This is a genomic window from Agromyces sp. GXQ0307 (genome assembly GCF_044769845.1).
Lineage (GTDB): Bacteria > Actinomycetota > Actinomycetes > Actinomycetales > Microbacteriaceae > Agromyces.
In genome coordinates, this window is sequence record NZ_JBIZVY010000001.1 from 112,751 (window position 1) to 341,174 (window position 228,424).

The 228,424-nt window shown below is 72.1% G+C and carries 209 protein-coding genes and 1 tRNA gene (2 of these 210 cut by a window edge); 63 read left to right on the forward strand and 147 right to left on the reverse strand.

Annotated features, from left to right (window positions below):
- Both ACIQH8_RS00555 and ACIQH8_RS00560 read left to right on the forward strand, forming a co-directional pair.
- Window positions 1-84 carry the 3' end of a DUF488 domain-containing protein gene (locus ACIQH8_RS00555; protein WP_400993482.1) on the forward strand. Its footprint begins 285 nt before the window's first position, so 84 of the gene's 369 nt are visible here — the last part of the coding sequence; the start codon falls outside the window, past its left edge; the stop codon is at window positions 82-84.
- Window positions 85-209: 125 nt separating this feature from the next.
- Window positions 210-1,592 (forward strand): DUF222 domain-containing protein, encoded by a 1,383-nt coding sequence (locus tag ACIQH8_RS00560; protein WP_400993484.1) that lies wholly within the window; start codon window positions 210-212, stop codon window positions 1,590-1,592.
- Window positions 1,593-1,631: 39 nt separating this feature from the next.
- On the opposite strand, the gene ACIQH8_RS00565 is transcribed toward ACIQH8_RS00560, so the two are convergent.
- A complete protein-coding gene (locus ACIQH8_RS00565; protein WP_400993487.1) occupies window positions 1,632-2,888 on the reverse strand; it encodes a hypothetical protein in 1,257 nt (418 codons plus the stop codon).
- Between the two features lie 119 nt (window positions 2,889-3,007).
- Between ACIQH8_RS00565 and ACIQH8_RS00570 the strand changes: the two genes are divergently transcribed.
- Window positions 3,008-3,475: a hypothetical protein gene (locus ACIQH8_RS00570; protein WP_400993489.1), complete on the forward strand. Its 468-nt coding sequence runs from the start codon at window positions 3,008-3,010 to the stop codon at window positions 3,473-3,475.
- 20 nt (window positions 3,476-3,495) lie between these two features.
- Here the strand turns inward: ACIQH8_RS00570 and ACIQH8_RS00575 are convergent, their stop codons facing one another.
- The gene (locus ACIQH8_RS00575; protein WP_400993491.1) at window positions 3,496-4,341 is read right to left on the reverse strand and encodes a CPBP family intramembrane glutamic endopeptidase; all 846 of its coding nucleotides are present in this window, start codon (window positions 4,339-4,341) and stop codon (window positions 3,496-3,498) included.
- Window positions 4,342-4,419: 78 nt separating this feature from the next.
- Here ACIQH8_RS00575 and ACIQH8_RS00580 point away from each other — a divergent pair, with 78 nt between their 5' ends.
- A complete protein-coding gene (locus tag ACIQH8_RS00580; RefSeq protein ID WP_400993494.1) occupies window positions 4,420-5,580 on the forward strand; it encodes a M4 family metallopeptidase in 1,161 nt (386 codons plus the stop codon).
- Window positions 5,581-5,590: 10 nt separating this feature from the next.
- Window positions 5,591-6,001 carry a protealysin inhibitor emfourin gene (locus tag ACIQH8_RS00585; protein ID WP_400993497.1) on the forward strand — a complete coding sequence of 137 codons (411 nt, stop codon included), beginning with the start codon at window positions 5,591-5,593 and terminating at the stop codon, window positions 5,999-6,001.
- Here the strand turns inward: ACIQH8_RS00585 and ACIQH8_RS00590 are convergent.
- The 12 genes from ACIQH8_RS00590 to ACIQH8_RS00645 form a co-directional block, all read right to left on the reverse strand.
- On the reverse strand, window positions 5,970-6,683 hold the full coding sequence (locus tag ACIQH8_RS00590) for a lysoplasmalogenase (protein WP_400993500.1): 714 nt from the start codon (window positions 6,681-6,683) through the stop codon (window positions 5,970-5,972). The two genes, ACIQH8_RS00585 and ACIQH8_RS00590, sit on opposite strands and share 32 nt — an antisense overlap.
- Before the next feature lie 15 nt (window positions 6,684-6,698).
- Window positions 6,699-7,565: an anti-sigma factor domain-containing protein gene (locus tag ACIQH8_RS00595; RefSeq protein WP_400993502.1), complete on the reverse strand. Its 867-nt coding sequence runs from the start codon at window positions 7,563-7,565 to the stop codon at window positions 6,699-6,701.
- Entirely contained in the window at window positions 7,546-8,115 is a 570-nt protein-coding gene (locus ACIQH8_RS00600) for an RNA polymerase sigma factor (protein WP_400993505.1), read from the reverse strand. Before ACIQH8_RS00600 ends, ACIQH8_RS00595 begins: the two co-directional genes overlap by 20 nt.
- A gap of 165 nt (window positions 8,116-8,280) precedes the next feature.
- Window positions 8,281-8,979 carry a class F sortase gene (locus tag ACIQH8_RS00605; protein ID WP_400993507.1) on the reverse strand — a complete coding sequence of 233 codons (699 nt, stop codon included), beginning with the start codon at window positions 8,977-8,979 and terminating at the stop codon, window positions 8,281-8,283.
- Between the two features lie 5 nt (window positions 8,980-8,984).
- On the reverse strand, window positions 8,985-9,818 hold the full coding sequence (locus ACIQH8_RS00610; protein WP_400995650.1) for a DUF4397 domain-containing protein: 834 nt from the start codon (window positions 9,816-9,818) through the stop codon (window positions 8,985-8,987).
- 174 nt (window positions 9,819-9,992) lie between these two features.
- Complete coding sequence (locus tag ACIQH8_RS00615) at window positions 9,993-10,364, reverse strand: FKBP-type peptidyl-prolyl cis-trans isomerase (protein WP_400993510.1); 372 nt, start codon at window positions 10,362-10,364, stop codon at window positions 9,993-9,995.
- Window positions 10,365-10,537: 173 nt separating this feature from the next.
- Window positions 10,538-10,957 (reverse strand): DUF779 domain-containing protein, encoded by a 420-nt coding sequence (locus ACIQH8_RS00620; protein WP_400993512.1) that lies wholly within the window; start codon window positions 10,955-10,957, stop codon window positions 10,538-10,540.
- Window positions 10,958-10,970: 13 nt separating this feature from the next.
- On the reverse strand, window positions 10,971-12,494 hold the full coding sequence (locus ACIQH8_RS00625) for an aldehyde dehydrogenase family protein (protein WP_400993514.1): 1,524 nt from the start codon (window positions 12,492-12,494) through the stop codon (window positions 10,971-10,973).
- A gap of 107 nt (window positions 12,495-12,601) precedes the next feature.
- Window positions 12,602-13,885 carry a GAF domain-containing protein gene (locus ACIQH8_RS00630; protein WP_400995653.1) on the reverse strand — a complete coding sequence of 428 codons (1,284 nt, stop codon included), beginning with the start codon at window positions 13,883-13,885 and terminating at the stop codon, window positions 12,602-12,604.
- A gap of 97 nt (window positions 13,886-13,982) precedes the next feature.
- Window positions 13,983-15,020 carry a PQQ-binding-like beta-propeller repeat protein gene (locus ACIQH8_RS00635; protein ID WP_400993516.1) on the reverse strand — a complete coding sequence of 346 codons (1,038 nt, stop codon included), beginning with the start codon at window positions 15,018-15,020 and terminating at the stop codon, window positions 13,983-13,985.
- 95 nt (window positions 15,021-15,115) lie between these two features.
- Complete coding sequence (locus tag ACIQH8_RS00640) at window positions 15,116-16,309, reverse strand: PrsW family intramembrane metalloprotease (protein WP_400993518.1); 1,194 nt, start codon at window positions 16,307-16,309, stop codon at window positions 15,116-15,118.
- 9 nt (window positions 16,310-16,318) lie between these two features.
- Window positions 16,319-17,770 carry an FAD-binding oxidoreductase gene (locus ACIQH8_RS00645; protein WP_400993520.1) on the reverse strand — a complete coding sequence of 484 codons (1,452 nt, stop codon included), beginning with the start codon at window positions 17,768-17,770 and terminating at the stop codon, window positions 16,319-16,321.
- A 185-nt stretch (window positions 17,771-17,955) separates the two neighbouring features.
- On the opposite strand from ACIQH8_RS00645, the gene ACIQH8_RS00650 reads away from it, so the two are divergent.
- Window positions 17,956-19,452, forward strand: a complete 1,497-nt coding sequence (locus ACIQH8_RS00650; protein WP_400995656.1) for a DNA-3-methyladenine glycosylase 2 family protein — start codon at window positions 17,956-17,958, stop codon at window positions 19,450-19,452.
- Window positions 19,453-19,523: 71 nt separating this feature from the next.
- Entirely contained in the window at window positions 19,524-20,399 is an 876-nt protein-coding gene (locus ACIQH8_RS00655; protein ID WP_400993523.1) for a fumarylacetoacetate hydrolase family protein, read from the forward strand.
- Between the two features lie 15 nt (window positions 20,400-20,414).
- Here ACIQH8_RS00655 and ACIQH8_RS00660 read toward each other — a convergent pair whose 3' ends face one another.
- From ACIQH8_RS00660 to ACIQH8_RS00700, 9 genes are all read right to left on the reverse strand, one after another.
- Window positions 20,415-21,926: an aspartate ammonia-lyase gene (locus ACIQH8_RS00660; RefSeq protein ID WP_400995658.1), complete on the reverse strand. Its 1,512-nt coding sequence runs from the start codon at window positions 21,924-21,926 to the stop codon at window positions 20,415-20,417.
- A gap of 344 nt (window positions 21,927-22,270) precedes the next feature.
- The gene (locus ACIQH8_RS00665; RefSeq protein ID WP_400993526.1) at window positions 22,271-22,561 is read right to left on the reverse strand and encodes a hypothetical protein; all 291 of its coding nucleotides are present in this window, start codon (window positions 22,559-22,561) and stop codon (window positions 22,271-22,273) included.
- 141 nt (window positions 22,562-22,702) lie between these two features.
- Window positions 22,703-24,199, reverse strand: a complete 1,497-nt coding sequence (locus tag ACIQH8_RS00670; protein ID WP_400993529.1) for an NCS2 family permease — start codon at window positions 24,197-24,199, stop codon at window positions 22,703-22,705.
- Window positions 24,200-24,302: 103 nt separating this feature from the next.
- Window positions 24,303-24,638 carry a peptidase gene (locus ACIQH8_RS00675; protein ID WP_400993531.1) on the reverse strand — a complete coding sequence of 112 codons (336 nt, stop codon included), beginning with the start codon at window positions 24,636-24,638 and terminating at the stop codon, window positions 24,303-24,305.
- Window positions 24,635-25,813, reverse strand: a complete 1,179-nt coding sequence (locus tag ACIQH8_RS00680; protein WP_400993534.1) for an anion permease — start codon at window positions 25,811-25,813, stop codon at window positions 24,635-24,637. Before ACIQH8_RS00680 ends, ACIQH8_RS00675 begins: the two co-directional genes overlap by 4 nt.
- 91 nt (window positions 25,814-25,904) lie before the next feature.
- Complete coding sequence (locus ACIQH8_RS00685; RefSeq protein WP_400993536.1) at window positions 25,905-26,402, reverse strand: 8-oxo-dGTP diphosphatase; 498 nt, start codon at window positions 26,400-26,402, stop codon at window positions 25,905-25,907.
- A gap of 4 nt (window positions 26,403-26,406) precedes the next feature.
- A complete protein-coding gene (locus ACIQH8_RS00690; protein ID WP_400993539.1) occupies window positions 26,407-27,438 on the reverse strand; it encodes a 6-phosphofructokinase in 1,032 nt (343 codons plus the stop codon).
- 155 nt (window positions 27,439-27,593) lie between these two features.
- Complete coding sequence (locus ACIQH8_RS00695; protein WP_400993541.1) at window positions 27,594-29,717, reverse strand: DEAD/DEAH box helicase; 2,124 nt, start codon at window positions 29,715-29,717, stop codon at window positions 27,594-27,596.
- Between the two features lie 223 nt (window positions 29,718-29,940).
- Window positions 29,941-30,672, reverse strand: a complete 732-nt coding sequence (locus tag ACIQH8_RS00700; protein ID WP_400993543.1) for a ZIP family metal transporter — start codon at window positions 30,670-30,672, stop codon at window positions 29,941-29,943.
- Between the two features lie 108 nt (window positions 30,673-30,780).
- On the opposite strand from ACIQH8_RS00700, the gene ACIQH8_RS00705 reads away from it, so the two are divergent.
- A complete protein-coding gene (locus ACIQH8_RS00705) occupies window positions 30,781-30,993 on the forward strand; it encodes a hypothetical protein (RefSeq protein ID WP_400993546.1) in 213 nt (70 codons plus the stop codon).
- A 9-nt stretch (window positions 30,994-31,002) separates the two neighbouring features.
- Here the strand turns inward: ACIQH8_RS00705 and ACIQH8_RS00710 are convergent, their stop codons facing one another.
- The gene (locus tag ACIQH8_RS00710) at window positions 31,003-32,973 is read right to left on the reverse strand and encodes a DUF2207 family protein (protein WP_400993548.1); all 1,971 of its coding nucleotides are present in this window, start codon (window positions 32,971-32,973) and stop codon (window positions 31,003-31,005) included.
- 81 nt (window positions 32,974-33,054) lie between these two features.
- Between ACIQH8_RS00710 and ACIQH8_RS00715 the strand changes: the two genes are divergently transcribed.
- Both ACIQH8_RS00715 and ACIQH8_RS00720 read left to right on the forward strand, forming a co-directional pair.
- On the forward strand, window positions 33,055-33,333 hold the full coding sequence (locus ACIQH8_RS00715; RefSeq protein WP_400993551.1) for a metal-sensitive transcriptional regulator: 279 nt from the start codon (window positions 33,055-33,057) through the stop codon (window positions 33,331-33,333).
- Window positions 33,334-33,340: 7 nt separating this feature from the next.
- Window positions 33,341-33,898, forward strand: a complete 558-nt coding sequence (locus ACIQH8_RS00720; RefSeq protein WP_400993553.1) for an O-acetyl-ADP-ribose deacetylase — start codon at window positions 33,341-33,343, stop codon at window positions 33,896-33,898.
- 24 nt (window positions 33,899-33,922) lie between these two features.
- On the opposite strand, the gene ACIQH8_RS00725 is transcribed toward ACIQH8_RS00720, so the two are convergent.
- From ACIQH8_RS00725 to ACIQH8_RS00765, 9 genes are all read right to left on the reverse strand, one after another.
- A complete protein-coding gene (locus ACIQH8_RS00725; RefSeq protein WP_400993555.1) occupies window positions 33,923-34,867 on the reverse strand; it encodes a glycerophosphodiester phosphodiesterase in 945 nt (314 codons plus the stop codon).
- A 67-nt stretch (window positions 34,868-34,934) separates the two neighbouring features.
- On the reverse strand, window positions 34,935-36,449 hold the full coding sequence (locus ACIQH8_RS00730; RefSeq protein WP_400993558.1) for an SDR family oxidoreductase: 1,515 nt from the start codon (window positions 36,447-36,449) through the stop codon (window positions 34,935-34,937).
- A 32-nt stretch (window positions 36,450-36,481) separates the two neighbouring features.
- On the reverse strand, window positions 36,482-36,721 hold the full coding sequence (locus ACIQH8_RS00735; RefSeq protein ID WP_400993561.1) for a hypothetical protein: 240 nt from the start codon (window positions 36,719-36,721) through the stop codon (window positions 36,482-36,484).
- A gap of 10 nt (window positions 36,722-36,731) precedes the next feature.
- Window positions 36,732-37,592 carry an aldehyde dehydrogenase family protein gene (locus tag ACIQH8_RS00740; RefSeq protein ID WP_400993564.1) on the reverse strand — a complete coding sequence of 287 codons (861 nt, stop codon included), beginning with the start codon at window positions 37,590-37,592 and terminating at the stop codon, window positions 36,732-36,734.
- Window positions 37,589-39,148, reverse strand: coding sequence for an aldehyde dehydrogenase family protein (locus tag ACIQH8_RS00745; RefSeq protein ID WP_400993567.1), 1,560 nt, complete (start codon window positions 39,146-39,148; stop codon window positions 37,589-37,591). The genes ACIQH8_RS00740 and ACIQH8_RS00745 overlap by 4 nt, the downstream gene beginning before the upstream one ends.
- A 79-nt stretch (window positions 39,149-39,227) precedes the next feature.
- Window positions 39,228-40,235 carry a deoxyribose-phosphate aldolase gene (gene deoC, locus ACIQH8_RS00750; RefSeq protein WP_155051793.1) on the reverse strand — a complete coding sequence of 336 codons (1,008 nt, stop codon included), beginning with the start codon at window positions 40,233-40,235 and terminating at the stop codon, window positions 39,228-39,230.
- A gap of 33 nt (window positions 40,236-40,268) precedes the next feature.
- Window positions 40,269-41,213 (reverse strand): sugar-binding transcriptional regulator, encoded by a 945-nt coding sequence (locus tag ACIQH8_RS00755; protein ID WP_400993570.1) that lies wholly within the window; start codon window positions 41,211-41,213, stop codon window positions 40,269-40,271.
- Window positions 41,214-41,398: 185 nt separating this feature from the next.
- Entirely contained in the window at window positions 41,399-42,613 is a 1,215-nt protein-coding gene (locus tag ACIQH8_RS00760; protein ID WP_400993573.1) for a CynX/NimT family MFS transporter, read from the reverse strand.
- A gap of 58 nt (window positions 42,614-42,671) precedes the next feature.
- Entirely contained in the window at window positions 42,672-43,310 is a 639-nt protein-coding gene (locus ACIQH8_RS00765) for a TetR/AcrR family transcriptional regulator (protein ID WP_400993576.1), read from the reverse strand.
- Between the two features lie 80 nt (window positions 43,311-43,390).
- Between ACIQH8_RS00765 and ACIQH8_RS00770 the strand changes: the two genes are divergently transcribed.
- Both ACIQH8_RS00770 and ACIQH8_RS00775 read left to right on the forward strand, forming a co-directional pair.
- Window positions 43,391-44,845 (forward strand): DHA2 family efflux MFS transporter permease subunit, encoded by a 1,455-nt coding sequence (locus tag ACIQH8_RS00770; RefSeq protein WP_400993579.1) that lies wholly within the window; start codon window positions 43,391-43,393, stop codon window positions 44,843-44,845.
- A 108-nt stretch (window positions 44,846-44,953) separates the two neighbouring features.
- The gene (locus ACIQH8_RS00775) at window positions 44,954-45,640 is read left to right on the forward strand and encodes a hypothetical protein (protein ID WP_400993581.1); all 687 of its coding nucleotides are present in this window, start codon (window positions 44,954-44,956) and stop codon (window positions 45,638-45,640) included.
- A gap of 33 nt (window positions 45,641-45,673) precedes the next feature.
- Here ACIQH8_RS00775 and ACIQH8_RS00780 read toward each other — a convergent pair whose 3' ends face one another.
- From ACIQH8_RS00780 to truB, 4 genes are read right to left on the reverse strand one after another with little or no spacing between them, the layout of a single operon-like run.
- Window positions 45,674-46,603, reverse strand: coding sequence for a bifunctional riboflavin kinase/FAD synthetase (locus ACIQH8_RS00780; protein ID WP_400993584.1), 930 nt, complete (start codon window positions 46,601-46,603; stop codon window positions 45,674-45,676).
- Complete coding sequence (locus tag ACIQH8_RS00785; protein WP_400993587.1) at window positions 46,600-47,088, reverse strand: hypothetical protein; 489 nt, start codon at window positions 47,086-47,088, stop codon at window positions 46,600-46,602. The genes ACIQH8_RS00780 and ACIQH8_RS00785 overlap by 4 nt, the downstream gene beginning before the upstream one ends.
- A 26-nt stretch (window positions 47,089-47,114) precedes the next feature.
- On the reverse strand, window positions 47,115-47,483 hold the full coding sequence (locus tag ACIQH8_RS00790; protein WP_400993589.1) for a hypothetical protein: 369 nt from the start codon (window positions 47,481-47,483) through the stop codon (window positions 47,115-47,117).
- Window positions 47,480-48,385 (reverse strand): tRNA pseudouridine(55) synthase TruB, encoded by a 906-nt coding sequence (truB, locus tag ACIQH8_RS00795; RefSeq protein WP_400993592.1) that lies wholly within the window; start codon window positions 48,383-48,385, stop codon window positions 47,480-47,482. The genes ACIQH8_RS00790 and truB overlap by 4 nt, the downstream gene beginning before the upstream one ends.
- Before the next feature lie 58 nt (window positions 48,386-48,443).
- Here truB and ACIQH8_RS00800 point away from each other — a divergent pair, with 58 nt between their 5' ends.
- Complete coding sequence (locus ACIQH8_RS00800; RefSeq protein WP_400993594.1) at window positions 48,444-49,451, forward strand: ketopantoate reductase family protein; 1,008 nt, start codon at window positions 48,444-48,446, stop codon at window positions 49,449-49,451.
- Between the two features lie 72 nt (window positions 49,452-49,523).
- Window positions 49,524-50,576, forward strand: coding sequence for a hypothetical protein (locus ACIQH8_RS00805; RefSeq protein WP_400993597.1), 1,053 nt, complete (start codon window positions 49,524-49,526; stop codon window positions 50,574-50,576).
- A 13-nt stretch (window positions 50,577-50,589) separates the two neighbouring features.
- Here the strand turns inward: ACIQH8_RS00805 and ACIQH8_RS00810 are convergent, their stop codons facing one another.
- Window positions 50,590-51,258 (reverse strand): hypothetical protein, encoded by a 669-nt coding sequence (locus ACIQH8_RS00810; RefSeq protein WP_400993599.1) that lies wholly within the window; start codon window positions 51,256-51,258, stop codon window positions 50,590-50,592.
- Between the two features lie 91 nt (window positions 51,259-51,349).
- Here ACIQH8_RS00810 and ACIQH8_RS00815 point away from each other — a divergent pair, with 91 nt between their 5' ends.
- On the forward strand, window positions 51,350-52,258 hold the full coding sequence (locus ACIQH8_RS00815) for an A/G-specific adenine glycosylase (protein WP_400993601.1): 909 nt from the start codon (window positions 51,350-51,352) through the stop codon (window positions 52,256-52,258).
- Between the two features lie 6 nt (window positions 52,259-52,264).
- Here ACIQH8_RS00815 and ACIQH8_RS00820 read toward each other — a convergent pair whose 3' ends face one another.
- From ACIQH8_RS00820 to ACIQH8_RS00830, 3 genes are all read right to left on the reverse strand, one after another.
- Entirely contained in the window at window positions 52,265-53,668 is a 1,404-nt protein-coding gene (locus tag ACIQH8_RS00820) for an adenylate/guanylate cyclase domain-containing protein (RefSeq protein ID WP_400993603.1), read from the reverse strand.
- Window positions 53,665-55,482 (reverse strand): FAD-dependent oxidoreductase, encoded by a 1,818-nt coding sequence (locus ACIQH8_RS00825; RefSeq protein ID WP_400993605.1) that lies wholly within the window; start codon window positions 55,480-55,482, stop codon window positions 53,665-53,667. The genes ACIQH8_RS00820 and ACIQH8_RS00825 overlap by 4 nt, the downstream gene beginning before the upstream one ends.
- A gap of 205 nt (window positions 55,483-55,687) precedes the next feature.
- The gene (locus tag ACIQH8_RS00830; RefSeq protein WP_400993607.1) at window positions 55,688-57,058 is read right to left on the reverse strand and encodes an MFS transporter; all 1,371 of its coding nucleotides are present in this window, start codon (window positions 57,056-57,058) and stop codon (window positions 55,688-55,690) included.
- A gap of 124 nt (window positions 57,059-57,182) precedes the next feature.
- Here ACIQH8_RS00830 and ACIQH8_RS00835 point away from each other — a divergent pair, with 124 nt between their 5' ends.
- Window positions 57,183-58,109 carry a LysR family transcriptional regulator gene (locus ACIQH8_RS00835; RefSeq protein WP_400993609.1) on the forward strand — a complete coding sequence of 309 codons (927 nt, stop codon included), beginning with the start codon at window positions 57,183-57,185 and terminating at the stop codon, window positions 58,107-58,109.
- 24 nt (window positions 58,110-58,133) lie between these two features.
- Here the strand turns inward: ACIQH8_RS00835 and rbfA are convergent, their stop codons facing one another.
- The 4 genes from rbfA to nusA all read right to left on the reverse strand — a co-directional run bounded on the left by rbfA (window position 58,134) and on the right by nusA (window position 62,905).
- On the reverse strand, window positions 58,134-58,595 hold the full coding sequence (gene rbfA / locus ACIQH8_RS00840; protein ID WP_400993612.1) for a 30S ribosome-binding factor RbfA: 462 nt from the start codon (window positions 58,593-58,595) through the stop codon (window positions 58,134-58,136).
- A 130-nt stretch (window positions 58,596-58,725) separates the two neighbouring features.
- On the reverse strand, window positions 58,726-61,518 hold the full coding sequence (gene infB, locus ACIQH8_RS00845) for a translation initiation factor IF-2 (protein ID WP_400993614.1): 2,793 nt from the start codon (window positions 61,516-61,518) through the stop codon (window positions 58,726-58,728).
- A gap of 88 nt (window positions 61,519-61,606) precedes the next feature.
- Entirely contained in the window at window positions 61,607-61,852 is a 246-nt protein-coding gene (locus ACIQH8_RS00850) for a YlxR family protein (RefSeq protein WP_400993617.1), read from the reverse strand.
- A 54-nt stretch (window positions 61,853-61,906) separates the two neighbouring features.
- The gene (nusA, locus tag ACIQH8_RS00855) at window positions 61,907-62,905 is read right to left on the reverse strand and encodes a transcription termination factor NusA (protein WP_400993620.1); all 999 of its coding nucleotides are present in this window, start codon (window positions 62,903-62,905) and stop codon (window positions 61,907-61,909) included.
- Window positions 62,906-63,079: 174 nt separating this feature from the next.
- Here nusA and ACIQH8_RS00860 point away from each other — a divergent pair, with 174 nt between their 5' ends.
- Window positions 63,080-64,585: an alanine/glycine:cation symporter family protein gene (locus ACIQH8_RS00860; protein ID WP_400993623.1), complete on the forward strand. Its 1,506-nt coding sequence runs from the start codon at window positions 63,080-63,082 to the stop codon at window positions 64,583-64,585.
- A gap of 30 nt (window positions 64,586-64,615) precedes the next feature.
- On the opposite strand, the gene ACIQH8_RS00865 is transcribed toward ACIQH8_RS00860, so the two are convergent.
- Entirely contained in the window at window positions 64,616-65,170 is a 555-nt protein-coding gene (locus ACIQH8_RS00865) for a helix-turn-helix domain-containing protein (RefSeq protein WP_400993625.1), read from the reverse strand.
- A 133-nt stretch (window positions 65,171-65,303) separates the two neighbouring features.
- On the opposite strand from ACIQH8_RS00865, the gene ACIQH8_RS00870 reads away from it, so the two are divergent.
- Window positions 65,304-66,917, forward strand: a complete 1,614-nt coding sequence (locus ACIQH8_RS00870; protein WP_400993627.1) for a flavin monoamine oxidase family protein — start codon at window positions 65,304-65,306, stop codon at window positions 66,915-66,917.
- A 108-nt stretch (window positions 66,918-67,025) separates the two neighbouring features.
- On the opposite strand, the gene ACIQH8_RS00875 is transcribed toward ACIQH8_RS00870, so the two are convergent.
- On the reverse strand, window positions 67,026-68,441 hold the full coding sequence (locus ACIQH8_RS00875; RefSeq protein ID WP_400995661.1) for a response regulator transcription factor: 1,416 nt from the start codon (window positions 68,439-68,441) through the stop codon (window positions 67,026-67,028).
- Between ACIQH8_RS00875 and ACIQH8_RS00880 the strand changes: the two genes are divergently transcribed.
- Window positions 68,326-68,763 carry a hypothetical protein gene (locus ACIQH8_RS00880; protein WP_400993629.1) on the forward strand — a complete coding sequence of 146 codons (438 nt, stop codon included), beginning with the start codon at window positions 68,326-68,328 and terminating at the stop codon, window positions 68,761-68,763. The two genes, ACIQH8_RS00875 and ACIQH8_RS00880, sit on opposite strands and share 116 nt — an antisense overlap.
- A 56-nt stretch (window positions 68,764-68,819) precedes the next feature.
- On the opposite strand, the gene ACIQH8_RS00885 is transcribed toward ACIQH8_RS00880, so the two are convergent.
- Window positions 68,820-70,856 (reverse strand): PhoX family protein, encoded by a 2,037-nt coding sequence (locus ACIQH8_RS00885; protein ID WP_400993631.1) that lies wholly within the window; start codon window positions 70,854-70,856, stop codon window positions 68,820-68,822.
- A gap of 240 nt (window positions 70,857-71,096) precedes the next feature.
- Between ACIQH8_RS00885 and ACIQH8_RS00890 the strand changes: the two genes are divergently transcribed.
- Window positions 71,097-71,903 (forward strand): DUF1206 domain-containing protein, encoded by an 807-nt coding sequence (locus ACIQH8_RS00890; RefSeq protein WP_400993633.1) that lies wholly within the window; start codon window positions 71,097-71,099, stop codon window positions 71,901-71,903.
- A 74-nt stretch (window positions 71,904-71,977) separates the two neighbouring features.
- Here the strand turns inward: ACIQH8_RS00890 and ACIQH8_RS00895 are convergent, their stop codons facing one another.
- The 17 genes from ACIQH8_RS00895 to ACIQH8_RS00975 form a co-directional block, all read right to left on the reverse strand.
- Window positions 71,978-73,744, reverse strand: a complete 1,767-nt coding sequence (locus tag ACIQH8_RS00895; RefSeq protein WP_400993635.1) for a proline--tRNA ligase — start codon at window positions 73,742-73,744, stop codon at window positions 71,978-71,980.
- 86 nt (window positions 73,745-73,830) lie between these two features.
- Entirely contained in the window at window positions 73,831-75,336 is a 1,506-nt protein-coding gene (locus ACIQH8_RS00900) for a hypothetical protein (RefSeq protein ID WP_400993637.1), read from the reverse strand.
- Between the two features lie 228 nt (window positions 75,337-75,564).
- On the reverse strand, window positions 75,565-75,744 hold the full coding sequence (locus tag ACIQH8_RS00905; protein WP_400993640.1) for a hypothetical protein: 180 nt from the start codon (window positions 75,742-75,744) through the stop codon (window positions 75,565-75,567).
- A 109-nt stretch (window positions 75,745-75,853) separates the two neighbouring features.
- Entirely contained in the window at window positions 75,854-76,984 is a 1,131-nt protein-coding gene (ispG, locus tag ACIQH8_RS00910) for a flavodoxin-dependent (E)-4-hydroxy-3-methylbut-2-enyl-diphosphate synthase (RefSeq protein WP_400995663.1), read from the reverse strand.
- 92 nt (window positions 76,985-77,076) lie between these two features.
- A complete protein-coding gene (locus tag ACIQH8_RS00915; protein ID WP_400993643.1) occupies window positions 77,077-78,129 on the reverse strand; it encodes a YihY/virulence factor BrkB family protein in 1,053 nt (350 codons plus the stop codon).
- An 85-nt stretch (window positions 78,130-78,214) separates the two neighbouring features.
- The gene (locus tag ACIQH8_RS00920) at window positions 78,215-79,294 is read right to left on the reverse strand and encodes an alpha/beta fold hydrolase (RefSeq protein ID WP_400993645.1); all 1,080 of its coding nucleotides are present in this window, start codon (window positions 79,292-79,294) and stop codon (window positions 78,215-78,217) included.
- The gene (locus ACIQH8_RS00925) at window positions 79,291-79,941 is read right to left on the reverse strand and encodes a CoA transferase subunit B (RefSeq protein WP_400993648.1); all 651 of its coding nucleotides are present in this window, start codon (window positions 79,939-79,941) and stop codon (window positions 79,291-79,293) included. Before ACIQH8_RS00925 ends, ACIQH8_RS00920 begins: the two co-directional genes overlap by 4 nt.
- 2 nt (window positions 79,942-79,943) lie before the next feature.
- The gene (locus ACIQH8_RS00930) at window positions 79,944-80,735 is read right to left on the reverse strand and encodes a CoA transferase subunit A (protein WP_400993651.1); all 792 of its coding nucleotides are present in this window, start codon (window positions 80,733-80,735) and stop codon (window positions 79,944-79,946) included.
- 33 nt (window positions 80,736-80,768) lie between these two features.
- Window positions 80,769-81,695 carry an alpha/beta hydrolase gene (locus tag ACIQH8_RS00935; protein ID WP_400993654.1) on the reverse strand — a complete coding sequence of 309 codons (927 nt, stop codon included), beginning with the start codon at window positions 81,693-81,695 and terminating at the stop codon, window positions 80,769-80,771.
- Window positions 81,692-82,438, reverse strand: coding sequence for a 3-hydroxybutyrate dehydrogenase (locus tag ACIQH8_RS00940; RefSeq protein ID WP_400993657.1), 747 nt, complete (start codon window positions 82,436-82,438; stop codon window positions 81,692-81,694). The genes ACIQH8_RS00935 and ACIQH8_RS00940 overlap by 4 nt, the downstream gene beginning before the upstream one ends.
- Window positions 82,435-83,097, reverse strand: coding sequence for a TetR/AcrR family transcriptional regulator (locus ACIQH8_RS00945; RefSeq protein ID WP_400993660.1), 663 nt, complete (start codon window positions 83,095-83,097; stop codon window positions 82,435-82,437). The genes ACIQH8_RS00940 and ACIQH8_RS00945 overlap by 4 nt, the downstream gene beginning before the upstream one ends.
- Window positions 83,094-84,641: an AMP-binding protein gene (locus tag ACIQH8_RS00950; protein WP_400993663.1), complete on the reverse strand. Its 1,548-nt coding sequence runs from the start codon at window positions 84,639-84,641 to the stop codon at window positions 83,094-83,096. Before ACIQH8_RS00950 ends, ACIQH8_RS00945 begins: the two co-directional genes overlap by 4 nt.
- On the reverse strand, window positions 84,634-85,725 hold the full coding sequence (locus ACIQH8_RS00955) for a branched-chain amino acid ABC transporter permease (protein ID WP_400993665.1): 1,092 nt from the start codon (window positions 85,723-85,725) through the stop codon (window positions 84,634-84,636). The genes ACIQH8_RS00950 and ACIQH8_RS00955 overlap by 8 nt, the downstream gene beginning before the upstream one ends.
- A complete protein-coding gene (locus tag ACIQH8_RS00960; protein ID WP_400993667.1) occupies window positions 85,722-86,597 on the reverse strand; it encodes a branched-chain amino acid ABC transporter permease in 876 nt (291 codons plus the stop codon). The genes ACIQH8_RS00955 and ACIQH8_RS00960 overlap by 4 nt, the downstream gene beginning before the upstream one ends.
- On the reverse strand, window positions 86,597-87,325 hold the full coding sequence (locus tag ACIQH8_RS00965; RefSeq protein ID WP_400993670.1) for an ABC transporter ATP-binding protein: 729 nt from the start codon (window positions 87,323-87,325) through the stop codon (window positions 86,597-86,599). Before ACIQH8_RS00965 ends, ACIQH8_RS00960 begins: the two co-directional genes overlap by 1 nt.
- Entirely contained in the window at window positions 87,322-88,077 is a 756-nt protein-coding gene (locus ACIQH8_RS00970) for an ABC transporter ATP-binding protein (protein ID WP_400993672.1), read from the reverse strand. Before ACIQH8_RS00970 ends, ACIQH8_RS00965 begins: the two co-directional genes overlap by 4 nt.
- Window positions 88,078-88,126: 49 nt before the next feature.
- Window positions 88,127-89,323 (reverse strand): substrate-binding domain-containing protein, encoded by a 1,197-nt coding sequence (locus ACIQH8_RS00975; RefSeq protein ID WP_400993674.1) that lies wholly within the window; start codon window positions 89,321-89,323, stop codon window positions 88,127-88,129.
- Window positions 89,324-89,474: 151 nt separating this feature from the next.
- On the opposite strand from ACIQH8_RS00975, the gene ACIQH8_RS00980 reads away from it, so the two are divergent.
- Entirely contained in the window at window positions 89,475-90,659 is a 1,185-nt protein-coding gene (locus ACIQH8_RS00980) for an acetyl-CoA C-acetyltransferase (protein WP_400993676.1), read from the forward strand.
- Window positions 90,660-90,749: 90 nt separating this feature from the next.
- Window positions 90,750-92,030: a low temperature requirement protein A gene (locus ACIQH8_RS00985; RefSeq protein ID WP_400993678.1), complete on the forward strand. Its 1,281-nt coding sequence runs from the start codon at window positions 90,750-90,752 to the stop codon at window positions 92,028-92,030.
- A gap of 67 nt (window positions 92,031-92,097) precedes the next feature.
- On the opposite strand, the gene ACIQH8_RS00990 is transcribed toward ACIQH8_RS00985, so the two are convergent.
- The 6 genes from ACIQH8_RS00990 to ACIQH8_RS01015 form a co-directional block, all read right to left on the reverse strand.
- Window positions 92,098-92,388 (reverse strand): SHOCT domain-containing protein, encoded by a 291-nt coding sequence (locus ACIQH8_RS00990; protein WP_400993681.1) that lies wholly within the window; start codon window positions 92,386-92,388, stop codon window positions 92,098-92,100.
- Window positions 92,389-92,522: 134 nt separating this feature from the next.
- Window positions 92,523-93,185: a response regulator gene (locus ACIQH8_RS00995; protein WP_400993683.1), complete on the reverse strand. Its 663-nt coding sequence runs from the start codon at window positions 93,183-93,185 to the stop codon at window positions 92,523-92,525.
- A complete protein-coding gene (locus tag ACIQH8_RS01000; RefSeq protein WP_400993685.1) occupies window positions 93,182-94,360 on the reverse strand; it encodes a sensor histidine kinase in 1,179 nt (392 codons plus the stop codon). The genes ACIQH8_RS00995 and ACIQH8_RS01000 overlap by 4 nt, the downstream gene beginning before the upstream one ends.
- Before the next feature lie 83 nt (window positions 94,361-94,443).
- Complete coding sequence (locus tag ACIQH8_RS01005) at window positions 94,444-95,769, reverse strand: M50 family metallopeptidase (protein ID WP_400993687.1); 1,326 nt, start codon at window positions 95,767-95,769, stop codon at window positions 94,444-94,446.
- Between the two features lie 75 nt (window positions 95,770-95,844).
- Entirely contained in the window at window positions 95,845-96,930 is a 1,086-nt protein-coding gene (dxr, locus tag ACIQH8_RS01010) for a 1-deoxy-D-xylulose-5-phosphate reductoisomerase (RefSeq protein WP_400993689.1), read from the reverse strand.
- 24 nt (window positions 96,931-96,954) lie between these two features.
- Window positions 96,955-97,593, reverse strand: coding sequence for a hypothetical protein (locus ACIQH8_RS01015; protein ID WP_400993692.1), 639 nt, complete (start codon window positions 97,591-97,593; stop codon window positions 96,955-96,957).
- An 85-nt stretch (window positions 97,594-97,678) separates the two neighbouring features.
- On the opposite strand from ACIQH8_RS01015, the gene ACIQH8_RS01020 reads away from it, so the two are divergent.
- Window positions 97,679-98,440, forward strand: coding sequence for a lysophospholipid acyltransferase family protein (locus ACIQH8_RS01020; RefSeq protein WP_400993694.1), 762 nt, complete (start codon window positions 97,679-97,681; stop codon window positions 98,438-98,440).
- Window positions 98,441-98,528: 88 nt separating this feature from the next.
- The gene (locus tag ACIQH8_RS01025; RefSeq protein WP_400993697.1) at window positions 98,529-99,443 is read left to right on the forward strand and encodes a hypothetical protein; all 915 of its coding nucleotides are present in this window, start codon (window positions 98,529-98,531) and stop codon (window positions 99,441-99,443) included.
- Between the two features lie 67 nt (window positions 99,444-99,510).
- On the opposite strand, the gene ACIQH8_RS01030 is transcribed toward ACIQH8_RS01025, so the two are convergent.
- The gene (locus ACIQH8_RS01030; protein ID WP_400993699.1) at window positions 99,511-99,990 is read right to left on the reverse strand and encodes an OsmC family protein; all 480 of its coding nucleotides are present in this window, start codon (window positions 99,988-99,990) and stop codon (window positions 99,511-99,513) included.
- 103 nt (window positions 99,991-100,093) lie between these two features.
- Here ACIQH8_RS01030 and gabT point away from each other — a divergent pair, with 103 nt between their 5' ends.
- Both gabT and ACIQH8_RS01040 read left to right on the forward strand, forming a co-directional pair.
- Window positions 100,094-101,479, forward strand: coding sequence for a 4-aminobutyrate--2-oxoglutarate transaminase (gene gabT / locus ACIQH8_RS01035; protein WP_400993702.1), 1,386 nt, complete (start codon window positions 100,094-100,096; stop codon window positions 101,477-101,479).
- Window positions 101,480-101,482: 3 nt separating this feature from the next.
- On the forward strand, window positions 101,483-102,472 hold the full coding sequence (locus ACIQH8_RS01040; protein ID WP_400993704.1) for an asparaginase: 990 nt from the start codon (window positions 101,483-101,485) through the stop codon (window positions 102,470-102,472).
- A 102-nt stretch (window positions 102,473-102,574) separates the two neighbouring features.
- On the opposite strand, the gene ACIQH8_RS01045 is transcribed toward ACIQH8_RS01040, so the two are convergent.
- The 14 genes from ACIQH8_RS01045 to ACIQH8_RS01110 all read right to left on the reverse strand — a co-directional run bounded on the left by ACIQH8_RS01045 (window position 102,575) and on the right by ACIQH8_RS01110 (window position 126,096).
- Window positions 102,575-103,378, reverse strand: coding sequence for an ABC transporter permease subunit (locus tag ACIQH8_RS01045; RefSeq protein ID WP_353815603.1), 804 nt, complete (start codon window positions 103,376-103,378; stop codon window positions 102,575-102,577).
- 95 nt (window positions 103,379-103,473) lie between these two features.
- Complete coding sequence (locus ACIQH8_RS01050) at window positions 103,474-104,385, reverse strand: ABC transporter permease (protein ID WP_400993706.1); 912 nt, start codon at window positions 104,383-104,385, stop codon at window positions 103,474-103,476.
- A gap of 3 nt (window positions 104,386-104,388) precedes the next feature.
- The gene (locus ACIQH8_RS01055; RefSeq protein WP_400995666.1) at window positions 104,389-105,588 is read right to left on the reverse strand and encodes an ABC transporter ATP-binding protein; all 1,200 of its coding nucleotides are present in this window, start codon (window positions 105,586-105,588) and stop codon (window positions 104,389-104,391) included.
- A complete protein-coding gene (locus tag ACIQH8_RS01060; RefSeq protein WP_400993709.1) occupies window positions 105,588-106,805 on the reverse strand; it encodes a PotD/PotF family extracellular solute-binding protein in 1,218 nt (405 codons plus the stop codon). The genes ACIQH8_RS01055 and ACIQH8_RS01060 overlap by 1 nt, the downstream gene beginning before the upstream one ends.
- 89 nt (window positions 106,806-106,894) lie before the next feature.
- Window positions 106,895-109,897 (reverse strand): FtsK/SpoIIIE domain-containing protein, encoded by a 3,003-nt coding sequence (locus tag ACIQH8_RS01065; RefSeq protein ID WP_400993712.1) that lies wholly within the window; start codon window positions 109,895-109,897, stop codon window positions 106,895-106,897.
- A gap of 111 nt (window positions 109,898-110,008) precedes the next feature.
- Window positions 110,009-110,614, reverse strand: coding sequence for an FHA domain-containing protein (locus ACIQH8_RS01070; RefSeq protein WP_400993714.1), 606 nt, complete (start codon window positions 110,612-110,614; stop codon window positions 110,009-110,011).
- Entirely contained in the window at window positions 110,611-112,947 is a 2,337-nt protein-coding gene (locus ACIQH8_RS01075) for a transglutaminase domain-containing protein (RefSeq protein WP_400993717.1), read from the reverse strand. The genes ACIQH8_RS01070 and ACIQH8_RS01075 overlap by 4 nt, the downstream gene beginning before the upstream one ends.
- Window positions 112,944-114,326 (reverse strand): DUF58 domain-containing protein, encoded by a 1,383-nt coding sequence (locus ACIQH8_RS01080; RefSeq protein WP_400993720.1) that lies wholly within the window; start codon window positions 114,324-114,326, stop codon window positions 112,944-112,946. The genes ACIQH8_RS01075 and ACIQH8_RS01080 overlap by 4 nt, the downstream gene beginning before the upstream one ends.
- Window positions 114,323-115,294, reverse strand: a complete 972-nt coding sequence (locus tag ACIQH8_RS01085) for an AAA family ATPase (RefSeq protein ID WP_400993723.1) — start codon at window positions 115,292-115,294, stop codon at window positions 114,323-114,325. The genes ACIQH8_RS01080 and ACIQH8_RS01085 overlap by 4 nt, the downstream gene beginning before the upstream one ends.
- Window positions 115,295-115,313: 19 nt before the next feature.
- Window positions 115,314-121,178 (reverse strand): Ig-like domain-containing protein, encoded by a 5,865-nt coding sequence (locus ACIQH8_RS01090; RefSeq protein ID WP_400993725.1) that lies wholly within the window; start codon window positions 121,176-121,178, stop codon window positions 115,314-115,316.
- Window positions 121,175-122,590 carry a serine/threonine-protein kinase gene (locus ACIQH8_RS01095; protein ID WP_400993728.1) on the reverse strand — a complete coding sequence of 472 codons (1,416 nt, stop codon included), beginning with the start codon at window positions 122,588-122,590 and terminating at the stop codon, window positions 121,175-121,177. The genes ACIQH8_RS01090 and ACIQH8_RS01095 overlap by 4 nt, the downstream gene beginning before the upstream one ends.
- Window positions 122,591-122,679: 89 nt before the next feature.
- Window positions 122,680-123,486: a PP2C family protein-serine/threonine phosphatase gene (locus tag ACIQH8_RS01100; protein ID WP_400993730.1), complete on the reverse strand. Its 807-nt coding sequence runs from the start codon at window positions 123,484-123,486 to the stop codon at window positions 122,680-122,682.
- Between the two features lie 25 nt (window positions 123,487-123,511).
- The gene (locus ACIQH8_RS01105) at window positions 123,512-124,630 is read right to left on the reverse strand and encodes an FHA domain-containing protein (protein WP_400993732.1); all 1,119 of its coding nucleotides are present in this window, start codon (window positions 124,628-124,630) and stop codon (window positions 123,512-123,514) included.
- Window positions 124,631-124,659: 29 nt separating this feature from the next.
- Entirely contained in the window at window positions 124,660-126,096 is a 1,437-nt protein-coding gene (locus ACIQH8_RS01110; RefSeq protein ID WP_400995668.1) for an aminobutyraldehyde dehydrogenase, read from the reverse strand.
- 193 nt (window positions 126,097-126,289) lie between these two features.
- On the opposite strand from ACIQH8_RS01110, the gene ACIQH8_RS01115 reads away from it, so the two are divergent.
- Window positions 126,290-126,772: an Lrp/AsnC family transcriptional regulator gene (locus tag ACIQH8_RS01115; RefSeq protein ID WP_400993734.1), complete on the forward strand. Its 483-nt coding sequence runs from the start codon at window positions 126,290-126,292 to the stop codon at window positions 126,770-126,772.
- 28 nt (window positions 126,773-126,800) lie between these two features.
- On the forward strand, window positions 126,801-128,273 hold the full coding sequence (locus ACIQH8_RS01120) for an aspartate aminotransferase family protein (protein ID WP_400993736.1): 1,473 nt from the start codon (window positions 126,801-126,803) through the stop codon (window positions 128,271-128,273).
- Between the two features lie 78 nt (window positions 128,274-128,351).
- Here the strand turns inward: ACIQH8_RS01120 and ACIQH8_RS01125 are convergent, their stop codons facing one another.
- On the reverse strand, window positions 128,352-129,584 hold the full coding sequence (locus tag ACIQH8_RS01125; protein WP_400993738.1) for a DUF4192 family protein: 1,233 nt from the start codon (window positions 129,582-129,584) through the stop codon (window positions 128,352-128,354).
- Window positions 129,585-129,784: 200 nt separating this feature from the next.
- Between ACIQH8_RS01125 and ACIQH8_RS01130 the strand changes: the two genes are divergently transcribed.
- Window positions 129,785-130,276 carry a methylated-DNA--[protein]-cysteine S-methyltransferase gene (locus ACIQH8_RS01130; RefSeq protein ID WP_400993741.1) on the forward strand — a complete coding sequence of 164 codons (492 nt, stop codon included), beginning with the start codon at window positions 129,785-129,787 and terminating at the stop codon, window positions 130,274-130,276.
- Entirely contained in the window at window positions 130,276-130,914 is a 639-nt protein-coding gene (locus ACIQH8_RS01135; RefSeq protein ID WP_400993743.1) for a DNA-3-methyladenine glycosylase I, read from the forward strand. The genes ACIQH8_RS01130 and ACIQH8_RS01135 overlap by 1 nt, the downstream gene beginning before the upstream one ends.
- A 48-nt stretch (window positions 130,915-130,962) precedes the next feature.
- Here the strand turns inward: ACIQH8_RS01135 and ACIQH8_RS01140 are convergent, their stop codons facing one another.
- The 15 genes from ACIQH8_RS01140 to ACIQH8_RS01210 form a co-directional block, all read right to left on the reverse strand.
- A complete protein-coding gene (locus tag ACIQH8_RS01140) occupies window positions 130,963-131,721 on the reverse strand; it encodes a YaaA family protein (protein WP_400993746.1) in 759 nt (252 codons plus the stop codon).
- Window positions 131,721-132,293: an AAA family ATPase gene (locus ACIQH8_RS01145; RefSeq protein WP_400993749.1), complete on the reverse strand. Its 573-nt coding sequence runs from the start codon at window positions 132,291-132,293 to the stop codon at window positions 131,721-131,723. Before ACIQH8_RS01145 ends, ACIQH8_RS01140 begins: the two co-directional genes overlap by 1 nt.
- A gap of 10 nt (window positions 132,294-132,303) precedes the next feature.
- On the reverse strand, window positions 132,304-132,564 hold the full coding sequence (locus tag ACIQH8_RS01150; RefSeq protein ID WP_067947101.1) for a F0F1 ATP synthase subunit epsilon: 261 nt from the start codon (window positions 132,562-132,564) through the stop codon (window positions 132,304-132,306).
- A 2-nt stretch (window positions 132,565-132,566) separates the two neighbouring features.
- Window positions 132,567-134,024, reverse strand: a complete 1,458-nt coding sequence (gene atpD / locus ACIQH8_RS01155) for a F0F1 ATP synthase subunit beta (protein WP_400993751.1) — start codon at window positions 134,022-134,024, stop codon at window positions 132,567-132,569.
- Window positions 134,025-134,051: 27 nt separating this feature from the next.
- The gene (locus tag ACIQH8_RS01160; RefSeq protein ID WP_400993753.1) at window positions 134,052-134,960 is read right to left on the reverse strand and encodes a F0F1 ATP synthase subunit gamma; all 909 of its coding nucleotides are present in this window, start codon (window positions 134,958-134,960) and stop codon (window positions 134,052-134,054) included.
- Window positions 134,961-135,051: 91 nt separating this feature from the next.
- On the reverse strand, window positions 135,052-136,689 hold the full coding sequence (atpA, locus tag ACIQH8_RS01165; protein WP_400993755.1) for a F0F1 ATP synthase subunit alpha: 1,638 nt from the start codon (window positions 136,687-136,689) through the stop codon (window positions 135,052-135,054).
- 97 nt (window positions 136,690-136,786) lie between these two features.
- Window positions 136,787-137,578, reverse strand: coding sequence for a F0F1 ATP synthase subunit delta (locus ACIQH8_RS01170; RefSeq protein ID WP_400993757.1), 792 nt, complete (start codon window positions 137,576-137,578; stop codon window positions 136,787-136,789).
- A 3-nt stretch (window positions 137,579-137,581) separates the two neighbouring features.
- Window positions 137,582-138,145, reverse strand: a complete 564-nt coding sequence (locus ACIQH8_RS01175) for a F0F1 ATP synthase subunit B (RefSeq protein WP_353815489.1) — start codon at window positions 138,143-138,145, stop codon at window positions 137,582-137,584.
- Window positions 138,146-138,173: 28 nt separating this feature from the next.
- Entirely contained in the window at window positions 138,174-138,407 is a 234-nt protein-coding gene (atpE, locus tag ACIQH8_RS01180) for an ATP synthase F0 subunit C (protein ID WP_022888426.1), read from the reverse strand.
- 45 nt (window positions 138,408-138,452) lie between these two features.
- Entirely contained in the window at window positions 138,453-139,250 is a 798-nt protein-coding gene (gene atpB, locus ACIQH8_RS01185) for a F0F1 ATP synthase subunit A (protein ID WP_400993760.1), read from the reverse strand.
- Window positions 139,251-139,504: 254 nt separating this feature from the next.
- Window positions 139,505-139,984 carry a hypothetical protein gene (locus ACIQH8_RS01190; protein WP_400993762.1) on the reverse strand — a complete coding sequence of 160 codons (480 nt, stop codon included), beginning with the start codon at window positions 139,982-139,984 and terminating at the stop codon, window positions 139,505-139,507.
- Window positions 139,981-141,273, reverse strand: a complete 1,293-nt coding sequence (locus ACIQH8_RS01195; RefSeq protein WP_400993764.1) for an MraY family glycosyltransferase — start codon at window positions 141,271-141,273, stop codon at window positions 139,981-139,983. The genes ACIQH8_RS01190 and ACIQH8_RS01195 overlap by 4 nt, the downstream gene beginning before the upstream one ends.
- Window positions 141,270-142,127, reverse strand: coding sequence for an L-threonylcarbamoyladenylate synthase (locus ACIQH8_RS01200; protein WP_400993767.1), 858 nt, complete (start codon window positions 142,125-142,127; stop codon window positions 141,270-141,272). Before ACIQH8_RS01200 ends, ACIQH8_RS01195 begins: the two co-directional genes overlap by 4 nt.
- A 103-nt stretch (window positions 142,128-142,230) precedes the next feature.
- Entirely contained in the window at window positions 142,231-143,058 is an 828-nt protein-coding gene (locus ACIQH8_RS01205; protein WP_400993769.1) for an ABC transporter permease, read from the reverse strand.
- Window positions 143,055-143,978, reverse strand: a complete 924-nt coding sequence (locus tag ACIQH8_RS01210) for an ATP-binding cassette domain-containing protein (RefSeq protein ID WP_400993772.1) — start codon at window positions 143,976-143,978, stop codon at window positions 143,055-143,057. Before ACIQH8_RS01210 ends, ACIQH8_RS01205 begins: the two co-directional genes overlap by 4 nt.
- A gap of 108 nt (window positions 143,979-144,086) precedes the next feature.
- Between ACIQH8_RS01210 and ACIQH8_RS01215 the strand changes: the two genes are divergently transcribed.
- Entirely contained in the window at window positions 144,087-145,016 is a 930-nt protein-coding gene (locus ACIQH8_RS01215; RefSeq protein ID WP_400993774.1) for a TetR/AcrR family transcriptional regulator, read from the forward strand.
- Window positions 145,017-145,035: 19 nt separating this feature from the next.
- On the opposite strand, the gene prmC is transcribed toward ACIQH8_RS01215, so the two are convergent.
- The gene (gene prmC, locus ACIQH8_RS01220; RefSeq protein WP_400993777.1) at window positions 145,036-145,920 is read right to left on the reverse strand and encodes a peptide chain release factor N(5)-glutamine methyltransferase; all 885 of its coding nucleotides are present in this window, start codon (window positions 145,918-145,920) and stop codon (window positions 145,036-145,038) included.
- A gap of 89 nt (window positions 145,921-146,009) precedes the next feature.
- Here prmC and cysK point away from each other — a divergent pair, with 89 nt between their 5' ends.
- Window positions 146,010-146,945: a cysteine synthase A gene (gene cysK / locus ACIQH8_RS01225; RefSeq protein WP_400993779.1), complete on the forward strand. Its 936-nt coding sequence runs from the start codon at window positions 146,010-146,012 to the stop codon at window positions 146,943-146,945.
- A 30-nt stretch (window positions 146,946-146,975) separates the two neighbouring features.
- Window positions 146,976-147,569, forward strand: coding sequence for a serine O-acetyltransferase EpsC (epsC, locus tag ACIQH8_RS01230; protein WP_400993781.1), 594 nt, complete (start codon window positions 146,976-146,978; stop codon window positions 147,567-147,569).
- Between the two features lie 42 nt (window positions 147,570-147,611).
- Here the strand turns inward: epsC and ACIQH8_RS01235 are convergent, their stop codons facing one another.
- From ACIQH8_RS01235 to ACIQH8_RS01275, 9 genes are all read right to left on the reverse strand, one after another.
- A complete protein-coding gene (locus ACIQH8_RS01235; RefSeq protein WP_400993783.1) occupies window positions 147,612-148,106 on the reverse strand; it encodes a GNAT family N-acetyltransferase in 495 nt (164 codons plus the stop codon).
- The gene (prfA, locus tag ACIQH8_RS01240) at window positions 148,103-149,179 is read right to left on the reverse strand and encodes a peptide chain release factor 1 (protein WP_400993785.1); all 1,077 of its coding nucleotides are present in this window, start codon (window positions 149,177-149,179) and stop codon (window positions 148,103-148,105) included. Before prfA ends, ACIQH8_RS01235 begins: the two co-directional genes overlap by 4 nt.
- A 3-nt stretch (window positions 149,180-149,182) precedes the next feature.
- Window positions 149,183-151,297 (reverse strand): transcription termination factor Rho, encoded by a 2,115-nt coding sequence (gene rho / locus ACIQH8_RS01245; RefSeq protein WP_400993787.1) that lies wholly within the window; start codon window positions 151,295-151,297, stop codon window positions 149,183-149,185.
- A gap of 261 nt (window positions 151,298-151,558) precedes the next feature.
- Window positions 151,559-152,527, reverse strand: a complete 969-nt coding sequence (gene thrB / locus ACIQH8_RS01250) for a homoserine kinase (RefSeq protein WP_400993789.1) — start codon at window positions 152,525-152,527, stop codon at window positions 151,559-151,561.
- The gene (gene thrC / locus ACIQH8_RS01255) at window positions 152,524-153,621 is read right to left on the reverse strand and encodes a threonine synthase (protein ID WP_400993791.1); all 1,098 of its coding nucleotides are present in this window, start codon (window positions 153,619-153,621) and stop codon (window positions 152,524-152,526) included. The genes thrB and thrC overlap by 4 nt, the downstream gene beginning before the upstream one ends.
- Complete coding sequence (locus ACIQH8_RS01260; RefSeq protein ID WP_400993793.1) at window positions 153,618-154,928, reverse strand: homoserine dehydrogenase; 1,311 nt, start codon at window positions 154,926-154,928, stop codon at window positions 153,618-153,620. Before ACIQH8_RS01260 ends, thrC begins: the two co-directional genes overlap by 4 nt.
- Window positions 154,925-156,340 carry a diaminopimelate decarboxylase gene (lysA, locus tag ACIQH8_RS01265; RefSeq protein WP_400993796.1) on the reverse strand — a complete coding sequence of 472 codons (1,416 nt, stop codon included), beginning with the start codon at window positions 156,338-156,340 and terminating at the stop codon, window positions 154,925-154,927. Before lysA ends, ACIQH8_RS01260 begins: the two co-directional genes overlap by 4 nt.
- Window positions 156,341-156,537: 197 nt before the next feature.
- Entirely contained in the window at window positions 156,538-157,341 is an 804-nt protein-coding gene (locus tag ACIQH8_RS01270; protein ID WP_400993799.1) for a DUF2993 domain-containing protein, read from the reverse strand.
- Window positions 157,342-157,351: 10 nt separating this feature from the next.
- Window positions 157,352-159,025, reverse strand: coding sequence for an arginine--tRNA ligase (locus ACIQH8_RS01275; RefSeq protein WP_400993801.1), 1,674 nt, complete (start codon window positions 159,023-159,025; stop codon window positions 157,352-157,354).
- Between the two features lie 40 nt (window positions 159,026-159,065).
- Here ACIQH8_RS01275 and ACIQH8_RS01280 point away from each other — a divergent pair, with 40 nt between their 5' ends.
- From ACIQH8_RS01280 to ACIQH8_RS01315, 8 genes are all read left to right on the forward strand, one after another.
- Window positions 159,066-159,698: an iron ABC transporter ATP-binding protein gene (locus ACIQH8_RS01280; protein WP_400993804.1), complete on the forward strand. Its 633-nt coding sequence runs from the start codon at window positions 159,066-159,068 to the stop codon at window positions 159,696-159,698.
- Between the two features lie 65 nt (window positions 159,699-159,763).
- A tRNA-Arg gene (locus tag ACIQH8_RS01285) sits at window positions 159,764-159,836 on the forward strand.
- 192 nt (window positions 159,837-160,028) lie between these two features.
- A complete protein-coding gene (locus ACIQH8_RS01290; RefSeq protein ID WP_400993806.1) occupies window positions 160,029-162,044 on the forward strand; it encodes a TPM domain-containing protein in 2,016 nt (671 codons plus the stop codon).
- 55 nt (window positions 162,045-162,099) lie between these two features.
- Window positions 162,100-162,837: a PspA/IM30 family protein gene (locus ACIQH8_RS01295; RefSeq protein ID WP_400993808.1), complete on the forward strand. Its 738-nt coding sequence runs from the start codon at window positions 162,100-162,102 to the stop codon at window positions 162,835-162,837.
- 123 nt (window positions 162,838-162,960) lie between these two features.
- Entirely contained in the window at window positions 162,961-163,560 is a 600-nt protein-coding gene (locus ACIQH8_RS01300) for a DnaJ family molecular chaperone (RefSeq protein ID WP_400993810.1), read from the forward strand.
- A gap of 80 nt (window positions 163,561-163,640) precedes the next feature.
- Window positions 163,641-164,483: an arginase family protein gene (locus tag ACIQH8_RS01305; protein WP_400993811.1), complete on the forward strand. Its 843-nt coding sequence runs from the start codon at window positions 163,641-163,643 to the stop codon at window positions 164,481-164,483.
- 95 nt (window positions 164,484-164,578) lie between these two features.
- Window positions 164,579-166,075 carry a dihydrolipoyl dehydrogenase family protein gene (locus ACIQH8_RS01310; RefSeq protein ID WP_400993814.1) on the forward strand — a complete coding sequence of 499 codons (1,497 nt, stop codon included), beginning with the start codon at window positions 164,579-164,581 and terminating at the stop codon, window positions 166,073-166,075.
- Window positions 166,072-166,470 (forward strand): Fe-S oxidoreductase, encoded by a 399-nt coding sequence (locus ACIQH8_RS01315; RefSeq protein ID WP_400993817.1) that lies wholly within the window; start codon window positions 166,072-166,074, stop codon window positions 166,468-166,470. The genes ACIQH8_RS01310 and ACIQH8_RS01315 overlap by 4 nt, the downstream gene beginning before the upstream one ends.
- 71 nt (window positions 166,471-166,541) lie before the next feature.
- On the opposite strand, the gene ACIQH8_RS01320 is transcribed toward ACIQH8_RS01315, so the two are convergent.
- The 12 genes from ACIQH8_RS01320 to ACIQH8_RS01375 all read right to left on the reverse strand — a co-directional run bounded on the left by ACIQH8_RS01320 (window position 166,542) and on the right by ACIQH8_RS01375 (window position 177,340).
- Complete coding sequence (locus ACIQH8_RS01320; RefSeq protein WP_400993819.1) at window positions 166,542-167,573, reverse strand: iron-siderophore ABC transporter substrate-binding protein; 1,032 nt, start codon at window positions 167,571-167,573, stop codon at window positions 166,542-166,544.
- A gap of 72 nt (window positions 167,574-167,645) precedes the next feature.
- A complete protein-coding gene (locus ACIQH8_RS01325; RefSeq protein ID WP_400993822.1) occupies window positions 167,646-168,482 on the reverse strand; it encodes an ABC transporter ATP-binding protein in 837 nt (278 codons plus the stop codon).
- The gene (locus tag ACIQH8_RS01330; RefSeq protein WP_400993825.1) at window positions 168,479-169,585 is read right to left on the reverse strand and encodes a FecCD family ABC transporter permease; all 1,107 of its coding nucleotides are present in this window, start codon (window positions 169,583-169,585) and stop codon (window positions 168,479-168,481) included. The genes ACIQH8_RS01325 and ACIQH8_RS01330 overlap by 4 nt, the downstream gene beginning before the upstream one ends.
- The gene (locus tag ACIQH8_RS01335; protein ID WP_400993827.1) at window positions 169,585-170,667 is read right to left on the reverse strand and encodes a FecCD family ABC transporter permease; all 1,083 of its coding nucleotides are present in this window, start codon (window positions 170,665-170,667) and stop codon (window positions 169,585-169,587) included. The genes ACIQH8_RS01330 and ACIQH8_RS01335 overlap by 1 nt, the downstream gene beginning before the upstream one ends.
- Window positions 170,664-171,659, reverse strand: a complete 996-nt coding sequence (locus ACIQH8_RS01340; RefSeq protein WP_400993829.1) for a siderophore-interacting protein — start codon at window positions 171,657-171,659, stop codon at window positions 170,664-170,666. The genes ACIQH8_RS01335 and ACIQH8_RS01340 overlap by 4 nt, the downstream gene beginning before the upstream one ends.
- An 81-nt stretch (window positions 171,660-171,740) precedes the next feature.
- Complete coding sequence (locus ACIQH8_RS01345) at window positions 171,741-173,177, reverse strand: amidase (protein WP_400993832.1); 1,437 nt, start codon at window positions 173,175-173,177, stop codon at window positions 171,741-171,743.
- 45 nt (window positions 173,178-173,222) lie between these two features.
- Window positions 173,223-173,801, reverse strand: a complete 579-nt coding sequence (locus ACIQH8_RS01350; protein WP_400993834.1) for a GNAT family N-acetyltransferase — start codon at window positions 173,799-173,801, stop codon at window positions 173,223-173,225.
- 49 nt (window positions 173,802-173,850) lie between these two features.
- A complete protein-coding gene (locus tag ACIQH8_RS01355) occupies window positions 173,851-174,543 on the reverse strand; it encodes a uracil-DNA glycosylase (protein WP_400993836.1) in 693 nt (230 codons plus the stop codon).
- On the reverse strand, window positions 174,543-175,265 hold the full coding sequence (locus ACIQH8_RS01360) for a peptidase S51 (RefSeq protein WP_400993838.1): 723 nt from the start codon (window positions 175,263-175,265) through the stop codon (window positions 174,543-174,545). The genes ACIQH8_RS01355 and ACIQH8_RS01360 overlap by 1 nt, the downstream gene beginning before the upstream one ends.
- Entirely contained in the window at window positions 175,262-175,786 is a 525-nt protein-coding gene (locus ACIQH8_RS01365) for a phosphoribosyltransferase (protein ID WP_400993839.1), read from the reverse strand. Before ACIQH8_RS01365 ends, ACIQH8_RS01360 begins: the two co-directional genes overlap by 4 nt.
- A gap of 10 nt (window positions 175,787-175,796) precedes the next feature.
- A complete protein-coding gene (locus ACIQH8_RS01370) occupies window positions 175,797-176,555 on the reverse strand; it encodes a potassium channel family protein (protein ID WP_400993842.1) in 759 nt (252 codons plus the stop codon).
- Entirely contained in the window at window positions 176,552-177,340 is a 789-nt protein-coding gene (locus ACIQH8_RS01375; RefSeq protein WP_400993844.1) for an SDR family oxidoreductase, read from the reverse strand. Before ACIQH8_RS01375 ends, ACIQH8_RS01370 begins: the two co-directional genes overlap by 4 nt.
- 64 nt (window positions 177,341-177,404) lie before the next feature.
- Between ACIQH8_RS01375 and ACIQH8_RS01380 the strand changes: the two genes are divergently transcribed.
- The 6 genes from ACIQH8_RS01380 (at window position 177,405) to ACIQH8_RS01405 (ending at window position 184,598) form a co-directional block, all read left to right on the forward strand.
- Entirely contained in the window at window positions 177,405-178,595 is a 1,191-nt protein-coding gene (locus ACIQH8_RS01380) for an acyltransferase family protein (protein ID WP_400993846.1), read from the forward strand.
- A gap of 99 nt (window positions 178,596-178,694) precedes the next feature.
- A complete protein-coding gene (locus tag ACIQH8_RS01385) occupies window positions 178,695-180,020 on the forward strand; it encodes a bifunctional o-acetylhomoserine/o-acetylserine sulfhydrylase (RefSeq protein ID WP_400993849.1) in 1,326 nt (441 codons plus the stop codon).
- 124 nt (window positions 180,021-180,144) lie between these two features.
- Window positions 180,145-181,353: a homoserine O-acetyltransferase gene (locus tag ACIQH8_RS01390; protein ID WP_400993851.1), complete on the forward strand. Its 1,209-nt coding sequence runs from the start codon at window positions 180,145-180,147 to the stop codon at window positions 181,351-181,353.
- Between the two features lie 125 nt (window positions 181,354-181,478).
- Window positions 181,479-182,636, forward strand: a complete 1,158-nt coding sequence (locus tag ACIQH8_RS01395) for a sensor histidine kinase (protein ID WP_400993853.1) — start codon at window positions 181,479-181,481, stop codon at window positions 182,634-182,636.
- A complete protein-coding gene (locus ACIQH8_RS01400; protein ID WP_400993856.1) occupies window positions 182,633-183,943 on the forward strand; it encodes a hypothetical protein in 1,311 nt (436 codons plus the stop codon). Before ACIQH8_RS01395 ends, ACIQH8_RS01400 begins: the two co-directional genes overlap by 4 nt.
- Window position 183,944: 1 nt before the next feature.
- Window positions 183,945-184,598, forward strand: coding sequence for a response regulator (locus tag ACIQH8_RS01405; protein WP_400993858.1), 654 nt, complete (start codon window positions 183,945-183,947; stop codon window positions 184,596-184,598).
- A gap of 10 nt (window positions 184,599-184,608) precedes the next feature.
- On the opposite strand, the gene ACIQH8_RS01410 is transcribed toward ACIQH8_RS01405, so the two are convergent.
- From ACIQH8_RS01410 to ACIQH8_RS01425, 4 genes are all read right to left on the reverse strand, one after another.
- Window positions 184,609-185,883: an MFS transporter gene (locus ACIQH8_RS01410; protein ID WP_400993860.1), complete on the reverse strand. Its 1,275-nt coding sequence runs from the start codon at window positions 185,881-185,883 to the stop codon at window positions 184,609-184,611.
- A 131-nt stretch (window positions 185,884-186,014) separates the two neighbouring features.
- Window positions 186,015-186,323, reverse strand: a complete 309-nt coding sequence (locus tag ACIQH8_RS01415) for an MTH1187 family thiamine-binding protein (protein WP_400993863.1) — start codon at window positions 186,321-186,323, stop codon at window positions 186,015-186,017.
- A gap of 41 nt (window positions 186,324-186,364) precedes the next feature.
- Window positions 186,365-187,636, reverse strand: a complete 1,272-nt coding sequence (locus tag ACIQH8_RS01420) for a glycosyltransferase 87 family protein (RefSeq protein WP_400993866.1) — start codon at window positions 187,634-187,636, stop codon at window positions 186,365-186,367.
- Window positions 187,637-187,673: 37 nt separating this feature from the next.
- On the reverse strand, window positions 187,674-188,525 hold the full coding sequence (locus ACIQH8_RS01425) for an NAD(P)H-hydrate dehydratase (RefSeq protein ID WP_400993868.1): 852 nt from the start codon (window positions 188,523-188,525) through the stop codon (window positions 187,674-187,676).
- Window positions 188,526-188,549: 24 nt separating this feature from the next.
- On the opposite strand from ACIQH8_RS01425, the gene ACIQH8_RS01430 reads away from it, so the two are divergent.
- Together ACIQH8_RS01430 and ACIQH8_RS01435 are read left to right on the forward strand one after the other, a co-directional pair.
- Window positions 188,550-189,194, forward strand: a complete 645-nt coding sequence (locus tag ACIQH8_RS01430; protein WP_400993871.1) for an HAD family hydrolase — start codon at window positions 188,550-188,552, stop codon at window positions 189,192-189,194.
- A complete protein-coding gene (locus tag ACIQH8_RS01435) occupies window positions 189,191-190,327 on the forward strand; it encodes an NADH:flavin oxidoreductase/NADH oxidase (protein ID WP_400993873.1) in 1,137 nt (378 codons plus the stop codon). Before ACIQH8_RS01430 ends, ACIQH8_RS01435 begins: the two co-directional genes overlap by 4 nt.
- A gap of 27 nt (window positions 190,328-190,354) precedes the next feature.
- Here ACIQH8_RS01435 and ACIQH8_RS01440 read toward each other — a convergent pair whose 3' ends face one another.
- From ACIQH8_RS01440 to ACIQH8_RS01455, 4 genes are all read right to left on the reverse strand, one after another.
- Entirely contained in the window at window positions 190,355-190,777 is a 423-nt protein-coding gene (locus tag ACIQH8_RS01440) for a VOC family protein (protein WP_400993875.1), read from the reverse strand.
- Window positions 190,778-190,835: 58 nt separating this feature from the next.
- Window positions 190,836-191,873 (reverse strand): hemolysin family protein, encoded by a 1,038-nt coding sequence (locus ACIQH8_RS01445; RefSeq protein WP_400993878.1) that lies wholly within the window; start codon window positions 191,871-191,873, stop codon window positions 190,836-190,838.
- Window positions 191,870-193,231, reverse strand: coding sequence for a hemolysin family protein (locus ACIQH8_RS01450; RefSeq protein ID WP_400993881.1), 1,362 nt, complete (start codon window positions 193,229-193,231; stop codon window positions 191,870-191,872). The genes ACIQH8_RS01445 and ACIQH8_RS01450 overlap by 4 nt, the downstream gene beginning before the upstream one ends.
- Before the next feature lie 137 nt (window positions 193,232-193,368).
- The gene (locus ACIQH8_RS01455; RefSeq protein WP_400993883.1) at window positions 193,369-194,808 is read right to left on the reverse strand and encodes a GuaB1 family IMP dehydrogenase-related protein; all 1,440 of its coding nucleotides are present in this window, start codon (window positions 194,806-194,808) and stop codon (window positions 193,369-193,371) included.
- A 208-nt stretch (window positions 194,809-195,016) separates the two neighbouring features.
- Between ACIQH8_RS01455 and ACIQH8_RS01460 the strand changes: the two genes are divergently transcribed.
- Window positions 195,017-198,784, forward strand: coding sequence for a multifunctional oxoglutarate decarboxylase/oxoglutarate dehydrogenase thiamine pyrophosphate-binding subunit/dihydrolipoyllysine-residue succinyltransferase subunit (locus ACIQH8_RS01460; RefSeq protein WP_400993885.1), 3,768 nt, complete (start codon window positions 195,017-195,019; stop codon window positions 198,782-198,784).
- A gap of 91 nt (window positions 198,785-198,875) precedes the next feature.
- Here ACIQH8_RS01460 and ACIQH8_RS01465 read toward each other — a convergent pair whose 3' ends face one another.
- From ACIQH8_RS01465 to ACIQH8_RS01475, 3 genes are all read right to left on the reverse strand, one after another.
- Complete coding sequence (locus ACIQH8_RS01465) at window positions 198,876-201,221, reverse strand: MMPL family transporter (RefSeq protein ID WP_400993888.1); 2,346 nt, start codon at window positions 201,219-201,221, stop codon at window positions 198,876-198,878.
- A gap of 112 nt (window positions 201,222-201,333) precedes the next feature.
- A complete protein-coding gene (locus ACIQH8_RS01470; protein WP_400993891.1) occupies window positions 201,334-201,591 on the reverse strand; it encodes a zf-HC2 domain-containing protein in 258 nt (85 codons plus the stop codon).
- On the reverse strand, window positions 201,588-202,247 hold the full coding sequence (locus ACIQH8_RS01475) for a sigma-70 family RNA polymerase sigma factor (RefSeq protein ID WP_400993894.1): 660 nt from the start codon (window positions 202,245-202,247) through the stop codon (window positions 201,588-201,590). The genes ACIQH8_RS01470 and ACIQH8_RS01475 overlap by 4 nt, the downstream gene beginning before the upstream one ends.
- Before the next feature lie 106 nt (window positions 202,248-202,353).
- Between ACIQH8_RS01475 and aroA the strand changes: the two genes are divergently transcribed.
- The 3 genes from aroA to bcp all read left to right on the forward strand — a co-directional run bounded on the left by aroA (window position 202,354) and on the right by bcp (window position 205,303).
- Window positions 202,354-203,724 carry a 3-phosphoshikimate 1-carboxyvinyltransferase gene (gene aroA / locus ACIQH8_RS01480; protein WP_400993897.1) on the forward strand — a complete coding sequence of 457 codons (1,371 nt, stop codon included), beginning with the start codon at window positions 202,354-202,356 and terminating at the stop codon, window positions 203,722-203,724.
- Window positions 203,721-204,761, forward strand: a complete 1,041-nt coding sequence (gene rsgA / locus ACIQH8_RS01485; RefSeq protein ID WP_400993899.1) for a ribosome small subunit-dependent GTPase A — start codon at window positions 203,721-203,723, stop codon at window positions 204,759-204,761. The genes aroA and rsgA overlap by 4 nt, the downstream gene beginning before the upstream one ends.
- 65 nt (window positions 204,762-204,826) lie before the next feature.
- The gene (bcp, locus tag ACIQH8_RS01490; protein WP_400993902.1) at window positions 204,827-205,303 is read left to right on the forward strand and encodes a thioredoxin-dependent thiol peroxidase; all 477 of its coding nucleotides are present in this window, start codon (window positions 204,827-204,829) and stop codon (window positions 205,301-205,303) included.
- 87 nt (window positions 205,304-205,390) lie between these two features.
- On the opposite strand, the gene ACIQH8_RS01495 is transcribed toward bcp, so the two are convergent.
- A complete protein-coding gene (locus tag ACIQH8_RS01495; protein WP_400993905.1) occupies window positions 205,391-205,804 on the reverse strand; it encodes a hypothetical protein in 414 nt (137 codons plus the stop codon).
- Window positions 205,805-206,000: 196 nt separating this feature from the next.
- Here ACIQH8_RS01495 and ACIQH8_RS01500 point away from each other — a divergent pair, with 196 nt between their 5' ends.
- Window positions 206,001-206,249: a WhiB family transcriptional regulator gene (locus tag ACIQH8_RS01500; RefSeq protein ID WP_055859573.1), complete on the forward strand. Its 249-nt coding sequence runs from the start codon at window positions 206,001-206,003 to the stop codon at window positions 206,247-206,249.
- 142 nt (window positions 206,250-206,391) lie between these two features.
- Here ACIQH8_RS01500 and ACIQH8_RS01505 read toward each other — a convergent pair whose 3' ends face one another.
- From ACIQH8_RS01505 to ACIQH8_RS01515, 3 genes are read right to left on the reverse strand one after another with little or no spacing between them, the layout of a single operon-like run.
- Window positions 206,392-207,885: a sensor histidine kinase gene (locus tag ACIQH8_RS01505; protein ID WP_400993908.1), complete on the reverse strand. Its 1,494-nt coding sequence runs from the start codon at window positions 207,883-207,885 to the stop codon at window positions 206,392-206,394.
- A gap of 30 nt (window positions 207,886-207,915) precedes the next feature.
- Window positions 207,916-209,181: a CpaE family protein gene (locus ACIQH8_RS01510; RefSeq protein WP_400993910.1), complete on the reverse strand. Its 1,266-nt coding sequence runs from the start codon at window positions 209,179-209,181 to the stop codon at window positions 207,916-207,918.
- On the reverse strand, window positions 209,181-209,777 hold the full coding sequence (locus ACIQH8_RS01515) for an SAF domain-containing protein (protein WP_400993912.1): 597 nt from the start codon (window positions 209,775-209,777) through the stop codon (window positions 209,181-209,183). Before ACIQH8_RS01515 ends, ACIQH8_RS01510 begins: the two co-directional genes overlap by 1 nt.
- Before the next feature lie 167 nt (window positions 209,778-209,944).
- Here ACIQH8_RS01515 and ACIQH8_RS01520 point away from each other — a divergent pair, with 167 nt between their 5' ends.
- The gene (locus ACIQH8_RS01520; RefSeq protein WP_400993914.1) at window positions 209,945-210,238 is read left to right on the forward strand and encodes a helix-turn-helix domain-containing protein; all 294 of its coding nucleotides are present in this window, start codon (window positions 209,945-209,947) and stop codon (window positions 210,236-210,238) included.
- Between the two features lie 19 nt (window positions 210,239-210,257).
- Here ACIQH8_RS01520 and ACIQH8_RS01525 read toward each other — a convergent pair whose 3' ends face one another.
- A complete protein-coding gene (locus tag ACIQH8_RS01525) occupies window positions 210,258-210,845 on the reverse strand; it encodes a hypothetical protein (RefSeq protein ID WP_400993917.1) in 588 nt (195 codons plus the stop codon).
- 177 nt (window positions 210,846-211,022) lie between these two features.
- On the opposite strand from ACIQH8_RS01525, the gene ACIQH8_RS01530 reads away from it, so the two are divergent.
- Both ACIQH8_RS01530 and ACIQH8_RS01535 read left to right on the forward strand, forming a co-directional pair.
- Window positions 211,023-211,472 (forward strand): Rv3235 family protein, encoded by a 450-nt coding sequence (locus tag ACIQH8_RS01530; RefSeq protein WP_400993920.1) that lies wholly within the window; start codon window positions 211,023-211,025, stop codon window positions 211,470-211,472.
- A gap of 61 nt (window positions 211,473-211,533) precedes the next feature.
- The gene (locus tag ACIQH8_RS01535) at window positions 211,534-212,793 is read left to right on the forward strand and encodes an adenylate/guanylate cyclase domain-containing protein (RefSeq protein WP_400993922.1); all 1,260 of its coding nucleotides are present in this window, start codon (window positions 211,534-211,536) and stop codon (window positions 212,791-212,793) included.
- An 87-nt stretch (window positions 212,794-212,880) separates the two neighbouring features.
- Here the strand turns inward: ACIQH8_RS01535 and secA are convergent, their stop codons facing one another.
- From secA to mtrA, 6 genes are all read right to left on the reverse strand, one after another.
- Entirely contained in the window at window positions 212,881-215,682 is a 2,802-nt protein-coding gene (gene secA, locus ACIQH8_RS01540; protein WP_400993925.1) for a preprotein translocase subunit SecA, read from the reverse strand.
- A 204-nt stretch (window positions 215,683-215,886) separates the two neighbouring features.
- Entirely contained in the window at window positions 215,887-216,597 is a 711-nt protein-coding gene (gene hpf / locus ACIQH8_RS01545) for a ribosome hibernation-promoting factor, HPF/YfiA family (RefSeq protein WP_400993927.1), read from the reverse strand.
- 105 nt (window positions 216,598-216,702) lie between these two features.
- Window positions 216,703-217,389 carry a ComF family protein gene (locus ACIQH8_RS01550; RefSeq protein WP_400993929.1) on the reverse strand — a complete coding sequence of 229 codons (687 nt, stop codon included), beginning with the start codon at window positions 217,387-217,389 and terminating at the stop codon, window positions 216,703-216,705.
- 101 nt (window positions 217,390-217,490) lie between these two features.
- Window positions 217,491-219,191 carry an LpqB family beta-propeller domain-containing protein gene (locus ACIQH8_RS01555; protein WP_400993931.1) on the reverse strand — a complete coding sequence of 567 codons (1,701 nt, stop codon included), beginning with the start codon at window positions 219,189-219,191 and terminating at the stop codon, window positions 217,491-217,493.
- Complete coding sequence (gene mtrB, locus ACIQH8_RS01560; RefSeq protein ID WP_400993933.1) at window positions 219,184-220,857, reverse strand: MtrAB system histidine kinase MtrB; 1,674 nt, start codon at window positions 220,855-220,857, stop codon at window positions 219,184-219,186. Before mtrB ends, ACIQH8_RS01555 begins: the two co-directional genes overlap by 8 nt.
- 12 nt (window positions 220,858-220,869) lie before the next feature.
- On the reverse strand, window positions 220,870-221,550 hold the full coding sequence (gene mtrA, locus ACIQH8_RS01565; RefSeq protein WP_400993935.1) for an MtrAB system response regulator MtrA: 681 nt from the start codon (window positions 221,548-221,550) through the stop codon (window positions 220,870-220,872).
- A 320-nt stretch (window positions 221,551-221,870) separates the two neighbouring features.
- On the opposite strand from mtrA, the gene ACIQH8_RS01570 reads away from it, so the two are divergent.
- Genes ACIQH8_RS01570 through ACIQH8_RS01590 form a run of 5 tightly spaced genes read left to right on the forward strand, consistent with a single transcriptional unit; the run spans window position 221,871 to window position 227,110 of the window.
- Window positions 221,871-222,869: a hypothetical protein gene (locus ACIQH8_RS01570; protein WP_400993938.1), complete on the forward strand. Its 999-nt coding sequence runs from the start codon at window positions 221,871-221,873 to the stop codon at window positions 222,867-222,869.
- Window positions 222,860-223,528 carry a DUF4129 domain-containing protein gene (locus ACIQH8_RS01575; protein WP_400993940.1) on the forward strand — a complete coding sequence of 223 codons (669 nt, stop codon included), beginning with the start codon at window positions 222,860-222,862 and terminating at the stop codon, window positions 223,526-223,528. The genes ACIQH8_RS01570 and ACIQH8_RS01575 overlap by 10 nt, the downstream gene beginning before the upstream one ends.
- Window positions 223,525-224,805, forward strand: a complete 1,281-nt coding sequence (locus ACIQH8_RS01580; RefSeq protein WP_400993942.1) for a DUF4350 domain-containing protein — start codon at window positions 223,525-223,527, stop codon at window positions 224,803-224,805. The genes ACIQH8_RS01575 and ACIQH8_RS01580 overlap by 4 nt, the downstream gene beginning before the upstream one ends.
- On the forward strand, window positions 224,802-225,773 hold the full coding sequence (locus tag ACIQH8_RS01585; RefSeq protein ID WP_400993945.1) for an AAA family ATPase: 972 nt from the start codon (window positions 224,802-224,804) through the stop codon (window positions 225,771-225,773). The genes ACIQH8_RS01580 and ACIQH8_RS01585 overlap by 4 nt, the downstream gene beginning before the upstream one ends.
- Before the next feature lie 2 nt (window positions 225,774-225,775).
- The gene (locus tag ACIQH8_RS01590; RefSeq protein WP_400993947.1) at window positions 225,776-227,110 is read left to right on the forward strand and encodes a DUF58 domain-containing protein; all 1,335 of its coding nucleotides are present in this window, start codon (window positions 225,776-225,778) and stop codon (window positions 227,108-227,110) included.
- Between the two features lie 108 nt (window positions 227,111-227,218).
- Here the strand turns inward: ACIQH8_RS01590 and ACIQH8_RS01595 are convergent, their stop codons facing one another.
- Window positions 227,219-228,214, reverse strand: coding sequence for a stage II sporulation protein M (locus tag ACIQH8_RS01595; protein ID WP_400993949.1), 996 nt, complete (start codon window positions 228,212-228,214; stop codon window positions 227,219-227,221).
- Between the two features lie 17 nt (window positions 228,215-228,231).
- Here ACIQH8_RS01595 and ACIQH8_RS01600 point away from each other — a divergent pair, with 17 nt between their 5' ends.
- Window positions 228,232-228,424, forward strand: partial view of an RDD family protein gene (locus tag ACIQH8_RS01600; protein ID WP_400993951.1) — the 5' portion only. It continues 650 nt past the right edge of the window; only the first 193 of its 843 coding nucleotides appear in the window; it begins with the start codon at window positions 228,232-228,234; the stop codon falls past the right edge of the window.

Consider the following 228,424-nt stretch of genomic DNA (forward strand, 5'->3'; position numbering starts at 1 on the left):
TACGGCGCGCGGGATGCCGTGCGCAATCACGCGGCGGTGCTGCGCGACTGGCTCGGCGAGCACGGCGCTGCGGTCGAGCGCTGAGGGCGGATGGCTCGCTGAGGGCGGATGGCTCGGGCCCGAGCGTCCCCGAACGCCGTGCAGGAATATCCATCTGACCTGCGATTCCGATGGCATTCGATGTCGGTGGGTCCTGATTGGATCGACCCATGCCGGCCACCCTCGACCTCCCCGCCGCCGCGGCGCTCGAGTTCGAACTGGCGTCCATCGCCGAGTTCGAGCGCATGATGCGGCGCCTGCACGCCGACCGGTTCCGGTCGGTGCAGCGGGCCCGTGAGCTCGCGGTGGAAGCATCCGGCGTCGGACCGTCGAGCCAGGCTCGCGATCGCGACCTGGCGATCCGCTCGTTCGTGGCCGAGCTCGCGACGACGCTCGGGCAGCACGAGGCATCCGCTGCCCGGCTCGTCGCCGACGCCGAGCGTCTGACCGGGCCTCGAAGCGCGACGCTCGACGCCCTCGAGGCGGGCGAGGTCGCGCCGACGCAGGTTCGTTCGGTCCTCGAGCTCACCCGTGGCCTGCCCGCCGAAGCTGCGAACTCGGTCGAGAGCGTCGCGCTCGAGGCGGCGGCCGCTGCCGTCAGCGAGGGGGTCGTGTCGACGAATGCCGACGTCCGGCGTCGCATGCGGCGGGCGCGCGAGCGGTTGCATCCCGAACCGCTCGTCGATCGCCGTGCTCGTGCAGCAGCCGAACGGCGGGTCACCGTCGAGCCGGACGACGACGGCATGGCCTGGCTCGGCCTGTTCATCGAGGCCGAACGGGCCATCGCCATCGAGCATCGACTCGAGGTCCTCGCTGCCCGCGCAGCGTCCGGCGACGTTCGCACGAGCGCGCAGCGCGCGGCCGACCTGGCGTCAGACCTGCTGCTCTCCGGCGCGCTGGCCGACGACGAGCGCTTCCGCGACACGGCCGCCGGACCGACCGGTGCCGTCCGGCCCCGCCTCAACGTGACCGTGCCGGTGCTGACCCTGCTCGGCCTCGACGACGAGCCTGCCGACCTCGAGGGCTACTGGCCGATCGACGCCGAGACCGCCCGCATCATCGCGGCCCACGCGCCGTCGTTGCGGCGCATCCTCGTCCACCCCGAGACCGGCGCCACCCTGAGCTACGGCCGCGAGGTGTACCGCGCGCCCGCCGACCTCGACGGGTTCGTGCGGGTGCGCGACGGGCAGTGCCGCTTCCCGGGCTGCTCGCGCCGGGCCGAGGGCGCCGATCTCGACCACACCACCGCCTGGGAGCACGGCGGCCGCACCGACGCAGCCAATCTCGCGGCACTCTGCCGTCACCACCACCGACTGAAGCACGAGGGCGGATGGCGCGTGGTGCAGGAGGCACGCGGCGTCCTGCGGTGGACCTCGCCCGCGGGCCATATGCTCCGGACGCAGCCCGAGCGCAGGTTCGAGCCCGTCGACGCCGGTGAGGGAACGGGGCCGCCTGACGCGACGCCGGAGCGCGGGGGGCCGCGCGGAACAGTACCGATCGGCGAATGGTCGCGGACGTCACACGAAGGCGTGCTCGAGCCGGCACCGTTCTGAGACACCGCCGCTGCCGAGGTGCGGATCAGAACGGCTGCCTCATCGAGGCGGACCATACTCGGCGATCCTCCGCTGCGACTCCACGAGTTCGGCGATGTGGTATCGCTGCCACTTCGGCTCGCTCACGAAGAGCCCGTGCGAGAACCATCCGTCGCCCTTCGCCCAGTGCAGGGCGAGCTCGAAGTGCGGCAGCTGCTGCGGATCGAATCGCTGGCGGCTGCCGTTCCGCAGGCCGTCCGCGAGCACCACCAGGTCCATCCGCGTCCGCATGACCATGACCCGGCGGATGTTGCGGGCGATCCGTTCCCACTCGTCGTCGGGCCGACGCAGTGCCGGCGTGTGCATGAGCACGAGCATCCGGATCCGCTCTCCCCCGGCCGCCGCCGACAGGGCGACGTTCCCCCCGTGGCTGTGCGCGTAGATCTCGTCGAACTCGGCGTAGCCGTTGAGCTCGCGCCAGAGGCTCAGGTCTCGGGCGCCGTCGTCCCGATCCCGCTGCGAGAACCCGCCGGTCCAGATGTAGTAGCCGCGATCGTCGTAGAGGTTCGCGGACACCTCGCGCCGGATGTGCGTGTGGAGGTCCGCGCCCGGGCGGTACCACGGATCCTCGCCGACCATCCCCCACGTACCGTGCACCGCGACGCTCACCGTCGACGGGCCGCCGGACTCGGCCGACCCGCCGCCCACCGGCGGCTCGAGGGCGGTCGACGGTCGGTTGAGCATCACCCGCGCGATCGCGCCGGCGATCGCGTCGGGAGAGTCCGCCAGTCGATCGAGGAGCACCTGCGCGGACTCGAGACGGCCCTCGGCGAGCCGGTCGAGGCCCGCCGCCCCGGAGACGGCCTCGAGGTCGTCGGCGCTGCGGGCGCTGAGCGCGAGCAGCGCCGTCAGCACCCGTGGGTCGTGCGACCGGTCCACGGCACTCCAGAGCGCGGCCGCGCCGCTCAGGCGCTCGGATTCCGGGAGGTCGAGGTGACCGGGGAACTCGGGCCAGTGCTCAGCGAGCAGGTCGTGAACGAGATGTTCGAGCATCGCATCGTCCGCGAACTCGGCGAGCGCGGGATCGGCCCGGTGCACCTGCGGAACCTGGAGCTCCGCGGCGTCCGCCTGCAGGTCGGCCGCCTGCTGATCGTCGCCGAAGGCGAACAGCGACATGCCGAGCAGTTGGCCGCTTCGCGAGGCCACGGCAGAGGGCGATTCGGACTCGAACGCCGCCACGCCTCGGATCGGCTCGAGCGGCGCATCGGACCGCGTCATGAACTCGGACATCGCGACCCCCGGTCCGCTCGTCGTCATCGGCTGCCTCGACCCTATTCGCCGCGGATGGCGGTGGGAAGGACGACCGGATCGGGCCCGGTGACGGCGACGACCGCCCGTGCGACCCTTGGATCGAGTGATCCGAAGGGTCGCGAACCATGGCCGAGGCACCACGAGACACCGCCCCGCGCGCGGGCTACCCGCCGCGCCGGGTCACGGCGGCCGTGCTCGCCATCGGCGCGATCGCGCTCGGGGCGATCGCCGTCGTCGCGATCGGTGAGACCGTCTCACGGGCGACCATGTCGACCTCGCCGGTCGAGGCGATCGTCGTCGGCGAGCGCACGGAGGACCGACTCGTCGCCGATCGGCGCGGCAGCCGGACCTCGCCGTTCCGGTACATCAGCGTCGAACTGCCCGACGGGACCACCGCCGACCTGCGGAGCGACGACCTCGCGGTCGGGGCGGATGCCGAGGTCTACCGAAGCGATTCGGGGGCCGTGTTCGAGACGCCGCCCGAGGCCCCCGGCCCGATCGAGTGGGCGGTCTGCGTCTCGGCCGCCGCCGGCGCGCTGGCGCTCGGAACGGCCTCGGTGCGCACCATGTCGCCGGCGCGGCGGCAGGCCTGAACCGAGGATGGCGCGTCCGTCTACCCCGCGGGCACCAGCGGGAAGATCGCGGGCCACCCGTTGTGCGCGTACACGATCACGCAGAACACGACGGCGTCGAAGAGCAGGTGCACGATGAGCACGTAGGTCAGCGACTTCGTGAGCTTGAACGTGTAGCCCTGGATCAGCGCGAACGGGACCGTCAGCAGCGGACCCCACGACTGGTAGCCGAGCTCCCACAGGAACGACACGAACACGATCGCCTGAAGCAGGTTCGCCTGCCACGTCGGGAAGTGCCGGCGCAGCAGCGCGAACACCGTGCAGATGAAGAACAGCTCGTCCCACGTGCCGACGGCGTTCACGCCGACGAAGAGTCTCGCGATCTCGTTCGGCTCGGTGACCGTCGGCCAGTTCTGGTACACGCCCGAGGTGATGAAGTAGAAGGGCAGGATGAGCCATCCGGCGAACGTGACGAAGATGAGGTAGAGCCACTGCGTGCGGGTCCAACGTCGCCCGGTTCGCCACGGGAAGCGGATGACGCGCTCGCGGTACAGGAACCGCGAGATGAGGAACGGCACGGCGACCGCGGCCCCCAGCACCACGGCGAAGCGCACCATCGCCTCGTTCGAGAGCTCGGCCTCGAGTGAGATCGTCGAGATGATCGCCTGGCCGATCGCGATGAGCGCGAGGTCGGGAAGCAACCGCTCGGTGCGGCCCGACCGGTCGACGAGCCAGGCGACGACCAGGCCGACGACGAGCATCGCGTACCCGGGCGGGCGCAACTGGAACCCGAACAGCAGCACCGCGGCCGAGCAGACGAGCACGGCCGGGACGAGCGCGATCGGGTGGGTGCGCACCTCGGAGGGGGCGGCGACGGCGGCGGTCACCCCTCCAGCTTCGCACGTGCGTCTTCGTCGATCGGCGGGGCGCTCCGACCTGTCGGCGGTGCATGCCAGCATCGACGCATGACCCGGATGCCGCCGCCACCCGCTCCGCGCGAACCCGACGCCCGCGCGGGCATCGTCCCGCCGTACCTCCTGCTGCGGATCGCGGCCGCGGAGGAGCACTACGACGTCGCGGCCGACGCCGCACGCCGGTCGCTGCTGCGCGACGAGCCGATGCGCGAGCTTCGCATCGAGGGCGCGCACCCCGGGCTGCTGCCGCACGAGCACACCCGGTCGACGACGCTCGAGGGCGAGGGCGAGGGCGAGCACGAGGGCGCGCCCGGCGCCGTGGGCGATGCCGCCACCCGGGCGCCCGCCCCAGACCGCCGCATCTCCGACGCCGACGGCGCCGAGTCGCTTCCCGGCCGCGTCGTCCGCACCGAGGGCCGCCCGCCGACCGGCGATGACGCGGTCGACGACGCCTACGACGGCCTCGGCGAGGTCTGGGCCCTGTTCGAGCGGGTCTACGGGCGCGACGCGATCGACGGCGCCGGTGGGCCGCTCGAGGCGACCGTGCACTTCGGCGACCGCTACGACAACGCCTTCTGGGACGGCGAGCGCATGGTGTTCGGCGACGGCGACGGCGAGGTGTTCCGCGGGTTCACCCAGTCGCGGTCGGTCATCGGCCACGAGCTGGCGCACGGCGTCACCGAGCTGACCGCGCGCCTGCGCTATCGCGACCAGTCGGGCGCGCTGAACGAGCACGTCTCCGACGTGTTCGGCGCGCTCACCGAGCAGTACGCGATGGGACAGGATGCCGACGCGGCGACCTGGCTCATCGGCGAGGGCGTCTTCACCGAGCTCGTGCAGGGCCGCGCACTGCGCTCGATGCTCGAACCCGGAACCGCCTACGACGACGACGTGCTCGGCCGCGACCCGCAGCCCGCGCACCTGCGCGACTACATCGAGACGGATGCCGACAACGGTGGCGTGCACCTGAACTCCGGCATCCCGAACCGCGCCTTCGCACTCGCGGCCGTCGAACTCGGCGGGTTCGCGTGGGAGCACGTCGGCCGCATCTGGTACGACACCCTCACCGGCGGAACGTTGAAGCCGAACGACGGGTTCACCGCGTTCGCGGCGGCGACGCTCGCCGCGGCACGCGAACGCTACGGTGCGGGCTCGCGCGAGGCGGCGGCCGTCGCGAACGGGTGGAAGGCCGTCGGGCTCGGAGCGGAGTAGCATCCGGAGCATGGAGGTCGAGGTCGTCCGAAGCGGAGGGCTCGCCGGGCTGCGGCTCACGTGGACCGTCGAGGTCGAGGACCAGCCCGACCCCGAGGAGTGGGTGCTCCTCGTCGAGCGCCTCCCATGGAGCGAGACGCCGCCCGGCCCGCCGGAACCCGACCGGTACACCTATCGGATCCGGTGCGAGCCGCACGAGGCGACGCTCGCCGAGCGCCAGGTGACGGGGCCGTGGCGCGACCTCGTCGACCGGGTCCGTGATGCGGCCGAGCCCGAACGGGGGCGGCCGGATGCCGCGGGGCGGGCTGCGCCCGAGTCCGCGGCCGGGGCCACGCGGGAGACCGCGTCCGAGGAGGCAGCCGAGGAGGCAGCCGAGGAGGCAGCCGAGGTTACCGAACCCGAGCGCTCCCCCGACGCGTGAGCACGCCGAACGCGATCAATCCCTGCGCGGCCAGGTAGGTCGACATCACGACGAGGTCGTGCGCCGCGAACTCGTAGCCGGGCAGGAAGCGGCCGAGCGCGAGCACCGAGTCGGAGACCACGAAGAGCGCACCGCCGAGCGCGACGAGTCCGCCGAGTCCGCCCGCCAGCCCGGCCATCGTGCCGAGCACCGCGACGGGGATGAGCAGGTCGCCGAGGCCGGGTGCGAGCAGGGTCAGGAAGGCCGCGAACCACGCGACGTACGCGAGCGTCCACCACGGCAGGCGGCGACCGGCGGCAGGCAGACGCAGGAAGAGCACGACGTACGCCACGTGCGCGGCGAGGAAGGACAGCAGGCCCGCCACGAACCATCCGTCGCCCGGAGCGGTCAGCAGCGCGTCGCCGCCCCACGAGAGCACGATGGCCGCGACGAGCAGGCCGGCGGTCGAACGCGAGCGGGGTCGCGCGAGGACCACCGCGACGACGAGCGCGGGCATCAGGAGCAGCTTCGTGACGGTTGCGGGGGCGGCGCCGAGGCCGCCCACCAACACCACGAGGTGCACCAGGCTCAGCACGGCGTACGGCGCGAACGCGAAGACGAGTCGTCGATGGTCGGCGCGGGCGATCGGCTCGGGCGCGAGCGCGGCCTGATCGCGCACGCGCGGCGGGGCGGATCGGGTCATGTCGTCTGCTTCACGTCAGGCCGCGCTCAGCTCTCCACGGACAATCGAGTCGCCGGAGTGCGCCGGGTCGCCGTCGACCGGCTCCGCCGAGACATCCACGAGGGGGTACTCGGCGAGGTCGATGCCCGCGGGTACCGCGAGCCGCGCCGAATCGCCGTCCATGAGGCCGAGGCTCACGAGCCCCGATGCGTCGGCGCGGATGAGCCACACCTCGCGGACCTCGCCCGCGGGCACCTCGGTCGCGAGGTCGACGACGATGGTCCGATCGCCCGCCACGTCCTCCTCGACGACGGCGGTGCCGACCGCGTCGTCCCACCCCGGGAACGCGTCGAGTTCCGCGGTCGCGAGGACGGTGCTCGCGTCGGGCGCGACCCCGTCACGGCCGACCCCGGTGATCGCGACGCCGATGCCGACGCCCGCGACGAGCCCGATGACGGCCGCCGCCGCGGCGATCCCCCACCAGAGCCGCCGGCGCGACGGCCCGTTCGCGGTCGGCGACGGGGTGCGCGGACGACGCGGCACGACGTGACGCCGAGCGGACGCCGCAACCCCCGGACCGTCGGACGACGCCTCCCGCATGTCGGGATCGGGCGTGCCGGATGCCGGCGCGCGCGCCGCAGTGGCCGCACCGCGCTCCGCGAGCGGATCCGTCGCGAGCTCCGGAGCCAGTCCGAGCTCGTCGTGGATGCGCGACCACACCGCCGACGGCGGTGCCTCGAGCTCGTCGTCGGGCGCATCGCGTCCGAGGTCGACCGTCCGCGCGAGCGCGGCGTACTCGGCGGCGCAGACCTCGCACGCCGACAGGTGGTCGCGGACGACCGGCTCGGGCTGGCCTCCATCGAGGGCCAGCACGGCGAGCTCCTCAGGCTCGATGTGGTCCATCCTCCACCTCCCATCGTGATCTCAGTCGGCTCAGACTTCGGCGTACGTGGCTCTTCACCGTGCCGATCGGCAGGTCGAGTGCTTCGGCGATCTGCGAATGGCTGAGCTGGTCGTAGAACGCCAGTTGCATCACCCGCCGCGGCACCGGCTCCAGCCGACCGAGCTCCTCGGCGACCATGGCGCGCTCGGCGAGGTCGTCGTCGACTGCGGTCGAGGCCACGGACGCCTCGGCGACGAGGCTCTCCTGCAGCCGACGCGACCGCGACCTCGCCTCGTGCGCGTCGGCGATCCGGTGCTTCGTGATGCCGACGATCCAGGCGCTCAGCGTGGAACGCGTCGCGTCGAAGGTCGACCTCCCCCGCCACGCCGCGAGGTACACCTGCTGCGTGACGTCTTCGGCGTCGGTGCGGTCGCCGAGCGAGCGGTAGGCGAGCCGGAACACGAGCGGGGACCAGCGTGCGTACGCCTCCCGGAGCGCGCGCTCATCGCCGGCGGAGAACTCCTCCGCGAGCGCGCGGTCGTCGAGGGTGTCGAAGGCGATCGGGCTCACCGTGCGGGGCTCATCCTCTCGTCGGACCCGACCCGGATGACTCCGGGCGGATCGGGCCTGGCGGGGCCGCGCGTCGACCATGACGAGCGGCGGTGCCGCGGTCGTCGACTGCGGCGTGGCCATCAGCATATCGAGTCCCCCTCCCGGTTCCGGTCGTCCGCGTCGTCACTTCGGAACGGCGGTGACCACGAGGTTGCTGAGGTAGCGCCTGGCCTCGTAGTCGAACTCCCCGCCGCAGGTGACGAGGGTGAGTCGCGGCGAACCCGATCGGTCGAACGCGGCATCCCAGTCGACGTCGGACTTCTCGGTGACCTGCGACGACTCGACGGCGTAGGCGTGGCGCGTGCCCGCGGCATCCGTGACGAACACCGGCGTCCCCGGTGCCGCATCCTTCAGTCGCGCGAACGGCAGGACCCGGTACTCCAGCGAGTCGACGTGGGCCGCGATCACGGTCGATCCGGTCTCCGACCCCGGCGCCGGCCCCCACCGGTACCACGCGGCGATCGCCGGGTCGTCGAAGAGGCCCATGCGCCCGTCGGCGTCGAGGCCGACGGGTTCGACCCGCATGTCGATGCCGAGATCGGGCACCTCGACGCGAACCGGCGCGGGCGCCTGCACCGCACGGTTCGCCTCGAGCGACGCCGAGCGGCGCGGCACGTCGGGGATCGCGGAGGCCTGGGCCGCCGCCGCGGGGCGTGCCCCCGGCAGCGCTGAGGGGGTCGGCGCGGCCGCCGACGCGGACGGCTCGACGCGCGCCGGCGCGCCCTCCCCCGGTGCGACCGCGCATCCGGCGAGGAGGGCGAGCACGGCGGCGGCCGCGACCGGGGACCCGAACACCCCGGCCGCGACCGCCTTCCCCCGCATGGCGATCAGCGCTCGGCCTTCACCGTCACGACCTTGCGGGCCGCAACGACTGCGAGTGCGATCGCCGAGAGGACCGCGATTCCCCCCGCGGCCCACAGGCCGAACACCCGCTCGGGCGAGTTCGTCGCGACGAGACCCGCGGCACCGGCCGGAACGCCGTCGGGGCTCGAGTGCATCCCGGTCACGGTCTGCACGGCGAGTTCGAGCGTGTCGTCCTCGAGGCTGCCCCAGGCGTACACGATCGTCAGCGTGCCCTCGGCGACGTCGACGGGTGCCGGCCCGAGCACCGGGTCGGTCGTGCCGGCGGCGGCGACCGAAGCCTCGACGGTTCCGGCGGGCAGGTCCAGCGACTGCTCGTTCGGGTTCTCGAGGCCCGTGATCACGGCCTCACCACCGGCGAGCACATCGACCGCGGGTGCCGCCGCGACGTGTCGAACGGTCAGCCGGCCCTCACCGGCCGCGATCTCCGACACGTCGTTCGTGAAGAGATTGGCGGTCGGGTTGCCCTCGGCGTCGAGGTTCGCGACGGCCGTGTAGTTCCCGCCGGCCTCGAGCGGCAGGTCGACCGGTCCGATCACGGGCTCGGATGCGTCGGCGGCATCCGCCGCGGTGATCGCGACGCTGTAGGTGCCCGCAGCCAGTTCCAGCGGGCCGGCGAGGTCGCCCGGCTCGAAGTCGTCGAGCGTCAGTTCGTCGTTCACGTAGACGTCCACCGTGAGGCCGGGGACTCCGTGCAGCACGGAGAGCATGGCCGCGTCCTCGGCGGCGTTGGCGGGCGCGAGTCCGCCGAGCGCGACGAGCGCTCCGGCGCCGATGCCGGCGGCGATGATCTTCTTCATGGTGTCCTCCTGGTCGTTCCCGCGGTTCGCGGGGCGGATCTTGCCTGACACCATCTCCTTCCGATCCAACCTCCCGATCGGATGCACATGCATGGAGAATTCCTCGCGCCGGACGTGACGACGGCCGGCGCCCCTCGCGGGTGCGCCGGCCGTCACGCCGTACGTGGGCTCGGTTCAGCTGACGCCGAGCAGGTCGATCACGAAGATCAGGGTCTTGCCGGAGAGCGGGTGACCGCCGCCGGCGGGGCCGTACGCCTGCTGCGGCGGGACGGTGAGCTTGCGGCGCCCGCCGACCTTCATGCCGGGGATGCCCTCCTGCCAGCCGGCGATGAGCGCCTGCAGCGGGAAGTTGATCGACTGGCCGCGGCTCCACGACGAGTCGAACTCCTCGCCCGAGTCGTACTCGACGCCGAGGTAGTGCACGTCGACCGTCGAGCCGGCCGCCGCCTCGGGGCCGTCGCCGACGACGATGTCCTCGATGACGAGTTCGACGGGCGCCGGACCCTCGGGAGCCTCGACCTCGGGCTTGCTGTTCGTATCAGTCATGGGTCCATCAAAACGGATGCCGCGTGCGCGTTCAATCCGGGACACCCGTCCACACGGGTCTTGTGCTGACGGCGAACACGTTGCAGTCTGTAGCCCTAAAGAGCTCGTCGCCCCGGAGTGCTGTCGGCTGAGGCCACACCGCGGGGCGACGAGTTTCTTCGTGTGGGGCGGTGTCACTCCCCCATGAGCCGGGACCGGATCAGGAACCGCACCCCCTCGGGCGCCTCGAGCGAGAACCCGCTCCCCCGGCCGGGCACCACGTCGACCGTGAGGTGCGTGTGCCGCCAGTAGCCGAACTGCTCGGCCGACATCCAGAACGGCACGACCCGGCCCGAGCCGAGGTCGAGCTCGCCGAGGAGCACGTCGGCCGCGCTCGTGACGAAGTCGCCCGCCGGGTAGCACATGGGAGCGCTGCCGTCGCAGCATCCGCCCGACTGGTGGAACATCAGGGGCCCGTGCTTCGCCCACAGCGTCGCGAGCAGGACGCTCGCCGCGGGCGTGAGCTCCACCCGCGGCGAGACGTCCCCCGGCACCGTGACCGACGCGACCACGCGTGCGGCGAGCGCCGCGACATCCGTCGCCTCGTTCGTCATGGCCGGCCGCCGATCAGAAGAACCCGAGCGGGTTCTCGCTGTAGCTGACCAGGAGGTTCTTGGTCTGCTGGTAGTGCGCCAGCGCCTCCTTGTTGTTCTCGCGGCCGATGCCCGAGGACTTGTAGCCGCCGAACGCCGCACCCGCGGGGTACGCGTGGTAGTTGTTCACCCACACGCGGCCGGCCTGGATGTCGCGGCCCGCCCGGTACGCCTCGTTGCCGTTGCGGCTCCAGACGCCCGCGCCCAGTCCGTACAGCGTGTCGTTGGCGATGCGGATGGCGTCGTCGTAGTCGCGGAAGCTCGTGACCGCGACGACCGGGCCGAAGATCTCCTCCTGGAAGAGCCGCATGCGGTTCTCGCCCTCGAAGATCGTCGGCGCGACGTAGTAGCCCTCGCTGAGGTCGCCGCCGAGGTCGACGCGCTCACCGCCGAGCAGCAGCTTCGCGCCCTCCTGCTTGCCGATGTCGATGTAGCTCAGGATCTTCTCGAGCTGGTCGTTCGAGGCCTGCGCGCCGACCTGGGTCTCGGTGTCGAGCGGGTTGCCCTGCCGGGCGAGCTTCGTGCGCTCGATCGCGTCGTCGAGGAAGGTGTCGTAGATCGACTTCTGGATGAGCGAGCGGCTCGGGCAGGTGCAGACCTCGCCCTGGTTGAACGCGAACAGGCTGAAGCCCTCGAGCGCCTTGTCGTAGAACGAGTCGCGGCGGTCGGCGACCGACTCGAACACGATGTTCGGGCTCTTGCCGCCGAGCTCGACGGTCGAGGGGATGATGTTCGCCGACGCGTACTGGAGGATGAGCCGGCCGGTCGTCGTCTCGCCCGTGAACGCGATCTTGCGGATGCGGTTCGACGACGCGAGGGGCTTGCCGGCCTCGACGCCGAAGCCGTTGACCACGTTCAGGACGCCCGCAGGCAGCAGGTCGGCGATGAGCTCGACGAGGACGAGGATGGACACGGGCGTCTGCTCGGCGGGCTTCAGCACGACCGCGTTGCCCGCGGCGAGGGCGGGAGCGAGCTTCCAGACGGCCATGAGCAGCGGGAAGTTCCACGGGATGATCTGGCCGACGACGCCGAGCGGCTCGTCGAAGTGGTACGCGACGGTGTCCTCGTCGAGCTGCGTGAAGCTGCCCTCCTGCGCGCGGATCAGGCTCGCGAAGTAGCGGAAGTGGTCGCTCGCGAGCGGCAGGTCGGCGTTGAGCGGTTCGCGGATCGACTTGCCGTTGTCCCAGGTCTCGGCGACCGCGAGGAGCTCGAGGTTCGCGTCGATCCGGTCGGCGATGGCGTTCAGGATGGCGGCGCGGTGCGCGGCGCTCGTGCGCCCCCACGCGGGCGCGGCCCGGTGCGCCGCATCGAGTGCGGCCTCGATGTCGGCGGCGGTGCCGCGCGCGACCTCCGCGAACGGCCTGCCGTTGACGGGCGAGATGTCGTCGAAGTAGGCGCCCTCGATGGGCTTCACCCACTCGCCGCCGATGAAGTGCTCGTAGCGCGGCTTGAACTGGATCAGTGCGCCGGCGGTGCCGGGCGCGGCGTACACGGTCATCGTGTCTCCTCGTGACGTCGTCGTCATGCCCTCGGAGTGGGGCGATCGTCACGGTACGGAGGCGGGCGTTGCGCCTCGGTTGCCCGAGGGTTGCAGTCGCGTTGCAGTCAGCGCAGCGCTGCGTCGATGCGCTCGAGGTGCGCGACGACCGTCGCGCGACGCGGCGAGCGCGGCGGGAGCACCTCGAGGAGGGCCCGCCAGAGCTCGACGTCGTAGCGGTGCTCGTCGCGCTCGGCGTACGCGGCGAGCAGGTCGGGCGAGGCGTCGGCGAGCATCGACTCCCGGAGGCGGCCGGCGAGCTCGTCGCGGAGTTCGACGATGCCCGGCGCGATCGAAGCCGGCAGAAGCGGTCCCGGGTACTGCTCGAGCGCCTTGCGGAGCGACCCCTGGCCGGCGAGCTTCGCCACGCGCGCGGCGTCGACGTCGAGCGCCCGCGCGAGGCGGTACGGCCGCGACTCGAGCGGCGGCTCACCCGCGGCCTCGAGCACGCGCCGGAGCCGCGTGACCTCGGCGCGGAGCGTCACGGGTGAGGCGTCGCCCTCGTACACGAGCGCCGCGAGCCGCTCGGCTCCGAGGCCGTGCGGGTGCCAGGCGAGCAGGGTCAGGATCTCCGCGTGCCTGGGGCTCAACTCGTGCGCGCCGAGACGGGGCCGCTGCACGCCGAGCACGGTGAGCGGCGTGCGCGGCGCGGGTACCGATCGCATGCGCGAGCGTCGGATGGTGGCGTGCACGCTCGACTCGAGGTTCGCGATGCGCAGCTCGGCCTCGACGGCGGCGACGGTCGCCGACACGAGCGATAGCGTGTGCGGGGCGACGGCGAGGTCGGTGCCCGTGATGTCGATCACCCCGAGCAGGGCTCCCGTCACGGGGTCGTGGACCGGTGCCGCGGTGCAGCTCCACGGATGGACGATGCGGTTGTAGTGCTCGGCGCCGCGGATCTGCACCGCCCGATCGAGCTGCAGGGCGGTTCCCGGCGCGCTCGTTCCGATGCTCGCCTCGGACCAGTCGGCGCCCGCGACGAAGAGCATGTCCTCCGCCCGACGTCGAAGGTGCGGGTCGCCCTCGACGAAGAGCAGCCGGCCCTGCGCGTCGCCGACGGCGACGACCAGCCCGGCGTCCTCCGCGCCGTCGACGAGCAGGCGGCGGATGACGGGCATCACCGGGGCCAGCGCGTGCGAGGCCCGGTAGGCGCGGAACTCGCCATCGTCGAGTTCGATACGCGGCAGCGCCCGGTCGGGGTCGATGGCCCCGCGGATGGCGCGTTCCCACGATTCGCGCACGACGGGCCGGAGGCTGAGCGGCACGACGCCGGTCGCCAGGGCGTCCTCCTGGGCGCGCAGCAGCCGATCGCGCAGGGCGCCGGGGTCGCCCTGCGGCACCTCGTTCGGCATGGGCACGCCGTCTCCGATCGCCGTCGATCACCTCGCGGATGCGGCAAGCATAGACCGCCCGGGTCGGAGCCGACGCCACTCGGCGATCGCGAGGCGATCACCCGACGGCGAGCAGCACTCCGGCCGAGGTCCCGGCGTACACACCGGATTTCACCGAGGCGATGCCGAGGATCGCGTCGCCCGGGACGATCGGGAGCGTGGACCGCACCGATCCGTCCGCCAGCGACAGACTCGCGAGCGCGCCGGTCGACGTCGACGCGAACGCCACGTCCTTCGCGGCCGCCGCACCCGTGACGTCGAGGGGCGACCCGAGGGCGCCGGCGAGATCCGTCCTCCAGTGCACCAGGCCGGTCGACGCAGCCGTCGCGGCGACCCATCCGGCCGAGGTTCCCGCGAGCACGGTGTCCTTGGTCACGGTCGCGGCGGAGACGGAGAGATCGACACCGGTCACCCCGCTCAGGTCCGTCACCCAGCGCACGGATCCGACCGCCGGGTCGAGCACCGCGATGCGGCCGATCGAGGTGCCCACCGCCAGGACGTCCTTCCCCGACGCGACCGCCGTGGCCCCGAGGAGCATGCCGAGGTACCCGGACAGGTCGGTCGTCCACCGCACCTCGCCGGTCGCCGCGTCGAGCGAGACGACCCGCCCGTCCGACGTCGCTGCGGCAACGGCGCCCCCGCCGACGGAGACCGCCGACACCGCGAGCGGCGCTCCGAGCACACCCGCCACGTCGGTCACCCAACGCACCTCGCCGGTGGACGCGTCCATGGCGACGACGCCTCCGTTCGAGGCGCCCGCGACCGTCGCGCCGTCCCCGGTCGCCACCGAGGAGACCTCGACGCTCGCAGCGAGGACCGCGTCGACGAACGTCACCCAGCGGATCGACCCGTCGGAGGGCTCGGACGCCACGACGTCACCGCTCGTCGTCCCCGCGAACACCGCGCGCTTGTCGGCGGCGACGGACGTGACCGCGAGGCCGGTGCCGAGGGCGGCCGCGAGGTCGGAGGACCAGACGACCGTCGGTGCTCGCGGCGGCTTCTGGGCGAGTACCGGCCCGGCACCGATTCCGGTGCCGAGACCGATGAGCAGCAGGGCCGACGATATGGTGGCCGGCAGGGCGCGAGCGGACGTCATGATGCAACTCCTCGCATCGAGGCGTTCGGGTCCGATGCCCGCACCGTACTCCTCCTCGATCCCGGCGGTCAACGCCGGCGATCGTCGGTCGCCACTCAGGCCGAGATCGCGGCGCGAGCGCGCGTGACGGACTCGAGGAGCGCCCGTTCGTCCGCGTGCCGGCGCACGTCGGCGCGGCCGGTCGCGATGATATTCCGGGTGAACGCCAGCCGGGTGGCATCCGCGATGAACCGCTGGACCTCGGCGGTGCGCGAGGGCTGCTGCGCACGAGCCCAGGCGAGCGCGGCCCGTCGGCCGGGCCACGTCGAGAGGCCGTCGACCTCGTCTTGGCTGAACCAGCCCGCGGCCGCGTACTCCGAGAGCCGCCTGCGCGTCACGCGCTGCTCCTCGCGCCGGAGCAGGACGGTCACGACGACGGCGGCGATGAAGATCGGCACCTGCACGGTGAAGTAGAGGGCGAAGGCGTCGGCGAAGGCGAGCGAACCGTTCCAGAACGCGTGCAGCAGGATGGCGGCGACGAGGCCCACCAGGAACCACGCGATGACGCCCGCCCCACGGCCGCGCCGGGCGGCGAAGCCGATCGCGACGCCCGTGCACGCCGTGAACAGCACGTGCGCGAACGGGGAGAAGAGTCCGCGGATGATGAACGTCGTGCCGAGCTCGCCCGCGCCGCCCTCGATGAGCGCGACGCCGAAGTACAGGATGTTCTCGGTGAACGCGAAGCCGGCCGCGACCGTCGCGCCGTAGACGAGGCCGTCGACGGGTCCGTCGAAGTGCGACCGGGCGAGCAGGAAGATGAGGAGCACGCCGGCGCCCTTCGCGAGCTCCTCCACGATCGGCGCCTGCACGACGGCCTGCAGTGCCTCGTCGGTCGTCGCGCCGTCGGGCGAGGTGAACGCGGCGAAGAGCTGCACGCCGAGGTCGACGACGAGCGCGATCGCGACCGACACCGCCGCGCCCCAGAGGAACGCGAGCCAGAGTGCCCAGCGCGGCTCGGGCTCCCAGCGGTCGATCCAGCGGACCGCGAACAGGACGATCGCGAGCGGCACGAGCGCGACGAGCGTTCCGACTGCGACGACGGAGGCGCCCAGCGAGATGGCGAGGTAGCCGGCCACGAGGAGCGCGACCAGGCCCGCGACGGCGATGAGCACGATGATCGCGGCCCCGGCGCCCAGGCCCGTGCGCGGGCGCCCGGCAGGGCGGGCCGCGAAGGCGGGATCACCCGAGGGCGATCCGGCTGCATTCAGGTGGCCGTGCGGATCGACGGGTGGCGGAGGCGTCAGGCTCACGCCGGAAGCCTAGCGAGCCGCGCCGTCACCGGGCGGGAACATCACGCCCGGGTTCAGGATGCCGGCCGGGTCGAACACCGCCTTGATCCGACGCTGGAGGTCGACGGACGCATCGCCGAGCTCCTCGGCGAGCCAGCGCCGCTTCAGCACGCCGACCCCGTGCTCGCCGGTCAGCGTGCCGCCGAGGCGCACCGCAGCGCGGAACAGCTCATCGGCGGCGGTCCAGATGCACTCGGGCACCTCGTCGCCCTCGAACACGAAGTTCGGATGCAGGTTGCCGTCGCCCGCGTGCGCGAGCGTCGGGATCTCGACGCCGTGGCGGGCGCCGATCCGGGCGATCTCGCGGAACATCTCCGGCAGCTTCGAACGCGGCACCGCGACGTCCTCGATGAGCACGTTGCCGCGCGAGGCGAGTGCCGGGTGCATCGCGCGGCGGATGTCGAGGAGGCGCTCGCCCGTCGCGGCATCCGTGGACCGCTCGACCCGCCCGCCGGATTCGGCGAACACCCGGGCGATCACCTCCGCCTCGGCCGCGGCATCCCCCGCGTCGCACTGGGCGAGGAGGAACGTCTCGCCGGGCGCGAAGTCGGCGAGCGGCGTGCCCGCGAGCGCGTCGGCGCCGAGGTGCTCGGCGACGCGCGCGAGCCCGACGGGGTCGATGAGTTCGAGCACGGCGGGGCGGACGCGCGCGGCGGCGACGCCCCCGACCGCGACGCCCGCCGACTCCACGTCCGGGAAGGCGGCGGCGACCGTCTCCGTCGCCCCGGGCACGACCGGACGCAGGCGCACGACGGCCTCGACGATCACGCCGAGCGTGCCCTCGGAGCCCGTGAGCAGTGCCGTCAGGTCATAGCCCGTCACGCCCTTGACGGTCCGGTGCCCGGTGCGCAGCAGCGACCCGTCGGCGAGGACCACAGCCAGGCCCAGGACGCTCTCGCGCGTCACGCCGTACTTCGCGCAGAGCAGCCCACCGGCGTTCGTGGCGATGTTGCCGCCGATCGACGAGATGGCCCGGCTCGCCGGGTCGGGCGCGTACCAGAGCCCGCGCTCGCGGGCCGCGCGATCGAGGTCGCCGTTCAGCACGCCCGGCTCGACGACCGCGAGCTCGTCGACGTCGTCGATCTCGAGGATCCGGTCCATGCGCGAGAGGTCGAGCACGATCGAGCCGCGGCTCGCGATCCCGCCGCCGGCGAGCCCGGTTCCGGCGCCGCGGGGCACGATGGGAGTTCCGGTGGCGGTCGCGATGCGCATGAGCTCCTGCACGTCTGCGACGGATGCCGCGTGCACGACTGCGAGCGGCGGCGCGTCGCTGCGCCATCCGGAGCGGTCTTCGCGCACGGCCTCGAGGGCGGGGCCGTCGAAGGCGGCGCGCTCGCCGAAGGCGTCGTCGAGGCGGTCGCGCAGCTCGGCGGTCGACGGGTCGTGCAGATCGGCGGAGAGCGATGGCGCATCGGCTGGCATGGGGTCCAGCGTAGCGACGCAGCCATGTCCGATTTCCGCTATGCAGGATCGCGGGCGGATGCGACGCTGGATGGGTGACCACGACCGCCCCCGCCCCACCCGGCACCGCAGCCGGGAGCACCGCGAACCGCAGCCCGCACGCCGATCCGCTCGCCGACCCCGTCTTCGCGGAGAAGTACCGCGCCATGCTCGCGCGCGACGCGCGCTTCGACGGCCAGTTCATCACGGGCGTGCACTCGACGGGCATCTACTGCCGGCCGAGCTGCCCCGCGGCACCGCCGAAGCCGACGAACGTCACGTTCTACCGGACCGCGGCGGCCGCGCACGAGGCCGGCCTCCGGGCGTGCAAGCGCTGCCTGCCCGACGCCGTGCCCGGCTCACCCGAATGGGACCTCGACGACGACCTCGCCGCCCGGGCCATGCGCCTCATCGCCGACGGCGTCGTCGAGCGCGACGGCGTGCCCGGCCTCGCGGCCCGCCTCGGCTACACGCCCCGCCACCTCACCCGCGTGCTCACCGCCGAACTCGGCGCCGGCCCGCTCGCACTCGCCCGCGCGCATCGCGCGCAGACCGCGCGCGCCCTGCTCACCTCGACCGCGATGCGCGTGTCGGACGTCGCGTTCGCGGCGGGCTTCGGCAGCATCCGCCAGTTCAACGACACCGTGCGCGCGGTCTACGAGCGCAGCCCGCTCGAGCTCCGTGCGACCGCGCGCGCGCGACGTGGCGGCCGGGTCGCCGCGGCGGCGACCACGGCGTCGAGTACGGCGACGGATGACCCGGGGTCGCCCGCCCCCGGCGACGCCGGTGTCGTGCGTCTCCGGCTTCCCGCGCGCGCGCCCTTCGACGCCGCGGGCGTGTTCGCGTGGCTCGCGACCCGCGCGCTCGCCGGCGTGGAGAGCGCCGGCACCGACCACTACGCGCGCACGCTCGCACTGCCGACCGGCCCGGCGCTGGTCCGGCTCGCCGCCGTCCACGGCGCCCCGGCGCTCGACGTCGAGGCGCACCTGTCGAGCCTCGCCGACCTCGCGCCGCTCGTCGCCCGCGTGCGGCGCCTGTTCGACCTGGACGCCGATGCCGAGGCGATCGACGCGGCGCTCGCCGCCGACCCCGTCCTCGCGCCCGCGGTCGCCGCCGTTCCCGGCATCCGAATGCCCGGCTGCCTCGACCCGCACGAGCTCGTCGTGCGCGCGCTCGTCGGCCAGCAGGTCTCCGTCGCCGCCGCCCGCACGGCGCTGACACGGCTCGCCGCCGAGCTCGGCGAACGCGTCGAGATCGACGGGAGCGTGCGCACGCTGTTCCCCACTGCCTCGGCGATCGCCGAGCGCGGCGGCGACGTGCTGCGCGGCCCCGCCGCGCGCATCCGCACCATCGTCGACGTCTGCGGCCGCCTCGCCGCCGGCGAGCTCGTCGTGGCTCCGGAGCGCGAGCGCGCCGAGCTGCGAGCCGACCTGCTCGCGGTGCCCGGCATCGGCCCCTGGACGGCCGGGTACCTCGCCATGCGCGTGACGCGCGAGCCCGACGAGTTGCTCGTCTCCGACCTCGCCCTCCGCAACGGGGCGGCGCGCCTCGGCCTGCCGTCCGATGCGAAGGCGCTCGCCGCTCGCGGCGCGGAGTGGGCACCCTGGCGGAGCTACGCCTCGATGCACCTCTGGCGGGTCGCGGCATCCGCCTTGTCGACGTGACGGAGCATCACGCCCGGTTCGTTGTACGTTCCGCACAGCGGCAAGGCGAGGGCGGCCGATAGCCTAGACGGGTGAAGTTCGCGCACCTCCGAGTCGAAGGCCAGACGACCCCCCGACTCGCGGTGGTCCACGACGATCAGGCGACCTTCCTCGACGAGGTGATGGCCGACGCCCCGCGCGACCTGCAGGAGCTCATCGAGCGAGGCCCCGACGCCCTCGCCGATGTGCGCGCGGTCGTCGCCGCGGCCCTCGCATCGGGCGCCCCGACGACCCCGGTCGCCGACCTCCGGCACGACTCCGCCGTGCTGAGGCCGGCGCAGGTGCTCGCGATCGGGGCGAACTACGCCGCCCACGCGTCCGAACTGAAGTTGCGCTCCGAATCGGCGATGACGATCTTCTCGCTCTGGCCGAACTCGCTCGCCGCGCACGGCGGAACGACCACGTGGGCGGGCGACGTGGCCACCCAGGTCGACTACGAGGCCGAGCTCGGCGTGATCATCGGCACGCCCGCGCGCGACGTCTCGCCGCAGGACGCGCTCGACCACGTGTGGGGATACACGGTCGTGAACGACATCACGGCCCGCGACATCCAGTTCAGCGAGGCGCAGTGGTCGCGCTGCAAGTCGTTCGACGGCTTCACGCCGACCGGCCCCGTCGTGGTCACCGCCGACGAGATCGCCGATCCCCAGGACCTGTGGTTGACGACGAACCTCGACGGACACATCCTGCAGGACGCCTCGACCAACGAGATGGTCCGGAGCGTCGCCGAGATCATCTCCTACCTCTCGAAGACCGCGACCCTCCCGGCCGGCACCCTCATCTCGACGGGCAGCCCCGGCGGTGCCGGGTATTCACGCAACCCGCAGGTGTTCCTGCACGACGGCTCGACCGTGACCGTCAGCATCGAGGGGATCGGCTCGCTCACCACGCACTGCCGCGTGATCTGAGGCGCCTCGCCGGGCTCAGTCGCTCGGCTCCCCCTTCAGCTCCACGACGTTGATGGCCTGGGTGATGGGATGGACCCCCGAGAGGCGCGACGGCATGAGCTGCCGGGTCACGTCCTCACGGGTCATGAGGCCGGCCTCGACGACCAGGTCGGCGACGGGTCGTCCGGTCGCGAGCGCGACCTTCGCGAGCTTCGCCGCCTCGGCGTAGCCGATGAACGGGATGAGCGCCGTGATCACGCCGACGCTCGATGCGACCTGCGCCTCGAGGTGCTCGGTGTTCGGCGTGATGCCGTCGACGCAGTTCACGCGCAGGGTCCAGCACGCCTGCCGCATCCACGTGATCGACTGCAGGAGCGAGTGCGCGATGACCGGCTCGAACGCGTTGAGCTGCAGCTGGCCGTTCTCGGCGGCCATCATGACCGTGACGTCGGCCCCCGCGACCGCGTAGGCGACCTGGCTGACCGCCTCGGGGATGACCGGGTTGACCTTGCCCGGCATGATGCTCGAGCCCGCCTGCTTGGGCGGGAGGTGGATCTCGCCGAGACCGGCCTGCGGACCCGACGAGAGCAGCCGGAGGTCGTTGCAGATCTTCGAGAGCTTGATCGCGCTGCGCTTCAGCGCGCTCGAGAAGGTCATGAAGACGCCCGTGTCGCTCGTCGCCTCGACGAGGTCGGGCGCGGTCTCCAGACGCTGACCCGTGATCTCGCTGAGGTGCCGCACCACCGCGGCCGCGTACCCGGGGTCGGCCGTGATGCCCGTGCCGACCGCGGTGCCGCCGAGGTTCACCTCGGAGAGCAGCTTGATCGTCTCGCGGAGCCGCGCGATGTCCTCGCCGAGGGTCGTCGCGAAGCCGTGGAACTCCTGGCCGAGCGTCATCGGGACCGCGTCCTGGAGCTGCGTGCGGCCGACCTTGAGCACCTCGTGGAACTCGCGGCCCTTGCGTCCGAACGAGATCCGGAGCAGGTCGAGCTCGGTGAGCATCGTCGTGAGCGACGCGGTCATCGCCAGCTTCAGCGCGGTCGGGTAGGTGTCGTTCGTCGACTGGCTGCGGTTGACGTCGTCGATCGGGTGGATGAGGTCGTAGCGCGCCCTCGGGTAGCCCGCGATCTCGAGCGCGATGTTCGCGATGACCTCGTTCGCGTTCATGTTCGTCGAGGTGCCCGCACCGCCCTGGATGACGCCGACCACGAACTGGTCGTGGAACTCGCCGTCGATGATCCGCTGGCAGGCCTCGTCGATCCACGCCTGCTTGCGCGGATCGAGGGCGCCGAGCTCCTTGTTCGCCCGGCACGCCGCCTGCTTCACCTGCGCGAGCGCGACGACGAGCTCGGGATAGACGGAGATCGGTCGCTTCGAGATCGGGAAGTTCTGGAGCGCACGCATGGTGTGCACGCCCCAATAGGCATCTGCGGGGACCTCGACCGAGCCGAGCGAGTCGGTCTCGGTCCGTGTCTCCGACGTGTTCGTGGGGATCACCTCGTCCTCCGATCGGACGCTTTCGACGGTGTTGGGATGCGGTCGGGTCATCGACACTTCGGCTCCATCGCCTCGAGGACACGCGCGGGATCGCCGCGCTCGGTACGTCCCGAGCCTACTCGGCGGCCCACGGCGATTCCCGCAGCAGCGTGTACGATCCGTGCGCGTCCGCTGTACACGGCGTCCGATTCGTGCGTCGCATGCACCGACCCGCCCGAGCGGGCGGTCAACCCGGGCCGGCGACGTCGTCGAGATCCCCGGTCCGCGCTTCGCGTCCATCCGCTCCCCCGCGTGTCCTCCCACGCGTCAGGGACACCCCGCGGCCGCCCGACGGCAGGTCCCGACGCGAACGAGGCCCACGACCGTCGGGTCGTGGGCCTCGTCGTCGCGGGCGATCAGACGAACGCGAGCGGCGCGAACGGCAGCAGCAGCAGGCCGAAGGCGAGGAACGCGAGGGTCGCGATGACGACGCCGGCGAGCATCACCGCGTTCAGCGCGATGCCCCAGATCGCCATGGTGCGGGCCGACGGCTCGCGGCGCAGCGCGAGGATGCCGAGCACGAGGCCGGCGACCGGCACCACGAACGTGAAGCCGGCGACGAGCGAGACGATGCCGAGCACGAGGCTCGAGACGGCGAACCCGCGCGTCTCGACGTCGGTCGCCGGTGCGGGGGTGACGGTGGTCATCAGTTGGATCTCCTGTTCATCGGGATGATCCGAGGCTACGGATGACGCGAGCCCGTCGACATGGGGCGAACCCCCGGATCGACGGGGCGGGTACCGCCCCCGGTCGACCGACGCCGGACCGGGGCGCCCACGCGATCATGCTCAGCCGGCGAGCAGCGCCTCGACCGGCCCGCGTGCGAAGTAGATCACGAACCCCGCGGCGACGACCCAGAGCAGTGGGCTGATCTCCTTCGCCTTCCCGGAGAGCGAGCGGACGATCACCCAGCTGATGAATCCCGCGCCGATGCCGTTCGCGATCGAGTAGGTGAGCGGCATGACCGTGACGGTCAGGAACACCGGGAGCAGCACGCTGAAGTCGCCGAAGTCGATCTCGCGGATCTGCGACATCATGAGCGCACCCACGATGACGAGCGCGGCCGCGGCGACCTCGGACGGCACGACGGAGGTCAGCGGCGTGAGGAACATCGCGAGGAGGAACAGCGCGCCGGTCACCAGGTTCGCCAGGCCCGTGCGCGCACCCTCGCCGATACCCGAGCCGGACTCGATGAAGACCGTGTTCGACGAGCTCGACGTGAAGCCGCCCGCGACGGCGCCGACGCCCTCGACGACGAGCGCGGAACGCAGGCGCGGGAACTCGCCCTTCGCGTCCGCGACGCCGGCCTCCTTCGACAGGCCCGTCATCGTGCCGAGGGCGTCGAAGAAGTTCGTGAACACGAGCGTGAAGACGAGCATGAGCGCGGCGAGCACGCCGATCCGTTCGAAGCTGCCGAAGCTGACCTGGCCGACGAGGGACAGGTCGGGCAGACCCACCCACTGCGCGGGCAGCTCGGGCACCGAGAGGCCCCATCCCTGCGGGTTGACGGATCCGTCGGCGCCGAACTTCGGGCCGAGGTCGAGGACGGCCTCGAGGACGATGGCGAGCACGGTGCCCGAGAGCAGGCCGATGAGGATGCCGCCCTTGACCCTGCGGGCGACGAGCACACCGGTCAGGAGCAGCGTGACCACGAACACGACGGTCGGGATCGTGCCCACCGATCCGTCCACGCCGAGGCCGACGGGTGGGGAGGACGCACCGGTCGCCGTCACGAGTCCGGCGTCGACGAAGCCGATGAACGCGATGAACAGGCCGATCCCGACGGTGATCGCGAGCTTCAGCGGCATGGGGACGGCCTCGAAGATGAGCCGCCGGAGGCCCGTGGCCGCGAGCAGCACGATGATGAGGCCGTTGACGAGCACGAGGCCCATCGCCTCGGCCCAGGTGACCTGGCCGACGACCGACACCGCGAGGAAGGAGTTGATGCCGAGGCCGGCGGCGAACGCGAACGGCAGACGCGCGACGACGCCGAAAAGGATCGTCATGACGCCGGCGGTGAGCGCGGTCACGGCGGCGACCTGGGCGAAACCGAGGTTCTCGCCCGCGACATCCGTGCCGCTCGAGAGGATGATCGGGTTCAGGATGACGATGTACGCCATCGTCACGAACGTCACGACGCCGCCGCGGATCTCGGCGGGGATCGTCGAGCCGCGTCGCGTGATCTCGAAGAAGCGGTCGAGGGGGTTCCTCGGGGCGGGCGGGCCGGAGGTCGCGGAGGCGGCTCCGGGCTCGGTCGTCGTCTCGGTGTCGGGTCGGAGGGTCATGTCGTCCAGTGTCTGGTCGGGGTGCGCGTTCGGCGCACATCGGTCTGGTTCCGCTTCTGCGAGCGGCGCGGGACGACGGTGGCCCGACGATGGAGAGGGCGGCTCAGCCGCCGTGGAGTGCGGGCACGATGAGGTAGATGCCGTAGAGGACGGCGAGGCCGCTCAGCGCGAAGCACGCCCAGGCGCCGACCACCGCCATCCGCTTCTGACCGTCGGTCAGCGGGCTCTTGCGCGCCGCCTTCGCGGCCCGCTTGGCGGCCTTCGCCGCCTCCTCCGGCGTGATCACGGTGATGGCGTCGGTGAACTCCGCCGGGGCCACCACGGGCGTACGACCGCCGATGGTGAGCAGGCGGATGCCGAGGGCGTACGCGCTCACGACGACGCTCGCGCCGACGAGCGAGGCGACGAGCACGATCACGAACGAGATCCAGTCGATCACGAGGTCACCTTCCGCTTCGGCTCGGGGCTGCGCTTGATCTTCACGGCGCGGCCGGAGTCGGCCACCTCGCTGAGCACGTTCCGGTGCGACACCTCGTCGCGGCGCGACCACAGGAAGATCCCGCCGATGATGACGGCGGCCGCGACCGCGTCGATCAGGACGCCGACGACGCCCATGGTGGCGACGAGCGCGGCGAGCGCGCCGACGCCGCCCGCGGCCGGCAGGGTGAGGATCCAGCCGATGCCGATCCGCCCCGCGGTGCGCCATCGCACCTTCGAACCGCGACGGCCGAGGCCGGAGCCGATGACCGAACCGGAGGCGACCTGCGTGGTCGACAGCGCGAAGCCGAGGTGGCTGGACGCGAGGATGGTCGCCGCCGTCGCGGTCTCGGACGCGAACCCCTGCGCCGGCTTGACGTCGGTGAGGCCCGTGCCGAGCGTCTTGATGATGCGCCATCCGCCCATGTACGTGCCGAGCGCGATCGCGACGGCACAGGTCACGACGACCCAGAACTCCGGCCCCGATCCGACCGGCTGCGCGCCGACGGAGATGAGCGTGAGCGTGATGACGCCCATCGTCTTCTGCGCATCATTCGTGCCGTGCGCGAGCGCGACCAGTGAGCTGGAGAAGATCTGCGCATGCCGGAACCCGTCGCGGCCGTCGGGCTTGCCGTCGTAGCGCCGAGTGATCGCGTACGCGAGCTTGGTCGCCGCGAACGCCACGAGGCCGGCGGTCAGCGGTGCGAGCAGCGCGGGCAGGATGATCTTCGACAGGACGACGCCGCCGTCGATGGCCTGGATGCCGAAGCCGACGAGTGCCGCGCCGATGAGCCCGCCGAACAGGGCGTGGCTCGAGGACGACGGCAGGCCGAGCAGCCACGTCACCATGTTCCAGGTGATGGCGCCGATGAGGCCGGCGAAGATGAGCTCGGGCGTGATGAACACGCCGTTCTCACCCTCGCGGATGAGCCCGCCCGAGATGGTCTTCGCCACCTCGGTCGAGAGGAAGGCGCCGACCAGGTTGAGGACGGCCGCGAGCGCCACGGCGACCTTCGGGCGCAGCGCACCCGTCGCGATCGGCGTCGCCATCGCGTTGGCCGTGTCGTGGAAGCCGTTCGTGAAGTCGAAGAAGAGCGCCAGCGCGATGACCAGCACGACGATGAGGGTGAGATCCACCGGCGTCTTTCTGTCGTCGGCGGACCGGGGTTCGCCGGATGTTCACGGGAGGTGGGTTGCGGAATTCGGCGAGCGCCGAGCCCCGTCGATCCTACGCGACGTGATCGAGCTCATCCACCACGGTCGCGAGGTCCTCGCCGAACACGTAGGTCCGGCCGACCGTCCCGCCCGCGAGCACGTCGGGCAGCCACCGGCGCGCGTCGTCCCACATCTCGGCGAACGGAACGTCGTCGAGGCCGAACCACTCGGGGTCGAGTTCGTCGGAGGGCACCGGATCGCCGGCGAAGCGCCGGACCACGAACACGTTCGAGGCCTGGCTCCACGCCTCGCGGTGCGGGAAGAGGTAGGTCAGGCGCCCCCGCGCCTCCAGGTCGCCGGCCGCGACGACGAGCCCCGACTCCTCCTCGACCTCGCGCACCGCGGCGTCGACGGCCGACTCCCCCGGCTCGAGCTTGCCGCCGAGCCCCACGTAGTTGCCCGCTCCGAGGCCGTGCTTCTTCCGGCCGAGCAGCACCTCTGTGCGTCCGCCGACCTCGCGGAGGACGTAGCAGACGCAGACCTCCGGCAGCGGCATCCGCTCAGCCGACATCCGCTCAGCCGAAGAGGATCCGCGCCTCGTCGTAGCGCGACTGCGGCACGACGTTCAGGCCGCCCGTCGCATCCGCGATCGAGACCCGCGCGATGTCGGTGCCGCGAAGGGTCACCATGCTGCCCCAGGCACGGTCGACCGCGGCGTCGACCGCGGCCATGCCGAGTCGCGTGGCGAGGACGCGGTCGTACGCCGACGGCGCGCCGCCGCGCTGGATGTGGCCGAGCACGGTGTGCCGCGACTCGATGCCGGTGCGCTCCTCGATCATGGGCGCGAGCTTCTCGGCGATACCGCCGAGTCGCGGCCGGTTGAACGCGTCGAGGCCGAGGTGCGAGTGCGCCTCATCCATGGTGTCGAGCTTGAAGCCCTCGGCGACCACGATGAGGGGCGCACGGCCGCGGTCGCGCACCGACTCGACGTACTCGCAGATCTCGTCGATACCCATCGGCTGCTCGGGGATCAGGATCGCGTGCGCGCCTCCGGCCATGCCGGAGTGCAGGGCGATCCAGCCGACGTGGCGGCCCATGACCTCGAGCACGATCGCGCGGTTGTGCGACTCGGCGGTCGTGCGCAGGCGGTCGATGGCCTCCGTCGCGATCTCGACGGCCGTGTCGAACCCGAACGAGTAGTCGGTCGCGGCGAGGTCGTTGTCGATCGTCTTCGGGACGCCGATGACGGGGATGCCGCCCTCGTCCCACAGTCGGCGGGCCGCCGTGAGCGTGCCCTCGCCGCCGATGGCGATGATCGCATCGATGCCCTCGTCGTCGAGCATGCGGCGGATGTTCTCGGGGCCGCCCTGCTCGCCCTCGAAGGGATTCGTGCGGCTCGAGCCCAGGATCGTGCCGCCCTGCTTCGAGAGGCCGCGGACGTCGTGGCGGGTGATCGGCATGATGTCGCGCTCGACCACGCCGCGCCAGCCCCAGCGGAACCCGACGAACTCCGCCTCGTGCGAGATGACGCCCTTGAGCACGGAACCGCGGATGACCGCGTTCAGCCCGGGGCAGTCGCCGCCGCTCGTCAGAATGCCGATCTTCATGCCTGATGACTCCTCATGAGGTGGATCGTTCGCGGGGGTGCCGCATCATCGAGGCGCGAACGTCACGGAGTCTAGCGGGGCGCGCGGCATCCGGTCGCGTCGTGCCGAGCCGCCGTCGGCGCGCGCGACGGCGAGCGGATGCCGCGGCCCCGGCGTCACAGGGCGCCGTCGAGCGCCTGCCGGAGCAGGTGCTGCAGGGCGTCGAGCTGCACCGAGTCGGCCGAGCCGGGCTCGACGTCGCTGCCGTCGAGCGCGCGCAGCGCGAGGCCCTGCTTCTGGTCGATGAGCTCCGCGATGCGCGCGTCGACCGTGTGCGCGGCGATGATCCGCCACGCCGTGACGGGCTCGTCCTGGCCGATGCGGTGCACGCGGTCGATCGCCTGCGTCTGCTCCGCCGCGGTCCAGCTGAGCTCGGCCAGCACGACGTTCGACGCCGACTGCAGGTTCACCCCGACGCCGGCCGCGGTGAGCGAGCAGACCGCGATCGAGACATCCGCCTCGGTGTTGAACGCGTCGATCGCCTGCTGGCGCGCGACCGCGGTCTGGTCGCCGCGGATCGACACCGTGCGCAGCTCCCGCGCCGCGAAGGCGGCCTCGGCCTGGTCCATGACGTCGATGTGCTTGGCGAAGAAGACGACCTTGCCGGCCGAGCGGGCGAGCTGCGCGGCGTAGTCCGCCGCGAGGCCGGCCTTCGCCTGGCCGATGCGTCGCACCATCGTGAAGACGTTCTCGCCCGACTTCGACGACTTCGACTCCTCGAGCTCGGAGAGCGCCACCGCGCGGATGTACTGGTCGCGCTCGAGCTCGTCGAGGTCGCCCACGCGGAGCTTGCGCGACTCGACGAGGGCCCGGAATCGGCTCGCGAGCCGGTTCCCGAGTTCGCGTTCGGCGGCGCGGATCGAGCGGCCGAGCTCGTCGTCGAGTTCGACGTGGAGGTCCGCGATGCGCTTGTCGGGCAGGTCGGCGGCGACGTCGACCTTGCGGCGGCGCACGATCCCGAGGTCGATCACCGTGCGGCGCGCCTCGGCGTAGAACCCCGGCTCGGCGGGCGTGAGGCCCGTCTCCTCGAGCTTGCCGAGGAGTTCGGGCGAGGGCTTGTCGCCGACGATCCAGCCGAGGAACTGCCAGATCGCGCGGAAGTCGTCGACGTCGTTGATGAGCGGCGTGCCCGTGAGCGCCAGCAGCAGCGGGTCGCCGCCGGGCGTGTTCGAGCGGATGCGCTCGGCGAGCGCGAGCACGTTGCGCGAACGCTGCGACTGCAGGTTCTTGATGAAGTGCGCCTCGTCCACGACCATGCCCCGGAAGCCCATGGTCGACAACCACGACATGTGCCGGTCGAGGATGTCGTAGTTCACGACGACCACGTCGGCGAACGCGTCGACCGTGTCGCCGTCGCCGTGGATCACGGTTGCGCGGCGGTGCGGCGTCCACTGCTCGACCTCGCGCGCCCAGTTCATCTTCACGACGTTCGGCACGACGGCGAGCAGCGGGTAGGCGTCGGCGACGGATGCCGCGAGCACCGACTGGGCGGTCTTGCCGAGGCCCGGCTCGTCGGCCAGCAGGAACGTGCGGTGCCCCTCGCGCGCCGACTCGATGAAGCGCGCCTGATGCGGCATCAGCTCGAGGCCCCGCGGCGCGAGACGGTCGACCTTCGGCGCCTCGGGCAGCTCCATGGATGCCGCCTGGCCGCCGGAGCCCGATTCGAACGACTTGAACAGCGGTCCGAGGAGCTCCCAGTTCGCGAGCCTCCTGGCGGGCACGACGTGGTGGTCGGCGCGGCTGAAGTCGGGTGCGAGGAACGGGTTCGCGAGCTGCCGGGACTTCACCGACGGCGGGATGACCTGGTTGACCGCGATCTCGGGCGCCGGTGCCGGCTCGCGGACGATGATCAGTTCGTCCTCGCTGAGCTCGGCGCCGGACTCGAGGAGCCAGTCGCGGCGGAACCGCTGCGCGACCGTCGAGATCGACGCATCTGGCTCGAGCAGCGTGATGAGGCTCGTATCGCGCGCCGCGGTCTTCGCCAGGATCTGCGCGATGCCGTCGAGGCGCTTCAGCAGCTCGGCGCGCGCGCCGTCGCCGATCTCCGTGTCGCCCTTGACGCGAGCCCGCTCCTCGCGCATGAGCAGCGCGATGACCTGGAACTTGGTGCGGTTCGTGGGGCCCAGCTTGTTCTTCTGGGCCTTCTGCTCGACCTCGCGCACCTTGCGCGCGAGGATCGGGATGATGGGCGCGTCGTCGTCACGCGAGCGCGTGCGCTGCCGCTGCCTCGTCTGGGCCAATGGTCCTCCCCTGTCTGGGCCCGATGGGATCCGGCGATCGGGACCACGGGCGAGTGGTCGGCACCGGCCGACGGGATCGGATGTCGAGGCCGTCGTGGTGCGCCGGATCCGGAGAGGCCGAGCATGGCGGAGCGAGTTCCCCCAGCCGTCGGTCGATGGATGGATCCGTCGAGCGCCTCGGCCATTCTACGCGCGGTGGCGCGATCGACGCGAATGCCGCGCCTCAGGCGACCTGGTGCAGCGCGAAGCTGAGCAGGAAGCCGAGGGTCGCGAGCAGTCCCGTGAGGCGCTGCTCGGTCCGGAACGCCTCCGGGATCATGGTGTCGGAGATCATCGCGAGCATCGCACCCGCCGCGAACGAGGTGATCCCGGCGAGGACGGCTCCGCTCACGTCCGCAAGGAGCAGGAACCCGCCGAGCGAGGCCAGGGTGCAGGCGAGTGCGATGCCCGACCACAGCACCATCGTCTGCCGCGCCGTACGACCCGAGGCCTTGAGCGCTGCCGTCGAGCTGAGCCCTTCCGGGACGTTCGAGATCACGATCGCCGCGAGCACCGGGACGCTCACTCCCGAACCGCCCAGCATGCTGAGGCCCAGCACCGCCGATTCCGGGATGCCGTCGAGCAGCGCGCCCACGGCGATGCCCGTGCCCGTGCCGGGATCCTCCCCGCTCCCGCGACGATTGCGCTGGTCGAACCGATCGAGCTGGTGGTTGGCGACGACGTAGAGGATGGCGCCGAGCCCGAAGCCCACGACGGTCGGCCAGAACCCGCCCTCCTCCTGCGCCTCGAGCACGAGGTCGAACGCGAGCGCCGAGATGAGCACGCCGGATCCGAAGGCCAGCGTCGCCGCCACGACGGCGCGGGGTACCTCGACGACCCACGCGACGATCGCTCCCACGAGCAGGGCGCCACCCGCGGCGAGGCCGGCGAGGGCCGCCCAGATCCACTCCGACATGGCGGGAGCCTACGCCCGGGCGCCACGGAGCCGGAGTGCCGCACCGGGCGTCGGCCCCGCGGGACCTCGGTACTGTCGCCGCGCGTGATCCGCGGTTACGCTCGTGCCATGGACGAGTCGACGGGGGTCGGCGGAGGCATCGCCGACGATCACGAGTTCCAGGTCGCACAGGACGGCGAGCTCCCGCCCGAGCCCATGCCCGACGAGGACGAGGACGAGCGCCCCGTCGGCCCGGATGCGGACGACGACGTCGTCGGCATCGACGCCGAACGCCGCGTGGTGCTGCCCGACGAGCGCGCCCCGGCCGCCGACGAGGAGTGACCGCGCGGGTCAGACGCCGCCGCCGCCCCCGCCGCCGCCTCCGCCGCCGGAGGAGCCGCCGCCGCCCGAGCCGCCCGACGACGAGCTCGACGACGAGCCCGACCAGCTCGTGCTCGAGACGCTGCTGAAGGAACTCACGCTCGCGGCGAAGTACCCCGCGTGGAAGCCGCTCCGGCCGGAGTACCAGTCGGGCTCGCGCCCCTGCTCGGCGTAGAGCGATGCGAGCACCTGGCTCCACTCCCGTTCCATCCCGAAGAGCACCGAGTACGGCAGGAGCCGCTCGTTGAGCCGGAGCACGGCCTCGGGGTCGGGCGTCCCGTCGGCGCGAATCGGCCGGCTCCCGACCGGTGCGGGCAGACCGCTCGGGATCGCGCCGGGTGCGGGCGGCGGGATGTCGAGCGCCGGCATCGGCGCGCGCTCAGCACCGGTCGGCGACTGGAGGACGCGAAGGCGGTCGGCCTCGGCGAGCCGGATGTACTCGCGCAGTCCCTCGAGGTGGTCGCGCAGGGCGCGCCCGCGCTCGGTGAGCGGCCGGACGACGCCGACGAGGCCGAACGTGACGAACACCGCTGCGCCGGCGACGAGGATCGTGAGCCAGGGCCATCCGCCGCCCATCCGCTCGTCGAGGGCGATGAACCCGAACACGGCGGCGAGGACGGCCGCGCCGATCGCGAGCAGCGACAGCAGGCTCCGCACGCCACGATCCGGCTTGCGCCGCAGGCCCTCGCGCTCGACCCGGGAGCGCACGGACGTCCGCAGCCGGGCGAGCTTCGTGCCGAGCGCGGCATCCCGCGACTTCAGGTCGCGCCGCGAGCCGATCGGCGCCATCGGTCCGAACACGGCCCGGAGGACGGCCGACGCGTCGCGGTCCGCGCCCTCGATGGGAGCGGCGAGCTGGACGGAGTACTTGCGGGAACCGGTCTCGATGACCCGCACCCGGCGATCGACCGCCTCGGCGAGCAGCGTGGCCGTGATGCCCTTGGATGCCGCCTTGACGAGGTCGGCCGCCTCCATGAGCGTCAGCCGCTCGGGCGGCTCGTACTCCGCGATGATCACCCCGCGGCCCGGATGGTCGCGCCATCGTGTCGCACGCATCACCCCGGCGGTGACCGCCACCGCGACGGCCGCGAGTGCACCGAGGAGGGAGGTCATGGCCGCGGGCGAGGACGTGAACCGCTCGTCGCGCGGCTCGAAGGTGCCGGCCGTGAACCCGAGCGCCACGGTGAGGTTCTGGTACGGACCGAGGGCGTCGGCCCGCGCGACGACGATCGGCTCGCCGTCGGGCTGCACCTCGAGGCTCGCGCACGGCGTGCTGGAGCCCTCGTAGCCGCTGTAGCAGGCGACGTCGCCGGTGAACGCCTCGACGAGGTCGGGCTCGAGGCGCACCTCGGCCCTGACGACGCCGAACGGCTGGCGCCACCCGGTGCCGTTGACGTCCCAGTAGAACTCCTGCAGGTCGAGGTCGTCGGGATCGAACGTGACGTTCCGCTGGTCGTACGTGATCACGTACGTCTGCTCGCCGTGCACGAAGTCGTCGGCGGCGATCGTGACGAGCTCGAACTCGCCGTCCTCGCTGCGCTCGGTCTCGAAGGATCGCGGCACGCCGTCCTGGTCGACGACGGAGCGAATGCGGATGTCGGTCGGATGCCCGTTGTAGGTCCGCGGGATGGCGCGACGGATGCCACGGTTCTGGTCGTACTCGGGGAACACCGCGACGAGGGTCTCGGTCGTGCGGAGCGTGGAGCGGCCGTCGTCGTCGCGGCCGAGCTCGTAGACCGCGTCGAAGCTCGCGAACGTGAAGTCGTCGACGTCGGCCGCGACCGCGGCCATCGGCCGGCCGACGGGCCGCGTGTCAGATGCGACGACGATCGGCGACGGCGCTGCGGCCGCCGACACGGCGGGGCCGATCCCGAGCGCGAGCGCCGCCAGTGCGCTCGCCGCGACGAGGAGCTGGCGCCTGACCGGACGCGGGGTCGTCATGCGATCACGCTAGCGAACACGGCGCTCCGCGTCATCCGTTCGACCGACCCTCCGGCCCGCGTGCGGGCGTATCCTGACGGGGTGATCGAGGACATCAAGAAGCGGGCGCTGCACCGGACGAAGATCATCGAGGGCCAGCTCCGCGGCATCGAGAAGATGATCGAGAACGACGACTACTGCATCGACATCATCACGCTGTCGCTCGCGGTCCAGAAGTCCCTCGGGTCGCTCAACAAGCTCCTCGTCGAGAACCACCTCCGCACCCATGTGTCGCACATGTACGAGGAGGGCGGCGACCAGCGCGAGGCGGCGGTCGCCGAGCTCGTGCGCATCTTCGAACTCTCCAACAACCGGGGCTGACCCCCGGATGCCGCGGATCGAGCTCGTCGCGGGCGACCTCACGCGGGAGCGCGTCGATGCGATCGTGAATGCCGCGAACTCGTCGTTGCTCGGTGGCGGGGGCGTCGACGGAGCGATCCACCGCGCGGGCGGGCCCGAGATCCTCGCCGCCTGCCGCCGGCTGCGGGAGACGACGCTCCCGGACGGACTGCCGACGGGCGACGCCGTGGCGACGACCGGCGGCCGGCTCGCTGCGCGCTGGGTGGTGCACACCGTCGGACCGGTGTGGCCCGGCGAGGGCCCGGAGGCGATGCGGCGTCGGGAACTCCTCGAGCGCGCCTATCGCAACTCGCTCGGGCTCGCGGCCGAGCTCGGGGCCGCGTCGGTCGCCCTGCCCGCGGTGTCGGCGGGCGTGTACGGCTGGCCCGCCGACGACGCGGCCGAGGTCGCCGTCGGCACCGCCGCCGCAGCCGCCGCCGACGCCGCGCCCGGGCTCGTCAGGTTCGTGCTCTTCTCGGAGCGCATGCACGCCGCGTTCGCGGCGGCCGCGACGCGACTCGGCGCCGACGTGATCGTCGTGCGCTGACCGCGCCACCGGGCCAGCGGCGTCTCAGGTCCCTGGTGAGGTCGAGGCGATCCACGCGTCGAGGTCGCTCGGCTGGTCGGTGATGATCCCGTCGACCCCGAGCGCGCTCACCTCCTCCCAGCGGTCCTGGCTGTTGAGGGTGTAGCAGAGCACGGCGAGGCCGGCCAGATGCGCGGCGTCGATCGCCTCGGGCGCCGCGGTGACGGATGCCGCGGTGGTGCCGAAGCCGATGAGCCCGAGCTGCTCCGCGAGCGGCACCGGGTCGGCCGGAAGTTCGCGGATCAGCATGATGCGCGGCGTGGTCGGCGACACGCGCTGGATGGACTGGAGCGTCTCGATGCTGAAACTCTGCAACACGACCCGAGCCCGCAGTCCGTGGCGTTCGACGAGGTCGAGCACGCTCCGCACCTCGCCCGGGGTCCAGTCGGCCTTGAGTTCGACGAGCGCGCGGGCGTCCTCGCGCTCGGCCAGCGCCACGAGGAAGGCCTCGAGGGTGGGGATGCGCTCGCCCGCCCACTCCGTGGAGTACCAGGCGCCGGCATCGATCCGCTCGAGCCGATCGAGGTCGAGATCCTCGACCCGCGCATCGCGCCCGGCGATCCGCTCGAGGTCGGTGTCGTGGAAGAGCACGGGCACGCCGTCGCGCGTGAGCCGCACATCGGTCTCGACGTAGGCGAGCCCGTCCATCGCGAGTTCGAGCGCCGGCATCGTGTTCTCGGGAGCCTGGGAGCGGTCGCCGCGGTGACCGATGATGGCCGCTGCGTCACCGGGCTGGCGGAGCGCGCCGAAGACGTCGATCGCGTACACGTCCGTCGGCGTGGAGACGCCCCAGAGCGTGGCGGCGATCGCCACCATGCCCGCGACGGCGAGCGGGACCCGGATGAGCGGGCGCGGCGGGCGGAAGGTGCGGGCGCGGGGTCGAGCGGGGGTCGCGGTCGCTGGGACGACCGCGTCTCGGGTGGGACGCACGGAGGGGGCCTTTCCACGACCCGCGCCTCCTTGCGCGGGACCGTGCAGGTCACCCTAGCAAAGGCCGTTACCGTTTCGTTACTGTTTCCCGTTCGGTCGTCGCGGCATCCACCGGACGCGACGCCGACGCGGCGGCCTCCGCCTCCGCGGTGATCCGGTTGGCCATGCCGGCGAACACGATTCCGTGGAACGGGAACACCGCCCACCAGTACAGCCGCCCGGCGAGCCCCTTCGGGAAGTAGACCGCACGCTGCCGGTAGCGCGAGCCCGCGCCATCCGGTTCGGCCGACATCTCGAGCCAGGCCCGCCCTGGAACGCGCATCTCCGCGCGCAACCGGAGGAAGCGCGGCCGCTCGATGCGCTCGACGCGCCAGAAGTCGACCGCGTCGCCCGGGTGCAGCGTGTCCGGGTCCCGGCGCCCGCGCCGCAGCCCGACGCCCCCGAAGAGCTTGTCGATCCAGCCCCTCACCGCCCAGGCGAGTGGGAACGAGTACCAGCCGTTCTCGCCGCCGACACCCTCGATCACCGCGAACAGCGCCTCGACCGGGGCGGTCGAACGACGCTCCCGATGATCGGTGTAGACCGTGTGGCCCGACCAGTCGGGATCGCTCGGCAACGGGTCGCTCGGAGCCCCCGCGACCTCGGCGTTGCGCCAGCTCGTCTCGACCTCGCCCTCGCGCTCGCGCTCGAGCGCGAGTCGCACCGCCCTGCGGTACGGCGTGAGCCCCTCGGCAGGCGGCGGGATCACGTCGTCGATGTCGTGCTCGCGCATGACGCAGTCGAACTGGAGGGACTCGATGATCGGCACCGCGAGGCGTCGCGGGATCGGCGTGACGAGGTTCACCCACTGCCCGGCCAACCACGGGGTCAGGACGGGCAGCGCGGCGATCGGACGCTGACGGAGACCGGCCTCGACGGCGTACCCGTTCATGAGCTGGCCGTAGCGGAACACGTCGGGCCCGCCGATGTCGAACGCGCGGTTCACCTCGGGCGGCACGTCGGCCGCGCGGATCAGGTAGTGCAGCACGTCGCGCACGGCGATCGGCTGGATGAAGTTGCGCACCCAGCGCGGCGCGGGCATGTACGGCAGCACCTCGGTCAGGTGGCGGATCATCTCGAAGGAGGTCGACCCCGACCCGATCACGACCCCGGCCTGCAGCACGATCGTCGGCACCCCGGAGTCGAGCAGGATCTCCCCCACCCGCACACGCGACCGGAGGTGCCGCGACAGACGCCCGCCTTCGGGGTGCAGCCCGCCGAGGTAGACGATCCGCCGCACGCCGCCCTCCCGTGCCTGCTCGGCGACGTTCCGGGCGATCGCGAGCTCGACGTCCTCGAAGTCGCCGCGCCCGCCCATCGAGTGCACGAGGTAGTAGACGACGTCGATGTCGCGCATGGCGCGGTCGACCGCCTCGGCGTCCGTCAGATCGCCGGCCACCACTTCGACGTCGGTCGCCCAGGGCACGTCGCGCAGTCGTTCGGGACGCCGGACGATGACGCGGACCTCATGCCCCTCCGCGACGAGACGCGGCACGAGGCGCCCGCCGATGTAGCCGGTCGCCCCGGTCACCAGGACCCGCACGTGCGGCCTCCCCTCGTCGGCGTCGCACGGCCTCAGCCGTGCTCGTTCCCCCGACGATAGTCACCGCTCGCGCGAGCGAGGAGGTGCTGCGCCTGTGAATCGTCCGCACGTTGGAGCGCCGCGACGAGCTTCGCCGCGGAGCGCCCGCCCACGGTCATCACCGGGCGGCCGCCGCGCAGGACGATCACCGCACCGTGCCCGGTCACCCGGTAGTCGAACGGATCGACCACCAGGCGCCCGCGCTCGTCGGAAGCCCCGTTGCGTCCGGACATGCGCGACCGCCTACCGGAGGCTCTTCGTGTGCCAGACCGTCTTCGTCTCGGTGAACGCGGCGATCCGGTCGAGCGCCGGAGCCGCGGCATCCGGACCCTGCTCGGGTCGCAGCACGCGCTTCAGCGTGTCGGCCGCCGCGATCTCGAGGTCGACCCAGTCGAGGTCTCCGGCGCCGACGAGGTCGAGCGCGTTGACGTCGGCGTGGCTCGCGAGCCACGGTGCGATCTCGGCGGGCGATCCCGTCAGCACGTTGACGACGCCCTTCGGGACGTCGCTCGTCGCGAGCACCTCGGCGAGGCTGATCGCCGAGAGCGGGAACCGCTCGCTCGCGACCACGACGACGGCGTTGCCCGCCACGAGCGCGGGCGCGATCGCGGAGACGAACCCGACGAGTGACGAGTCCTGCGGCGCGACGATCGCGACGACGCCCGTCGGCTCGGGCACCGAGATGTTGAAGTACGGGCCGGCGACGGCGTTGGCGTTGCCCGCGACCTGGGCGAACTTGTCGGCCCAGCCGGCGTACCAGACCCAGCGGTCGATGGCCTCGTCGACCTGGGCGCCGGCCTGCGCACGAGTGAGGCCCTCGGCCTCTTCGATCTCGGCGACGAACTGCGCGCGACGACCCTCGAGGAGCTCGGCGATGCGGTAGAGCACCTGGCCGCGGTTGTACGCGGTGGCGCCCGCCCACCCGGCGACCGCGCCGCGCGCGGCGACCACGGCGTCGCGGGCGTCCTTGCGCGAGGCCTTCGCGGCATTGGCGAGGAACCCGCCGTCGGCCGCGCGAACCTCGTAGGTGCGACCGGACTCGCTGCGCGGGAACGCGCCGCCGATGAACAGCTTGTACGTCTTGGGCACGGCGAGGCGGCTCACTTCGCGGCTCCCTTCTTCGCGGGCTTGGCAGGTCGACGGGTGCGGCGTGGCTTCTCGTCGGCGGATGCCGCGGATGCGGCCTCCACGGCGCGGGGCGTGGTGCGCGCGCTCGACGTGACCGACGCGGGCGCGAGGTACGCGCCGAGCCCGTGCCGGCCGCCCTCGCGGCCGTAGCCGGACTCCTTGTAGCCGCCGAACGGGCTCGACGGGTCGAAGCGGTTGAACGTGTTCGCCCACACGACGCCGGCACGCAGCTGGTCGGCGACGGCGAGGATGCGGCTGCCCTTGTCGGTCCAGATTCCCGCCGAGAGGCCGTACGGCGTGTTGTTCGCCTTGGCGATCGCCTCCTGCGGCGTCCGGAACGTCAGCACCGAGAGCACGGGGCCGAAGATCTCCTCGCGCGCGATGCGGTTGGAGGTCTGCACGTTCGTGAAGATCGTCGGCGCGTACCAGAAGCCGTTCTCGGGGATCTCGCACGGCGCGCTCCACCGGTCGGCGCCCTCGGCCACGCCCGCGTCGGAGAGCTCGCGGATGCGGTCGAGCTGCTCGCGGGAGTTGATCGCGCCGATGTCGGTGTTCTTGTCGAGCGGGTCGCCGAGGCGGAGCGTCGACAGGCGCGTCTTCAGGCGCTCGACGACCTCGTCGTGGATGGACTCCTGCACGAGCAGGCGGCTCCCGGCGCAGCACACGTGGCCCTGGTTGAAGAAGATGCCGTTGACGATGCCCTCGATCGCCTGGTCGATCGGCGCGTCGTCGAACACGATGTTCGCGGCCTTGCCACCGAGCTCGAGCGTGACCTTCTTGTGGGTGCCGGCGACCTGCTTCGCGATCGCGCGGCCGACCGCGGTCGAGCCCGTGAACGCGACCTTGTCGACGTCGTCGTGGCCGACGAGCGCAGCGCCCGTGTCGCCCGCGCCCGTGATGATGTTCACGACGCCCGGCGGCAGGTCGGCCTGCTGCACGATCTCGGCGAAGATGAGCGCCGTCAGCGGCGTGGTCTCGGCGGGCTTCAGCACGACGGTGTTGCCCGCGGCGAGCGCCGGGGCGATCTTCCACGCGAGCATCAGCAGCGGGAAGTTCCACGGGATCACCTGTGCGGCGACGCCGAGCGCCCTCGGGTTCGCGCCGAGGCCCGCGTGGTCGAGCTTGTCGGCCCAGCCGGCGTAGTAGAAGAACCAGGCCGCGACGAGGGGCACGTCGACGTCGCGCGACTCCTTGATCGGCTTGCCGTTGTCGAGCGACTCGGCGACGGCGAGTTCGCGGGCGCGCTCCTGGATCAGCCGCGCGATGCGGAAGAGGTACTTGCCGCGGTCGCGGCCCGACATGCGCGACCAGACGCGGTCGTGGGCACGTCGGGCGGCGGCGACGGCGGCGTCGACGTCGGCGGCGTTCGCGTTCGCGATCGTCGCGATCTTCTCCTCGCTCGCGGGCGAGATCGACTGGAACGGGGTGCCCCTGCCGTCGACGAACTCGCCGTCGATGAAGAGGCCGTAGCTGTCGCGGAGCGAGAGGATCGCCCGCGACTCGGGGGCGGGTGCGTATTCGAGGAAGCTCATGTTGTGGAACCTTCCGGTTCGATGGTCGATGCGGATGCGAGTGGTTCGGTGATCGAGTAGGCCGGAGGCCGTATCGAGATCAGTCGATCGTCACGTAGTCGGCGCCGGAGTAGTGGCCGGACGCCATCTTCTGCCGCTGCAGCAGTACGTCGTTCAGCAGGCTGGACGCGCCGAACCGGAACAGGTGCGGCTGGAGCCACTCCTCGCCGACGGTCTCGGCGACCGTGACGAGGTACTTGATCGCGTCCTTCGAGGCGCGGATGCCGCCCGCCGGCTTCACGCCGATGCGCTGGCCGGTCATCAGGTGCCAGTCGCGCACGACCTCGAGCATGAGGAGCGTGACGGGGAGGGTCGCGGCGGGCTGCACCTTGCCGGTCGAGGTCTTGATGAAGTCGCCGCCGGCGAGGATGGAGAGCCACGAGGCGCGCCGGACGTTGTCGTACGTGACGAGCTCGCCGGTCTCGAGGATCACCTTGAGGCTCGCGCTCGTGCCGTCGGGGCGCCGGCAGGCCTCCTTCACCGCGGCGATCTGGTCGAAGACCAGGCCGTAGCGACCGGCGAGGAAGGCGCCGCGATCGATGACCATGTCGATCTCGTCGGCGCCGTTCGCGACCGCCTCGGCCGTGTCGGCGAGCTTGATCTCGAGCGACGAACGACCGGAGGGGAACGCGGTCGCGACCGCCGCGACCGAGATGAGCCCGTCGTCGGGGTCGCCGTGCACGGATCCCAGCGCATCGACGGCGTAGGGCACCATGTCGCCGTAGACGCAGACGGCCGCGACGCGCGGCGTCGTGGCATCCGCCGGGTCGGGGTTCATCGCCTTCGCGACGAGGGAGCGCACCTTGCCGGGGGTGTCGGCACCCTCGAGCGTCGTGAGGTCGACGAGCGAGATGATGCGATCGAGGGCCCACTTCTTGGAGGACGTCTTGATGGAACGCGTGCCGAGGCCCGCGGCGCGCTGCTCGAGGCCGACGGCGTCGACGCCCGCGATGCCGTGGAGGTACCTGCGGAGCGTGGCGTCGTCGGGCTCGCCGCCGAGCACGGCGAGCGCGCGTTCGCGCGCAGTGACGAGGGAGGTGCCGGACATGGTGGGTGACCTGTCTTTCATGGTTCGGCCGGATCAGCCGTCGAGGAGGTGGAGTGCGGTGGCCTCGTCGGTGACGAGGACGGAGCAGAGGCCGGAGCGCACGACCGCGTCGGCGACGGCGTGCTTGCTGCGCCCCGCGATCACGGCGATGCGGAGGCGTCCGTCGCGGAGTTGGTCGAGGGTGAGGCCGACGGTCCGCGCGTCGAGCGCGGGATCGACGATGTTGCCCTCGGAGTCGATGTAGCGGCCGACGACGTCGCCGACGGCGCCCTTCTGGACGAGCAGGTCGACGTCGGCCTCGGTCAGGTAGCCGCTCTCGATGTGCACCGAGGTGTGGTCGGCGGGACCGGCACTGAAGAGGTACGCGTCGGCGGACCTGGCCAGGTCGATCACCCCGGCGACGACGCGGTCGGACTCGATCGCCTCCTTCGTCGCGAGGTGCTCGAGGATCGCGGGGCTCGGCAGCAGCGTGGCGCTGCCGCCGCCCTTCTGGGCGATGGCGACCGCAGTCGCGGCCGCCGTTCCCGCGCGGCGGTTGAGGCTCACGCCGCCGTTGATCTGGACGACGTTGACCCCGGTCGCCCAGCCGTTGCGGAGGTGCTGGGAGATCTCGAACAGCGTCCGGCCCCAGCTGACCCCGAGCGTGCGCGGCACAGGCCGAAGCGCGGTGAGGTAGTCGGCCGCCGCCTGCGCGGTGCGCGCCTGCAGCTCGTCGGGCGAGGCGACGCCGGCCGACGAGACCACGATCGCGTCCTCCAGCCCGCGCTCCTCGCGGAGGCGCCGCTCGATCGGCAGGCGCCGGGCGCGCGGGTGCAGGATCTCGATGCGGATGAAGCCGCGCTGCTTGGCCTGCGCGAGCAGGCGACCCACCTTCCAGCGCGTGAGTCGCAGCGCCTGGCCGATCTCGTCCTGCGTCTTGTTCTCTTCGTAGTAGAGCTCCGCCGCGCGGATCGAGAGGAGTTCGTCGGTCTCGTCCATTCGTCTCCTTCCGCCTCATCCAGCGTAGGCAGGCGACGGCGCATCGGCAACACTCGCGTGCAAGTCTGCTCATATGAGCAGAGCGGGCCGGATGGCGCGCGCCGGATGCGGCGGCGGACGACGAGCCCGGCCCGTCGACGACCGGCTCAGCCCCGCGGCCCGGCCCCGCGACTCAGCCCCGCGCCTCAGCCCCGCCGTTCATCCTCGAGGAATCCGGCGCGCGCGACGACCATGCCCGCGACGAGCGCCGGGACGGACGTCGCGAGGAGCAGGAGCATGGGCGCGGTCCAGGCCCCGGTCGCCTCGTGGAGGAGCCCGACGGCGACCGGGCCGAGCGCCACGACGACGTAGCCGACCGACTGCACGAACCCGCTGAGGGCGACGGATCCGGCGTGCGTGCGGGTCCTGAGGTTGACGAGCACGAGCGAGAGCGGGAAGAGCAGCGGCCCGATGCCCGCGAGGGCGACCCAGAGCCAGGTGACGTTCCCGGGGGCGAGGAGCAGCCCCGCCCACCCCGCCGCGATCGTGCCCGCCGCGATCGCCACCATCGCCCGCACCCGCCCGGGACGTGTCGCGAGTGCCGGCACGACGAGCGAGACGGGCAGGCCCATCGCGGCGTAGACCGCGAGCAGGACCCCGGCCGCGGCCGGGCTCGTCCCCGCGACGTCCGCCAGCATCGCGGGAAGCCAAGCGAAGACGGCATAGGCGTTGAAGCCGGCGATCGAGAAGACCGTCGCGAGCGCCCACGCCAACGGGGAGCGGAACGCACGGCGGAGCAGCCCGGGCTCGGCCTCCTCCGGCAGCTCCGGCGGCGCGGTGCGGCGCGGGTGGACGAGCAGTGCGACCCACGGAACGAGGGCGACGAGGGCGACGGCGGCCCAGATCTCGAACGAGGTGCGCCAGCCCGCCGCCTCGGACACCGGGACCGCGACGAGCGGCGGCACGAACGTGCTCACCGACAGCGCGGTGACGTAGAGCGCGGTCACGAGCCCGATGCGATCCGGGAAGTACCGCTTGACGAGCGGCGGCAGCAGGACGTTCCCGACGCCGACGGCGGCGAACGTCAGCGCGCTCGCGGCGAAGAGCCACCACGCCGACCCCGCGAGTCCGCGCGCGGCGCTGCCCGCGACGAGCGCGACGAGCGCGCCGACGAGGACCGGCTCGAGGCCGGCTCGCCTCGTGAGGACGGGCGTCGCGATGCCGAACACCGCGTAGCAGAGCGGGGGAAGCATGCCGAGGATCCCGACCAGCGCCGTCGGGATCGGGATGTCGCGCTCGACGAGGTCGAGGATCGGCGAGAGCGAGGCGACCGCGGTCCGCAGGTTGAACGCGACGAGGAGGATGCCGAGGAGCGCCAGGGTGCGACCGCGCCAGAGCGGCCTGGTCGTCTCGGGCCTCACGAGCCGGGTCCGGGAGCGCCCACCGTCGACCGGCCTGCCGGTCGGGCCGGTCGGTTCATCAGGCGGACGCGCGCTCGAGCACCTCGGCGACGTGCGCGCCGAAGGTGCAGTCCATGAGTTCGGCGGCGTCGCGATCACGCTTGGCCGCGAGGCCGATCCCCGAGGCGAGCAGCGTGTTGATGAGCATCCCGTCGGCGAGGAACCGGTGGATCTGCTCGGGCGTGAAGCCCGCCTCGTCGCGGAGCATGCGGAACACCTGCAGGAACCCGTCGCGAGCGGCGGGACCGATGACCGGATCCGAGCCCATCATGAAGCCGTGCAGCAGCGTGAGCAGCGTGCCGCGGTCCTCGACGAGTTCGAGGTAGGCCGCCCCGAGTCGCGCCTCGCGATCCGCGGCCTCGTCGCGCGCATCGTCGACCCGCGCACCTTCGCCCGGCGCCGCGCCCGCCGCATCCTCGGCGAGCGCCGCGCGGAACGACGCCAGCAGGCGCGCGAGCGTCCGGTCCAGCGTCTCGAGGAAGAGCTGCTCCTTGGTGCCGAACAGCCGCACCACGTACGGCTGGCTGATGCCCGCCGCGCGCGCGACGCGATCGGTCGTCGCCCCGGCGTACCCGAGCTCGCCGAACACGGTCGTTGCGGCGGCGAGGATCAGCTCGCGCCGTTCCTCGGCGGGGATGCGCTCGGGTCGTGACGTCATGCTTGACATGTTATCAGTCGATAACTACATTGATCGCTTGTAATCATGCGATTACTTCAATGATTGGAACGAGTACGAACATGTCATCCCTCCGCCGGGCCCCCGTCTGGCTCATCCTCGTCGCGACGTCCCTGCCGATGTTCATGGCGTCGCTCGACAACCTCGTCATCACCAATGCGCTCCCCGTCATGGCCGTCGACCTCGGCGCAGGGATCGAGGAGTTGCAGTGGTTCCTCAACGCCTTCACCCTGGCGTTCGCGACGTTCATCCTCCCCGCGGCCGCACTCGGCGACCGCATCGGCCGACGCACCGTCTTCCTCGCCGGGATCGCGGTCTTCACCGCGGCGAGCGTGCTGACCGCGCTCAGCACCGAACCGTGGATGGTCATCGGTGCGCGCGCCGTCCAGGGGCTCGGCGCAGCGGCGATCATGCCGCTCTCGCTGACGCTCGTGGCGGGCGCCGTGCCGACGCGCCTGCGACCCCTCGCGATCGGCATCTGGGGCGGCGTCTCCGGGCTGGGCGTGGCACTCGGCCCGCTCGTCGGCGGCGCGGTGATCGAAGGCTGGAACTGGCAGTCGATCTTCTGGATCAACGTGCCGATCGGCGTCGTCGCGTTCGTGCTCGCGCGCCTCGTGCTCGACGACGCGCGCGGCGAGCGGCGTCCGGTCGACCTCCTCGGCGTCGCCCTCTCGGGCCTCGGCGTGCTCGGCCTCGTCTTCGGCATCGTCCGCGGCAACGAGGCGGGCTGGACGAGCGGCGAGGTGCTCCTCCCCCTGATCGCCGGTGCGGTGCTGCTCGTCGCCTTCCTCCTCTGGGAGGGCCGCGCCGGTTCGCCCGTGCTGCCGCTGTCGCTCTTCCGCGACCGAAGCTTCAGCGTCGCCAATGCGGTCGGCTTCACCTTCAGCTTCGGCGTGTTCGGCGCGATCTTCCTGCTCGTGCAGTTCCTCCAGGTCGTCCAGGGGCGCAGCGCCCTCGAGGCCGGACTCATGACGATGCCGTGGACCCTGGCGCCGATGTTCGTCGCGCCGGTCGCGGGCCTGCTCGCACCGCGCGTCGGCACCAGAACCCTCATGGTCGCGGGCCTGGCCGCGCAGGCGGCGGCGATGTTCTGGATCGCCGCGACCCTCAGCGCGGACGTCGCCTACCCGACGCTGGTGCCGGCGTTCGCCCTCGCGGGCATCGGAATGGGTCTGGTGTTCGCCCCCATGGCGACGGCCGTGCTCGCGCACATGCCCGAGCGCGACCACGCGAAGGCGTCCGGCACCAACTCGACGCTCCGCGAGATCGGCGGCGCACTGGGCGTCGCCGTCCTCACCGCGGTGTTCACCGGCGCGGGCGGCGAACTCACCCCTTCGGCGTACGTCGACGCGGCGATTCCCGCGGTCGCGACCGGAGCCTCGGTGCTCGCCGCCGCGGGCCTGCTCGCGCTGCTGCTCCCGGCGGGCCGGGCGACGCAGCCGACCGAGACGGTCCCCGACGTCGCGGAGGGACCCAGCCCCGCGCCGGTCGCCGCGGCGATTCCCGTCGCGGGCTGACACGCGGCGTCAGCACCCCGCGGGTCCCGCGACCGCGTCCACCCGATCGCCGGTGGGCCGGTCCGGGACCCGCATCGCGACCCGACGTGTCGCGTCTAGGCTGGTCGCGTGGCCGACCTCTCGCGCTATCTGCCGCTCAGCCGCCGCCCCGACGTGGACGAGTCCGGGGTGACCGCCGATCGGCGCGCCGAGACCTCCGAGGTGCTGCGATCCCTCGCCGCGCTGCTTCGCACCGCCGACGGGAGTCTCTGGACGACCCAGACCGAGCGGAACGGATGGCGCGTGGCCGACGTCGCGGCCGACCTCGTCCGGGGCTTCGACCGGACGCGCACCAGGCGGGCGCTCGATGCGGCCGAGCGGCTCGTGCGCGGTGGTGAGGCGCGACGACTCGATGAGCTGCGCCCCCTCGACGGAGCCGCGGCCGCGGCCGACGCGCTCGATGCCCGCGCCGCCCACCTCCTCTCGCGCGACCGCCCGACGGGCGTCGTCGAACTCGACGACGCGGTGGTCGCGACCCTCCTCGTCGGCGGTGCGGCGGGAACGGTCGTGCCCCTCTCGCCGCGGGCGTCCGGCGCCGTCGCGCTCCGCCGCGCCGCGGCGGCCCCGACCGAGATCCGGGCCGTGATCGCCGGCCACACCCTGCGGGCGACGGATGCCGGGTGGGAGTTCGGGCACGGCAGCACGCTCGTCGACACGGCGCACGGGCTCCTGCGATTCCTCACCGGCATCGGCACGGTCGCCCCGCACCGCCCGGGCGACGGCGAGCCGACGTCGACGCAGGCCGGTCACGACTGACCGCGCGCTCCCATCGCCCGGCGCGCGCCCGGATCAGCCGACGAGCGCGCGCGCCCGGTCGACGTCGCGGCCCATCTGCACGATGAGCGCGTCGATGCCGTCGAACTTCTCCATGCCGCGGATGCGGTGCGCGAACTCGACGCCGACCACGTGGTCGTAGAGGTCGAGGTCGCGGTCGAGCACGTACGCCTCGACCTGCTTCTTCGGCACGCCCTCGAAGGTCGGGTTGTCGCCGACCGAGATCGCCGCCGGGTACCGCACGCCGCCGTCGACAAGCCAGCCGGCGTAGACGCCGTCGCCCGGGATGAACCCCTCGGAGTCGAGCGCGAGGTTCGCCGTCGGGTACCCAAGCCCACGACCGCGCTTGAAGCCGTGCACGACGATGCCGCTGACCGTGGGCACGTGGCCGAGCAGTTCGGCGGCGTGCTCGACCTCGCCGGCGTCGAGGAGCTCGCGGATCCAGGTGGACGACACGCGGCGGCCGCCCTCGGGCACGACGTCCTCGACGACGACGACCTCGAACCCGTGCCGCTCGCCCTGACGGCGGAGCATCGTCACGTCGCCCTCGTTGCCGGCGCCGTACCGGAAGTCGTGCCCGACGAGCAGCACCTCGGCGTCGAGCGCGTCGACCAGGAACCGACGCACGAACGCATCGGCCGAGTTCGCCGCGAGGGCGCCGTCGTAGTGGAGCAGCACGGTCGCGTCGAGTCCGGTCGTCGCGAGCAACTCCAGCTTCTGGCGGGTGCTCACGAGCTGAGGCGGGCATCGATCAGGGGCGTGGAAGGCCGCCGGATGACGATCGAACGTGATCGCGACCGCCTCGAGGCGCCGCGACTCGGCGATCTCGCGAAGCTTCGCGATGACCGCCCGGTGCCCCTGATGGACGCCGTCGAACTTGCCGATCGTCACGGCGGACGGACCGTAGTGCGCGGGGACCGCCTCGATCCCCGCGAACGTCCTCACGCGCGGCCCTTCGCGTCGGCCGCGGCCGGGGCGGCGGTGCCGTCGCCCTGCGCCGCGGCATCCTGCACCGGATGGCGCGCGAGCCACCACATGCCGAGCGGCGGCAGCACGAGCGGGATGAACAGGTACCCGCGACCGAACCACGACCACACGGTGTCGTGCGGGAAGAGGTCGGGGCGAAGGATGCTGAGCAGGCCCACCACGACGACGCCGGTGAACTCGAAGACGATGGTCGCCCACGCGATGCGGTACCAGGTGCGGCCCGGCATGACGAGCGCGACCGTCGCGAGGAGGTAGACCACGGCGGCCAGCGCGGAGAGCGCGTAGGCCACCGGCGCCTCGTCGAACCGCTCGACGATCTGCACGAGCGAACGCCCCGTCGCCGCGAGCGCGAGCACGCCGTAGACGGCGACGAGAACCCGGCCGATGCCGCTGAGTCGCCCGCGGCGGCGCGCACCCGCGGGTGCGGTGGATGTCTCGTTCATGTCGTTCGATTCTCCCAGACCAAGCCTCACGCCTGCTGCACGGTCCAGATCTGGAGCATGCGGTAGAGCATGACCGCGACGGCGAGCGCCGCCACGCCGCAGACGACGGTCGCCCACCGGCCGCGGTCGATGAGCGCCCAGAGCGCCGCCGCGGGCGGCAGCAGCACGGCGCTGACGAGGTAGACCCAGAACTCGAGCAGGCTCCCCGTCGGCGGGTTGCCGACGGCCGGCGCGACGAGCGCGACGACGACCTGGCCGAGCAGCAGCACCTCGACGAGCGCGAGCGAGCCGAGCACGAGGTCGTTCGGTACGCGGCCGGCGAGCCCGAGCATGATGCAGAGGAGCCCCGCGACGACGGCGACCCCGACCTGCGCATATGCGAACCACTCGATCATGCGACCTCCTCGGCGGGGAACCCCGTGATCACCTTGAGCTGCGGGCCGCGGCGCTCGACGATCGCGACGAGCACGTCACCCGGACCGACGGCGGCGACGGGGGTGCCGGCGGCGAGCTCGCGCACCACGGCGGGCGCGTCGACGCGCTTGCCGTGGCGGAGGTCGCGGACCGCGTCGGCGTCGATCTCGACCACCGGCAGCACCCGTCGCGCCGCCTCCGCGGGCGAGAGGCGCGCCCCGGCGACGTCGAGGCCCTCCAGGGCGCCGGCCTCGGCGACGTCGAACCGCCCGATGCGAGTGCGCCGGAGCGCGGTGAGGTGGCCGCCGACGCCGAGCCCGGCGCCGAGGTCGCGCGCGAGGGCGCGCACGTAGGTGCCGGAGGAGCACTCGACGCGCACGTCGAGGTCGAGCCATCCGTCGCCCTCGCGCACGTCGAGGAGGTCGAAGGCCGAGACGGTCACGGTGCGCGCCGCGAGTTCGACCTGCTCGCCGTCGCGCACTCGCTGGTACGCGCGCCTGCCGTCGACCTTGACGGCGCTGACGGCGCTCGGGACCTGGTCGATCGTGCCCGTGAGCTCGGCCATGCCGGACTCGACCGCGGTGCGCGTGACGGCGGCGACGGCCTCGGGGGACGCCGCGGGCAGCGCCTCGCCCTCGGCATCGTCGGTGGTCGTGGCCCAGCCGAGGCGAACGGTCGCCAGGTACTCCTTGTCGAGTCCGACCAGGTGGTGGAGGAGCCTCGTCGAGCTCTCGATGCCGAGGAGGAGCAGGCCGGTCGCCATCGGGTCGAGCGTGCCGGCATGGCCGACCTTGCGGGTGCCGGCGAGGCGCCGCACGCGGGCGACGACGTCGTGGCTGGTCATCCCCTGCGGCTTGTCGACGAGGAGGATGCCGCTGTTCACGCCGTACAGGCTAACAGCGGGTACCGTCGGTCCCGGCCGCTCGCCCTACGCTGGTCCGGTGAGGATCGGGATCATCGGCGCGGGTGCGCTCGGCGGCACGTTCGCGGCCCTGCTCGCGCGCGCAGGGCACGAGGTGGAGGTGACGGCCCGCGGAGCGGGCCTCGCGGCGATCCGCGAGGGCGGGATCCGCCTCTCCGGCGGGTACGGCGACGCGCACGTGCATCCCGCCGCCGCCGAGCGCCTGACCGCGCGCCCCGACCTCGTGCTCGTGTGCACCAAGGCGCAGGATGCCGCGGCCGCGATCACCGCGAACGGCGCGGCGATCGACGGCGTGCCCGTCGTGGTCGTGCAGAACGGCCTCGACGGCGTCACGACCGCCGAGCGGCTGCTCCCCCGCTCGGAGTGCCTGGGGATGCTCTCGATCATCGCCGCCAACTACACCGAGCCCGGTTCGGTGCGGGTGACGACGACCGCGGCGAGCTACCTCGGCCGCGGCGACGGGGAACCCGACGACGAGGTGCGGCGCATCGCCGCCGTGCTCTCCGGGGCCGTCCCGATCGTGGCGGTGTCGAACTTCCGCGGCGCGCAGTGGACGAAGCTCGTCGTCAACATGCTGAACGCGGTCCCCGCGATCGTGGGCCGGAGCGTCCAGGACGTCGTGGACGACCGGGCGCTCCGACGCGTCGTCGCGGCCTCGATGCGCGAGTGCGTGCGCGTGGGCGTCGCCCGCGGCATCCGCTTCGGATCGCTGCAGGGCCTCGGCGACCGGCGCCTGCGCGCCTTCGCACGCCTGCCCCTCGGCCTCGCTCAGGTGCTGCCCTGGTCCATGCGAGTGCGCATGGGCTCGGTGCCGAACCTCGGGTCGACGCAGCAGAGCCTGCGGCGCGGGCAGCCGACCGAGGTCGACTTCCTGAACGGCGCGGTCGTCCGCGAGGCGCGTGCGGCCGGGATCGACGCGCCCGTGAACGGCGCGCTCACCGCGCTCGTGCACGAGGTCGAGGCATCCGGGGCCCCGCTGCCGCCCGAGCGGGTGGTCGCGGTCCTCGCCGACCTCGGCGCGGACTGACCCGCTCACCGGCCTCGCGGGGCTAGGGTGCCCCTGCACCCGACCGGAACGACCCGACCGAAGCGAGCCGACGTGGAACCCGACGACACCGCCACCGAACCAGACCGCTCGACCGCCGCCCCGACCGAGCCGGAGACGGCGCGCTCGCGCCCGCTCGCCTGGTGGCTGTGCCTGCCGATCGGCGCCGCCGCGGCCGCGATCGGCCTCCTGCCCTGGCTCGTCGCGGGCATGCGGCTGCCGCTGCAGAACCTGTGGGCGACGGATGCCCTGCCGGACGAGTACCCGCTGGTGCTGCTGCCGTTCAGCCAGTACTTCCTCACGCGCACCGCCGCGCTGCTCATCATCGGCGCCGCGATCGCGGGCATCGCCGCCCGTGCGACGCGATCCCGGCAGCGCCGCTTCGGCGTCGCCTGGATGCTCGTCGGACTCCTCGCGGTGCAGGTCACGGCGATCGTGCAGACGACCATGGTCGTCCGCGAGGGACTCCAGGAGCGGGTCGAGTCCGACCTGTACCTCGCCGCGCTCGTCGCGATCGCGGTGCTCGCGAACCTCATCGGCGTGCTCGTGATGCTCCTCGTCGCCGCCGCACCGCGCGCCGGCGCGATCATCGGGTTCGCCATCGCCGCGGTGCTCGCCCCGTCCTGGCTCGGCGGACTCCTGCTGCCCGACCCCGTCACCGCCGGGCCGGGCGCCGACACGGTCCTCCTCGTGCTGCGCTGGCTTCCCGCCGTGCTCGTCGGCGCCGCGATCGCGTGGGGCGGGATCGGTTCGGTCGGCCGCGTCATCGCCGCGATCGTCGCGCTCGTCGTGCTCTGGATCGGTCCGGCGCTCATCACCGCGGTCTCGAACGCCGCCGGCAGTCGCGTGCTCGCGCGCCACCCGGACGAGATGCTCGACCAGGCCGTCGGCGTCTTCCGGGCGGCCTCGACCATGCCCGAGCTCGTGGTGCCGCCGCTCGTCGTCGCGATCCTCGTCGCCGCCGTCGGGCTGGTCGGTCGGCTGCTCGTCCGACGGACCCGGGCGTCGACCTCGGACCCGGAACCGCCCGCCTCCCCCGGCGACGAGCCGCCGTCCGTGCCGAAGGGTGCCACCGCATCCGCGCCGCCGCCGTCGGAGGCGGACTGACCGACGCCGCCCGTCAGTCGCCGTCGGGCCGCGTTCCCGCCGCATCGGCCCACGCCTCGTCGGCCGGCCCGTCGTCGTCACCCGCACCCCCCGCTGCGCCGCGCGTCGGATGCGCGGGGTCCGCGAGGTCGACGACGATCGAGGCGACGTCGCGTGGGTCGCTCGAGGCGTAGGCGAGGCGGTCCGCGGCATCCGTCGGCTCGCCGTCGACCGCGATGGCCACGTCCCACTCGTCGCGCAGGCGCGTGCGCAACAGGAACCGGCCGTCGAGCACGAGGATCGCGTCGGCGGGGCCCGTGCGCCACTTCGGCTCGACCCACGCGTCGCGCGCGAGGTCGAAGCCGCGAGTGACGAACGCCGTCGACCCGGCCATCCGGAACGGCTCGACGAGCGTGCGCTGGAGCAGCGACTCGTCGATGCCGTAGCGCCAGTAGCGCTCGGGCGTGTCGGCTCCGTACTCGGCCTGCGCCTCGCGCGACCGGTGGAAGTCCTCGACGCCCGCCCGGAACACCGCGAGGTCGCGTTCGCGAAGCACGTCGGCGAGGTCGTCGCCGAGGTCCGTCTTGCCGCTCCGCAGCGGCCCGTCGATCGCGACGATCACCCGACCCCGCCCCGTGCGGGAGAGGAGCTCGTCGGCGATGCCGCGGAGGAACGCCACCCGGGGCGTGGTGACCAGGCGCATGGTCCGAGCGTACGTCGCCCGGCTCGGCCGCGTCGACCGGCGCGGCCGAGCCGGCGGCCGACCGGGCGTCGACCGGCCGTACGCTGGACGGATGCCGACCCCCGAGCCGAGCGCGGCTCCCGACTCCGCCGGGGCGATCGCCGACGCCGTGAACGACTGGTTCGCCGGCGCGGCGCGGCCGCTCCCCTGGCGGGCGGCGGAGGTCTCGCCCTGGGCCGTGCTCGTGAGCGAGTTCATGCTGCAGCAGACGCCGGTGGCGCGGGTGCGGCCGCGCTGGGAGGAGTGGATGCGGCGCTGGCCGACGCCGGCGGACCTCGCCGCCGCGCCGCCGTCGGAGGCCGTGCGCATGTGGGATCGGCTCGGCTATCCGCGGCGGGCGCTGTGGCTGCACCGCGCCGCCTCCGAGATCGTGGAGCGGCACGGCGGTGAGGTGCCGCGCGACCTCGACGCGCTCCTCGCCCTCCAGGGCATCGGACCGTACACCGCGCGCGCGATCGCGTCGTTCGCGTTCGGGGAGCGGCACCCGGTCGTCGACACGAACACGCGGCGCGTCATCGCGCGCGCGGTCGACGGCGTCGGCGAGGCGGGCCCGCCGGCGACCCGGCGCGACCTCGAGGCTATGTCGGCGCTCCTGCCCGTCGACCGCGCCGCCGCGCGCGCCTTCAATGCCGGGGCCATGGAGCTCGGTGCCGTCGTCTGCACGGCGCGCACGCCGCGCTGCGACGACTGCCCGATCGCCCCGCACTGCGCCTGGCGTGCCGCGGGCTACCCGGTCTACGACGGCCCGCGGCGGGCCCGTCAGGCTCGCTTCGAGGGAAGCGACCGCGAGGCACGCGGGCTGGTGATGCGCGAGCTGCGAGCGGCGCACTGCCCGGTCCCCGTCGAGGAGCTCGACCGCGTCGTCGCCGATCCGGCGCGCCTCGCCCGGGCCGTCGACGGGCTCATCGCCGACGGCCTCGCCGCGCACGTCGAGGGCGGCCTCGCCCTGCCGGAGGCGTGAGCCGGGCTACCCCTCGTCCAGCCCGATCAGCTCGAACGCCTCGACCGGCGCGCGACGGCCCTTCACCTGGAGGGCGCCGAGCGGGCGCATCACCGCCGATCCGCCGAGCCGGCGTGCGGTGCCCGCGCCGATCGCGACGCCCCCGACCGGCGCCGAGCCCTCGAGCCGCGAGGCCACGTTCACCACGTCGCCGATCACCGTGTAGGTGCGCCCGCCGCCGGTGCCGAGGATCCCGACGTTCGCCACCCCCGAGTTCACGCCGACCCGGAACCGGGGCCAGCTCGGGTGCGCGGCCTGCACCGCGGCAGCCGCGCGCTGCAGTGCCAGCGCCGCGCCGGCCGCCCGCTGCGCATGCGCCGGACCCGGGGCGGCGTCCTCGAACACGACCATGACGGCGTCGCCGATCAAGCGGTCGACACGCCCGCCGTACCGTTCGACGAGGGGTGGGATCACGTCGGTGAAGTACGCGTTCAGCGTCGCGGTGACCTCGGCCGGATCGTGCGCCTCCGAGAAGCTCGTGAAACCCTCGAGGTCGGCGAACAGCACGGACACCTCCCGCTCACCGGCGGCCGTGTCCTGCGTGTAGAGCCCTGCCCAGCGTTCCTCCCGCCACGAGCGCTGGGCGGCGACGACGATGACCACGAACGCGGCCAGCATGAGCACGTGCCACTCCCACCACGACAGGTGCCAGTTCCGGCCGAACACGACCGCGATCTCGGCCTCGGCGAGCAGCGTGAACGCGGCGGCGAACGCGAGCGGCAGCGGCGAGGCGGCGTGCCGCGGCATCCGCAGGTACCGGACGACCGCGAGCGCGTAGCAGGCGAGCCCGACGACGGCGAGCAGCGTGAAGGGGATCGTCATCCGCTCGGGCGGTGCCGCGGCCGCGAGCGGGCCGATCTCGAGGAGGGACACGGCTCCCCAGGTCAGCATCGCGGCGACGAGACCGGCCACGAGCCACGGCGCGAGTCGGAGCACGCGTGCGCCGTGCGCGCCGTCGAGGTCGGCGCTCGACCAGGCCGCGAACACCGCGGCGATCGTCAGGCCGACCGGCGTGGCGAGCGCGAACCCGGTGTTGCTGCCCGAGAGCAGCACCCCCGGCGTCGCGAGCGCGTGCAGCGCGAGGAACCCGGCAGCGGCGAGGAACGAGAGCGAGACGAGGACGAGTCGGGCGTCGTGCCGCAGGCGCGCCGCCGCGCCGACCGCCCACGCGAGTGCCGCGTTGATGGCCCCGGCCGCGAGCACGAGCCAGAAATGGGTCGGCTGGTGCTCCCACTCGACATCGAGGGCGGGGCGGACGATGAGGAGCGCCAGACCGGCGAGCGGGATGGCGAGGAGCACGATCGCCCACGCGACCCGGCCTGCGGTCGGCGGCGGTGCCGTCGGTCCCGTGCCGGGCGCGAGCGCGCTCACGGCCCGGATGCCCCCGAACCCTGCGCGGCCGGCGGCGCCGCATCGCCCGCCGGCGGCGCCGGCGGCGCCGGCGGGACCGGCAACGGCGCGGCGACACCGAGCGTCGCCGCGGCGGCCGGTTCCACCGTTCCGGTCTCGACCTCGGCGAGTCGCCGGTGCACCGACGACACCACGACCGATCCCTCGCCGACCGCCGACGCGACGCGCTTGACCGACCCCCGACGTGCGTCTCCCACGGCGAACACGCCCGGCACGCTCGTCTCGTGCGGGAACGGCTCGCGTTCGAGCGGCCAGTTCGCGCGCTCGCCCTCGGCGACGACCTCCGGCCCCGTGAGCACGTACCCCCAGCGATCGCGCAGGATCTCCGGCGGCAGCCATTCGGTGCGCGGCGCCGCGCCGATCAGCACGAACAGGCCGCCGCATTCGACGTCGCGTTCCTCGCCCGTGTCGCGATCCCGCACCCGGATGCGCTCGAGCACGCCGTCGCCGCCTCCGCCGACGACCTCGGCGCGCGTTCGCACGGCCACGCCCTGCGCGACCAGCTGGTCGATGAGGTACTGCGACATGCTGGCGGCCAGCCCGGTCCCGCGGACCAGCACCGTGACGGATGCCGCGTACCGGGCCAGGTGCAGCGCCGCCTGCCCGGCGGAGTTGCCGCCCCCGATGATCGTGACGTGCCGCCCGGCCATGCCCTGCGCCTCGATCGCCGACGCCCCGTAGTAGACCCCGGCGCCCTCGAAGGGCGTCAACTCGTCGACATCGAGTCGGCGGTACGACACCCCGGTCGCGAGGACGATCGACGAGCAGCGGATGCAGTCCTCGGGCGCGACGCGCACGCGGAACCCGTCGGCGTCGCGCTCGATGCCGACGGCCTCGCGCGCGTGCGCGAAGCGCGCGCCGAACACCCACGCCTGCTGGTAGGCCCGCTGCGCGAGCTCCGACCCGGAGATGCCCCGCGAGAAGCCGAGGTAGTTGCGGATCAGCGAACTCGAGCCGGCCTGCCCGCCGATCGACTCGCGCTCGACGACGAGGACGTCCAGGCCCTCGGATGCCGCGTAGACCGCCGCAGCCAGCCCGCCGGGCCCCGCGCCGACGACCACCACGTCGGCCTCGCCGTCGAGCGTGGTCGTGAGCCCGTACGCGGCGGCGAGCTCGGCGTTGTCGGGGTCGAGCAGCACGCGGCCGTCGATGAGCAGCACGATCGGGACGTCCGGCAGCTCCTCCTCGACGCCGACCGCGAACAGCCGCTCGCGTGCGGCGTCCGACCCGGGCTCGAGCCACTCGTGCGGAATGCCGCCCCGGGCGAGGAGGCTCCGGAGCTCGTGCGTGCGCGGCATCCCCGCGCGCCCGATCACCGCGACCTCCCTGGGTCGCAGCCCGATCGAGCGTTCCCATTCGAGCAGGAACTCCGTGATGGTGCGGTGGAAGTACTCGTCCGGCGAGTGCCACGGGCGGATGACGTAGTACTCCAGCTCGGCGGCGGCCATGAGCGAGAGGATCTCCTCGCGCACGGCCGCGTCTCCCCATTGCCCCCACTCGATGAGGCGTCCGCGGCGGACGTCGGGGAATCGGCGTCGGGCATGCGAGAACACGGTCCGCCCGTCGAGGTCGCCCGCGCGGTCGGCGAGGATCAGCGCGAGCTGGCCGCCCTCGTCGGCGAGTGCGTCGATGCGATCGGCGGCCTCCCGCTCGTCGTGCGCGGGCACGACGGCGTAGTCGACGCGGTAGCGGCGCTCGAGCTCGGTGACCACCGAGGTGCGCGCGCCGGGGTCGCGTGCGACCACCAGGATGACCGGTCGTGCGACGCTCGACATGCCCTCTCCTCCCACCGGCACGCCGCGACCACCCGCATTCGGGGCCGTCGACCGGGCACCGCCGACGCCCGCAGTGTACCGCCCGCCCCCTCGCGCACGACAGAGCCGTCGGGCCCGTCGCGGGCCGAGCCGGGCGAGCGGATGTCCCGGGGCGCGGGCCCCGGGACATCCGTCTCGCTGCTCGACCGCGACGCGGCCGCGCAGATCAGCCGACCGTGGCGGTCGCCTCGGTGCGCACGCGGTCGGCGGCGTCGACCTCCCGGAGGTCGAGCCCCCGCGTCTCGCGGGCTGCCGCCACGGCAACGAGCGTGATCGCGCACGCGACCGCGACGTAGATCGCGATCGGCACGCTCGAGCCGTACTGACCGAGCAGGGCGGTGGCGATGATCGGTGCGAGCGAGCCGGCGAAGATCGACGTGACCTGGTAGCCGAGCGAGACGCCCGAATAGCGCATGCGCGTCGGGAACATCTCCGCCATGATCGCCGGCTGCGCGGCGTACATGAGTGCGTGGAACACGAGGCCGAGGGCGATGGCGGCCCAGATGACGATCGGGTTGCCCGTGTTCATGAGCGGGAAGGCGAAGAACGCCCACGTCGCGCCGAGGATCGCGCCCGCGGCGTAGACCGGCTTCCGGCCGAAGCGGTCGGAGAGGTTGCCCGCGATCGGGATCGCGACGAAGTGCACGGCGTGCGCGGCCACGAGGATGAGCAGCGTGTTCGCCGTGCCCTCCTGGACGACCTGCGTGAGGTAGACGATGGAGAACGTCACGACCACGTAGTAGAGGATGTTCTCCGCGACGCGGAGGCCCATCGCGGTGACGACGCCCCGCGGGTAGCGCTTGATGACCTCGAGGACGCCGTAGCTGGTCGCCTTGGCGGCGTCGCGCTCCGCCTGCATCTCGAGGAAGATCGGCGCGTCCGTGACCTTGGTGCGGATGTACCAGCCGATGAGCACGATGACCGCGGAGAGCCAGAACGCGACGCGCCAGCCCCCGCCGAGGAAAGCCTCGTCGGAGAGGGTCGAGCTCAGCACGAAGAGCACGAGCGTGGCGAGCAGGTTGCCGACCGGGACGGCGGCCTGCGGCCAGCTCGCCCAGAATCCGCGACGCTCGGACGGGCTGTGCTCCGCGACGAGGAGGACCGCGCCGCCCCACTCGCCGCCGAGCGCGAAGCCCTGCAGGAAGCGCAGCAGCACCAGCAGCGCCGGCGCGGCGAGGCCGATCTGCGCGTAGGTCGGCAGGCAGCCGATCAGGAAGGTCGCCACGCCGATCAGGATGATGCTGAACTGCAGCAGCTTCTTGCGACCGTACTTGTCGCCGAGGTGACCGAACACGATCCCGCCGAGCGGCCGGGCGATGAACCCGACCGCGTAGGTGAGGAACGCGGCGATGATGCCGGCGTACGGGTCGTCGGACGGCGGGAAGAAGGTCGTGCCGAAGACGAGCGTGGCGGCCGAGGCGTAGAGGAAGAACTCGTACCACTCGACGACGGTGCCGGCCATCGACGCGGTGACGACGCGGCGGAGGCCCGACGTCGCGGGGTTCGCTGCGGCGTCCCGTGCGGGTGCCTGGGTCATTCGATGCTCCTTTGCATGGAACGTGGAGGGGGTCGGACGCTGTCGCGTCACCGGACGAGTCTCGCGTGCATCCCTGTGCAGTCCAATGACGAACCTCGCACCCATGATGTGCGAAACTGCACAGATGCCGACCGCACCGCCGCGCCGGACCCCGAGCGCCGACGACCTCATCGTCCTGCTCGCCGTCGCCCGCGAGGGCCGCTACACCGGCGCCGGCACGAGGCTCGGCCTGAACCACACCACGATCGCCCGCCGGATCGACGCGCTCGAGCAGGCGCTCGGCGGGCGCGTGCTCGTCCGCGGTGCTGCGGGGTGGGTGCTGACTCCGCTCGGCGAGCACGCACTCGCGGCCGCCGAGGACGTCGAACAGGCCATGCGGCGCCTCTCCCCCGACGAGCCGACCCTCGCGGGCGTCGTCCGCCTGTCGGCCACCGACGGCTTCAGCGGGTTCATCGCCGCACCGGCGATGGCGACGCTGCGCTCGCGTCATCCGGATGTCTCGCTCGAGATCGTCGCCGCGACCCGTCGTGCCGCGCAGCAGCGCGTCGGCGTCGACCTCGAGGTCGTGGTCGGCCGCCCGCACGTGCACCGCGCCGAGGCGATCCACCTCGGCGACTACGTGCTCGGCCTGTACGCGAGCCGGAGCCTGCTCGCGCGGCGCGGGGTCCCGGCATCGGTCGACGACCTGGCGGGCGAGCCGCTCGTGTACTTCATCGAGTCCATGCTGCAGGTCGACGCGCTCGACGCGGCCCGACGGTCGACACGCGGCATGGTCGACGCCGTGTCGAGCACGAACGTGTACGTGCACGTCGACGCGACGCGCGCCGGCGCGGGGTTCGGCCTGCTGCCGGCGTTCCTCGCCGACCCGCACGACGACCTCGTGCGGATGTTCCCCGACGAGGTCGAGGAGCGCCTGCCGTACTGGCTGGTCTGCCGCCCCGAGGCACTGCGACAGCCGACCGCGGTCGCGTTCATCGCGGCGCTCCGTGCCCGCATGGCCGAGGCGCGCGACGCCCTGCTCGGGCAGGCACGATCACCGGGGGTCGGATAGCACCCGCGGCGCGTCTCGCCCGCGTCAGCGGGCCGCGGACTCCTCGTCGAACTCGTCCTCGTCGAGATCGCGCGGCTTGACGTACGGGTCGGCGTCGCCCGCGTACTGGGCGGATGCGGCGACCGCCGACGTCTCCGCGTCGCGCTCGCGCGCCTCGCGGAGCAGCTCCTCGATGTGCTGCGCGTTCTCGGGGATCGCGTCGGCAATGAACTCGAGCGTCGGCGTCAGCCGGGCCGTGATGTTCCGCCCGACCTCGCTCCGCAGCATCCCCGTCGCGGCCTTCAGCGCGAGCGCCGAGTCTCGGCGCTCCTCATCGGTGCCGTAGACGGTGTAGAAGATGCTCGCGTGCTGCAGGTCGCCGGTGACGCGCACGTCGGTGATGGTGACGAATCCGAGTCGCGGATCGCGCAGCCCCTTGTCGAGGCGACGCGCGACGATCTCCTTGATGCGATCGGCCAGCTTCCTGGCCCGCTGCGGATCGGCCATGATGGCCTGCCTTTCCGTTCCGCCCCGGATGCCGCGACTGCGGCCTCGGCCGGGGCCGGTTCCTTCGGTTCTGGTGGAGGGGTCGGGGCCCCGCTCATCGCGTCGACGAACGGGGCCCCGCACCGAGGGCCTAGACCCGCGGCTTCTCGCGCATCTCGATGGTCTCGATCTCGTCGCCGACCTGGATGTCGTTGTACTTGCCGAGGCCGATGCCCGCCTCGAAGTCCGTGCGGACCTCGGTGACGTCGTCCTTGAACCGGCGGAGCGACTCGATGGCCAGATTGTCGCCGACCACGACGCCGTCGCGGATGACACGGGCCTTGGCGTTGCGCGTGATCGTTCCCGACCGCACGATGACACCGGCGATGTTGCCGAACTTCGAGGAGCGGAACACCTCGCGGATCTCGGCGACACCCGACTGCACCTCTTCGAACTCGGGCTTCAGCATGCCCTTCAGCGAGCTCTCGATGTCGTCGATCGCGTTGTAGATGACGTTGTAGAAGCGCACGTCGACGCCCTCACGGGCGGCGCGTTCCCGCGCCTTCACGTCGGGGCGGACGTTGAACCCGATCACGATCGCGTTGTCGATCGTGGCGAGGTCGATGTCGCTCTCGGTGACGGCACCCACACCGCGGTGGAGGATGCGCAGCTGGACCGAGTCGTCGACCTCGATCTTCATCAGGGACTCCTCGAGCGCCTCCACGGCACCCGACACGTCGCCCTTGATGATGAGGTTGAGCGCCTCGACCTTGCCCTCCTCGAGGGCACGCGTGAAGTCCTCGAGCGAGATCCGCTTGCGGGCCTTGGCCAGCTGGGCGTTGCGCTCGGCGGCCTCGCGCTTCTCGGCGATCTGCCGGGCCGTGCGGTCCTCCTCGGTGACGAGGAAGGTGTCGCCGGCACGCGGGACGCTCGAGAGGCCCTGCACCTGGACCGGACGCGACGGCGTCGCGGCGGCCACGGGCTCGCCGTTCTCGTCGCTCATCGCACGGACGCGGCCGTAGGCCGTGCCCGCGACGATCGCGTCGCCGACCTTCAGCGTGCCCGACTGGATGAGCACGGTCGCCACGGCGCCGCGCCCCTTGTCGAGCTTGGCCTCGATGGCCACGCCGCGCGCGTCCTTGTCGGGGTTCGCACGCAGGTCGAGCCCGGCGTCGGCGGTGAGGAGGACCGCGTCGAGCAGTTCCTGGATGCCGATGTTCTCGCGAGCGGAGACGTCGACGAACATGACGTCGCCGCCGTACTCCTCGGCCACGAGCCCGAACTCGGTGAGCTGCTGGCGCACCCGGCCCGGGTTCGCGTCGGGCTTGTCGATCTTGTTCACCGCGACCACGATCGGCACGTTCGCCGACTGGGCGTGGTTCAGCGCCTCGACCGTCTGCGGCATGATGCCGTCGTCGGCCGCGACCACGAGGATCGCGATGTCGGTCACCTGTGCACCGCGGGCGCGCATGGCGGTGAACGCCTCGTGACCCGGGGTGTCGATGAAGGTGATGGCGCGGTCGATGCCCTCGTGCTCGGTGTGCACCTGGTACGCACCGATGTGCTGGGTGATGCCGCCGGCCTCGCCCGCGACGACGTTCGCGTTGCGGATGGCGTCGAGCAGTCGCGTCTTACCGTGGTCGACGTGACCCATGACGGTCACGACCGGCGGACGCGCCTGCAGGTCCTCGTCGGACTCCTCGGCCTCTTCGGCGTCGAGGTCGATGTCGAAGCCCTCGAGGAGCTCCTTGTCCTCGTCCTCCGGGGAGACGACCTGGATCTTGTAGCCGAGCTCAGCGCCGAGCACCTCGAAGGTGGCCTCGTCGAGCGACTCGGTCGCCGTCGCCATCTCACCGAGGTGGAACAGCACGGTCACGAGCGAACCGGGATTGGCGTCGATCTTGTCGGCGAAGTCGGAGATCGAGGCGCCGCGGCGCAGGCGGATGACGGTGTTGCCGTCGCCGCGCGGGACGCTCACGCCGCCGAGCGACGGGGCCTCCCGCATCTCGAATTCCTGCCGCTTCGTCCGCTTGGACTTGCGCGCCTTGCTCTTTCCGCCACCACGACCGAACGCGCCGGCGGTACCACCGCCGGGGCCGCGACCGCGGCCGCCGCCACCACCGGGACGCGGGCCGCCGAAGCCGCCGCCGGGCGCGCCGCCCGGACGGAAGCCGCCGCCGGCGCCGCCGCCGGGACGCGGGCCGCCGCCACCGCCGCCGGGGCGCTGGAAGCCGCCGGGACGACCGCCGCCGCCACCGCCCGGACGCGGGGCGCCGGGGCGCGGCGAACCGGGACGCGGGGGCTGGGGCCGCGGGATGTTGCCGGGGGTCGGGCGCTGGCCCATACCCTGCGAGCTCGAGAACGGGTTGTTGCCCGGACGCGGCTGGCTCGGACGCTGGCCCATGCCCTGCGAGCTCGAGTAGGGGTTGTTGCCGGGGCGCGGCGCGCCCGGGCGGGGACCGCCGGGGCGCGGGGCGCTCTGGCCGGGCTTCGGCGCACCGGGGCGCGCGACATCGGCGGGCTTGGGCGCGCCGGGCTTCGGCGCGGAGCTCGCCCGAGGAGCCGACGGCGCGTCGGCCTCGGCCGACGCGGCGGGTGCGGCCTGCTCGGACGCGGCCTTCTCGGCGGCCGCGGCAGCCGCCTTCTTCTCGGCCTCGGCCTGGCGCTCGGCGACGCTCATCGGGGCGTCGCCCTGCGGCGCGGCCGCGGGCTTCGGGGCCGGCTTGGGGCCGGGCTTGGCCGCGGCGGGCTTGGGTGCCGCCGCCGGCTTGGCATTCGCCGCGGCGCCCTCGAGGGCGGCCCGGAGGCGACGTGCGACGGGGGGTTCGATCGAGGACGACGGGCCCTTGACGTATTCGCCCATCTCCTTCAGCTTCTCGAGCGCGACCTTGCTGTCGACGCCGAGCTCGCTGGCGATCTCGTGTACGCGTGGTTTGGCAGCCACTTCTCTCCTGTTCCGGGTCCGACCCCGGGACAGGGGCGGACCATCAATGGCGGACGGGTCTCATTTCGAGCCGCTCATGAGTTGTCCATTAGCCGTTCAGCCTGTTCTCTACATCGGATGTGTCCAGCTCGCCGCTCACGCGGAGCGCGCGCCCGAAGGCGCGTCGTCGCTGGGCGAGTCGGAAGCACTCGAGCGTCGGATGCAGCCACGCGCCACGCCCGGGGAGCACCGCCGAGGTATCGGCGAGGACTCTGGTGTGCTGGGCGACGACCCTCAGAAGCGAGGACCGCGGGGCGCGCGAACGGCATCCGATGCACGTTCTGACGGGTTCCATCCTACACCTCCCGGCTGGGCGTCTTCCGACCGTCGCCCGCGCGGACGGTGCGACTCACGCCTGGTCGAGGATCGAATCCGGCTGGATGTCGATCTTCGCGCCCGTGAGCTTGGCCGCGAGGCGGGCGTTCTGGCCCTCCTTGCCGATGGCGAGCGACAGCTGGTAGTCGGGCACCAGGGCGCGCACGGCTCGCGTGTTCTCGTCGATCACGTAGGCGCTCGTCACCTTGGCCGGAGACAGCGCCGACGCGACGAACGTCGAGAGGTCCTCGTTCCAGTCGACGATGTCGATCTTCTCGCTGCCGAGCTCCGCGGTCACGGCGCGCACGCGCTGGCCGAGCTCGCCGATGCACGCGCCCTTGGCGTTCACGCCGGGCTGGTTCGCCCTCACCGCGATCTTCGTGCGATGACCGGCCTCGCGCGCGAGGGAGACGATCTCGACGACGCCGGAGGCGATCTCGGGCACCTCGAGCGCGAAGAGCTTGCGGACGAGCGCAGGGTGCGTGCGCGAGACCGTGATCGACGGCCCCTTCGCGCCCTTGGCGACGCTCGTCACGTAGACGCGGATGCGCTGCCCGTGCGGGTACTCCTCACCGGGCACCTGCTCCTCCGGCGGCAGGATCGCCTCGACGGTGCCGAGGTCGATGTGCACCATCCGCGGGTTCGGGCCCTGCTGGATGATGCCCGCCACGATGTCGCCCTCGCGACCGCGGAACTCGCCGAGCACGGCGTCGTCGGCGATGTCGCGCAGGCGCTGGTTGATGACCTGCTTCGCGGCGAACGCCGCGATGCGGCCGAAGTCGCTCGGGGAGTCCTCGGCCTCGCCGATGACGTTCCCCTCCTCGTCGTGCTCGGGCACGTAGATCGACACGTGCCCGGTCTTGCGGTCGAGGTGCGCACGGGCGCCCTTCGGGTTCGCATGCCCGTGCTGGGCGGGGTTGGTGTGCTTGAGGTAGGCCATCAGGATCGCCTGCTCGATGATCTGCACCAGTTCGTCGAACGGGATCTCCTTCTCGCGCTCCATCATGCGGAGCACGCTGAGGTCGATGTCCATTCCGGCCTCCTCTATTCAGCTCTCAGTCCGCCTCCCCCTCTCGGGCGGAACACTCAAGCGTAGCGGATGACCCGGGCCCCGTTCCCACTCGCGGTCCGACTTCCACGCACTTCCGACCACGCCGACTCGCGCGTGTTCCCGAGGTTCCCTCGCCACGGCTGCCATGCTTGCGGGATGGACGCGCTCAACGACCTCGTGCTCGCCGCGGGCGACACGCTCTGGACCTGGATCGTGCTGCCCGTCGTGGTGCTGCTCGGCCTCTACTTCACGGTGCGCTCCGGCGTCGTGCAGTTTCGCCTCATCCCCGAGATGTTCCGGACCCTCACCGACAAGACGCCGCGCGACGAGTCGGGTGAGCCGCAGTCCGTCTCGGCCTTCCAGGCGTTCACGATCTCGGCTGCCTCGCGCGTCGGGGTGGGCAACATCGCGGGGGTCGGCACGGCGATCGCCATCGGTGGTCCGGGCGCCATCTTCTGGATGTGGCTCATGGCCTTCATCGGCGGCGCCTCGGCATTCGTCGAGTCGAGTCTCGGCCAGCTCTTCAAGGTGCACGACAAGGACGGCTTCCGCGGCGGCCCCGCGTACTACATCGAGCGCGGGCTGAAGGCGCGCTGGGCCGGCATCCTCTTCGCGGTGATCCTCATCGTCTGCTTCCCGTTCGCGTTCTCGTCGCTGCAGGCGAACACGATCAGCGCGTCCCTCACCGGCGCGGTCGCGCCGGACGGCGGTGGCGAGTGGATCGCGTGGACGGCGGGCGCCGTCCTCGCGCTGCTCACCGGGCTCGTGGTCTTCGGCGGCGTGCGCCGCATCGCCCACGTCACGCAGGCGGTCGTGCCGCTCATGGCGCTGCTCTACCTGCTCGTCGGGCTCATCATCGTGGCACTCAACATCACGCGGCTGCCCGAGGTGTTCGCCTCGATCTTCACCGAGGCGTTCGGGTTCAACGAGGTCGTCGGCGCGACGGTCGGCACCATCATCCTCACGGGCGTCAAGCGGGGCATGTTCTCGAACGAGGCCGGCCTCGGCTCGGCACCGAACGCGGGCGCGAGCGCGGCGGTGACGCACCCGGTCAAGCAGGGCCTCGTGCAGACGCTCGGGGTCTACTTCGACACCTTCCTCGTCTGCACGATCACGGCGTTCATCATCCTCGTGTCGAACCCTGACCTGGCGAGCGCCGAGCGCGGCATCGGCCTCACGCAGGACGCGATGGTCGCGAACCTCGGACCGTGGGCGAGCATCCTCCTCACGATCATCGTGTTCCTGCTCGCGTTCAGCTCGATCCTCGGCAATTACTACTACGGCGAGTCGAACATCGAGTTCATCTCACCCAGGCCGTGGCTCCTCACGACCTACCGGTCGCTCGTCGTCGTCGCGATCTTCGTCGGCTCGGTCGCGGCGTCCGACCTCGTCTGGAACACCGCCGACGGGGTGATGGGCCTCATGGCCCTCGTGAACCTCATCGCGATCGCCCTGCTCTCCGGGGTGGCGTTCCGGTTGCTCCGCGACTACACCCACCAGCGCAGGCAGGGTCGCGATCCCGTCTTCACGCGCGACCTGCTGCCGGATGTCTCGGGCATCGAGTGCTGGGTCGACGAGCGCTCGGTCACGGGCCCGATCGACGTCGGGGTCGCGAAGCACCAGGCGCAGAAGCACCGCGACCACCTGCACCACGAGGAGTAGGACGGGCTCACCGCCCGCGCGGGGGGGCCATCACTCGGGCGTCGGCGGAGCGTTCACCCAGACGAGTTCGGCGACATCGGCCGCGGTGTTCGCGACGCGGTGCGGCGTGCTGCTCGGGAACACGACGGTGTCGCCCGTCCCGAGGTCGTAGGCCTCGCCCTCGAGCTCGACGCGGACGGTTCCCCGGATGACGAGGATGACCTCCTCGGAATCGCCATGACGGTACTGCCGTGCACCGGTCGACCCGCCCGGCTCGATCGTGACGGCGTACATCTCGACGTGGCCGTGCGGGGGTTCGGTGAGGAACCACTTCACCATGCCGTCGCTCGCCGAGAACCTGCGGCGTCGGTCGGCACGCACCACCCGCCCGGCGGGAACCGGTCCGGGTGCCACGAGGTCTCCGAGAGAGACGCCGAGCGCATCCGCCAGGCGCCGGAGCGTAGCGACGCTCGCGTTGGTCCGACCGGTCTCGAGCTGGCTCAGGAAGCCCGACGTGACGCCCGCCTGCGCACCGAGTGCGCGCTGCGACATCCGCCTGGCCCTCCGGTACCGGCGCACCTGCTCGCCGACGCCCTCATCGCCCACGACGATCCCCTCTCGCTCGGCGCCGGGTGTTGACGCCGGGCGTGGATTGCTGCTCAATATCACTAAGCAACATGTTAAGCAGCACTCCTCCCCACTCCGACCGGATTGCGAGGCTCTCATCATGACAGGACGAATGGGCACCACTCCCACGTCGGCACGCATCGGACGCATCCTCCGCGCGCACGCCGAATCCGAGCGCACCGGCGTGCCGGTCGATGACGTGCTCGGCCGTTCGAGCGAGGACCCGCCGGGCTCGGGCGGCATCTCCCGCCGCGCACTGCTCCGCACCGGCGCCGCACTCGGCGCCGGCGCCGCCCTCGCGATGGCCGGGCCCGCCCACGCGGCGAGCGCAGCGAAGCCCACCGCACCCCGCGTCGCCATCGTCGGCGCAGGCCTCGCCGGGCTCCGCGCCGCGCACTGGCTCTGGCGCGTGAAGGGCATCGCGTCGACCGTGTACGAGGCGAACACCCGCGCCGGCGGCCGCTGCTGGTCGCTGCGCGACCACTTCTCGAACGGCTTCGTCGTCGAGCACGGCGGGGCGCTCATCAACACCGACCACAACGCCACCCGCAACCTCGCCTCCAACCTCGGCCTGAGCCTCGACGTGGTGGCGGGTGGCAGCTACCAGGGCTGGGAGGACAAGTACTGGATCGACGGGGTCGACTACCCGTACGACGATGCGAACGAGGACTGGGGCGCGGTGTACCAGGCGTTCAAGGCCGACCTCGCAGCGGCGCCGTACTGCCAGACGTACGACTCGCAGACCGCGGCGGGCGTGGCGCTCGACCGCATGACCGTCGACGAGTGGCTGCAGCAGAAGGTCCCGGGCGGGATTGCGAGCCCCTTCGCGAAGCTCATGCAGTCGAACGTCATGGCCGAGTACGGCCTCGAGCCGCACGAGCAGTCCGCGCTGAACCTCGTCTACCTGCTCGGCTGGAACTCGCAGAACAGCCTCTCGCCCGTCAACGGCGCAGACGAGAAGTACACCGTGCGCGGTGGCAACGACCTGCTGATCTCGCGGATGATCGAGCAGCTCCCGGCCGGCACGGTGCAGTACGGTCGCGAGCTCGTCGCGGTCGCGCAGCTCGCCGACGGCACCGTGCGACTGAGCTTCCGCGCAGGCAACTCGAGCGTCTACGTCGTGGCCGACCGCGCGATCCTCGCGCTGCCGTTCACGACGCTGAAGGACTGCGACCTCTCCGCATCGGGCTTCTCGCCGCTGAAGCGCCGCGCCATCGCCGAGGTGGGCCTCGGGGCGAACTCGAAGATCCACGTCGAGCTCGCACGCCGGCCATGGGTCGAGCAGGGATACGGCGGCGCGACCTACACGAACAAGACGGGCTTCCAGTGCGGCTGGGACGACACGGCCGACCAGCCGCTGCCCGCGGGCGTGTTCAACTTCTTCCCTGCCGGCGACCAGGTGAAGGCGTGGAAGGGCGAACCGTTCGGAGTGGCCCCGTCCTCCCAGGTGAATGCGTACCTCGCCCAGCTCGAGCCGATCTTCCCCGGGGTCACCGCCGCGTACACGGGTCGGTCCTACCGCGACTTCTGGTGGGCCAACCCGTGGTCGAAGGGCGCGTACACCTGCCAACGTCCGGGGCAGTACACGGAGCTGTTCGGCGTGGCCGCAGTGCCCGAGGGCAACGTGCACTTCGCCGGCGAGCACACGAGCGTCTACTACTACGGGTTCCTGAACGGGGCGGTCGAGTCCGGCGAGCGGGCGGCGAAGGCGGTCGCGCTCTCGTGACCCCGCGACGGTCGGATGCCGCGCCGCACGTCACCACGACACGATGACGGCGCGGCATCCGCACAACCGAATCGGCGCGGCAGTCGGTGCCCGAACCGCCGGCGCCGCTCAGCGCCGATCGCGGAGGTAGGCGATGCTCGCCGCGACGCGGCGATGCGTGTCCGGACCGGGCTGGAGGTCGAGCTTCTGGAAGATCGCGTTGACGTGCTTCTCGACGGCCGAGAGCGAGACGTGGAGTTCGCGGCCGATGGCGGGGTTGCTGCGGCCGGCGGCGAGGAGGGCGAGCACCTCCACCTCGCGTTCGGTGAGGCGTGCGAGACGCGGATCACGGTCGTCGGCGCCGGCATCCCCGGTGGTCGCGGCGCGCGTGCCGGGGTCGGCGCCACGGCCGCCGCGGACTCCCCGGGCAGGGTGCGCGACGCGGCCTCGAGTCGGGCGGCGATCGCCTGCAGTTCCCGCCGGAGCATCCGGGCCTCCGCATCGGCATCCGCGTCGGCGTCGACGCGCGCGCCGGCCATGAGCCCGACGGGCACGAGCGGTGAGGCGGCGAGGAACAGCGCCGCCGTGAGCCCCTCGGCCGTGGTCTGCAGGGCCGCCCCCGCGGCGACGATGACGGCCATGGCCGCGAGCGCCGCGAGCGGCCACGTGAGGCGGCGGCGGAGCGCCCGGCCGCCGCGGATGAGACGCACGACGCCGACCGCCACGGCGGCCGCGGGAAGCACGAACACGATCCCGCTCGCCGAGGCGATCCAGTCGGGCAGGAGCGGAGCGACCGGTCCGAGCATGGTGGTGCCGTCGAGGACGGCGGGCGTCGGGCCGGCGAACGCGGCGAGCACGGGTATCAGCACCCCCAGGCCGAGGACGCCGAGCGACCACGCCGGCGCGGGCCCGGCCGGGTAGCCGGCGGCGAGCGGGACGAGCACGCCGAAGCCCGCGACGAAGGCGACCTGACCGGTGACGTGCCACACGCTTCCGGGTCCCACGTCGGCCAGAGCGAGCGCCGACGCGGCGAGCGCGACGAGGTGCAGCACGCCGATCCCGGCGACGGCGGTGCAGGTGAACCCGCTCCCCCGCCAGATCGGGCCGAGGAGTCCGGCAAGGGTGAACATCACCGGAACGACGAGCGCGGGGCCGGTCTCGGCGAGCGGAAGCGGCGCCGCGACCGCGACGACGATCACCGCGACCATGGCGATGCCGGCCGGCACCACCGCACGGACCGCCGTCGACATCCGGGACATGCCCGCAGTATGCCACCGATCGGACCCGGCGCGATCCTGCGGCCGACCGCAGGGTGTCGTGCGGCCCGCCGCAGTGCGCCGCCGCGCGGTTCCGGATTGGCTCGGGCTCACCGGGGCTCGCCCGGTGCACCGCCCCCCGGCGCGATTCGCGCCCAGTGAAAGGAACCAGCATGTCCCGTACCCCGGTCCGACCCCTGAACGGCGACACCGCACCCGAGGCCGACGCGGCGCCCGCTCCCGATCGGCACGAACGCCCCGGCATCCGCGTCCGCATCGGACAGGGCATCCTCATCGCCCTGTTCGCGCTCAGTGGCGTGTTCGCGCTCTCGACGATGTTCGCCGATGACCCGTTCCCGGCCTCGGCGACCGTGCTCATCGCCTCCTTCGGCGCGCTCGCCGCGGCGCTGGGCATCGCGACGGTGATCGGCGGCCTCCGATCGCGCGTCGTCCGCGCCGGACTGTGGTCGCTCCCGCTCTTCTTCGCGTGGCACGTCGCGGCGCTCGGCACGTGGCTGCCCGACGCCGCGTTCGCGGTCGTCGCGGTCGTCGGGGTCGCGCTCGTCAGCGGTCCGGCGGTCGCGCGCACTTCGCGGGCGCCGCGCGCATGACGAAGGCGGTGACGGATGCCGCGTGGCATCCGTCACCGCCCGGGTGTCGGGTCGGCTCAGCCCTGCCAGACCTGCACGACGGAAGGTCGCGGCGCGGCGACCGTGTCGCCGGAGTGCTGCTGCACGTAGTCGGGGAAGTACGACGTCTGCGCGCCGACCGCGCCGTTCTCTCCCGGGTGCTGCACCGCGACGAACACCAGGCCCTCCCGGTCGTGGATGACCGGGCCGCACGTCTCGGCCTCGCGCGGCACGGCGAGGAACTGCTGCACGTTGCCGCGCTGGTCGCCCTCGAGCGGCACGCGGAACAGGCCGTCGTTGTAGCCGATCGTGCTCGGCTGGCCGTCGGTCGAGATCCAGAGGTTGCCCTCCGAGTCGAACGCGACGTTGTCGGGGCAGGAGATCGGCGAGACGAGCTCCGTCGGGAATCCGGCGAAGTAGGTGTAGGCGGTCACGGCGGGGTCGCCGCAGAGGAGCAGGATGCTCCAGCCGAAGGTCTCGCCGGCCTGACCCGAGGTCTCGGTGAGCTCGACGACGTGGCCGTAGCGGTTGCCTGTGATGGGGTTGACCTCATCGAGGGTGGCCACTGTGCGGCGGCTGTTGTTGGTCAGCGCGAGGTACACCTTGCCGGTGCGCGGGTTCGGCTCGACGTCCTCCGGCCGGTCCATCTTCGTGGCGCCCACGAGGTCGGCCGCGAGGCGGGTGTAGACGAGCACCTGCTCGGTGCTCATGCCCGGCACGACGCTCTCGCCCCCACGCGTGAGCGCGATCCACTCGCCGGTGCCGTCGAAGGCGCCATCGGACGGCATCACGCCGGTTCCGGTGATCTCGGCTGCCGGCGAGTTGCCGGAGAAGCGCGCGACGAACAGGTCGCCCTCGCTGAGGAGGGTCATGTTCTTCTCGCGCGCACCCGTCGAGGTCGCGGCGGTGTAGCGCCCCTTCGAGACGAACTTGTAGAGGTAGTCGTTGCGTTCGTCGTCGCCCATGTAGGCCACGACACGTCCGTCCTCCGCGATCGTGACGTTCGCGCCCTCGTGCTTGAAGCGCCCCATGGCCGTGTGCTTCTTCGGCGTCGACGTCGGGTCGCTCGGGTCGATCTCGACGATCCAGCCGAACCGGTTCGGCTCGTTGACGTACCGCGGGTCGTGCGCGTCGAAGCGCTCGTCGTACTGCTCCCACCCGGTTTCGGTCGAGGTCGTCGAGCCGGCGCTGTACCTGCGCTGCTCGGCGGTGTCGGCGGCCCATGCGAAGTAGCCGTTGAAGTTCTCCTCGCCGGAGAGCACCGTGCCCCAGGGCGTCGTGCCGCCGGCGTAGTTGCCGAGGGTGCCCTTCACCCATCGACCCTCGGGGTCGGCGACCGTCTTCACCAGTTCGGATCCGGCCGCGGGACCGGTGAGCTCGAACGTGGACTCGACGGTGACCCGGCGGCTGCGCCGGCCGTCGACGACGTACTCCCACGGATCGCCGACGCGGCGGCGCTTCAGCTCGACGACCGCCATGCCCATCGCGGCCTTGTAGATCTCGCCGCGGCGGCGGCGCTCCGCGGGATCGGCGGTCGGAGCGAACATGAGATCGGGGTTCACGTACTCGTGGTTGGTGACGAGCACGCCCGTCTTGCCGCTCGGGTCGGCGATGATGTCGAGGTAGTCGTTGTTGTAGCCGAACTGCCCGGCCTGCGCCTCGGCGGTCTGGCGCTCGAAGTCGAATGCCGGAACCGAGGAGAACAGCGGGTCGCCCCAGCGGATGATCGGCTGCCAGCGGTAGCCGGGCGGGACGGTGAACGCGTCGACGGTCCGTTCCACCGGCGCGATCGGAGTGAACGCGAGGCCGGCCGTGCCGGGCTTCGCCGCGAATGCGGGGGCGGTGCCGCCGCCCGGTGCACCGCCGACCACGAGGCCGACCGCTCCCGCGACGCCGAGCCCGAGCACGGAGCGGCGCGAGATCGCCTGCGACGCGATGTCGCGGAAGTGCGCATTGGTGGACGTGTTGCACTCGGGACCCAGGCACGCGTCGGCGCACTTCAACCGGCAGGTCACCGGCGACCGCTTGCCGATCGCGTGCGAGACCGGCGTGAGGCGGAGTTCGGGAATCGTCATGGAAGCTCCTCGTTCAGTGCGCGGACGCCCCGCGCGTCGGGTCTGAGGGACGCGCCGAGCCTGCCCGGTCGGGGTGACCGGCGATCGACCCGACGGCATCCGCCGGGTGAACGGCGGGCGGACGCCGCGGGAATCGGCACGGATGGCCGGTCGCGCGGGCGGATACCACTGCCGATCCGTCGGGCGCAACCACGCACGCCGACCTGCCGCTCGGGCCTCCCACGTCGCTACGCTGTGCGGATGATGACCGATACCGGCAAGGCCGCGGCCAGCGCGGCGCAGAACTCCCGTGCCTTCGAGATCGCCGCGCGCGTCGGCTTCGTCGTGCTCGGCATCGTGCACATCGTCATCGGCGGCATCGCGATCTCGGTCGCGCAGGGCGCCGGCGGCGAGGCCGACCAGAGCGGCGCGATGCAGCAGGTGGCGAGCCTCCCCTTCGGCGTGCTGCTGCTCTGGGTCATCGCGCTCGGCCTCTTCGCCCTCGCGATCTGGCAGGTCACCGAGGCGTTCCTCGAGCGCGATCCGGACGACAAGAAGAAGTGGGGCCACCGCGTAAAGTACGTCGGAACGGCGATCGCGTACATCTCGATCGGCATCACGTCGCTCGTCTACGCGCTCGGCGGCCGCTCCGACTCCGACCAGTCGTCGCAGACGCTCAGCGCGCAGCTCCTCGCAGCCCCCGGCGGGGTGTTCCTCCTGGTCCTGGTCGGGCTCGTCATCCTCGGCGTGGGCATCGCGTTCGTCTACCGGGGCGCGACGCAGCGCTTCGCCAAGCACCTGTCGCTGCCGGGCGAGCCGGTGCGCCGGGGCATCCTCACGCTCGGCACCGTCGGCTACGTGGCCAAGGGCATCGCGGTCGGCGTCGTCGGCGTGCTCTGGATCGTCGCGTCGCTGACGAACGACCCGGAGAAGGCGGGCGGGCTGGATGCCGCGCTGAAGGGCCTCGCCGAGCTGCCCTTCGGGACCGTCCTGCTCTGGCTCGTCGGGGCCGGGCTGATCGTCTACGGCGCCTACTGCTTCGCACGCGCGAAGTACGCGCGCATGTGAGAACGCGCGGGAACGTGAAGAGGGCCGGTACGGAGCATCCCGTACCGGCCCTCTTCACGTCTCGGCGGGGCGGCTCAGCGCTCCAGCGCCTCGCGGACGCCGTCGATCGGCACGCTCGTGCGTTCGCCCGTCGCACGGTCCCAGAGCTCGACGACGCCGTCGGCGACACCACGGCCTGCGATCACGATCTTCGGCACGCCGATGAGCTCGGCGTCGGCGAACTTCACGCCCGGCGAGAGCTTGGGCCGGTCGTCGAAGAGCACCTCGAACCGCGCCGCCTCGAGGTCGGCGACGACGCGCTCGGCGGCGTCGAACGCAGCCTGGTCCTTGCCGGTCGCGAGCACGTGCACGTCGAACGGCGCGACGGCCTCGGGCCAGACGAGCCCCTTCTCGTCGTTGTGCAGTTCGGCGATGATCGCGAGGATGCGCGTCACGCCGATGCCGTACGAGCCCATGGTCACGGTCGCGAGCTTGCCGTTCTCGTCGAGCACCTTCAGCCCGAGCGCCTCGGCGTACTTGCGGCCGAGCTGGAACACGTGGCCGATCTCCATGCCGCGCGCCAGCTCGACCGGCCCCGAGCCATCGGGTGCCGGGTCGCCCTCGCGGACGTTCGCGGCCTCGACGGTGCCGTCGGCGACGAAGTCGCGGCCCGCGACCAGGCCGAACACGTGCTTCTCGTCGAGGTTCGCGCCCGTGATCCACTCGGTGCCGTCGACGACGCGCGGGTCGACGAGGAACCGGATCCCGGTCGACGACTCGGCGCCGAGCACGGCACCGTCGGGCGACCACGGACCGATGTAGCCCTTCACGAGACCGGGGTGCCTCGCGAAGTCCTCTTCCGTGGCGGCCTCGACCTCGGCGGGCGCGAACGCCACCTCGACGCGCTTCGCGTCGACCTCGCGGTCGCCGGGGATGCCGACGACGACGAGCTCGCGGGTGTGATCGGGGTGCGTGAGCGCCAGGACCACGTTCTTCAGCGTGTCGGCGGCAGTCCAGTCCCGACCGTCGGGGCGCGGGTACTCGAGGTTGGCGAGGTCGACGAGCGTCGCGATCGTCGGCGTGTTCGGCGAGTCGAGGATTTCGGCCGGCGGGAGCGCGTCGAACGGGATCGGCTCGGGCGCGGTGGTCGTGAAGGCCTCGACGTTGGCCGCGTACCCGCCCGCCGAGCGCACGAACGTGTCCTCGCCGACGGGTGTCGGGTGCAGGAACTCCTCGCTCTTCGAGCCGCCCATGGCGCCGGCATCCGCCTTGACGATGACGTAGTCGAGCCCGAGTCGGGTGAAGATGCGCTCGTACGCGTCTCGCTGGGCCTGGTAGCTCGCGTCGAGCCCGGCGTCGCTCACGTCGAACGAGTACGCGTCCTTCATCGTGAACTCACGACCGCGCAGCAGGCCCGCCCGGGGCCGCGCCTCGTCGCGGTACTTGTCCTGGATCTGGTAGATCGTGAGCGGCAGCTCCTTGTACGAGGAGTAGAGGTCCTTCACGAGCAGCGTGAAGACCTCCTCGTGCGTGGGCGCGAGCAGGTAGTCGGCGTCCTTGCGGTCCTTGAGCCGGAACAGCGCGTCGCCGTACTCGGTCCAGCGGCCGGTCTGCTCGTACGGCTCGCGCGGCAGCAGCGCCGGGAAGTGCACCTCGTGCGCCCCTGCGGCCTCCATCTCTTCGCGGACGACGCGCTCGATCTTCGCCTTCACGCGGAGGCCGAGCGGCAGCCACGCGAACACGCCCGGCGCCTGGCGGCGGATGTAGCCGGCGCGCACGAGCAGCTTGTGGCTCGCGACCTCGGCGTCGGCGGGGTCTTCGCGGAGCGTGCGGAGGAAGAAGTTCGTCAGGCGTGTGGGCACCCGAAGATTCTACTGACGAGCGGATGCCGCCTGAGCGCGCGCGGAACCGACGGGACGCCCGGGGCGCCCCGCCGGTCCGACGGACCTCAGTCCGCGCGACGCGCCGTGAGGCGCGAGACGAGGATCGCCCCCGCACCCGCGAGCAGCGCCCACACCGCGATCCAAAGGACGGGCGCCGTGTCGGTGCCCGTCGACGCGAGCGTCGTGCCCACGCCCGACCCGCCTGCGGAATCCGAGACGACGGTCACCGGCGTCCCACCGTCGCCGGCGGGCGTCGAGCCGGGCTCGGGCTCGGGCTCGACGGGTCCCCCGGGCGAGCCGAAGATCGGCGCACCGCCCACCTTCCCGAACGCGAAGATGAACGTGTTCGGCGTTCCACCCTTCGGGTCCGAGGAGGTCTGGCCGAACGAGTACGCCTCCGCGCCCACCGCGGCGAGCGCGGCGATCGCCTCGGCCTCGGTCGCGGCCGCACCGTAGAAGATGACGAAGCTCAGCGAACCGCCCACCCCGAGCGGACCGAACACGAAGTCGAACAGCGCCCCGTGGTCATCGGGCCCGGAGTCGACCGCGTCGCCCTCGAACAGGATGGACGAGGGCCCCTCGAGCGGGTTCGGGCTGGCGAACCCGTCATCGCTCGTGTAGAACAGCGCGCTCGCGCTGCCGCCGTCGATCGTGACGAACTCGTCGAACGCGGTGGGTTCGATGTCCCAGTCCATGACACGGCGGTACTGCACGGTGGCGATCGGTTCGCCCGAGAGGTTCTCGATGGTGACGTTCACCTGGTACAGGTTCGGCGTCGCCGGCGACGGCACGTACTCGTGCGTCACCCGGAACACCGGCGCATCCGTGTCGTCCACGACGACCACGACCGACTTCGCGGTCGAGCCCGTGTACTCGAATGACTCGAGCACGAGGTTCGTGCCGCCGCCGCCCTCGCTGGCGAGGTTCGCGCCGCCCCACACACCGGAATCCGGGTCGGCGACGCCCCATCCCTCGCAGAGGCAACCCGGCGAGGTCGAGTCGTTGCCGGTCGGCACGTAGGCGAGTCCGGCGTCTCCCGGGCCCGCGGCCGAACCGGTCGCATCCTCCGTGTTCAGCTCGCCCGTGGGGTTCACGGCGAGCAGGATCGTGCCGTTGGTGATGCAGACCGCCGGATAGCACGGATCGCCGGGCGCCGGCACCGCCGCGGCTTCGAGGCTCATGGCCTCCATGGACGCCGACTCGGCGCTGAAGAGGGTCACGAGCGGTTCGTCGACCTCCTCGGCGAGGGTCTCCTCGACGGTTGCCTCGTCGTCGGCCATCACGACCTCCACCGGGGGCGCGGGTTCGGCGGGCGCCGGTTCCGCAGGCGCAGCTTCGGCGGGCGCCGGTTCCGCGGGCGCAGCCTCGGCGGGCGCGGGCGCCGACTCGGCCGGTGCCGGTTCCGCCGGCGGTGCGGCGTCCGGGGTCACCGGATCCGGCTCGGCCGGAACCGTGCCGTCGGTCTCCGTGGCCGGAGCCTCGCTCGTCGTCTCGACCGCGGGTTCGGACGCCGCTTCGTCCGCATACGCGGTGAGCGGCGCGAACGACAACGCGAGCGTCGTCGCGATCACGGCGCACCCGAGTCCCAGTCGGGATCTCGGGCGCTCACTCTCGATGGGCATCATCATTCTCCGTTCGCAGGGCCGTCCTCGACGGCGCTCGATCAGTCCACGCACCCGGAGTGTTGCGCGTCCCCCGGCGCGCAGGCGTCACGCTACTCCCGGACGACGTCGCCGGACCCAGTGCTTCCCCTGAACTGGGGTCATGACGACGGGCGGGACGAGACGCTGCCGAACCGTTCAGACGTTCCCGTCGAGGTCCTCTTCGTCCTCCATCGCGAACTCGTTCAGCGCGGCCTCCGCAGCATCGGCCCCGTCGGCACCGGCGTTCGATCCGGCGTCCTCGGTCCCCTCGTGCAGCGTTCCCGTGCCGTCCGGATACCCTGCCTCGTCCGGGTACTCGTATCCGTCGCCGCTCATGGCCTCCCCCTCCCGGGGCGCCGACGTTCGACGCCCGTCGCGGCCAGACTACGTGCGGCGGACGGTCACGGACAGGGCTTGCGAGACGGGTGCCGCGCCATCCGCTCGGTCAGGGCGTGACGACCGTCGGCGAGCCGACCGGGGCGTCGGCGCCCATCTCACCCGCGATGCGGTTGGCCTCGGCGATGAGGGTCTCGACGATCTCGGCCTCGGGGACGGTCTTGATGACCTCGCCCTTGACGAAGATCTGGCCCTTGCCGTTACCGGATGCCACGCCGAGGTCGGCCTCGCGCGCCTCGCCGGGACCGTTCACGACGCAGCCCATGACGGCGACGCGGAGCGGCACGCTCATGCCCTCGAGCCCGTCGGTGACGTCGTTCGCCAGCTTGTAGACGTCGACCTGCGCGCGCCCGCACGACGGGCAGGAGACGATCTCGAGCTTGCGCTCGCGGAGGTTCAGCGACTGCAGGATCTGCAGGCCGACCTTCACCTCCTCCACCGGGGGCGCGGAGAGCGAGACGCGGATCGTATCGCCGATCCCCTCGGAGAGCAGGATGCCGAACGCGGTCGCCGACTTGATCGTGCCCTGGAAGGCTGGCCCGGCCTCGGTGACGCCGAGGTGCAGCGGCCAGTCGCCACGCTCGGCGAGCATGCGGTAGGCCTTCACCATGACGATCGGGTCGTTGTGCTTGACCGAGATCTTGAAGTCGTGGAAGTCGTGCTCCTCGAACAGGCTCGCCTCCCACACCGCCGACTCCACGAGCGCCTCGGGCGTGGCCTTGCCGTACTTCTCCAACAGGCGCGGATCGAGCGAGCCCGCGTTCACGCCGATGCGGATGGAGACGTCCGCCGCCTTCGCGCGACGCGCGATCTCGGCGACCTGGTCGTCGAACTTGCGGATATTGCCTGGGTTCACGCGCACTGCGGCGCAGCCGGCGTCGATCGCGGCGTAGACGTAGTTCGGCTGGAAGTGGATGTCGGCGATGACCGGGATCTGGCTCTTCTTCGCGATGATCGGCAGCGCCTCGGCGTCGTCGCGGCTCGGCACGGCGACGCGCACGATGTCGCAGCCCGAGGCGGTGAGCTCGGCGATCTGCTGCAGGGTCGCGTTGATGTTCGGCGTGGGCGTGGTCGTCATCGACTGCACGCTCACCGGGGCGTCGCCGCCGACGAGCACCTTGCCCACCTTGATCTGCCGGGACTTGCGCCGGGGCGCGAGGACTTCGGGGACCTTGGGCATTCCGAGATTCACTGCAGGCACGCCTCCGAGTCTACGACCGGGCCGCTGGGCGGGGCCTCCATCGAACGGATGGCTCGGCGTCCATCGCCCCCTCAGCCGGATCCGTCCTCGTCGCCGGAGCCCGCGTCGGCGTCTGCGCGCCGACGGATCGCCCGACCGAGCCGCCGATCCCGCCACTCGCGTTCCTCGGCACTCCGCAGCCGGCTGGTGCCGCGACGGGGCAGGTTCATCCGCTGCTCGGCGGGGATGCCCGCCTGGAGCTGCCTGACGCGCTCCAGTTCGGCGTTGAACTCGGCACCGAGCAGCAGCGCCGAGTTCGAGATCCACAGCCAGAGCAGGAAGACGATGACGCCGGCGAGCGACCCGTAGGTCCGGTCGTAGTTCGAGAAGTTCGCGACGTACAGGGCGAACCCCGCGGATGCGATGAGGAGCAGGGCGATCGCGAGCAGCGCGCCGAGGCTGATCCAGCGGAATCGCGGCTGTCGCACGTTCGGCGTCGCCTGGTAGAGCAGCGCGACCACGAGCACGACGACGAGCGCCAGCAACGGCCACTTCGCGATATCCCAGACGGTGCGGATCGATTCGCCGAGTCCGAGCAGCGAGCCGAGGGCATCGGTGACGGGCCCGGAGACGACGAGGATCACCGCCACGACGGTGACGAGGAGGATCGCCACGACCGTGATGAGGAGCTGGTACGGGCGCAGCTTCCAGAAGGGCCGGCCCTCGTCGACCTCGTAGATGCGGTTCATCGCACGCGTGAAGGCCGCGACGTAGCCCGAGGCCGACCAGAGCGCCAGTGCGAGCCCGGTGATGAAACCGAGGCCTGCCGCCCGGGAGCCGGCGAAGGTCCGGAGCGGCTCGGCGACGACGTCGAGCGCCGGACCCGGTGAGACCTGCTGGGCGAGGTCGAGCAGCTCGCGGATGGCGCGGCCGTCCTGCCCGACCAGCGCGAGCAGTGACGTGACCGCGAGCAGCCCGGGGAACACCGCGAGGGTGCCCCAGAAGGTGAGCGCCGACGCCGTGTCCACGCATTCGTCGTCGATGAACTCGTGGATGGTGCGCCTCGCGACGTACCTCCACGCGCGCGGCGTGATCTCGGTCAACGTGGCGGGCTTGCGCGGGTCGCGCGGGTCCACCGGTTCCATGGCACCCCCTCGGCTGGCGGTCCGTTCCATCCTCGCCGTGGGCGGCGGCGGCGCGCGAGGGGTGGCGCGCCGCCTCGAACCGTGTTCAGGCGGCGGCCGCGTCCTCCCCGGTCACGTGGGCGATGAGCTCGGCGACGAAGCGCTCGGGCTCCTCGAGGAGCGGCGAGTGGCCGGATGCCGCGAACACCGCCTCGCGGTACGACCCGCCGCGCTCGGCGTAGCGATCGAGCACGGCGCGCGTCTGGGCGATCATCGGCTGCGGCGGCGCGACCTCGGCACCCGGCCATCCCGGGATCACGCCGAGCGCGCCGAGGTTGTTGAGGTCGAACAGCGACGTGTCGGAGACGATGACGTCGTTCGCACCCCGGATCCAGAGGATCGGCGGCTTCCGCTCGAGGTCGACGATGCCGCTCGCGTCGAAGTGCGTCGGCGCCATCGTGTTGAGCACGCCCCGGTCGCCCGGCGCGAAGCCCGGCCAGTTCTCGGAGGTGCGCGAGTCGCCCGGGTAGTTCCCCTCGCCGATCGCGGTCGTGAGCATCGACTCGACCCAGAGGTCGTCGTGCTCCGAGGTGAAGCCGGGCGTCACGTACGTGCCGAGGTACACCGAGCGCGGCGACGACGGCGCGTCGGCCGTCCGGTCGCCGTCCCGCAGCCGGGCGATGAAGTCGGGGTTCGCTCCCCCGCCGCCCGAGCCCGCAGCATCCGGGGTCAGCAGCGCGCCCGCGGCATCCGTCGCCCCGAACCCGTAGGGCGAGACGGGGTTCACGAGCGTGACGGATGCCACCGGCAGGCGGTGCTCGAGGAGGGCCTGCATGACGACGCCGCCGCCCATGCTCCAGCCCACGAGGTGCACGTCGTCGAGGCCGAGCCCCGCGATCACGGACGCGAGGTCCTCGGCGAAGTCGCCGAGGCCGCGCGTCGCGTCGACGGGCAGGGTCTCACTGCCGCCGAACCCGCGAAGGTCGACCGCGAGCGCGCGGACGTCGCCCGGCAGGGCGAGCATCGTCGGCTGCCAGAACAGCGAGGAGGACACGTTGCCGTGCACGAACAGCACCGTGCGCGGCGTGTCGGCCGTGGCATCCGCCGGGCGCTCGAGGACCTGCGCGGTGTACCGCGGCGTGGTCACCGTGGTGGAGGTGATGCCGGGAAGGATCGCCCCGGTCATGCGAGGACCTCCACCGAGCTCGTGTCGAGGGCCGGCTCGGTCGCCGCGACGACCTCGTCGACCGTGACGCCGGGCGCGACCTCGACGAGCTTCAGCCCGTCGGGCGTGACGTCGATGACGGCGAGGTCGGTGATGATGCGGTCGACGACGCCCTTGCCGGTGAGCGGCAGCGAGCACGTGTCGACGATCTTCGGCGAGCCGTCCTTCGCGACGTGCTCCATGAGCACGATGCGCTTGCGGGCGCCGTGCACGAGGTCCATCGCGCCGCCGGGGCCCTTGACCATCTTCCCGGGGATCATCCAGTTGGCGAGGTCCCCGTCCCTCGACACCTGCATGGCGCCGAGGATCGCCGCGTCGACCTTGCCGCCGCGGATCATGCCGAAGCTCGTGGCCGAGTCGAAGTACGCCGCGCCCGGGAGCACCGTGACGGTCTCCTTGCCGGCGTTGATGAGGTCGGGGTCGACCTGGTCCTCGGTCGGGTACGGGCCGACGCCGAGGATGCCGTTCTCCGACTGCAGCACGACCGTGACGCCGTCGGGCACGTAGTTGGGCACGAGCGTGGGCAGGCCGATACCGAGGTTGACGTACGAGCCGTCGGCGAGTTCCTTCGCCGCACGCGCGGCCATCTCGAGGCGGGTGAGCGCCATGGTCAGTTCCCCTCTGCCGTCTCGGTGGCCTGGCGCACGGTGCGCCGTTCGATGCGCTTCTCGACATCGCGACCGACCTCGACGATGCGGTCGACGAAGATGCCGGGCAGGTGCACGGCGTCGGGGTCGATCTCGCCGGGCTCGACGAGCTCCTCGACCTCGGCGATGCAGATCCGGCCCGCCATCGCCGCGAGCGGCGAGAAGTTCCGGGCCGACTTGTCGAACACGAGGTTGCCGTGCCGGTCGCCCTTCAGCGCGTGCACGAGCGCGAAGTCGGTCGTGATCGCCTCCTCGAGCACGAACTCGTGCTCCTCGCCGCGCACCGTGAACGACTGCACCGGCTTCGGCTTCGACGCGACCGCGATCGACCCGTCGGCGGCGTACTTCTGCGGCAGACCGCCCTCGGCGACCTGCGTGCCGACGCCCGTCTGCGTGAAGAACCCGGCGATGCCCGCGCCGCCCGCGCGGAGCTTCTCGGCGAGCGTGCCCTGCGGGGTCAGCTCGAGCTCGAGCTCACCCGAGAGGTACTGCCGCTCGAACTCCTTGTTCTCGCCGACGTACGACGAGGTCATCTTTCGGATCAGTCCCGCGCCGAGCAGCACCCCGAGCCCCCAGTCGTCCACGCCGCAGTTGTTCGAGACGACCGACAGGTCGCCCACCCTGCGCTCCAGCAGGGCGTCGATCAGCACCATGGGGATGCCGCAGAGCCCGAACCCGCCGACGGCGAGCGACGCGCCGTCCGGGATGTCGGCGACCGCCTCCGCGGCCGATCCGACGGTCTTGTCCAGTGTCATCGTGTGACCTCCTTGTCAGTGACGGCGTTCGCGTCAGCGATGCCCGACGGATGCCGCGGCGTCGGCCTCGGCGAGCCGCGGTGCCAGCACCGCGGCGACCTGCGCGGCCCCCGCATCCGTCATGACGATCGTGTAGTGGTTGAGCCCCGCGACCTCGGTGACGCGGAGCGCCGGCATCCGTTCTGCGAACGCCGCCACCCGCTCGCGAGGGTACAGGGCTTCGGGCTGGTCGAGGAGTCCGCGCTCGGCGCGGAGGAAGTCGACGGGAGCGGGCAGCGCGAGGAGGTCGCCCTCGTACCCGTCGCTGCCGTCGAGCTCGAGCACGTTCTGGCCGACGGCCTCGGCGACCGACGACGAGCGCAGCTCGGGCGCGGTGCCGACGAGGTCGTAGGCGACGTAGTCCGCCACCCGCTCGTCCCACGCGGGACCGATCGCCGGGTGCGCCTTCCAGAACTCGTCGTAGGCCGCGCCGTCCGTGAAGCGCATCTCGAGCCGCGCGATCGCCGGACCGAGCACCGCGGCGGCGACCTCCTCGGGCGACAGGCCCTCCGGATGCGGGATCGGCAGGCCGCCGTCGACGAGCACGACGCCCGCGACCCGATCCGGGTGCGCGGCGGCGAGCCGCACGGTCACGAACGCGCCCATCGAATGGCCCACGACGAACGCCCGATCGATACCGAGCGCATCGAGGAGGCGCACCTGGTCGTCGGCGTGGTCGCGCAGCGACCACGGGCCCGGCAGGTCGGCGGAACGGCCCCGACCCCGCAGGTCGGGCGCCACGATCCGTCGTCCGGGCAACGCGTCGGCGACGTGGTGCCAGGCCCGATGGCTCGCGGTGATGCCGTGGATGGCGAGGACCGGGGTGCCCGGGGCATCCGCCCGCCACTGCCCGCCGGCCAGGCGGCCACCGCGGACCGGCGCGGAGCACGGCGCCGGCGTCGAGATCCCGGTGCCGGTCATCGGGCGCTCCATCCGCCGTCCATGGTGTAGCTCGCGCCGGTCACCATCCTGGCGTCGTCGCTCGCGAGCCAGCTCACGAGGCTCGCGACCTCTGCGGGCTCCACGAGTTGCTTGATCGCGGACTCGGTCAGCATGACCTTCTCGACGACGTCCTCCTCGGGGATGCCGTGCACGATCGCCTGGTCGGCGATCTGCTTCTCCACGAGCGGCGTGCGCACGTAGCCCGGGTTCACGCAGTTCGAGGTCACGCCGTGCGGGCCGCCCTCGAGCGCCGTGACCTTCGAGAGCCCCTCCAGGCCGTGCTTGGCCGCAACGTAGGCCGACTTGAACGGCGAAGCGCGCAGCCCGTGCACGCTCGACAGGTTGATCACGCGGCCCCAGCCGCGCTCGTACATGCCGGGCAGCGCAGCGCGGATCAGCAGGAACGGCGCTTCGAGCATGATCCGCAGGATCAGCGAGAACCGCTCGGGCTCGAACTGCTCGATCGGGCGGACGTGCTGGATGCCGGCGTTGTTGACCAGGATGTCGGCCTCGAGGGTGAGGTCGGCGAGCGCGGCCGTATCGCCGAGGTCGACCTGCCAGGCCTCCCCGCCGATGCGCTCGGCCGCCGCGGTCGCCGCCTCGCCGTCGAGGTCGGCGATGGTCACGTGCGCGCCCGCCGCGGCGAACGCCTCGGCGCAGGCGAGGCCGATGCCGCTCGCGCCCCCGGTGACGATCGCCCGCCGTCCGGACAGTCCGGTCATGAGTCCTCCCCTTCGCTGCGGCGGTCGCCCGTTCCGAGGGCGCCGCCGATGAATCGCATCATCTCGTCGAGCACGTGCTCCGGTACCGCGTCGGTGCCCGACGCGGTCGGGTCGGCGTCGTCGCCGGCGCCGCCGGCGCCGTTGCCCCAGAGCACCCAGCGCATGCCGATCATCTCGCCGACGCCCATGAGCGCCCATGCGGCGACGGTCGGGTCGATGTCCGAGATCTCGCCGTCGTCCTGCGCCTGCCGCAGCCCGTCGATGTAGCCTTCGACGATGCGGGTGTAGTGCAGGCGCAGCGCGCCCGGAGAGACGAACTCGGCCTCGCGGACCACCCGGTAGAGCGCGGGGTGCTCGGCCGTGAATCGGAAGAACGCCGCGAAGCCCGCGCGCTCGGCCTCGAGCCGGCTCGTCGCGCCGCGCGCGCCCTCGCTCATGGCCTGGCGCACGCGCTGGTTCAGGTCCTCCACGAGTTCGTCGAACACGTCGAGCTTGGAGTCGAAGTACAGGTAGAACGTTCCCTGACCGACCCCCGCGCGGTCGGTGATGCGCGAGACGGATGACTCGGTGTAGCCGTGCTCGGCGAACACGTGCTCGGCGGCCTCGAGGATCCGCCGGCGGGTCTGCTCGCCGCGCGCGGTGCGCGGTGCGGCGCTCATGCGTCGACTCCGGCAGCGAGCCGCGCCGCCCGCTCGGCGAGCACGCGTCGGAGCGTCTTCGACGCCGTCGAACGCGGGATCTCGTCGATGAAGCGGATGTCGCGCGGGACCTTGTAGCCCGCGAGGGAGGCTCGTGCGAACTCGGCGAGCTCGGCGGCATCCGTGATCGCACCCGGCCGGAGGACGACCCAGGCCGAGCCGACCTCGCCCCAGCGCTCGTCGGGCACGCCGACCACCGCGACGTCGGCCACCGCGGGATGCGCGATGAGCACCGACTCGACCTCGGCGGGCGAGACGCCCTCGCCGCCGGAGATGTACACGTCGGTCAGCCGATCGACGATCGTGAAGTAGCCGTCGGCGTCGCGGCGCACGAGGTCGCCCGTGTGCAGGCGGCCGTCGCGGAGCGCCGCGGCCGTGGCCTCCGGGTCGCGGAAGTACCCGGCGAAGACACCCGGTCCCGAGACGAGGAGCTCGCCCTCGGCCGCGCCCTCGAGGACCTCGCCCGTCGCCGGGTCGGCGACCTCGACGTCGACGTGCGCGTACGGCAGGCCCGCCGAGCCGACGCGGTCTCGCGCCTGGCCGTCGGGCAGGCACAGCACGTTCGGCGAGGCCTCGGTGAGGCCGTACCCCTGCGTGAGCGCCACACCGCGCGCGTGCCAGGTGCGCAGCAGTGCCGGGGGCATCGGGGCGCCCCCGACGACGGCATGCCCGAGGCTCGAGAGGTCGGTGTGCGCGAAGTCGGGGTGCTGCGCGAGGAAGAGGTAGTTGGCGGGGACGCCCATCATGGTCGTGATGCGGCGCTCGGCGACGAGTCGCAGCACCCGTCCCGGGTCGAACGTGCGCTCGAGCACCACGGTCGCGCCCGACCACCAGGCGAGCAGCGGCTGGATGTTCCAGCCCCCGACGTGGAACTGCGGCATCACGGCGAGCACCACGTCGTGCTCGGCGATCGCGATCGTCTTCGAGAGCGAGAGGTTGGTCCAGAAGCAGTTCGCGTGCGTGAGCATCGCGCCCTTCGGCCGCGAGGTCGTTCCCGACGTGAAGACGATGAGGAGAACGTCGTCGTCGCGGACGTCGGTGCGGGTCGCGGGCGCCTCCGGGCGTGCACCCGGATGCGGGACGCGCTGCTCGACGCCGTGCGCCCCGAGCGCGTCGACCGGGATGCGACGGGCGAGCCGTCCGAGCGTCGCACGCGAGAGCGTCTGGTACTCGTCCTCGACGAGCAGCAGCACGGGGTCGGCGACCTCGACCTGCTCCGAGAGCTCGCGGGGCGAGAGCCGCCACGAGAGCGGGACGAGCACGAGCCCGGCTTTCGCGCACGCGAAGAACAGCACGACGTGGTCGGCGCTGTTGCCCGTGATCGTCGCGACCCTGTCGCCGATCGCATAGCCAGCCGCGCGGAAGGCGGCGGCGAGCCGCTCGGCGCGGTCGTCGAGCTCGCGATAGGTGATCGCGACACCGCGATCGTCGATCGCGATCGCCTCGGGCGTCGTGCGGGCGCGGTCGGCGGTCCACCGTCCCAGGGTCAGGGCTCCGTCAGGCATCGACCGCCTCCTCGGGCTCGATGGACCGGTCCTGCCGGCGACCCGTGGCGATGCGCGCCGGCAGGCCGGCGATGCCCCCCGGAAGGAACAGCACCACGAGCACGAACAGGGTGCCCAGGATGAAGAGCGGCTCGGACAGCGGAATCCGGAGGATGTCGGGCAGGGCGGCGATCGCGTCCGACCCGGCGAGCGCCGTCAGGCGCTGGTCGAGCAGTGTGTAGACGATACCGCCGACGATCGCACCCCAGCGTGCGCCCGCTCCACCGAGCACGACGATCACGAGCAGCGTCAGCGTGAAGTCGGCGGTCGCGATGCGCGGCGCCGCACCCGACTGGAGCAGGAGGTAGCCCATGCCCGCGACGGACGCGAGCACCGACGCCGCGATGAACACGAGGAGCTTCACGTTGTACGGGCGTAGGCCGATGACGCGCACGCGCAGCTCGTTCTCGCGGATCGCCTCGGCGACGTGGCCGGCGCGGCTCCGCTCGACCCACAGCACGATCAGGTAGACGAGCACGAGGATGCCGAGCGCGACCCAGTAGAGGTTGCGGGTGTCGACGACGCCGACGAGCTCCGGCGGCACGTGCGACGTGTCGAGCGCGAGCCCCTCGTCGCCGCCGGTCGCGCTGCCCGGGTTGCGGCGGATCAGCACGGAGCCGGCCTGCGCGAATGCGAGCGTGACCATCGCGAACGAGATCCCGGTGACGCGCAGGGCGAGCGCCCCGACCGTCGCGGCGAGCACGAACCCGAGCACGAGCGTCGCGGCGATCGCGACCGTGAACACGAGCGCGCTCGGCCACTCGGCCGGGCCGAACGCCTCGAGCGTCATCGCGAGCCCGTACGCCCCTGCGGCGAAGAACAGCGCGTGGCCGAACGAGAGGAGCCCGGCGAGGCCGAACATCATGCGGTAGGTGAGCGCGAGCGCGGCGATCAGCAGCGCGAACGCGAGCAGCTGCAGGGTGCCCGGCGTGTACGTGGGCCCCGGCAGCACGCCCGGGATGTCGATCGCGAGGAGCGGCAGGATCGCGAGCCCGACGACGAGCAGGATGCCGCCGACGAGCAGGCGGAGCGACTTGGCGTTCATGCGGCCTTCCCCATGAGTCCACGCGGTCGGATGAGCAGCACGGCGGCGAGGAGCACGACGACCACGAGGTCGCCCGTGCCGCCGAGGTAGAAGTTCGCGAACTGCTGCAGCACGGCCACGAGCACCGAGGCGATCGCGGCGCCCGTCAGCGAGCCGAGCCCGCCGATGACGGTGACGATGAACGCGAAGATGAGCAGCACCGATCCGAGGTGCGCCGACACGTACCCGTAGTAGACGGAGGCCAGGACCCCGCCGAGCCCGGCGGCGGCGCCGCCGATCGCGAAGACGAGCGTGAACGAGCGGCGCACGTCGATGCCGAGCGCGGTCACCATGTGCCGGTTCTCGACGCCGGCGCGGATGATGAGTCCGTACCGGGTCCTCTTCAGGAAGAGCACGATGCCGCCGAGGACGAGCGCGGCGCACGCGATGAGCACGAACCGGTCGTTCGGGATGCGGGCTCCCAGGATCTCGGTGGTCTGGGTGAGCCACGCGGGCCGGTCGGTGTAGATCGGGTCGGTGCCCCAGATGCCCTCGAACAGGGCGACCGCGGCGAGCGAGATGCCGACGGTGACGAGCGCCTGCTCGATGTGGCGCTCGTAGAGCCGGCGGATGATGAGCGCCTCGGTGAGCACGGCGACGGTCGCGCCGACGAGGATGCCCACGAGCGCGGAGATCGCGAGGCCCGTCCAGGTGCCGTCGGAGATCCGGCGGCCGGCCTCCCAGCCGAGGAAGGCGGCGATCGTGAGGAACGCGCCGTGTGCGAAGTTCAGCACGCCCATGAGGCCGTAGATGAGCGAGAGCCCGCTCGCGACGAGGAAGTAGAGGGCGCCGAGGCCGAGGCCCGTGACGACGAGGAGGATCAGCGTGTCCATCAGGCGGCCTCCCGTTCGTCGTGCACGCCGAGGTAGCGCTGGACGCGGTCGTGGTCGTCGAGGAGTTCGTCGGCGGAGCCGGTGAACACCACGCGGCCGCTGCTCAGCACGACGACGCGTTCGGCGAGCCTGCGGACGACGAGCAGGTTCTGCTCGACGAGGAGGATGGGGGCGGTGCGCGCGGCCTCGGCGAGCGCATCGGCGACCTCGTCGACGATGCGCGGTGCGAGTCCCTTCGTGGGCTCGTCCACGAGCAGCAGACGGTTCTCGTTCACCAGTGCCCGCGCGAGCGAGACCATCTGCTGCTGGCCGCCGGAGAGGGTGCCCGCGCGCTGCTCGCGTCGGGCCTCGAGGTCGGGGAACAGGGATGCCACGAGCTCGCGCCGCGGCGACCGGTCGCGCTCGGCGAGACGGAGGTTCTCGGCCACCGTGAGCGAGCCGAAGACCTCGCGGTCCTCCGGGACGTACGCGACGCCGCGCTGCACGATGCGGTGCGTCGGCATCCGGTCGATCCGCTCGCCCGCGAGTCGAACCTCGCCGGTGCGGTCGATGAGTCCGAGGATCGACTTGATGGTCGACGTCTTGCCGACGCCGTTCCGGCCGAGGAGCGCCGTGACCCCGGTCGCCGGGACGTCGAACGAGACGTCCTCGACGACCTGTTGGCCGGCGATGCGACCGTACAGGTTGCGGACGCTCAGGATGGGGACGTCCGCGACGGGCCCGCTCATGCGGCGGTCCCGAGGTAGGCGGACTGGACGGTGGGGTTCGCCATGACGGCCTCCGGGGAGTCGGCGGCGAGCAGTTCGCCGTGGTGCATGACGGCGACCCGGTCGGCGAGGCCGAGGACGACGTCCATGTGGTGTTCGACCATGAGCACGGTGCGCCCGCCGCGATGGAGCCCGCGGATGACCTCGGTGAGCGCCGGGACGTCGGCCGAGCCGACGCCCGCCATGGGCTCGTCGAGGAGGATCACGCGGGGCTCCATCGCGATGAGCATCGCGATCTCGACCTTGCGCTTCTCGCCGTGCGAGAGTCCCGAGGCGCCGGCGTCGGCCCGGTGGGCCATGCCGACCTCCTCGAGGGCGGCGAGGGCGCGCCGGGTCGCGGCATCCGTGCGCCGGGGGATCCGGAACACGGATGCCGCGCGGCCCTCCCGTGCCTGGGCGGCCAGCCGCACGTTCTCGAGGACGTCGAGCGCCGGGAAGAGGCTCGAGGTCTGGAACGTGCGGCCGAGGCCGGCCGAGGCGCGTCGGTGCACCGGGTGGGCGGTCACGTCGGCGCCCGCGAGGCGCACGACGCCCTCGGTGGGCCGGAGGACGCCGGAGACGATGTTGAAGAGTGTCGTCTTGCCGGCGCCGTTCGGGCCGATGACGCCGAGCATCTCGCCCTCGGGCACGGTGAGCGACACGTCCTTGAGGAGCTGCGCCCCGCCGATGCGGAGGGTGACGTGCTCGAGTTCGAGCGCCGCGTGGTCGGTCATGTTCGCGAGTGCCTTCGGTTCCTGGTCGGTTCGGGTCGGATGGCCCGGCTCAGCCGGCGACCGGCGGGGCGACGGTCTCGGCGTCGACGGTCTCGATGAGCTCGGGGGCCCATCCGTCGGCACCCTCGACCAGCTTGACCTGGTACATCGGCTGGATCAGCGCGTGGTCCTCGGCGCGGACGGTGACCTCGCCCTTGACCGACTCGAAGGTCCAGCCCTCGAGCGCGTCGATCATCGCGTCGACGTCGTCGCCGCCCTCGCGCACGGCCTGCACGATCATCTGCGCGGCGACGAAGCCGTCGACCGAGAACAGGTCGGGCACGGCACCCGCCTCTTCGAGGCGCGTGATCATCTCGTCCTCGATCTCGGTGCCCGCGGCACCGCCGAAGTAGTGGTTCAGGAACGAGATGTCGCCCGAGGCGTCGCCGTAGGCCTGGTAGGTCGCGACGTCGCCGAGACCCGTCACGACCGGGGCTGCGTCGAACACGCCCTGCTGCTGCAGTGCGGTCCACATCGCGCCGGAGGACGCGCCGGCCCACGCGACGAAGATCAGGTCGGGCTGCGCGTCGATCAGCTGCTGCGCGAAGGGGGTGAACTCGGTCGCGTCCTCCGCGACGAGCACGCCCTGCACCTCGGCGCCCTGGCCGCCGAGCACGGCCTGGACGCCGGCGAGGTTGCCCTGGCCGAACGCGGTGTCCTGTGCGAACACGACGACCTTCTTGCCGGCCGGGTCGCCGATGAACGTTCCGGCGGTCGCCACGTCCTGGTAGGTCTGGCGGCCCGAGCGGAAGGTGTAGTCGTTCACGCCGGTGATCGCGTCGGCGGCGGCGGGACCGGAGATGTAGAGGATCTCGTTCTGCTCGGCCTGCTCGGCGAGCGAGGTCGCGATGCCCGAGACGACGGTGCCGGCGAGGACCTGGGTGCCCTGGCCGATCAGGTCCTTGGCCTTGGCCACCGCGGTGTCGGGGTTGCCCTGGTCGTCCTCCCAGGTGATCTCGAGCTCGCGGCCGTCGACCTCGCCGGTGCCCTCGGTGGCGTAGTCGAGGCCGGCCTCGAAGCCGGCGGTATAGGCCTCGCCGTATGCGGCGAGGGGGCCGGTCTGGGACGTGATCATGCCGATCGCGACGGGAGCGGCGTCCGCGTCGCCCGCGTCGCCTCCCCCGGAGGTGGTCGGCGCGCAACCGGACAGGGTGATCGCCGCGGCGGCGACGAGCGCCGGCGCGAGGTACTTCGGTGTAACTCGCATGCTGTGAGCCTCTCTGAGTGACGACGGTGTCAAACCTGACAGGTGGTTCAGGTCTCAGGAACGTACACTAGAGTCGATCGCGCAGGTCGCGCAACCCGGAGCGGTGCGCCCACCCCGTGCACCCCCATCGAGACGAAGGAGTCCCACCGTCATGAGCTTCCCCGACGTCGTCATCGTCGCCGGCGCCCGCACGCCGTTCGGCCGCATCGCCGGCAACCTCGGCAGCCGGACCGCCGTCGAGCTCGGCACCGTCGCCATCCGCGGCGCGCTCGAGAAGGCCGGGGTCTCCCCCGACGACGTCGACGCCGTGATCATGGGCCAGGTGCTGCAGGCCGGGGCCGGCCAGAACCCCGCGAAGCAGTCCGCGGTCGCCGCCGGCATCCCGTGGCGCGTCCCCGCGATCACGCTCAACAAGGTCTGCCTGTCCGGACTGGTCGCGATCGCCGACGCGGCGCGCCTCATCCGCCTGGGCGAGGCCGAGGTCGTCGTCGCCGGCGGCCAGGAGTCGATGACCAACGCGCCGCACGTCCTCCCCGGATCGCGGAAGGGACACCTCTACGGCTCGGTCGAGCTCCTCGACACGACCGCCAACGACGGCCTCACCGACGCGTTCGACCACGAGTCGATGGGCGCCTCGACCGAGCGCTTCAACGAGCGCTACGGCCTCGGCCGCCCCGAACAGGACGAGATCGCGGCCGCCTCGCACGTGCGCGCCGGCAAGGCGCAGGCCGAGGGGCTGTTCGACGACGAGATCGTGCCGGTCGAGATCCCGCAGCGCAAGGGCGACCCCGTCGTCGTCTCGACCGACGAGGGCGTGCGTCCCGACTCGACGCCCGAGACCCTCGCGAAGCTCCGTCCGGCCTTCGCCGAGGGTGGCGCGATCACGGCGGGCAACTCCTCGCCGATCTCCGACGGCGCCGCGGCGGTCGTCGTCGCGAGCCGCTCGTGGGCCGAGGAGCGCGGCCTGCCGTGGCTGGCCCTCGTCGGCGCATCCGGCCAGGTCGCGGGGCCCGACAACTCGCTGCACTCGCAGCCCTCCAACGCGATCGCCGCGGCCCTCGACCGCGAGGGCTGGGCGGCGGGCGACCTCGACCTCGTCGAGATCAACGAGGCGTTCGCGGCCGTGTCGCTGCAGTCGATGAAGGACCTCTCGCTCGACCCCGAGAAGGTCAACATCCACGGCGGCGCGATCGCGCTGGGCCACCCGATCGGCGCCTCCGGCGCCCGCCTCGCGCTGCACGCCGCCCGCGAACTCGCGCAGCGCGGCGAGGGCAAGGCGGCCGTCGCGCTGTGCGGCGGCGGCGGCCAGGGCGAAGCCCTGCTGCTCTCGCGCTGATCCCCCGTCGGCGGAGGGCCGCACCGCGCGTCGATGCTGATGCAGAATGTCAGCACGACGCGGGCGACGGCCCGCCGACGAGGGGACGCGATGAGCGAGACGACCACGGACGACGGCGACCACGCGCCATCCGCCTCTGCCCGCCTCGACCACCGGCTGCGTCGGATGACGGGCCGCGACCCCGACGAGGCGCACCGCACGGCGACGCCGCTCGAGCTGTTCTTCGACCTCGTCTTCGTCGCGGCGTTCAGCGCAGCCGGAACCCAGACCGCGCACCTGCTCGAGCTCGGCCACTTCGCCGCGGCGACCGCGGGCTTCGTGTTCGCGGTGTTCGCCATCGCCTGGGCCTGGATCAACTTCACCTGGCTCGCGTCGGCCTACGACAACGACGACGTGTTCTTCCGCGTCGCGACCATGGTCGTGATGATCGGCGTCATCGTCCTCGCCCTCGGCCTGCCGCAGGCGTTCCACTCGATCGACGAGGGCGGCGAGCTCGAGAACGGCGTGGTCGTCATCGGGTACGTGATCATGCGCGTCGCGGTCGTCGCGCTCTGGCTCCGCGCGGCGCGGCACGACCCGCCGAGGCGCCGGACCGCGCTGACCTACGTCGTGCTGGTCTCGACCGCGCAGGTCGGCTGGATCCTCCTGCTGCTCGTGAACCCGCCGCTGCCGACGACCTTCGTCGTGTGGGGGGTGCTCGTCGCGTTCGAGATGGCCGGCCCGATGATCGCCGAGCGCGTCGAGGGCGGCACGCCGTGGCATCCGCACCACGTCGCCGAGCGGTACGGCCTGCTCGTCATCATCACGCTCGGCGAGATCGTGCTCGGCACCATCCTCGCGATCAGCGCCGTCGTCGAGGAGCAGGGATGGGACGTCGAGGCGGTGCTCGTCACCGTCGGCGGCACGATGCTCGCGTTCGGGCTCTGGTGGGTCTACTTCACGATGCCCTCGGCGGCGGTGCTCGCGAGGCATCGCGAACGCGGCTTCCGCTGGGGCTACGGCCACCTCGTGATCTTCGGCTCGCTGGCCGCGACCGGCGCAGGCCTCCACGTCGCCGCCTACGTCATCGAGGGCACCGCGCACATCGACGACACGGTGGCGCTCCTGACCGTCGTGATCCCGGTCGCCGTGTTCTCGACGGCGCTGTTCGCGATCTACACGGCCCTGCTGCAGGAGTTCGACCCGTTCCACATCCTGCTCTTCATGGGCGGCCTGCTGCCGCTCGTCGGCGCGGTCATGGCCGTCGCCGCCGGCGCGAGCATCGGCACGGGCATCGTGATCACGTCGCTCTCGCCGATCGTCGTGATCGTCGGCTACGAGACGATCGGCCACCGGCACCAGGCCGCCGCGCTCTCGCGCGCCCTGGCCTGACCTCCGAACGGCGACGGTGACGGATGCCGCGGGGCACGAGCCTCGCGGCATCCGATTCGCACGGGGCTCAGCCGTTCGGCCGGTTCGCGCGCAGCACCTCGAGGCGCGCGCGGTACTCGGTCTCGTCGATGTCCCCCTGCGCGAATCGCTCGGCGAGCGTCGACTCCGCGGACGCGCCGCGCGCCCACGGCGGGCCGTCCGCACCGCCCCAGGTGCGCCGGCGGCGCGTGACGAGGAACACGACGAGCCCGATCACGAGGATCCAGAGGATCGGGACGAACAGGAACGCCCATCCGAATCCGGCGCCCCACGGGCCGGCGTGGGCGACCGCGGATGCTGCGGCGAGGGTGGTGAGCATATCGGGACTCCTTGATCGTGCGGCCCCGGATCGAGCCGTCGACCACAGCCTCGCCGTGACGCGCCGCCCGCACATCCGCCCGCGGGCGGCACTCGGAGTACTCCGACGGGAGCACGGCCCGACCGAACCGGCGGCTAGTGCCATCCGGGCGCGACGAGCCCCGATTCGTAGGCGACCACGACGAGCTGCACGCGGTCACGGGCCTGCAACTTCGACATGATCCGCGAGACGTGCGTCTTGGCGGTCAGCGGGCTGAGCACCAGGCGTTCCGCGATCTCCTCGTTCGTGAGCCCCTGCCCGACGAGCCTCAGCACCTCCCGCTCGCGTTCGGTGAGTACCGCGAGGGCGCCGACGTCGGGGGCCTCCTTGAGGCCCACCGCCATCCGCTCGAGCAGCCGCCGCGTCACCCCGGGCGAGAGCAGCGCCTCGCCGCCCGCGACCACGCGGACCGCCCGGATGAGGTCGACGGGCTCGGTGTCCTTGACCAGGAACCCGCTCGCGCCGGCTCGGACCGCGCGCGCGACGTACTCGTCGAGCTCGAACGTCGTGACGACCACCACCCGGACGGCCGCGAGCGCTGGATCGGCGGCGATCTGCTCCGTGGCCCAGAGGCCGTCGCCGCCCGGCATCCGGATGTCCATGAGCACCACGTCGACCGGTTCGGACCGGACCAGCGCGAGCAGTTCCTCGCCGGTGGATGCCTCGCCCACGACCGCGAGGTCGGGTTCGGCCTCGAGCAGGGCACGGAATCCCGCACGGACCAGCACCTGGTCGTCGGCGAGCGCAACGCGGATCATGCGCCGGCCCCCCACGGCAATCGCGCGGTCACGCGTGTGCCCCCCTGCGGTGAACGCTCGACGTCGACAGCGCCCCCGAGCAGCGCTGCGCGCTCTCGCATGCCCAGGATGCCGCTGCCCTCCTCGGCGCCCTGCACGCCCGCGCCGTCGTCGTCGACCGTGAGGAGCAGGTCGTCGCCGAGCCGTTCGACGGCGACGATCGCGTACGACGCCTCGGCGTGCCGCACGACGTTCGTGAGCGCCTCCTGCGCGATGCGGTAGGCGGCGAACTGCACGGCCCGGCCGGGCGGCGCGTCCAGGCGGTCGACCAGGCGCGCCTCGAAGCCGGGTGCCTCGACTCCTGCGACGAGGCGAGGCAGCTCGGCGAGCTCGGCCAGCGGAGCCAGCGGCGCGTCGCCGCCGTCGGTGCGGTCGCCGCGGATGACGCCGAGCACGCTCCGAACCTCCTCCAAGGCCGTCTTCGAGGTCGCCTTCACGCTCTCCAGCGCGCCCCGCGCCTGCTCCGGATCGCGGTCCATGAGGTGCAGGCCGACGCTCGCCTGCACGTTGATCTGCGACAGCGCGTGCCCGATCACGTCGTGCAGTTCTCGGGCGATCCGCACGCGCTCGCGTTCCTCGGCCGTCTGCCGACGGCGGGCCGCGTCGGCCCGGTACGCGGCGGCGCGATCACGGCGCACGCGGACGAACGTGCCGATGCCGAAGCACACGGCGAGCAGCAGCGTCGTCGCCGCGATGCGGATCGGATGCCACGTGGGGCCGAAGCTCGACGCGAGCACGATCGCGGCCACCCAGCCGACCACGACCGAGACGACCGCCCAGACGAGCGCACCGCGGGCGACGGCGAGGATGATCGCGAACGCCAGGGCGACGTACGGCGGGCCGACGTCGGGCGGCGTGAGCAGGTCGGCGAGCGCGAGCGCCGTGATCACCGCGACGGTCGGTCCGGGTGCGCGGCGCGCGGCGAGGAGGGCGAGGGGGCCCGCGACCGCGAGGCCGACGTGGAGCACCTCGAGGCTCGTGGGAAGCCGCATCCATGCCGCGATCGCGATGGCCGCAGGCACCTGCGCGATCGCACTGACGACCACGGGTGCGAGGAGCACGAACGTGGGCGACGGCCGGAAGCGTTCGGGTCGTCCGCCCCACGGGGCGACGCCGTCCCAGGTCGGCGCGGGCATCTCCCGATCGTATCGCCGGGCCGGATCGGCAGGATCGGCCGAGGGGTGCGACCCGGCGTACTCCCCCGGGAGTACGCCGCCGCTCAGAGCACGCTGATGGGCTTCACGATGTCGGCGTAGATGAGCAGCGCGCTCATGCCGCCGAGGATGATCACCATCGCGAACGTGAGCGGCATGAGCTTCGCCAGGTCGACCGGACCGGGGTCGGGTCGGTTCCGCAGCTTCGCCCAGCCACGGCGGATGGCCTCCCAGAGCGCACCCGCGATGTGGCCGCCGTCGAGCGGGAGGAGCGGGATCAGGTTGAAGACGAACAGGGCGACGTTGAGCGAGGCGAGGATGCCGACGAGACCCGCCGCGCGCGAGGCGATCGGAACCTCGTCGAGACTCGCGATCTCGCCCGCGACGCGCCCGACGCCGACGACCGAGATCGGGCCGTTGGGATCGCGCTCCTCCGGGCCGAACGCGGCGTTGGCGACGTCCACCAGGCGTTGCGGGAGGTTGACGATGATGCCGGCGACGGCCTGCACGTTCTCGCCGACCATCGGCAGCACGGCCGTGACGGGCTGGCGCACGGTCTCGGTCGCGGGGCCGATGCCCACGAACCCGACCTCGTCGGTGAGCGGCTCGCCGTCAGATCCGGTGATCACCCGACCCTGCTCGTCGACGACGTAGCGTTCGCTGAGGAGCGGCGTCACCGCGAGCGCGACCTCCTCGCCGTCGCGGAGCACGACGACCGAGATCTCGTCACCGGGGTGCTCGCGGATGATCGCGGTGGACTCCGTCCACGAGTCGATGGGCTCGCCCTCGATGGCGACGATCGTGTCGCCGGGTCGTATCCCGGCCTCGGCGCCCGGTGCCGCCGGATCGCCCGGCTCGCACGTCTGCCGCTCGCTCGTCGCGGGCAGCGCGCACTCGGAGACCGAGCCGATCGTGGTGGAGGGCTGCGCGATGCCGAAGCCCATGAGGAGCACGGCGAAGAGCACGATCGCGAGCACGAGGTTCATGAACGGCCCGCCGAACATGACGATGATCCGCTTCCAGACCGGCAGGCGGTAGAACGCGCGGTGCTCGTCGCCGGGCGTGATGGACTCCGCGCTCGAGTCGCGCGCGTCCTGCACGAGCGAGCGGAAGAAGCCGGTGCTGTCCTCCTTCGCGTGGCCGTCCTTGCCGGGCGGGAACATGCCGATCATCGCGATGTACCCGCCGAGCGGGACCGCCTTGACGCCGTACTCGGTCTCGCCCTTCCGACGCGACCAGATCGTCGGCCCGAAGCCGATCATGTACTGCGTGACCTTGACGCCGAACAGCTTCGCGGGCACGAGGTGCCCGATCTCGTGCAGGCCGATCGAGACGGCGAGGCCGACGACGATGATGGCGACGCCGATCACGAACAGGAGCACGGATTCCACCCCGTCATCGTAGGGGCGATCCCTTGGTGCACGCTGTCCGCCGACTGTGAGCGGATGCCGCGGACCGGCGACGCGTCACGCCCGCGCGATGCGGAGGTCGGCCGCGCGCCGCGCGACCCGCTCCGCCTCGGCGAGCGAGTCGACCGTGAGCGCACCCGACGGCGACTCGTGCGCGTCGACGACCGCCTTGACCGTGTCGACGATCTCGGTGAACCCGATGCGGCCCGCGTGGAACGCCGCCACGGCCTGCTCGTTCGCGGCGTTGAACACCGCCGGGTACTCGCCGCCGGCACGGCCGACCTGCTTCGCGAGCCTCACGGCCGGGAACGCCGCGTCGTCGAGCGGTTCGAACGTCCACTGCTGGGCGTCGGTCCAGTCGAGCGGTTTGCCCGCCGCGGCGACCCGATTCGGCCAGTCGAGCCCGAGCGAGATGGGAAGGCGCATGTCGGGCGGCGACGCCTGGGCGATCGTCGAGCCGTCGACGAACTCGACCATGGAGTGCACGATCGACTGCGGGTGCACGACCACCTCGATGCGGTCGTAGTCGACGGCGAAGAGCAGGTGCGCCTCGATCACCTCGAGGCCCTTGTTGACGAGCGTCGCGGAGTTGGTGGTGACGACGAGCCCCATGTCCCAGGTGGGGTGCGCGAGTGCGTCGGCCGGCGTGACGTCGACGAGCTCCTCGCGCCGACGGCCGCGGAACGGCCCGCCCGACGCGGTGAGCACGAGCCGGCGGACCTCGTCGTGCGTGCCGGAGCGGAGCGCCTGCGCGATCGCGGAGTGCTCCGAGTCGACCGGCACGATCTGCCCCGGCTCGGCCAGTCGCGTCACCAGGTCGCCGCCGACGATCAGCGACTCCTTATTCGCCAGCGCGAGGGTCATGCCGCGCTCGAGCGTCGCGAGCGTCGGCCCGAGGCCGACCGATCCGGTGATCCCGTTCAGCACGACGTCGGCGTCGACGCTCCGTACGAGCTGCACGGCCTCGTCGATGCCGACCGCGGTGTGCTCGACGCCGAACTCCTCCGCCTGCCGCTCGAGCTCGGCGCGGTTCGACCCGACAGCCAGGCCGACCACGTCGAAGCGGCGCGGGTTGGCGCGGATGACGTCGAGCGCCTGCGTGCCGATGGAACCGGTGGACCCGAGGATGATGACGCTGCGCACACGGCCACTCTAGGCCGCGCGCGCTCAGCGGCGCGGGAGCAGGGCGACGGATGCCGCGACGCGACCCGGCACGGCGACATCCGCGATCCGCACGTCCTCCCAGCGCGAACCCAGCTCGGGCACGCTCCGCGAGATGCGGCCGTCGCCGTGATCGTCGCCCGGCATCGTCACCGCGATCCGCGACGGCTCGACGACCTCGAGGTGGCCGACCGCGCGGAGCAGCGCCGACTTGCGCGCCCACAACTGCGCGCGCACGAGCGCGCGGGCCGACGCATCGAGTTCGGCCAGCCGCTCCCGCTCCTCGGGGTGCAGCGCCGCGGCGTCCAGGATCGGCGCACCGTCGGTCGCCGCCTCGACGCCGACCCCGACCGGATGCCGCATGCCGACCGCGGCGACGACCACTCCGGCGCCCGTCGCCGCGTCGGCGAACCACGGCCCGCCCGAGGGCGTCGTGGGATATCGGACCGCGGGGCTGCCGTGCCGCACGCCGCACACCGGGCACGCGTGGTCGAGTTCGACGTCGTCGGCCGGCACCCCGGCCGACGACGCGAGATGCGCCCGCAGCACCGAATCGACCCCGGCGCCGCGCCGACCGCCTGCGGCGACGAGCACCCGGACGCCCGACTCGCCGAGCTCGACGACGTCCGTGGATGCGGTGTCCATCTGCCCATGATGGCGCACGCCCGGCCCGCCGCCGACCTCGACCAATATGCCGGGCCCCGCATACTGGCTGACGTAGCGTCGGAGGGTGAGTGAGATCGAGGCCGACGCCGTCCCCGCCCCGCGCTCGAAGCCCGGGCCCGTCTACGGGCTCGTCCGGGGTGTGCTCCGCCCCCTCGTGCGCATGATCTACCGCCCGACGATCACCGGCGCCGAGCACGTTCCCCGGTCCGGCCCGGTCATCCTGGCGTCGAACCACCTGTCATTCGTCGACAGCATCGTGATCCCCCTCGCGGCGCCGCGACCCGTGCAGTTCCTCGCGAAGTCGCACTACTTCACCGGCACCGGCCTGAAGGGCTGGCTGTCTCGGACGTTCTTCACCGCCATCGGCGCCGTGAGCGTCGAACGCGGCGCCGGGGCCCAGGCGCAGGCCGCGCTCGACCAGGGTCGCCGCATCCTCGACTCCGGCAGTGCGTTCGCCCTCTATCCCGAGGGCACGCGCTCCCTCGACGGGCGCCTCTATCGCGGACGGACCGGCATCGCGTGGCTGGCCCTCACGACCGGCGCGGTCGTCGTGCCCGTCGGCCTCGTGGGTACGCAGGAGATCCAGCCCGTCGGCGCATCGCTGCCGCGGGTTCGCCCGGTCACCGTGCGATTCGGCGCACCCCTCGACCTCAGCCGGCACGGTGCGGCGACGTCGGGTCGCGCCCGGCGGGCCGCAACCGACGAGATCATGGCCGCGATCCACGCCCTCACAGGCCAGGAGCTCGCGAACGCGTACAACGAGGCGCCGCCCCAGGGGGCGCTGGCGAAGATCGCCGATCGCGTCGCCCCGCGCGAGCGGGTGTAGAGGAGGGCGCCGTCCCCGCCGCAGCGACCCGCCGGCATCGGTGGAGTCTCCCAGCGACGGAACGGCCCGCACCGGTATCGTCAGCCCGATGAGGACTCGCTCCCGCGCGTGGATCGCCGCACTCGCGGCATCCGTCGCCCTGCTGCTGGCCGGCTGCGTGCCGACCCCCGGCATCGAGCGCGACCCGACCTCGGCAGACCGGCGCATCCCCTCGACCGACCGTTTCGACCCCGGCTTCATCGTGAGCGACGACGCGTTCTACGACTCCGGCGCGATGACGGTGCGCGATGTCCAGGCGTTCCTCGAGTCGCGCGACTGCCGGCCCGTCGACGACGTGCCGTGCCTCGCGGAGTACACCGAGGACGTCGAGGTCGTCCCTCCGGCCGGACCCCGTCACTGCACCGCCGTTCCCGGCGGCGAAGCGCTGCCGGCGAGCCGCATCATCGCGGACGTCGCGGCCGCGTGCGGGATCAGCCCGCGAACGCTCCTCGTCCTGCTGCAGAAGGAGCAGTCGCTGCTCACGCGCCCGAGCGCGCGCGGCTACGAGCGCGCGACGGGGTACGGCTGCCCCGACACCGCCGACTGCGACGCCCGGTACTTCGGGTTCTTCAACCAGGTGTACCGCGCGGCCTGGCAGTTCCGGCAGTACACCGTCGAACCCGTGCGGCAGTTCCGCATCGGCGCCGTCGACGTCGGATTCCATCCCGATGCGGCGTGCGGCGCCTCGACCGTCCGGATCCGGAATCAGGCGACGGCGAACCTCTACAACTACACGCCCTACCAGCCGAACGGCGCGGTGCTCGCCGACCCGTCCGGCGGAGACGACTGCTCCGCCTACGGCAACCTGAACTTCTGGCGCATCTGGAACCGCTGGTTCGGCGACCCGCACGAGGAGCGGCTCCCGGCGTACTTCCCGCCGTGCTCGCGCCTCGTCGGCGGCTACCCGTGCCCGGCGCCCGCACCGCCGGGGTCCGGGCTCGCGCCGACCACTGCGCTGCCCTGAGCCGGCAGGCCGCGTCCGGCCGCGCGCAGCGGGCCGGCGCTCGCCGCCGCCGCCATCGCGAACGGCCTCAGTTACCGCGGACGAGGGTCGTCGGCTCGTGCCGGACGGGGAAGGCGACGGATGCCGCGATGAAGCACTTCTCGGACGCCTCGAGGTGCAACGAGTCGGCGAGCTCGCGCATCGAGGCGTCGGCGACCGTGACCCGCGGACGGAGGACCGCCTCCTCCATCCGCCCGCCGCCACGACCGTCCTCGCGCATCGTCGCGGTCGCGGCATCCTCGTAGCCCACGACGACGACACCGTGGTTCACGGCGACGTGCAGGAAGGAGAGCATATGGCACTCGCTGAGCGCGGCGAGCACGAGTTCCTCCGGATTCCAGCGATCACGGTCGCCGTGGAAGGCGCGGTCGCTCGATCCCGCGATCTCGTGGAGCTTGGCGTCCGACCGCACGACGTGCTGCCGCCCGTACGAGCGGTACGACGAGGTGCCCTCGCCGCGGTCGCCCTGCCACTCGAGCTCGATCGCGTAGTGGTGCTCCCCGAGCATGTCGCTCCCTCCCATGCGGCGCACGCGGAACGTTCCGCCGTCGTCGATCCTGCACCCGGCCGCCGACGTCGCGCGGCGGCACCGGGGTTAAGCTGGTCCGATCATGACTGACACCTGGATCCCCGTCGAATCCACGCCCGCCGATTCGGCCGAATCGGCCGCCGTGCCGCAGGAACGACGGATCGTCACCGCTGTTCCCGGCCCTCGCTCGCAGGAGCTCCAGTCGCGCCGCACCGCCGTCGTGTCCGCGGGCGTGTCGAGCGTGCTCCCCGTCTACATCGAGCGTGCGCACGGCGCCGTCCTGGAAGACGTCGACGGCAATCGGTTCCTCGACTTCGGCGCCGGCATCGGCGTGACCACGGTGGGCCACACGCCCGCCCGCGTCGTCGACGCCGCTGCGGCGCAGTCGCGCGACGTGCTGCACACGCTCTTCACCATCACGCCCTATGAGGAGTACGTCCGCGTGGCCGAACTCCTCGCCGCGCACACGCCCGGCGACTTCGCCAAGAAGTCCGTGCTCGTCAACTCCGGTGCCGAGGCCGTCGAGAACGGCGTGAAGATCGCGCGCAAGCACACCGGTCGGCGCGCGGTCGCCGTGCTCGACCACGCGTACCACGGCCGCACGAACCTCACGATGGCCATGAACTACAAGGCGATGCCGTACGGGACCGGCTTCGGCCCGTTCGCCGGCGACGTCTACCACGCTCCGAGCTCGTACCCCTATCGCGACGGCCTGACCGGCGCGGAGGCGGCGGCTCGCACGATCGCCTACCTGGACAAGGTCGTCGGTGCGTCCGACCTCGCGTGCCTCGTGGTCGAGCCCATCCAGGGCGAGGGCGGCTTCATGGTCTACGCCGACGGCTACCTCCCGGCGCTTCAGGAGTGGTGCACCGTGAACGGCGTCGTCATGATCGCCGACGAGATCCAGTCCGGGATGGCGCGCACTGGCGCGTACTACGCGTCCGAGCACTTCGGTTGGGTTCCGGACCTCGTCCTCACGGCCAAGGGCATCGCGGCCGGCTTCCCGCTCGCGGCCGTCACCGGCCGGGCCGAGATCATGGACGCCTCGCACCCCGGCGGCCTCGGCGGCACGTTCGGCGGGAACCCCGTCGCCTGTGCGGCCGCCATCGCCGTCTTCGAGACCATCGAGGAGGAGGGCCTCCTCGCCGAGGCGCGCCGCATCGAGGCGAGCCTCACCGCCGGGCTCGAGCGCCTGCGCGAGAAGTACGACATCATCGGCGACATCCGCGGCCGCGGAGCGATGATCGCGATCGAGCTCGTCGAATCCGGCAGCGCCGGAACCACGAAGACGCCGAACGCGTCGGCGGTGTCGGCGATCGTCGCGTACGCCGCGCAGCAGGGCGTCCTCTTCCTGAGCGCCGGAACGTGGGGCAACGTGCTGCGGTTCCTCCCGAGCCTGCAGATGACCGACGCACTCATCGAGGATGCGCTCGGCGTGCTCGACGACGCCTTCGCGTCCCTCGCCTGAATCGTGGGCGAGACCTTCGCGGCGTCGGCCGCCGCACAGCTCGCCGTCGTCGAACGCGGCGGCTTCGTGGAATCGCGTCACGTCGGCTCCGCCGTCGTTCTCGGGCCCGACGGCGACGTCGTGCGCGAACTCGGCGACACGAGCGCGCCGGTGCTCCCCCGCTCCAGCATGAAGCCGTTCCAGGCGCTCGCGGTGATGACCTCCGGCGTGACGCTCCGCGGTGAGGATGCGGCGATCGCGACGGCGAGCCACAGCGGGACCGCACAGCACGTCGCGTTGGTGCGCGGCCTGCTCGCACGCGCCGGGCTGCCCGGCTCCGCCCTGCGATGCCCGGCCGAGTACCCGACCGACCGCGCGTCCCGAGACGAACTCGTGCGCGGCGGCATGCGTCCCGAGTCCGTCACCATGAACTGCTCGGGCAAGCACGCGGCGATGCTCCTTGCATGCCACGCCAACGGCTGGTCGACCGAGGACTACCTCGACGTCGACCATCCGCTCCAGAAGCGGATCCTCGATGTGTTCGAGCGTCTCACCGGCGAACGACCGGCGGCGACGGTCATCGACGGATGCGGCGCACCGGTCCACGCGGTCGGGCTCACTGCGCTCGCGCGCGGCATCCAGAAGATCGCGTCCTCGTCGCCGTCGTCCCCCTTCGCCCTCTTCCGCGAGGGCGCCGCGCTCACCGAGGGCGTGCGCGCGAACGGCTGGGCGATCGCCGGCCCAGGGCGACCCGACAGCGTCGCGATCGACCGGCTCGGGGTGTTCTCGAAGTTCGGCGCCGAGGGTGTGCAGGTCATGACCGCGGCCGACGGCACGACGGTCGCGCTCAAGATGCTCGACGGTTCGCCGAGAGCCTCCGCCATCGTCGCCGCACGGCTGCTCGTGGGGGCGGGAGCGCTCGAGGCCTCCGTCGTGGACTCGCTCGAGCCCGAGCTCGGCCTCGACGTGCTCGGCGGAGGCCGCGTCGTCGGCCGCATCCGCGCCACGGTCTAGGTGTCCCTGGACATCACATCGCCTCGGTCGCGGAACGGCACCGCGACGAACGGAGCGGCCGCGACCCGTCGGGGTCGCGGCCGCTCTCGTACGTGAGCGCGGTCAGCCCATCTGGGCGGCGAGCCGCTTGGCGCGAGCGGCACGCGACACCTGGGCGATGACCACGATCGCGAGCGCGACGAGGAACACCGCGGACGCGATCACGTTCGCCTCGGCCGGGATGCCGCGCGAGGCCGAGATGTAGATGTACTTCGGGAACGTCGTCACCGAACCGGAGTTGAAGTTCGTGATGATGAAGTCGTCGAAGCTCAGGGCGAACGACAGCAGCGCAGCGGCCATGATGCCGGGCGTGAGCAGCGGGAACGTGATCCGCCAGAACACCTCGCGTGGCGAGCCGTAGAGGTCTCGTCCGGCCTCCTCGAGGGCCGGGTCGAGGCTCGCCACGCGGGCCTTGACCGTCACCACGACGAAGCTGATGCAGAACATCGTGTGCGCCAGGATGATCGTCAGCATGTCCTTCGGCACGCCGACGGCGAGGAACTGCGCCGCGAGGCCCGCACCGAGCACCACCTCGGGCGTCGCCATCGGCAGGAACAGCAGGAGGCTGATCGACGAGCGTGCCCGGAAGCGGTAGCGGACGAGCGCGATCGCGATCATCGTGCCGAGCGTCGTCGCGACCACCGTCGACACCAGGCCGATGACGATGCTGTTGCCGAACGCCTCGCACACGGCCCCGCCCTCGACGTTGCACACGTTCAGCCACTTGTCGAAGGTGAACCCGCGCCAGGCGATGTTCGACTTCAGCGAGTCGTTGAACGAGAACACGAAGGTGTAGGCGATCGGGATCAGCAGGAAGATGAACGCGAGGACGACGTAGACGGGCAGGAGCCAGTCGCCGAGCCCGATCCTCCGCCGTCGCGGCCGCTGCGGCCCGCGACGATCTTCGAGCTCCTCGCTCTCGGTGAGGCCGCCGAGGACGGCGGCCGCCTGGACTTCGCCGCTCACAGCAGGTCCTCCGTTCCGGATCGCTTCACGTACACGCCGACGAGCACGAGGATCGCCGCCATCAGGATGATCGAGAGCGCCGCCGCCGCCGGGTAGTTCAGCAGTACGAGGAAGTTCGCCTCGATCACGTTGCCCATCATCTGCGTGTCCGGACCTCCGAGGAAGTCCCTGCTCGCGTTGACGTAGTCACCGGCCGCCGGAATGAAGGTCAGCAGCGTTCCCGCGACGATGCCGGGCATCGAGAGCGGGATCGTCACCTTGCGGAACACCGTGAAGGAGTTCGCGTAGAGGTCACTGCCGGCCTCGAGGTAGCGCGTGTCGAGCCGCTCGAGCGTCGTGTAGAGCGGCAGGGTCATGAAGGGGATGAAGTTGTACGTCAGGCCGAAGACCACCGCGAACGGGGTGCCGGCGAAGTACGCGTCGGGGCCGAGCAGCCCGATCGCCTTCAGCGACGTGATGATCAGCGACTCGTCGGACAGGATCTGCTTCCACGCGAGGGTGCGGAGCAGGAAGCTGATGAAGAACGGCGCGATCACCAGCACGAGCAGCAGGCTCTGCAGGAGCGGCCGACGCCGCGCCTTGACGCCGATGAAGTACGCGATCGGATAGCTGAACAGGAGCGCGAACACCGTCGCGAGAAGGGCGTAGCCGAACGATCGGAGGATGTGCGGCCAGTAGTCCTGGATGACGGTGACGTAGTTCTGCCAGTTGAACGCGTAGTCGTACACGCCGATGTCGCCGAACTCGCTGGGTGCCTGCAGCGAGGTCAGGATCAGCGAGATGAGCGGGGTCAGGAAGAACAGGACGAGGTAGAGGATGCCCGGCAACAGGAGGAAGAGCGCGATGGGGCTCTTCCTCCGCGTCGCCTGGGGCTGCGCCTCCGTCGTCGCGAATGCTGCGAAGGCCATGGCTCAGCTGCCCTCGAGCTCCGTGATGAGCGCCTCCCGGCGCTGGACCGCGATGGACTGCGTGTCGGCGTCGGCCGGGAACCTCGACGACTCGTCGGGCTCGTCGGACAGGCCGAAGCCGTGCTCGACGTCCCAGCTCAGCCAGACCTCCGAGCCCTCGTGTGCGACCGGTCCGAAGGTCATGTTCTGTGCGAACACCGAGATCGTGCCGACGCCCGGGACCGCGACGATGTACTCCGTGCTCACACCGGCGAACGAGACGTCGATGACCCGGCCGGGGCCGAGCAGGTTGCGACCGGTGACCTCGTCGGGCTGATCGGCGTGGAGCGTGACCTTCTCGGGGCGGACGCCGACCGTGACGAGCCCCTGATGGCGCTGCGACCGTGCGGTCGGGACCGTGATCCGGTGACCGCCGGCGTCGACCGTCATGGCGGCGTCGGTCGTGCCGACGACGTCGCCGGTGAAGAGGTTCGACTTGCCGAGGAAGTTCGCGACGAACGCGGTCCGCGGCAGCTCGTAGAGCTCCTCGGGTGCGCCCATCTGCTCGATCGCACCCTTGTTCATGACCGCGACCGTGTCGGCCATGGTCATGGCCTCCTCCTGGTCGTGCGTGACGTGGAGGAAGGTCAGGCCGACCTCCTCCTGGATCGTCTTCAACTCGAGCTGCATCTGGCGACGCAGCTTCAGGTCGAGCGCCCCGAGCGGTTCGTCGAGCAGGAGCAGGGCGGGTCGGTTCACGATCGCGCGTGCGAGCGCGACGCGCTGCTGCTGTCCGCCCGAGAGCTGCGCCGGGCGCCGCTGCGCGAGGTGGTCGAGCTCGACGAGCTTCAGCGCCTCGTGGGCCTTCGCCTCGGCGTCGCCGATGCGGCGGCGCTTCAGCCCGAACGCGACGTTGTCGATGATCGACATGTGCGGGAAGAGCGCGTAGCTCTGGAACACCGTGTTCACGGGGCGCTGGTGCGCCTTCGTGTCCGTGACGTCGGTACCGCCGATGAGGATGCGCCCCGCCGTCGGCTCCTCGAGGCCGGCGACGAGCCGCAGGGTGGTCGTCTTGCCGCAGCCCGACGGACCGAGCAATGCGAAGAACGACCCGGCCGGGATGGTGAGGTCGAGTTCCTCGATCGCCGTGAAACCGGGGAACCGCTTCTGGATGCCGACCAGCTCGAGGTCGGCGCCGCTCTCTGCGAACTCTCGGATCGACATCACGAACCCAGGAGGATCTGCTGGAACTGCGTCTGGTACTTCTGCTCCTCGGCGCCGGAGAGGGCGCGGAAGATGAACGCGTTCGAGAGCGTCTCCTCGTCGGGGAAGATGAGCTGGTTCTCGGCGAGCTCGGGGTCGATCGCGACCGCGGCCTCCTGCGCGCCGACCACGGGGGTGATGTAGTTCACCCACGCGGCCACCTCGGCCGCGACCTCGGGCTCGTAGTAGTAGTTGATCAGCGTCTCGGCGTTCGTCTTGCGAGGCGAGCCGATGGGGATCAGGAAGTTGTCGTTCCACAGCGTGCCGCCCGCGGTGGGGATCGCGAACTGCCACTTGTCGCCGGCTTCGGCGTTGAGGACGGTGATGTCGCCCGACCAGCAGATGGCCGCGAGCGTGTCCTCGCTCTTCAGGTCCTCGAGGTAGGAGTTGCCCTTGATGTTGCGGATCTGGCCGTTCGCCACCTGCTCGTCGAGGATCTCGATGGCGGCGTCGAACTCCGCGTCGCCCCAGTCGGGGCTCGAGATGTCGACGCCGTTCTGGAGCATGATGAGCCCCATCGTGTCGCGCATCTCGGAGAGCACGCCGACGCGGCCCTTCAGCTCGGACTTCCACAGGTCTTCGACGGTCTCGAGCCCGCCGGGCATCTTCTCGGTGTTCCAGCAGATGCCGGCGAAGCCGCCCTGCCACGGGAGCGAGTGCTTCCGGCCCTCGTCGAAGCTCGGGTTCGCGAGCGCCGGAGCGAGGTTGGCGATGTTCGGGATGTTGCCGTGGTCGAGTTCCTGCGTGTACCCCAGGCGGATCCAGCGCGACACCATCCAGTCGGTGAGGCACACGGTGTCGGCGCCGATGTCCTGGCCGAGCGCGAGCTGGTCCTTGACCTTGCCGTAGTAGGTGTTGTTGTCGTCGACGGCGACCTCGTAGTTGACCGAGATGCCGGTCTCCTCCTCGAAGGCGACGAGCGTGGGGTAGTTGCCGTCGTCGTCCTCGTCGATGTAGGCGGCCCAGTTGGCCCAGTTGAGCGTCTTGTCGGTGTCGGACGTGTCCGCCGCCGCGGTGGGCCTGGCCTGGCCGCCGCCGGTCGAGCAGGCGGCGAGCGCGAGCGCGGACGCGCCGGCGCCCGCACCGGCGAGAAGCCCTCGACGCGTCAACTGCGCCTGCCGGGCCTGCGCCACCAAGGCGCGGACGATGGGGTCCTGGGGAAGGGGACGGCTGCTCACGAGGTCTCCAATCGACATGCATGCGCGTGCAGGGGTGCGAAGATACTGACACACTGCGTGGCCGAATTCAGCAGATGATGTCCGAATCGTTAATTTCTGCGAACAAGACGCACGGAATCAGTACCGGACCCGCGTTCCGACGGATGGAATCCGTCGTCATGCGGTGGCCATGCCGCGCGTTCCATCGTCCGATCGGACCGTACGCGCCAGCATTGGTCTCGATCGGTGTCGAGCAGCGGGGGCAGGCCCGCATCGCGGGCCAGCGCACGCAGTTCCGGTCCGCCTCCGTGCACGACGAGGTCCGCCCGTGCGCGAGCCGCGGCCGCCAGGCTCCAGCTCGCCGCCCAGGCGTCGGCGTCGCCGACGATGATCACGCGCGCGTCGCCGACGCCGACCCCGTCGACCTCCGCCTGCGCGCGCCGCACGGCCTCCGCGCCGTCGACGAGGCGGATGACCCGCGCTCCCGGGACGATCCGTTCGAGGGCGTCCGCGTCGGGACCCGGACGCGCCGATGCGATGGCGACCGGCCGGGCCGGATCGAACCGCAACGGAGCCGCCTCCGTGCGCTCGGCGATGGCGATCGGGCGATCGGCGTGCAGGAACTGCGCGGTGCGTCCGCGCCACTGGCCGGCACCCGGAGGTGCGTCGGACCGGTGCAGGCGACCGTCTCCGCCGGCGTGGACCAGGTCCGCGCGACTCGCGTGCCGGAGGAGGGCGTGGACGGGCGCGGCGTCGCGGACGCCCTGGCCGAGGGCGCCGGTGCGTCCCGCCGAGAGGACCATCGCCGGTCCCCCGGCACGGCTCGCCCGCATGAGCTCTCCGAGCGCATCGAGCGCGGCGAGGCGATGCTCCTCGGGCCATCCAGTGAACCGCAGGTCGACGTCGTCGACCACGAGGAGACGCGCGGACGGCGCGCCCCCACCCGGTCGAGGCCACGCGGTCTGCTCCCGGAGCGCGGCGAGCGCATCCCACACCGCGCTCCGCGGGCCCTCCAGCCACTGCACCGCATCGGCGCCGTGGCGGCGCGCGACCTGGGCCGCGATCGCGTCGAGGAGCGCGGTCCGCCCGGACCCCGGTGCGCCGACCACCACCAGCGCGCCGTCGACCTCCGGCCTCCAGGTCACGGCGCTCCGGCGCTGGAGCTCGGGCTCGTCGACGACGCCGAGGAGCAGGCGTCGATCCGACTCCGACGGCTCCTCGGGAGATGGTCCGATCGCACCTGCGTCGAGTACCGCGCCGATCTCATCGAGCCCGATGCGCGTCGGCAACGGGTCGAGCCAGGGTCGCCGCGGCGGCGCAGCGCGCGCATGCCGTGCGGCGGCGACGGCGATCGCCTCGGGCTCCGCCAGCGCGGACTGGAACTCGACGACGCGGCCGTCGCCGCGATCGACCAGCCCGCGACCCGGTCGAGCCGCGTCGAGGTGCGCAGCGCGATCCACGCCGACCACCGCGACGCTGTCCGCTCGTTCGAGCACCCGCAGCGAGACCCGGATCCCGCAGTTCGCACTGACCTGCTCCCGCACGACCCCGTTGGGACGCTGCGCGGCGAGCACGAGGTGCACTCCGAGTGATCGACCGCGCGCCGCGGCATCCGCCACCACCGCCCCCAGTTCGCCGAAGCGCTCGATCATCGCCTGGAATTCGTCGACGACCACCACCAGTCGTGGGAGCGTCACCTCGCCCGGCAGCTCGGCGATGCTCCGGACTCCCGCCGATGCGAGCACGCGCTCGCGATGACGCAGCTCCGCCCGGATGCTCTCGACCGCGCGTGCCGCCTCGACCTCGTCGAGGTCGGTGACGAGGCCCGCCACGTGCGGGAGTCCGCGCACCGGCTCGAAGGCGGCACCGCCCTTGAAGTCGACCAGGAGGAAGGCCACCCGGTCCGGGCCGTAGCGTGCCGCCATGGCCGTGATCCACGCGACGAGCAGTTCGCTCTTCCCGCTGCCCGATGTCCCGGCGACGAGTGCGTGCGGACCGTCGACGAGGTCGATCTCGACGGGCGCGTCGGCGGCGAGGCCGATCGTCGCCGCGAGGCTCGAGCGGTCCGTCGTCGCATCGGCGGGCGCCAGCAGTCCGGCCAGGTCGACGGATGGCGGGAGGACCGCCCGGTCCGATGCGATGCCGGCGCGCGCGGCGATGCGCGCGAGCCGCTCTGCGGCGTTCGTCGCCTCGGCTTCGGAGACGAGTTCCGGCATCACCCCGAGGGGAGCCGCCCCGGCGACGTGCACGACCGCGTGCCGGGGCGAGGCCACCTCGATCACGGTCTGCAGCCCCGGCGGGAGCAACGCGGCGACCGACGCCACGGCGATGACGTCGACCTCGCCGACGCGGGGGTCGGTCGGGACCGCATCGGCATCGGCATCGGCGTCGGCATCGACGACGCGGATCACGGCGACGCCCGGCGCGGAGGCACGGTGCGGAAGCCGCCCGACCCACCCCCAGGACCGCGACGGGGCGACGAGTCGGCACTCCCCCGGGTCGGTGGCGTCCGCGACCTGCAGGATCGCGGCACGCGCCGCCGCGCGCGCGAGCGTCGGGTATCCGACGACGCCGATTCCGCCGGCGAGCCGCACTCGCACGGGCGCATCGGCGAGCAGCGCCGCATCGGCGACCAGACGGAGCGCATCGGGGTCGTCTGCCGAGGCGCCGTCGATCGACACCCGGCTCGCGACCCGGCCCGACCCGATCACCACCGTCTCCGGCGGACGGCGCGACCAGGCCGGAGCGCCGCGATCCGCCAGCGAGCGAACCGGCGGTGTGCGGCGCCAGGCGTCCGCGCGCTCCACGTCGTGGCGCCGGGCGACCTCCGATCGGAGCCGACCGATGACCTCCTCACGGGCGACGACCTGTGCGCGACGCGCCCGACGGGCGGACCTCCGTGCGTCGAGGACGGCCGCGACCGCGACGAGCGGAGCGAGCGCGGCGAAGGCGAGCGAGACCATCGATCCGGTCACCGCCCAGATCACCACGGCTCCGGCGACCGGCGCCGTGGTGGCGATCCAGGGGAACGGGGCGCGCGTCGGCTCCGGCGGCAGTGGCGGAAGGTGGATCGGTGGCATCGCACCGAGGCTCGTCGCTGCGGCATCCGTCATGCCTCGAGCAGAGCACCGCGCCATCCGGTTCACGGAGATCTCGTCGATGCTGCGGACTCGCTGGACGGCGGGCCGCGGGTGGAGGAGGGGCCAGGGCGGAACGTGAGGGCCTCAGCCGACGACGAAGGCCTGCTCGCCGATCTCCACCCGACTGCCCCTCGGCACCAGGACCCGACGGCCTGGTTCGCACCGCACGCCGCCCTCGCCCGGCCGGCGCACCACGGTGCCGTTCGCGGAGAACCGATCGGCGACCCACAGTTCGCCCTCGTGCTCACCGAACTCGAGGTGGGTCTTCGAGACGGACAAGCCCCGGTCCACGATCTGCACGAGGTGGTCGAAGGCCTCTCCGGGCTGCGCGAGCGGCCTGCGACCGACGAGCCCGCTGCCGTCGACGGTGACGACTTCGCCGGTGGTGAAGGTCAGCACGAACCGGGCGGATGCCTCGGCAGGGGGTTCCGGCGGCGGCGACCCCGTCGGTGCGTCCGCATCGGACCCCTCGACCTCGATGGTGTCGACCGCGTCCTCCGAGCCGGCACCACCGGTCTCGCCGAGTGAGACGCTCAGAACACCGGAGTCGGACCGGTGGATGACGAACGTGTCTCCGGGACGGGGGTCCTGGGGGCGACGCGATTCGGGTGTCGCGGAGGTGGAGCTCCCGCACTCACCGCAGAACATCGCGCCCTCGGGCAGCGGCGCACCGCAGATCCGACAGTTCACGACCCGGTTCCCTTCCGCGAGCCAGCGTAGCCGCCGAGCGAGCCGAGCGAGACACGCGCCTTCGCGCGTTCGAGCCAGGACCGCGGCGCGTCCATGCGACGCTGCAGCTCCTCCACGGCGGCCCACACGCGTTCGTCGTCGCCGTCGAGCGGTCCGTCGGGGCCGAACACGGCCCGGTCGACGACCGACGCGAGCACGGCAGGACCCAGTCCGCCGACGACGGCGGCCTGCTCGGCACGGGTCGCCGTCTGCGGCATGGGGTATCCGTAGTCGCTCGCCTGGTCTGCGAACTCCTCCCAGCCGCCCTCGATCCGTTCCTCGGGGGTCGCCGCTCGTCGCCGCAGGCGACGGCGGCGGGTCTTCGCCGCGATGACGGCGAGGAACGGGCTGGCGAGGAGGGCGAGTGCGGCGAGCACGAGGCCTGCGACGCGGAGGACGGCGAGGACCGCGTCGAGCCACGCATTCCCCCGATCCGGATCCTCGGAACCCGAATCCGGTTCGGCTGCGAGGTCGTCGACGGGCGTCGGGTCCTCGGGCGGCGGGAGCGCCGACTGCGGTCGGGAGACGACCGTCGGCTCGTCGGGCTGCTGCTCGGGGATGGGCCGGACCTCCGGATTGGGATCGATCGCGATCCACGCTCCGTCCTCCGCCTGGACTTCGATCCACGCCTGGAGGTCCCCGCTCCGGAAGACGACGTCGCCCGACTGCGCGCCATCCGGATCGTCGTCGGCGTGCAGGTAGCCGACGACCACGCGGGTCGGGAAGCCGATCGAGCGGGCGAGCATCGCGGCCGCGACGGCGTACTGCTCACCGTCGCCGACCATCGGCTTGGCGGTCGCGAGCTCCTCGATCCGGTCGAGGGCGTGGCCGGAACGACTGGGAACCGCGTCCTCGCCGACGCCGTGGCTGACGTAGCCCTCGCGGTGGAATCCCTCGATGACCGCACCGAGTCGCACCCCCGGCTCGTCCGAGGACCGCGTCCAGCGGTCGAGCAGCCGGACGAGCGCATCCGGCGGGTCCGGGGAGTCCGGGAGGACGGCGCCGCCGGGCCGCAGCGCGGCGAGCTCGACCGGGTCGACCCACGCGATCGAGTCGGCCGCATACACGTCGCCGGTTCGCAGCCCGGAACGCACGCCCGCGGTGCCCGTCACATCGTTGTACGCGAACCCGTCCTCCAGGTCACTCGCGCGCGGGCCTCCGAACGAGATGCGCTCGAGCTGGCCGACGCCGGGCACCCAGACGTCGTCGTAGGCGAGCACCGTGACGTCGAGGCGAACCGCCTCGCCCGGCGTCGCCGACTGGTCGAGTCGGTAGGCGAGCCGCGAGAACTGCCCGGATGCGCCGGAGCGGTCGCTTCCGCCGACCGAGTAGACGATGCCGTCGTACGTGTCGAGCGTCGCGATCCGCAGGCCCGCACCGGCCGGGAGCCCCTCGACCCGGAGCATCTCGATCTGGGCCACCTCCGGCGCGAACGCCGCCCGGAACGCGGCGAGCGGGCTGTCGTGGTCGTTCGGCTCGAACGGCGGCCGCAGCTCCGCCCTGACGACGTCCCGCGGCCCCGGCGGGAGCGCGAAGGTCGCCGCGGTCGCACCCACGAGTGCGACCGCCGCGACGACCGTCGCGCCGATGATCCGTCGCACGTCGGCCAGCGCCGACTCGGCCGATCGGTCCGAAGCGACCCGTCGGCGTTCGGCGATGCCGCCGCGCACGAGCCACGCGACCGCGGCGACGAGGAAGGCGACGCCGGCCTCGAACGCGGCATCGTCGTGCACCACGCCGAGGACGATGCCGGCGACCAGCAGCACCGCCGGCGGGAGCAGTGCCGCCGACGGCCTCGACGTGCGCAGCGCGATCGTCAGGGCCGTCGCCGTCGCGACGATCCCGAGGAGGAACGGCGGAACGAGCAGCGACTGGTAGGAGCCGACCGGGACCGAGATCGTCACCAGCTGCTTCCACGACAGCGCGACCGCAGCGACGAGCTCGACCAGGCCCTCGGCCGTCGGAAGGACCTCCGCGTAGGCACTCGACGGCACCGCCACGGGCACGCCGAGCACGAGGTACGCGCCCGCGATGGCCGTTGCGACCGCCCACGACGGCCACGACCAGACGGCGCCGGCGAAGCCGATGGCCGCGCCGGCGAGGATCGCGATCCCCGACGCGTGCACGAACGCCGGGCTCTCGTAGATGGGCCACCAGGGCAGCATCGCCGAGGCGACCAGGACGATGACCATCGAGGTGCTCACGATCGCGGAGCCGAGGCTGGATCCGGCGATACGGGGGCGCAGCGGACGGCGCGAGGAGCGCTCGCGACGGGCACCGGTGGTCGCGCTCATGCCACCGATGCCGTCCTCGCGAGCATCGCCGTGAGGTCCTCGAGGTAGCCGACCCCGTAGACCGAGAGGCCACCGACGGATCGCGCGGTCGCCTCACCCTCGGCGGAGCAGCGCACGGCCACGGTCTCGATGCCGAGCGGGAGCCGCGAGGCCGCCTGCCGCAGCTCGCCGACCGCGCGCGCACCCCCGGTGATGACGAACGCCAGCGAGACGCCCGAGATCGACTCCGCGGCCGCGCGGGCCGTGTCGGCGAGGCTCGACGCGCGGTCGTCGGGCTCGACGAGGCACAGCGCGTCGAGCAGCCGGTCCCGGGACGCAGTGGGCAGCTCCACGACGGCAGGCTGCCGGCGGCGGGGCGCACCGCCGCCGGAGGCCTGCGGTGCGGATCCGGGGCTGCGGCGCGCGACGGTCTCGCGACGGGGCCGTTCCCTCCCCGAGACCACGAATGCGAGGCTCCTGGCATCGCGGATGGCACGTGCGCCGATGGATGCCGCGACGCTCACCGCGAGCTCGAAGTCCTCGTCGTCCTCGTACGCGTCCGCTGCGAGGTCGAGCAGCACCATCAGCCGGCTGCGGCGCGTCTCCTCGAACTGGCGCACCATGAACGTGCCGGTCTTCGCCGAACTCCGCCAGTGGATGTACCGACGATCGTCACCGGGCTGGTACTCGCGGAGCGCGTGGAACGCGATGTCGCTCGCCGTCAGGTCGCGCGTGGGCGACCCCTCGAGATCGCGCAGGAAGCCCGTGCTGAGCGCCGACACGGCGACGGTGCGAGGGTGCACGTGCAGCATTCGCACCTCTGACCACACGATCTCGCGCCGCATCAGCCCGACCGGATCCGCGCGCACCGTTCGGACCGGACCGACCGGGACGACGCCGCGGCGTTCGGTCGGGATCGCCACCCGTTCGTCGAAGATCCCGCCCCGCGGCAGCGCGGGCACGAACCGCGCGATCACCCGCCGGCCGACCGGCACCTCGATCCGCGCACCCGAGAATCGGCGGCGTCCGGGGTTCCGCGCGACGAGCTGCGCCTCGGCGGACTCGCCGACCGAGACGCGCGGAACCGGGAGCGCGAGCTCGATCGCGCCGGCGCCGCGACCGATCAGCCATGCCGAGGCGAGCGCGATCACGACCACCGCACCCCATCCGAGGATCGCGAGTTCGAGCCATCCGAACCCGTAGCCGAGGACCAGGGCGACGACGGATGCCGCGACCACACCCCACCCGAGGGGCGTCACGACGCTGCGCCCCGCGCGCGTCCACCGCTCGACGACGGATGCCGCCTCCCGGACCGCGACGACCGCGCGCGCGATCGTCACCGCGAGCAGGCCCTGCTTCGCGGCCTCCTCCGGGATGGACGTGCGGGTCTGGAACGTCACCCGGCCTGCCTCGCTGAGGGTGGCGGCGTCTCGATGAGCACCTGGGCGATCAGGTTCGATGCCGTCACGCCGTCGAACTCCGCCTCGGGATCGAGGATCAACCGATGCGCGAGGACCGGCTCGGCGAGCGCCTTGACGTCATCGGGCACGACGTAGTGACGACCGCGCCCAGCGGCGTGGGTCTTCGCGGCGCGCACGAGTGAGAGCGCCCCGCGGACGCTCACGCCCAGTCGGACCTCGGTCGCGGTGCGGGTCGCGTCGACCAGTCGGGACACGTAGTCGTTGATGGTGGGGTCCACGTAGACGGTACGCGCCAGCGCCGCCATCTCGACGATCTGGTCGGCGTCGAGTCGTGACTGCACGCGGTGGTCGTGAGCGCGCTGGTCGGTCCCCTCCAGGATCCGGATGGTCGACGCGTGGTCGGGGTAGCCGATCGAGGTACGCATCAGGAACCGGTCGAGCTGCGCCTCGGGCAGCCGATAGGTGCCGGCCTGCTCGACGGGATTCTGCGTGGCGATGACCATGAACGGCCGGTCGACGCGATGGGTCTGGCCGTCCACCGTGACCTGCCCCTCCTCCATCACCTCGAGCAGTGCCGACTGCGTCTTCGGGCTCGCGCGGTTGATCTCATCGGCCAGCACGATGTTCGCGAAGACCGGACCGGGGTGGAACTCGAATGCCCCCGAGCGCTGGTCGTACACCGAGACGCCGGTGATGTCGCCGGGCAGCAGGTCCGGCGTGAACTGCACACGGTTGCTCGTTCCCGCCACGGACTGCGCCATGGCGCGTGCGAGCGAGGTCTTCCCCGTACCGGGGACGTCCTCGAGGAGGAGGTGGCCCTCGCTCAGGAGCGCGGTGAAGGCGAGGCGGATGACCCGGTTCTTGCCGAGCAGGATCTCCTCGACCGCTCCCACGAGCTCGTCGAGGTTCGACGCGAATCGGGTGGCGTCCTCGGGGGTCATGGTCATGCGGCGCTCCTCGTCGGACTCATCGGGACTCGAACCTCGCGGTGACGCCCGCGACCTCAACATCCAACCAGACGAGGTCGCCGGGCTTCGCGCCGGCGACCTGGCAGGAGGTCGCCCCCTGGGCGGTGCGTCCGACGCGGTCGCCGTCTGCGCCGCACCGGAACACGGCCGGCAGGCCGTTGTTCGCCGGAGCGGCCGTCCACGACCAGGTGGAGGTGGACTCGTCGTACGACCGGCCCGGCAGCGCGAAGGTGAGCGTCGGCGACTCCTCGGCCGGGAAGGTCCCCGACCAGGGGCCGCACGTGCCCCAGACCGTGCAGCTGCGGACCTGGAACCGTGCCGTCTGGCCGAAGGGGCGGTTGAGCAGCTGGCGCAGCCAACCGGATCCCGAGAAGTCCTTCGGCGAGCCGACGCGAGCGCCGGCGGCGTCGATCGCGATGATCTGAAGCCGCTTCGTGCCGCCGTCGACGTCGTCGATGTAGCGGTCCCAGGTCTCCGCGTTGGACCAGTCCATCGCGCTGCGGACGTCCTGGACCGCGCCGGGTGCGGGCCGGACCACGGTCGACGCCACCTCGGTCGAGACGCATCCGGCCCGGTTCCAGCCCCAGACGACAAAGCCGTATCGCGCCGACTCGGCATCGGTGCCGCTGAACCGGACGCTCGAGGCGCCGGGGCCGACGCGCACCATCTCGGCCACCGTGCCGCCGACGGTCGGGGCGACGACCGTGCCGGGCGCCGGGGTCGTCACCGAGCAGGCCTGGGCCCCTCCGGGGATCGCCGTCGCACCCTCGACGAGGCGCTGCACGAAGTATCCGCCGATGGCGTCGCCGTTCCCGCCGAACGGCGGCCACGAGACGACGACGGTCCCGGCGGCGGAATCGGCGTCGACGCTGATCCCACCCGCGACCGGTGCGCCGAACGGGGTCCCGGTCGTGCTCGCCTCCGTCCACGCGGCGAGCGCCGGCAGGGCGCCGTTCCGCGCGCTGACGGTGATGCTCACCGAGCTGCCGTTGACGAGTCCCTGCGACTCGACCGAGCAGACGGACGCCGTGCAGGCGCGATCGGCGTCGACCTCGATCGGGGAGCCGGCGATCCAGACGACGTAGGTGCTGACGGGACTTCCCGCACCCGTCGACACCGGAACCCACTCGACTCGGAGCCGTCCGTCGAGCGGCACCGCTCGGAGTCCGGACGCGGCCGGAGGGATGACGTCCGACCAGACCGGGGTCGGAAGCTGCACCGGGTCGCCGAGCCCGATCGCGTTGCGCGCCTGGATGCGCACGAGGACCGCGGCCCCCGGCCCGTTCCCGGGCGTCGGCACGGTGCACGTGGTCGCCGCGCACTCCGACGCGGCGAGCTCGCCACCGCCGTCGGGATCGTGCAGGCTGATCCGGTAGGCCTCGATCGGCGAGTTGTTCGACGCGCCCGCGCCGAACGAGAGGTCGAGCTCGCCGTCGCGGAATCCGGTCAGGCGCGCGTCGGTGACGGGGTCCGGGCGATCCTGCACGGAGATCGTCACCGTGCCCCACGCGTAGCGACTCGAGTCGTTCGTGGCGTCGGCGACCTGGTACTCGAGCGTCGTGTTGACCGGTTCGGCACCGGCGGAGACCGTGACCGACAGGCGCGAGCGGTCCGCATCCGGGACGACGGTCAGGCCGGACGGCAGGTTCTCGGCCCCGAGCCCGCGAACGCGGATGACGCGCAGCGGTGTCTCGGGGAACGGGTTGCCTGCGGCGTCGTTGTCCAGGACGTCGACGGCGGTCGTGAGGCCCCGCGGCGCGACCGCGAGGTCCGGTGCAGGTCGTGCCAGCGGACGGGTGGACGGGACGACGCGCAGCTCGATCCTGCCGGGCGTCCCCTCGACCCCGTCCGCGGAGACGCCGACGGTGATCGACGTTCGGGTTCCCTGCGGCGTCGACTCGGATGCGCGGACGCGCAGCTCCGTGCCGTCCAGCGCCGCCCCGAATCCGTCGGGGACGTCGCCGATGACGCGATACTCGAGGTCGGCCTCCTCCGAGCCGGGGAGGCTGGTGAGACGTTCGAGGTCGATCGCCTTCTCCTGGCCGGGTTCGAAGTCGATGACGCCGCCGTCGAATGCGGGCGGCTGTCCCGCTCGGGGCGTGACCTCGACGGGGATCACGACGGTTCCGGTGCGGCCCTCGGGGTCGTCGGCGGAGTCGCCGTCCGTCACCGTGAACGAGATGGACGCCGGACCGAAGTATCCGGGCTCGCTGCGGAAGCGGACCGTGTCGGCGTCCACCGCGAGCTCGCTGCCGTCGGAATGGGACGCGCGCACGGTCGCTGCGTCGGTGAGCCGGACGGGTCTGCCGGAGGCGGCGACCACGTAGTCCTCCAGATCGAGCACGACCTCCTCGCCGGTCGTCACCTCGACCGGCGGAGCGTCCCTGCGCAGCTGCGGCAGCGCATCGTCCCGCCCCGGCACCCAGACGAACGCGTAGGCGCGCAGTGCCGGATCGTCGGGGTGCGCGACGGAGTACGGCACGATGCGACGGCGGTCCTGGACTTCGATGTGCACGGTGCCGCCCGAGACGCGCGCGCCGTCGGAGTAGCCCGGGATCAGGGCCACGTCGGCGTCGGCGGCGTCGGCGTCGGCGATGAAGACCTCGTCGAGCACGTCGACGTCGACCTCCTCCTCGTCGAGCACGTCGGTCAGGCTCAGCACGACGTCGGCCGCCTGCGGCCTCGAGAGCGGCGCGTCCGGGTCGGCGGTGACGCGCACGTAGCTCGAGGCGGTCGCCTGCCGTTCGTTCTCGACGGTGTAGATGGCGCCGTAGAGCCCCGGGCCGTTGGGCACGCCGACGACGACCATGTCGTCCACCTGCTCGACGACCGCGCCCGGGGTGTTCGCCTCCACGCCGATGAGGCTCAGCGCCGAGCCGTCGGGGTCGGTGTCGTTCTCCAGCACGCGAACGGCGACCGTGCGCCCGGGCCGGACGATGATCTCGTCCTCGATGGCCACCGGATGCCGCGCCCCCTCCAGTCCGGGGGCGACCCCGACGCGCACGGTTCCCGTCGCACGCGCTCCCAGGGCGTCGACGACGGTGTACTCGAAGGTGTCGGTGCCGGCGGAGTAGTCACCGGCGCGGTACTCGAGCCAGTCCGCTCCCCGGTCGACGACGGTGCCGCGCTCGGGGTTGGACTCCTGGCCGATCAACTGGACGGAATCGCCGTCCGGATCGATTCCGCCGAGCGTGATCGGGATCCGCACGGAACCGCCGGCGAGGACGCGCGCCGTCGCGGTGCGCGGGACGGGCGGCGAATTGCTCTCCGCGTCAGCGTCGCGGACGGTGATCCGGACGGAAGCGGTCCCGAACTGACCGTCGGGCCCTTCGACGCGGTAGACCGCCTGGAACTCGCCCGGTCGGTCCGGCGCGTGATAGCGCAGGCGCGCCCCCGAGGTGAACAGCAGCCCGTCCTCGGGCTCCTCGACGAGCTCGGGCGAGAGGGTGAGTCGGTCGCCGTCGGGATGCTCGTCGTTGTCGAGCACCGGGATGTCGATGACGTCGCCGGTACGTGCGGACGCGGTGTCGGCGACGGCGACGGGCGGCTGGAACTGATCGGGCCTCGGCACTTCGACGACGGTGACCGATCCCGTCGCGTCCGCGAGTCCGTTGCTCACGTGGTACTCGAAGGTCGTGGAGCCGGTCGCGAGCGGCTGCATGAGGGTGACTCGGAGGACGCGGTGTTCGACGACCTCCACCCGGAGTGCGGGATCGACCGCGTCCGCGAGGCCGGTGATGATGAGCAGGCCGCCCGTGGGGTCGATGTCGGACGCGAGGACATCCACCTCCATGGGCTGCTCGAGCCGGAGGAGCGCCGTGTGGGGCACTGTGACCGGGATGGTGTCGCGCTCGGGCGGCGCCGCGACCTCCACGCGCACGAGACCCGTCGCCGTGCGTCCCTCGTCGGTGACCGTGTACTCGAGGTAGTGCGTGCGGACGGCATCGGTCCGGAACCGGAAGGTCCCCGCGTCGAAGTCGGGCGTGATCACGGCCTCCGGCTTCGACGGGACGGCTGTGAGACGCGGCATCCCCGTTCCCCCGCGAACATGACGGAGCGGCTCGAGCTCGATCTCCTCGCCTGCGGTGGCGAGCGCGACGAACGATTCGGCGATGAGAGGCGCCTCGCCCGGCGCCCGCACGCTCACGACCATCGCACCGACGCCCTCGTCCCGACCGTCCGAGACGGCGAGGGACACCGTCCGCGATGCGCCGCCGCCGGTCTCGTCGAAGACCACGACCCCGTCGGCCGTCGACGAGACGCGGTCGGGCGCCTCGGCGCTCGCGCGACGGAGGAAGATCGGATCGCCGTCGGGGTCGACCCACTCGCCGAGCACTGCCGTCGTGACCCGTCCGCCCTGCTCGACGATCGCGCGGCTCTCGCGCACCTGCCGCGGCGCCTCGTTCTCCTCCGGTGGCCGCACGGTGATGCTCACGATCGCTCGAGCGGTGCCGCCGCGACCGTCGTCGATGGTGTAGCCGAACTCGAAGGCGTCGCGGGCCGATTCGCCGAGCGTGACCTGCACCTGCTGCCGATCTGCGACGAGGTCCAGTCGAGCGCCCTCGGGCAGTTCTCCGTCCACAGAAGAGACGATGAGGACGTCGCCGTTGGCGTCGTAGTCGTTGAGGAGGACGGGCAGCAGGGTGGTCCGTCCCGGCCGGGCACCGAACTCGTCGTCGAGGGCGACCGGTGCCACCTGAGCCTTCTCGATCGTCGGCGTCGCGTCCGGATCGTTCTGCTCGACCGTCTCGTCGTCGCGGTCGATCGCGAGGAGGTCCTCCCAGTTGTCGATGAGTTCGTAGTCCGCGGACGCCGCCCAGGTCCGGCCCGACCGCCGGTCGTTCAGGACGACGGTCTCGCCGTTGGCTCGGAAGTCCGGCGACAGCGCGCCCTCGGCGCCGACGAGGCTCAGCGGCGAGCCGGTCCCACCGTCGCAGTCGCGCCATGCGGTGCCGTCGCCCCACGCCGCGTGCCGACAGTCTCCATGGACGAAGGGCGCGGCGGGTTCCCCGTCGTGCCCATCGGCGAGCTCGACGGGTTCGGAGCCGTCGAACGGGAGCTCGAGCAGGCGCTCCCGCGTGGCCACCAGCACCACGTCGCCCGTCGTCGCGGGCCGCTGCAGCACCGGCTCGTCGCCGGCTTCCGCGAGTCCTTCGAGTGAGATCCGGCTCCCGCCCTCGAGCGTGACGGCGGCGGCGTCCTCATCGAGGATCACCCACCTGCCCTCGACGGAGGTGAGCTGCGTCTCGACGTCCTCGTCGAGCGGCTCGACCTGCCACCTGGCCTGCGTCCGATCGGGGTCGGCTGCCGACACCCGCGAGACCACTCCGGTCGTCGGCGTGTAGGCGAGGATGCGTCCCGACTCGTCGACGGAGATGACCGAGCCGGGTCCGAACGACAGTGCGGGATCGGCTTCGGCATCGAATGCGGCGAACTCCTCGACCGGCCACACCCAGAGGTCGCCGTCCGCGCTGATGACGACGCGGTCGTCCGCGAGCGCGATCTCGGCGTCTCCCGGGACGGCGACCGTGGCCGTCACGGTCGACGTGGTCGGATCGACGATCCCGACGCTGGCGCGATCGCGGTCCATGACGAGGACCGTGGCACCGCTCTGCACGACCTCGGAGCGCGCGCCCCCGGTGTCGACCACCGCGTTCAGCTCGTGCACGGCGGTGTTGGCGCGCCCGACCGTCTGCCGTCCGTCGTTCGCAACCCACACCGAGGCATCCCCGAGGTCGACTCGCTGCGCCGTGTAACCGCCGGACGCCACCGCCACCCCGGCCACGAGCGCGACGATCGCCGCGATCGAGGCCCCGGTCACGATCGCGGACCGACGCCGACGCCACAGGCTCCGCAGGTTCACCGCGGTACCTCGTCCACCTCGGTGCAGCGCTCGGCGCTCGGCTCGCCGGTCCTGCCGTCGCGCCAGACGCTGACCGTGGCGCACACCGTTCCCGGTTCGTCGAGGCTGACGGCGTACTCGGCGGCACGCTGCGGGGCGGAGGACCGCCCCTGCACCGTGACGATGTAGGCGTCGCCCTGGCGCAGTCCCGGGTCGTCCCACGAGAACCGCACCGTCGCGCCGTCGGTGCTCGCCCGCAGATCGGCGACGACCGGGATGTCGCCCGCACTCCCCGCGACGGTCAGGAGACCGGCGACGACGAGGCCGACGAAGACCGCGGCGGCGATGGCGACGCCCAGGATGAGCCGCCCGGTCGACGGCGGCGTACTGCGGGCGCGCCCGGACAGCGACCCCTGGGAGTGCGGGTCGAGGCTGCGCGGAACGGGACGGCCGGCTGCACCGGACCGGCGTCGTCGGGACCGACCCGAGGACGCGGCGACGCTCGTGCCCGCGCCGATGCGAGTCCGCTCGTCGAGGTCGACCGCCGTCGCGAGCGCCCAGTCGTCCATCGCGACCTCGAGCTGCGTCTGCGGGAGCGCGAGCTCCTCCTCGACCGCCTGCAGGTCGCGGATGAACTCGAGGGCGCTCCCCTGACGGTCGGCCGGCCGCTTGGACATCGCACGGGCGAGGACGGCCTCGAGGCTCCGCGGGACGTCGGGTCGACCGGTGGGAGGGACCTTGGCCCTCTCGATCCGACCGACGAGGGCGACCGTGCCGTTGTCACCCCCGGGGACCTCGAACGGGCTGCGGCCGGCCAGGAGCGAGTACACGGTCGCGCCGAGCGACCAGACCTCGCTCGCGACGGTCCCGGCGACCTCGTCGAGGAGGACCTCGGGGGCGGACCACGGCACGGACAGTCCGACCGCGTCGCTCGCCTCGGCCTGGCCGAGCGTCGCGGCGATGCCGAAGTCGGAGAGCACAGGATGGCCGTAGGCGGTGGTCAGGATGTTCGACGGCTTGATGTCGCGATGCAGCACGCCCTGGCGGTGCGCGGTCTCGACGGCGCTCGCGATTCGGACGCCGATCGAGAGCACCTCCGCGAGCGGGAGCTGCACCGCGCGGTAGCGCTGCCCGAGGGTCGCCGAGCAGCACTCCATGACGAGGTACGGACGACCGTCGGCGGCGACGCTCGCCTGGTACACGGTGAGGATCGACGGATGGCTCGACAGCTGCGCCATCAGGTTCGCCTCGGCCTGGAACATCTGTCGGACCTCGTCGTTGACGACCTCGGCGAGCAGGACCTTCACCGCGACGAGCCGTCGCGGCATGTTCTGCTCGTAGAGGAACACGTCCGCGAACCCACCCGACCCGAGGACCCGGATGAACGAGAACCCCGGCAGGTTGGGCGGCGTCGACGGCAGTCGCCTCGTCACGATCCTCCCGCCAGCCTCAGGTGCGATGCTTCCCGGGGTGCGGCACCCCGGCATCGCCCCAATTCTAGGGTCGGGTGCGTCGTACGGGATCAGCCGCGGTCGTCTGCTGTGGACGGCCGCTGCACCCGCAGCACGTCGACCACGACGACCGTGACGTTGTCGCGACCGCCGTTGCCCACGGCGGCCTCGACGAGCTGCCGAACGGCCTGTTCGGGGGAACGGCCCGAGATGAGGAAGTGGCGGATGCCGTAGGGCGTGAGCTCCTTCGTCAAGCCGTCGGAACACACGAGGATGCGCATGCCCTCCTCGAGCGGGATCGCCCGGTAGTCGGGGATCGGCGCCTCGTGGAACCCGACCGCGCGTGTGATCACGTTCGAGTGCGGATGGGTGTCGGCCTCCTCGCGCGTGATCTGGCCGGCATCCACGAGCTCCTGCACGATCGAGTGATCGATGGTGAGCTGCTCGAGCGCGCCGCCCACGAGGCGGTAGACGCGCGAGTCGCCGATGTTGAAGACGATCCACGCGGGCTCGTCGCCGATGACGCCGAGTGCCACCCCGGTGACGGTCGTTCCGCTCCCCTCGTCGGTGACTCCGGCGCCCCGCCCCATGTCGCGCACCGCGAGCTTCAGCGCGCCGTCGATGTCGGCCGTGCCGACCGACGACTTGCCGCCGTGCTCGGCCAGTCGCGTGACGACGGCGGCACTGGCGAAGTCGCCGGCGGCGTGCCCGCCCATCCCATCGGCGACGGCGAACAGCGGCGCCTGCGCCACGAAGCTGTCCTCGTTGACGGCACGGCGGAGTCCGGTGTCGGTCGCGGCCGCCCAGGCGAGCGTCACCTCGGTGCCGTCGGGCAGCGCGACCGTGTGACGGCTGTTGCCGTTGCCGATCTGCGTCACCCGGTCCCCCAGTGTCCGATCGAGTTCATGCGTCGACGCTCCCGAGTGACGGGAGGATCTCGACGATCGTATCCCCTCCGAGCTGCAGACTCGTGCCGGGAGTGACCACGAGCGACTCGCCGGGGCGCAGGCGGCGTTGACCGGCGGCCGTGCGGACGACGGTGCCGTTGGTCGACCGCAGGTCGGCCGCGACGAGTCGGTCGCCCTCCATCCGGAGTTCCAGGTGCGTCGCGGAGACCACTCCGGCCGCCGAGTCGACGCGCACGAGCACGACCTCCCCGCTCGCGACCCGGGGCGCGCTCGGGCTCCGGCCGATGAGCACCGGGACCGACACCTCGCCCGCCTCGCCGCCCATGATCCGGTAGCGCGGTGTCGCCGGCCGGCGGACGGCGCCCTCCGGTGCGACGGATGCCTCGGCATGCGCCCCGGCATCGTCCGCCCGCCGGTCGGCGAGGCGGGCCCGGGCCGCGCTCGTGAGGATGGTGTCGGCGTCGGCCGGGTCGCCGCGGACGAATCGGACGGTGTCGTCGTCGACGACGGGCATCGGCGCCGTGGGGACCCCGGACGTGGGTGGGCGCCGGTCGCGCGCTCCGCGCCACGGCCGGGCCAGCCTCGTGTCGAGATCGGGGTCGCTCGCCGGCGAATCGGGGCTGACCGGAACCTCGCGCCACGACCATTCCACGGCCGACGCCCGGAAGGCCGCGCGATCGGCGGGCACCCGTGTTCCGCGAAGTCCGGCCTGTCGTACCTCGTCGAGCGGCGAGTCCGCGCCGGCGATTCGCAGCCTGGACACGGCGGTGAACTCGGCGAGGTGCCACGGCGTGATGCCACGCGAGTCGAGTCGGCGTGCCCCGCCCGGCGAGGCGAGGTCGATCACGGCCCCGCCGCGCACGATCGCGGTGAGCGGGTCCCCCGATGCCGGCCACCACACCAGTGCGAAGTGCTCGACCCCGCCCGGGCCCAAGGGGATCCGCGCCACGAGCTCCTCGAGTTCGAGCGAGGCCTGGCCGGTCGCCTCGGCCAGTCGGGCGAGGACCCGGTCCGGGGCCGGCGCCGCGACGGCCGTGATGAAGCGCGCCCCCACGACGACGTCCCACTCCGGGGAACCCGATTCGTCCCGGCGGCGCACCGCACCATCGACCATGGGGTCCAGTCTGGCACCGAGCGGCTGGTTCAGCCGATGAAGCTCATGACGTGCTTCAGTCGCGTGTAGTCCTCGAAGCCGTACTGCGAGAGGTCCTTGCCATACCCGGAGTGCTTGAAGCCGCCGTGCGGCATGTCCGAGACGAACGGGATATGGGTGTTGATCCACACGCAGCCGAAGTCGAGGTGCTTGGCGAACCGCATGGCCCGCCCGTGGTCGCGCGTCCACACCGAGGCCGCGAGCGCGTAGTCGACGCCGTTCGCCATGGCGAGCGCGTCGCGCTCCTCGCGGAAGGACTGCACGGTCAGCACCGGGCCGAAGATCTCGCGCTGCACGGCCTCGTCCTCCTGGCGCAGCCCCGTGACGACGGTCGCCTCCCAGAAGTAGCCGCGATCGCCCTGGCGTCGGCCGCCGACGGCGAGGTCGGCGTGATCGGGCAGGCGGTCGATGAAGCCCGAGACGTTCGCCAGCTGGGTCGGGTTGTTGAGCGGGCCGTAGAACACGCCGTCCTCGCGCGGACCGCCGGTGCGGGCGCTCGTCCGGATGCGCTCGACGAGGGCCGCGACGAGCTCGTCGTGCGCGGACTCGTGCACGAGCACGCGCGTCGCCGCCGTGCAGTCCTGGCCGGCGTTGAAGTAGGCGGCCGAGACGATCCCCTCGGCCGCGGCCTCGAGGTCGACGTCGTCGAACACGATCGCGGGCGCCTTCCCGCCGAGTTCGAGATGCACGCGCTTGAGGTCGGATGCCGCGGCTCGCGCGACCTCCATGCCCGCGCGAACCGAGCCGGTGATCGCGACCATCTCGGGCGTCGGGTGCTGGAGCAGCGAGGCACCGGTCGCGCGGTCGCCGGTCACGACGTTGAGCACACCCGCCGGCAGGAACTCGGCGGCGACCTCTGCGAGCTTCAGCGTCGCGAGGGGCGTCGTGTCGGACGGCTTCAGGACGACCGTGTTCCCCGCGGCGATCGCCGGCGCGATCTTCCAGACCGCCATGTTCAGCGGGTAGTTCCATGGTGCGACCTGGCCGATGACGCCGATCGGCTCGCGACGGACGTACGAGGTGTGATCGGCGAGGTACTCGCCTGCGGCGCGCCCCTCGAGGTTCCGTGCCGCACCGGCGAAGAAGCGCAGCTGATCGACCGATTGCAGGATCTCGTCGTCCACGAGGCTCGCGCGCGGCTTCCCCGTGTCCTGCGACTCGAGGTCGGCGAACTCCTCGGCCCGCTCCTCCATGGCGTCGGCGATCCGGAAGAGGGCCAGCTGCCGTTCGGCGGGCGTCGTCTCGCCCCACTGCTCGAACGCCGCGGCGGCTGCGTCGTAGGCACTGTCGATGTCGGCACCGGTCGAGATGGGCGCGCGGGCGTAGACCGCTTCGGTCGCGGGGTCGACGAGGTCGAGCGCCTCGTCGCCTCGGGCGTCGACGTAGTCGCCGCCGATGAAGTTGCGCAGAAGCTCGGTCACGGGGATTCCTCCGTCGGAGTCGGTTGGTCGGCCGCACGGCCGGATCGATGGCGCGCCGGAAGGGAGGCGCACGTGCGGACCATGTTCGCACAGCAGCCGATCGAACGGAAGAGACCGAGACGATGGAATCCGTCGCGAATCGATCACGAATCGACGGAATCACTTGTCATTCATCCGACCCACTGTCATGATCGAACGCATGACGAACGGGAGCCGCCCGAACGGCCAGCGGCCGGTGCAACTCGACGACGTCTCGAAGGCGATCATCGAGCAGCTCCAGGCCGACGGCCGGCGTTCCTACGCCGACATCGGCAAGGCGGTGGGCCTCAGCGAGGCGGCCGTGCGCCAGCGCGTCCAGCGACTGACGGAGGCCGGCGTGATGCAGATCGTGGCGGTGACCGACCCGATGCAGCTCGGCTTCACGCGCCAGGCGATGATCGGCATCCGTGTCACCGGCGACACCCGCGCGCTCGCAGAGGAGCTCGCGGCCATCCCCGAGATCGATTACGTCGTACTCACCGCAGGCAGCTTCGACCTGCTGGCCGAGGTGGTGTGCGAGGACGACGAGCAGCTCATCACCCTGCTCAACTCCCGCATCCGCACCCTCGACGGAGTCCAGACCACGGAGACGTTCGTCTATCTGAAGCTGCAGAAGCAGTTCTACAACTGGGGCACCCGCTGACGGCGGGGCCGCCCGGAAGGAGATCCCGATGAGCACCCCCGACACGGCTGCGCAGCTCGGCACCGCCGGCTTCGACGACGCTGCGCTGCAGCAGAAGGCGAAGGACCATCTCTGGATGCACTTCGCTCGCCAGTCGACGATGGAGGAGCACGGCGTGCCCATCATCACGCGCGGCGAGGGCCATCACGTCTTCGACGCCCAGGGCCGCAAGTACTTCGACGGCCTCTCCGGCCTCTTCGTCGTGAACGCCGGACACGGGCGCCGTCGCCTCGCCGAGGTCGCGGCGAAGCAGGCCGAGGAGCTGGCCTTCTTCCCGATCTGGTCGTACGCCCACCCCGCCGCGATCGAGCTCGCCGATCGGCTCGCCGGGTACGCGCCCGGCGACCTCAACCGGGTCTTCTTCTCGACCGGCGGAGGCGAGGCGGTCGAGACCGCGTTCAAGCTCGCGAAGTATTACTGGAAGCTCAAGGGACAGCCCACCAAGCACAAGGTGATCTCCCGCGCGGTCGCATACCACGGCACGCCGCAGGGCGCACTCGCCATCACCGGCATCCCGGCCATGAAGCAGATGTTCGAGCCGCTCACCCCCGGCGGTTTCCGCGTGCCGAACACGAACTTCTACCGTGCCGCCGACGTCGGGGCGCCCTCCGACGACCTCGAGGCATTCGGCCTGTGGGCGGCGAACCGCATCGAGGAGATGATCCTGTTCGAGGGTCCCGAGACGGTCGCCGCGGTCTTCCTCGAGCCGGTGCAGAACTCGGGCGGCTGCTTCCCGCCGCCTCCCGGCTACTTCCAGCGGGTCCGCGAGATCTGCGACCAGTACGACGTGCTGCTCGTCTCCGACGAGGTCATCTGCGCGTTCGGCCGGATCGGGCACATGTTCGCCTGCGACGCCTACGGCTACGTGCCCGACATGATCACCTGCGCGAAGGGCATGACCTCGGGGTACTCCCCCATCGGCGCGACGATCGTGTCCGAGAAGATCTACGAGCCGTTCAAGACCGGCAACACGTCCTTCTACCACGGCTACACGTTCGGCGGGCACCCCGTCTCGGCCGCGGTCGCACTCGAGAACCTCGACATCTTCGAAGAGGAGGGACTGAACGAGCGGGTTCGCGAGAACTCGCCGCTCTTCCGCGCCGAACTCGAGAAGCTGCTCGACATCCCGATCGTCGGCGATGTCCGTGGAGACGGCTACTTCTTCGGGATCGAGCTGGTCAAGGACCGCGCGACGCGGGAGACCTTCAACGATGAGGAGTCGGAGGACCTGCTGCGCGGGTTCCTCTCGAAGGCGCTCTTCGACGCCGGCCTCTACTGCCGCGCCGACGACCGCGGTGACCCGGTCATCCAGCTCGCGCCGCCGCTGACGATCGGCGTGCCCGAATTCCAGGAGATCGAGCAGATCCTGCGAGGCGTGCTCACCGAGGCCGCCGACCGCGCCGCCCGGTTCACCGGTCACCGGCACGGCGGCGAGCACCTCCTCGTTCCCGCCCGGGTCTGACCCGATCGCCCGCGAAGCGCCCGGATCCAGAGGGATCCGGGCGCTTCGGTGCACATCGGGCACCGTCCGGTGCCGTCCCTACCCGTCCCGATCCGTGGCCGAGGGTGCGCCCGGGAGTGGCGCGGAGAACGCCCACTCGGGCAGCTCACCGAGGGCGAGGAAGCGATGCAGGAGTCCGGCCATCGTGTGATCGGGTGTCTCGCTGAGGGCGAGGTCGATGAGCGCACCCGCTGCCGACCCGAGTCCGAGCGTCCAGGCGAGCCATCCCGCCGCGCAGAGCGCACCCGTGCGGCGGCCGGTCGGCGCGTTGCCGATGGCCGTGCCGAGCGTCTCGAGGGTCGCACGGACGCGGTCGGCATCGGGGCGGATCGTCGAGCGTCCGAGCATGAGCCGCGACAGGAAACCGTCGACCGTCTCGCACTCGTCCGGTGCGGGATGCGTCGCCGGGCCCCGCTCCCCGGAGGCGTCGCCCCCGCGATCGGAGTTCCGGCGATTGTGGTCGTCCTCAGCCGAGTCGAGCGCGAGTTCGCCGACGACCGGACCGAAGGCCGCCTGGAGCATCATCGCGTCCCGGATCGGCGGCTGGTCCGCCAGCGCGAGAAGCCACGCGAGCTCCTCGGGACTGCCGCCCGCACGGCCGGCGGCGATCCGCTCCACGAGGATCAGCGGATCCACCGCCTCATCCAGCACGCGCTCGAGGCGGTCGATGACGGCATCGTCGTCGTGATCTCCGCCCAGACCGTCCGGCGCGGGCAGCCCGTCGAGGATCACGCGGATCCGACCGGCGAGCGCGTCATCCGGTTCGGCGATGCGCACGAGGTCCGCCGCGGAGTCGGCGAGCCCCGCCGCCAGCTCCGCCACCTCGGTGGAGCACCCGGACATCGCCGCGCTCTCCTCGATGAGACGGAGCGGCATCCCCTCGTCCGGCAGGTCGGCGTCGTAGATCGATCCCCAGCCGTTCGGGGCCACCGTCAACGCGTCGCGGACGAGGAATCCGGCCTCCTCGGCTCGACGTACGAGGCGTTCGAGGATGCATCGGTTCGGCATGTCCTCGCCCCGGACGAACGGCCGCTCGCCGTAGGCGACGGGCACGATCGCATCCGCCCTCGGGATTCGGCACAGCGTGCCGAGGAGAGCGGTCGCCACGTCGTCGGCGTGATCGGCGTCTGGCAGGTCGTGGCGGAGTACCGCTGTCGTCCGCTTGCCCTCGAAGGCGATGCAGACGAGGGAGCGAGCAGGCCGGTAGCCGGCGAGAACCGGGACGAGGGCGAGGAAGTCGTGCGCAGCGCCGGCGCGGATGATGGTCGTCATGCGGGCAGCATGACCCGGTGGAAGGGCGGCCGACGCGCGCCCGCGGATCCCGACCGGTCGATGGCGGCCGCCCGGGTTGTGGAGGACGAGCCCTCGGGACCGCGACCCGAGCCGTCCTCCACAGCGAGCGTCGGGTGCGGGCGACTCTCGGTGTCCGATTCCCGCCAGTCGATGACGGATGCCGCGCCTATCCTCGAATCATGACCTCCCCGTACCTCCTCCGGATCACCAGCCCGATCGGGCGGATCGAGCTCCAGGCAGACGAAGACGCACTCACGTCACTGACCATCGAGCGTGGCGGCGAGCTTCCGCACGACGACCTCCCCGAGCGCCCGTCTCCCCTGCTCGAGTCCGCACGCGAGCAGCTCGCCGAGTACTTCGACGGGCGTCGTACGGGCTTCGACCTCCCCATCCGACTCGACGGCACGCCATTCCAGCGCGCTGTGTGGGCCGAGCTCCAGCGTCTCGGCTGGGGAGAGGCGACGTCGTACGGCGCGCTCGCAGCGGCCGTGGGCAAGCCCGGATCCGCCCGCGCGATCGGCGGCGCCGTCGGAGCGAACCCGATGCCCGTCATCGTCGGGTGCCACCGCGTGCTGGCCTCCGACGGCCGGATCACGGGCTACTCCGGGGGTGAGGGCATCCCGACCAAGCTCTGGCTGCTCGGGCACGAGCAGATCGGCTTCGCGGCGTGATGGCGCCGACTCGGCCCGATGTGATCATCGGCGAGGACGGCCTCGCACGGTGCGCGTGGGGCGCCTCCGACCCCGAGTACCGGCGGTACCACGACGAGGAGTGGGGTACTCCCCAGCACGACTCGGATGTGCTGTTCGAGAAGCTCTGCCTCGAGGGCTTCCAGGCCGGGCTGTCCTGGATCACGATCCTGCGACGCCGACCGGCGTTCCGAGAGGTGTTCCACGGGTTCGACCCGGCCCGAGTGGCCGAGATGACCGACGACGACGTCGAGCGCCTCCTCGGCGACGCGCGCATCATCCGCCACCGCGGCAAGATCGAGGCCACGATCTCCAACGCCAGGGCGACGCTCGCGCTCGATGGCTCGCTGGGCGAACTCCTGTGGAGCTTCGCGCCGCCGCCCCGATCCGCACCCCCGGCGAACTTCACCGACGTTCCGGCGACGACATCCGAGTCGACCGCGCTCAGCAGGCGACTGCGCAGCCTCGGCTTCCGCTTCGTCGGGCCGACGACCATGTACGCGCTCATGCAGGCGATGGGTATGGTCGACGACCACCTCGCCGGATGCCATCGGTCCGGGACGGGTGCAGGTTCCCGGGAGGGATCGTCGGGCCCGCCGATCACGGCTGCGCGCAGCTGATCCCACGATGCGCGGTCCGGTGCCCGCACCTGACCGCACGCCGCGCGTTCAGGCGACGAGTTCCAGCTCCACGGGCGACGCCGTGCGTTCGACCCCGCGCTCCAGCCGGAAGCCGGCTCCGGCAGACCACGCGATCAGGTCCTCGCGAGTCTCGAGCGCGGGCCGGGCCTCGAGCAGCGCTCGCGTGAACAGCCCCTTCGCGCGCTTGTTGAAGTGGTTCAGGGCGCGTCGTCGACCGGCGTCGTCGATCGACACGATGCGGAGGAAGACCGAGTCCGGCCGAACGGGGGCGGGGCCGAGCTCCACGTACCCTTCCGACCGCAGGTCGATGATCAGTCCGGCGCGCGCCCGGAGTTCCGCGCAGATCGCCTCGCGCCAGTGCGGCTTCAGCCGAAGCCCGGGAAGGCGCGAGTCGTGCGAGAGCCGGTATGCGGGAATCGGATCGCCGGCCCCGATGAGTCCGAGGAGCGCGGAGTGCACCGCCACGTGCTGCGCTGCGAACGCGCGTGCTGCAGCGTCGAGGCTCTGCGCGTCCAGGGCGTCGTACAGTACGCCGGTGTACCGGTCGAGCGCCGGCATGGTCGCCGAGGTCGTGAGGCTCCGGTTGCGGTCGACCTCGGCGGCCTGTCGCGGACCGAGCTTCAGGCCCCGCATCATCGCCTCGGCATCGGTGGCGAGCTCCGACGTCGCCCGGATCGCCTCGACGCGAGCATCGCGGAGTGAGGGGAACGACAGCCCGTCCAGCGCGAGCGGATTCGGTGCGCCTCCGTCGCGCTTCGTCTCGGAGGGCGGAAGAAGGACCAGCACTACGCGGCGATGAAAGCCAGCGCGGCCTCGACGTTCACGCCGAGCGAGTCGACGCTGTCGATCGTGACGCGGGGCAGCGCCGAGCTCGGACCGGTCCACGGCGCATACCCGTCGAGGCTCTGCTCGACCGCGCGCCACGTCGTCTCGTCGAGGTGCGGCAGGTTGCGTTCCCGCTTCTCCAGACGCTCCTTGTGCACTGAAGCATCGGAGCAGACCACTTCGATGACGCGGAGACGCACGTCGGCGCGCTCGGCGAGGTCACGCCACTGCAGGCGGGCCGACTCGGCAGCGTTCACGGCATCGACGATCACGGTGCGACCCGAATCGAGTTCCTTCTCCGCGATCTGCTCCGCCACCAGGTAGGCGGCGAGGCCGGTCGGCTGGTCGGCGTCGATCCCGGCCCGCAGGATCGCTGACTCGATCGGGTCGACCGACACGACCGTGGCGCCGAGGCGGGCGCCGACGATCTCACCGATCGTCGACTTGCCCGCGCCCGGCAGCCCGGCCATGACGATGAGCTGGGTGACGCTCAGGTCACCGAACTGACGGTCGAACGGCTGCTCCCCCTGCATCCGCGCTCCTTCAGGCGAGCGCAGCGCGCGACGCGACGACCTGCACCGCGTCGGACTGCACCGAGAGGAACCCGTCCTCCGCGTTCGCGGTGATCTTCTCACCGCCGGGCAGGGTCACACGGACCTCGCCGCCGGCGAGGATCGCGAGCATCGGCTCGTGACCCGGCAGGATGCCGATCTCGCCTTCGACGGTGCGTGCCACCACCATGGCCGCCTCGCCCGACCAGACTTCCTGGTCGGCCGAGACGACGCTCACATTGAGGGCGGCCATGCTCAGCCGTTCTCCTTCTGGATCCGCGCCCAGTTCTCCTCGACGTCGGAGATGGGGCCCACGTTGAAGAACGCCTGCTCGGCCACGTGGTCGAAATCGCCGCGGGCGATCGCGTCGAACGACTCGATGGTGTCCTTGAGCGGAACCGTCGAGCCCTCGACACCGGTGAACTTCTTCGCCATGTACGTGTTCTGCGAGAGGAACTGCTGGATCCGGCGCGCGCGCGACACCGTGATCTTGTCTTCCTCGGAGAGCTCGTCGACACCGAGGATCGCGATGATCTCCTGCAGTTCCTTGTTCTTCTGCAGGATCTGCTTGACCGTGGTCGCGACGCGGTAGTGGTCCTCGCCCAGGTAGCGCGGGTCCAGGATGCGCGAGGTCGACGTCAGCGGGTCGACCGCCGGGTAGAGACCCTTCGACGCGATCTCGCGCGAGAGCTCGGTCGTGGCGTCGAGGTGCGCGAACGTCGTGGCCGGTGCCGGGTCGGTGTAGTCGTCGGCGGGAACGTAGATCGCCTGCAGCGAGGTGATCGAGTGACCGCGCGTCGAGGTGATGCGCTCCTGCAGGATGCCCATCTCGTCGGCGAGGTTCGGCTGGTAGCCCACCGCGGAGGGCATGCGGCCGAGCAGCGTCGACACCTCGGAGCCCGCCTGCGTGAAGCGGAAGATGTTGTCGATGAAGAGGAGCACGTCCTGCTTCTGGACGTCGCGGAAGTACTCCGCCATCGTCAGTGCCGAGAGCGCGACGCGCAGACGGGTCCCCGGGGGCTCGTCCATCTGGCCGAAGACGAGCGCGGTCTTGTCGAAGACGCCCGCCTCCTCCATCTCGTGGATGAGGTCGTTGCCCTCACGCGTGCGCTCGCCGACGCCGGCGAACACCGACACACCGCCGTGGTCCTGCGCGACGCGCTGGATCATCTCCTGGATGAGGACGGTCTTGCCGACGCCCGCACCACCGAAGAGGCCGATCTTGCCACCCTGCACGTACGGCGTGAGGAGGTCGATGACCTTGATGCCGGTCTCGAAGAGCTGGGTCTTGGACTCCAGCTGGTCGAAGGTCGGGGGCTTGCGGTGGATCGGCCAGCGCTCGGTGATCTCGATCGTCTCACCGGGCTCGCCGTTCAGCACATCACCGATGACGTTGAAGACCTTGCCCTTGGTGACGTCGCCGACGGGCACCGAGATCGGGGCGCCGGTGTCGTGCACCTCCTGGCCGCGGACGAGGCCGTCGGTCGGCTTCAGGGCGATCGCGCGCACGAGGTCGTCACCGAGGTGCTGGGCGACCTCGAGCGTCAGCTCCGACGACTCCTCGCCGATGCTGATGGTCGTCTTCAGCGCGTTGTAGATCTCGGGGATCGAGTCGTGCGGGAACTCGATGTCGACGACGGGGCCGGTGACGCGCGCGATGCGGCCGACGGTGCCCGTCGTGTCCTGGACTGGCGCGGTAGCGGTGTCAGTCATGTTCTCTTCCTTCTGGATGAATCTTGGCTACTTGGAGGAGGAGAGCGCGTCCGCTCCACCCACGATTTCTGCGATCTGCTGCGTGATCTCGGACTGACGGGCCTCGTTGGCCAGCCGCGTGTAGTCGGTGATCAGCTTGTCGGCGTTGTCGGTGGCCGACTTCATGGCCTTCTGCGTCGCTGCGTGCTTCGCGGCAGCCGACTGCAGCATGGCGTTGAAGATGCGGCTCTCGATGTACACCGGGAGCAGCCCGTCGAGGACCGTCTCGGCGTCGGGCTCGAACTCGTAGAGCGGGAAGACCTCGGCCTTGCCCGACGGCGCCGCCTCCTCCTCGGCCTCGACGACCTCGAGCGGCAGCAGTCGCGTGACGACCGGCACCTGCGTGATGCGGCTGACGAACCGGTTGTAGACGATGTGGATCTCGTCGACGCCGCCGTCCGCGCTGTCCCGGAGGAATGCCTCCAGCACCGCGTCCGCGACCTCCTGGGCGGTCGTGAACTCGGGGCTGTCGGTGCCGCCGATCCAGCTGCGCTCGTAGTCACGGCGACGGAACGAGAAGTACCCGACTGACTTCCGGCCGATGAGGAAGTACACGACCTCCTTGCCCTGGCTGCGAAGCAACTCGGCGAGTTCCTCCGATTCGCGCAGGACCTGCGAGTTGAACGCGCCCGCGAGGCCCCGGTCGGAGGTGAAGATCACGATGGCCGCCCGATCGATCCGCTCCGGCTCGGTCGTGAGCACGTGCGAGACGTTCGAGTAGCTCGCCACCGCGGAGACCGCGCGCGTGATCGCGTCGGAGTACGGCGTCGACGCGGCGACGCGCGCCTGCGCCTTGGCGATCCGCGAGGCGGAGATGAGCTCCATCGCTCGCGTGATCTTCTTGGTCGTCTGCGCCGACTTGATCTTCTGGCGGTAGACCCGAAGCTGCGCTCCCATGTTTCTCCTGTGTCCTGGCTTCCTGTTCCTGAGGCTCTCGGTTCGGCCGGTGCGGCCACGCCCCCGAGAGCCTCAGGGACGGCGGAATCGACTAGCGACGACCCTTGACGATCTTCTCCTGGCCGACCTCTTCCTCGTCGATGGCCTCGAACTTCTCGCTACCGACCGAGGCGAGCGGCTTGCCCTCGCCGGTCTGGAACTCGAGCTTGAAGTTGTCGACCTCGGACTCGAGGGTGGCGACGGTCTCGTCGGAGAGCACGTTGGTCTCGCGGAGATCCGAGAGCACCGACGTGTTGCGGCCGAGGTAGTCGAGGAACTCGCGCTCGAAGCGCAGGATGTCCTCGACGGGGACCTCGTCGAGCTTGCCGTTCGTACCGGCCCAGATCGAGACGACCTGTTCCTCGACGGGGTACGGCGAGTACTGCGGCTGCTTCAGCAGCTCGGTCAGGCGTGCACCACGCGCGAGCTGGCGGCGGCTGGTCGCGTCGAGGTCGGACGCGAACATCGCGAACGCCTCGAGCGAGCGGTACTGCGCGAGCTCGAGCTTCAGCGTTCCCGAGACCTTCTTGATCGACTTCACCTGCGCGTCGCCGCCGACTCGCGAGACCGAGATGCCGACGTCGACCGCCGGGCGCTGGTTCGAGTTGAACAGGTCGGACTGGAGGAAGATCTGTCCGTCGGTGATCGAGATCACGTTGGTGGGGATGTAGGCCGAGACGTCGTTCGCCTTGGTCTCGATGATCGGCAGGCCGGTCATCGAACCCGCTCCGAGCTCGTCGGAGAGCTTCGCGCAGCGCTCGAGGAGCCGCGAGTGCAGGTAGAAGACGTCGCCGGGGTACGCCTCGCGGCCCGGCGGGCGGCGGAGGAGGAGCGACACGGCACGGTAGGCCTCGGCCTGCTTCGACAGGTCGTCGAAGATGATCAGGACGTGCTTGCCGTCGTACATCCAGTGCTGGCCGATGGCCGAGCCGGTGTACGGCGCGAGGTACTTGAAGCCGGCCGGGTCGGAGGCCGGAGCGGCGACGATGGTGGTGTACTCCATCGCGCCGGCGTCTTCCAGTGCGCCCTTGACGGACGCGATGGTCGAGCCCTTCTGGCCGATCGCGACGTAGATGCAGCGGACCTGCTTGGTCGGGTCGCCCGACTCCCAGTTCGCCTTCTGGTTGATGATCGTGTCGATCGCGATCGCGGTCTTGCCGGTCTGGCGGTCGCCGATGATGAGCTGGCGCTGGCCGCGGCCGACCGGGATCATGGCGTCGATCGCCTTGATGCCGGTCTGGAGCGGCTCGTGCACCGACTTGCGCTGCATGACGCCGGGCGCCTGGAGCTCGAGCGCGCGACGGCCCTGGGTCGCGACCTCGCCGAGGCCGTCGATCGGGTTGCCGAGCGGGTCGACGACGCGGCCGAGGTAGCCCTCGCCGACGGGAACGGAGAGGACCTCGCCCGTGCGGGTCACCTCCATGCCCTCCTCGATGCCGGCGAACTCGCCGAGCACGACGACACCGATCTCGTCCTCGTCGAGGTTGAGCGCGAGGCCGAGCGTGCCGTCCGCGAACTTGATGAGCTCGTTCGCCATGACCGAGGGCAGGCCCTCGACGTGGGCGATGCCGTCGGCCGCGTCGGTCACGTAGCCGACCTCGGTCTTCTGCGCCGCGCCCGGCTCATAGTCGCGGGCGAACTCCGAGAGAGCCGAACGGATCTCGTCGGGGCTGATGGAGAGTTCTGCCATTGCCATTTCCTTTTCTGAAGGGCCGGGCCCTGATCTGCACTCCTGGTGCAGCTACTGGTGTGTCGCGGCGCGGGACGCCGGTCGTTGTCGGCCGGCGTCAGCCGGCGAGCTTCAGCCTCAGGTCGCTGAGGCGGCTGGCGACGCTGCCGTCGATGACGTCGTCGCCGATCTGGACCCGCACGCCGCCGAGGACCTCGGGGTCGACGATGGCGTCGAAGCGGATGCGGCGGCCGGCCTGTGCCCCGAGCGTGCGCTCGAGTCGGGCGACCTGCTCGTCGGTCAGGGGCACGGCCGATGTGACGGTGGCGACGTCGAACCCGCGCTGGTCGGCCACCACGGATGCCGCGTCGCGCAGCATCTCGCCGATGCGACGACCGCGGGGCGACTGCACGAGGTGGCGGACGATGAGCGTCGTCGCGGGCGCGGCCTTCGAGTCGAGCAGCCGCTCGACGAGCACGACCTTCGCCTCGGGCGACCCGAGCTTGGACCCGAGGGCCAGCTCGAGCTCGGCGTCGGACGAGACCGTGCGCTGGAACGCGTACAGCTCGCCGTCGACCTCGCTGTCACCCGCGGCCTCCGCGGCGACTCGGAAGCCGAGCTCCTCGAGCCCGTCGAGGAAGTCGGCCTGCGAAGACCACCGCTGCGACGCGGCGCTCACGAGGAGCGACGCCGCAGCGGGCGCGATCCGACCCCCGAAGACCCGCTGCACGAGCTCGGACTTCTGGTCGGCGTCGGCCTCGTTGTCGGTGAGGGCGGTCCGCAGCTGCGGGGTGGTCGCGATCACCCGGGTCGCGGCGAGGAGGTCGCCGGCCACCGGGAGCTCGGCCCGGCCGATCGCCGCGAGCTCGGCTCGCGTGCCGGCCAGGGCCTCTCTCGTAGCGCTGCCCATGGGTTATTTCTTCCCCCCTGCAGCGGCCTGCTCGGACGCCTCGAGGTCGGCGAGGAAGCGGTCGACCACGGCCTTGGCCTTGGCGTCGTCGGAGAGCGATTCGCCGACCACACCCGAGGCGAGGTCGATGGCGATGGTGCCCACCTCGGAGCGGAGCGAGACCAGCGCCGACTGACGCTCGGCCTCGATCTGCGCCTGCGCGCTCGCGTTGATGCGGGCGGCTTCGGTCGACGCCTGCTCCTTGGCCTCGGCGACGATCTTCTTGCCGTCCTCGCGCGCGGTCTCGCGGATCTTACCCGCCTCCGCACGCGCGTCGGCGAGCTGGGCGGTGTACTCCTCGAGGGCGGCCTCGGCCTTGCGCTGGGCCTCGTCGGCCTTCGCGATGTTGCCCTCGATCGCCTCGGCGCGCTCGTCGAGCAGCTTCTGCATGCGCGGAAGCGCGTACAGCCAGAAGAAGACGAGGATGATGGCGAAGCAGACCGCCGACCAGACGATGTCGTAGGTCGCCGGCAGCACCGGGTTGTGAGTCTCGCCCTCGGTTGCAGCTCTCAGCACTGCGTGAAGCACGTTGGCCTCCTCAGTTGGGACGGGACGATCAGACGAAGATGAAGTAGGTCGCGATACCGATGAAGGCCAGCGCCTCGGTGAAGGCGATACCGATCCACATCAGGACCTGGAGGCGGCCGGCGAGCTCGGGCTGGCGAGCCACGCCCTCGATGGTCTTGCCGACGACGATGCCCACGCCGATGGCCGGGCCGATTGCGGCGAGGCCGTAGCCGACCGTTGCGATGTTGCCGTTGATCTCAGCGAGAACGGTGGTTGCGTCCACGTTGGGGTTTCCTTTCTTGGGGTTTCTTCGGGCGGGTGCCCTGGCTCAGTGCTCCTCCGCCACCGCGAGCTGGATGTAGACCGCGGTGAGGAGCGTGAAGACGTAGGCCTGCAGGACGGCGACGAGGATCTCGAACAGCGTGAACACGAAGCCGAAGGCCAACGTGCCGACGCCGAGCAGGGTGTACCAGCCGCCGAGGGTGAAGATGAAGAACTGCGTGGCCGCGAAGAACAGCACGAGCAGGAGGTGGCCGACGATCATGTTCATCATGAGTCGCAGCGTCAGCGTGACGGGGCGGATGACGAACGTCGAGATGAGCTCGATCGGCGTGACGATGATGTACACCGGCCACGGCACGCCCGAGGGGAAGAGCGAGTTCTTGAAGAAGTTCTTGGGGCTCTGCTTGATGCCGGCGTAGATGAACGTGACGTACGACACGATCGCGAGCACGAGCGGGACGCCGATCACGGACGTACCGGCGATGTTCAGGCCCGGGATGATGCCGGTGATGTTCATGAACAGCACCATGAAGAAGATCGACGTGAGGATCGGCAGGAACCGCTTGCCGTCCTTCTTGCCGAGCAGGTCGTCGGCGACGCCGACGCGGATGAAGTCGAGGCCCATCTCGACGATGCTCTGGAATCGACCGGGGACGACGCGCATGCTTCGCGTACCCAGCCAGAAGACCAGGAGCAGCGCGGCGACCGCGATGAAGCGCACCAGCATGATGCGGTTGATCTCGAAGGCCGTGTCCTCGAACAGGAGCGGGCCGGGGAAGAACTCCTCGATCGACGGCCCGTGGAACTCACCATCATCGGTTGCAGTCGGAACCAGCAGGTTCACAGCGTTAGCTAGCAGCGCTATCTCCTGTTTCGGGGCGTGGAGCGGAGCTCTCGCGTCGACGAACATGGAAACGGTCCGGTGCCCATGCCGGAGCAGGGCGGAACCGTGGGGGATCGCCCCTACTGTAGCAAGACTTCGGCGCTCCGCCGAATCGCCACACGCTGTAGAAGTGGCCGCGGACCGGGCAGCATGCCGCTCGGCGCATGCCATGCCCTCGGAGACACGAACGCCGCCCCGTGGGGCGGCGTCGTGGTTCAGTCGTCGGTGGGCGGCGGGGGCAGCTGCGTGTCGCTCGCGTAGGGCAGCCTGGAGCGCGCGACGACGAGGACGTCGACCACCAACGACCCGATCACACCCGCGACGATCGACAGGAACAGCACCACCGGGTCGAGCCAGTCGACGCCGCGCAGCAGCACCACGAGCACGATGAACACGATGAACTTCACGAGCCACCCGCCCAGCACGATGCCGAAGAAGGCGCCGACGAAGAGGTCGGACCCGGCGAAGCGGTTGGCGAGCAGGATGCTCGCCCCGGTGATTCCCATGAACACGACGGCGAGGAGCGTTCCGAGCAGGGCGCTCACGAGCCCTTCGGTGCCGGCGAACGCGAAGCCGAGGATGCCGCCCACGACGGCGATTCCGCCGGCGATGGCCGCCCCCCAGACGAGGGCACGGCGCAGCACCGGATTCGAGGTCGGCGTGCGGTCGGCGGGGTCGCGAGGTGCGGTGCTCATCGGGCTCCTGTGGGGTGCTCGCCCGAGATCGGGCGATCGTTGACGGGTCCGGGAGCCGGGTCGGTCTCGGACGAGGGGGCGGCGAGTTCATCGAGACCGGACGCGGACGGCGCGCCCGCGGCATCCGCTTCGGCTGCCACGGTCTGGCGCTTGCGCCGACCGAGCGGTGCCAGCGTGAGTGCGGCGAGGACCACGAACCCGATGCCGATGAAGAGGAACGCCCAGCCGGAGTCGATCCCGAAGTAGACGGGGAGGACGAAGGCGAGGAGGCACCCGAACGAGGCGACCGCGGTCCAGCCGTAGAAGATGAGCACCGCGTGCAGGTGCGAGTGACCCATGTCGAGGAGGCGGTGGTGGAGGTGCTTCCGGTCGGCGGCGAAGGGCGACTTGCCGGCCCTGAGGCGGCGCACGACCGCGAGACCGAAATCGAGCAGCGGGATGAGCAGCACCGCGAACGGGATGATGATCGGGATGAAGGCCGGGATCAGCTCATCGGTGCCGAGCTGCGAAGGGTCCACCTGGCCGGTGACGGCGATCGCGGAGGTCGCCATGAGCAGGCCCACGAGCAGCGCCCCCGCGTCGCCCATGAAGAGCTTCGCCCGGTGCCAGTTGAGCGGCAGGAAGCCGGCGCAGGCCCCCACCACCACCACGGCGAGCAGCGACGCGAGGTTGAAGTAGTTCGTCGGGGAGGTCTGCTGCACCAGCAGGTAGGAGTAGAGGAAGAAGACGCCGCTCGAGATGAGGGCGACGCCCGCCACGAGCCCGTCGAGACCGTCGATGAAGTTGATCGCGTTCATCACGAGGACGATCGTGAACACGGTCACGGTCGCGCTCATCCACGAGGAACCCACCGTGATGCCGCCGTCGGGCCCGCCGATGGGCAGCGACACGATCGACACGCCCTGCCAGGCGATGACGCCGGCGGCGATGAACTGGCCGGCGAGCTTCGTGAGCCAGTCGAGGTCCCAGATGTCGTCGGCCACGCCGATCGCCACGATGAGCCCGGCCGCGAGCAGGATCGCGAGCACCTGGAACGGGTCCTGGAACACGATCTGCAGGTTCGCGAAGCGCGCGATGCCGAGTGAGGAGATCCAGGCCGCCGCGGCGAAGCCGACGAGGATGCCGACGAACATCGCGATGCCGCCCAGCCGCGGCGTCGGCCGCGTGTGCACGTCGCGCTCGCGGATCTTCGGGTAGAGCCGGTACTTCAGGCTCAGCTTCCAGACCACCAGCGAGCCGGCGAACGTCACGACCGCGGTGACGAGCGCGAGCAGCACGAACAGGGTCATGACGCGGCGGGATCCGTCCGCTCGGTCGAGGTCGGGGCGGCGGCGACGGATGCCTCGGGGTCTTCGCCGTCGGCCGCTGCCGGGTCGGCGTCGCCCGCGGCCTCGGCCTCGGCCTCGGCCTCGGCACCATCGGCGGCCGCTGCGGGCGCCGCGCCGTCGACGGGGGCGAGCAGCTCCTCCCCCACGACCGCCGCGATCCGCTCGCGCGAGATCACCCCGGCACGCACGATGCGGAGCATCCCCGTTCCGTCGGCGGCGAGCCCCGTCGCGTCCACGATCGTGGACGACGTGTCGCCGGGCCGCTCCCCGATCGCCTCGTAGCCGGTGCCCGCGGCACCGCCGTCGAGGTAGACCGAGACCCGATCGCCGAGCATGTCGGCGGCCTCGCCGGCCGTGGTGGCGGACGGCATGCCCGAGAGGTTCGCCGACGACACCGCCAGCGGCCCGGTCTCGGAGAGCAGCTCGAGCGCGATGCGATGGTCGGGCATGCGCAGCGCGACCGTGCCCCGCGTCTCGCCGAGGTCCCAGTGCAGCGACGGCTGCGCACGCAGGATCACGGTCAGGCCACCCGGCCAGAACTCCGCGACGAGGGACCGTACGGCATCCGGGACCTCGGCCGCGAGGGCGTCGAGGGTCGGGATGCCCGGCACGAGCACGGGCGGCGGCGAGGTGCGCTCGCGCCCCTTCGCATCGAGCAGGCGCTGGACGGCGGTGGCGCTGAACGCATCGGCGGCCACGCCGTAGACGGTGTCGGTGGGGATGACGACGAGCTCGCCGCTGCCGATGGCGCGACGGGCCAGGCGCATGCCGGCGAGGAGCTCGGACTCGACGGAGCAGTCGTGGATGAGTGTCATGACCGCTCGATTCTAGACGTGACGGGCCCCTCGAGTCTGGGCGTGTCGGATGCCGCGGGGCGGGTCGGCCCCGCGGCATCCGTTCAGGCTCGATGACCGACGCTCAGCGCCGGACCGCCCGGCGACGGAAGAGCCGACTGCCCCATATCGCCGCGATGACGATGAACAGGACGCACCAGGCGACCGCCCACCAGGCCGCATCGCCCATCGTCGTGCCGGTGAGCAGGCTCCGGATCGTCTCGATGATCGGCGTGATGGGTTGGTGCTCGGCGAACCACGCGAGCCAGCCCGGGAGCGTGTCGACCGGCACGAAGGCGCTCGAGAGGTACGGCAGGAACAGCAGGATGAAGCCGTAGGCGTTCGCCGCGTCGGGACTCGACGCGGCGAGGCCGATCGCGGCGAACAGGGAAGTGATGGCGAGGATGTAGAGCGCGATGAGTGCGATCGCGGCGAGCCATTCGACCGGCGTCGCCGACGGGCGGAACCCGACGAGGAGTGCCACGGCGATCACGACGCCCGTGGCGAAGAGGTTCCGCAGCACGCTCGCGACGACGTGCCCCGTCAGCACCGCACTCGCGCGCAGGGGCATGGTGCGGAAGCGGTCGATGACGCCCGTGGTCATGTCGCGCGCGACGTAGAGCGCGGTCGAACTCGCGCCGAACCCCGCGCAGAGCAGGATGATGCCGGGGACGACGTAGTCGACGTAGCCACCGGACGGGTCGAGCGCGCCGCCGAACACGAAGGTGAACAGCAGCATGAGCAGGGTCGGCAGCAGCACGGCCATGAGCAGCGCCTCCGCGTCGCGGAGCGAGTGCGTGACGCTGCGGCCGATGAAGACCGCCTCGGCGGTGAGCCCGCGGGGTCGCGTCCGGGGCGCCTGCGGCAAGGGCGCGGCGACCGCTCCCGTCGCGGCATCGATGAGCGCGGTCATGTCCAGCCCTTCGTTCCGATGAGGTCCGCCCGGTGCGCAGGCGCGGCCGGGTGCGAGGTGATGGCGAGGAAGACGTCGTCGAGGCTCGGCCGACGGATGGCGACGCGCGTGCCGCCGCGGGTGGACTCCGAGATCCGGTCGAGCTCGTCCACCGCGGCGCGCAGCCCGTGGACGGTGCCGTCGGTCGGCAGCTCGGCGAGCACGTCGTCGTCGGGGCCGAGGAGCTCGACCACCTCCCCGCCGACTCTCGCCTTGAGCTCCGACGCGGTGCCCTCGGCGGCGATCCGGCCGCGGTCGAGCACGGCGATGCGGTCGGCGAGCCGGTCGGCCTCCTCCAGGTACTGCGTGGTGAGGAACACGGTCGCCCCGGCGTCGGCGACTTCGCGGATGACGCGCCAGAGCTCCTGGCGGCTGCGGGTGTCGAGCCCGGTCGTCGGCTCGTCGAGGAAGATGACCTGCGCCGGGACGACGAGGCTGAGGGCGAGGTCGAGCCGGCGCCGCATGCCGCCGGAGTAGGCGGCGACCCGCCGCGAAGCGGACCCGGCCAGGTCGAAGCGCTCGAGCAGTTCGTCGGCTCTCGCCCGGGCTGCCCGGCGCCCGAGCCCCGAGAGCCGCGCGAGCATGACGAGGTTCTCGCGCCCGGTGAGCACGTCGTCGACGGCGGCGGACTGGCCGGTCAGGCTGATCCGCGCCCGGACGCCGTCGGGGTCGCCTCGCACGTCGGCGCCCGCGACGGTCGCCGTCCCGGCGTCGGGCCGGAGGAGCGTGGTGAGGATGTCGATGGTCGTGGTCTTGCCGGCGCCGTTCGGCCCCAGGAGGCCGAACACGCTGCCGGCGGCGACCGCGAGGTCGAGGTCCCGCAGGACCTCCACGCCGCGGAACCGCTTGGCGATCCCGTGCGTTTCGATCGCGATGGTCATGGCTGCGCCCTTCCGGTGTGCAAGGTAAACTGTGTATGCCATCCACAGCCGTTTAAGTAATACACAGTTCTATGCTGGTCGCAAGCATCTCGCATCGATTGGAGACGGATGGCTCCCGAGAACGCCGTCGAGCCGGAACTGCCGCGCGGCGTCGCCCTCGCGTGGGGCGTCGCCGCGAACCCGCAGCGCGGGCCGAAGCGCGAGATGAGCATCGAGCGCATCGTCGACGCGGCCGTGGAGATCGCCGACGCGGAGGGCCTCGCCGCCGTCTCGATGAGCCGGGTCGCCCAGTCGCTCGGCTACACGACGATGTCGCTCTATCGGTACGTCACCGCGAAGGACGACCTGCTCGTGCTCATGCAGGAGCAGGGGATCGGGCTCCCGCCCGAGCCCGAGCCCGGGCTCGACGACGCCGACTGGCGCGAACGGCTCCGCGCGCTCGGCCGCGCTCAGGTGGATGTGCACCGAGCGCACCCCTGGCTCCTCGACATCCCCATCCAGGGCACGCCGATCACGCCGAACAACCTCGCCTGGATGGACGCGATGCTCGATGCCCTCTCGGCCGCGCCGCTCGACGAGGACGAGCGCGTGGCGATCATCCTGCTCGTCACCGGCCAGCTCCGCTGGCAGTCGACCATCGAGCGCTCGTACGAGGTCGCCGCGGGCGACGCCGGGATCGACCCCCAGGCGATCGACGACGGCCGTTCGGCGGTGCTCGACGCCTTCGTCACCGCCGAGGAGTTCCCGGCGCTGCGTCGCGCCGTGGACGCCGGCGTGTTCCGCGAGGGCGAGGATCCGTTCGCCTTCGGCCTCGAGCGGGTGCTCGACGGCGTCGCGGAGTACATCGCGCGGCGCGCGGGCGGCGACGAGCGGCCCGCTCCCTCGCCCCCGTCGCGCGAGACGCCCGAGGTCACCGCCGACAAGCGCGTCCGGGAGGCGAGGAAGTCGGTGCGCGACGCCGAGAAGCGCCTACGGGACGCCCGCAGGCTCGAGCGCCAGGCCGTCCGCGAGGCGCGCGCGCGGCACTCGGTCGACTGAGGGGGCGGATGCCGCGGGATCAGCGGCGCGCGGTCGTCACCCGGTCGCGCCCCGTGAGGTCGGTGTGGTGCGCGACGGCGTGCCATCCGTCGCCCTTCAGGATCGCGGCGATCTCGGCCGACTGCGTCTCGCCATGCTCGATCAGCAGCGCACCGCCCGGGTGCAGCAGGTCGAGCGCGCGGTGCGACAGGACGCGCACGACGTCGAGCCCGTCGGGCCCGCCGTAGAGGGCGTGCTCCGGGTCGTGGAGGCGCACCTCGGGGTCGCGCGGGATCGCGTCGTCGGGGATGTACGGCGGGTTCGACGCGACCACCGCGACGCGGCCCTCGAGCTCGGGCAGCGCCTCGCCCAGGTCGCCGAAGACGAGCTCGAGGTTGGGCGCGGCGACCTCGTCGACGTTGCGCCGGGTCCACGGGAACGCCTCCGGCGAGTTCTCGACGGCCCAGACCCGTGCGTGCGGCACCTCGGTGGCCATCGACAGCGCGACCGCGCCGCTGCCCGACCCGAGGTCGAGTCCGATCGGCTCGGGTTCGGCCGCGGCACGCAGCGCGTCGATCGCGAGCTGTGCCAACAGCTCGGTCTCCGGCCGCGGCACGAAGACGCCCGGGCCCACCGCGAGTTCGAGCGAACGGAACGCGGCGCGTCCGGTCAGGTGCTGCAGCGGCTCGCGCCGCGCGCGGCGGGCGACGAGGAGGTCGAGCGCCGCGGCATCCGTCGCCGACAGGCGGTCGCCGATCACGAGGCGGGCGTGCACACCGCCCCGGGAGAGCCCGAGCACGTGACCGAGCAGCAGGTCGGCGTCGACCTCGGCATCGGCGATCCCGGCCGCCTGCAGCGCCCGGACGGTCTCGTCGCGAACCTCGCGCAGTGGGCGGGCGTCGGGCTCGTCGGGCGTCGCATTCACGCAATGGAATGTAACCCACTCCCGGCGCGCACCCGCCCTCCGTATGCTGGTGCGCGGCACCACGCCGCGTCACGAGAGGGAACGAGATCATGGCCCAGGTCTACGAGAACATCACCGACGTCTTCGGGCGCACCCCGCTCGTGAAGCTCAACCGCGTGACGGATGGCGCGGGCGCCACCGTGCTCGCCAAGCTCGAGTTCTACAACCCCTCGGCCAGTGTCAAGGACCGCCTCGGCATCGGCATCGTCGACGCCGCCGCGGCCGACGGCTCGCTGAAGCCCGGCGGCACGATCGTCGAGGGCACGAGCGGCAACACCGGCATCGCGCTCGCGATGATCGGCGCCGCGCGCGGCTACCGGGTGGTCATCGCGATGCCCGAGACCATGTCGAAGGAGCGCCGCGCACTGCTGCGCGCCTATGGTGCGGAGCTCGTCCTCACTCCGGGCTCCGAGGGCATGAAGGGCGCCGTCGCCCGCGCCGAGCAGATCGCCGCCGAGACCCCCGGCGCCGTGCTCGCGCGCCAGTTCGAGAACCAGGCGAACGTCGACATCCACCGCCGCACCACTGCCGAAGAGGTGTGGAACGACACCGACGGCGGCGTCGACATCTTCGTCTCCGGCATCGGCACGGGCGGCACGCTCTCCGGCGTCGGCCAGGTGCTCAAGGAGCGCAAGCCCGAGGTGCAGATCGTCGGCGTCGAGCCGCTCGAGTCGCCGATCCTGAACGGCGGGCAGCCGGGCCCGCACAAGATCCAGGGCATCGGCGCGAACTTCGTGCCCGCGATCCTCGACCGCGACGTGTACGACGAGATCATCGACGTGAACATCGACCAGGCCGTCGCGGTCGCACGCCGGCTCGGCGTGGAGGAGGGCATCCTCGGCGGCATCTCGTCGGGCGCGACCGTGCACGCGGCGACCCAGCTCGCCAAGCGCCCCGAGAACGCCGGCAAGACCATCGTCGTGATCCTCGCCAGCTACGGCGAGCGCTACCTCTCGACGGTGCTCTACGAGGGCCTGCTCGACTAGACGCCCGGGGCGATCTGGTTGACTTGACGAGTGGGAATCCTCGGCCGCCTCAGGGAAGACGTCGCGACAGCTCGTTCCCACGACCCCGCCGCGCGCAATCGGCTCGAGATCGTCCTTGCCTACTCCGGGCTCCACGCGATCTGGTCGTACCGGCTCGCCCACCGCATGTGGCAGGTGCGCGCGCTGCGACTTCCCGCGCGCGTCCTGTCGCAGCTCACGCGCTTCCTCACCGGCATCGAGATCCACCCGGGCGCGACGATCGGTCGCCGGTTCTTCATCGACCACGGCATGGGCGTCGTGATCGGCGAGACCGCGGTGGTCGGCGACGACGTGATGCTCTACCACGGCGTCACCCTCGGGGGGAAGGCGCCGCGAGGCGCGCCCCGCGGGGCGAAGCGCCATCCCACCCTCGGTGACGGCGTGACGGTCGGCGCGGGGGCCAAGGTGCTCGGCGACATCGAGATCGGCGCCGGCAGCGCGATCGGCGCGAACGCCGTCGTCACGCGGGGCGCTCCCCCGCACTCGTTGCTCGTCGGCATCCCGGCGGTCGCGAAGCCGCTCTCACCGGCGACGGCGGATGCGGCGCGCGGCATGCACGACTGGCACGTCGACTTCCACATCTGAGTCGACGAGGCGGATGCCGCGGCATCCGCCCTCATCGCCCGGTCAGAGCGGCAGGAACATGACGTGCAGCCCGACTTGACCGTGTCGCGGCGAGCGGAACGCCCCCGGAACGGTTCCGACGATCTCGAACCCGACCGACCGCCACAGCCGGACGGCCGGCGCGTTCGACGCGACGACGGCGTTGAACTGGATTCCCTCGTAGCCCTCGCGCCGATGCCAGTCGACGACCCAGTCGGCCAGGCGACGCCCGACCCCCGCCCCGCGCGCATCGCTCGCGACCATGAACGACGCCGTCCCGATGTGATCGCCCGGCCCCGGTCGGTTCGGACCCATCTTCGCGGTGCCCACGACGCGCCCGTCGACCTCGGCGACGACCGTCAGCCCGGGCGGCACCTCGACCCAGAGCGCGCGCGCCTCGTCCGGCGGCAGCGGCGTCGGGTAGGCGTAGGTCTCGCCCTCGCGCACCACCTCGTCGATGATCGCGAGCACCGCCGGCCAGTCGCCGTCGGCGAATTCGCGGATCGCGATGTCGGTCACTGGTCGCCGAGGTCGGCGAGCCGGGCCTCCTCGTCGGCGGTGATCGCCGACTCGATGATCGGCTCGAGTGCGCCGTTCATGACCTGGTCGAGGTTGTAGGCCTTGTACCCCGTGCGGTGGTCGGCGATGCGGTTCTCCGGGAAGTTGTACGTGCGGATGCGCTCGGAGCGGTCCATCGACCGGATCTGCGACTTGCGCGCGTCGGACGCCGCCGCCGCGAGCTCCTCCTGCTGACGTGCGAGCAGGCGCGCCCGGAGGACGCGCATCGCCGCCTCGCGGTTCTGCAACTGCGACTTCTCGTTCTGCATGGCCACGACGATGCCGGTCGGTACGTGCGTGATGCGCACGGCCGAGTCCGTCGTGTTCACCGACTGACCGCCGGGTCCGCTCGAGCGGTAGACGTCGATCTTCAGGTCGTTCTGATTGATCTCGACCTCTTCGGGCTCGTCGACCTCGGGGAAGACGAGCACGCCGGTGGTCGACGTGTGGATGCGCCCCTGCGTCTCGGTGACCGGCACGCGCTGGACGCGGTGCACGCCGCCCTCGTACTTCAGGTGCGCCCACACGCCCTGCGACGGATCGGACGCGTTCGACTTGATCGCGACCTGCACGTTCTTGTACCCGCCGAGATCGGACTCGTCGCGCTCGAGGAGCTCCGTCTTCCAGCCCTTCGACTGCGCGTACTGGATGTACATGCGCAGCAGGTCGGCAGCGAAGAGGGCGCTCTCGGCGCCGCCCTCGCCGCCCTTGATCTCCATGATCACGTCGCGGCCGTCGTCGGGGTCGCGTGGGATGAGGAGCCGCCGCAGCTTCTCCTGCGACTCGGCGAGGTGCTCCTCCAATCCGGGGACCTCCTCGGCGAACGCGGCGTCCTCCTTGGCGAGCTCACGCGCCGCCTCGAGGTCCTCCTGCGCCTGCCGCCAGGCGTCGTTCGCGGCGACGATGCGGCTGAGCTCGGCGTAGCGCCGGTTGACCTTCTTCGCGCGCGCGGCGTCGGCGTGCAGCGCCGGGTCCGCCAGCTCCTCCTGGAGGGCGGCGTGCTCGGCGATCAGTGCCTGGACCGACTCGAACATCGATCAGCGGTGGTCGGACTCGTGGCCGTGGCCGTGGCCGTTCCCGTTTCCGCCGACCGGCGCCGACTTCTGCATCAGGAGCAGGAACTCGGTGTTCGACTGCGTCTCGCGGAGTCGTCCGAGGACGGCCTCGAGGGCCTGCTGCGGCTCGAGGCCCGCGAGCGCACGACGGAGCTTCCAGGTGATCTTCACCTCGTCGGGCGAGAGCAGCATCTCCTCGCGACGCGTCGAGGACGCGTTCACGTCGACCGCGGGGAAGATCCGCTTGTCGGCGAGGTGGCGCGACAGTCGCAGCTCGGAGTTGCCGGTGCCCTTGAACTCCTCGAAGATCACCTCGTCCATCTTCGAACCGGTCTCGACGAGCGCGGTGGCGAGGATCGTCAGCGAGCCGCCGTTCTCGATGTTGCGCGCCGCGCCGAAGAATCGCTTCGGCGGGTAGAGCGCCGACGCGTCGACGCCGCCCGAGAGCACGCGGCCGGAGGCCGGCGCCGCCAGGTTGTAGGCGCGGCCGAGGCGAGTGATCGAGTCGAGCAGCACGACGACGTCGTGACCGAGCTCGACCAGGCGCTTGGCACGCTCGATCGCGAGCTCGGCGACCGTCGTGTGGTCTTCCGCAGGACGGTCGAAGGTCGAGGCGATGACCTCGCCCTTCACCGTGCGCTGCATGTCGGTGACCTCTTCGGGGCGCTCGTCGACGAGCACGACCATGAGGTGGACCTCTGGGTTGTTGATCGCGATCGCGTTCGCGATCTGCTGCAGCACGATCGTCTTGCCCGCCTTGGGCGGGGCGACGATGAGGCCGCGCTGGCCCTTGCCGATCGGGGCCACGAGGTCGATGATGCGCTGGGTCAGCTTCGTCGGCTCGGTCTCGAGGCGCAGGCGGTCCTGCGGATAGAGCGGCGTGAGCTTCTGGAAGTCGACGCGGGCGGCGGCCTCGTCGGCGGTCTGGCCGTTGACCGTGTCGATCTTGACGAGCGCGTTGTACTTCTGGCGGCTGCTGCCCTCGCCCTCGCGCGGCTGCTTGATCGAGCCGACCACCGCGTCGCCCTTTCGCAGGTGGTACTTCTTCACCTGTCCGAGCGAGACGTACACGTCGCTCGGGCCGGGCAGGTAGCCCGTCGTCCGCACGAACGCGTAGTTGTCGAGCACGTCGAGGATGCCGGCGATCGGGATGAGTACGTCGTCGTCGAGGATCTCGGGCTCGACCTCGTCGCCCTGGCCCTGCCCGCGGCGCTTGCGGTCGCGGTAGCGGTTGCGGCGACCTCCGCCCTCACCGTCGGCGGGCTGCTGGTCGCCTCGGCCCTGCTGGCCCCGGCCGCCCTGCTGCTGGTCCGACTTGCCCTTGTCGGCGTCGCCGCCCTGGCGACCCTTGTCGGATTCGCCCTGGCGGCCCTTGTCGGCGTCGCCGCCCTGGCGGCCCTTGTCGCCCTCGGCCTGCTCGTCGGCACGACGGCCGCCCTGCGCCTGCTCGCCCTTCTGGCCCTCGCCGCGGTCGGCTCCGCCGCGGCGACCGCGGTTGCGGCTGCGGCCCTGGCGCTGCTCCTGCGCGGGCGCCTCGGCCGTGCCGTCGCCCTCCTCCTGGCCGTCGGCGGCCTCGCCCTGGCGTCCGCCTGCGGTCGCCGCGGCGAGCTGCTCGCGCACCGCGGCCCGTGCGGCCTCTCGGGCGTCGTCGGCGGAGGGGGCGGAGCCCGCTCGGGCCTCCTCGCCCGTCGCGTCGGCGGGAACGAGCTCGACGCCCGTCGTACCGGCGTTGGCGTGGGCCGCGGCGGCCGTGGCGCTCGTCGCGCGACGAGGCTGGCGGCCGCGACGGACCGGCTCGGCCGGGGCCTCGGCGGCCGGGGCCTCGGCGGCGGGCGCTTCGGCCGCAGGCGCCTCGGCGGCGGGGGCGGATGCCTCGGCCTCCGCGGGCCGCGCGTCGGTCGGCGCGACGACGTCGTCGGCCGGGGCGGCCGCGGCGCCGTCGGTGTGGGCGGAGATCAACTCCACGAGTTCTCCTTTTCGGCGCTTCGACGCGCCGGCGATGCCGAGCGAGGACGCGAGCTCCTGGAGTTCGGCGACCTTCATGGTCGACAGGCGAGCGGCGTCCACGCGCTCGGCGTGGTCGGTTCCGTTGGTCACTGGGATATTCCTTTCCCCTGGCCAGGCGTTTGGGGTTGGCCGAGGAGAGCTGGTCGCGCCACGTCGAAGACGTGCGCACGAGGCGCAGATCTGCGCGATGGCGAAAGCATGAGATGCCGGGAATCGCACCGAACGGCGAGAACGCGAGTGGTGCAGCGCCTGCCGGGTGCGGGCTTCAGTCTACCACCCGGCGGATGGCGCTCGGACCACGCGCCACGCCGTCGGGGACGCGTCCCGACGACGTTCCCGCCGCGGCGCTGTTCAGTCGTCGTCGGCCGGAGTCACCGTCGCCCCGAGGAAGTCGACCGCGAGCGGGAGGGCCTGCCAGACGGTGTCCGCCGTCTCCTCGACGACGCGCGCGGCATCCGCTCGCTCGCTCGGATCGCTCGCGAGCACCAGGATCGACGGCCCGGCCCCCGAGACGACGGCGGGATGGCCCGCCTCGCGCAGGCGCCGGATGAGCCGATCGGTCTCGGGCATCGCCTCGGCGCGGTAGCTCTGGTGGAGCTTGTCCTCCGTTGCGGCGAGCAGCAGCTCCGGGCTCTGGATCAGCGCCGCGACGAGGAGCGCCGACCGCGAGACGTTGAACACCGCGTCCTCGTGGGGAACCGACTGCGGCTGGAGGCTGCGGGCGAGGGCGGTCGACATCTCGTGCTCGGGCACGAGCACGAGTGGCGAGACGCCGCGATGCACCATGAGCTTCTTGTGGCGAGGTCCGTCGGGGGTGACCCACGCGATCGTGAGGCCTCCGAAGAGCGCCGGCGCGACATTGTCGGGGTGCCCCTCGAGCTCGGTCGCGAGCTCGAGCAGCCCGTCGGGCGAGATCTCGACCTCGGGCTCGAGCAACCCCTTCGCCGCCATGACCCCCGCGACGATCGCCGCGCCCGACGAGCCGAGACCACGACCGTGCGGGATCGAGTTGTGTGCCACGAGCCTGATCGGCGGGAGGTCGCGACCGTACCGCGCGAACGTGTGCGCCATCGCGCGCACGACGAGGTGCGAGTCGTCGAGCGGTACCTCGCCCTTGCCCACGCCGTGGACCTCGATCTCGAGCCCTGCCCCGACGACCTCGACCTCGAGCTCGTCGTACCGCGCGAGTGCGAGGCCGAGCGTGTCGAACCCCGGGCCGAGGTTCGCCGAGGTCGCAGGGACCTTGACATGGACCTTCCGCCCGAGGAGGGCGTCGGCGCTCGCCGTCGCGGGCGTCGCCGCCGAGGCGGCCGCGCTCATGCGCCGAGCCCCAGCACCTCTGCGACGTGCGCCACGTCTGCGGGGACGACCGTGGGTGCGACCTCGGATCCGTCGGGGCGACGGAGCGCCCACTGCGGGTCCTTGAGTCCGTGGCCGGTGACGGTCAGCACGACCCTCGCCCCGGCGGGCACCTGACCCGCCTCCGCACGTTCGAGCAGGCCCGCGACGCTGATCGCCGACGCCGGCTCGACGAAGATGCCGACCTCGGCCGAGAGGATGCGCTGCGCCTCGAGGATCTTCTCGTCCTCGATGGCGCCGAAGTAGCCGTCCGTGAGGTCGCGCGCCTCGAGCGCCAGATGCCACGAGGCGGGGTTGCCGATGCGGATGGCGCTCGCGATGGTCTCGGGGTTGCGCACCGGCTCGCCGAGCACGAGCGGCGCGGAGCCGGCGGCCTGGAAGCCGAACATGCGCGGCAGCTTCGTGGCGTTGCCCGCCTCGATGTCCTCGCGGTATCCGCGCGTGTAGGCGGTGTAGTTGCCGGCGTTGCCGACCGGGATGAAGTGCAGGTCGGGCGCATCCCCGAGCACCTCGACGACCTCGAACGCGGCGGTCTTCTGGCCCTCGATGCGGTCGTTGTTGACCGAGTTGACGAGATGCACCGGGTAGTTCTCGGCGAGGTCGCGCGCGATGTCGAGGCAGTCGTCGAAGTTGCCCTGGATCTGGATGAGCTGCGCGTCGTGGGCGATCGCCTGGCTGAGCTTGCCCATCGCGATCTTGCCCTCGGGCACGAGCACCGCGGCCTTGATGCCCGCGTGCGTCGCGTAGGCCGCGGCCGACGCCGAGGTGTTGCCGGTCGAGGCGCAGATGACGACCTCCGCGCCGCGCTCGACGGCCTTGGTCACGGCCATGGTCATGCCGCGGTCCTTGAACGAACCGGTCGGGTTCATGCCCTCGAACTTCACCCACACGTCGGCGCCGGTGCGGCGCGAGAGCGCGGGCGCGGGCAGGAGCGGCGTGCCGCCCTCGCCGAGGGTGACGACGGGGGTCGCGTCGGTCACGTCGAGGCGGTCGGCGTACTCCCGGATGACGCCGCGCCACTGGCGCGACGGCGCCTTCGTTGCCTGGTGGTTCACTCTGCTCCTTCGACTCGGATGACGGATGCGACCGAGGTCACGACAGGGCTGTCGGCGAGCGCGCGCACCGTCTCGGCGAGCGCGGACTCACGCGCCTCGTGGGTGCCGATCACCAGCGTAGCCCGGCCGTTCTCGTCGTTGATGGTCTGCTCGAGCTCGCCGACCGAGACGCCGTGGTCGGCGAACACGTGCGCGATCGTGGCGAGCACGCCCGGCTGGTCGGCGGCCTCGATGGTGATGGCGTAGCGGGTCGTGATGCGGCCGATCTCGAGCACGGGCAGCTCGGCGTGCGTCGACTCCGCCGTGCCCGGCCCGCCCAGCACGTGGCGGCGGGCGATCGCCACCAGGTCACCCAGCACGGCCGAGGCCGTCTGCACGCCACCGGCGCCCGCACCGTAGAACATGAGCGGGCCCGCCGCTGCGGCCTCGACGAAGACGGCGTTGTTGGCGCCGTGCACGGCGGCGAGCGGATGGCTCCGGTGCACCATCGCCGGGTAGACCCGGGCCGACACCCCCTCTTCTCCCGTCTCGGGGTCGGCGAGGCGCTCGCAGATCGCGAGGAGCTTCACGACGTAGCCCGCTCGCTTGGCCGATTCGACCTGCGCGGCCGTGACGCCCGTGATGCCCTCACGGTGCACCGCGTCGACGGGCACGCTCGTGTGGAAGGCGAGGCTCGCGAGGATCGCGGCCTTCTGCGCGGCGTCGTAGCCCCCGATGTCGGCCGTCGGGTCGGCCTCCGCGTACCCGAGCTCCGTCGCGGTCGCGAGGGCGTCCTCGAGCGAGGCGCCCGTCGTGTCCATGCGATCGAGGATGAAGTTCGTCGTGCCGTTGACGATGCCGAGGATCCGGTCGATGCGGTCGCCCGCGAGGCTGTCGCGGAGGGGCCGGATGATCGGGATGGCGCCGCCGACGGCGGCCTCGTACGACAGCTGCGCACCGACCTGCTGGGCGGCGGCGAAGAGCTCGGGTCCGTGCGTGGCCAGCAGCGCCTTGTTGCCCGAGACGACGTCGGCGCCCGACGAGATCGCCTTGAGGATCAGCGTCCGCGCCGGTTCGAGACCGCCCATGAGCTCGATCACGATGTCGGCGCCGAGGATCAGCGACTCGGCGTCGGTCGTGAGGAGCTCGCGGGGCAGTGCGACGTCGCGCTGGGCGTCGACGTCGCGGACGGCGATGCCGACGAGCTCGATCCTCGCGCCGATGCGGTTGGCGAGTTCGTCGCCCTGCTCGAGCAGCAGCCGGGCGACCTGGGAGCCGACCGAGCCGGCGCCGAGCAGCGCCACGCGGATGGAACGGTATTCGATCATGCGGTGACTCCGTGTGCGTCATCGTCGTGGTCGGAGAGCCCGGCGTCGCGAGCGAGGAGGTCCTCCTCGCTCTCACCGCGCACGATCACGCGCGCGGCGCCGCCGGAGACGGCCACGACCGGCGGTCGGGGCACGTGGTTGTAGTTCGAGGCGAGCGACCAGCAGTAGGCGCCGGTCGCGGCGACCGCGACGAGGTCGCCGGGCGCGACGTCGTGCGGGATCCAGTCGTGGTCGACGACGATGTCGCCGGACTCGCAGTGCTTGCCGACGACGCGCACGAGCGAGGCCGGCTCGGTGGAGACGCGCGACGCGAGACGCGCCGTGTAGGCGGCGCCGTACATCGCGGTGCGGATGTTGTCGCTCATGCCGCCGTCGACCGAGACGTAGTGGCGCCAGCCGTCGTCGGTCGGCACGGGCTTGACCGTGCCGACCGTGTAGAGCGTGATGCCGGCGGGGCCGATGATCGAGCGGCCGGGTTCGAACGCCAGTCGCGGGACCGGCACGCCGAAGCGTTCGCTCGCACGCGCGACGGCGCCCGCGATCCCGTCGGCGATCTCCTGGATCGGCGCGGGCTCGTCGGCCTCGGTGTACGCGATGCCGAACCCGCCGCCGAGGTTGAGCTCGGGCACAGGTGCGACCCTCGACAGTTCGGCGTGCACGGCGAGCAGCCGCTCGGCCGATTCCGCGAAGCCCGCCGCGTCGAAGATCTGCGATCCGATGTGGCAGTGCAGGCCGACGAAGTCGAGCGAGTCGTGCGAGCGGATGTCTGCGACCACGCGCGCCGCGTCCGGCAGCGCGATCCCGAACTTCTGGTCCTCGTGCGCCGTCGCGAGGAACTCGTGCGTCGATGCGTGCACGCCCGAGTTCACGCGGAGACGCACGCGCTGCACGCGACCGGCGCGGGACGCGGCATCCGCCACTCGACGCACCTCGACCTCGCTGTCGATGATGATGGTGCCGACGCCCGCGGCCACCGCGCGTTCGATCTCGCGGACCGACTTGTTGTTGCCGTGGAAGCCGATGCGGGCCGGGTCGGCGCCCGCCGCGAGGGCGACGGCGAACTCGCCGCCCGTCGCGACGTCGATCGCGAGGCCCTCCTCGGTCATCCAACGCACGACGGCGCCGGAGAGGAACGCCTTGCCGGCGTAGTAGACCGTGACCGACGTGCCCACGGATGCCGCGGCCCGTTCGAAGGCCGCGCGGGTACGTGCCGCGCGCGAGCGCGCGACCCCTTCGTCGACCACGTAGAGCGGAGTGCCGAAGCGTGCGGCCAGGGTCTCGACGTCGACGCCGCCGACCACGAGGCGCCCTGCCTCGTCGCGATGCGCACCCTCGGGCCACACCTTCGGGTCGAGCGCGTTCGGGTCCGCGGGCGCGCCGCGCAGCGCGGGGACGGATGCGCTGGAAGACACGGGGGAACCTCACGGACGATGGAACGACGGATCGCTCGGACGGCGAGCGAACCCGGATCGGTTCCTGAAGCCTCGGTGCGGACCGCCCTTGTGGGGCGGCGTACGGGCGAGTCTACCGACGCCCGGCGCGGCGGCCGAATCGGCGACGACTCCCGGCGACGCTCATCGCTCGGCGTGCCGCTCCGCGGCCGCCGGGATCAACCGCAGGTGCCCGTGGTCGCGAGGGTCTCCTCGGCGAGCGGCAGCCCGCTCGCCTCGAGGCGCACGGTCACGAGGTCGGGCTCGACGGCGATGCCGGACACCTCGACGCCCTCGGGCAGGCGATCGGCCACGCAGATCGGGACCGGGTCGCCGCCGAGGATGCGGTCGACGAGGCCGGACGCGTCGAAACTCCCGCCGCCGGCGTTGATGTCGGCCGCGACGGGCTGGAGGAGCACGCGATCGCCCGCCGCCTCGGGCTCCGCCGTGATCGAGAAGCCGATCGGGATGCCGAGGAACGTGGTCTCGTCCTCGTAGGCCACGGTTCCGTCGCCGAGCGTCAGCCCGCCGCTGATCCCCTGCGACGCGGCGATCTCGTCGACCGCGTCGCCGTCGATCGACGCCTCGACCTCGCCCCGTTCGAGGGTGGCGCCCTCGGCGAGCGGCACGCCGTGCGCCGTCACGGTCACGTCGACCGGGATGCCGTACACGTCGAGCTCGGGCGCCGTCGCGACCATCTCGTCCATGCGGCCGGTCATCGCCTGCCAGAGCGCCGAGAACCCGCGGATGTCGACGCTCACCTCGCCCTCGACGCCCTCGGGCAGCGACTGCTCGATCGAATCGGCGACGTTGCGCTCGGCGATGCCGCGACCCACGGTCTCGACGAGCACGAGCAGCGCGGCCACCACCGCCAGCAGCACGAGCACGACGACGACGGCCTTCCCGTCGTCGTGCCGGCGCGGCGCGGCATCCGCTTCGTCCATCGGCCCGACGGGAACGGTCTCGGCGTCGCGCGAGGTCATGCGGGCGAGGCTACATGCGCTCGGGCGCCGACACGCCGAGCAGGTCGAGGCCGTTGCGGATCACCTGGCCGGTCGCGTCGTTCAGCCAGAGGCGCGTGCGGTGCAGGTCGCCGATCGGCTCGTCGCCGAGCGGCAGCACTCGGCAGTTGTCGTACCAGCGGTGGTAGAGGCCCGCGAGCTCCTCGATGTAGCGCGCGATCCGGTGCGGCTCGCGGAGCTCGGCGGCCTGCGCGACGATGCGCGGGAACTCCTGCAGCGCGCCGAGCAGCGCCGACTCGGTCTCGTGCTCGAGCAGCTCCGGCGCGAACGCCGAGCGATCGACGCCGGAGGCCTGGGCGTTGCGTGCCACGGCCGACGTGCGGGCGTGCGCGTACTGCACGTAGAAGACGGGGTTGTCGTTCGTGCGGCGGCGCAGCTGCTCCGGGTCGATCGCGAGCGGCGAGTCGGCCGGGTAGCGCGCGAGCGTGTAGCGCAGCGCGTCGGTTCCGAGCCAGGCCTGCAGGTCGTCGAGCTCGATGATGTTGCCCGCGCGCTTGGAGAGCTTCGCGCCGTTGATCGACACGAGCTGTCCGATGAGCACCTCGATGTCGCGCTCGGGATCGTCGCCGGCCGCGCCGGCGAGCGCCTTCAGGCGGTGCACGTAGCCGTGGTGGTCGGCACCGAGCAGGTAGACCTTGTGCTCGAACCCGCGGTCGCCCTTGTCGAGGTAGTACGCGGCGTCCGCGGCGAAGTAGGTGTAGACGCCGTTGGCGCGGCGGATCACGCGGTCCTTGTCGTCGCCGAAGTCGGTGGTGCGCACCCAGACCGCGCCCTCGTCGTCGTACACGTGGCCCTGCGCGCGGAGGCGCTCGACCGCGGCGTCGATGGCAGAGATTCCGTCGTCGTCCTTCGCGTGGAGCGCGCGCTCGCTCGTCCACACGTCGAAGTGCACGTTGAACCGCTCGAGCGACGCGCGGATCTCGGCGAGCTGCAGCTCGTAGGCGATCTCGCGCGCGGTGTGCAGTGCGACCTCGGGATCGAGCTCGAGCAGGTGCGGCTCGCGCTCGAGCACCCGGGCGGCGAGGTCGGCGACGTACCGGCCCGGGTAGCCGTTCTCGGGCGTCGGTTCGCCCTTCGCCGCCGCGATCACCGATGCGCCGAAGTTGTCCATCTGGTTGCCGGCGTCGTTGATGTAGTACTCGTTCGCGACCGTCGCGCCCGCGGCACGGAGCACTCGGCCGATCGAGTCGCCGAGCGCGGCCCACCGGGTGTGGCCGATGTGCAGCGGGCCCGTCGGGTTCGCCGAGACGAACTCGAGGTTGATCACGCGCCCGGCGAGCGAGTCGCCGTGCCCGTACGTCGTGCCCGCGTCGACGATGACCTTCGCGAGCGCGCCCGCGGCCGCGGCATCCAGCCGGATGTTGATGAAGCCGGGGCCGGCGACCTCGGCGCTCGCGACGCCGTCGACCTCGGCGAGGCCGGCCGCGAGTTCGCTCGCGATCTCGCGCGGGTTCGCGCCGAGGGGCTTGGCGATGCGCAGCGCGATGCTGGAGGCCCAGTCGCCGTGCTCGCGGAGCTTCGGTCGCTCGAGCGTCACGGCGTCGGGAGCGAGGCTCAGCTCGACCTCGGCACCGGCCTCGCGTCGTCGCGCGACCAGGGCGATGACGAGGTCGTACAGGGCACGCGAGAGGTCGGCGGGAGTCACTCGAAGATCCTACCGGGCGCCCGTTGCTATCGTTTCCCGCATGCCGCGCCCGAACGCCCCCCGCCCCCGCCTCCGCTCGGTCACGCTCGCCGTCGTCGGGGCGTCGGCGTTCGCGCTGCTCCTGTCCGGCTGCACCGACCCCGCCGGCGCACCGTCCGAGACGACCGCACCGCCGACCGCCGGCGGTACGGCGACCGCGACGGCGCCCGCCGAGCCGACCGTGGAACCCGAGCCCACCGAGGAGCCGATCCCATTCGAGGTCGCGTGCGACACGATCCTCACGGCCGAGCAGGTCTACGAGTTCAACCCCAACTACGGGACCGCGCCCGACTACTCCCCCACCGCCGCGACCGTCTCCGACGTGGTCGCCGCGTCCGGCACGGCATGCGGATGGAGCAACCAGACGAGCGGCGACATCATCGAGGTCGGCGTGGCCACCCTCCCGGAGCACGCGTACGAGCTCCAGGTCGGCGACGCCGCCATGCGGTCCAACCCCGTGCCCACGTACGGCACGCCTCCCGAGGTCGAGGGCTTTTTCCGCCAGTCCGGCGGCGTCGGGCAGGCCCAGGTGTTCTCGAACGGGTACTGGATCGTGATCGAATCGCCGGTGCTGTTCGAGCCCGGCGACGCGCAGGGCCTCGTCGCCGACGTCATCGCGAACGTCGTCGACTGACGACCCCGTCGGCCCGTCGACGTGCGCCCGGAGACCGCCGCAGGTGGTAGTGTTTCCTGCTGTGCGCCTCCGTAGCTCAGGGGATAGAGCGCCGGTTTCCGGTACCGTAGGTCGGGGGTTCGAATCCCTCCGGGGGCACGTTCGTGAAGAGCCCGGTCCACTCAGCCAGCTGAGGGTCCGGGCTCGTTCCGTATCCACGCCCATGCCCTCCACCTCCGGCCGTGTCCGCCGCGGTCGCGGGGTGCTGAGCGTCCGCCCGGAGTCGTGGACGCCCGTCGGAGCGCCCCAATAGACTCCACACATCGGCTCCGAGGGGAAGGGCACTGTCGCATGCGGTCGGTTCGCAGGGGTTCGATCGCGTTCGCCGTCCTGTTGGTCCCGATCCTGCTCCAGGCCCCCGCGATCGCGCACGCCGAGCAGCCCGTCGAGTTCGGCGAGAGCCCGATCGTCGACACGGTCGGCGCGCTCACGGCCGACGAGACGGCCGAGGTCGAGGCGGCGATCCGGGAGGCGGCCGACGAGACCGGCCGCCAGCTGTTCGTGGCGTACGTCGGCGAGTTCGACGATCCGGCCGACGCGGGGTCGTGGGCCACCGAGACCGCGAACGACAACAACATGGGCAGCGAGGACTACCTGCTGGCAGTCGCGATCGACGGGAGGGCCTACCAGCTCTCCGCCGCGGATGATGCCTCACTGTCGGCCGAGGAGGTCGATCGCATCGCGGTGCAGGTCATCGAACCCCACCTGCGCGACGGCGACTGGGCGGCCGCCGCGATCGCCGGCGCCGAGGCGATCGGTGGCGGCGGCGCGTCCGGCGGCGGGCTGGGCTGGCTGTGGATCGTGCTGCTCGTCGTCGCGGCGGCGATCGTGGTGGTGATCGTCATCGTCCGCAGACGCAGCCGGAACGGCGTGGAGGCGGAACAGGGGCCGCCGGAGGTTCCGATCGAGGAGCTCCGACGTCGGGCCGGCGGCGCGCTCATCGCCGCAGACGACGCGATGAAGACCAGCGAGGAGGAACTGGGCTTCGCGGTCGCCTCCTTCGGCGAGGAGGCTGCCGGCGAGTTCCTCGCCGCGCTCGCCACGGCGACCTCGAAGGTCCGGGAGGCGTTCGCCCTCCAGCAGCGACTCGACGACCACGAACCCGACACCGAGCCGCAGCAGCGCGAGTGGTACGCCGGCATCCTCGGACTGACCGAGGAGGCGGAGGCGCTGCTGGACGCGCAGGCCGAGCGCTTCGACGCCCTGCGGGCGCTGGAGCAGAACGCGCCGCAGGCCCTCGCCGGGGTGGAGGAGGCGATCCGCGACGCCGAGGCCGCGATCGGTCCCGCCGCCGCGCGGCTGCACGCCCTCTCCGCACAGTACGGCGCCACCGCGCTCGCCTCCGTCGCCGACAACCCGGAGCAGGCGCGAGCGCGCATCGCGTTCGCCCGCGACTCCGCGGCCGAAGCCTCGGCGGCGATCGGGCGCGGGGAGGCCGGGTCCGCCGCCGTCGACATCCGAGCGGCGGAGGAGGCAGCCGACCAGGCCCGCCTGCTCGCGGCCGCGGTCGAGCGGCTCGCGGCCGACCTCGGCGACGGCGACCGCGCCGTCGCCGCGGGGGTCGACGACCTCGACGCCGACGTCCGCACGGCCCGCGGCATGTCCGACGCCGCCCTCGACGCCCTCGCCGACCGCGTGGAGGCCGAGGCGAGCGCACTGCGCGCCGACCTCGGCCGGCCCGGGCGCTCCCCCCACGAACTCGCAGCACGCCTCGACGCGGTCAACCGCGAGATCGACGCCGCGATCCAGGGCGCGCGCGACGCCGCGGTCGAGGCGCAGCGCGCACGGACCGAACTCGACCGCGCCCTGCTCGCCGCGCGCTCGCGCGTGCAGGCCGCTGAGGACTACCTCGTCGCGCGGCGGGGCGCGATCGGCGCCGAGGCGCGCACGCGGCTCGCCGAGGCCGGCCGGCTCGTGGTCGAGGCGCAGTCGCTCGCCGCGACCGACGCCGCCCGTGCGCTCGCGGCGGCGCAGCGCGCCGACCGGCTCGCCGGCGAGGCGATGTCGCTCGCCCAGCAGGATGTCGGCGGGTTCGGCGGCGGGTTCGGCGGCACCGTCGGTCCGGGCGGGTACGGCGCACCGTCCGGTCGTGGCGCGACCGGCGGCGACCTCTTCGGCGCGGTCCTCGGCGGCATCCTCATCGACTCGATGCTCGGAGGCGGCCGAAGGAGCGGAGGCTTCGGCGGCGGCGCTCCCGGCGGATTCGCCGGCCGCCCGTCGGGCGGGTTCGGCGGCGGGCGACGGGCGCCCGGGAGCTTCGGCGGATCCGCGACGCGCTCGCGCCGCGGGAGCGGGGGCCGCTTCTGACGCGCCGCTTCGACCAGTACGACCCAGTTCGATCACCACACGGAAGGACACACCGATGACCAAGCAGTCCATCTTCGGACGCATCTCGCAGCTGCTGCGAGCCAACGTCAACGCGCTCATCGACCAGGCCGAGGACCCAGAGGTCATGCTCGACCAGATGGTGCGCGACTTCACGAACTCGATCGCCGACGCGGAGGCCGCGATCGCCGAGACCATCGGCAACCTGCGCCTGCTCGAGGACGACCACCGCGAGGACGTGAACGCCGCGCGCGAGTGGGGCGACAAGGCGCTCGCCGCGAGCCGCAAGGCGGATCAGCTCCGCACCACCGGCGACACCGCGGGCGCCGACAAGTTCGACAATCTCGCCAAGGTCGCGCTGAGCCGTCAGATCTCCTCCGAGAACGAGGCGCGCGCGGCCGAGCCGCAGATCGCGGCGCAGACCGAGGTCGTCGAGAAGCTGAAGGCCGGACTGAACGGCATGAAGCAGAAGCTCGTCGAGCTGAAGAACAAGCGCAGCGAGCTCATCGCGCGATCGAAGACCGCCGCGGCGCAGCAGCAGGTCCACGAGGCGGTGAAGTCGATCGACATCCTCGATCCGACGAGCGAGCTCGGGCGCTTCGAGGACAAGGTGCGTCGCGAGGAGGCGAAGGCGCGCGGGCAGGCCGAGCTCGCCGCCTCCAGCATCGACGCGCAGTTCAACGAGCTCGACGATCTCGGCGAGCTGACCGAGGTCGAGGCGCGCCTCGCCGCACTGAAGACCGGGGGCTCCCAGGGCCAGATCTCCGGTTCCTGATCGGGTGCGGATGCCGCGGGGCGCCGCCGAGGTGACGGCGACCCCGCGGCATCCGCACCCCCGACGGGCGGCGACGCCCGGGTGCCGGGCCCGAGATCTCCGCTCACGAGGGAGGTGCGGAGCATGACCCCGGACGAGGCGGCGCGCGTGCTCGGGGTCGAGCCCGGCGCCGATCAGGCGGACCTGGATCGCGCCTACCGGCGCCTCGCGCGCGAGTTGCACCCCGACCGCTTCGTCGGCGCACCGGAGGCCGACGTGCGCGACGCGAGCGCGCGGTTCATCGAGGTCGCGCGCGCCTACCGGCTGCTCTCCGAGGCCCGTCCCGCAACGAGCGACGAGCGTTCGGCCGGGCGCATCGTGGTCGAGCATCCGGCGGGCGGGCCGCCACGAACCGTGCCGATCCGCCCGATCAGCGCGCGCCTGTTCGCGACGTGGACCCTCCTGCTCCTCGTGGGTGCGCTGCTGTCGACGTCGACGACGCCCGTCGTCACCCCGCTCGACCTGTGGGGTCGGCTCGCGCTGCTCGTCGCCGCAGCCCTCGCGACCGGGCTCACCCGCAAGCGATGGGCGTGGTGGGCGACGCTGGTGCTGCTCGGGCTCAGCGGCATCGCGGTGATCGCATCGACGACCGTCGCCTCGCTGCTCGGACTCGGTTTCATGGCGGTCGCCTCCGTCGGCCTCGCCGTCCAGGCCGGGCTCGTGCGGTTCCCCGACCAGGGCTGACGGCGCGCTCTCGCCGGCCCGCCGCCCGGCGAGCCGGTCCGTGCTCGCGCGCGGATGCCGCGAGGAACATACTGGGAACCATGCCGGCCGCCTTCGTCGTCGTCCCCGAGTGGCAGGGTTCCGTCTCCGCGCGCGCGATGAGCCACGCCGACGGGGCGCACGCCATCAGCGGAGACCTCCCCTCAGCCGCCACCGTGGTCGTCGACGTGCCGGTGGAGGCCGGCGACGCGCTCGGCACCGGCGTCCACCGCTACAGCGCCCTGCGGCGGATCGGCGATCGCATGCGCGACGCGATGCAGGGGCTCGGCCGCACGCCGATCACGATCGGCGGCGACTGCGGCATCGCGCTGGCCTCGGTCGCGACGGCCGCGGCGGGCGATCCCGACTCGCTGGCCGTGCTCTGGCTCGACGCCCACCCCGATCTCAACTCGCCCGGGACGAGCCCGTCGGGTGCGTTCAACGGCATGGTGCTGCGGGCCATCGCAGGCGAGGGCGCCGACGGCCTGGCGCTCGCGGACGGCGAGCGGATCGCACCCTCCCGGTTCGTCCTCGGCGGAATTCGCGCGGTCGACGCCGGCGAGCAGGCGTTCATCGACGAGCACGGCATCGCGACCGTCGGCGTCGACCGGTTCGGCGTACCCGATGCGATCGTCGACGCGATCCTCGCAACCGGTGCCTCTCGGGTCTACGTGCACGTCGACCTCGACGTGCTCGATCCGTCCGCGATCGCCGGGCTGTCGTATCCGCTGCCCTTCGGTGCCGATCCGGACGAACTGGTCGCACTCGTTCGCGCCGTCGTCGCCCGGGTGCCGCTCGCGGGAGCGTCGATCGCCGGCTTCGCGCCGTCGTCCGCCGAGGCGGCGCTCGACGACCTGCCGACGATCCTCCGACTCATCGGCGCGCTCTCGTCGGGCGCATCCTGATCGATCGCGCGCGGATCCTCGCCACCGCGGCGTCCGCTCCATAGGCTGGCGTGGTGGCCGGTCGGCGCGTCCTCCGGCCCGAGGAGGGAGCGCGCATGGCCAGGGAGTTCGACCTCGTCGTCCTCGGTGCCGGACCGGTCGGTGAGAACGTCGTGGATCGGGCCCGCGCCGCGGGCCTCGAGGTCGCCGTCGTCGAGCACGAGCTCGTGGGCGGCGAATGCTCGTACTGGGCGTGCGTGCCGTCGAAGTCGCTGCTGCGCAGCGGTGCGGCGCTGCGGGCCGCCCGACGGGTGCGGGGCGCATCCGGTGCGGTCATGGGCGACGTCGACGTCGCCGAGACCCTTGCGCGCCGCGACTACTGGGTCTCCGACTGGGACGACCGCAACGCGGCGGACTGGCTCGAGAGCGTCGGCGCCGTCCTGGTCCGCGGTCACGGTCGCCTCGACGGCGAGCGCCGGGTGGTCGTCACCCCGTCGGGCGGAGGCGCCGACGAGGTGCTCGTCGCGCGCCATGCGGTCGCCGTGTGCACCGGTTCGGAGCCGGTCGTCCCGGACGTGCCCGGTCTCGCCGACGCGCGCCCGTGGATCAGCCGCGACGCGACCGGGGCGCGGAGCGTGCCGGGCCGGCTCGCGATCATCGGCGGCGGGGTGGTCGCGGTCGAGATGGCGATCCTGTACGCCGGCTTCGGCACTCGGACGACGATGATCGTGCGCCACGGGCTGCTCGGAGGCATGGAGCCGTTCGCGGGCGAGGCCGTCGCGGAGGGACTCCGCGCGCTCGGGGTCGAGCTCAGGCAGGGCGCGAGTCCGGTGCGCGTGCGCCGCGACGATGCCGACGCCGTCGTCATCGAGCTCGACGACGGCGAGTCGATCACGGCCGACGAGGTGCTCGTCGCGACCGGTCGCCGCCCGCGATCGACGGGGATCGGCGTCGAGACGGTCGGACTCGAGCCCGGGTCGTCCATCCGGGTCGACGACACGCTCGCGGTGGTGGACCTCGACGAGGCATCCGCCGCCGACCGCGACGGCGCCGGCGGCGACCGCGACGGCAACGAGCGGGTCCCGTGGCTCTACGCCGTCGGCGACGTGACGGGGCGCGCGTCGTTCACACATCAGGGCAAGTACCAGGGCCGCGCGGCCGGTGACGTCATCGCGGCGCGCGCGCTCGGACGCCCCGTGGACGCAGGACGGTACGGGGTCCACACCGCGACCGCCGACGCCGTCGCCGTCCCGAGCGTCGTCTTCGCCGATCCGGAGGTCGCCTCGGTGGGCCTGACCACCGCGCACGCCGCTGCGCGCGGGCTCTCGGTCCGCACGCCCGAGGTGGCGTTCTCGAGCGTGACCGGCGCGGGCATCCTGGCCGACGGCTTCGAGGGGCGCGCGCGGCTCGTCATCGACGACGAGCGCGATGTCGTGGTCGGCGCGACGTTCGTGGGGCAGGATGTCGCGGAGCTCGTGCACCAGGCCACCATCGCGATCGTGGGCGAGGTGCCGGTCCGCCGGCTCTGGCATGCCGTCCCGGCGTTCCCCACCCTGAGCGAGGTGTGGCTGCGGCTGCTCGAGGCCGACGGCCGTCCCGAGGTCGGCGGATGAGCCGGACGGTGCGCGTCCGGCTCACCGACTCGCCCATCAGCATGGCGGGCTACTGGTGGGCGACCATGGTCGGCTTCGCCTGGGGGTTCCTCTGGAGCCGGGGCCGCATCGAGGTGCGGCAGGGCCTCGTCGTCTTCAGCGGGATGCCGCGCTGGACGTTCGGGCGCGGCGGATCGTGCGTCGGCGGCTGCTACCTCACCGATCGGAACCATTCGGACACCGTCCTCGGCCACGAGGTGGTCCACCGGGAGCAGTGGCGGAAGTACGGCCTGCTCTTCCCGATCCTGTACTGGATGTCGGGCCGGAACCCGCTGACGAACCGCTTCGAGATCGAGGCGGGGCTCGAGGCCGGCGGGTACCTGCCGCGTCGGCGCGCGCGGTCACGCGAGGGCTGAGGCGGAGACACCGCCGACGACGGAGGGCCGGGCTCCGCTGGGAACCCGGCCCTCCGACCGTCAGCGCTCGATCACTGCTCGACGACGCCCGCGATGGCCTCGACGAGTGCGGGCAGGCCGCCCTCCCAGTCGAAGCTCAGCGCGGTCGGGGGCGAGACCGACGAGACCGTCACGGGGTCGGAGACCTGCGCCACCCTGCCCGCCGCGACCGCGGGGATCGCCTGCAGTTCGGGCTTGACGAGGAAGGCGTCGGCCTCCTCGTTCGTGCTGTGGTAGCTGACGATCACGTCGGCGTCGAGCTGGTCGAGCTGCTCGTAGCTCAGCTCGTAGAAGAAGCCGCCGTCGCTCGTGTCGAGCTCGGAGACGCTCGGGGCGACCTCGAGCCCGAGTTCGGTGAGCACCTCGATGCGAGAGTCGGCGGCCGTGTAGACGTAGACGAAGCCATCGCCGTCCCACACGCCGGCGAAGGTCGTGCCCGCGAAGTCAGGGTGCTCGGCGGCCTGCTCGGCGAGGCCGTCGGCGATGTCCTGCAGGACCGCCTCGCCCTCATCGGCACGGCCGAGCGACTCGGCGGTGATCTCGATGGTCTGATCCCACGGGGTGGTCCAGGGCGCCTCGGGGTAGGCCACGACCGGCGCGATCTCGGAGAGCGTGTCGTACTGATCCTCGGTGAGCCCTGAGTACGGTGCGAGGATCAGGTCGGGCTCGGCCGCGATGAACTCCTCGTAGGGGATGGTCGCGCCGCCCTCTGGGTCGGGGATGAGTGCGGGCAGCTCCTCGCCGGCCTCCTCGTACGCCGCCTCGACCCAGGGCAGGTAGTTGCCCTCGCCGACGGTCCAGGCCTGCTCGGCGATGGCGACCGGGTACACGCCGACGGCGATCGCGGCCTCGGTGGATCCCCAGCCCCAGGTCGCGACGCGCTGGGGGTCCTCCTCGACGACCGTCTCGCCGAAGGCGTGCTCGATCGTGACGGGGAAGCCGCCGGCGGCGGCGGCGTCGGACTCGCTCTCGGACGATTCGGCCGCGCCGGCCGAGCAGGCGGACAGGGCGAGCGCGGCGACGGCGGCGCCGGCCACGGCGATCAGGGAACGTCGAAGACGCAACGGATGCTCCTAGGTTCGGGGGAATTAATAAGGCAAGGCTAACCTAAGTAGACCGCGCCTGCACGCCGGATGTCACGAGCGGTCATCGACCGCGTGGAATCGACCGATCGGCACCACCAACGGGCTCCCCGACACGGGATCGGCGATCACGTGCGACTCCAGGCCGAACGCCTCGCGCACGGTTCGGGCCGTCAGCACGGCGTTCGGGTCCCCCTCGGCGACGATCCGGCCCGCCGACATCACCACCAGGTGATCGGCGTAGCGTGCGGCGAGGTTCAGCTCGTGCAGCACCATGACCACGGTGGTGCCGCGCTCGCGATTGAGCGCGGTCAGCAGGTCGAGCAGCTCGAGCTGGTGCGCGACGTCGAGGAAGGTGGTCGGCTCGTCGAGCAGCACGAGGTCGGTCTGCTGGGCGAGCACCATCGCGATCCACACGCGCTGGCGCTGCCCGCCGGAGAGCTCCTCGATCGGTCGCTGCGCGAGGTCGCGGATGCCGGTGGCGGCGAGGGCCTCGGCGACGACCGCGTCGTCGTCGCTCGAGTGGCGTCCGAACCAGCCCTGGTGGGGGAACCGGCCGCGCGCGACGAGGTCGGCGACCCGCACGCCGTCGGGGGCGACCGAGGACTGCGGCAGGACGCCGACGCGACGCGCGAGGGCGCGTCGCGGCATCCGAGCCACGTCACGACCGTCGAGCACGACGCGGCCGGCCTCGAGGGGGTGGAGTCGGGCCAGCCCCCGGAGGAGGGTGGACTTGCCGCACGCGTTCGGACCGACGATCGCCGTGATGCGACCGGGCGGGATCGCCAGGTCGAGGTCGTCGATGACACGCCGGCCGTCGTAGCCGAGGCTCACGCCCTCGGCGACGAGCCCGCGGGCCGACGCGGCGGGCGGAACGGGAAGGGCGCTCATGCGCGGCTCCTCTCGGTACGGGCCAGCAGCCACAGCAGGTATGGTGCGCCGATCACGCCCGTCACGATGCCGAGCGGCGCGGTGAAGCCCGGGATCGCGAACTGGCCGGCCACGTCGGCGCCGAGCGTGAGCACGCCGCCGACGACCGCGGCCGAGGCGATCGCCGCCTCCCCGTGTCCTGCGAGCCGTCGTGCCACGGCGGGCGCGATCAGGGCGACGAAGGCGATCGGTCCGGCGACCGACGTCGCGAGTGCGACGAGGGCGACGGCGACGACGAGCAGCGCGACGCGCGCCGCGTCCGCGCGGACCCCGAGCGCACGAGCGTGATCGTCGCCCAGCGCCAGCGGCCGGAGCGCCCTCGCGAGGACCACCAGGACGGCGCCGCACGTCGCGGTGCCCAGGGCGAGGAGCCAGAGCTCGTCGCCCCGGACGTCGGCCACGCTGCCGACCGTCCAGTGCAGCGCCGTCTGCGCCTCTCGCACCTCGGCACGTGCGAGCAGCCACGCGACGCTCGACCCGCAGAGGTACGCCATTCCCACTCCGACCAGCACGAACCGTACGCCGTGCAGGCCCCGACGCCACGCGGCGAGCCAGATCACGATCGCGACGACGAGCCCGCCGCCGAACGCGAAGCCCGCGACGATCGCGCCCCCCGCGCCGAGTCCGAGGATCGCCCAGACCGCGCCGAGGCTCGCCCCGGCCGAGATGCCCAGGATGTCGGGACTCGCCAAGGGATTCCGCAGTGTCGACTGGAAGACCGCGCCCGCGAGTGCGAAGGCGACGCCCACGACCAGCGCGGCGAGGATCCGCGGGAGGCGCAGCTCGAGGACGACGAAGCGCTCGATGCGGTCCCCGCCGCCGAGCAGTACCGCGAGCACGCGGTCGGGCGTCACACCGGCCGCGCCGAACGACAGTGCCGCGAGCGCGACGGCCGCGGCGACGGCCGCCCCGACGACGACGACGAGCACTCGGCGCCGGCGGTCCCTGACGCGGGCGTCCGCGATCCCGCGCGCGATTCCGGCGGCCTCGACATCGGCTCCGGCTGCGGAGGCGTTGCGCGCGTTCGGCCCGTCGGAGGTGCGAGCGGCTCGGAGTGCGGCCATCAGAGTCCGGCCACCCGTCGGCTCCGAGCGATCGCGATGAGCACCGGTGCACCCAGGAACGCGGCCACGACCCCCGCCTCGAGCTCCGCGTTCGGCACGACCAGACGCCCGATCACGTCGGCCGAGAGCAGCATGATCGGCCCGAGCAGCACCGCGAGCGCGGTGATCCACCGGTAGTCGCTGCCGACCAGTCGGCGCGCCGCGTGCGGCACGACGAGCCCGACGAGCGCGATCGGGCCGGCGAGCGCGACCGCGGTGCCGGACAGGAGCACGAGCGCGATGCCGGCGAGGGCGCGCGTGACGCCGACGCGCTGCCCCAGGGCGGCGGCCACGTCGTCGCCGAGCGCGAGCAGGTTGAACCGGTGGGCCAGCACCGCGGCGAGGACGACGCCGATCACCAGGAAGGGCCACAGGGCGGCGACGGTCGAGAGCTCGCGTCCCGTGAGGGAGCCGACGGCCCAGAAACGGTACTGGTTGAACGCCTCCGTGTCGCGCAGGAGCACGAGCGCGATGAGCGGGGTGAGCAGCGCCGTCAGCGCCGCCCCGACGAGTGCGAGCCGGACCGGACGCGCACCGCCGATCGCGAACACGATGGCGGCCGCGATCGTCGCGCCCGCGAACGCGAACCAGATGAAGGCGAGCGGTGCGGTCACGCCGAGCAGCGAGATGCAGAGCACCACGGCGAGCGACGCGCCGGCATTGATCCCGAGCAGCCCCGGATCGGCGATCGGGTTGCGCGTGACACCCTGGATGAGCGTGCCGGCGAGCCCGAGCGCGACCCCCGCCGCGAGTCCGATCACGGTCCGCGGGATCCGCAGCTGCACGACCACGGCCTGATCGGGGTCGGCGAGGTCGGGCGCGAGCAGCGCCTGCCAGACCTCGCCCGGATCGATCATCCGGACGCCGAGCGCGAGGCTCGCGGCGACCACGACGAGGAGGGCGATCGTGCCCCCTGCGAGGACCGCCACGGCGCGACCGGAGCGCGACCGGCCGGCCGCTGCGGTCGACTGGGCGGCGCCGGGTCGCGTCGCGGACGGCGCGACCGGGGTCGCGTCGGTCGCCGGGATCGGGGTCGCGTTCACGCCAGTTCGGCGCGGCCCCGCCGCCAGTACCCCATGAACGCGACCTGGCGGCGGTCGAGCCCCGCCTCGCGCACGAGGAAGCGACGCAGCGCGGTGATGACGGATGCCTCGCCCGCGAGCCAGGCGTAGCAGTCGCCGTCGAGGCTCGTGCCCTCGGGCACGTCCCACAGGATGCCGTCGGCGTCGGCCGCCGCCTCGAGTTCGGCGAGCGTCCGGCGGGCGGACTCGGCGGCCGCCGACGCGGGGTCGGCGCAATCGCGGAGCCAGCAGGTGCGCGCGACCCAGTCGCGGACGGCGGGGACGAGTCGTTCGCCGTGCGACTGCGCGCCGGTGCGCGGCAGCCAGCGCACCTCGACACCGGTCGGTGCGGCGACCTCGAGCACGTCGTCGCCGCTCGGGACCTCGATGATCGCGGCACCCTCGGCGTCGGCGGGGAGCGACTCGAGGATCGCGCAGATCGCGGGCGCCGCGGTCTCGTCGCCCGCGAGCAGGACGGTGTCGACGGCGCCGGGACGCCAGTCGATGCCGATCGTGCGCCCATCGCTCAGCTCGTCGGGGCCGACGAGCACGATCTCGTCGCCGGGCTGCGCGCGAGCGGCCCAGGCCGAGCCGGGGCCGACGTCGCCGTGCGCCACGAAGTCGACGTCGACCTCGCGGAGCTCGGGCCGCACTGCCCGGATCGTGTAAGTGCGGAACGGATTGCGCTGCTCGGCGGGAAGCTCGCGCCACGCGGAATACCAGTCCTCGCCCGAGGGGAAGTGGGCGAACCCCGAGCCGTCGAGCGGCAGGACCACCTTCACCCGCTGGTCGAAGCCGGCCGTCCCGAACTCCGCGAGCTCCTCACCCGCGAAGGTGACGCGGGTGAAGTGCTCCGACAGCCGCCGCACGCGCGCGACGCGCGCGCGGAAGCCGCGGTAGGCGGGACGCGGTCGCGCGGTGGCCGTCACTGGTGCGGTCGCGGACGCGGCGGCTACGGCGAGTGAGGTAAGCATTACCTAAGTCTTGCACACGGTCGCGGGCGGATGACACGCGGCGAGTGGTCCCCGCGGCGACCGGCGCGGACGCGGCATCCGTCACCACACCGGCGGGCGACGCCGACCGCGCCTCGCAGCCCGCTCGAGCTGCGCCGCGAGCGCGAAGAGGGTCGCCTCGCCACCGGGGCGGCCGATGAGCTGGACACCGATCGGGAGTCCGGCCTCGGTGTCGTGCACCGGCAGCGTGAGCGCGGGCAGCCCCGCGACGTTGACGAACGACGTGTACGGCGTGAACCTCACCTGCTGCGCGAAGTTCTCCTCGGCGTCGTCGGCGTCGTACCAGCCGACGGGGCGCGGGGTCATGGCGAGCGCGGGCGTCAGCACCGCGTCGACCGCCGCGAAGCGGGCGATGGTCCGACGTTCGAACGCCGTGAGCCAGCCCAGTGCCTCGGCGAGCTCGCCCGCGGTCCGCTCCCGGCCGCGTTCGACGAGCCAACCGGTCAGCGGCTCGAGCGAGTGCTCCGCGCCGGGAGGCACCGCGATCCCGGCCGCGCCGGCCTGCCAGATCGTGCGGAACGCCGCCGGGTACCCCGGCTCGCGCGACGGCGGCAGTTCCTCGACGCCGTGGCCCATGCGATCGAGGAGCTCGATCGTGCGGTCGAGCGCCGCGCGCGGCTCGTCCTCGACGCGGATGTCGGTGAAGTCGTCCCACGGCGTATCGAGCATCACGCCGACCTGGAACCGTCCCCCGCCGCGGATCGCCGCACCGAGGTAGGGCCCGTCGTCACCCGGGGCGCGCAGGGCGAACGGATGCTGCGCCGGGTAGCCGCGCGGAGCGATGAGGCCGTCGAGCAGCAGCGCCGCGTCGGCGACCGTGCGAGCCAACGGCCCGACGACGCCGAGGCCCGCGAGGCGGTCGATGCCCGACCCCGAGGGAACCCGCCCGCGCGACGGCTTCACGCCGACGAGCCCGCACGACGCGGCCGGGATGCGCACCGATCCCCCGCCGTCGCTGCCGGGGGCGAACGGCAGCAGGCCCGCGGCGACCGCGGCCGCCGCCCCGCCGCTCGAGCCCCCCGCCCCGAGCGAGAGATCCCACGGGTTGCGCGCGGCGCGGCCCGCGAGCGGCTCCGTGTACGACGGCAGGCCGAACTCGGGCGTCGCGGTCTTGCCGAGGCTCACGGCGCCGGCGTCGTCGACGTCCCGGACGAGGTCATCCGACTCGTCGGGCACGTCGCCCGCGAACGCACGCGATCCGAACGCCGTGACGACGCCGGCCCGCGGGTGCAGGTCCTTGTCGGCGAGCGGCATGCCCCAGAGCGGCGCGGCGTGCGCGACCTCGCGCCGAACGAGCCGAGCCCGGTCGCGGGCGGCATCCGGCGTCACCACCGCGAACGCCCCGACCTCGGGGTCGAGGCGTTCGATCCGGGCGAGGTAGTGCTCGGTCGCCTCAAGCGGCGTCACCTCACCTCGCTGCAGGAGCTGGTGCAGCTCCAGCGCGGTGTACTCGTGCAGGTCCTCGTGCAGGTCGGCCACCACCCGAGCCTACGCACAGCGGGTCCGGCGCAGCGCCGGCATCCGCTACTTCAGGGTCTTCTGCAGGAGCACCGTGCCGAGCCAGCGGTCGAACTTGAAGCCGACCCTGCCCATACGGCCGATCTCGTGGAACCCGAACCCCTCGTGGAGCCGGATCGACGCGTCGGCGCCCTGGTCGGCGACGACGGCGATCATCTCCTTCAGCCCGGCCTGCTTCGAGGCGTCGATGAGGGCGCCGAGCAGCGCCCGCCCGAGCCCCTTGCCGGACGCCGCCGGGCCGAGGTAGATCGAGTTCTCGACCGTGTACCGGTACGCGCGCTTCTGCTTCCACGGCGACACCAGCGCATAGCCGAGGAGCTGGCCGGTGGGCGACTCGGCGACCAGGAAGGGCATGCCGAGCCGGCTCAGGTAGGCGAACTTCTGCTTCCACTCGCGCAGCGACATCGCGTCCTCGTCGAACGTGACGGTCGAGTTCGCGACGTAGTAGTTGTAGATCTCGCGCACCGCGGGCAGGTCGGCCGGACGCGCGGGACGGATCTCGAAGGAGAACGGGGCCTCGGGCTCCTCGGGCTTGCGCAGGTGCCGCGGCAGGGACCGGCGCGCCTGGTATTCCTCCTCGAGCATCCCGCCATGCTACGCGCGCGAGATTGCGAACGGATGACGCGTGACCGCGTCAGGCCGGGATCGCCCAGTCCACGGGCTCGCCGCCCTGGGCGACCAGCAGCTCGTTCGCCCGGCTGAACGGCCGCGATCCGAAGAACCCGCGGCTCGCCGACAGCGGGCTGGGGTGGGCGGACTCGATGCGGGGAACGTCTCCCAGGCGTGGCGCGAGGGTCTGCGCGTCGCGGCCCCAGAGGATCGCGACGAGCGGTCCGCCGCGCGACACGAGCGTGCCGATGGCGTGGTCGGTCACGCGCTCCCAGCCCATGCCGCGGTGCGACGCGGGCTCCCCCGGCCGGACCGTGAGGACCCGGTTCAGCAGCATGACGCCGTGCGTGCTCCACGCGCCCAGGTCGCCGTGCGCGGCCGGGGGGATGCCGAGGTCGTCGGCGAGCTCCCGGTAGATGTTCGCGAGGCTCCGGGGCAGCGGCCGGACGTGCCGCTCGACGGCGAACGAGAGGCCGATCGGGTGCCCCGGCGTGGGGTACGGGTCCTGCCCGACGATGAGGACGCGCACGTCGTGAACGGGTTGCCGGAAGGCGCGCAGCACCGCGTCGCCCGCGGGGAGGTAGCCGCGCCCCTCGGCGACCTCGGTGCGGAGGAGGTCGCCCATGCGGGCGATGTCGCCGGCCACCGGCGCGAGCGCCTCCGCCCAGGTCGGGTCGATGAGGCCCGCCGCGGCGAGCTCGGGAAGCGTGCGGCCCATCAGCCCGAGATGCTCCGGACCGAGACCCCGTCGCCGTCGGACGTGACGCTCCACACGCTGCCGGCGCCGGCGACGCGGAGACCTGCGGCGCCGATCGAGAACAGCGTGTCCTCGTCGATCGCGATGCCGCCGTCGACGAGTCGCGCCTCGGTCGCGGCGATGAGGCGCGTCAGCGTGCCCCACTGCGCCGCGTGGCAATCGATCGTGAGGTCGACGAGGCCGATCCCCGCCTCGACCGTCACCTCGTCGAGGTTCTCGCCCGCCTCCTCCGGCGCGACCGGCACCCCGCCGATGCGCCAGCCGCCGAGCAGCGCGGTGTCGGACGCGATCGCGGCTCCGGCCGAGAAGCCCAGGTACGGTTCGCCGGCCGCGGCGCGACGTCGCAGCTCGGCGGCGATCGGCTCGACCGCCCGTCGGTACGCGGGCGTGAGCCCGCCGCCGACCACGACGCCGTGCGCACCGGCCAGCGCGGTCACCTCGAACGCGCCCCGCTCGTCGACGAGCGCGACCGCCGCATCGACGTCGGCGACCGACTCGAGCACACGGCGCCACCGCGCGGCGAGCTCCGCTGCCTCGTCCTCCGGTGCGACAAGGAGGACGGCGATGCGGGCGCGGTCGGCGCCGACCCGGCCGGCCGCCTCGGCCGCTTCGTCCAGGAACGGGCCGTAGACGGATGCCGCGTGCGCCGGGTCCCACCCGCCGCCGACGAGGTGGACGCTCATCGGATCGCCTCCGCCGCCTCGACGGGCGGCAGCGCCGACCACGGGAACACGATCCAGTCGTCGGTGCGCCGGTAGTCGTAGTCGGGCGCGAGCACGGTGTGCGACTTCGTGTACAGGGTCGCGGTGCGCACCTCGGCACCGGCGTCGGAGAGCAGGTCGACGACCTTCCGCAGCGTCCGGCCGGAGTCGGAGACGTCGTCGACGAGGAGCACGCGGCGACCGGACAGCGCCGGTGCGTCGAGCATCGGCGGGTGCAGTACGGGTTCGGGCAGTCGCTCGTCGACGCCCGTGTAGAACTCGACGTTGATCGAGCCGCACGACTTGGTGCCGAGCGCGTAGGCGATCGCGCCGGCCAGGAGCAGCCCGCCGCGCGCGATCGCGATGACGACGTCCGGCCGGAACCCCGAACCGAGCACGTCGCCCGCGAGCGAGCGCGCGGCGTCGCCGAAGTCGTCCCAGGAGAGGATCTCGCGCCGGATCCCGTCGGCGTCGGTCGCGGCGTCGTTCGCGTCGAAGGTCATGCCCGTCAGGCTACCGGCCGGCCGGGTCGCCGTCGGAGGTCGACGCCGACCCGGAGACGTCGAGGTCGTCCTCCATGAGCCCTTCGCGTTCGGCGAGCGCCGCCCCATCCGTCGCGTGGTCGTGGCGGAGCGCGTTCAGGCGCTCGTTCAGGACCGAGATGATCGTCGCCGACGCGACGCCGACGATCGCGATGCCGCCGATCATGAGGAACACCGCCCAGACACGACCGAGGGCCGTCACGGGGTAGGTGTCGCCGTAGCCCACCGTCGTGAGCGTCACCACGGCCCACCAGAGCGAGTCGCCGAAGTTCGTGATGGTCGCGCCGGGGGCGTTCCGTTCCGCCTGCAGCGTGGCGAGCGCGATGAAGAAGACGTACATGGCGGCGTAGACCACGGCCGAGATGACGAAGTTCGCGCGCACCGTGTCGGGGGTGCGGCGCTGCAGCGCGGGGATGTTGCGGAGCAGCGTCACGGCGCGGAGCGCCCGGAACACGGGGATGAGGACCGAGAGGAACTCGATCGGATGCTGCCACGTGTATCGCCACCGCTCGCCGGGGGGCGTCAGCACCAGCCGGACGACGAAGTCCGCGAGGAACGCCGCCCACGTGACGACGTAGACGATCGTGAACACGTGCCGCCACTCGGCGGCGAAGTCGGGTGCGAGCACGCCGACCGTGTACGCCGCGACGAAGAGGAACCCGAGGACCGCCAGCGCGGCCGCGGTGCGGTCGACCCAGCGATGGCGACGCTCGACGCGACCGACGCTCATGCGCCCGGCTCCGCCTTCACGACCAACTCGCCCTTGGCGAGCCGGTACGGCGCCGCCTGGGCGACGGGCTTGACCACGATGAGGTCGAGGTCGACGTGCCGCGGCTTCGAGATCGCGTCGACGATCACGCCCGCGATGTCCTCCGCCACGAGCGGCTCGGGCACGTCGTCGTACACCGCGTCCGCGCGGGCCCGGTCGCCGCCGAACCGCACGAGCGCGAACTCGTCGGTCCGCACCATCCCCGGGGCGACCTCGACCACCCGGATCGGCTCGCCGTTCAGCTCGAGGCGCAGCACCTCGGTGATCGCGTGCGCGGCGAACTTCGCCGCGTTGTACCCGCCGCCGCCGACGTAGGCCACGTGTCCGGCGATCGAGGTGACGTTCACGATGTCGGCGACGCCCCGGTCGACCGCGCTCCGTCTGAGCTGCGGGAGGAGTGCGCTCGTGACGCGCTTGAGTCCCAGCACGTTGACCTCGAACATCCACGCCCAGTCGTCGAGGTCGGATTCCTCGACCGACGCGAGCCCCTTGGCGCCGCCGGCGTTGTTCACGAGCGCGTGCACACCGCCGGTCGCGGCGACGTGCTCGGCGAGCGCAGCGACATCCGCATCGCTCGTCACGTCGGCGACGAACGCGTCCGCGCCGGTCTCCTCGGCGAGCGCCGCCAGCCGATCGGCTCGCCGTGCGACCGCGACGACGTCCCATCCGGTCGCGACGAGCGAACGCACCGTGGCGGCTCCGATCCCCGAACTCGCTCCCGTGACGACTGCGCGCAACTGGTCCATGCCGACATTCTGCCCGAGCGCGCCGTCGGGGCGCCGCCGTCGCCCGGTGCGGGAGAATGGGCGGATGGAGCCGACCGCCAAGCCCCATGCCCACCGGGCACCGCACCGCAAGCGCCGGGTGCCGCTGTGGGACAACGCCAGATGGATCGCGATCACGCTCGTCGTCATCGGCCACGGCATCCTGCCGCTCATCGCCGAGGACGACGCGGCCTACAGCGTCTACCTCTTCATTTACTCGTTCCACGTCGCCGTGTTCGTCACGGTCTCCGGCTACTTCGCCAAGTCGGGACCCCCGAACGCGCGGGCGATGCGGCAGGTCCTCACCGACATCGTCTTCCCGTACTTCATCTTCGAGACGATCTGGACCGTGATCCGGTTCGCCCTCGGCGGGGACTTCGTGCTCGACTACACCACGGCGTCGTGGACGCTGTGGTTCCTCATCGCCCTCGCGATCTGGCGCATCGCCCTGCCGTACCTGGTCCTGCTCCGCTTCCCGCTCCTCATCGCGATCGCGATCTCGATCGGCGCCGGCTACGCCGTCGAGATCGACTCCACGCTTGCGCTCACCCGCACGTTCGGCATGTTCCCGTTCTTCGTGTTCGGGTGGAAACTCAGGCAGTGGCGGATCACCGATCGATGGCTCGACCTGTCGACCGCCGCGACCTGGCGCTGGCGCGCGGGCGCGATCGCGCTCTTCTCGGTGCTCCTCGTCGTGCTGCCCATGGCGATCGAGACCTGGCGCGACCTCAGGCTCCGCCGGTTCATGCTCTACGACGAGTCGTACGAGGCGATCGGCTACGACGAGCCATGGTCGGGCGCCATCCGGCTCTTCCTGCTGCTGCTCGCGATGCTCCTCGCGGTCGCGTTCCTCATCCTGATGCCGCGCCGGACCACGCCGTTCACGGCGTTCGGCAGCGCCACGATGTACATCTACCTGCTGCACTCGTTCGTGCTGTTCCCGCTCAGGGAGACGCCGATCCTCGAGGGCGAGCAGCCGTGGTGGGTGCTGCCGGCGATGATCGTGTTCTGCATCGGCGTCTCGGTCGTGCTCTCGCTGAAGCCCGTGCGGCGTGTCTTCCGCCCGCTCGTCGAGCCGCGCGCGCGGTGGCTGTTCCGTCCCGAGCCGTCGACCGCCACCGGGACGCTCGTCCTCCCGCCCGACGCGCTGCCGCCGCTGCCCGAGGCCCCGCCGCCCGGACCGCCCGCGCCGCCCGCGCCGCCGCGATCGGAGCCGGGCCCCGGCGCGCGCGAATGACGCCGTGTTGCGGCGGCCGTTGAGCGCCCTCCGGAGCGGACGTACGGTGGGCGACGGATGCGGCGGAGACCGCACCGCCGTTTCGTGAAGGAGTCCCACATGGCCGACCACGCCGCCGACTGGCGATTCGAGACCAAGCAGGTCCACTCGGGCGCCGCGCCCGACCCGGTGACCAAGGCCCGCGCGACGCCGATCTACCAGACGACGTCGTACGTCTTCGACTCCGCCGAGCACGCCCAGAACCTCTTCGCGCTGGCCGAGTTCGGCAACATCTACACGCGCATCATGAACCCCACGCAGGCGGTCGTCGAGGAGCGGCTCGCCGCGCTCGAGGGCGGCAGCGGTGCGCTGCTCGTGGCGTCGGGCCAGGCCGCCGAGACGTTCGCCGTGCTCAACATCGCGCAGGCCGGCGACCACATCGTGTCGTCGTCGTCGATCTACGGCGGCACGTACAACCTCTTCAAGTACACGCTCGCGAAGCTCGGCATCGAGACGACGTTCGTCGAGAACCAGGACGACGCCGACGAGTGGCGACGCGCCGTGCGCCCGAACACGAAGCTGTTCTTCGCCGAGACCATCGGCAACCCGAAGATCAACATCCTCGACATCGGGCTCGTCTCGGGCATCGCGCACGAGGCCGGCATCCCGCTGATCGTCGACAACACGATCGCGACGCCCTACCTCATCCGGCCGTTCGAGCACGGCGCCGACATCGTCATCCACTCGGCCACGAAGTTCCTCGGCGGCCACGGCACGGTCATCGGCGGAGTGATCGTCGACGGCGGACGCTTCGAGTGGTCGAAGAACGTCGAGAAGTTCCCCGGGCTCACCGAGCCCGACCCGTCGTACCACGGGGCGAGCTACACGGCAGCGGTGGGCGACGCACTCGCGTACATCATCAAGGCCCGCGTCCAGCTGCTCCGGGACCTCGGCGCATCGATCGCCCCGGCGAGCGCCTGGCAGCTCATCCAGGGCATCGAGACGCTCTCGCTCCGCGTCGAGCGGCACACGCAGAACGCGCAGGAGATCGCCGAGTGGCTCGACCGCCACCCCGACGTGGCGCACGTCAACTACTCGGGCCTGCCCTCGAGCCCCTGGTACGCGGCGGCGAACACCTACGCGCCGAAGGGGGTCGGCGCGGTGCTCTCCTTCGAGCTGAAGGGCGGCGTGGACGCCGGGCGGGCGCTCGTCGACAACCTGTCGCTGTTCAGCCACCTCGCGAACATCGGCGACGTCCGCTCGCTGGTCATCCACCCCGCCTCGACGACGCACTCGCAGCTCACGCCCGAGCAGCAGCTCACGACGGGCGTCACCCCCGGCCTCGTGCGGCTCTCCGTGGGCATCGAGAACGTCGACGACCTCAGGGCCGACCTCGAGGCCGGCCTCGCGGCCGCGCGGCGGGCGAGCGAGGCCGCTCGGGTCTAGCGGCCCGGGTCTCGCGACCGGGCACACGAGACGGATGCCGCGTCCCCCGGGGGCGCGGCATCCGTCGTGTCCGGCCCGGCGTAACAGTGCCGCGGCCGCCCACCGGGTCGGGGAGAATCGGAGCATGGACTGGCAGACGACCTCGGAGACGGTGCCCGCGAGCATCGTGCCCGAGGCCCGCGCCGCCCACCAGCTCGCCGGGCGAGCGCCCGCCACGGGCGCCTGGCGCGAGGGCGACCCGGTCGGAGACCGCCGGTTCGCCAGGATCGGCGCGCTCGAGCTCGAGTCGGGCCAGGTCCTCCCCGACGTGCGCATCGCGTACGAGTCGTGGGGCGCGCTGTCGCCGGCGCGCGACAACGCGGTACTCGTCCTCCACGCGCTCACGGGAGACAGTCACGTGATCGGTCCCGCCGGCCCGGCCCACGCGAGCGCGGGGTGGTGGCCCGGCGTCGTCGGTCCCGGCCGTGCGATCGACACCGACCGCTGGTTCGTGGTGGCGCCGAACGTACTGGGCGGATGCCAGGGCTCGACGGGTCCCGCCTCGCTCGCGCCCGACGGCGTCGAGTGGGGGGCGCGATTCCCGTTCGTCACGATCCGCGACCAGGTCGCCGCGCAGGCGGCGTTCGCCCGCGAGCTCGGCATCGAGCGGTTCGCGGCCGTCGTGGGCGGCTCGATGGGCGCGATGCACGTCCTCGAGTGGGCGCTCATGGCTCCGGAGTCGGTCGCGCGCATCGCCGTGCTCGCGGCGCCCGCCGCGACGACCGCCGACCAGATCGCACTGAACTCGGTGCAGCTCGAGGCGGTCCGCAGCGACCCGGCCTTCCGAGGCGGGGCGTACTACGACGCGCCCGACGGCGAGGGCCCCACACGCGGTCTCGCGCTCGCACGTCGCATGGCGATGCTCAACTACCGCACGCCCGTCGAGCTGAACCAGCGTTTCGAGCGCGGCTGGCAGTCCGGGCTCGATCCGCTCGGCGGCGGCGGGCGCTTCGCGGTCGAGTCGTACCTCGACTTCCACGGCAACAAGTTCACCCGCAGGTTCGACGCGAACAGCTACCTCGCGCTCACCGAGGCGATGAACTCGCACGACATCGGTCGCGGCCGCGGGGGCGTCGGCGCGGCGCTCGACCGCATCGAGGCGACGACGCTCGTACTCGGTATCGACAGCGACCGCTACTTCTCGCTCGAGGGCCAGCGCGAGATCGCCGCGGGAGTCCGGAACACGATCCACGGCGACGACCCAGTGGTCCTTCGGTCCGACTACGGTCACGACGCGTTCCTGATCGAGGATGACGCGGTCGCCGCGGAGCTCCGCCGGCTCCTCGCCGCCTGACCGGATCCGGACCCGGGACCCCGCTTCGGGCCTTCTGTCCCGCATACGGGGGACGTTCTGAGCTATCTTCGAGAAGGAACGCTGCCGCGTGGCGTGAGCGACGGCGCCGACGGCGAGGGGGTGGCATGCGGCGGATCGACAAGGAGCGCGACCGGCTGTTGCGTCGTCTCGCTCGGGTCGGCGGGCTCACCGGCGCCGCCGTCGCGCTCGCCTGCATCGTGGTTCCCGGCGCGATCGGACCATCCCGGTTCGCCCTCGCTGCGGCGCTCGTCGTCGGCATGGCGGTCCTCATCGGTCTCGCGACCGCCCGGGGCGCGCTGGCCGCGACGATCGGCGCGATGGCCGCGGCCACGGTGCTGCTCCTCGTCATCGGCCTCGATCCGACACTCGATCCGGCAGGGGCGACCGCGATGGCGGCCGTCGGGGCACTCTCCACCGCCGCCCTCGCGATCCCGCTCGTCGTCCGTCCGGCGGGCCCCGCGGTGATCGTGGCGAGCGCGGCGTCGATCCTCGTCGCCCTGGGCGCGTCCGCGGCGTCCGGTGCCGACGTCCGCCTGGTGGTCGTCGCCACGGTCGCCGGCTGGGTCGCGTGCGGGATCGTCGGGATCTGGCTCGCGCGGGCCATCGACCGTGCCGCGGAGCGGATCGACGAGGTGGGGCGTGCGCACGAGGCCGAGCGCCTCGCGAGCGAATCGGAGGCCCAGCAGCGTCAGGACGCCCGCGTGCTGCACGACACCGTCCTCGCCACGCTCAGCCTCCTCGCCCACTCGGGCGTCGGGGTCGAGACCGGTCCGCTGCGCCAGCAGGCGGGAGACGACGCGAGACTGCTCAAGCAACTGCGGCTGGGCGCGCCGCTCGACAACGGATCGAGCGCGATTTTCTCGCCCGAGTCCACAGACGACGGGCTCGGCGCCACCTTCGAGTCCGTCCGGCAGCGCTTCGCGCGACTCGGGCTCGACGTCAACTGGCACGGCGCGAACCATCTCGTGCTTCCGAAGGATGCCCTCGACGCCCTGCTCGGCGCGCTGGGCGAATGCCTCGAGAACGTCCGCCGGCACGCCGGCGTGAGCATCGCGGACGTCACCGTGACCGACGACGAGCACACGGTCCGAGCGATGGTGACCGACCAGGGCGCCGGCTTCGAGCCCGCGGCGGTCGATCCGGCGCGCCTCGGCTTCGCCGAGTCGGTCGTCGGCCGGCTCCACGCCGTCGGCGGTCGTGCGAGGGTCTTCAGCTCGCCGGGATCGGGGACGACGGTCATGCTGGAGGTTCCGAAGCCGTGAATCCCTTCCGACGCACCCACGAGGCCGAGGCACCGCCCGACACCACGCACGAGATCCAGTTCGATCGCCCGCGCCGGTCGGCGCGCGCCGCCGAGGACATCCGCAGCGCCCACGGCGGTCGGCGCCTCGCGATCGGCATCACCGCGGCATCGGGAGTCATCGTCCTCGCCCACTTCGCCCATGCGGTGGGACTCATCGGCGTCTTCCCGCCGGGCACGGGCTCGGGGCCGGCATGGATCGCGTTCGCGATCGTCGCGGTCGCGACCGTGATCGCCACCCGCGGCCTCACCCGCGTGGCCGATTGGACGCACGTGCTCGTCCTCGCCGCGCTCGCCGTGCCGGTCGCGATGGACCTCTCGGCGACCGCCGGCCTCCTGCACCTCGGCATCACGCCCACGGCCGCACCGGCCGCCGCGGCGCTCCTCCTGCCGGTCGCGGCGCTCCGCGAGACGCGCACCCCGATGGCGGCCTCGGCCGTCATCGCCGCCGTGCTCGCGATCGCCGCGCTCCTCCAGGTGGAGGCCGCCCGATCGTGGACCGTGGTCGGGCTGGCGATCGCCGCCACCGCGGTCGTCCCGGTGGTGCTCGTCGCCATCGGCGTCCGCGGGTTCCGCCGACTCGTCGGTCGCGAGCTCGACCTCTCGCTCGTGCAGTCGACCGTCGCGACCCCGCGCTCCGCCGTCGGGATGCGCGCCTCCGAGGAACTCGCGGAACTCGACTACGACGCCGAGGCGCTGCTCGAGGACGTGGGGTCGGGGCGCATCTCGATCCCGCTGCCGGTCGATGCCGCCGAACGGGCCGCCAGCCTCGCCGCCCGGCTGCGCATCCGGCTCATCGAGGGGCGCACCGACACCTGGCTCCGCCATGCGGTCACCGAGTCGGCCTACCTGAGCCGACGCGTCAGCGTCGACGACGCCCAGGGCCTGGCGGGGCTGCTCTCGCCCGCCCAGCGCGAGGGGCTCCTGCTCGCGCTGTGGCTGGTCGCCGGGCAGCGACGACGCAAGTCCAACGAGCCGCCGTTGGAGGTCCGCGTCCGCTGCCGCGAGGCCGAGATCGGCTCGCGCGACGACGACGGCCCTGACGACGGGTCGCGGTCGGCCGAGCTGTCGGCCGTCGCGATCGGGCTCGACGTGTCGGGCCTCACGGCGCGTCGCCTCGATGCGGCAGCATGGGACGCACTCGATAATGTCGGTGTACACGAGATCGTTCCGGGTCCGGAGGGGTTCCGGATCGACCTCGAGTGCCGGATCGACCCCACGGTCCGGAATCCGGCGCCGCCCAGCGCCGTCAACCCGAGGGGAGCCTGACGTGCCCGAACCCGCGCTGCCGCCCATCCGACTCGCCGTCGTGGACGACCACCGCATGCTGCTCGGCGCCCTGACCGAGTGGTTGAGGGGCGCGACCGACGACGTCGATCTCGTCGCCGCCGTCCCGTCGTGGTCCGAACTGCTCGCGCACCCGGAGTTCCCGGTGGACGTGGTGCTGCTCGACCTGGACCTCCGCGACAACATCCCGATCTCGATCAAGCTCTCCACGCTGAAGTCGGCGGGCGTTCGCACGATGCTCATGAGCACGTACTCCGAGCCGGCCGTGGTCCGCGAGGCGCTCGGCGCCGGCGCACTCGGCTACCTCGTCAAGTCCGAACCCGTCGAGACGATCGTCGAGGCCATCCGCGCCGCGCGGAACGGCGATCAGTACCTGTCGCAGGAGCTCGAGGACGCACTGCAGACCGACGGCGCGGCGCCGCGTCTCAGCGCCCAGGAGCGACGCGTGATGGCGCTCTACGGAGCGGGCCAGCCCGTCAAGGCGGTCGCATTCCAGCTCGGCATCTCCGAGGAGACCGCGAAGAGCTACCTCAAGCGCATCCGGGAGAAGTACCGTCTCGCCGGCTACGACGTCGGCACGAAGGTCGCGCTCCGGAAGCGCGCGATCGCCGACGGCATCCTCCTGCAGTCCGAGTAGGCACGCCTCCTCAGTCGCCGATCGCGCCCAACGCCCCGGTCACCGAGGGCAGCGGGATGCCGCGGCGACGACGCGCCCGATCGAGCGCGAAGGTGCCGACGGCGAGCAGGATGCCCGCGATGGTGAGGATGAGGCCGACCCAGACCGGGGCGACGTAGCCGAGTCCGGCGGCGATGACCATCCCGCCGAAGATCGCGCCGAGGCTGTTGCCGATGTTGAGCGCCGAATGGTTCAGGGCGGCGGCGATCGACTGGCTGTCGCGGGCGACGTCCATGAGGCGGGCCTGGATGGTTGGCGACAGGGCCGCCGCGGATGCGCCGACGAGGAAGACGCCGGCGCCCAGGCCGAGCGGATGCTCCGCCGTGACGCCGAGCAGGACGAGCGCGCCGGCGAGGGCGGCGAAGAACAGGTACATCGATCGGCGCACGCTCCAGTCGGCGAGCCGCCCGCCCACGAGGTTGCCGATCGTCATGCCGAGGCCGAAGACGACGAGCACGTACGGCACGGCCCCGGTCGGCAGCCCGGTCACCTCGGTCGCGAGGGGCGCGACGTAGCTGTAGACGGAGAACAGGCCGCCGAACCCGATCGCTCCGATCGCGAGGGCGAACCACGCCTGCGCTCGCGTGAAGATGCGGAGCTCCCGCTTCATGGTGGCGGCGGCGTCGCCGGGTTGCCAGGGCACGGCGATCGCGACGGCGAGGAACGTGGCGACGAAGATGGCGGCGACCGCGAGGTAGGCGATGCGCCAGCCGGCCTGCTGGCCGAGCCACGTGATGAGCGGGACTCCGACGACGTTGGCGATGGTGAGCCCCGAGAGCACGAGTGCCACGCCGCGGGCGCGCTTGCCCGGCCCCATGAGGCTCGCGGCGACGAGCGAGGCGATGCCGAAGTAGGCGCCGTGCGGGAGCGCCGCGACGAAGCGCGCGGCGACGACGAGCTCGAACGTCGGCAGGAGCGCCGATGCGATCGTGCCGAGGCTGAAGGCGGCGAGCAGGGCGAGCAGGAGACGCTTGCGCGGCCACCGGGCCGCGGCGGCCGCGATCGTGGGGGCGCCGACGACCACGCCGAGGGCGTACGCCGAGATGATCCAGCCCGCGGCGGCGTTCGCGGCATCCGTCGACTCGGCCGACAGGCCCGGCAGGAGGTCGGCGGCCATGTCGGGCAGCAGGCCCATGGCGACGAACTCGGTCGCGCCGATGCCGAAGCCGCCCATCGCGAGCGCGAGGAGGGCGAAGCGGATGCGCGCCGGCGACGGGGTCGTCGGCCCGTTGGTCTCGGGAGTCACCGTGCGATCATCGCACGGATCGAATCGATTCGAAAAACGGTCCGGCCCCACCGGACGGCGGCACGCGGCGGCACGTCACCGCGTATCGCGACACGCCGCGGCACGTCGCGACGCCCCGACGGTCGCAGGACTCAGCCGTCGTTCTCGATGGCGGCCTCGAGCCGATCGACCTTCGCGTCGAGCTCGCCCGAGTACCCGGGTCGGATGTCGGCCTTGAGCACGAGGGAGACCCGCGAGCCGTACTCGCCGACCGCGTCGCACGCCTCCTTCACGACGCGCATCACCTCGTCCCACTCCCCCTCGAGCTCCGTGAACATCGACGTCGTGCGGTTCGGCAGACCCGACTCGCGGACGATACGCACCGCGGCGGCCACCGCGTCGTGCACCGACCCGTCGCTTCGTCCCGTGCCACTCGGTGCGACCGAGAACGCCACCAGCATGCGAATCCCTCCCCGGGGTCGACGGCGCGCAGCGCCGGAGGTCACGACGCCGTTCGCGGGCGCTGTTCGCTCCCAGCCTGCCACACCGCGCGCACCGCCCACCCGAGCAGGACGCCCAGCAGCACGACCTTCACCGTGAGCAGCAGCACGAACCCCGGATTGGCGATGAGCAGCCAGCTGTACCAGTACGGGTAGATCACGTGCGTGAGCGCCGCGATGGCCGCCGCGAGCGCCGCGGGCGTGAGGAACCGGGCGCCGCCGATGACGACGCCGAGTACGACCGGTGCTGCGAGCCAGGTGACGAACTGCGGCGACCCGACCTTGTTGGCGAGCATGAGCACCGTGGTGAAGGCGAGCGCGAGCGGCGGCAGCAGCGCGCCGACATGCGCGTCGCGCCGCGCGGCGCGCACTCCCGTCGCGAGCACGGCGGCGAGTCCGACCGCCATCAACGGGGTGGTGAGCGCGGCCGCGACATCCGCCCCGGGGCCCTCGATCTGGAAGGTCAGGATGTCCCGGTCGTAGACGATCGTCGCGGCGTCGGTCCCCGCCACGATCCACCACAACCAGATGACCGCCAGCGGCGCCTCGATCTGCAGCCCGCGGTCCGCCTGCTCGGCCACGAACCCGAGCGCGTTCGCGCCCGAACCGGCGAGCAGGCTCACCCCGAGGATGCCGATCGAGAGCGTCGCGGCGACCGTGAACACCTCGAACCGGCGCCGGAGCGCGACGAGCATCGCCGCCACGATCGCCGCCGGCCACACCTTGATCCACGTCGCGATCGTGACGAGCACCGCGGCCACGCGGGGCCTGCCGGCCGCCCACAGCAGGCCGACGACGGCGAACGGCACCGTGACGGCATCGATGCGGCCGAGCGCGATCGGGCCGAGCAGTGCGAGGAACGCGAGCCACCACCACGCCGCCGCCCGGCGTCGCCGGGAGACGACTCCGCGGCCGAGGAGCACCGAGAACGCGATCGCGTCGAGGAGCGTCACCATGCCGAGCCAGGTCACCCCGTACCAGGCGGAGCCGAACGCGAGCGCCGCCGTCATGGGAGCGAACGCCAGGATCGGGTACACCCACGGGGTGTCGATCCCCATACGGAGGAATCCGAGCTGCGCGGTCTCCGCCCACACCCGGTAGACGGCCGTGACGTCGCCGAGCGGCCAACCCGTCGCGTAGAGGTTCAGCAGGGCGAGCCCGAGGTGCACGGCGCCGAATGCGAGCCACAGTGCGCCCCGCCCGCCGGGGCGGAAGCGTGGGCGACGAGGGGCTCCCGGACGGTGCCCCGCGACCTCGGTGCCGGACTCCGCCATGGCACCCGAGCCTAGCCGCGCGTTCCCCGCGAACCGCTCAGCGTCGCAGGAGGCCGCCGATGACCGCGGGAACCGCGCGCGCCACGTCCAGCGCGGTCACCGGCCCGCCCTCCCATGCGTCGCTCGCGCGGCGCGCGGCCTCCGAGTGGATGAGGGCCGCGGTCGCGGCGAGGTGCGTGATCGCGGCGGCGTCGTGTGCGAGGCGCTCGTGGTGGGTGGCCGCGAGCGCACCGATGATGCCGCCCAGGACGTCGCCCGTGCCGGCGCTCGCGAGCCAGTGCGTCGACTCCGTCACGGTGATCCTGGTGCCGTCGGGGTCGCACAGGTGCGTGACCGCTCCCTTCAGGAGGACCGCGACCCGGAGCTGACGAGCGGTCCGTTCTGCCCACCCGGCAGGATCGGCGTCGATCTCCTCCACGGTGCACGGGGTGTCGCGATCGTGCAGGAGGCGTGCGAGCTCTCGGCTGTGGGGCGTGATCACGGTCGGCCCGGTGTGCGAGCCGACGAGGTCGAGCCCGCCCGCATCGAGCACGGACGGCAGGCCGGACGCGAGGGCGTGCTGCAGTTCGCCCGCGAGCCGGAACGAACGGTTCGTCGAGTCCATGCCCGATCCGAGCAGCCATGCCTGCACCCGACCCGGGACGGCGACCGTCTCGGGGCGAGCAGCGAGCACCGCCCGCCGCACCGCGCGTGGACCGGTGAACCGCACCATGCCCACCCCGGTGCGGTGCGCGGCTTCGACGCCGAGCACCGCTGCGCCGGGATAGTCGGGCGAGCCGGTGATGACGCCGAGGACCCCGCGGCGGTACTTGTCGTCATCCGCGCCCGGCTCGCTCAGCCAGTCGGATGCGTCGTCGAGCGTCCATTCGCGCCACGTCCCGGTTGCCATGATTCCAACGATAGGTTGATGGGCATGCCCGCGACCATTCCCGCGCCGATCGCCCTGTCGCCCCGAGTGGTCGTCTTCGACTACGGCGAGGTCATCTCGCACTCCCCGTCCGACGCCGACCGTGCCGCGCTGCTCGCGCGGGCCGGAGTCGCGGGCGACGGCGCCGCGGCGTTCTGGCGCTCGTACTGGACGCACCGCGACGAACTCGACCGCGGCACGCTCGCGATCTCCGACTACTGGGCCCGCGTCGCCCGGGACCTCGGCACCGACTGGTCCGAGGTCGACCGTCACGAGCTGTGGGCGATCGACCATCGCGGATGGCTCAGCGTCGACCCGGGCACGCTCGCGATCCTGCACGCCCTCCGCGACGGCGGCACCCGCCTCGCCCTGCTCTCGAACGCCGGAGCCGACTTCGGCGGCTGGCTGCGGCACGGGTCGTTCGCGCCGCTGTTCGACGCGGTCTTCATCAGCGGAGAACTGCGCATGGTCAAGCCCGAGGCCGAGATCTTCGCGCACGTGATGCGCGAGCTCGACATCTCGCCCGACCAGCTCCTGTTCGTCGACAACAAGGCCGTGAACGTGGACGGCGCCATCGCGGTCGGGGGCGCCGGGCACGTGTTCACGGATGCCTCGGGCCTCGAGTCGTGGCTGCGAGGTCTGGCCGCATGAGCCTCGCCGTCCCGCGCCCGACGGAGGCGCCGGCGGGAACTCCCGCCCTCTTCCGACCGATCACGATCCGCGACCTCGAGATCCGCAACCGGATCTGGGTCCCTCCGCTCTGCCAGTACTCGGTGACCGAACGCGACGGCGTCCCGCACGACTGGCATCTGGTCCACCTCGGCTCGATGGCGGCCGGCGGCGCCGGCCTGGTGATCGCCGAGGCGACGGCCGTGAACCCCGAGGGCCGGATCTCCGACTACGACACGGGACTGTGGAACGACGAGCAGGCCGCGGCCTGGGCCCGCATCACCCGGTTCATCCGGTCGCAGGGCGCGGCCTCGGGCATCCAGCTCGCACACGCGGGCCGCAAGGCGTCGGTGTGGCCGGAGACCGTGGACCGGCGCGGTTCGCAGCCGCTCGACGAGGGCGGCTGGACCACGGTCGCGCCGTCGGCGATCGCCTTCGACGGACTCCGCAGGCCCGAGGCGCTGGACGAGGCGGGCATCGTCGCGGTGATCGAGGACTTCCGCGCCGCCGCACGCCGGGCGGTCGCCGCGGGCTTCGACGTCGTCGAGGTCCATGCCGCCCACGGGTATCTCGTGCACCAGTTCCTGTCGCCCCTGTCGAACCTCCGCGAGGACGGCTGGGGCGGCGACCTCGAGGGCCGTGCGCGCCTGCTGCTCGAGATCGTTCGCGCGGTCCGCGCCGAGATCGGCGAGCGGATGCCGCTGTTCGTGCGCTTCTCGGCGACCGACTGGGCGCCCGGCGGCTGGGACGAGGAGCAGACCTCGACGGTGGCCGGATGGGCGGCCGAGGCCGGGGCCGATTTCTTCGACATCTCGACGGGCGGGCTCGTCCGCGACGTCCGCATCCCCGTCGGACCGGCGTACCAGGCCGTGCACGCGGAGTTCGTCCGCGGCCGGGCGGGCGTGTCGGTGTCGGCGGTGGGCCGGATCACGACGCCCGAGCAGGCCGAGCGGCTCGTGTCATCTGGCGCGGCGGACGCAGTCATGTTCGGCAAGGCGATGATGCGCGACCCGCACCTCGCGCTGCGCGCTGCGAACGCGCTCGGCGCCGACGCCGCGATCTGGCCGCCGCAGTACCTCCGGGCACGGCCGGAGGACAACGACGGCGAGTTCTGACGGACTCGCGCGGTCAGGTTCCGGGGCTCAGCCTGATGCCGCGGCGAGCATCCGCCGAGCCTCGTCGAGCGTGACGGACGTGGGCTGCGAGAGCGCGATGATGTTGCCCTCGCTGTCGTCGAACCACGCCCCGCGTTCGCCGTCCATGTCGACCACGCCGTTCTCGGTCTTGATCTCGGGCATGTCGTAGTCGTGGAACACGACGCCCTTCGACCGGAGCTCCGCCATGTCGCGGTCGAGGTCGTCGGTCATGATGCCGAACGCCGTCGCCTTGTTCGTCCCGGCGAACTCGGATTCGTAGACGAGCACCGCGACGCCGCCGATGACATACGTCGCACCGCCCATGTCGGTCGAGACCGGATCCAGGCCGAAGGTGTCGTGCCAGAATCGCTGCGCCCGCTCCAGGTCGGACGCCGCGAGCACGGCCGTCGCCATCGAGTTCTCGAACATGAGACCACCTCACCTCTCGGAGACGGGGCGAGTCTACGCCGACCTCGCGACGGCCGCCTCACCCCCTCCGGGTGGCATCCTGCACCTCGCCGACGAGCTCCTCGATGATGTCCTCGAGGAAGACCACGCCCGTCGTCCGACCCTGGTCGTCGAATGCGCGGGCCAGGTGCGTGCCGAGTCGGCGCATCGAGGCGAGCGCGTCCTCGAGGTCGGTCCCGTCGAAGATCGAGACCACCCTCCGGACCCGCTTCGCGGGGATGGGATCGTCGAACTCGTCGTCGTCGAGGTCGATGACGTCCTTCAGGTGGACGTACCCGACGGGCTCGCCGTCGCCGCCCGCGAGCACGTACCGCGAGAACCCGCGGCGTGCGACCGCGCGCTCGACGTCGCTCGGCGTCGCGTCCGCCGGAAGGCAGACCAGTTCGGCCATCGGCACGGCGACGTCCCGCACCTTCTTGGTCGTGAACTCGAACGCGGCCGTCAGCGTTCCACTCGCGTCCTCGAGCACGCCCTCGCGGCGCGACTGCACCACGATCGTCTGCACCTCCTCGAGGGTGAACGTCGAGGTCGCCTCGCTCTTCGGCTGCACGCCGAAGAGCCGGAGCACCCCGTTCGCGGTCGCGTTCAGCGCGACGATGACCGGGCGGAAGATGCGCGCGGTGAACACCAGGGGCGGTGCGAGCAGCAGCACCGCACGGTCGGGCAACGAGAAGGAGAGGTTCTTCGGCACCATCTCGCCGAGGACGACGTGAAGGTACGAGACGAGCAGCAGGGCGATCACGAACGCGATCGTGGAGACCACCTCGGGCGACCAGCCGGTGAGCTCGAGCGGGTACTCCAGCAGGTGGTGGATGGCGGGCTCCGAGACCGTCAGGATCAGCAGCGAGCAGATCGTGATGCCGAGCTGGCTCATCGCGAGCATGAGCGTCGCGTGCTCCATCGCCCAGAGCGCGGTCTTCGCACTGCGGCTGCCCTGCTCGGCGAGCGGCTCGATCTGCGATCGACGCGCGGAGATGACCGCGAATTCGGCGCCGACGAAGAACGCGTTGCCGAGCAGCAGCACGAACAGCCAGGCGAGTCCGGCCCAGTCGCTCATCGTCCGACCTCCCTCGCGCGCACGCCGGCCACGGTGGGCGCCGCGCCCTCATCGGCCTGGGTGGGCACGGTGACGGGTGAGAACTGGATCCGGTCGATGCGGCGGCCGTCGAGCCGCTGGACGCGGAACGTGCCGCCCTCCACCTCGACCTCGTCCCCGACGACGGGGAGTCGGCCGAGGCTCGCCATCACGAAGCCGGCCACGGTCTCGTAGGCGCCGTCCTCCGGCACCCGGATGCCGGTGCGGTCGAGCAGCTCGTCGGGCCTCAGGATGCCGGGGAAGCTCACGAACTCGCCGCGCCGGACGACGCCCGCGCGCGTGCGGTCGTGCTCGTCGGAGACCTCTCCCACGAGCTCCTCCACCAGGTCCTCGAGCGTCGCCACGCCCGCCGTGCCGCCGTACTCGTCGACGACCACGGCCATCTGGTAGCCGCGGCCGCGCAGCTCGCCGAGGAGCGCATCGAGCTTGATCGTCTCGGGAACGCGGAGCGCGTCGGACTGCAGCGCCGATGCGGGCACGACCTCGCGCTTCTCGCGCGGCACCGCGACGGCCTGCTTGACGTGCACGATGCCCACGACGTCGTCGAGGTCCTCGTCGTAGACGGGGAACCGGCTGAAGCCGGTCTGGCGCGCGAGCTCCAGCACGGCCTCCGCGGGTTCGGTCCGCTGCACGGCCGCGACGCGCGGGCGCGGGGTCATCACGTCGGAGGCGTCGTGCTCCGAGAAGCGCAGCGTGCGCCCGAGCAGCGTCGCGGTGTCCTGCTCGAGGAGTCCGGCGCTCGCCGAGCGGCGCACGAGGCTCGAGAGCTCCTCCGCCGAGCGGGCGCCCGAGAGCTCCTCCTTCGGCTCGATGCCGACGAGCCGGAGCAGCCGGTTCGCGCTGCCGTTCAGCACCGCGATGGCCGGGCGGAACACCCAGGTGAACGCCGTCTGGAACGGCATCACGACCTTCGCCGTCTGCCGGGGAAGCGCGAGGGCGAAGTTCTTCGGCACGAGCTCGCCGACGATCATCGACAGCAGGGTCGCGACGACGACCGCCGTGATCGCGCCGACCGGGCGGACGAACGCCTGCGGCACGCCGATGGCGGCCAGCGGCCCGGCGAGCAGCGAGGAGATCGCCGGCTCCATCGTGTAGCCGGTGAGCAGCGTCGTCAGCGTGATGCCGAGCTGGGCGCTCGAGAGGTGCGTCGAGGTGATCTTGAGGCCCTCGATGGTGAGCCCGAGTCGGGTCTCGCCCTTGGCGCGCCGGGCCTCGAGGTCGGCGCGATCGAGGTTCACGAGCGCGAACTCGCTCGCAACGAAGAGGCCCGTGCCGATCGTGAGGAGGATGCCGATGCCGAGGAGTACCCACTCAGACATCCGCACCTCCCCGCGCGGTCACGGGCGAGGGTCTATGGCAGGGCGAGGTCGCAGAGGGAGGGTCGTCCATGGTCGAGCCAGTATATCGGCGGATGCCGCGAGCTCCCCGAGCCGTGACGCCCCCGTCGCGCGCCCGCCTACCAGCTGACCGGTAGCGCCTTGCCCTCCTCGTAGCCCGCGGCCGACTGGATGCCCACGAGCGCGCGCTCGCGGAACTCGGGCACCGATCGGGCACCGGCGTAGGTGAACGAGCTGCGCACGCCCGACGTGATCATGTCGAGCAGGTCCTCGAGCGACGGGCGCAACGGGTCGAGGTAGATCGCCGACGACGAGATGCCCTCGGCGAAGAGCTCCTTGCGGGCGAGCTCGTACGGCGAGAGTCGACCGAACCGCTCCTTGACGGCCTTGGTCGAGGCCATCCCCCAGCTCTCCTTGAAGACGCGTCCGTCGGAATCGCGCCGGAGCGTTCCGGGCGCTTCGATCGTCCCGGCGAACCACGAGCCGATCATGACGGATGCCGCGCCCGCGGCGAGCGCGAGGGCGACGTCGCGCGGGTACCGGACCCCGCCGTCCGCCCAGACCGCCGCGCCGTGCTCGCGCGCCGCCTCCGAGGTCTCGAGCACCGCGGAGAACTGCGGGCGCCCGACGGCGGTCATCATCCGCGTGGTGCACATCGCGCCCGGGCCGACGCCGACCTTCAGCACGTCGGCGCCCGCCTCCACGAGGTCGGCGACCGCGTCGGCCGTGACGATGTTGCCCGCCACGATCGGGATGCCGAGACCCGCCGCGCGCACGGCGCGGACCGCGCGGATCATGCCCTCCTGGTGTCCGTGCGCCGTGTCGACCACGAGCATGTCGACTCCGGCACCGGCGAGCGCGCGCGCCTTGGCCTCGACATCCCCGTTGATGCCGATGGCGGCCGCGACGCGGAGGCGGCCGGCGGAGTCGGTGTTGGGTTCGGAGACCGTTCCGCGCAGCGCGCTGCGGCGGCTCAGCGTCCCGATGACCCGTCCGTGCTCGAGGATCGGTGCGAAGTCGATGCCGGCGTCGACCATCAGGTCGAACGCGCGACGGGGCGTGTCGACGTCGTCGGCGTCGAGCGACGGGATCGCGCCGTGCACGAGGTCGCCGAGCCGGGCGTCGGGCAGGGCCGTCGCGAGGCGCGTCGCCGGGATCGTTCCGGCGTACGCTCCCTCGTCGTCGTGGAGCACGATGCCGTGACCCTCGACGGCCGGCAGCACCTCGAGCGCATCGGCGACGGTGCGGTCGGCCGAGAACGCGTGCGGCACGTCGAACCGGGCGGGACGGGACTTCACCCAGCGGATCGCCTCGTCGAGCTCCTGCAGCGGCAGGTCCTGCGGCAGCACGCCGATCCCGCCGCGGCGCGCGAGCGTCGCCGCGAGGCGGGGTCCGGTCACCGAGTTCATGTTCGCCGAGACGATGGGGATGCTCGCCCCCGACCCGTCGTCGGGCGCGAGCGACACGTCGAGCCGGCTCGTCACGCCCGACCGGCTCGGCACCAGGAAGACGTCGGAGTACGTGAGGTCGTGCCGCGGCGTCGTGCGATAGAACTCCATGTCCTCAGGCTATGCCCCGCTCCTCCACGGGCGGTGGGCGGCGGTCGTCGGAGCGGCCCGCTGGGAGGATGCTGCGATCCGCGCGCTCATCCGTTGCCCGGTGCCGAGCGCCGTCGGAAGGGGTTTAGGCTTGTCTGGGCGTTCCGCGTCGTGCTGCGCGCCACGCCTCAGGTGAGCATCCATCAATGGAGAGAGTGGGCGAAAGGCTGTGTCGAGCCAATTGACCGGGTCGGGATCCGACGAGACCACGTCGGCGATGTTCGGAGCCAACGAGTGGCTCGTGGACGAGATGTACGAGCGGTTCCTCGCCGACCCCACTTCGGTGGACGAGACCTGGCGCGAGGTGCTCGAGCACTACCGCCAGGTTCGCACCGGCGAGACCGTCGCCGCGCCCGCGACCACCCCCGCCATGCCCGACGAGACCGCGCTCCACAGCGCGGCGAGCGAGCAGGCGGAGCCCGCTCCGGCGCCCGCCGCCGACCAGGCCGCGGCATCCCCCCACGCCACCGCGACCGCGCCGAACGCCGTCATCGGCCAGGCACCCGCCGCACGCACCACGTCGGTCGCACCGCGCACCGCCCCCGTACCGGCCGACGTCCCCGTGACGAGCCCGCAGCAGCAGGCCGACGCCGGCGAGCGGGAAGACGAGGTCGTCCCCCTCAAGGGCCTGCCGAAGACCCTCGCGGCGAACATGGACGCCTCGCTCACCGTGCCGACCGCGACGAGCGTGCGCACCGTGCCGGCGAAGCTCATGATCGACAACCGCATCGTGATCAACAACCACCTCCGCCGCACCCGCGGCGGCAAGGTGTCCTTCACCCACCTGATCGGATGGGCGCTCATCCAGGCGCTGAAGGAGTTCCCGAGCCAGAACGTCTACTACTCCGAGACCGACGGCAAGCCGGCGCTCGTGAAGCCCGCGCACATCGGGCTCGGCATCGCGATCGACATCCCGAAGCCCGACGGCTCCCGGGCGCTCCTCGTCCCCGCGATCAAGCGCGCCGAGACGATGACGTTCAACGAGTACCTCGCCGCCTACGAAGACCTGGTGTCGCGGGCGCGCAAGAACAAGCTCACCGCCGACGACTTCAAGGGCGCGACCATCTCGCTCACGAACCCCGGCGGCATCGGCACGGTGCATTCCGTGCCGCGCCTCATGAAGGGCCAGGGCTGCATCATCGGCGCCGGCGCGCTGGAGTACCCGGCCGAGTTCCAGGGTGCCAGCGAGAAGACCCTCGCGAACCTCGCGATCGGCAAGACGATCACCCTGACCTCGACCTACGACCACCGCGTCATCCAGGGCGCCGGCTCCGGCGAGTTCCTGAAGAAGGTGCACGAGCTGCTCATCGGCGACCGCAACTTCTACCAGGACATCTTCGCGGCGCTCCGCCTGCCGTACGAGCCGATCAAGTGGAACGCCGACATCTCGGTCGACATCGCCAGTGCGATCGACAAGACGGCGCGCGTGCAGGAGCTCATCAACTCCTTCCGCGTCCGGGGCCACATGATGGCCGACATCGACCCGCTCGAGTACGTCCAGCGCTCGCACCCCGACCTCGACATCGAGAGCCACGGCCTCACCTTCTGGGACCTCGACCGCGAGTTCGTCACGGGCGGCTTCGGCGACAAGCGCACGGCACTCCTCCGCGACATCCTCGGCGTGCTCCGCGACTCGTACTGCCGCACGATCGGCATCGAGTACATGCACATCCAGGACCCGGTGCAGCGCAAGTGGATCCAGCAGCAGGTCGAGCGCAAGTACGAGAAGCCCACCCACGACGAGCAGATGCGCATCCTCGGCAAGCTCAACGAGGCCGAGGCGTTCGAGACCTTCCTCCAGACCAAGTACGTCGGGCAGAAGCGCTTCAGCCTCGAGGGCGGCGAGTCGATGATCGCGCTCCTCGACGAGGTGCTGCAGGGCGCCGCCAAGGAGGGCCTCGACGAGGTCGCGATCGGCATGGCCCACCGCGGCCGCCTGAACGTCCTGACCAACATCGCTGGCAAGACCTACGGACAGGTCTTCCGGGAATTCGAGGGCACGCAGGACTCGAAGACGTTCTCCGGCTCGGGCGACGTGAAGTACCACCTCGGCACCGAGGGCACGTTCACCGCCGACGACGGCCAGCAGGTGCCGGTCTCGCTCGCCGCCAACCCGTCGCACCTCGAGGCCGTCGACGGCGTGCTCGAGGGCATCGTCCGCGCGAAGCAGGACCGCAAGCCCGTCGGCACGTACTCGGTGCTGCCGATCCTGGTCCACGGCGACGCGGCGATGGCCGGTCAGGGCGTCGTGGTCGAGACCATGCAGATGTCGCAGCTCCGCGCCTACCGCACGGGCGGCACGATCCACCTCGTGGTCAACAACCAGGTCGGCTTCACCACGGTCCCCGGCGACGCGCGCTCGTCGATCTACTCGACGGATGTCGCGAAGGCCATCCAGGCGCCGATCTTCCACGTGAACGGCGACGACCCGGAAGCCGTGGTCCGCGTCGCGGAGCTCGCCTTCCGGTACCGCCAGGAGTTCAAGCGCGACGTCGTCATCGACCTCGTCTGCTACCGGCGGCGCGGTCACAACGAAGGCGACGACCCGTCGATGACGCAGCCGCTCATGTACAACCTCATCGAGGCGAAGCGCTCGGTCCGAAAGCTCTACACCGAGGCGCTCGTCGGCCGCGGCGACATCACCGAAGAGGAGTACGAGGAGGCGCACCGCGACTTCCAGGACCGCCTGGAGCGGGCCTTCGCCGAGACGCACGCCGCGCAGACCGGATCGATTCCGATCGTCGGCGGCCAGGCGCACGAGGCCGAGCCGGTCTCGGGCGAACTCGAGACGACCGGCGTGTCGACCGAGGTCGTCCACGCCATCGGCGACGCCTTCAACAACAAGCCCGAGGGCTTCACGGTCCACCCGAAGATCCAGCAGCTGCTCGCCAAGCGCCAGGACATGAGCCGCAACGGCAAGGTCGACTGGGGCTTCGGCGAGCTGCTCGCGCTGGGTTCGCTGCTGCTCGAGGGCACCCCGGTGCGTCTCGTCGGCCAGGATGCACGGCGCGGCACGTTCGTGCAACGCCACGCGGTGCTGCACGACCGCGTGAACGGTCAGGAATGGCTGCCCCTGCAGTACCTCGGCGACCAGCAGGCCCGGTTCTGGATCTACGACTCGCTGCTCAGCGAGTACGCGGCGATGGGCTTCGAGTACGGCTACTCGGTCGAGCGGGCCGACGCGCTCGTGATGTGGGAGGCGCAGTTCGGCGACTTCGCCAACGGCGCGCAGACGATCATCGACGAGTTCATCTCGTCGGCCGAGCAGAAGTGGGGCCAGCGCTCGAGCGTGGTCCTGCTGCTCCCCCACGGCTACGAGGGTCAGGGGCCCGACCACTCCAGCGCCCGCATCGAGCGCTACCTGCAGCTGTGCGCGGAAGACAACATGACGGTCGCGCGTCCCTCCACGCCGGCGTCGTACTTCCACCTGCTGCGCCGCCAGGCCTACCAGCGTCCGCGCCGCCCGCTCGTGGTGTTCACGCCGAAGGCGATGCTCCGGCTCCGCGGTGCGACGAGCGAGGTCGAGGACTTCACGCAGGGACGCTTCGAGCCCGTGCTCGACGACGCGCGGATCACCGACAAGGCCGCGGTCAAGCGGGTCGTGTTCATGGCGGGCAAGCTCTACTACGACCTGCTCGCCGAACTCGAGAAGAACCCGAACCCCGAGGTCGCGCTCGTCCGCCTGGAGCAGTACTACCCGCTGCCCGCTGCCGACCTGAAGGCCGTCGCCGACGCCTACCCGAACGCCGAACTCGTGTGGGCGCAGGACGAACCCGAGAACCAGGGCGCGTGGCCGTTCTTCATCATCGAGACGAACAAGCTCGGCCCGCGCGAGGTGCGTCTCGTCGCCCGCACCGCCGCCGCCTCCCCGGCGACCGGTTCCGCCAAGCGCCACGCCGCCGAGCAGGCCGACCTGGTCAAGCGCGCGCTGTACTAGGCCGCGCGCCCCGCACGACGACACGAGCGGATGCCTCCTCCCGGAGGCATCCGCTCGTGTCGTTTCCGTCCCGGGCCGCCGCCCGGCGTGATCAGCGCACCTCGACCGGGGGCCGGTGCGCGCGCTCGGACTCCCCGTCGGCGCCGCGGTCGTCGCCAGCTGCCGGCGCGGGCCCCGCGTCATCCGTCGGCGCCGCATGCGCACCGTTGCGCCGTTCCTCGCGAGACAGGCGGCTCGGCCACCAGATCGCCCGCCCGATGTCGTAGGAGACCGCGGGCACGAGCAGCGTCCGCACCAGGAACGTGTCGAGCAGGACGCCGAAGGCCACGATGAACGAGATCTGCGCCAGGAAGAGGATGGGCAGCACCCCGAGCGCAGCGAAGGTCGCCGCGAGCACGAGCCCCGCGGACGTGATGACGCCGCCCGTGAGCCGGAGCCCCCTGAGGATGCCCTCCCGGGTTCCGTGCCGCGCCGCCTCCTCCCGGACGCGCGTCATCAGGAAGATGTTGTAGTCCACGCCGAGGGCGACGAGGAAGACGAAGCCGAAGAGCGGCACCGACGGATCCGCACCGGAGAAGCCGAACACGAACTCGAACACCAGGGCCGAGACGCCGAGGGCGGCGGCGAACGACAGCACCACGCTCGCGATGAGGATGAGCGGCGCGACGACTGCCCGCAGCAGCAGCATCAGGATCACGAGGATCGCCAGCAGTACCAGCGGGATGATGAGACGCTGGTCGGCGATCGCCGCCTCGTTCGTGTCGAGCGCGACGGCGGTCGGACCGCCGACGAGCACGTCGCCTCCGACCTCGTCGAGACGCTCCCGCAGGTCGACGACCGTGGCCTCCGCCTCCGCGGAGTCGGCGGGGTCGTCGAGCGTCGCCTGGAGCAGCACCGCGCCGTCCACCACCGTCGGTTCGGGCGCGGGGGTACCGGGTGGGCCGAACGCCTGGATGCCGTCCTCCGTCACGGGTGCACTGCCGGCCGGCGAGTCGGCCGAGAGCACGGCGACGGATGCGACGCCCGAGGTGTCGAGGGCGATGTCGGCCATCTCCTGCAGGTCGTCCTCGGGTCCGATGATCACCGCGGGGGTGCCGGAACCGCCGGGGAAGTGCTCGCTCACGAGCTCCTGGCCGTCCCGCGCCTGCGACTCGCCGAGCACGAACTCGCTCGAGGGGACGCCGTCGGCGTCGAGTCGGACGAGCCCGAGCGCCATGACCGCGAGCAGCAGCGTCGACAGGATCCACACGATCCGGGGGCGGCGCGAGACGAGCCGGCCGATCGCGCCCCACAGCCCGCGTTCCGCGGCCTCCTCGGCGTCGACGGGCGCAGCGTGGCGGCCGTGCTCCGCATCGGTCGCGGCCGACTCGGCGCGCGCGATGCGTCGTGGCCAGAACGCGGCGCGCCCCGCCCAGAGCAGCAGCGCCGGCAGGAGCGTGAGCGCAGCGAGCAGGGCGAACACGATGCCGATGGCGGCGACCGGCCCCAGGATCTTGTTCGAGTTCAACTCGGAGGCGAGGAGGATGAGCAGGCCGACGATGACGGTTCCCGCCGAGGCCGCGATCGGCTCCCATGAGCCCTTCAACGCGGCCCACGTGGCATCCCACTTCGTCTCGTGCTGTGCGAGCGACTCACGGTACCGGGCGATGTAGAGCAGCGCGTAGTCGGTGGCCGCGCCGATCACGAGGATGAAGAGGATCCCCTGGGTCTGCCCCGACAGGAGCAGCAGGTCGGCCTTCGCGAGTTGGACGACCGTGAACACCGAGGCGGTGAGCGCGGTCACGCTGGTGAAGAGCACGATGATCGGCAGCAGCGGCGACCGGTACACGATCACGAGGATCACGAGCACGGCGAGGAGCGCGACGGCCAGGAGCAGCCCGTCGATGCCGGAGAACGCCGCGGCGAGGTCGGCCGTGAAGCCGGCCGGACCGGTCACTGCCGCGGTCGTGCCGTCGATGGGCGACTCGTCGAGGAGCGCACGCAGGGACTCGACCGTTGCGCCGGAGCCCTCCTCGCCCTCACCCGGTGCGATCGAGGCGACGAACTGCGCCGCCTCGCCGTCCTCCGACGGGATGACCGGGGATGTCTCGTCGGCGACGACGCCGTCGAGGTCGACGACCTCGTCGCGGAGGTCGTCGACGTCGGCGAGCTGGGCTGTCGTGAGGTCCGACCCGTCGTCGGTCGCGACGATCACGATCGCGGGGACGTTCTCCGAGTCGCGGAACGCGTCCTGCAGCTCGTTGACCTCGGTGGCCTCGGCCGATGCCGGCAGGAACGACGCCTGGTCGTTCTGCTGCACGTCGGAGAGCCCTCCGAACGCGGCGCCTCCGGCGCCGAACAGCGCGAACCAGACGAGGATCAGGACCGCGGGGATCAGGACTCGAAGCCAGACGGGGACGCGACCCCCGGGACGTTTCGCGACGGCATGCTCGTTCATCGTGCTCGACGCTACGGAACGACCCGCTCGGCGCGCGTCCATCGAAAGTTCGGAAACGGACGGGCCTCGCCGGCCATCGGTCCGGGCGACGCCGGGCGGGCGCGCGGAGGGGTCAGTCGGTCAGGACGTCGTGCCCGGACTGGAACGCCCGGATGCGGCCCAGCACCACCGTGCGGAGCTCCTCGGGCGCGCTCTCCCGGCACGCCCGCTGCACGACCTCGGTGATCGCGACGCCGACGCGAAGCTCGTTCCGGCAGTCGTCGCAGTTCGCCACGTGCTCGCGGATGTCGGCGGCATCCTCGCTGCACAGCTCGTTGTGCAGGTACTCCTCGAGTTCGGCCTTCGCCTTGTCGCAGCCGCAGTCGGTCATTTCGCGCTCCTGGAGGATCGGGTCGCCGGCTGTGTCGTGGCGAAGCCTCGTTCGCTGGCGTAGTCGGCGAGGGACTCGCGGAGCATCCGCCTGCCGCGGTGCAGGCGACTCATCACGGTCCCGATCGGGGTGTTCATCATGTCGGCGATCTCCTGGTAGGAGAATCCCTCGACGTCGGCGAAGTAGACCGCGAGGCGGAAGTCCTCGGGCAGCGCCTGCAGTGCGTCCTTCACGGCCGAGTCGGGCAGGTGGTCGATCGCCTCGGCCTCGGCCGAACGGCTCGAGGACGCGGTCGTCGACTCGGCGCCGCCGAGCTGCCAGTCCTCCAGCTCGTCGATCGTGCCCTGGTAGGGCTCCCGCTGCTTCTTGCGGTAGCTGTTGATGAATGTGTTCGTGAGGATCCGGTACAGCCACGCCTTGAGGTTCGTGCCCTGCGTGAAGGACGCGAACGCCGCGTAGGCCTTCACGAACGTCTCCTGCACGAGATCCTGCGCATCGGCGGGGTTCTTCGTCATGCGGAGGGCGGCCGCGTAGAGCTGGTCGATGAAGGGCAGCGCCTGTTCCTCGAACAGGGCGCCGAGATCGCGCTGGTCGTCGTCGGGGGTCGCCTCGTCGGACCGGGTCTCGCTGGCCGGGGTGGCGGAGTCGTCGCTCATCAGGGGCCATCCTAGATCGTCGGTCTCCGAGACGACCGGACGATCGAGTACCGCGAGTGACACGCACCGACTCCTTCCTGCTCTCGGACGCTACTGTTGGTAACCGATGCAGATCTCGAGGTATTCCGCGCCGGAGTTCGATCCGTACGGCGACAACCGCCAGACCGAGACGGATGACGGATGGCGCGCGCCCGTGGCATCCGGCCCGCTGTCGACCTCGCTGTCGCTGCCCGGCTCGAAGTCGCTCACGAACCGCGAGCTCGTGCTGGCCGCGTTGGCCGACGGCCCCTCCACGCTGCACGCGCCGCTGTGGTCGCGCGACAGCGAACTGATGATCGAAGGCCTCCACGCCCTCGGCGTCGGGTTGGAGCGGGTGCCGGGCGCCGGCGGGTTCGGCGACGACCTCCGCGTGACGCCGGCCGACGAGCTGTTCGGGTCGACCACGATCGACTGCGGCCTCGCCGGCACGGTCATGCGATTCCTCCCCGCCGTGGCCGCGCTCGCCCTCGGGCCGACGACGTTCGACGGCGACGCCTCCGCCTACCGCCGCCCGATGCGCGGGGTCATCGAGGGCCTCCGCGGCATCGGCGTCGACCTCGACGACGACGGCCGGTGGGCGCTGCCCTTCACGGTGCACGGAACCGGGCGGGTCGAGGGCGGCGAGCTCACGATCGACGCCTCGGCGTCGAGCCAGTTCGTCTCCGGACTGCTGCTGTCCGCGCCGCGCTTCGAGCACGGACTCGATCTCACGCACTCCGGCGAGCGGCTGCCGAGCCTGCCGCACATCGAGATGACGATCGACACGCTCGCCCGTCGCGGCGTCGTGGTCGAGCAGCCGTCGGTCGGTCGCTGGCGCGTCGCGCCCGGACCGATCGCCGCGCGCGACGTCGACATCGAGCCCGACCTGTCGAACGCCGCGCCGTTCCTCGTCGCCGCGCTCGTGGCGGGCGGCTCGGTCACGATCTCCGGCTGGCCCCGCGAGACGACCCAGGTCGGCGCGCAGCTGGCCGACCTGCTCCCCCGGTTCGGCGCGCGTGTCGAGCGGGCGGGTGATCTGCTCACCGTGCACGCGCCGACGCCGGCGAGCGACAGGAGCCGCGGCATCCGGGGCGTCGAGCTCGACCTGTCCGAGGCGGGCGAGCTCGTTCCGAACCTCGTCGCGCTGGCGGCCTTCGCCGACGAGCCGAGCACCATCACCGGGATCGGTCACATCCGCCATCACGAGACCGACCGACTCGCCGCGCTCGCGGCGGAGCTCAACGGCCTCGGCGGGCGCGTGACCGAGCTCGACGACGGCCTGCGTATCGAGCCTGCGCCGCTGCACGGCGGCGAGTGGAAGGCGTACGAGGACCATCGGATGGCGACCACCGGCGCGATCGTCGGACTCGCGGTCGACGGCGTCGTCGTCGACGACATCGGGTCGACGTCGAAGACGCTCCCGCAGTTCACCGAGCTCTGGGAGCGGATGCTCGGATGAGCTGGTGGGACACGGACGACGAGGATGAGGAGTACGAGGAGTACGACGAGGCCGACGTCCGGATCCGCCCGAACCGCCGGGGCAGTCGACCCCGCACGAAGGTGCGCCCCGAGCACGCCGACGCCGACTCGGGCTTCGTGCTCGGCGTCGATCGCGGACGCTACACCGTGCTCGTCGACGAGGGCGAGCCCGACGAGCGCGAGATCATCGCGGCGAGGGCCAGCGAGCTGCGCCGGAAGTCGGTCGTGACCGGCGACCGCGTCGACCTCGTGGGCGACACCTCGGGCGACGAGGGCACGCTCGCGCGCATCGTGCGCATCCGGGAGCGCACGACCCTCCTCCGGCGCAGCGCCGACGACACCGACGCGGTCGAACGGGTCATCGTCGCGAACGCCGACCAGATGCTCATCGTCATCGCTGCGGCGAACCCCGAGCCGCGCGTCCGGCTCGTCGACCGGTACCTCGTCGCCGCCTACGACGCGGGCATCGCCCCGCTCGTGTGCGTCACGAAGACCGATCTCGCCGACCCCGCACCGTTCCTCGCCAATTTCGCCGGCCTGGACCTCCCCGTCTTCCTCAGCCGCACCGACGCCATGCCGCTCGAGGCGATCTCCGACCGGCTCGTCGGGCACCGCACGGTGTTCGTCGGGCACTCCGGCGTGGGCAAGTCGACCCTCGTGAACGCGCTCGTGCCCGACGCGAACCGTGCGACCGGCCACGTCAACGTCGTCACCGGGCGCGGCCGGCACACGTCGTCCTCCACGGTCTGCCTGCGCCTCGAGCACGACGGCCGCACGGGGTGGGTGATCGACACCCCCGGCGTGCGCTCCTTCGGGCTCGGGCACGTCGATCCCGCGAACATCCTCGGCGCATTCGCCGACCTCGCCCGCGTCGCGGAGGACTGCCCTCGCGGCTGCACGCACCTGCCCGACTCCCCCGACTGCGCGATCGTCGAGGCCGTCGAGGCCGGCGATCTCGGCGAGTCGGGGCGGGTGCGGCTCGACTCGCTGCAGCGGCTGCTCGCCACGTTCGCCTGAGCACGGCGGGCGGAGGACGCGGCCGCCGGTCACGGGGCATCCGTCGCCCTGCCTACGATTGAGGCATGACCGACGTTCGACTCGCCGCCGGCGACCTCGCGCCCGACTTCACGCTCCCCGACCAGGACGGCTCGCCCGTCACGCTCTCCTCGCTGCGCGGACATCGTGTCGTGCTCTACTTCTACCCTGCGGCCATGACGCCGGGCTGCACGACCGAGGCGTGCGACTTCCGCGACAGCCTCAACTCGTTCGCGGGCGCCGGCGTGCGCGTCGTGGGGGTCTCGAAGGACGAGGTCCCCAAGCTGAAGGAATTCGCCGAGCGCGACGGCCTGAACTTCCCGCTGCTCTCCGACACCGACCTCGCGGTGCAGCAGGCGTACGGCGCCTGGGGCGAGAAGCAGCTCTACGGGAAGACGGTGACGGGCTCCATCCGCTCCACGTTCCTCATCGACGAGGAGGGACGGATCGCGAAGCCCATGTACAACGTGAAGGCGACCGGGCACGTCGCCCGGATCCGCAAGGAGCTCGGCCTCGACGCCTGAACTCGCCGCATCCCTCCGGGCGGTCGTCGCACAGCGGCGCCCGCCCCGAGACGTCTCCGGCGGTCGGCGTCCTCGTCGGTGACGGGCTCAGCCGGCCGTCGCGTCCTCCGGTCGCGCGTACAACTCGCGCACGGGCGGCCAGAGCAGGAGGCCGATCACCGTGATCGCGGGGATGAGCAGCAGCCAGCCGAGGTCGGGGCGAGCGAACAGCCCCTGGAACGCACCGACGGCGATCGAGAGCTGCAGCACCTGCCAGACGATCGCGGCGGCGCGCGACCACGGCGCGCGCCGGACGGATGCCACCGCGATCGCGCTCACCCAGGCGGCGGCGATCGCGACGAGCACGACCAGTGCGACGGCCGTCGCGAACGACGAGGGCTGCAGCACCAGCAGGTCGACGACCAGCCAGACGAGGACCGCGATCAGCGCGCCGGCCTCGGCGAACAGCAGGGCGACGACGGTCACGAACGCGGCGCGCACGCCGCCCGGATTCACAGGCATCTCCCGAAGAGCACTCTTGATTCGCTTCTCTCGCTATGCGACCATTTACAAGGCCGAATTGATGCTCACAGGGACGTGAGCCGATCGCTTCCCACGATCCTACTTCCCGAGATTCGGCTTTCCCCCTGCAGCACCGCCGGTTTCCGGCTGCGCCCCCGTGCGCCTGCTGCGAACCGATGAAACAAGGAGCATCTACATGGATTGGCGCGACAAAGCCGCCTGCCTCACCGCCGACCCGGAACTGTTCTTCCCCGTCGGCAACACCGGTCCGGCCGTCGACCAGATCGAGAAGGCCAAGGCGGTCTGCGCCCGATGCACCGTCACCGAGATCTGCCTCCAGTACGCCCTCGAGACCGGTCAGGACTCGGGCGTCTGGGGCGGTCTGAGCGAGGATGAGCGCCGCGCCCTCAAGCGCCGCGCCGCTCGCGCACGTCGCGCCGGCTGAGACCCGGCGCGCAACGCGCGCCCTGGCTCCGACGACCCGGGTCGTCCCGACGGAGCCGAGCCCCCGCAGGGCGCGCGACCTCCCCGCAGCACCCGGACCGGACGGCACCCGCGATCTCGCGGGTGCCGTTCGCACGTCCGGGTCAGGCCTTCGTGATCCAGCGCAACGGCACCTCGATGGTCACCTCGGTGCCGCTGCCGACCACCGTGTGCCAGTCGATCGTGCCGCCGAGCTCGCCCTGGATGAGCGTGCGCACGATCTGGGTGCCGAGTCCCTCGCCGACCTTGCCCTCGGGCAGGCCCGAGCCGCTGTCGCGCACCTGCACGGTGAGCACGGTCTCGGAGCGGTTCGCGATCACCTCGACGTCGCCCTCCCGCCCGGCGAGGCCGTGCTCGACGGCGTTCGTGACCAGCTCGGTGAGCGCGAGCGCGAGCGGCGTGGCGTATTCGCTCGGCAGGACGCCGAAGGTCCCCGACTTCTTGGGGTGCGCGGTCGTGTTGTGCGCGGCGGCCACCTCGGCGACGAGCAGCAGTGCGCGGTCGAACACCTCGTCGAAGTCGACGTTCTGCGTGAGCCCCTCCGAGAGGGTGTCGTGCACGACCGCGATCGCGCCGACGCGGCGCATCGCCTGCGTCAGTGCGTCGCGCGCCTCGTCGGAGTGGGTTCGGCGGGCCTGGATCCGCAGGAGCGAGGCGACCGTCTGCAGGTTGTTCTTCACCCGGTGGTGGATCTCGCGGATCGTCGCGTCCTTGGTGATGAGCTCCTGCTCCTGGTGGCGGAGCTCGGTCACGTCGCGCGTGAGCACGATGGCACCCGTGCGTTCGCCGCGACGCCGGATGGGGATGGCGCGGAGCGACACCGTGACCCCACGCGATTCGACGTCGGTGCGCCACGGCGCCCTGCCCGTCACCACCAGCGGGAGCGATTCGTCGACGTCGAGCTTGCCGCTCAGCAGCCGCGTCGCGACGTCGGCGAGCGACTGCCCCTCGAGTTCGTCGTCGAAGCCCATGCGGTTGAACGCCGACAGCGCGTTGGGGCTCGCGAACGTCGTGACGCCGTCGACGTCGAGCCGGATCAGCCCGTCGGACGCGCGCGGCGCCCCACGACGGGGTCCGGTCGGCGCACCGAGGTCGGGGAAGTCCCCCGAGGCGATCATCTGGAACAGCTCGTCGGCGCAGTCGTTGAACGTGAGCTCCTGCCGGCTCGGCGTCCGCGTCGACCCGAGGTTGGTGTGCCGCGTGATCACGGCCACCGGGTCGGGTGCGAGCGCCGTGCCGGTCACCGACAGTCGGCGCATCACGGGCACGGCGCGGACGCGCGTCGGCATCTCCTCGTACCAGTCGGGCGCCGAGGACTCCTGGATCGTGCGTGCGCCGAAGGCCTCAGAGACGAGGTCCCGCCACTCGCTCCGGATGCCCTGGCCGACGAAGTCGCGGTAGAACAGCGTCGCGGCGCTCGACGGGCGGGAGTGCGCGACCGCGACGAATCCGTCGTCGCCCGAGGGCACCCAGAGGACGATGTCGGCGAAGGCGAGGTCGGCGAGCAGCTGGAGGTCGCCGACGAGCATGTGCAGCCAGTCGACGTCGGCCTGGCTGCTGCGCCCCTGGGCGAGGACGAGGTCACTGAGGGTCGACACGGGTCAAGCGTACCCACCCGAGCGGACGCCTCAGACCGCGACCGCGCGACGCCGCAGCGCACCGAACGGGACCCGCCCGCGTCGCGTTCCGGCGTTCGACGGGAGCAGCCGGTCGTCGACGTACGACCGCAGCGCCGCCCGGAGCGGGGACCGCGGTGCGGCGTCCCGGAGCGTGCGCGCCGTGAGGATCGCGGCATCCGCCGCCCGACCGTCCTGCGGAAGCAGGACGGCGTCGGCCAGCCCGGCGAACCGGCGCAGGGTCTGGCGGACCTGCGCATGCGCGTCCATGCCGAGCGCGCTCGTGCGGACGCGATTCACGAGGACGTCGACGCGGTCGTGCTCGACGTGCTCGACGAGCTCGGCGTGGCCGCGAAGGAGTCGGGACATGCCGACCGGGTCGGCGAGTCCGACGGCCACGACGCGATCGGCCGCGGCGAGCGCGGCGAAGGTCGCGGCGTTCCGACGCGGTGCGAACGGATCGCTCGTGAGTTCCTCGTCCCGCTCGAGGCTGAAGCCGACGTCGATCACCACGAACTCGAATCGCGAACGCATGACCCGCAGGGTGTCGGTGACCCGCTCGTGCGAGAGCTCGGGCCATCGGCTCGGTCCGACCAGCCCCGTGAACACGTCGAACGACGCCCTCGGCGACGAGTACCGCTGGGCGATGCGCTCGAGCTCGACGCGGTCGAGCGCACCGGTGCCGGCGAGACGGCAGGCCGATGCGAAGCCGGGTGCCTCATCGAGCAGTCCCAGCGCGGCGGCGATGGCGCCGCCGTACGGGTCGGCGTCGACGAGCGCGACCAGGTGCCCGGCGGCGGCCAGCTCGGCGGCGATGCCGACGGCGATCGTCGTGCGGCCGGGTGCGCCGGACGGACCCCACACCGCGACGATTCCCGGACGGTCGTCCCGATGCGACGAACCACGCTCGCGCGACTCGTGGCCGAGCCGCGACGGCAGGCCCGGTCCGCCCGCGAGCAGCGCCTCGAGCTCGGCCGGTCCGACCTCGGCGTCGAGCACCTCGTGGAGTCCGATGCGATTCGCCTCCGCCCGATCGCGATCGGTCGAGGCGATGGCGACCAGTCTGATGCCCCGCTGGTCGCAGGCGGCGAGGAGCTCCGAGTCGAGCGTCGCCGCGCCCGCTCCGACGACGACGATGTCGGGTCCGAGGACGTCGAGGCAGTCGAGCACGTCCCGGCGTCCGACAACCCGGGCGACGATGACGTGACCGGCCTCGACCAGGTCGGCGAGGAACCGGTCCTCGACGGATGGCTCGAGTGCGAGGGCGAGCCGCGCCATCAGCCCGCACTCGACGCGACGGCGGGCGACGGGACGAGGTCGATGGCATCGCCGGAGGCGAGCGCCTCGAGCAGCGCGGCCGTCTTCGCGCGAGGGATCAGCAGTTCGACGCTCGGTCCGTCGCCGGCGACCATCCCGTCGCCGTCGAGCACCGCAGCGACCTCGGCGCCCGCGACGAGGACGACGGGCGGCTCGAACACGCCTCGTTCGAGTTCACCCGCGGCCCACACGTCGACCACGGCACCCGGAGCGGTCCCGCGCGCGAGCGGCCCGCGCGTGGGCACGACGACCGTCGCGGTTCCCGCGGTGTCGCCCTCGGCGACGGATGCCGCCGGCACGAGTTCGCCCTCGCGGACCGTCCGCGTCACCACGAGCCCGCCGCCCGGCACGTCGGCCGGCGCGAGGTAGCCGTCGGCGAGACCGCCGAGCCGCACCGACTCGACCCGGAGGTCGTCGAGGGTCACACGCGTCCCCGCGGTGACCGTCGTCGGTGCGACGAGCACCTCGGTCGTGTCGTCGAGTGCCTCGACGAGCGCCCAGACCCCCACCGTGGACCCCGCGACCAGGACGAGGCCGACGAGCAGTCGCGGGTCCATCCGCCGACGCTCCCCGACGGGCCGTGTCGGACGTTCCGCCATCGCTGCTCCTCTCGCGGTCGCTTCGCTGCCGGCGACCACGACCCATCGTGGTCGGAGTCCGAGAGGACGCCGTGAAGTTATCCACACGACGCGTGGTCGGAGCGGCACGCGCCGATACTTGAGGGATGGTCCACCACGCTGCGGGAGAGCCGCTCGGCCGCTTCCTCACCATCGCCGACGCGGCGGAGGTGCTGGCGGTCGACGTCGAGGCCGTGCACGAGCTCGTCATGTCGGGCGAGCTCCCGGCGATCCGCGTCGGCGAGCGCGGGCCGTGGCGCATCGAACGTTCGCAGCTCGAGGTCTTCATCGAACTGCGCTACGAGTCGACGCGCCGCGAGGTGGCCTGGAACGAGGGCGAGTTCGCCAACGTCATCGAGTTCTCCGGGATCCGTCCGAGCGGGCTGCGCCCCGTGGACTGAACGGGCCGGCCGAGCCCGATCACCTCGCTTCGGTCGCGACCACGACGGTGATCCGCGCGAGCGGCACCAGACGGTAGCCCCTGACCTCGCGCTCGCGACGCGGCGTACCCGGCTCGTGCAGGGCGAGGTCGAGATGGTCGGAGGCGACCCGGTCGATCGTCCCGTGCACCCGACCCTCGAGGGTGCGGACCTCGACACCGGCACGACGGCGCCCGAGGTCGCGGAGCGCGAACGCGATCCCGATGCGCTCGACGAGTCCGCTCGGCGCGGCCTGCGGAGCGAGGCTGTCCTCGAGCTGGCGACGGCTCGCGGAGACTGCTGCGATGGCGGAGACCGGCACGACGCACTGGGCACCCGGCGGTCCGCCGCCGACGCCGCCGATCCAATCGCGACCGAACGCGGTCGGACGCAGGTGCACGGATGTCGCGTCGACGAGTTCGAGCCGGACCGCTCCACGGTCTGACGCGGTCATCGCCGCGATCCGCTCGCGCAGTCCGAGACGGCCGATGCGCATGCGCTCGGATTCGATGGCGAGCGCGCGCTCCTCCTCGCGGCGATCGTGCTCGAGCTGCGTCTCGAGGTCGTCGAACAGCCGGTCCCACCGCATGCGACCGACGCTAACCCCGGTGTCGGGCGAACCGACGCGGTTCTCCACAGGCGACGATTTCCCTTGACACCCGCACTCCGGCGCCCCTACCGTTCGATCTAGACCACCCGAACACCCCCGAAGAGGGGGCACGTCGCGTCGGACCCCCGCCGATCGCCCCGCCCTACTGGAGCCGTCATGACCGCACGCCAGCCCGGCGCGCCTCGCAGCGCCGCGATCCACGGGACGAGCGCCCGCCGTCTCGACCTCGACGACTACTTCGCGCGGCAGCGCGCCGGTCGCGCCGACCTCCCCGACCCGGAGCCCCTCCTGCGGAACCTCACGCACTGCGTGATCGAGGTGCTCGCAGGCGCGCGCGACCTCGAACAACTCGCACGCTGGGTCACCGACGACGTGTATCGCAATCTCTCCAAGCGCGTCGTCCTCGCGGCGCGTGCACGGCGCGTCAAGGGACTCGTGCCGCAGCGACCGGCGTTCACCGTGGGCCGGGTCCATCTCGCCGAGCCCGCCGACGGCATCGTCGAGGCGGTCGTGATGGTGCACCAGCGCGCACGGTCCCGTGCCGTCGCCATCCGCCTCGAGGGCCTCGATCAGCGCTGGCGGGCGAGCGTCATCAGCGTGCTCTGAGTCCACGGCCGGCGCCGCGTGCCATGCGTCCCCGCGTCGGCACATCCAATAGGCTCTGCGAATGGAGCGCACGTCGGTGCCGTCCGACCGCGGATCCCGCCTGCTCAAGGCCGTGGCATCCGTCGGCGTCGCGATCGAGGACGACGACGACCGTCGCATGGAGAAGTCGGTCCTGGCCTTCACCGCCGTCTTCACTGCCGTCGTCGTGACGCCCTGGGCGGTGTTCTACTATTCGATCGGTCGACCCGCCGCCGCCGCCATCCCGACGTTCTACGTGCTGATGACGATCGTCGGACTCCTCGTCCTGCGCCGACGACACGAGGACAGCGTCCTCCGCGCATCGCAGCTCGCCATGTTCCTCGTGCTGCCGCCGCTCGCCCACGTCGCTCTCGGCGGGTTCGTCCAGAGCAGTGCCGTCATCCTCTTCGCGCTCGCGGCGCCGGTCGGCGCGCTCTCGTTCACGCGCGTCCACCGACCCTGGATCGTGTTCGTCGCGTTCACGGCGATCGTCCTGATGCTCGTCCCGCTGGAGCCCACGCTTCAATCGCTGGTGCCGTCCCTCGACGCGACGGTCGTGACCGTCTTCTTCGCCGTGAACATCGTCTCCATCTCGACGATCATGTTCGTCGCCATGGGCTCGTACGTGCGCTCCCGCGACCGCCTCGCCGCCGCGCTCGCGATGGAACGCGACCGCACCGATCGTCTGCTCCGCAACGTCCTGCCCGATGCGATCGCGGACCGTCTCGTCGCCGGCGAGCGCCCGATCGCCGACCGTTACGATCGCGTCGGCGTCCTGATCGCCGACATCGTCGACTTCACGACCCTGTCGGAGTCGGTGTCGGCCGACGACCTCGTCCACGACCTGAACGAGCTGCTCCGCGACTTCGACGCGCTGGCCGCCGAGCTCGGCGTGACGAAGGTCAAGACGATCGGCGACGCCTACCTGGCCATCTGCGGCGGCCCGTCGGGCCCGGCGGACGTGACCGCGCTCGCCGACCTCGGGCTGCGATTCCGCGAGATCGCGGGCACCCACGCGATCGGCGGACGGACCGGCATCCGCCTGCGCATCGGCATCGACGTCGGGCCCGTGGTCGCCGGCGTGATCGGCGAGTCCCGCTTCCTCTGGGACGTCTACGGTGCGACCGTCAACACCGCCAGCCGGATGCAGTCGACCGCACCGCCCGGCGCGATCCAGGTGACGGACCGCGTCGCCGCGGAGCTCGGCACCGCGTTCGAACTGACCGAGCGCGGCGTCATCGAGGTCAAGGGCCTCGGCCCGGTGCACATCTCGTACGTCGAGACGAGACGCCCGCCGGCGTGAGCCGGCGCCGCGGATCGCCGCGGCGAGCGGTCCGGCACGACGGCGGACGGCTCGGGTCGCCCCGAGCCGTCCGCGCACGTCATCGGGTCAGCGACCCCTGCGCTCCTGCGCGCGCCGCTCCTGCCGGTTCATCGGGCCCGCCTCGCCGTCCTGACGCTGCCCGAAGGCACCGCGCGCAGCCGGCGCCGGCGGCTGCTGCGGCTCGCCGGACTGCTGCTGTGCGACGGCGCGCCGAGCCCGCTGGGTCGCGGCCTGCTGCAGCTGACCGCGCTGGTTGCGCACCTCGACGCCACCCGAATCGCTCGGAGCCGTGTAGCTGAGCTTCTCCTCGGGGGCGGTCGGGCGCTGGAGGCCCTTGGCCTCGATCCGCGGCCCGGCGACGCCGGCCTGCGGCGCGACCTCGACCTCGAGGTTGAAGAGGAAGCCGATCGTCTCCTCGCGGATCGAACCCATCATCTGCTGGAACATCGCGTAGCCCTCGCGCTGGTACTCCACGAGCGGGTCGCGCTGCGCCATCGCCCGGAGGCCGATGCCGTCCTTCAGATAGTCCATCTCGTAGAGGTGGTCGCGCCAGCGACGGTCGATGACCGAGAGGACGACGCGGCGCTCGAGTTCGCGCATCGCGGGGCTGCCGAGCTGCTGCTCGCGTCGCTCGTACGCGAGCTTCGCGTCGGAGAGGATCTCGCGCCTGACGAAGTCGCGGTTCACGCGCCCCTTCTCGCCCGCCTCGGCGACGACCTCGTCGATCGTGATGCCGATCGGATACAGGGTCTTGAGCTCGGCCCAGAGGGCGTCGAAGTCCCACTCGTCGGGGGACCCGGCCGCGGTGTGCTCGTCCAGCACCTCGTCGATGACCTGCTCGAGGAAGCTCTGGACGCGGTCGTGCAGATCGTCGCCCTCGAGGATGTGCCGACGGTCAGAGTAGATCGCCTCACGCTGTCGGTTCAGGACGTCGTCGTACTTCAGGACGTTCTTCCGGATCTCCGCGTTGCGGGCCTCGACCTGCGACTGCGCCGAGCGGATGGCACGCGTGACGACCTTCGACTCGATCGCGACGTCGTCGGGGACGCCGCGCGACATCAGGCTCTCCGCCGCGCCCGCGTTGAAGAGGCGCATGAGGTCGTCGGTGAGGGAGAGGTAGAAGCGGCTCTCGCCGGGGTCGCCCTGTCGTCCGGAGCGGCCGCGCAACTGGTTGTCGATGCGTCGCGACTCGTGGCGCTCGGTGCCGAGCACGTACAGGCCGCCGGCATCGAGGACCTTCTGCGCCTCGCCCGAGGTCTCGCCCTTGATCTTCTCGAAGACCTCGTCCCAGGCCGCCTCGTACTCCTCCGGAGTGTCGACGGGGCTGAGGCCGCGCTCGTGCATCTTCTGCACGGCGATGAACTCGGCGTTCCCGCCGAGCATGATGTCGGTGCCGCGGCCGGCCATGTTCGTCGCGACGGTGACCGCGCCGTAGCGACCCGCCTGAGCGACGATCGCCGCCTCCCGCGCGTGGTTCTTCGCGTTCAGCACCTCGTGCCGCACGCCCTTCTTGGCGAGCAGACGCGAGAGGTACTCGCTCTTCTCGACGCTCGTCGTGCCGACGAGGACGGGCTGGCCCTTCTTGTGCCGCTCGACGATGTCCTCGACGACCTGGGCGAACTTCGCCTCCTCGTTCTTGTACACGAGGTCGGGCTGGTCGATGCGCACCATCGGCTTGTTCGTCGGGATCGGGACGACGCCGAGCTTGTACGTCGACATGAACTCCGCCGCCTCGGTCTCGGCGGTGCCGGTCATGCCCGAGAGCTTGTCGTACAGGCGGAAGTAGTTCTGCAGCGTCACGGTCGCGAGGGTCTGGTTCTCGGCCTTGACCTGCACGCCCTCCTTGGCCTCGATCGCCTGGTGGATGCCCTCGTTGTAGCGTCGGCCGACGAGGATGCGCCCGGTGTGCTCGTCGACGATGAGCACCTCCCCGTTCATGACGACGTAGTCCTTGTCCTTCTTGAACAGCGCCTTCGCCTTGATCGAGTTGTTCAGGAACGAGATGAGCGGGGTGTTCGCCGACTCGTACAGATTGTCGATGCCGAGGTAGTCCTCGACCTTCTCGATGCCGGGCTCGAGCACGCCGACGGTGCGCTTCTTCTCGTCGACCTCGTAGTCCTCGCCGGGGACGAGGCGCTTGGCGAGGTTGGCGAACTCGGTGAACCAGCGGTTCGCCTCACCCGACGCCGGGCCGGAGATGATGAGCGGGGTCCGGGCCTCGTCGATGAGGATCGAGTCGACCTCGTCGACGATGGCGAAGTAGTGGCCGCGCTGGACCATGTCGGCCGCCTGCCACGCCATGTTGTCGCGCAGGTAGTCGAAGCCGAACTCGTTGTTCGTTCCGTAGGTGATGTCGGCGGCGTACTGCTCGCGGCGCACGGCGGGCGTCTGGCCGGCCACGATGCATCCGGTGGTCATGCCGAGGGCGCGGAAGACGCGGCCCATCAGTTCGGACTGGTAGCTCGCGAGGAAGTCGTTGACCGTGACGATGTGCACGCCACGGCTCGTGAGCGCGTTGAGGTAGGCGGCCGTCGTCGCGACGAGCGTCTTGCCCTCACCGGTCTTCATCTCGGCGATGTTGCCGAGGTGGAGGGCGGCGCCGCCCATGAGCTGCACGTCGAAGTGCCGGAGGCCGAGCGTGCGGCGGCTCGCCTCGCGGACGGCGGCGAACGCCTCGGGCAGGAGGTCGTCGAGCGACTCGCCGTTGCCGTAGCGCTCGCGGAGCTCCACGGTCTCGTGCTTGAGCTCCTCGTCGCTGAGGGCCCGGAAGTCGTCTTCGAGGGCGTTGATCGCGGCGGCGTAGTTCTCGAGCCGCTTGAGCGTGCGACCCTCGCCGACGCGGAGGACCTTTTCCAGAATCGAAGCCACGAACTGCTCTCCAGTGTTGTCGTTCAGGCGTGCGACGTCGGGGTGGGGCACCCGCGCACGCCGGAGGATCCGCCTGTGCAGACGGTCATCATAGCCATGCTACTGGGCAGCGGACTGGGCGACGGCCCCGGCCGGCAGGGCGACGGCCCCGGCCGGACGCGTCAGGCGTCGACCGGGGCCGTCCGGACCGCAGCGGATGCCGGGTCAGGCGATCGTGCGCGCGAGCCCGAGCGCCTCGGCCGCCTCGGCCTGGTCGGCCTGGGCGTGTTCGTCGAGGCCGATCACGCCGTAGTCCCAGCCCTTCCGGCGGTACACGACGCTCGGCCGGTGGTTCTCAGAGTCGATGAAGAGGTAGAAGTCGTGGCCGACGAGCTCCATGTGGTACAGGGCGTCGTCGACGGTCATCGGTGTCGCCGCGAAGACCTTGCGGCGGATCACCACGGGCGAGTAGTCCTCGTCCTCCTCGGCCGCGGATTCCTCGCCCACGATCGGGATGTTGCCGGTGCGAACCTTCTCGAGGATCTCGACGTCCGCGGCCTGCACGCCCATGTCGGCGAAGCCCGCGTCGGTGGCCTCTCGGAGCGAGGTCGGGCGGCGACTGCCGCCTCGGTGCACCTTGCGGCGGTCCTTCGCACGGCGGATGCGTTCGAGGAGCCGCCCGAGTGCGACGTCGAGCGCCGCGTACTTGTCGGCCCCATCGGCCTCGGCACGGACCACCGGGCCCTTGCCGACGAGGGTGAGCTCGACCCGGTCCAGCCCGGAGTTGTTCCCGTTCTTCTCGTTGTGACGGCTGACCTTGATGTCGAGCGAGATTGCTCGTTCGGACAAGCTGGAGACCTTCTCGGCCTTCTCGGCCGCGTAGGCGCGGAATCGATCGGTGACTTCCAGGTTTCGTCCGACGATGTTCAGTTCCATGTCAACCTCCATCCACCGGCGTGTCACCCGGTTCTGAAGGGGTGGTTCGACCACGCCTGTCCTGACACCGTAGCCCCCGAGGTGGCGGTTGTCACGGGTCGATGTTCACGCGTCCGCACGCACTCGGGTGATTCGCAGGCGGGTCCGGGCGAGCACCGCGATCGCCTCCACCCGTCCCCCGGCCTCGCGGATCGCACGCTCCGCGTCGGCGAGGGTCGAACCGGTCGTCAGGATGTCGTCGACGAGGACGAATCGTCGGCCGGTGAGGGGCCGGCGGGCCGCGAAGGAACCGCGCGAGTTCACGCGGCGCGCCTCGCGCCCCAACGCCGCCTGGTCGGCGCGTGCACCGGCGCGCAGCACGTCCACCGGTGCGAAGCCTGCCTCGCGGACGAGCATCCGCACCGGATCGTATCCGCGAGCGCGCCCGGCCGCGGCGGTCGACGGCACCACCGCGACCTCACGCGGCGTCGCGTCGAGTTCGCCGACGGCGGCCGCGAGGGAATGGCGGAGCGCGGCGCCGAGCGGGCGCACGGCATCGGTCCTCCCCTCCTCCTTGAAGGCTCGGATGACGCGTGCCGCCGTCCCCCCGTACTCGAGGGCCGCCCACGCGGCGGTGCCCGAACCCGACTCGGCACGGAAGGGCCGCGGCGCGAGGGCGGCGCGGCATCCGTCGCAGAGCCCGCGGTCGGGTTCGCCGCAGCCGGCGCACGCGACGGGGAGGAGGAGCGCGAGCGCGTCGAGGAGGGCTGCCGGAGGACGCCACGGCGCGCGTCGCGTGAGGGAGGGTGCCATCCCGGCAGGCTCTCGCAGGTTGCGGAGGCGCGGGTGCTCGGGGGCGTCGTCGGGCGGCCCAGCGCACGCGCAGCGGACGTGGAGGACGGGTCCGCGGGCGGTCAGCCGGTCTGCTGCGTCGCCAGGAAGCGCAGGTCTCGCGCCTGCACCTGCCATCCGACGCCCGCACCGGTCGCGAGGTCCCCGTCCGCGGTGAGGATCCGGAGGTCGCGCAGGCTGTTCGCGCCGTCGATCTCGATGCCCGACGAAGGTCCGTCGCGCGATTCGGCCGGCGTCCCGAGCTCCTGCAGGGTCAGGCGGGTCTCCGACTCGGAGGTCTGCGTCAGGGTCCCGAGCGTGCGGGAGTCGAGCCAGGCGACATCGAGGGGGGTTCCGCCGGAGACGCTGAGCTCGAGGGTGACCGCGCCGAGCTCGATCGGCACGCCGTCCTCGGTCCGCACCACCGACGCCGCGACGAGCCGCGTACGCGAGCCGTCGACGAGTAGTGCCGCCATGCGCGTGCCGTCGCGCGAGAGCTGGAGCGAGACGATGCGGTCCGCGTTCCACGGCACGCCGATCTGGCCGCTCGTGCCGTCGCCCGCGAACCACGCGAGCTCGTCCGGTGCATCGCGCGGCACCGACCACACGGTCCCGTCCACGTCGAGCGCCGGGGTGATGAGCCCGGCACGAGGGTCGAGGAGGACGGTGTCGGCACCCGAGCGCACGAGGTGCACCCCGTCGTCCGCGAGCACGGCGGCCGAGGTCGCGCCCGATCCGAGCGCCGCACCCGACGGACCCAGCGACACCACCGGCTCGGAGACGCCCTCGATCGAGGCGACCTGGTCGCCCGCCGACGAGAGGTAGCCGAAGCTCTCGCCGTCGTAGACGGCCGGACGCGCGTCGACCCGGAGCGTCCGCTCAGGCAGGTCGGAGGTCTCCGGAGCGCTGAGCGCCACCCCGTTCAGCGTGAGGGCCACGTCGTCGACGTTCCGCACTCCGGACAGGCTCTGCTCGAGCTGGTAGCGCATGAGCTGGATGGTCCGGAGGTTGTCGAACGCCGCACCGGCGAGGTCGACCTCCGCCGTCCCGGCGGTCACCGGCACCGTGGACTGCCCGAGTTCGACGTCCTCCGGGAAGGCGGATGCCACCCCGGGCGCGAGCCATTCGACGGGACCCTCGAGCAGCGCCCGTACGATGCTCGTCTGCAACGAGTCGCGGCCGGCGAACCATCGGACGTCCGGAACGACGTACCGGAACTGCGGATCGAAGAACGCGAGGCTGTAGTCGCGGTACACGAGTCCGAAGCTCGACTCGTCGATGAGCACTCCCGGCGGAGCGAGGGAGATCCGCCACTGCTCGTCGACCCGCTCGAACCGATACTCGAGCTGCACGGGCTCGGTCGACCCGGCGGCGATGTACTGGCCGTTCTCGGCGAGGCTCGCCTGGGGGACGACCCGCATCCGGATGAGGTCGTCGCCGAGCTGGGTGAAGGACCGGTCGGCGAGCACGTCGATCGACACCGCGGCATCCGAGTCCCACTCATCGGCGAACGTCGGCGTCAGGAACTGGCGGGCGATCTCGTAGTTGCCGTTCGGGCTCGCGGCGGCGTCGATGAACCCCTCGAGGATCTGCTGCTGGGACGCACCCTCACGCGGCCCGCGCGGGAGGATGTCGACGTCGACGGGCTGCTCGGTCGCCTCCGGGTCGCCCTGGTGCACCGCGCCGCTCGTGGGGATCGACGCGCAGCCGGCGAGCACCGCGACGACCGCCCCCGCGGCGATGGCGAGGCGCACGAGGCGCGAACGGAGTGCACGGCTACGCATCGCTGGCCTCCTGGATGGACGTCTGGTCGACGACGTGCCTCGCACCGTCGTCGGGGCCCGTCGCGTCCGGGTCCCGCGGTTCGAGCGGGAGCGGGGGCACCACGGCCTCCGCTTCGTCGTGGACCCGCGGAAGGACGAGGCGGAAGACGGTGCCGCGCTCCTCGCGCGACCAGACGTCGAGCGTGCCACCGTGCGCGACCGCGTCTTCGAGCGAGATCGCGAGGCCGAGGCCGGTGCCGCCGATCGTGCGGCGACGACTCGGGTCGGCCCGCCAGAAGCGGTCGAACACACGCTCGGCCGCCTCCTCGGACATGCCGAGCCCGAAATCGCGCACCGAGAGCGCGACCGCCGTCGCGTTCGAATCGACCGCGATCACGATGGGGCGGCCTTCGCCGTGCTCGATCGCGTTGCCGATCAGGTTGCGCACGATGCGACGGATGCGCCGAGGGTCGACCTCCGCGTTCAGGTGCCCACCGGGCGCCTCGAGCCTGAGCTCGCTACCTCGCTCGAGCGCGAGCGAGTGCATCGACTCGATGGATTCGGCGGCGAGATTGACGAGGTTCGTCGGCTCCGTCTCGAGCTCGACGGATCCGGCGTCGTACCGGCTGATCTCGAGCAGGTCTGCGAGCAGGGTCTCGAACCGTTCCGTCTGCGTCTTCAGGAGTTCCGCCGTCCGGGCGGTCGCGGGCGGGAAGTCCTCGCGCTGGGCGTAGAGCACCTCGCCGGCGAGCCGGATGGTGGTGAGCGGGGTGCGCAGTTCGTGGGAGACATCGCTGACGAACCGCTGCTGCATGACCGACAGCTCCGCGAGGTCGCGGATGCGAGCCTGGAGCGTATCGGCCATGCCGTTGAACGACTCGGCGAGCGCCGCGAGTTCGTCCTCGCCCTTCGCGGGCAGGCGGACGCCGAGGTCGCCTGCGGCGAGTCGTCGGCTCGTCGCCGAGACCGCCTGGATCGGCTCGATCACCCAGCGGACCACGACGAGGGTGATCGCGCTGAGGAGGGCGATGAGCGCGATCGCGCCGATGGCTCCCGTGAGCTGCATGAACGCCAGCGTCTGCGCGGCATCCGCGAGGTCGTAGCCGATGTAGAGCTCGTAGCGCCCCGCGCCGCCGGGGATGACGAGGTCGGTGCCGACGACGACACCCGGGATCGACTCGCCGTCCTCGCCGTCGAGTTCGACGGACTGCCAGTACTGGGTCTCGGGGTTCTCCTGCACTCGCTCGCGCAGTTCCGGGGAGATCTTCCCGCCGAGGTCGGGACTCAGGAAGTCGGACGGCGCGACCGCCACCGGCGTCGTGGCCGGCGCCCGGAAGAGGGCGATGTCGGAACTCCCGGAGACGCCGATGACCGTCTCGATCGCGTCGTACGTGACGGCCTGCACGCTCGCCCGGTCGGTCGCGTCCGACGCGTCGAGGATGCCCTGCGCGGCCGCGGCGGCCGTCGACGAAGAACCGAGTGCATCCTCGACCTGGGCCTGGAAGAGGTTCGACGCGACCGTGAACGAGATCGTGAAGCCGATGACGAGGATCGCGAGGCTCGAGAGCCCGAGGGTGATGAGGACGGTGCGGAACTGCAGCGATCGTCGCCACAGGGTCCCGAAGCGGCGCATCCGGTCGCGGAACCATCCGACGGCGCGCTGCGCCGGAGTCGCCGCGGTGGACATGGTGCGCCCGCCTCAGGTGGTGGCGCCGGCGCGATAGCCCACGCCACGCACGGTCATCACGATCCGCGGGTTGTCGGGGTCGTGCTCGACCTTGGCGCGGAGACGCTGCACGTGCACGTTCACGAGACGCGTGTCGGCCTTGTAGTGGTAGCCCCACACCTGCTCGAGCAGCATCTCGCGCGTGAAGACCTGCTGCGGCTTCGAGGCGAGCGTGAGCAGCAGGTCGAACTCGAGCGGCGTGAGGTTGATGCGCTCGTCGCCGCGCCGGACCTCGTGCCCCGCTGCGTCGATGACGAGGTCGCCGACCGAGATCGTGTCGGCGACGGCCTCGGGCGCCGGCCGGAGCCGGGTCCGGATGCGGGCGACGAGTTCCTTCGGATTGAAGGGCTTGACCATGTAGTCGTCGGCGCCGGACTCGAGACCCTTGACGACGTCGGCCGTATCGCTCTTCGCGGTCAGCATGATGATCGGCGTGCCGCTCTCGGCGCGGATGCGTCCGCACACCTCGATGCCGTCCATGCCCGGCAGCATGAGGTCGAGGAGGACGAGGTCGGGCCTGGCCTCGCGGAACGCCGCGACCGCGCCGGCGCCGTCGGCGCAGAACACCGGGTCGAACCCCTCCGTGCGCAGCACGATCCCGATCATCTCGGCGAGGGCCGTGTCGTCGTCGACGACGAGTACGCGAGGCGTCATGCGTTCGTTCTCCGTGGGTTCCGGCGCGCGGGCCGGGCGGCGGTCCAGTGGCACCAGCGTAGCCGTTCGCGTGGACGGGTCGGCCGCGAGCCCCGTGTGGCAGCATTGTGGGATCGCCCGGAAGGAGCGCGACGCACGTGTCGGATCAGCAGTGGCATCCCCCCGCTCCCCCGGCGAGCCCCGCAGACGGCCCCCCTCCGCTGCCGCCTGGCTCGGCGCCGCCGCCCACGGCTCCGAGCGCGCCGTCGCCGACCGTCTCCGGTCAGCCCGCGGGCGGGTGGACGCCGCCGCCGCGGCCCGGGCTGCTCCCCCTGCGACCGATGGGCTTCGGCACCCTCCTGTGGGCGCCGTTCCGGACCCTCCGACGCAATCCCGCCCCCGTGTTCGGCACGGGCCTCGTCGTCCAGCTCGCCTCGGCGATCGCGACGGCGGCCGTGTTCGTCCCGTTCCTGGTGCTCGCGATCGGGCGCATCGAGTCCGCGAGCACCGAGGACCTCGACGCGATCATGGCCGGGACGATCGGATGGCTCATCCTCCTGACGCTCGTGCCGGTCGCCGTCGGCGTGGTCGCCGGGGCGTTCCTGCAGGGCGTCATGGTGGTCGAGGTCGCGAGCGGCACGCTCGGCGAGCGGCTGGGGTTCGGCGCCCTGTGGCGTCGCGCGGCCAGGCGCATCGGCCCGCTGATCGGCTGGACGCTGCTCGTGAGCGTCGTCGTGCTCGGGGTCTTCACCCTGCTCGCGGCGATCGTCGTCATGACGGCTCTGAACGCGCCCGACCCCGTCGCGATCATCGGCGTCGTGCTGGTCGTCGTGCTCCTGCTCCTCGGCCTCGCTGTCCTCGGCGCGTGGCTCGGGACGAAGCTCGCCCTGGTTCCGAGCGTCATCGTGCTGGAGCGGGCGGGGATCGCGCAGTCGGTACGACGCTCCTGGGCGCTCACGACGGGGTACTTCTGGCGCACGTTCGGGCTCATCCTGCTCGTCGGCCTCATCGTGTCGACGGTCGCGCAGACCGTCGTGCAGGTACCCGTGCTCGGCGGCACGATCGTCGCGGTCATCCTCGATCCCACCGGCGGCGCGACCTACGAGGCGGTGACGATCGGCTCGACCCTCGTCGGCACCGTGCTCTCCATCCTCGTGGGCGCGATCGTGGCGGTCGTGCAGGCCGCCCTCATCGCCGTCATCTACATCGACCTCAGGATGCGCTCCGAAGGGCTCGACCTCGAGCTCGAACGGCATGTGGAGGCCCGTGAAGCGGGGCTGCCGGTGACGGACCCGTTCGAACCGGTCCCGACGGGCGGGCCGGCCCCGACGTGGGCCTGACCGCTCTCGCGCGGCTCGCGCCGCCGCTCGATCCCGACGCGCCGGAGGCGCGCCGATGGCTCGTCGAGGAGCTCGCGAAGCCCGAGTACCGGGCGGCCGAGCCGACGCTGTTCGATCTCGCGGCACAGGCGGTGCGCGACTGGATCGCGAGCCTGTTCGGCGGGGCGACGGGTCTGCCGGTCCCGGCGCTCGCACTCATCGCGGTGCTCGTCGTGGTCGGTCTGGTGGGCCTCGGCCTGCTCGTCTTCGGTCTTCCGCGCCTGCGACGACGCTCGTCCGGCTCGGTTCCGCTCTTCGACGACGGCGACCTCCGGGACACCGCCACGCTCCGGCGCGCGGCCGATCGCGCCGCGGCGTCCGGCGACTGGGCGCTCGCGATCGAGGAACGCTTCCGCGCGCTCGTGCGCGGTCTCGTCGAGCGCGAACTCGTCCGCGTGCATCCCGGCACCACGGCCCACGGCATGGCGCGCGCGGCATCCGAGCCCTTCCCAGCGCACGTCGCCGCGCTCGAGCGGGCGGCCGGCGCGTTCGACGGCGTGCGCTACCTCGGTCGCGCCGGCGATGCCCGGACCCACGCCGAGGTCGCCGCGCTCGTCGCCGAACTCGAGACGGCACGGCCGGCCGCCGCGACCGGCGCGGTCGTCGGGGCCGACGCGTGAGCGCCGTCCACGAGGACCGCCGGGTCCCCGCGACGCCCGACTCCGGTCCCGGTCCCGCCGGCGCGGCTCGGGCGGTCTCGCCGGGCGTGCGGGCGTCGCTGCGACGCGGACGCACGTGGATCGTCGTGGCCGTGGCGCTCCTCGCCGGCGCACTCGTCCTCGTCGCGCTGCAGGGCGCGGTCCGCGCCCCCGGCGCACCCCTCGCGGCCGACAACGCCGCCCCGGTCGGCGCTCAGGCGCTGGCCCGCGTGCTCGCCGACCGCGGCGTCGAGGTGACGCAGGTGCGCAGCCTCGACTCGGCCCTCGACGCCGCCCGCGCCGGCGCGACGGTCTTCCTGCACGACGACCTCGGCGTCCTCGACCGCGATCGCGTCGCGGAGCTCGCCACCGCGGCCGAGGCCATCGTGGTCGCACGACCCGACTTCGCGGCGCTCGAGGTGCTCGCCCCCGGCGTGCGGCTCGCAGGCGCCGCGGACGGCGCGCCCGGCGCGGCGGCCTGCGAACTGCCCGCGGCGGATCGCGCCGGAGCGCTCTCCGACGGGCAGCGGCTGCTGACGATCGACGACCACGCCGCGGAATCCGGCTTCACCGGGTGCTTCGCGTCCGGCGACGGGTTCGCCGTGGTGGCCGGGTCGACGCCCGACGGCGCCGACGTGGTCCTCGTCGGCTCGACGACCCCGTTCGCCAACGAGACGATCGACGAGGCCGGCAACGCGGCGCTCGCCGTCGGGCTGCTCGGCGCGCGCGACGAACTGGTCTGGTACCTCCCGGGTCCGGGCGACGCGGATGCCGCCGACGCGCCGACGCTCGCCGAGCTCACGCCGGGATGGGTGAGCCCCGTCCTCGTGCTGCTCGTCGTCATCACGATCGCCGCCGGCGTCTGGCGCGGCCGACGGTTCGGTCCGCTCGTCGTGGAGGATCTCCCGGTGCACGTCCCCGCATCCGAGACGGGCGAGGGCCGGGCACGCCTGTACGCACGGGGCGCTGCACGCCTCCGGTCGATCGACCAGCTCCGCATCGGCACGATCCGGCGACTGTCCGCCGTGCTGAGACTGCCGCGGTCGGCCGAGGTCGACGCGGTCGTGGCCGCCGCGGCGAGTGCGACCGGGCGGCCCGCGGCATCCGTTCGCGCACTGCTCGTCGACGCCGTGCCGCGCGACGATCGCGAGCTCGTCCGGCTCGCGCGCGAACTCGACGGACTCGAACGCGCTGTGCACGGTGCGATCGCACCCGATGCGTCCCTCGACGCCAGCGACCCGACAGGAAGGCGAACATGACCGACCCCATCCCCGACGACGCGCAACTGCGCGGCGCGCTCGACCGCGTCCGCACCGAGGTGGGCAAGGCGGTCGTCGGCCAGGACGGCGCCGTGACCGGACTCATCATCGCCCTCCTCGCAGACGGACACGTGCTCCTCGAGGGGGTGCCCGGCGTCGCGAAGACCCTGCTCGTGCGCACGCTCAGCCGCACGCTCCGCCTCGAGACGCGGCGGGTGCAGTTCACCCCCGACCTCATGCCCGGCGACGTGACGGGCTCGCTCGCGTACGACCCGCGGTCGGGCGAGTTCGCCTTCCGCGAGGGCCCCGTGTTCACGAACCTGCTGCTCGCCGACGAGATCAACCGGACGCCGCCGAAGACGCAGTCCGCACTGCTCGAGGCCATGGAGGAGCGCCAGGTCTCGGTCGACGGGGTGACCCGGCCGCTGCCCGCCCCGTTCCTCGTGGCTGCGACGCAGAACCCCATCGAGTACGAGGGCACGTACGCACTGCCGGAGGCGCAGCTCGACCGGTTCCTCCTGAAGCTCGTCCTCGAGATCCCCGAACGCGACGCGGAGGTCGCGATGCTCCGCCGGCACGCCGACGGCTTCGATCCCCACGACCTGGCCGCCGCAGGCGTCGAACCGGTCCTCGGCGCGGCGGAGCTGCTCGCCGCGCGCGCCGCCGCACGCGGCATCGGCGTGGCCGACGACGTCCTCGCCTACGTCGTCGACCTCGCCCGCGCCACACGCCGCAGCCCGTCCATGCGGCTCGGGGTCAGCCCCCGCGCGGTCGCGGGCCTCCTCGCCGCGGCGAAGGCCTGGGCGTGGCTGAACGGCGTCGAGCGGGTCACGCCCGATCACGTCCAGGCCATGCTGCTGCCGGCATGGCGCCACCGCGTGCAGCTCCGACCCGAGGCCGAGCTCGAGGGAGTCTCGGTCGACCAGGTGCTGCGGTCGATCGTGCAGCAGGTCCAGGTTCCGCTCTGACGATGGCCCTCACCGGACGCTTCAGCCTGCTCCTCGCCCTCGGCGTGGTGCCCGTCGTGCTGCTCGGGGCCGATGCGGGCGCGGCGTGGGCGACCCTGGCGGGGTGGCTGGCGTTCGTGCTGGCGCTCGGCGCAGCGGATCTCGCCCTCGCGGCGTCCCCTCGACGCGTCGCGATCGACCGCGACCTGCCGCCCCGGCTGCGCCTCGGCGAGACCGTGCGGTCCGAGCTGGTCGTGCGCAACCTCGGGCGCCGGATGCTGCGTGCCGAGGTGCGCGACGGATGGCCGCCGTCCGCCGGCGTGCACGGTCGGAACCGTGCGCGGGCCGACGTCCCCGCCGGCGAGGGCCGGCGGGTGACGCAGGCCCTCACGCCCACCCGTCGCGGCGACCGCGTCACCGCGGCGGTCACGGTCCGTTCGCACGGACCACTCGGCCTGTGGGCGCGGCAGGCCACGCTGGCGGCCCCGGGCCGGCTCAGGGTCCTCCCGCCGTTCCACTCGCGGGCGCACCTGCCGTCGCGGCTCACCCGGCTGCGGGAGCTCGACGGACGCACGCCCATCCTCGTCCGCGGCCAGGGCACCGAGTTCGACTCGCTCCGCGAGTACGTGCGCGGCGACGACGTGCGCTCGATCGACTGGCGCGCCACGGCCCGCCGCTCCGACCCGGAGTCGCCCGGATCGGCGAAGCTCATGGTCCGCACCTGGCGGCCCGAGCGGGATCGGCGCATCGTCATCGTCGTCGACATCTCCCGGACGGCCGCCGCGCGGATCGGCGACGAGCCGCGCCTCGACACCGCCTACGAGGCGGCGCTGCTCCTGGCCGCACTCGCCTCGCATGCGGGTGACCGCGTCGACCTGCTGCTCTGGGACCGCCGCCTGCGGGGTCGCGTGCACGGCGCGAGCGGCGCCGACCTCCTGGCCCGGATGGTCGACACGATGGCCACCGTCGACGCCGAGCTCATCGAGGCCGACTGGGCGGGCGTGCCGGCGCAGGTGCGCGGCGTCACGAGCCGCCGCGCGCTCGTCGTGCTGCTCACCGCCGCCGACTCCCCCGGCAGCGCCCGCGGACTCCTCGCGGTGCTGCCGCAGCTCACCGGGCGGCACCGCGTGGTCGTGGCCTCCGTCGCCGACCCGACGCTCGAGGCCGCCGTGTGGCGGCGCGACGAGCTCGCCGACGTCTACCTCGCCGCGGCCGCGGAGCGCACCCGGCTCGACGCCGACCGCATCGCCGCGGCGATCGGCCGCCTCGGCGCGACGACCGTGGCCGCCGGCCCGGCCGATCTCCCGCCGGCGCTCGCCGATCGGTACCTCGAGCTCAAGGCGGCCGGGCAGCTCTGAGCGGCTGCCGCGCGTGCGGGGCGCGCCGGGTTGGCGGGGGCCAGGGGCGCCGCGCGCGTCCGCGCGCCGCGCGAGCGGAGCGCGCCGGGGTGGCGCCGCGCCCGTCGCTCAGCCCGCGGTCGCCCGCCGCGCGCCGGCGTCGAACTCGCCGAGGTCGCCCGTCTCGCCCGCGCGCGCCGCGCGCCGACCGAGGACGAGCATCGTGAACAGCAGCAGCCCGAGCGCGAGCGCGCCGATGCCGATCTTCACGGGCCACGGCCAGGGTGCGGGCGTGACGAAGCCCTCGATCACGCCCGCGACGAAGAGGAAGAACACGAGCCCGATCGCGACGGAGAAGAGCGCACGGGCGTCTTCCGCGACGGCCGCGCCCCGCGTGCGGGGGCCCGGCGCGACCCAGGCCCAGAAGATCCTGAGGCCCGCCGCGGCCGCCACGAACACGCAGGTCAGTTCGAGCAGCCCGTGCGGGGCGATGTAGAGGAAGAACGTGTCGGCCTCGTCGTAGGCGAACATGATCGCCGCCGTCAGGCCGAGGTTCTGCGCGTTCTGCAGGATCACCCACGGCACCCAGATGCCGGTGATGCCGAAGGCCACGCACTGCGCGGCGATCCACGCGTTGTTCGTCCAGACGGACCCCGCGAAGGACGCCGCCGGGTTCTCGGAGTAGTAGGCGACGAAGCCCTCCTCCGCGATCTGCCGCAGCTCCTCCTCGCTGCCGAGGTTCGCGAGCACGCGCGGGTCGGCGAGCACCCACGTCGCGTAGAGCGCCGCCACGACGAAGGTCGCGAGCGCGGTCGCGAGCGTCAGCCAGCGCACGCGGTACAGCGCCGCGGGCAGCCCCACGAGCGCGAAGTGCGAGACCTGCCGCAGCGGGTTCTCGGCGACGCCCGTGAACCGGAGCCGGGCGCGGGCGAGCGTCAGCGAAAGCCGTTCCCCCAGCGCCGTCGACCCGGCGGTCGCCTGGACGAGCGAGAGGTCGGCGGCGGCGGACTGGTACCGCTCGATGAGTTCGTCGGCCTCGGCGCCCGTCGGTCGGGACCTGCGCGAGAGCGCGTCGAGTCGCTCCCAGTCGTCGTGTCGGGCGGTCGCGAGGGCGTCGAGGTCCATCTGCTTGAATACTAGCCATGCCCGCCGATGCCGCCCCCGCGCGGACCGCGAACGTCATCGACGACGAGGCCGTGCTCACGGGCGAGGCGGTCGCCCTCGACCTCCGGCCGGCAAGCGCCGTCATGCGCGCCGGCGGGGCCGCGATCGACGTGATCCTCACGATCGTCGCGGGCCTCCTCGTCCTCCTCGCGATCTCGGGCCTCGAGCTCG

Coding starts and splice junctions, on each gene's coding strand:
- ACIQH8_RS00560 (WP_400993484.1), top strand. CDS start 210: ATGCCGGCCACCCTCGACCTCCCCGCCGCCGCGGCGCTCGAGTTCGAA.
- ACIQH8_RS00565 (WP_400993487.1), bottom strand. CDS start 2,888: ATGACGACGAGCGGACCGGGGGTCGCGATGTCCGAGTTCATGACGCGG.
- ACIQH8_RS00570 (WP_400993489.1), top strand. CDS start 3,008: ATGGCCGAGGCACCACGAGACACCGCCCCGCGCGCGGGCTACCCGCCG.
- ACIQH8_RS00580 (WP_400993494.1), top strand. CDS start 4,420: ATGACCCGGATGCCGCCGCCACCCGCTCCGCGCGAACCCGACGCCCGC.
- ACIQH8_RS00585 (WP_400993497.1), top strand. CDS start 5,591: ATGGAGGTCGAGGTCGTCCGAAGCGGAGGGCTCGCCGGGCTGCGGCTC.
- ACIQH8_RS00590 (WP_400993500.1), bottom strand. CDS start 6,683: ATGACCCGATCCGCCCCGCCGCGCGTGCGCGATCAGGCCGCGCTCGCG.
- ACIQH8_RS00595 (WP_400993502.1), bottom strand. CDS start 7,565: ATGGACCACATCGAGCCTGAGGAGCTCGCCGTGCTGGCCCTCGATGGA.
- ACIQH8_RS00605 (WP_400993507.1), bottom strand. CDS start 8,979: ATGCGGGGGAAGGCGGTCGCGGCCGGGGTGTTCGGGTCCCCGGTCGCG.
- ACIQH8_RS00610 (WP_400995650.1), bottom strand. CDS start 9,818: ATGAAGAAGATCATCGCCGCCGGCATCGGCGCCGGAGCGCTCGTCGCG.
- ACIQH8_RS00615 (WP_400993510.1), bottom strand. CDS start 10,364: ATGACTGATACGAACAGCAAGCCCGAGGTCGAGGCTCCCGAGGGTCCG.
- ACIQH8_RS00620 (WP_400993512.1), bottom strand. CDS start 10,957: ATGACGAACGAGGCGACGGATGTCGCGGCGCTCGCCGCACGCGTGGTC.
- ACIQH8_RS00625 (WP_400993514.1), bottom strand. CDS start 12,494: ATGACCGTGTACGCCGCGCCCGGCACCGCCGGCGCACTGATCCAGTTC.
- ACIQH8_RS00630 (WP_400995653.1), bottom strand. CDS start 13,885: ATGCCGAACGAGGTGCCGCAGGGCGACCCCGGCGCCCTGCGCGATCGG.
- ACIQH8_RS00635 (WP_400993516.1), bottom strand. CDS start 15,020: ATGACGTCCGCTCGCGCCCTGCCGGCCACCATATCGTCGGCCCTGCTG.
- ACIQH8_RS00645 (WP_400993520.1), bottom strand. CDS start 17,770: ATGCCAGCCGATGCGCCATCGCTCTCCGCCGATCTGCACGACCCGTCG.
- ACIQH8_RS00650 (WP_400995656.1), top strand. CDS start 17,956: ATGCTCGCGCGCGACGCGCGCTTCGACGGCCAGTTCATCACGGGCGTG.
- ACIQH8_RS00660 (WP_400995658.1), bottom strand. CDS start 21,926: ATGACCCGACCGCATCCCAACACCGTCGAAAGCGTCCGATCGGAGGAC.
- ACIQH8_RS00665 (WP_400993526.1), bottom strand. CDS start 22,561: ATGACCACCGTCACCCCCGCACCGGCGACCGACGTCGAGACGCGCGGG.
- ACIQH8_RS00670 (WP_400993529.1), bottom strand. CDS start 24,199: ATGACCCTCCGACCCGACACCGAGACGACGACCGAGCCCGGAGCCGCC.
- ACIQH8_RS00685 (WP_400993536.1), bottom strand. CDS start 26,402: ATGTCGGCTGAGCGGATGCCGCTGCCGGAGGTCTGCGTCTGCTACGTC.
- ACIQH8_RS00690 (WP_400993539.1), bottom strand. CDS start 27,438: ATGAAGATCGGCATTCTGACGAGCGGCGGCGACTGCCCCGGGCTGAAC.
- ACIQH8_RS00700 (WP_400993543.1), bottom strand. CDS start 30,672: ATGTCGGAGTGGATCTGGGCGGCCCTCGCCGGCCTCGCCGCGGGTGGC.
- ACIQH8_RS00705 (WP_400993546.1), top strand. CDS start 30,781: ATGGACGAGTCGACGGGGGTCGGCGGAGGCATCGCCGACGATCACGAG.
- ACIQH8_RS00710 (WP_400993548.1), bottom strand. CDS start 32,973: ATGACGACCCCGCGTCCGGTCAGGCGCCAGCTCCTCGTCGCGGCGAGC.
- ACIQH8_RS00720 (WP_400993553.1), top strand. CDS start 33,341: ATGCCGCGGATCGAGCTCGTCGCGGGCGACCTCACGCGGGAGCGCGTC.
- ACIQH8_RS00735 (WP_400993561.1), bottom strand. CDS start 36,721: ATGTCCGGACGCAACGGGGCTTCCGACGAGCGCGGGCGCCTGGTGGTC.
- ACIQH8_RS00745 (WP_400993567.1), bottom strand. CDS start 39,148: ATGAGCTTCCTCGAATACGCACCCGCCCCCGAGTCGCGGGCGATCCTC.
- deoC (WP_155051793.1), bottom strand. CDS start 40,235: ATGTCCGGCACCTCCCTCGTCACTGCGCGCGAACGCGCGCTCGCCGTG.
- ACIQH8_RS00755 (WP_400993570.1), bottom strand. CDS start 41,213: ATGGACGAGACCGACGAACTCCTCTCGATCCGCGCGGCGGAGCTCTAC.
- ACIQH8_RS00765 (WP_400993576.1), bottom strand. CDS start 43,310: ATGACGTCACGACCCGAGCGCATCCCCGCCGAGGAACGGCGCGAGCTG.
- ACIQH8_RS00770 (WP_400993579.1), top strand. CDS start 43,391: ATGTCATCCCTCCGCCGGGCCCCCGTCTGGCTCATCCTCGTCGCGACG.
- ACIQH8_RS00785 (WP_400993587.1), bottom strand. CDS start 47,088: ATGAACGAGACATCCACCGCACCCGCGGGTGCGCGCCGCCGCGGGCGA.
- ACIQH8_RS00790 (WP_400993589.1), bottom strand. CDS start 47,483: ATGATCGAGTGGTTCGCATATGCGCAGGTCGGGGTCGCCGTCGTCGCG.
- ACIQH8_RS00810 (WP_400993599.1), bottom strand. CDS start 51,258: ATGCGCCTGGTCACCACGCCCCGGGTGGCGTTCCTCCGCGGCATCGCC.
- ACIQH8_RS00815 (WP_400993601.1), top strand. CDS start 51,350: ATGCCGACCCCCGAGCCGAGCGCGGCTCCCGACTCCGCCGGGGCGATC.
- ACIQH8_RS00825 (WP_400993605.1), bottom strand. CDS start 55,482: ATGTCGAGCGTCGCACGACCGGTCATCCTGGTGGTCGCACGCGACCCC.
- ACIQH8_RS00830 (WP_400993607.1), bottom strand. CDS start 57,058: ATGACCCAGGCACCCGCACGGGACGCCGCAGCGAACCCCGCGACGTCG.
- ACIQH8_RS00835 (WP_400993609.1), top strand. CDS start 57,183: ATGCCGACCGCACCGCCGCGCCGGACCCCGAGCGCCGACGACCTCATC.
- rbfA (WP_400993612.1), bottom strand. CDS start 58,595: ATGGCCGATCCGCAGCGGGCCAGGAAGCTGGCCGATCGCATCAAGGAG.
- ACIQH8_RS00850 (WP_400993617.1), bottom strand. CDS start 61,852: ATGGAACCCGTCAGAACGTGCATCGGATGCCGTTCGCGCGCCCCGCGG.
- nusA (WP_400993620.1), bottom strand. CDS start 62,905: ATGGACATCGACCTCAGCGTGCTCCGCATGATGGAGCGCGAGAAGGAG.
- ACIQH8_RS00860 (WP_400993623.1), top strand. CDS start 63,080: ATGGACGCGCTCAACGACCTCGTGCTCGCCGCGGGCGACACGCTCTGG.
- ACIQH8_RS00870 (WP_400993627.1), top strand. CDS start 65,304: ATGGGCACCACTCCCACGTCGGCACGCATCGGACGCATCCTCCGCGCG.
- ACIQH8_RS00880 (WP_400993629.1), top strand. CDS start 68,326: ATGTCCCGTACCCCGGTCCGACCCCTGAACGGCGACACCGCACCCGAG.
- ACIQH8_RS00875 (WP_400995661.1), bottom strand. CDS start 68,441: ATGCCCTGTCCGATGCGGACGCGGATGCCGGGGCGTTCGTGCCGATCG.
- ACIQH8_RS00885 (WP_400993631.1), bottom strand. CDS start 70,856: ATGACGATTCCCGAACTCCGCCTCACGCCGGTCTCGCACGCGATCGGC.
- ACIQH8_RS00890 (WP_400993633.1), top strand. CDS start 71,097: ATGATGACCGATACCGGCAAGGCCGCGGCCAGCGCGGCGCAGAACTCC.
- ACIQH8_RS00905 (WP_400993640.1), bottom strand. CDS start 75,744: ATGAGCGGCGACGGATACGAGTACCCGGACGAGGCAGGGTATCCGGAC.
- ispG (WP_400995663.1), bottom strand. CDS start 76,984: ATGCCCAAGGTCCCCGAAGTCCTCGCGCCCCGGCGCAAGTCCCGGCAG.
- ACIQH8_RS00915 (WP_400993643.1), bottom strand. CDS start 78,129: ATGGAACCGGTGGACCCGCGCGACCCGCGCAAGCCCGCCACGTTGACC.
- ACIQH8_RS00920 (WP_400993645.1), bottom strand. CDS start 79,294: ATGACCGGGGCGATCCTTCCCGGCATCACCTCCACCACGGTGACCACG.
- ACIQH8_RS00925 (WP_400993648.1), bottom strand. CDS start 79,941: ATGGCGCTCACCCGCCTCGAGATGGCCGCGCGTGCGGCGAAGGAACTC.
- ACIQH8_RS00930 (WP_400993651.1), bottom strand. CDS start 80,735: ATGACACTGGACAAGACCGTCGGATCGGCCGCGGAGGCGGTCGCCGAC.
- ACIQH8_RS00935 (WP_400993654.1), bottom strand. CDS start 81,695: ATGACCGGCACCGGGATCTCGACGCCGGCGCCGTGCTCCGCGCCGGTC.
- ACIQH8_RS00940 (WP_400993657.1), bottom strand. CDS start 82,438: ATGACCGGACTGTCCGGACGGCGGGCGATCGTCACCGGGGGCGCGAGC.
- ACIQH8_RS00945 (WP_400993660.1), bottom strand. CDS start 83,097: ATGAGCGCCGCACCGCGCACCGCGCGCGGCGAGCAGACCCGCCGGCGG.
- ACIQH8_RS00950 (WP_400993663.1), bottom strand. CDS start 84,641: ATGCCTGACGGAGCCCTGACCCTGGGACGGTGGACCGCCGACCGCGCC.
- ACIQH8_RS00955 (WP_400993665.1), bottom strand. CDS start 85,725: ATGAACGCCAAGTCGCTCCGCCTGCTCGTCGGCGGCATCCTGCTCGTC.
- ACIQH8_RS00960 (WP_400993667.1), bottom strand. CDS start 86,597: ATGGACACGCTGATCCTCCTCGTCGTCACGGGCCTCGGCCTCGGCGCC.
- ACIQH8_RS00965 (WP_400993670.1), bottom strand. CDS start 87,325: ATGAGCGGGCCCGTCGCGGACGTCCCCATCCTGAGCGTCCGCAACCTG.
- ACIQH8_RS00970 (WP_400993672.1), bottom strand. CDS start 88,077: ATGACCGACCACGCGGCGCTCGAACTCGAGCACGTCACCCTCCGCATC.
- ACIQH8_RS00975 (WP_400993674.1), bottom strand. CDS start 89,323: ATGCGAGTTACACCGAAGTACCTCGCGCCGGCGCTCGTCGCCGCCGCG.
- ACIQH8_RS00980 (WP_400993676.1), top strand. CDS start 89,475: ATGAGCTTCCCCGACGTCGTCATCGTCGCCGGCGCCCGCACGCCGTTC.
- ACIQH8_RS00985 (WP_400993678.1), top strand. CDS start 90,750: ATGAGCGAGACGACCACGGACGACGGCGACCACGCGCCATCCGCCTCT.
- ACIQH8_RS00990 (WP_400993681.1), bottom strand. CDS start 92,388: ATGCTCACCACCCTCGCCGCAGCATCCGCGGTCGCCCACGCCGGCCCG.
- ACIQH8_RS00995 (WP_400993683.1), bottom strand. CDS start 93,185: ATGATCCGCGTTGCGCTCGCCGACGACCAGGTGCTGGTCCGTGCGGGA.
- ACIQH8_RS01000 (WP_400993685.1), bottom strand. CDS start 94,360: ATGCCCGCGCCGACCTGGGACGGCGTCGCCCCGTGGGGCGGACGACCC.
- ACIQH8_RS01015 (WP_400993692.1), bottom strand. CDS start 97,593: ATGGACACCGCATCCACGGACGTCGTCGAGCTCGGCGAGTCGGGCGTC.
- ACIQH8_RS01025 (WP_400993697.1), top strand. CDS start 98,529: ATGAGGACTCGCTCCCGCGCGTGGATCGCCGCACTCGCGGCATCCGTC.
- ACIQH8_RS01030 (WP_400993699.1), bottom strand. CDS start 99,990: ATGCTCGGGGAGCACCACTACGCGATCGAGCTCGAGTGGCAGGGCGAC.
- gabT (WP_400993702.1), top strand. CDS start 100,094: ATGACTGACACCTGGATCCCCGTCGAATCCACGCCCGCCGATTCGGCC.
- ACIQH8_RS01050 (WP_400993706.1), bottom strand. CDS start 104,385: ATGGCCTTCGCAGCATTCGCGACGACGGAGGCGCAGCCCCAGGCGACG.
- ACIQH8_RS01055 (WP_400995666.1), bottom strand. CDS start 105,588: ATGTCGATCCGAGAGTTCGCAGAGAGCGGCGCCGACCTCGAGCTGGTC.
- ACIQH8_RS01065 (WP_400993712.1), bottom strand. CDS start 109,897: ATGACGGATGCCGCAGCGACGAGCCTCGGTGCGATGCCACCGATCCAC.
- ACIQH8_RS01075 (WP_400993717.1), bottom strand. CDS start 112,947: ATGAGCGCGACCACCGGTGCCCGTCGCGAGCGCTCCTCGCGCCGTCCG.
- ACIQH8_RS01085 (WP_400993723.1), bottom strand. CDS start 115,294: ATGACCATGACCCCCGAGGACGCCACCCGATTCGCGTCGAACCTCGAC.
- ACIQH8_RS01105 (WP_400993732.1), bottom strand. CDS start 124,630: ATGGTCGATGGTGCGGTGCGCCGCCGGGACGAATCGGGTTCCCCGGAG.
- ACIQH8_RS01115 (WP_400993734.1), top strand. CDS start 126,290: ATGACGAACGGGAGCCGCCCGAACGGCCAGCGGCCGGTGCAACTCGAC.
- ACIQH8_RS01120 (WP_400993736.1), top strand. CDS start 126,801: ATGAGCACCCCCGACACGGCTGCGCAGCTCGGCACCGCCGGCTTCGAC.
- ACIQH8_RS01125 (WP_400993738.1), bottom strand. CDS start 129,584: ATGACGACCATCATCCGCGCCGGCGCTGCGCACGACTTCCTCGCCCTC.
- ACIQH8_RS01130 (WP_400993741.1), top strand. CDS start 129,785: ATGACCTCCCCGTACCTCCTCCGGATCACCAGCCCGATCGGGCGGATC.
- ACIQH8_RS01135 (WP_400993743.1), top strand. CDS start 130,276: ATGGCGCCGACTCGGCCCGATGTGATCATCGGCGAGGACGGCCTCGCA.
- ACIQH8_RS01145 (WP_400993749.1), bottom strand. CDS start 132,293: ATGCAGGGGGAGCAGCCGTTCGACCGTCAGTTCGGTGACCTGAGCGTC.
- ACIQH8_RS01150 (WP_067947101.1), bottom strand. CDS start 132,564: ATGGCCGCCCTCAATGTGAGCGTCGTCTCGGCCGACCAGGAAGTCTGG.
- atpD (WP_400993751.1), bottom strand. CDS start 134,024: ATGACTGACACCGCTACCGCGCCAGTCCAGGACACGACGGGCACCGTC.
- ACIQH8_RS01160 (WP_400993753.1), bottom strand. CDS start 134,960: ATGGGAGCGCAGCTTCGGGTCTACCGCCAGAAGATCAAGTCGGCGCAG.
- atpA (WP_400993755.1), bottom strand. CDS start 136,689: ATGGCAGAACTCTCCATCAGCCCCGACGAGATCCGTTCGGCTCTCTCG.
- ACIQH8_RS01170 (WP_400993757.1), bottom strand. CDS start 137,578: ATGGGCAGCGCTACGAGAGAGGCCCTGGCCGGCACGCGAGCCGAGCTC.
- ACIQH8_RS01190 (WP_400993762.1), bottom strand. CDS start 139,984: ATGAGCACCGCACCTCGCGACCCCGCCGACCGCACGCCGACCTCGAAT.
- ACIQH8_RS01195 (WP_400993764.1), bottom strand. CDS start 141,273: ATGACCCTGTTCGTGCTGCTCGCGCTCGTCACCGCGGTCGTGACGTTC.
- ACIQH8_RS01200 (WP_400993767.1), bottom strand. CDS start 142,127: ATGACACTCATCCACGACTGCTCCGTCGAGTCCGAGCTCCTCGCCGGC.
- ACIQH8_RS01205 (WP_400993769.1), bottom strand. CDS start 143,058: ATGACCGCGCTCATCGATGCCGCGACGGGAGCGGTCGCCGCGCCCTTG.
- ACIQH8_RS01210 (WP_400993772.1), bottom strand. CDS start 143,978: ATGACCATCGCGATCGAAACGCACGGGATCGCCAAGCGGTTCCGCGGC.
- ACIQH8_RS01215 (WP_400993774.1), top strand. CDS start 144,087: ATGGCTCCCGAGAACGCCGTCGAGCCGGAACTGCCGCGCGGCGTCGCC.
- cysK (WP_400993779.1), top strand. CDS start 146,010: ATGGCCCAGGTCTACGAGAACATCACCGACGTCTTCGGGCGCACCCCG.
- prfA (WP_400993785.1), bottom strand. CDS start 149,179: ATGTTCGAGTCGGTCCAGGCACTGATCGCCGAGCACGCCGCCCTCCAG.
- thrB (WP_400993789.1), bottom strand. CDS start 152,527: ATGAGCGCGGCCGCCTCGGCGGCGACGCCCGCGACGGCGAGCGCCGAC.
- ACIQH8_RS01260 (WP_400993793.1), bottom strand. CDS start 154,928: ATGATCGAATACCGTTCCATCCGCGTGGCGCTGCTCGGCGCCGGCTCG.
- ACIQH8_RS01270 (WP_400993799.1), bottom strand. CDS start 157,341: ATGACCTCGCGCGACGCCGAGACCGTTCCCGTCGGGCCGATGGACGAA.
- ACIQH8_RS01280 (WP_400993804.1), top strand. CDS start 159,066: ATGCCGCGCCCGAACGCCCCCCGCCCCCGCCTCCGCTCGGTCACGCTC.
- ACIQH8_RS01290 (WP_400993806.1), top strand. CDS start 160,029: ATGCGGTCGGTTCGCAGGGGTTCGATCGCGTTCGCCGTCCTGTTGGTC.
- ACIQH8_RS01295 (WP_400993808.1), top strand. CDS start 162,100: ATGACCAAGCAGTCCATCTTCGGACGCATCTCGCAGCTGCTGCGAGCC.
- ACIQH8_RS01300 (WP_400993810.1), top strand. CDS start 162,961: ATGACCCCGGACGAGGCGGCGCGCGTGCTCGGGGTCGAGCCCGGCGCC.
- ACIQH8_RS01305 (WP_400993811.1), top strand. CDS start 163,641: ATGCCGGCCGCCTTCGTCGTCGTCCCCGAGTGGCAGGGTTCCGTCTCC.
- ACIQH8_RS01310 (WP_400993814.1), top strand. CDS start 164,579: ATGGCCAGGGAGTTCGACCTCGTCGTCCTCGGTGCCGGACCGGTCGGT.
- ACIQH8_RS01315 (WP_400993817.1), top strand. CDS start 166,072: ATGAGCCGGACGGTGCGCGTCCGGCTCACCGACTCGCCCATCAGCATG.
- ACIQH8_RS01325 (WP_400993822.1), bottom strand. CDS start 168,482: ATGAGCGCCCTTCCCGTTCCGCCCGCCGCGTCGGCCCGCGGGCTCGTC.
- ACIQH8_RS01330 (WP_400993825.1), bottom strand. CDS start 169,585: ATGGCCGCACTCCGAGCCGCTCGCACCTCCGACGGGCCGAACGCGCGC.
- ACIQH8_RS01340 (WP_400993829.1), bottom strand. CDS start 171,659: ATGCTTACCTCACTCGCCGTAGCCGCCGCGTCCGCGACCGCACCAGTG.
- ACIQH8_RS01350 (WP_400993834.1), bottom strand. CDS start 173,801: ATGCTCGAGGAGGAATACCAGGCGCGCCGGTCCCTGCCGCGGCACCTG.
- ACIQH8_RS01355 (WP_400993836.1), bottom strand. CDS start 174,543: ATGGGCCGCACGCTTCCCGAGCTCGCCGCGGCGGGCCTCATCGACCCG.
- ACIQH8_RS01360 (WP_400993838.1), bottom strand. CDS start 175,265: ATGAGCGTCCACCTCGTCGGCGGCGGGTGGGACCCGGCGCACGCGGCA.
- ACIQH8_RS01365 (WP_400993839.1), bottom strand. CDS start 175,786: ATGACCTTCGACGCGAACGACGCCGCGACCGACGCCGACGGGATCCGG.
- ACIQH8_RS01370 (WP_400993842.1), bottom strand. CDS start 176,555: ATGAGCGTCGGTCGCGTCGAGCGTCGCCATCGCTGGGTCGACCGCACC.
- ACIQH8_RS01375 (WP_400993844.1), bottom strand. CDS start 177,340: ATGGACCAGTTGCGCGCAGTCGTCACGGGAGCGAGTTCGGGGATCGGA.
- ACIQH8_RS01380 (WP_400993846.1), top strand. CDS start 177,405: ATGGAGCCGACCGCCAAGCCCCATGCCCACCGGGCACCGCACCGCAAG.
- ACIQH8_RS01385 (WP_400993849.1), top strand. CDS start 178,695: ATGGCCGACCACGCCGCCGACTGGCGATTCGAGACCAAGCAGGTCCAC.
- ACIQH8_RS01390 (WP_400993851.1), top strand. CDS start 180,145: ATGGACTGGCAGACGACCTCGGAGACGGTGCCCGCGAGCATCGTGCCC.
- ACIQH8_RS01395 (WP_400993853.1), top strand. CDS start 181,479: ATGCGGCGGATCGACAAGGAGCGCGACCGGCTGTTGCGTCGTCTCGCT.
- ACIQH8_RS01415 (WP_400993863.1), bottom strand. CDS start 186,323: ATGCTGGTGGCGTTCTCGGTCGCACCGAGTGGCACGGGACGAAGCGAC.
- ACIQH8_RS01420 (WP_400993866.1), bottom strand. CDS start 187,636: ATGGCGGAGTCCGGCACCGAGGTCGCGGGGCACCGTCCGGGAGCCCCT.
- ACIQH8_RS01425 (WP_400993868.1), bottom strand. CDS start 188,525: ATGGCAACCGGGACGTGGCGCGAATGGACGCTCGACGACGCATCCGAC.
- ACIQH8_RS01430 (WP_400993871.1), top strand. CDS start 188,550: ATGCCCGCGACCATTCCCGCGCCGATCGCCCTGTCGCCCCGAGTGGTC.
- ACIQH8_RS01435 (WP_400993873.1), top strand. CDS start 189,191: ATGAGCCTCGCCGTCCCGCGCCCGACGGAGGCGCCGGCGGGAACTCCC.
- ACIQH8_RS01440 (WP_400993875.1), bottom strand. CDS start 190,777: ATGTTCGAGAACTCGATGGCGACGGCCGTGCTCGCGGCGTCCGACCTG.
- ACIQH8_RS01445 (WP_400993878.1), bottom strand. CDS start 191,873: ATGAGCGACTGGGCCGGACTCGCCTGGCTGTTCGTGCTGCTGCTCGGC.
- ACIQH8_RS01450 (WP_400993881.1), bottom strand. CDS start 193,231: ATGTCTGAGTGGGTACTCCTCGGCATCGGCATCCTCCTCACGATCGGC.
- ACIQH8_RS01455 (WP_400993883.1), bottom strand. CDS start 194,808: ATGGAGTTCTATCGCACGACGCCGCGGCACGACCTCACGTACTCCGAC.
- ACIQH8_RS01465 (WP_400993888.1), bottom strand. CDS start 201,221: ATGAACGAGCATGCCGTCGCGAAACGTCCCGGGGGTCGCGTCCCCGTC.
- ACIQH8_RS01470 (WP_400993891.1), bottom strand. CDS start 201,591: ATGACCGACTGCGGCTGCGACAAGGCGAAGGCCGAACTCGAGGAGTAC.
- ACIQH8_RS01475 (WP_400993894.1), bottom strand. CDS start 202,247: ATGAGCGACGACTCCGCCACCCCGGCCAGCGAGACCCGGTCCGACGAG.
- aroA (WP_400993897.1), top strand. CDS start 202,354: ATGCAGATCTCGAGGTATTCCGCGCCGGAGTTCGATCCGTACGGCGAC.
- rsgA (WP_400993899.1), top strand. CDS start 203,721: ATGAGCTGGTGGGACACGGACGACGAGGATGAGGAGTACGAGGAGTAC.
- bcp (WP_400993902.1), top strand. CDS start 204,827: ATGACCGACGTTCGACTCGCCGCCGGCGACCTCGCGCCCGACTTCACG.
- ACIQH8_RS01495 (WP_400993905.1), bottom strand. CDS start 205,804: ATGCCTGTGAATCCGGGCGGCGTGCGCGCCGCGTTCGTGACCGTCGTC.
- ACIQH8_RS01500 (WP_055859573.1), top strand. CDS start 206,001: ATGGATTGGCGCGACAAAGCCGCCTGCCTCACCGCCGACCCGGAACTG.
- ACIQH8_RS01510 (WP_400993910.1), bottom strand. CDS start 209,181: ATGGCGCGGCTCGCCCTCGCACTCGAGCCATCCGTCGAGGACCGGTTC.
- ACIQH8_RS01515 (WP_400993912.1), bottom strand. CDS start 209,777: ATGGACCCGCGACTGCTCGTCGGCCTCGTCCTGGTCGCGGGGTCCACG.
- ACIQH8_RS01520 (WP_400993914.1), top strand. CDS start 209,945: ATGGTCCACCACGCTGCGGGAGAGCCGCTCGGCCGCTTCCTCACCATC.
- ACIQH8_RS01525 (WP_400993917.1), bottom strand. CDS start 210,845: ATGCGGTGGGACCGGCTGTTCGACGACCTCGAGACGCAGCTCGAGCAC.
- ACIQH8_RS01530 (WP_400993920.1), top strand. CDS start 211,023: ATGACCGCACGCCAGCCCGGCGCGCCTCGCAGCGCCGCGATCCACGGG.
- ACIQH8_RS01535 (WP_400993922.1), top strand. CDS start 211,534: ATGGAGCGCACGTCGGTGCCGTCCGACCGCGGATCCCGCCTGCTCAAG.
- hpf (WP_400993927.1), bottom strand. CDS start 216,597: ATGGAACTGAACATCGTCGGACGAAACCTGGAAGTCACCGATCGATTC.
- ACIQH8_RS01550 (WP_400993929.1), bottom strand. CDS start 217,389: ATGGCACCCTCCCTCACGCGACGCGCGCCGTGGCGTCCTCCGGCAGCC.
- ACIQH8_RS01555 (WP_400993931.1), bottom strand. CDS start 219,191: ATGCGTAGCCGTGCACTCCGTTCGCGCCTCGTGCGCCTCGCCATCGCC.
- mtrB (WP_400993933.1), bottom strand. CDS start 220,857: ATGTCCACCGCGGCGACTCCGGCGCAGCGCGCCGTCGGATGGTTCCGC.
- mtrA (WP_400993935.1), bottom strand. CDS start 221,550: ATGACGCCTCGCGTACTCGTCGTCGACGACGACACGGCCCTCGCCGAG.
- ACIQH8_RS01570 (WP_400993938.1), top strand. CDS start 221,871: ATGGGCTTCGGCACCCTCCTGTGGGCGCCGTTCCGGACCCTCCGACGC.
- ACIQH8_RS01585 (WP_400993945.1), top strand. CDS start 224,802: ATGACCGACCCCATCCCCGACGACGCGCAACTGCGCGGCGCGCTCGAC.
- ACIQH8_RS01590 (WP_400993947.1), top strand. CDS start 225,776: ATGGCCCTCACCGGACGCTTCAGCCTGCTCCTCGCCCTCGGCGTGGTG.
- ACIQH8_RS01595 (WP_400993949.1), bottom strand. CDS start 228,214: ATGGACCTCGACGCCCTCGCGACCGCCCGACACGACGACTGGGAGCGA.